Annotated in this window: 204 protein-coding genes and 4 tRNA genes (2 of these 208 only partly in view); 129 read left to right on the plus strand and 79 right to left on the minus strand. The window is 63.5% G+C overall.

Annotation, left to right across the window (positions count from 1 at the left end; translation table 11 throughout):
- The 7 genes from ACPEE1_RS05130 to ACPEE1_RS05160 form a co-directional block, all read left to right on the plus strand.
- Positions 1–118: the final stretch of a hypothetical protein gene (locus tag ACPEE1_RS05130; protein ID WP_116926476.1), read on the plus strand. The gene continues 479 nt to the left of window position 1, outside the view; the window shows 118 of its 597 coding nt (coding positions 480–597); its start codon lies beyond the left edge, outside the window; the stop codon is at positions 116–118.
- Positions 119–124: 6 nt separating this feature from the next.
- Positions 125–706 carry a TlpA disulfide reductase family protein gene (locus ACPEE1_RS05135; protein ID WP_116926475.1) on the plus strand — a complete coding sequence of 194 codons (582 nt, stop codon included), beginning with the start codon at positions 125–127 and terminating at the stop codon, positions 704–706.
- Positions 707–824: 118 nt separating this feature from the next.
- Positions 825–1,277, plus strand: a complete 453-nt coding sequence (gene accB, locus ACPEE1_RS05140) for an acetyl-CoA carboxylase biotin carboxyl carrier protein (protein ID WP_021026146.1) — start codon at positions 825–827, stop codon at positions 1,275–1,277.
- A 10-nt stretch (positions 1,278–1,287) separates the two neighbouring features.
- A complete protein-coding gene (gene accC, locus ACPEE1_RS05145) occupies positions 1,288–2,643 on the plus strand; it encodes an acetyl-CoA carboxylase biotin carboxylase subunit (protein WP_021026145.1) in 1,356 nt (451 codons plus the stop codon).
- A gap of 75 nt (positions 2,644–2,718) precedes the next feature.
- Positions 2,719–3,639, plus strand: coding sequence for a 50S ribosomal protein L11 methyltransferase (gene prmA, locus ACPEE1_RS05150; protein ID WP_021026144.1), 921 nt, complete (start codon positions 2,719–2,721; stop codon positions 3,637–3,639).
- 25 nt (positions 3,640–3,664) lie between these two features.
- Positions 3,665–5,161, plus strand: a complete 1,497-nt coding sequence (locus ACPEE1_RS05155) for a zinc-ribbon and DUF3426 domain-containing protein (RefSeq protein ID WP_232539436.1) — start codon at positions 3,665–3,667, stop codon at positions 5,159–5,161.
- A 27-nt stretch (positions 5,162–5,188) separates the two neighbouring features.
- The gene (locus tag ACPEE1_RS05160; RefSeq protein ID WP_182343545.1) at positions 5,189–6,091 is read left to right on the plus strand and encodes a carbohydrate kinase family protein; all 903 of its coding nucleotides are present in this window, start codon (positions 5,189–5,191) and stop codon (positions 6,089–6,091) included.
- 97 nt (positions 6,092–6,188) lie between these two features.
- On the opposite strand, the gene ACPEE1_RS05165 is transcribed toward ACPEE1_RS05160, so the two are convergent.
- From ACPEE1_RS05165 to ACPEE1_RS05185, 5 genes are all read right to left on the minus strand, one after another.
- A complete protein-coding gene (locus tag ACPEE1_RS05165) occupies positions 6,189–6,674 on the minus strand; it encodes a GNAT family N-acetyltransferase (protein ID WP_182343543.1) in 486 nt (161 codons plus the stop codon).
- A 119-nt stretch (positions 6,675–6,793) separates the two neighbouring features.
- Positions 6,794–7,843 carry a bifunctional nicotinamide-nucleotide adenylyltransferase/Nudix hydroxylase gene (locus ACPEE1_RS05170; protein ID WP_423935442.1) on the minus strand — a complete coding sequence of 350 codons (1,050 nt, stop codon included), beginning with the start codon at positions 7,841–7,843 and terminating at the stop codon, positions 6,794–6,796.
- A gap of 173 nt (positions 7,844–8,016) precedes the next feature.
- A complete protein-coding gene (locus ACPEE1_RS05175; protein WP_116926469.1) occupies positions 8,017–9,717 on the minus strand; it encodes an NAD+ synthase in 1,701 nt (566 codons plus the stop codon).
- A 9-nt stretch (positions 9,718–9,726) separates the two neighbouring features.
- Positions 9,727–10,914 (minus strand): nicotinate phosphoribosyltransferase, encoded by a 1,188-nt coding sequence (gene pncB, locus ACPEE1_RS05180; RefSeq protein WP_021026135.1) that lies wholly within the window; start codon positions 10,912–10,914, stop codon positions 9,727–9,729.
- Positions 10,915–10,983: 69 nt separating this feature from the next.
- Positions 10,984–11,841: a cysteine hydrolase gene (locus ACPEE1_RS05185; RefSeq protein WP_182343537.1), complete on the minus strand. Its 858-nt coding sequence runs from the start codon at positions 11,839–11,841 to the stop codon at positions 10,984–10,986.
- Positions 11,842–12,008: 167 nt separating this feature from the next.
- On the opposite strand from ACPEE1_RS05185, the gene ACPEE1_RS05190 reads away from it, so the two are divergent.
- Positions 12,009–12,689, plus strand: coding sequence for an NUDIX hydrolase (locus ACPEE1_RS05190; RefSeq protein WP_232539435.1), 681 nt, complete (start codon positions 12,009–12,011; stop codon positions 12,687–12,689).
- Between the two features lie 620 nt (positions 12,690–13,309).
- On the opposite strand, the gene metK is transcribed toward ACPEE1_RS05190, so the two are convergent.
- On the minus strand, positions 13,310–14,494 hold the full coding sequence (metK, locus tag ACPEE1_RS05195) for a methionine adenosyltransferase (protein WP_021026133.1): 1,185 nt from the start codon (positions 14,492–14,494) through the stop codon (positions 13,310–13,312).
- 132 nt (positions 14,495–14,626) lie between these two features.
- On the opposite strand from metK, the gene ACPEE1_RS05200 reads away from it, so the two are divergent.
- Positions 14,627–15,487, plus strand: coding sequence for a lysophospholipid acyltransferase family protein (locus tag ACPEE1_RS05200; RefSeq protein ID WP_423935445.1), 861 nt, complete (start codon positions 14,627–14,629; stop codon positions 15,485–15,487).
- Positions 15,480–16,349 (plus strand): lysophospholipid acyltransferase family protein, encoded by an 870-nt coding sequence (locus ACPEE1_RS05205; RefSeq protein WP_423935447.1) that lies wholly within the window; start codon positions 15,480–15,482, stop codon positions 16,347–16,349. The genes ACPEE1_RS05200 and ACPEE1_RS05205 overlap by 8 nt, the downstream gene beginning before the upstream one ends.
- A gap of 72 nt (positions 16,350–16,421) precedes the next feature.
- Here the strand turns inward: ACPEE1_RS05205 and yihA are convergent, their stop codons facing one another.
- Positions 16,422–17,156: a ribosome biogenesis GTP-binding protein YihA/YsxC gene (yihA, locus tag ACPEE1_RS05210; RefSeq protein WP_116926464.1), complete on the minus strand. Its 735-nt coding sequence runs from the start codon at positions 17,154–17,156 to the stop codon at positions 16,422–16,424.
- A gap of 83 nt (positions 17,157–17,239) precedes the next feature.
- On the opposite strand from yihA, the gene ACPEE1_RS05215 reads away from it, so the two are divergent.
- The 3 genes from ACPEE1_RS05215 (at position 17,240) to ccsB (ending at position 21,598) form a co-directional block, all read left to right on the plus strand.
- Positions 17,240–17,872: a c-type cytochrome gene (locus ACPEE1_RS05215; protein WP_116926463.1), complete on the plus strand. Its 633-nt coding sequence runs from the start codon at positions 17,240–17,242 to the stop codon at positions 17,870–17,872.
- A 220-nt stretch (positions 17,873–18,092) separates the two neighbouring features.
- Positions 18,093–20,228, plus strand: a complete 2,136-nt coding sequence (locus tag ACPEE1_RS05220; protein ID WP_182343532.1) for a cytochrome c biogenesis protein ResB — start codon at positions 18,093–18,095, stop codon at positions 20,226–20,228.
- Complete coding sequence (ccsB, locus tag ACPEE1_RS05225; protein WP_116926462.1) at positions 20,225–21,598, plus strand: c-type cytochrome biogenesis protein CcsB; 1,374 nt, start codon at positions 20,225–20,227, stop codon at positions 21,596–21,598. Before ACPEE1_RS05220 ends, ccsB begins: the two co-directional genes overlap by 4 nt.
- A gap of 15 nt (positions 21,599–21,613) precedes the next feature.
- Here ccsB and ACPEE1_RS05230 read toward each other — a convergent pair whose 3' ends face one another.
- Together ACPEE1_RS05230 and lptM are read right to left on the minus strand one after the other, a co-directional pair.
- Entirely contained in the window at positions 21,614–22,423 is an 810-nt protein-coding gene (locus ACPEE1_RS05230) for an MBL fold metallo-hydrolase (RefSeq protein WP_116926461.1), read from the minus strand.
- A 121-nt stretch (positions 22,424–22,544) separates the two neighbouring features.
- Positions 22,545–22,703, minus strand: a complete 159-nt coding sequence (lptM, locus tag ACPEE1_RS05235; RefSeq protein WP_409935106.1) for an LPS translocon maturation chaperone LptM — start codon at positions 22,701–22,703, stop codon at positions 22,545–22,547.
- Positions 22,704–22,775: 72 nt separating this feature from the next.
- Between lptM and cyaY the strand changes: the two genes are divergently transcribed.
- Entirely contained in the window at positions 22,776–23,105 is a 330-nt protein-coding gene (cyaY, locus tag ACPEE1_RS05240) for an iron donor protein CyaY (protein ID WP_116926459.1), read from the plus strand.
- A 74-nt stretch (positions 23,106–23,179) separates the two neighbouring features.
- On the opposite strand, the gene ACPEE1_RS05245 is transcribed toward cyaY, so the two are convergent.
- The gene (locus ACPEE1_RS05245; RefSeq protein ID WP_116926458.1) at positions 23,180–25,480 is read right to left on the minus strand and encodes a penicillin-binding protein 1A; all 2,301 of its coding nucleotides are present in this window, start codon (positions 25,478–25,480) and stop codon (positions 23,180–23,182) included.
- A 357-nt stretch (positions 25,481–25,837) separates the two neighbouring features.
- Here ACPEE1_RS05245 and ACPEE1_RS05250 point away from each other — a divergent pair, with 357 nt between their 5' ends.
- The 12 genes from ACPEE1_RS05250 to ACPEE1_RS05305 all read left to right on the plus strand — a co-directional run bounded on the left by ACPEE1_RS05250 (position 25,838) and on the right by ACPEE1_RS05305 (position 39,470).
- Complete coding sequence (locus tag ACPEE1_RS05250; protein ID WP_116926457.1) at positions 25,838–26,917, plus strand: pilus assembly protein PilM; 1,080 nt, start codon at positions 25,838–25,840, stop codon at positions 26,915–26,917.
- Positions 26,914–27,516 (plus strand): PilN domain-containing protein, encoded by a 603-nt coding sequence (locus ACPEE1_RS05255; protein WP_116926456.1) that lies wholly within the window; start codon positions 26,914–26,916, stop codon positions 27,514–27,516. Before ACPEE1_RS05250 ends, ACPEE1_RS05255 begins: the two co-directional genes overlap by 4 nt.
- 8 nt (positions 27,517–27,524) lie before the next feature.
- Positions 27,525–28,199, plus strand: a complete 675-nt coding sequence (locus tag ACPEE1_RS05260; protein WP_116926455.1) for a type 4a pilus biogenesis protein PilO — start codon at positions 27,525–27,527, stop codon at positions 28,197–28,199.
- An 8-nt stretch (positions 28,200–28,207) separates the two neighbouring features.
- Entirely contained in the window at positions 28,208–28,753 is a 546-nt protein-coding gene (locus tag ACPEE1_RS05265; RefSeq protein WP_116926454.1) for a pilus assembly protein PilP, read from the plus strand.
- Entirely contained in the window at positions 28,750–30,867 is a 2,118-nt protein-coding gene (pilQ, locus tag ACPEE1_RS05270) for a type IV pilus secretin PilQ (RefSeq protein ID WP_243419358.1), read from the plus strand. Before ACPEE1_RS05265 ends, pilQ begins: the two co-directional genes overlap by 4 nt.
- Positions 30,868–30,888: 21 nt before the next feature.
- The gene (locus tag ACPEE1_RS05275) at positions 30,889–32,448 is read left to right on the plus strand and encodes an Ig domain-containing protein (RefSeq protein ID WP_116926452.1); all 1,560 of its coding nucleotides are present in this window, start codon (positions 30,889–30,891) and stop codon (positions 32,446–32,448) included.
- A 115-nt stretch (positions 32,449–32,563) separates the two neighbouring features.
- Positions 32,564–33,121 carry a shikimate kinase gene (locus tag ACPEE1_RS05280; RefSeq protein ID WP_423935453.1) on the plus strand — a complete coding sequence of 186 codons (558 nt, stop codon included), beginning with the start codon at positions 32,564–32,566 and terminating at the stop codon, positions 33,119–33,121.
- A gap of 40 nt (positions 33,122–33,161) precedes the next feature.
- Entirely contained in the window at positions 33,162–34,271 is a 1,110-nt protein-coding gene (gene aroB, locus ACPEE1_RS05285) for a 3-dehydroquinate synthase (RefSeq protein WP_423935455.1), read from the plus strand.
- A 25-nt stretch (positions 34,272–34,296) separates the two neighbouring features.
- Positions 34,297–35,496 (plus strand): deoxyguanosinetriphosphate triphosphohydrolase, encoded by a 1,200-nt coding sequence (locus ACPEE1_RS05290; RefSeq protein WP_182345850.1) that lies wholly within the window; start codon positions 34,297–34,299, stop codon positions 35,494–35,496.
- Between the two features lie 197 nt (positions 35,497–35,693).
- Entirely contained in the window at positions 35,694–36,323 is a 630-nt protein-coding gene (locus ACPEE1_RS05295) for a DUF1415 domain-containing protein (RefSeq protein WP_423935457.1), read from the plus strand.
- A gap of 5 nt (positions 36,324–36,328) precedes the next feature.
- Positions 36,329–37,210, plus strand: coding sequence for a class I SAM-dependent methyltransferase (locus ACPEE1_RS05300; RefSeq protein WP_423935459.1), 882 nt, complete (start codon positions 36,329–36,331; stop codon positions 37,208–37,210).
- Between the two features lie 226 nt (positions 37,211–37,436).
- Positions 37,437–39,470 (plus strand): PhoX family protein, encoded by a 2,034-nt coding sequence (locus tag ACPEE1_RS05305; protein WP_182343518.1) that lies wholly within the window; start codon positions 37,437–37,439, stop codon positions 39,468–39,470.
- Between the two features lie 84 nt (positions 39,471–39,554).
- Here the strand turns inward: ACPEE1_RS05305 and ACPEE1_RS05310 are convergent, their stop codons facing one another.
- From ACPEE1_RS05310 to ACPEE1_RS05350, 9 genes are all read right to left on the minus strand, one after another.
- Positions 39,555–40,553, minus strand: coding sequence for a Bug family tripartite tricarboxylate transporter substrate binding protein (locus ACPEE1_RS05310; protein WP_116926447.1), 999 nt, complete (start codon positions 40,551–40,553; stop codon positions 39,555–39,557).
- A gap of 238 nt (positions 40,554–40,791) precedes the next feature.
- Positions 40,792–42,126: a short-chain fatty acid transporter gene (locus ACPEE1_RS05315; RefSeq protein WP_116926446.1), complete on the minus strand. Its 1,335-nt coding sequence runs from the start codon at positions 42,124–42,126 to the stop codon at positions 40,792–40,794.
- Between the two features lie 66 nt (positions 42,127–42,192).
- Complete coding sequence (locus ACPEE1_RS05320) at positions 42,193–42,942, minus strand: SDR family oxidoreductase (protein ID WP_116926445.1); 750 nt, start codon at positions 42,940–42,942, stop codon at positions 42,193–42,195.
- Positions 42,943–42,962: 20 nt separating this feature from the next.
- On the minus strand, positions 42,963–43,259 hold the full coding sequence (locus ACPEE1_RS05325; RefSeq protein ID WP_116926444.1) for a YciI family protein: 297 nt from the start codon (positions 43,257–43,259) through the stop codon (positions 42,963–42,965).
- Positions 43,260–43,334: 75 nt separating this feature from the next.
- A complete protein-coding gene (locus tag ACPEE1_RS05330) occupies positions 43,335–44,393 on the minus strand; it encodes a cyclase family protein (RefSeq protein ID WP_182343514.1) in 1,059 nt (352 codons plus the stop codon).
- An 81-nt stretch (positions 44,394–44,474) separates the two neighbouring features.
- On the minus strand, positions 44,475–45,272 hold the full coding sequence (gene pcaD / locus ACPEE1_RS05335; protein ID WP_182343512.1) for a 3-oxoadipate enol-lactonase: 798 nt from the start codon (positions 45,270–45,272) through the stop codon (positions 44,475–44,477).
- A gap of 157 nt (positions 45,273–45,429) precedes the next feature.
- On the minus strand, positions 45,430–46,632 hold the full coding sequence (gene pcaF, locus ACPEE1_RS05340) for a 3-oxoadipyl-CoA thiolase (RefSeq protein WP_116926442.1): 1,203 nt from the start codon (positions 46,630–46,632) through the stop codon (positions 45,430–45,432).
- Positions 46,633–46,669: 37 nt separating this feature from the next.
- On the minus strand, positions 46,670–47,311 hold the full coding sequence (locus ACPEE1_RS05345) for a 3-oxoacid CoA-transferase subunit B (protein ID WP_116926441.1): 642 nt from the start codon (positions 47,309–47,311) through the stop codon (positions 46,670–46,672).
- A gap of 16 nt (positions 47,312–47,327) precedes the next feature.
- Positions 47,328–48,029: a 3-oxoacid CoA-transferase subunit A gene (locus ACPEE1_RS05350; protein ID WP_423935464.1), complete on the minus strand. Its 702-nt coding sequence runs from the start codon at positions 48,027–48,029 to the stop codon at positions 47,328–47,330.
- A 310-nt stretch (positions 48,030–48,339) separates the two neighbouring features.
- Here ACPEE1_RS05350 and ACPEE1_RS05355 point away from each other — a divergent pair, with 310 nt between their 5' ends.
- From ACPEE1_RS05355 to fghA, 9 genes are all read left to right on the plus strand, one after another.
- Positions 48,340–49,164 carry an IclR family transcriptional regulator domain-containing protein gene (locus ACPEE1_RS05355; RefSeq protein ID WP_423935466.1) on the plus strand — a complete coding sequence of 275 codons (825 nt, stop codon included), beginning with the start codon at positions 48,340–48,342 and terminating at the stop codon, positions 49,162–49,164.
- A 408-nt stretch (positions 49,165–49,572) separates the two neighbouring features.
- Entirely contained in the window at positions 49,573–51,675 is a 2,103-nt protein-coding gene (locus tag ACPEE1_RS05360) for a TonB-dependent receptor (RefSeq protein WP_182343510.1), read from the plus strand.
- A gap of 203 nt (positions 51,676–51,878) precedes the next feature.
- The gene (locus ACPEE1_RS05365) at positions 51,879–52,580 is read left to right on the plus strand and encodes a transposase (RefSeq protein WP_423935468.1); all 702 of its coding nucleotides are present in this window, start codon (positions 51,879–51,881) and stop codon (positions 52,578–52,580) included.
- 178 nt (positions 52,581–52,758) lie between these two features.
- Positions 52,759–57,540 carry a glutamate synthase-related protein gene (locus tag ACPEE1_RS05370; protein ID WP_423935470.1) on the plus strand — a complete coding sequence of 1,594 codons (4,782 nt, stop codon included), beginning with the start codon at positions 52,759–52,761 and terminating at the stop codon, positions 57,538–57,540.
- 104 nt (positions 57,541–57,644) lie between these two features.
- On the plus strand, positions 57,645–59,120 hold the full coding sequence (locus ACPEE1_RS05375) for a glutamate synthase subunit beta (protein WP_116926436.1): 1,476 nt from the start codon (positions 57,645–57,647) through the stop codon (positions 59,118–59,120).
- Between the two features lie 216 nt (positions 59,121–59,336).
- Positions 59,337–59,603 carry a metal/formaldehyde-sensitive transcriptional repressor gene (locus tag ACPEE1_RS05380; RefSeq protein ID WP_116926435.1) on the plus strand — a complete coding sequence of 89 codons (267 nt, stop codon included), beginning with the start codon at positions 59,337–59,339 and terminating at the stop codon, positions 59,601–59,603.
- A 59-nt stretch (positions 59,604–59,662) separates the two neighbouring features.
- Positions 59,663–60,778: an S-(hydroxymethyl)glutathione dehydrogenase/class III alcohol dehydrogenase gene (locus ACPEE1_RS05385; protein ID WP_116926434.1), complete on the plus strand. Its 1,116-nt coding sequence runs from the start codon at positions 59,663–59,665 to the stop codon at positions 60,776–60,778.
- Positions 60,779–60,923: 145 nt separating this feature from the next.
- Positions 60,924–62,225 (plus strand): DEAD/DEAH box helicase, encoded by a 1,302-nt coding sequence (locus tag ACPEE1_RS05390; RefSeq protein ID WP_260718180.1) that lies wholly within the window; start codon positions 60,924–60,926, stop codon positions 62,223–62,225.
- Positions 62,218–63,084 (plus strand): S-formylglutathione hydrolase, encoded by an 867-nt coding sequence (fghA, locus tag ACPEE1_RS05395; RefSeq protein ID WP_116926432.1) that lies wholly within the window; start codon positions 62,218–62,220, stop codon positions 63,082–63,084. The genes ACPEE1_RS05390 and fghA overlap by 8 nt, the downstream gene beginning before the upstream one ends.
- A 63-nt stretch (positions 63,085–63,147) precedes the next feature.
- Here the strand turns inward: fghA and ACPEE1_RS05400 are convergent, their stop codons facing one another.
- From ACPEE1_RS05400 to ACPEE1_RS05410, 3 genes are all read right to left on the minus strand, one after another.
- Complete coding sequence (locus ACPEE1_RS05400) at positions 63,148–63,780, minus strand: LysE family translocator (RefSeq protein WP_260718179.1); 633 nt, start codon at positions 63,778–63,780, stop codon at positions 63,148–63,150.
- Positions 63,781–63,841: 61 nt separating this feature from the next.
- Positions 63,842–64,141, minus strand: coding sequence for a putative quinol monooxygenase (locus tag ACPEE1_RS05405; protein WP_423935474.1), 300 nt, complete (start codon positions 64,139–64,141; stop codon positions 63,842–63,844).
- Positions 64,142–64,169: 28 nt separating this feature from the next.
- Positions 64,170–64,637 carry a DUF3293 domain-containing protein gene (locus ACPEE1_RS05410; RefSeq protein ID WP_423935476.1) on the minus strand — a complete coding sequence of 156 codons (468 nt, stop codon included), beginning with the start codon at positions 64,635–64,637 and terminating at the stop codon, positions 64,170–64,172.
- 227 nt (positions 64,638–64,864) lie between these two features.
- Between ACPEE1_RS05410 and ACPEE1_RS05415 the strand changes: the two genes are divergently transcribed.
- From ACPEE1_RS05415 to hisD, 14 genes are all read left to right on the plus strand, one after another.
- Entirely contained in the window at positions 64,865–65,677 is an 813-nt protein-coding gene (locus ACPEE1_RS05415; protein ID WP_116926428.1) for an amino acid ABC transporter substrate-binding protein, read from the plus strand.
- Between the two features lie 210 nt (positions 65,678–65,887).
- Positions 65,888–66,541, plus strand: coding sequence for an amino acid ABC transporter permease (locus tag ACPEE1_RS05420; RefSeq protein WP_021026088.1), 654 nt, complete (start codon positions 65,888–65,890; stop codon positions 66,539–66,541).
- 93 nt (positions 66,542–66,634) lie between these two features.
- Positions 66,635–67,387 (plus strand): amino acid ABC transporter ATP-binding protein, encoded by a 753-nt coding sequence (locus ACPEE1_RS05425; protein ID WP_116926548.1) that lies wholly within the window; start codon positions 66,635–66,637, stop codon positions 67,385–67,387.
- 272 nt (positions 67,388–67,659) lie between these two features.
- Positions 67,660–68,490, plus strand: a complete 831-nt coding sequence (locus ACPEE1_RS05430; protein ID WP_260718176.1) for an ABC transporter ATP-binding protein — start codon at positions 67,660–67,662, stop codon at positions 68,488–68,490.
- Positions 68,490–69,272 carry a lipid asymmetry maintenance ABC transporter permease subunit MlaE gene (gene mlaE / locus ACPEE1_RS05435; RefSeq protein ID WP_021026085.1) on the plus strand — a complete coding sequence of 261 codons (783 nt, stop codon included), beginning with the start codon at positions 68,490–68,492 and terminating at the stop codon, positions 69,270–69,272. Before ACPEE1_RS05430 ends, mlaE begins: the two co-directional genes overlap by 1 nt.
- A 41-nt stretch (positions 69,273–69,313) precedes the next feature.
- Positions 69,314–69,793: an outer membrane lipid asymmetry maintenance protein MlaD gene (gene mlaD / locus ACPEE1_RS05440; protein WP_116926426.1), complete on the plus strand. Its 480-nt coding sequence runs from the start codon at positions 69,314–69,316 to the stop codon at positions 69,791–69,793.
- A gap of 24 nt (positions 69,794–69,817) precedes the next feature.
- Positions 69,818–70,588 (plus strand): MlaA family lipoprotein, encoded by a 771-nt coding sequence (locus ACPEE1_RS05445; RefSeq protein WP_260718175.1) that lies wholly within the window; start codon positions 69,818–69,820, stop codon positions 70,586–70,588.
- A 113-nt stretch (positions 70,589–70,701) separates the two neighbouring features.
- Positions 70,702–71,349, plus strand: a complete 648-nt coding sequence (locus ACPEE1_RS05450) for an MlaC/ttg2D family ABC transporter substrate-binding protein (RefSeq protein WP_260718174.1) — start codon at positions 70,702–70,704, stop codon at positions 71,347–71,349.
- A 3-nt stretch (positions 71,350–71,352) separates the two neighbouring features.
- Positions 71,353–71,634, plus strand: a complete 282-nt coding sequence (locus ACPEE1_RS05455) for an STAS domain-containing protein (protein ID WP_116926424.1) — start codon at positions 71,353–71,355, stop codon at positions 71,632–71,634.
- A gap of 55 nt (positions 71,635–71,689) precedes the next feature.
- Positions 71,690–72,640, plus strand: coding sequence for an ABC transporter ATP-binding protein (locus ACPEE1_RS05460; RefSeq protein ID WP_021026080.1), 951 nt, complete (start codon positions 71,690–71,692; stop codon positions 72,638–72,640).
- A complete protein-coding gene (locus ACPEE1_RS05465; RefSeq protein ID WP_021026079.1) occupies positions 72,637–73,392 on the plus strand; it encodes an ABC transporter permease in 756 nt (251 codons plus the stop codon). Before ACPEE1_RS05460 ends, ACPEE1_RS05465 begins: the two co-directional genes overlap by 4 nt.
- A gap of 100 nt (positions 73,393–73,492) precedes the next feature.
- The gene (locus ACPEE1_RS05470; RefSeq protein ID WP_021026078.1) at positions 73,493–73,735 is read left to right on the plus strand and encodes a BolA family protein; all 243 of its coding nucleotides are present in this window, start codon (positions 73,493–73,495) and stop codon (positions 73,733–73,735) included.
- 92 nt (positions 73,736–73,827) lie between these two features.
- Positions 73,828–74,478: an ATP phosphoribosyltransferase gene (gene hisG, locus ACPEE1_RS05475; RefSeq protein WP_116926546.1), complete on the plus strand. Its 651-nt coding sequence runs from the start codon at positions 73,828–73,830 to the stop codon at positions 74,476–74,478.
- A gap of 62 nt (positions 74,479–74,540) precedes the next feature.
- Complete coding sequence (gene hisD / locus ACPEE1_RS05480) at positions 74,541–75,860, plus strand: histidinol dehydrogenase (protein ID WP_116926423.1); 1,320 nt, start codon at positions 74,541–74,543, stop codon at positions 75,858–75,860.
- 59 nt (positions 75,861–75,919) lie between these two features.
- On the opposite strand, the gene ACPEE1_RS05485 is transcribed toward hisD, so the two are convergent.
- Together ACPEE1_RS05485 and ACPEE1_RS05490 are read right to left on the minus strand one after the other, a co-directional pair.
- On the minus strand, positions 75,920–77,458 hold the full coding sequence (locus ACPEE1_RS05485; RefSeq protein ID WP_423935482.1) for a glycosyltransferase family 39 protein: 1,539 nt from the start codon (positions 77,456–77,458) through the stop codon (positions 75,920–75,922).
- A 128-nt stretch (positions 77,459–77,586) separates the two neighbouring features.
- Positions 77,587–78,462, minus strand: a complete 876-nt coding sequence (locus ACPEE1_RS05490; RefSeq protein WP_182343490.1) for an NAD-dependent protein deacetylase — start codon at positions 78,460–78,462, stop codon at positions 77,587–77,589.
- A gap of 113 nt (positions 78,463–78,575) precedes the next feature.
- Between ACPEE1_RS05490 and ACPEE1_RS05495 the strand changes: the two genes are divergently transcribed.
- The 17 genes from ACPEE1_RS05495 (at position 78,576) to tatC (ending at position 102,684) form a co-directional block, all read left to right on the plus strand.
- Positions 78,576–78,836, plus strand: coding sequence for a DUF6364 family protein (locus tag ACPEE1_RS05495; RefSeq protein ID WP_116926421.1), 261 nt, complete (start codon positions 78,576–78,578; stop codon positions 78,834–78,836).
- Positions 78,833–79,273 carry a PIN domain-containing protein gene (locus ACPEE1_RS05500; protein WP_423935485.1) on the plus strand — a complete coding sequence of 147 codons (441 nt, stop codon included), beginning with the start codon at positions 78,833–78,835 and terminating at the stop codon, positions 79,271–79,273. The genes ACPEE1_RS05495 and ACPEE1_RS05500 overlap by 4 nt, the downstream gene beginning before the upstream one ends.
- A 26-nt stretch (positions 79,274–79,299) precedes the next feature.
- Positions 79,300–80,418 carry a histidinol-phosphate transaminase gene (hisC, locus tag ACPEE1_RS05505; RefSeq protein WP_116926419.1) on the plus strand — a complete coding sequence of 373 codons (1,119 nt, stop codon included), beginning with the start codon at positions 79,300–79,302 and terminating at the stop codon, positions 80,416–80,418.
- Positions 80,415–81,044: an imidazoleglycerol-phosphate dehydratase HisB gene (gene hisB, locus ACPEE1_RS05510; protein WP_021026072.1), complete on the plus strand. Its 630-nt coding sequence runs from the start codon at positions 80,415–80,417 to the stop codon at positions 81,042–81,044. Before hisC ends, hisB begins: the two co-directional genes overlap by 4 nt.
- Before the next feature lie 43 nt (positions 81,045–81,087).
- On the plus strand, positions 81,088–81,756 hold the full coding sequence (gene hisH / locus ACPEE1_RS05515; protein ID WP_423935487.1) for an imidazole glycerol phosphate synthase subunit HisH: 669 nt from the start codon (positions 81,088–81,090) through the stop codon (positions 81,754–81,756).
- Between the two features lie 23 nt (positions 81,757–81,779).
- Positions 81,780–82,526, plus strand: a complete 747-nt coding sequence (gene hisA / locus ACPEE1_RS05520) for a 1-(5-phosphoribosyl)-5-[(5-phosphoribosylamino)methylideneamino]imidazole-4-carboxamide isomerase (protein ID WP_423935489.1) — start codon at positions 81,780–81,782, stop codon at positions 82,524–82,526.
- Positions 82,527–82,863: 337 nt separating this feature from the next.
- The gene (gene galE / locus ACPEE1_RS05525) at positions 82,864–83,874 is read left to right on the plus strand and encodes a UDP-glucose 4-epimerase GalE (protein ID WP_116926415.1); all 1,011 of its coding nucleotides are present in this window, start codon (positions 82,864–82,866) and stop codon (positions 83,872–83,874) included.
- A 139-nt stretch (positions 83,875–84,013) separates the two neighbouring features.
- Positions 84,014–84,793, plus strand: coding sequence for an imidazole glycerol phosphate synthase subunit HisF (gene hisF / locus ACPEE1_RS05530; RefSeq protein WP_021026068.1), 780 nt, complete (start codon positions 84,014–84,016; stop codon positions 84,791–84,793).
- 816 nt (positions 84,794–85,609) lie between these two features.
- Complete coding sequence (locus ACPEE1_RS05535) at positions 85,610–97,894, plus strand: beta strand repeat-containing protein (RefSeq protein ID WP_423935493.1); 12,285 nt, start codon at positions 85,610–85,612, stop codon at positions 97,892–97,894.
- Positions 97,895–98,004: 110 nt separating this feature from the next.
- Positions 98,005–98,403, plus strand: a complete 399-nt coding sequence (hisI, locus tag ACPEE1_RS05540) for a phosphoribosyl-AMP cyclohydrolase (protein ID WP_182345846.1) — start codon at positions 98,005–98,007, stop codon at positions 98,401–98,403.
- Between the two features lie 88 nt (positions 98,404–98,491).
- A complete protein-coding gene (locus ACPEE1_RS05545; RefSeq protein ID WP_116927104.1) occupies positions 98,492–98,869 on the plus strand; it encodes a phosphoribosyl-ATP diphosphatase in 378 nt (125 codons plus the stop codon).
- Positions 98,866–99,255: a DUF4870 family protein gene (locus ACPEE1_RS05550; protein WP_423935495.1), complete on the plus strand. Its 390-nt coding sequence runs from the start codon at positions 98,866–98,868 to the stop codon at positions 99,253–99,255. Before ACPEE1_RS05545 ends, ACPEE1_RS05550 begins: the two co-directional genes overlap by 4 nt.
- Before the next feature lie 91 nt (positions 99,256–99,346).
- Positions 99,347–100,357, plus strand: a complete 1,011-nt coding sequence (locus ACPEE1_RS05555; RefSeq protein WP_423936395.1) for a patatin-like phospholipase family protein — start codon at positions 99,347–99,349, stop codon at positions 100,355–100,357.
- A gap of 95 nt (positions 100,358–100,452) precedes the next feature.
- Positions 100,453–100,809, plus strand: coding sequence for a histidine triad nucleotide-binding protein (locus ACPEE1_RS05560; protein ID WP_116927102.1), 357 nt, complete (start codon positions 100,453–100,455; stop codon positions 100,807–100,809).
- Between the two features lie 103 nt (positions 100,810–100,912).
- Positions 100,913–101,164, plus strand: coding sequence for a Sec-independent protein translocase subunit TatA (gene tatA / locus ACPEE1_RS05565; protein ID WP_021027787.1), 252 nt, complete (start codon positions 100,913–100,915; stop codon positions 101,162–101,164).
- Positions 101,165–101,229: 65 nt separating this feature from the next.
- Positions 101,230–101,751 (plus strand): Sec-independent protein translocase protein TatB, encoded by a 522-nt coding sequence (gene tatB / locus ACPEE1_RS05570; RefSeq protein ID WP_116927101.1) that lies wholly within the window; start codon positions 101,230–101,232, stop codon positions 101,749–101,751.
- 138 nt (positions 101,752–101,889) lie between these two features.
- Positions 101,890–102,684 (plus strand): twin-arginine translocase subunit TatC, encoded by a 795-nt coding sequence (gene tatC, locus ACPEE1_RS05575; protein WP_116927100.1) that lies wholly within the window; start codon positions 101,890–101,892, stop codon positions 102,682–102,684.
- Positions 102,685–102,872: 188 nt separating this feature from the next.
- Here the strand turns inward: tatC and ACPEE1_RS05580 are convergent, their stop codons facing one another.
- A complete protein-coding gene (locus tag ACPEE1_RS05580) occupies positions 102,873–104,036 on the minus strand; it encodes a trypsin-like peptidase domain-containing protein (protein ID WP_116927099.1) in 1,164 nt (387 codons plus the stop codon).
- A 581-nt stretch (positions 104,037–104,617) separates the two neighbouring features.
- On the opposite strand from ACPEE1_RS05580, the gene ACPEE1_RS05585 reads away from it, so the two are divergent.
- The 3 genes from ACPEE1_RS05585 (at position 104,618) to pdxA (ending at position 107,874) form a co-directional block, all read left to right on the plus strand.
- Positions 104,618–105,940 carry an MFS transporter gene (locus tag ACPEE1_RS05585; RefSeq protein ID WP_116927098.1) on the plus strand — a complete coding sequence of 441 codons (1,323 nt, stop codon included), beginning with the start codon at positions 104,618–104,620 and terminating at the stop codon, positions 105,938–105,940.
- Between the two features lie 103 nt (positions 105,941–106,043).
- Positions 106,044–106,796 (plus strand): Nif3-like dinuclear metal center hexameric protein, encoded by a 753-nt coding sequence (locus ACPEE1_RS05590; RefSeq protein ID WP_423935499.1) that lies wholly within the window; start codon positions 106,044–106,046, stop codon positions 106,794–106,796.
- A 19-nt stretch (positions 106,797–106,815) separates the two neighbouring features.
- Positions 106,816–107,874, plus strand: coding sequence for a 4-hydroxythreonine-4-phosphate dehydrogenase PdxA (pdxA, locus tag ACPEE1_RS05595; protein ID WP_409935189.1), 1,059 nt, complete (start codon positions 106,816–106,818; stop codon positions 107,872–107,874).
- A gap of 72 nt (positions 107,875–107,946) precedes the next feature.
- Here pdxA and mscL read toward each other — a convergent pair whose 3' ends face one another.
- Positions 107,947–108,375 (minus strand): large conductance mechanosensitive channel protein MscL, encoded by a 429-nt coding sequence (mscL, locus tag ACPEE1_RS05600; RefSeq protein WP_116927095.1) that lies wholly within the window; start codon positions 108,373–108,375, stop codon positions 107,947–107,949.
- Positions 108,376–108,506: 131 nt separating this feature from the next.
- On the opposite strand from mscL, the gene petA reads away from it, so the two are divergent.
- From petA to ACPEE1_RS05630, 6 genes are all read left to right on the plus strand, one after another.
- On the plus strand, positions 108,507–109,103 hold the full coding sequence (gene petA / locus ACPEE1_RS05605) for a ubiquinol-cytochrome c reductase iron-sulfur subunit (RefSeq protein ID WP_021027797.1): 597 nt from the start codon (positions 108,507–108,509) through the stop codon (positions 109,101–109,103).
- Between the two features lie 9 nt (positions 109,104–109,112).
- Complete coding sequence (locus ACPEE1_RS05610) at positions 109,113–110,561, plus strand: cytochrome b (protein ID WP_182343469.1); 1,449 nt, start codon at positions 109,113–109,115, stop codon at positions 110,559–110,561.
- 18 nt (positions 110,562–110,579) lie between these two features.
- Positions 110,580–111,344, plus strand: coding sequence for a cytochrome c1 (locus ACPEE1_RS05615; protein WP_116927093.1), 765 nt, complete (start codon positions 110,580–110,582; stop codon positions 111,342–111,344).
- A 123-nt stretch (positions 111,345–111,467) separates the two neighbouring features.
- Positions 111,468–112,079, plus strand: a complete 612-nt coding sequence (locus tag ACPEE1_RS05620) for a glutathione S-transferase N-terminal domain-containing protein (RefSeq protein WP_116927111.1) — start codon at positions 111,468–111,470, stop codon at positions 112,077–112,079.
- A gap of 81 nt (positions 112,080–112,160) precedes the next feature.
- Positions 112,161–112,682, plus strand: coding sequence for a ClpXP protease specificity-enhancing factor (locus ACPEE1_RS05625; protein WP_116927092.1), 522 nt, complete (start codon positions 112,161–112,163; stop codon positions 112,680–112,682).
- A 49-nt stretch (positions 112,683–112,731) separates the two neighbouring features.
- Positions 112,732–112,807, plus strand: a tRNA-Thr gene (locus ACPEE1_RS05630).
- Between the two features lie 79 nt (positions 112,808–112,886).
- Here the strand turns inward: ACPEE1_RS05630 and ACPEE1_RS05635 are convergent.
- A complete protein-coding gene (locus ACPEE1_RS05635; RefSeq protein ID WP_116927091.1) occupies positions 112,887–113,195 on the minus strand; it encodes a hypothetical protein in 309 nt (102 codons plus the stop codon).
- Positions 113,196–113,458: 263 nt separating this feature from the next.
- Here ACPEE1_RS05635 and secA point away from each other — a divergent pair, with 263 nt between their 5' ends.
- The 4 genes from secA to ACPEE1_RS05655 all read left to right on the plus strand — a co-directional run bounded on the left by secA (position 113,459) and on the right by ACPEE1_RS05655 (position 119,063).
- Positions 113,459–116,197, plus strand: a complete 2,739-nt coding sequence (gene secA, locus ACPEE1_RS05640; protein ID WP_182343467.1) for a preprotein translocase subunit SecA — start codon at positions 113,459–113,461, stop codon at positions 116,195–116,197.
- Positions 116,198–116,276: 79 nt separating this feature from the next.
- Positions 116,277–117,509 (plus strand): bifunctional glutamate N-acetyltransferase/amino-acid acetyltransferase ArgJ, encoded by a 1,233-nt coding sequence (gene argJ, locus ACPEE1_RS05645; RefSeq protein WP_182343465.1) that lies wholly within the window; start codon positions 116,277–116,279, stop codon positions 117,507–117,509.
- An 85-nt stretch (positions 117,510–117,594) separates the two neighbouring features.
- Entirely contained in the window at positions 117,595–118,551 is a 957-nt protein-coding gene (locus tag ACPEE1_RS05650) for an ATP-binding protein (RefSeq protein WP_116927088.1), read from the plus strand.
- Between the two features lie 38 nt (positions 118,552–118,589).
- Entirely contained in the window at positions 118,590–119,063 is a 474-nt protein-coding gene (locus ACPEE1_RS05655) for an NUDIX domain-containing protein (protein WP_182343463.1), read from the plus strand.
- A gap of 47 nt (positions 119,064–119,110) precedes the next feature.
- Here ACPEE1_RS05655 and ACPEE1_RS05660 read toward each other — a convergent pair whose 3' ends face one another.
- The 7 genes from ACPEE1_RS05660 to ACPEE1_RS05690 form a co-directional block, all read right to left on the minus strand.
- Positions 119,111–119,323: a DNA gyrase inhibitor YacG gene (locus ACPEE1_RS05660; protein WP_116927086.1), complete on the minus strand. Its 213-nt coding sequence runs from the start codon at positions 119,321–119,323 to the stop codon at positions 119,111–119,113.
- Between the two features lie 48 nt (positions 119,324–119,371).
- Complete coding sequence (zapD, locus tag ACPEE1_RS05665) at positions 119,372–120,127, minus strand: cell division protein ZapD (RefSeq protein WP_423935504.1); 756 nt, start codon at positions 120,125–120,127, stop codon at positions 119,372–119,374.
- Between the two features lie 3 nt (positions 120,128–120,130).
- Complete coding sequence (gene coaE / locus ACPEE1_RS05670; RefSeq protein ID WP_423935506.1) at positions 120,131–120,760, minus strand: dephospho-CoA kinase; 630 nt, start codon at positions 120,758–120,760, stop codon at positions 120,131–120,133.
- Between the two features lies 1 nt (position 120,761).
- Positions 120,762–121,637: a prepilin peptidase gene (locus ACPEE1_RS05675; RefSeq protein WP_116927083.1), complete on the minus strand. Its 876-nt coding sequence runs from the start codon at positions 121,635–121,637 to the stop codon at positions 120,762–120,764.
- A gap of 2 nt (positions 121,638–121,639) precedes the next feature.
- On the minus strand, positions 121,640–122,860 hold the full coding sequence (locus tag ACPEE1_RS05680) for a type II secretion system F family protein (protein WP_116927082.1): 1,221 nt from the start codon (positions 122,858–122,860) through the stop codon (positions 121,640–121,642).
- A gap of 20 nt (positions 122,861–122,880) precedes the next feature.
- Complete coding sequence (gene pilB, locus ACPEE1_RS05685; protein ID WP_116927081.1) at positions 122,881–124,614, minus strand: type IV-A pilus assembly ATPase PilB; 1,734 nt, start codon at positions 124,612–124,614, stop codon at positions 122,881–122,883.
- A 165-nt stretch (positions 124,615–124,779) separates the two neighbouring features.
- The gene (locus ACPEE1_RS05690; protein ID WP_182345844.1) at positions 124,780–125,709 is read right to left on the minus strand and encodes a polyprenyl synthetase family protein; all 930 of its coding nucleotides are present in this window, start codon (positions 125,707–125,709) and stop codon (positions 124,780–124,782) included.
- A 267-nt stretch (positions 125,710–125,976) separates the two neighbouring features.
- On the opposite strand from ACPEE1_RS05690, the gene rplU reads away from it, so the two are divergent.
- From rplU to proB, 4 genes are all read left to right on the plus strand, one after another.
- A complete protein-coding gene (rplU, locus tag ACPEE1_RS05695; RefSeq protein WP_027011098.1) occupies positions 125,977–126,288 on the plus strand; it encodes a 50S ribosomal protein L21 in 312 nt (103 codons plus the stop codon).
- Positions 126,289–126,303: 15 nt separating this feature from the next.
- Positions 126,304–126,564 (plus strand): 50S ribosomal protein L27, encoded by a 261-nt coding sequence (gene rpmA, locus ACPEE1_RS05700; RefSeq protein WP_021027814.1) that lies wholly within the window; start codon positions 126,304–126,306, stop codon positions 126,562–126,564.
- A 189-nt stretch (positions 126,565–126,753) separates the two neighbouring features.
- The gene (gene obgE / locus ACPEE1_RS05705) at positions 126,754–127,869 is read left to right on the plus strand and encodes an Obg family GTPase CgtA (RefSeq protein ID WP_116927079.1); all 1,116 of its coding nucleotides are present in this window, start codon (positions 126,754–126,756) and stop codon (positions 127,867–127,869) included.
- Positions 127,870–127,953: 84 nt separating this feature from the next.
- Complete coding sequence (gene proB, locus ACPEE1_RS05710) at positions 127,954–129,093, plus strand: glutamate 5-kinase (RefSeq protein ID WP_116927078.1); 1,140 nt, start codon at positions 127,954–127,956, stop codon at positions 129,091–129,093.
- Between the two features lie 139 nt (positions 129,094–129,232).
- Here proB and ACPEE1_RS05715 read toward each other — a convergent pair whose 3' ends face one another.
- Complete coding sequence (locus ACPEE1_RS05715) at positions 129,233–129,931, minus strand: RNA pyrophosphohydrolase (protein ID WP_182343455.1); 699 nt, start codon at positions 129,929–129,931, stop codon at positions 129,233–129,235.
- A 92-nt stretch (positions 129,932–130,023) separates the two neighbouring features.
- On the opposite strand from ACPEE1_RS05715, the gene ACPEE1_RS05720 reads away from it, so the two are divergent.
- Positions 130,024–131,763 (plus strand): proline--tRNA ligase, encoded by a 1,740-nt coding sequence (locus ACPEE1_RS05720; protein ID WP_116927076.1) that lies wholly within the window; start codon positions 130,024–130,026, stop codon positions 131,761–131,763.
- A 126-nt stretch (positions 131,764–131,889) separates the two neighbouring features.
- Positions 131,890–132,501, plus strand: coding sequence for a lytic transglycosylase domain-containing protein (locus ACPEE1_RS05725; protein WP_232539431.1), 612 nt, complete (start codon positions 131,890–131,892; stop codon positions 132,499–132,501).
- A gap of 92 nt (positions 132,502–132,593) precedes the next feature.
- On the opposite strand, the gene ACPEE1_RS05730 is transcribed toward ACPEE1_RS05725, so the two are convergent.
- From ACPEE1_RS05730 to hemA, 6 genes are all read right to left on the minus strand, one after another.
- Positions 132,594–133,934 (minus strand): hemolysin family protein, encoded by a 1,341-nt coding sequence (locus tag ACPEE1_RS05730; RefSeq protein WP_182343453.1) that lies wholly within the window; start codon positions 133,932–133,934, stop codon positions 132,594–132,596.
- Positions 133,935–134,282: 348 nt separating this feature from the next.
- Positions 134,283–134,603, minus strand: a complete 321-nt coding sequence (gene grxD, locus ACPEE1_RS05735) for a Grx4 family monothiol glutaredoxin (RefSeq protein ID WP_021027821.1) — start codon at positions 134,601–134,603, stop codon at positions 134,283–134,285.
- Positions 134,604–134,712: 109 nt separating this feature from the next.
- Positions 134,713–135,579 (minus strand): peptide chain release factor N(5)-glutamine methyltransferase, encoded by an 867-nt coding sequence (gene prmC / locus ACPEE1_RS05740; protein WP_182343451.1) that lies wholly within the window; start codon positions 135,577–135,579, stop codon positions 134,713–134,715.
- Positions 135,580–135,608: 29 nt separating this feature from the next.
- Positions 135,609–137,633, minus strand: a complete 2,025-nt coding sequence (locus tag ACPEE1_RS05745; protein WP_423935512.1) for a PEP/pyruvate-binding domain-containing protein — start codon at positions 137,631–137,633, stop codon at positions 135,609–135,611.
- Between the two features lie 8 nt (positions 137,634–137,641).
- Positions 137,642–138,727, minus strand: a complete 1,086-nt coding sequence (gene prfA / locus ACPEE1_RS05750) for a peptide chain release factor 1 (RefSeq protein WP_116927072.1) — start codon at positions 138,725–138,727, stop codon at positions 137,642–137,644.
- A gap of 126 nt (positions 138,728–138,853) precedes the next feature.
- On the minus strand, positions 138,854–140,170 hold the full coding sequence (gene hemA / locus ACPEE1_RS05755; protein ID WP_021027824.1) for a glutamyl-tRNA reductase: 1,317 nt from the start codon (positions 140,168–140,170) through the stop codon (positions 138,854–138,856).
- 79 nt (positions 140,171–140,249) lie between these two features.
- Between hemA and ACPEE1_RS05760 the strand changes: the two genes are divergently transcribed.
- From ACPEE1_RS05760 to ACPEE1_RS05770, 3 genes are all read left to right on the plus strand, one after another.
- Positions 140,250–140,528 (plus strand): hypothetical protein, encoded by a 279-nt coding sequence (locus ACPEE1_RS05760; RefSeq protein WP_116927070.1) that lies wholly within the window; start codon positions 140,250–140,252, stop codon positions 140,526–140,528.
- 132 nt (positions 140,529–140,660) lie between these two features.
- Positions 140,661–142,037 carry a hypothetical protein gene (locus ACPEE1_RS05765; protein ID WP_423935515.1) on the plus strand — a complete coding sequence of 459 codons (1,377 nt, stop codon included), beginning with the start codon at positions 140,661–140,663 and terminating at the stop codon, positions 142,035–142,037.
- A gap of 137 nt (positions 142,038–142,174) precedes the next feature.
- Positions 142,175–143,149, plus strand: a complete 975-nt coding sequence (locus tag ACPEE1_RS05770) for a Bug family tripartite tricarboxylate transporter substrate binding protein (RefSeq protein WP_182343447.1) — start codon at positions 142,175–142,177, stop codon at positions 143,147–143,149.
- Positions 143,150–143,233: 84 nt separating this feature from the next.
- Here the strand turns inward: ACPEE1_RS05770 and ugpQ are convergent, their stop codons facing one another.
- The 5 genes from ugpQ to ugpB all read right to left on the minus strand — a co-directional run bounded on the left by ugpQ (position 143,234) and on the right by ugpB (position 148,344).
- Positions 143,234–144,007 (minus strand): glycerophosphodiester phosphodiesterase, encoded by a 774-nt coding sequence (gene ugpQ, locus ACPEE1_RS05775; protein ID WP_182343445.1) that lies wholly within the window; start codon positions 144,005–144,007, stop codon positions 143,234–143,236.
- 115 nt (positions 144,008–144,122) lie between these two features.
- A complete protein-coding gene (locus tag ACPEE1_RS05780) occupies positions 144,123–145,130 on the minus strand; it encodes a sn-glycerol-3-phosphate import ATP-binding protein UgpC (protein WP_116927067.1) in 1,008 nt (335 codons plus the stop codon).
- A gap of 54 nt (positions 145,131–145,184) precedes the next feature.
- The gene (gene ugpE / locus ACPEE1_RS05785; RefSeq protein ID WP_116927066.1) at positions 145,185–146,033 is read right to left on the minus strand and encodes a sn-glycerol-3-phosphate ABC transporter permease UgpE; all 849 of its coding nucleotides are present in this window, start codon (positions 146,031–146,033) and stop codon (positions 145,185–145,187) included.
- A 2-nt stretch (positions 146,034–146,035) separates the two neighbouring features.
- Positions 146,036–146,917, minus strand: coding sequence for a sn-glycerol-3-phosphate ABC transporter permease UgpA (ugpA, locus tag ACPEE1_RS05790; RefSeq protein ID WP_116927108.1), 882 nt, complete (start codon positions 146,915–146,917; stop codon positions 146,036–146,038).
- Between the two features lie 110 nt (positions 146,918–147,027).
- Entirely contained in the window at positions 147,028–148,344 is a 1,317-nt protein-coding gene (ugpB, locus tag ACPEE1_RS05795) for a sn-glycerol-3-phosphate ABC transporter substrate-binding protein UgpB (protein WP_116927065.1), read from the minus strand.
- Between the two features lie 503 nt (positions 148,345–148,847).
- Here ugpB and ACPEE1_RS05800 point away from each other — a divergent pair.
- The 18 genes from ACPEE1_RS05800 (at position 148,848) to ACPEE1_RS05885 (ending at position 168,487) form a co-directional block, all read left to right on the plus strand.
- Entirely contained in the window at positions 148,848–152,759 is a 3,912-nt protein-coding gene (locus ACPEE1_RS05800) for a DUF3683 domain-containing protein (protein ID WP_423935519.1), read from the plus strand.
- Entirely contained in the window at positions 152,756–153,229 is a 474-nt protein-coding gene (locus ACPEE1_RS05805; protein ID WP_116927063.1) for an HIT family protein, read from the plus strand. Before ACPEE1_RS05800 ends, ACPEE1_RS05805 begins: the two co-directional genes overlap by 4 nt.
- A gap of 103 nt (positions 153,230–153,332) precedes the next feature.
- Complete coding sequence (locus ACPEE1_RS05810; protein WP_116927062.1) at positions 153,333–153,749, plus strand: gamma-butyrobetaine hydroxylase-like domain-containing protein; 417 nt, start codon at positions 153,333–153,335, stop codon at positions 153,747–153,749.
- Positions 153,750–153,939: 190 nt separating this feature from the next.
- The gene (ubiE, locus tag ACPEE1_RS05815) at positions 153,940–154,671 is read left to right on the plus strand and encodes a bifunctional demethylmenaquinone methyltransferase/2-methoxy-6-polyprenyl-1,4-benzoquinol methylase UbiE (protein WP_116927061.1); all 732 of its coding nucleotides are present in this window, start codon (positions 153,940–153,942) and stop codon (positions 154,669–154,671) included.
- A 147-nt stretch (positions 154,672–154,818) separates the two neighbouring features.
- Positions 154,819–155,808, plus strand: coding sequence for a Tim44 domain-containing protein (locus ACPEE1_RS05820; protein WP_116927060.1), 990 nt, complete (start codon positions 154,819–154,821; stop codon positions 155,806–155,808).
- Between the two features lie 75 nt (positions 155,809–155,883).
- Positions 155,884–156,522: a hypothetical protein gene (locus tag ACPEE1_RS05825; protein ID WP_232539429.1), complete on the plus strand. Its 639-nt coding sequence runs from the start codon at positions 155,884–155,886 to the stop codon at positions 156,520–156,522.
- Positions 156,519–158,090, plus strand: a complete 1,572-nt coding sequence (gene ubiB / locus ACPEE1_RS05830) for a ubiquinone biosynthesis regulatory protein kinase UbiB (protein WP_116927059.1) — start codon at positions 156,519–156,521, stop codon at positions 158,088–158,090. Before ACPEE1_RS05825 ends, ubiB begins: the two co-directional genes overlap by 4 nt.
- 34 nt (positions 158,091–158,124) lie before the next feature.
- Positions 158,125–159,606, plus strand: a complete 1,482-nt coding sequence (locus tag ACPEE1_RS05835) for a sodium:solute symporter family protein (protein ID WP_116927058.1) — start codon at positions 158,125–158,127, stop codon at positions 159,604–159,606.
- 103 nt (positions 159,607–159,709) lie between these two features.
- Complete coding sequence (locus tag ACPEE1_RS05840) at positions 159,710–160,012, plus strand: FmdB family zinc ribbon protein (protein ID WP_182343439.1); 303 nt, start codon at positions 159,710–159,712, stop codon at positions 160,010–160,012.
- 13 nt (positions 160,013–160,025) lie between these two features.
- Positions 160,026–160,664: a DUF502 domain-containing protein gene (locus ACPEE1_RS05845; RefSeq protein ID WP_116927056.1), complete on the plus strand. Its 639-nt coding sequence runs from the start codon at positions 160,026–160,028 to the stop codon at positions 160,662–160,664.
- Between the two features lie 41 nt (positions 160,665–160,705).
- Positions 160,706–162,514: an aspartate--tRNA ligase gene (gene aspS, locus ACPEE1_RS05850; RefSeq protein WP_116927055.1), complete on the plus strand. Its 1,809-nt coding sequence runs from the start codon at positions 160,706–160,708 to the stop codon at positions 162,512–162,514.
- Between the two features lie 140 nt (positions 162,515–162,654).
- Positions 162,655–163,488 (plus strand): CsgG/HfaB family protein, encoded by an 834-nt coding sequence (locus ACPEE1_RS05855; protein WP_116927107.1) that lies wholly within the window; start codon positions 162,655–162,657, stop codon positions 163,486–163,488.
- 2 nt (positions 163,489–163,490) lie between these two features.
- On the plus strand, positions 163,491–163,976 hold the full coding sequence (gene nudB, locus ACPEE1_RS05860; protein ID WP_116927054.1) for a dihydroneopterin triphosphate diphosphatase: 486 nt from the start codon (positions 163,491–163,493) through the stop codon (positions 163,974–163,976).
- Positions 163,973–164,728 carry an endonuclease/exonuclease/phosphatase family protein gene (locus tag ACPEE1_RS05865; protein WP_116927053.1) on the plus strand — a complete coding sequence of 252 codons (756 nt, stop codon included), beginning with the start codon at positions 163,973–163,975 and terminating at the stop codon, positions 164,726–164,728. The genes nudB and ACPEE1_RS05865 overlap by 4 nt, the downstream gene beginning before the upstream one ends.
- A 456-nt stretch (positions 164,729–165,184) precedes the next feature.
- The gene (gene folE, locus ACPEE1_RS05870) at positions 165,185–165,916 is read left to right on the plus strand and encodes a GTP cyclohydrolase I (RefSeq protein WP_116927052.1); all 732 of its coding nucleotides are present in this window, start codon (positions 165,185–165,187) and stop codon (positions 165,914–165,916) included.
- 91 nt (positions 165,917–166,007) lie between these two features.
- Positions 166,008–166,898 (plus strand): DMT family transporter, encoded by an 891-nt coding sequence (locus tag ACPEE1_RS05875; protein WP_182343437.1) that lies wholly within the window; start codon positions 166,008–166,010, stop codon positions 166,896–166,898.
- 3 nt (positions 166,899–166,901) lie between these two features.
- Positions 166,902–167,816, plus strand: a complete 915-nt coding sequence (locus ACPEE1_RS05880; RefSeq protein WP_423935525.1) for a DUF429 domain-containing protein — start codon at positions 166,902–166,904, stop codon at positions 167,814–167,816.
- Positions 167,817–167,827: 11 nt separating this feature from the next.
- Positions 167,828–168,487: a LysE family translocator gene (locus ACPEE1_RS05885; protein ID WP_423935527.1), complete on the plus strand. Its 660-nt coding sequence runs from the start codon at positions 167,828–167,830 to the stop codon at positions 168,485–168,487.
- Positions 168,488–168,514: 27 nt separating this feature from the next.
- Here ACPEE1_RS05885 and ACPEE1_RS05890 read toward each other — a convergent pair whose 3' ends face one another.
- The 7 genes from ACPEE1_RS05890 to ACPEE1_RS05920 all read right to left on the minus strand — a co-directional run bounded on the left by ACPEE1_RS05890 (position 168,515) and on the right by ACPEE1_RS05920 (position 176,736).
- Positions 168,515–169,855, minus strand: a complete 1,341-nt coding sequence (locus ACPEE1_RS05890; RefSeq protein ID WP_423935529.1) for a tetratricopeptide repeat protein — start codon at positions 169,853–169,855, stop codon at positions 168,515–168,517.
- A 17-nt stretch (positions 169,856–169,872) separates the two neighbouring features.
- Entirely contained in the window at positions 169,873–171,279 is a 1,407-nt protein-coding gene (locus tag ACPEE1_RS05895) for an amidase (protein ID WP_116927047.1), read from the minus strand.
- A 106-nt stretch (positions 171,280–171,385) separates the two neighbouring features.
- Positions 171,386–172,876 (minus strand): ABC transporter substrate-binding protein, encoded by a 1,491-nt coding sequence (locus ACPEE1_RS05900; protein ID WP_423935531.1) that lies wholly within the window; start codon positions 172,874–172,876, stop codon positions 171,386–171,388.
- 95 nt (positions 172,877–172,971) lie between these two features.
- Complete coding sequence (locus ACPEE1_RS05905) at positions 172,972–173,823, minus strand: ATP-binding cassette domain-containing protein (RefSeq protein ID WP_116927045.1); 852 nt, start codon at positions 173,821–173,823, stop codon at positions 172,972–172,974.
- Positions 173,820–174,845, minus strand: coding sequence for an ABC transporter ATP-binding protein (locus tag ACPEE1_RS05910; protein WP_182343429.1), 1,026 nt, complete (start codon positions 174,843–174,845; stop codon positions 173,820–173,822). Before ACPEE1_RS05910 ends, ACPEE1_RS05905 begins: the two co-directional genes overlap by 4 nt.
- A 9-nt stretch (positions 174,846–174,854) precedes the next feature.
- On the minus strand, positions 174,855–175,766 hold the full coding sequence (locus ACPEE1_RS05915) for an ABC transporter permease (protein ID WP_116927043.1): 912 nt from the start codon (positions 175,764–175,766) through the stop codon (positions 174,855–174,857).
- A gap of 7 nt (positions 175,767–175,773) precedes the next feature.
- Positions 175,774–176,736 (minus strand): ABC transporter permease, encoded by a 963-nt coding sequence (locus ACPEE1_RS05920; RefSeq protein ID WP_116927042.1) that lies wholly within the window; start codon positions 176,734–176,736, stop codon positions 175,774–175,776.
- Between the two features lie 200 nt (positions 176,737–176,936).
- On the opposite strand from ACPEE1_RS05920, the gene ACPEE1_RS05925 reads away from it, so the two are divergent.
- Positions 176,937–177,194, plus strand: a complete 258-nt coding sequence (locus tag ACPEE1_RS05925) for a YfhL family 4Fe-4S dicluster ferredoxin (protein ID WP_021025013.1) — start codon at positions 176,937–176,939, stop codon at positions 177,192–177,194.
- Positions 177,195–177,235: 41 nt separating this feature from the next.
- Here ACPEE1_RS05925 and pth read toward each other — a convergent pair whose 3' ends face one another.
- The 7 genes from pth to ACPEE1_RS05960 all read right to left on the minus strand — a co-directional run bounded on the left by pth (position 177,236) and on the right by ACPEE1_RS05960 (position 182,966).
- A complete protein-coding gene (gene pth / locus ACPEE1_RS05930) occupies positions 177,236–177,844 on the minus strand; it encodes an aminoacyl-tRNA hydrolase (RefSeq protein WP_339559031.1) in 609 nt (202 codons plus the stop codon).
- Between the two features lie 104 nt (positions 177,845–177,948).
- Entirely contained in the window at positions 177,949–178,539 is a 591-nt protein-coding gene (locus tag ACPEE1_RS05935; RefSeq protein WP_116927040.1) for a 50S ribosomal protein L25/general stress protein Ctc, read from the minus strand.
- A gap of 129 nt (positions 178,540–178,668) precedes the next feature.
- Positions 178,669–179,634: a ribose-phosphate pyrophosphokinase gene (locus ACPEE1_RS05940; protein ID WP_021025016.1), complete on the minus strand. Its 966-nt coding sequence runs from the start codon at positions 179,632–179,634 to the stop codon at positions 178,669–178,671.
- 56 nt (positions 179,635–179,690) lie between these two features.
- A tRNA-Gln gene (locus ACPEE1_RS05945) sits at positions 179,691–179,767 on the minus strand.
- 40 nt (positions 179,768–179,807) lie between these two features.
- On the minus strand, positions 179,808–180,665 hold the full coding sequence (ispE, locus tag ACPEE1_RS05950) for a 4-(cytidine 5'-diphospho)-2-C-methyl-D-erythritol kinase (protein WP_116927039.1): 858 nt from the start codon (positions 180,663–180,665) through the stop codon (positions 179,808–179,810).
- Positions 180,666–180,684: 19 nt separating this feature from the next.
- Entirely contained in the window at positions 180,685–181,194 is a 510-nt protein-coding gene (locus ACPEE1_RS05955) for an outer membrane lipoprotein LolB (RefSeq protein WP_423935536.1), read from the minus strand.
- Positions 181,191–182,966, minus strand: coding sequence for a tetratricopeptide repeat protein (locus tag ACPEE1_RS05960; protein WP_423935538.1), 1,776 nt, complete (start codon positions 182,964–182,966; stop codon positions 181,191–181,193). The genes ACPEE1_RS05955 and ACPEE1_RS05960 overlap by 4 nt, the downstream gene beginning before the upstream one ends.
- A 45-nt stretch (positions 182,967–183,011) precedes the next feature.
- Between ACPEE1_RS05960 and mutM the strand changes: the two genes are divergently transcribed.
- The 3 genes from mutM to ACPEE1_RS05975 all read left to right on the plus strand — a co-directional run bounded on the left by mutM (position 183,012) and on the right by ACPEE1_RS05975 (position 185,275).
- On the plus strand, positions 183,012–183,824 hold the full coding sequence (gene mutM, locus ACPEE1_RS05965) for a bifunctional DNA-formamidopyrimidine glycosylase/DNA-(apurinic or apyrimidinic site) lyase (protein ID WP_423935540.1): 813 nt from the start codon (positions 183,012–183,014) through the stop codon (positions 183,822–183,824).
- Positions 183,825–183,891: 67 nt separating this feature from the next.
- Complete coding sequence (gene mutY, locus ACPEE1_RS05970) at positions 183,892–184,932, plus strand: A/G-specific adenine glycosylase (RefSeq protein WP_423936398.1); 1,041 nt, start codon at positions 183,892–183,894, stop codon at positions 184,930–184,932.
- A 106-nt stretch (positions 184,933–185,038) separates the two neighbouring features.
- Positions 185,039–185,275: a DUF2789 domain-containing protein gene (locus ACPEE1_RS05975; protein ID WP_116927034.1), complete on the plus strand. Its 237-nt coding sequence runs from the start codon at positions 185,039–185,041 to the stop codon at positions 185,273–185,275.
- Positions 185,276–185,287: 12 nt separating this feature from the next.
- On the opposite strand, the gene rapZ is transcribed toward ACPEE1_RS05975, so the two are convergent.
- The 3 genes from rapZ to ACPEE1_RS05990 are packed head-to-tail and all read right to left on the minus strand — an operon-like array spanning position 185,288 to position 188,728.
- Complete coding sequence (rapZ, locus tag ACPEE1_RS05980; protein WP_116927033.1) at positions 185,288–186,181, minus strand: RNase adapter RapZ; 894 nt, start codon at positions 186,179–186,181, stop codon at positions 185,288–185,290.
- The gene (recN, locus tag ACPEE1_RS05985) at positions 186,171–187,829 is read right to left on the minus strand and encodes a DNA repair protein RecN (protein WP_116927032.1); all 1,659 of its coding nucleotides are present in this window, start codon (positions 187,827–187,829) and stop codon (positions 186,171–186,173) included. The genes rapZ and recN overlap by 11 nt, the downstream gene beginning before the upstream one ends.
- Positions 187,826–188,728 carry an NAD kinase gene (locus ACPEE1_RS05990; protein ID WP_116927031.1) on the minus strand — a complete coding sequence of 301 codons (903 nt, stop codon included), beginning with the start codon at positions 188,726–188,728 and terminating at the stop codon, positions 187,826–187,828. The genes recN and ACPEE1_RS05990 overlap by 4 nt, the downstream gene beginning before the upstream one ends.
- A 300-nt stretch (positions 188,729–189,028) precedes the next feature.
- Here ACPEE1_RS05990 and hrcA point away from each other — a divergent pair, with 300 nt between their 5' ends.
- The 3 genes from hrcA to ACPEE1_RS06005 all read left to right on the plus strand — a co-directional run bounded on the left by hrcA (position 189,029) and on the right by ACPEE1_RS06005 (position 190,873).
- The gene (gene hrcA, locus ACPEE1_RS05995; RefSeq protein WP_260720237.1) at positions 189,029–190,030 is read left to right on the plus strand and encodes a heat-inducible transcriptional repressor HrcA; all 1,002 of its coding nucleotides are present in this window, start codon (positions 189,029–189,031) and stop codon (positions 190,028–190,030) included.
- 52 nt (positions 190,031–190,082) lie between these two features.
- Positions 190,083–190,159: transfer RNA gene (locus tag ACPEE1_RS06000), tRNA-Ile, on the plus strand.
- A 231-nt stretch (positions 190,160–190,390) separates the two neighbouring features.
- Positions 190,391–190,873, plus strand: coding sequence for a GreA/GreB family elongation factor (locus tag ACPEE1_RS06005; RefSeq protein ID WP_182345836.1), 483 nt, complete (start codon positions 190,391–190,393; stop codon positions 190,871–190,873).
- Here ACPEE1_RS06005 and ACPEE1_RS06010 read toward each other — a convergent pair.
- Positions 190,870–191,667, minus strand: a complete 798-nt coding sequence (locus ACPEE1_RS06010; protein WP_182343419.1) for a hypothetical protein — start codon at positions 191,665–191,667, stop codon at positions 190,870–190,872. The two genes, ACPEE1_RS06005 and ACPEE1_RS06010, sit on opposite strands and share 4 nt — an antisense overlap.
- A 652-nt stretch (positions 191,668–192,319) precedes the next feature.
- Between ACPEE1_RS06010 and ACPEE1_RS06015 the strand changes: the two genes are divergently transcribed.
- The gene (locus tag ACPEE1_RS06015) at positions 192,320–193,363 is read left to right on the plus strand and encodes an NAD(P)-dependent alcohol dehydrogenase (protein WP_182343417.1); all 1,044 of its coding nucleotides are present in this window, start codon (positions 192,320–192,322) and stop codon (positions 193,361–193,363) included.
- A gap of 138 nt (positions 193,364–193,501) precedes the next feature.
- Entirely contained in the window at positions 193,502–194,389 is an 888-nt protein-coding gene (gene ygiD / locus ACPEE1_RS06020; protein ID WP_182343415.1) for a 4,5-DOPA dioxygenase extradiol, read from the plus strand.
- On the opposite strand, the gene ACPEE1_RS06025 is transcribed toward ygiD, so the two are convergent.
- On the minus strand, positions 194,390–195,880 hold the full coding sequence (locus tag ACPEE1_RS06025) for a PLP-dependent aminotransferase family protein (protein WP_182343413.1): 1,491 nt from the start codon (positions 195,878–195,880) through the stop codon (positions 194,390–194,392). It lies immediately after the preceding gene.
- Between the two features lie 125 nt (positions 195,881–196,005).
- On the opposite strand from ACPEE1_RS06025, the gene ACPEE1_RS06030 reads away from it, so the two are divergent.
- Positions 196,006–196,899 carry a dihydrodipicolinate synthase family protein gene (locus tag ACPEE1_RS06030; RefSeq protein WP_423935545.1) on the plus strand — a complete coding sequence of 298 codons (894 nt, stop codon included), beginning with the start codon at positions 196,006–196,008 and terminating at the stop codon, positions 196,897–196,899.
- A 13-nt stretch (positions 196,900–196,912) separates the two neighbouring features.
- On the opposite strand, the gene ACPEE1_RS06035 is transcribed toward ACPEE1_RS06030, so the two are convergent.
- Positions 196,913–197,881, minus strand: coding sequence for a LysR family transcriptional regulator (locus tag ACPEE1_RS06035; RefSeq protein ID WP_232539428.1), 969 nt, complete (start codon positions 197,879–197,881; stop codon positions 196,913–196,915).
- A 272-nt stretch (positions 197,882–198,153) separates the two neighbouring features.
- On the opposite strand from ACPEE1_RS06035, the gene ACPEE1_RS06040 reads away from it, so the two are divergent.
- Genes ACPEE1_RS06040 through aldA form a run of 4 tightly spaced genes read left to right on the plus strand, consistent with a single transcriptional unit; the run spans position 198,154 to position 202,968 of the window.
- Complete coding sequence (locus ACPEE1_RS06040) at positions 198,154–199,452, plus strand: MFS transporter (protein ID WP_116927023.1); 1,299 nt, start codon at positions 198,154–198,156, stop codon at positions 199,450–199,452.
- 24 nt (positions 199,453–199,476) lie between these two features.
- Entirely contained in the window at positions 199,477–200,664 is a 1,188-nt protein-coding gene (rhmD, locus tag ACPEE1_RS06045) for an L-rhamnonate dehydratase (RefSeq protein ID WP_182343405.1), read from the plus strand.
- Positions 200,665–200,723: 59 nt separating this feature from the next.
- Complete coding sequence (locus ACPEE1_RS06050; RefSeq protein WP_116927021.1) at positions 200,724–201,524, plus strand: HpcH/HpaI aldolase family protein; 801 nt, start codon at positions 200,724–200,726, stop codon at positions 201,522–201,524.
- A gap of 10 nt (positions 201,525–201,534) precedes the next feature.
- Positions 201,535–202,968, plus strand: coding sequence for an aldehyde dehydrogenase (gene aldA / locus ACPEE1_RS06055; RefSeq protein ID WP_116927020.1), 1,434 nt, complete (start codon positions 201,535–201,537; stop codon positions 202,966–202,968).
- Between the two features lie 111 nt (positions 202,969–203,079).
- On the opposite strand, the gene ACPEE1_RS06060 is transcribed toward aldA, so the two are convergent.
- On the minus strand, positions 203,080–203,667 hold the full coding sequence (locus ACPEE1_RS06060; RefSeq protein ID WP_165841222.1) for a TetR/AcrR family transcriptional regulator: 588 nt from the start codon (positions 203,665–203,667) through the stop codon (positions 203,080–203,082).
- Positions 203,668–203,755: 88 nt separating this feature from the next.
- On the opposite strand from ACPEE1_RS06060, the gene ACPEE1_RS06065 reads away from it, so the two are divergent.
- Positions 203,756–205,039: an MFS transporter gene (locus tag ACPEE1_RS06065; RefSeq protein WP_182343401.1), complete on the plus strand. Its 1,284-nt coding sequence runs from the start codon at positions 203,756–203,758 to the stop codon at positions 205,037–205,039.
- A gap of 25 nt (positions 205,040–205,064) precedes the next feature.
- Here ACPEE1_RS06065 and ACPEE1_RS06070 read toward each other — a convergent pair whose 3' ends face one another.
- Genes ACPEE1_RS06070 through ACPEE1_RS06080 form a run of 3 tightly spaced genes read right to left on the minus strand, consistent with a single transcriptional unit; the run spans position 205,065 to position 208,290 of the window.
- The gene (locus ACPEE1_RS06070) at positions 205,065–206,078 is read right to left on the minus strand and encodes a Bug family tripartite tricarboxylate transporter substrate binding protein (protein WP_260720230.1); all 1,014 of its coding nucleotides are present in this window, start codon (positions 206,076–206,078) and stop codon (positions 205,065–205,067) included.
- Positions 206,075–207,091, minus strand: a complete 1,017-nt coding sequence (locus ACPEE1_RS06075) for an NADPH:quinone oxidoreductase family protein (RefSeq protein ID WP_423935549.1) — start codon at positions 207,089–207,091, stop codon at positions 206,075–206,077. Before ACPEE1_RS06075 ends, ACPEE1_RS06070 begins: the two co-directional genes overlap by 4 nt.
- A gap of 14 nt (positions 207,092–207,105) precedes the next feature.
- The gene (locus tag ACPEE1_RS06080) at positions 207,106–208,290 is read right to left on the minus strand and encodes a CaiB/BaiF CoA transferase family protein (protein ID WP_423935551.1); all 1,185 of its coding nucleotides are present in this window, start codon (positions 208,288–208,290) and stop codon (positions 207,106–207,108) included.
- Positions 208,291–208,440: 150 nt separating this feature from the next.
- Between ACPEE1_RS06080 and ACPEE1_RS06085 the strand changes: the two genes are divergently transcribed.
- Complete coding sequence (locus ACPEE1_RS06085) at positions 208,441–209,364, plus strand: LysR family transcriptional regulator (RefSeq protein WP_260720227.1); 924 nt, start codon at positions 208,441–208,443, stop codon at positions 209,362–209,364.
- A 34-nt stretch (positions 209,365–209,398) separates the two neighbouring features.
- On the opposite strand, the gene ACPEE1_RS06090 is transcribed toward ACPEE1_RS06085, so the two are convergent.
- On the minus strand, positions 209,399–209,704 hold the full coding sequence (locus ACPEE1_RS06090) for a hypothetical protein (RefSeq protein WP_133248193.1): 306 nt from the start codon (positions 209,702–209,704) through the stop codon (positions 209,399–209,401).
- A 159-nt stretch (positions 209,705–209,863) separates the two neighbouring features.
- Entirely contained in the window at positions 209,864–212,371 is a 2,508-nt protein-coding gene (locus ACPEE1_RS06095; RefSeq protein ID WP_260720226.1) for an IPTL-CTERM sorting domain-containing protein, read from the minus strand.
- A 322-nt stretch (positions 212,372–212,693) separates the two neighbouring features.
- On the opposite strand from ACPEE1_RS06095, the gene ACPEE1_RS06100 reads away from it, so the two are divergent.
- The 3 genes from ACPEE1_RS06100 to ACPEE1_RS06110 all read left to right on the plus strand — a co-directional run bounded on the left by ACPEE1_RS06100 (position 212,694) and on the right by ACPEE1_RS06110 (position 216,864).
- A complete protein-coding gene (locus ACPEE1_RS06100; protein ID WP_116927011.1) occupies positions 212,694–213,209 on the plus strand; it encodes a sigma-70 family RNA polymerase sigma factor in 516 nt (171 codons plus the stop codon).
- The gene (locus ACPEE1_RS06105) at positions 213,206–214,180 is read left to right on the plus strand and encodes a FecR domain-containing protein (RefSeq protein WP_182343390.1); all 975 of its coding nucleotides are present in this window, start codon (positions 213,206–213,208) and stop codon (positions 214,178–214,180) included. The genes ACPEE1_RS06100 and ACPEE1_RS06105 overlap by 4 nt, the downstream gene beginning before the upstream one ends.
- Positions 214,181–214,296: 116 nt before the next feature.
- Positions 214,297–216,864, plus strand: coding sequence for a TonB-dependent siderophore receptor (locus ACPEE1_RS06110; protein WP_423935555.1), 2,568 nt, complete (start codon positions 214,297–214,299; stop codon positions 216,862–216,864).
- 62 nt (positions 216,865–216,926) lie between these two features.
- On the opposite strand, the gene ACPEE1_RS06115 is transcribed toward ACPEE1_RS06110, so the two are convergent.
- The 5 genes from ACPEE1_RS06115 to ACPEE1_RS06135 form a co-directional block, all read right to left on the minus strand.
- Positions 216,927–217,014 (minus strand) — tRNA-Ser (locus ACPEE1_RS06115).
- A gap of 68 nt (positions 217,015–217,082) precedes the next feature.
- On the minus strand, positions 217,083–218,741 hold the full coding sequence (locus ACPEE1_RS06120) for a Na/Pi cotransporter family protein (RefSeq protein ID WP_116927008.1): 1,659 nt from the start codon (positions 218,739–218,741) through the stop codon (positions 217,083–217,085).
- A gap of 203 nt (positions 218,742–218,944) precedes the next feature.
- Entirely contained in the window at positions 218,945–219,463 is a 519-nt protein-coding gene (gene lspA / locus ACPEE1_RS06125; protein ID WP_116927007.1) for a signal peptidase II, read from the minus strand.
- Positions 219,463–222,318 carry an isoleucine--tRNA ligase gene (ileS, locus tag ACPEE1_RS06130; protein WP_182343287.1) on the minus strand — a complete coding sequence of 952 codons (2,856 nt, stop codon included), beginning with the start codon at positions 222,316–222,318 and terminating at the stop codon, positions 219,463–219,465. Before ileS ends, lspA begins: the two co-directional genes overlap by 1 nt.
- A 149-nt stretch (positions 222,319–222,467) precedes the next feature.
- Positions 222,468–223,508, minus strand: a complete 1,041-nt coding sequence (locus ACPEE1_RS06135; protein ID WP_116927005.1) for a bifunctional riboflavin kinase/FAD synthetase — start codon at positions 223,506–223,508, stop codon at positions 222,468–222,470.
- A gap of 202 nt (positions 223,509–223,710) precedes the next feature.
- Here ACPEE1_RS06135 and ACPEE1_RS06140 point away from each other — a divergent pair, with 202 nt between their 5' ends.
- Complete coding sequence (locus ACPEE1_RS06140) at positions 223,711–224,268, plus strand: HNH endonuclease (protein WP_027010515.1); 558 nt, start codon at positions 223,711–223,713, stop codon at positions 224,266–224,268.
- A gap of 84 nt (positions 224,269–224,352) precedes the next feature.
- Here the strand turns inward: ACPEE1_RS06140 and ACPEE1_RS06145 are convergent, their stop codons facing one another.
- Positions 224,353–225,672 (minus strand): methyltransferase, encoded by a 1,320-nt coding sequence (locus tag ACPEE1_RS06145; RefSeq protein WP_116927004.1) that lies wholly within the window; start codon positions 225,670–225,672, stop codon positions 224,353–224,355.
- 120 nt (positions 225,673–225,792) lie between these two features.
- Here ACPEE1_RS06145 and purN point away from each other — a divergent pair, with 120 nt between their 5' ends.
- A complete protein-coding gene (gene purN / locus ACPEE1_RS06150; protein ID WP_116927003.1) occupies positions 225,793–226,374 on the plus strand; it encodes a phosphoribosylglycinamide formyltransferase in 582 nt (193 codons plus the stop codon).
- Between the two features lie 16 nt (positions 226,375–226,390).
- On the opposite strand, the gene ACPEE1_RS06155 is transcribed toward purN, so the two are convergent.
- Complete coding sequence (locus ACPEE1_RS06155) at positions 226,391–226,636, minus strand: DUF1653 domain-containing protein (protein WP_116927002.1); 246 nt, start codon at positions 226,634–226,636, stop codon at positions 226,391–226,393.
- 125 nt (positions 226,637–226,761) lie between these two features.
- Here ACPEE1_RS06155 and ACPEE1_RS06160 point away from each other — a divergent pair, with 125 nt between their 5' ends.
- The gene (locus ACPEE1_RS06160; protein ID WP_182343285.1) at positions 226,762–228,726 is read left to right on the plus strand and encodes a M48 family metallopeptidase; all 1,965 of its coding nucleotides are present in this window, start codon (positions 226,762–226,764) and stop codon (positions 228,724–228,726) included.
- Between the two features lie 45 nt (positions 228,727–228,771).
- Positions 228,772–229,494: the 5' portion of an RsmB/NOP family class I SAM-dependent RNA methyltransferase gene (locus tag ACPEE1_RS06165; RefSeq protein WP_423935559.1), read on the plus strand. It continues 549 nt past the right edge of the window; the window shows 723 of its 1,272 coding nt (coding positions 1–723); it begins with the start codon at positions 228,772–228,774; the stop codon falls past the right edge of the window.

The following is a 229,494-nucleotide window of genomic DNA, read 5'->3' on the forward strand; positions in this document are numbered from 1 at the left end:
CTACCTGGTCTACGACCTGGATGACCTGCGCGGCGCCTTGAAGCCCGATGCCCAGGGCCGCACGCCGCGCGGCTCGCTGGAGGCGGTGCGCCGCCTGCTGACCCCACCCACGGAGTGATGCCCCATGCCGACACCTGAACGCGCACCTGTTGATGCAGCGCAAACCTTGCCACCGCAGGCCGCCGCCAGCCGTCGGCGCCTGCTGACCGGTGGCGTGGCGGCTGCCGCTTTGGCTGCCGGAGCGGGCTGGGCTTGGTGGCGCCACCGCTTGGCCGAGCCCAATGGCCCGGCGATGGACGGGCTGTGGAGCCAGGCCTTTGCTGCGCCTGGCGGGCAGACCGAAGTGCGCATGCAGGCCTTCCAGGGCAAGCCTTTGCTGCTGAATTTTTGGGCCACCTGGTGCCCGCCTTGTGTTGAAGAGCTGCCGATGCTCAACCAGTTCTACGAAGCGCAGCGCGCCAAGGGCTGGCAGGTGGTGGGTTTGGCGGTGGACCAGGATGCGGCGGTGCAGCGTTTTTTGCAGCGCACGCCGCTGGCCTTCCCTGTGGGGATTGCCGGCATGGGTGGCACGCAGCTGACGCGCGACCTGGGCAATTCCGCAGGCGGCCTACCGTTCACAGTGGTATTTGGTAGGCAAGGTGACGTTCAACATCGTAAAATGGGGCAACTTCTTGCATCTGACTTGCAAAATTGGGCAAGTCTATAAGGTGTGCAAGCCGGGACGGCAGTAGTGCCGTTGATCAAAAATCAAAGATATTGAGTCAAATAGGGCGAAATTGGAGTAAATTTGCGCCCTGTTTGATTTTTTAGCCGTTGGAGCTCCCATGGATTTACGCAAGCTGAAAACCCTGATCGATCTCGTGTCCGAATCGAATGTCTCGGAGTTGGAAATCACCGAAGCAGAAGGCAAGGTTCGCATTGTGAAGGGCGGCGGCGCTGTGGTGCAGCAAGTGATGGCGGCGCCCGTGTTGCCCGCTGCGGCCCCTGCAGCAGCCCCCGCTGCTGCCGCTGCGCCGGCAGAAGCTGCTCCCGCTGCGGCGCAAGGCCATACGGTCAAGTCACCGATGGTGGGCACGTTCTACCGCTCGTCCGCTCCCGGCGCCAAGGCCTTTGTTGAGGTCGGCAGCCAGGTCAAGGAAGGCGACACCGTGTGCATCATTGAAGCGATGAAGATCCTCAATGAGATCGAAGCCGACAAGTCCGGCACGATCAAGCAGATCCTGGGCGAAAACGGCCAGGCCGTGGAATTTGGTCAGCCGTTGTTCATCATTGAATAAGGCCTCGCCCATGTTCAAGAAAATTCTGGTTGCCAACCGCGGAGAGATCGCACTGCGTGTGCAGCGCGCTTGCCGCGAGCTGGGCATCAAGGCCGTGATGGTCTATTCCGAGGCGGACCGCGACGCCAAGTATGTGAAGCTGGCCGATGAGGCCGTCTGCATTGGCCCGGCGCCGTCGGCCCAAAGCTATCTGAACATGCCGGCCATCATCTCGGCGGCCGAAGTGACCGACGCCGAGGCCATCCACCCTGGCTACGGCTTTCTGTCCGAGAACGCCGACTTTGCCGAGCGCGTGGAAAAGAGCGGCTTCCAGTTCATTGGCCCGACGCCCGAGTCCATCCGCATCATGGGTGACAAGGTCTCGGCCAAGCAGGCGATGATCAAGGCTGGCGTGCCTTGCGTGCCTGGCTCCGATGGCGAATTGCCGGATGACCCCGCGCTGATCCGCCGCATTGCCAAGGCCATCGGCTACCCGGTGATCATCAAGGCCGCAGGCGGCGGCGGTGGCCGTGGCATGCGCGTGGTGCATACCGAGGCTGCGCTGGTCAATGCCGTGCAGATGACCAAGGCCGAAGCTGGTGCTGCGTTCGGCAATCCTGCGGTGTACATGGAAAAGTACCTGCAGAACCCGCGCCACATCGAAATCCAGGTAATGGCCGACAAGTTCAAGAACGCCGTCTACCTGGGCGAGCGCGATTGCTCCATGCAGCGCCGCCATCAGAAGGTGATTGAAGAGGCGCCGGCCCCTGGCATTCCACGCCGCCTGATTGAGAAGATCGGCGACCGCTGCGTGGCCGCCTGCAAGAAGATCGGCTACCGCGGTGCGGGTACCTTCGAGTTTCTGTACGAAAACGGCGAGTTCTACTTCATCGAGATGAACACCCGTGTGCAGGTCGAGCACCCGGTGACCGAATGGATCACTGGCGTGGATATCGTCGGCACCCAGATCATGGTGGCCGCTGGCGAGAAACTGCCGTTCACGCAGCGCCAGATCAACGCGCAGATGCGCGGTCATGCGATCGAATGCCGGATCAACGCCGAAGATGCCTACAAGTTCACGCCATCGCCTGGCCGGGTCACCACCTGGCACATGCCGGGCGGCCCGGGTGTGCGCGTGGACTCGCACGTGTATGCGAACTACTTCGTGCCACCGAACTACGACTCGATGATCGGCAAGCTGATCGTCTATGGCGACACCCGTGAGCAGGCCATCGCCCGCATGCGCACTGCGCTGCTGGAGACGGCGGTCGAAGGGATTTCGACCAATATCCCGCTGCATTCGGAGCTGATGGTCGATGCCAAGTTCAATGCCGGCGGCACCAATATCCACTATCTGGAAGAGTGGCTGGCTGCGCGCAAGCGTTGATGCGCCCCCTTTCATCGTGATAGATGCTGGCATTTCCAAGGGAATGCCAGCTTTTTGCATTAAGGAAACCCTGTCATGTACGAACTGTGCCTGATGTGCCCGGAAGACCGGGTCGAGAGCGTGAGCGAAGCGCTGGATGCGCTGGATGCGCTCAGCGTCTCGGTCGAAGATGCCGATGCCCAGACCGATGCCGAGCAGGCACTGTTTGGCGAGCCCGGCATGCCGCCGCCCAAGGATGGCTGGCAGCGCAGCCGCATCGTGGCGCTGTTCCCGCAGCGCGCTGCGGCCGAAGAGGCGCAGAGCTTGCTGCAGCTGCAGGATTTCTTTGCCGGCTGCAGCCTGCTGGGCATCCGTGAGGTGGCCGAGCAGGACTGGGTGCGCCTGACCCAATCGCAGTTCGCCCCGGTGGATATCACGCCGGAATTCTGGATTGTGCCCACCTGGCATGAGCTGCCAGCGGCCGCGACCCGCAGCATCCGCCTGGACCCGGGCCTGGCCTTTGGCACCGGCACCCACCCCACCACCCGCATGTGTCTGCGCTGGATTGCGCAGCGCGGCGCGCAAGGCCAGGATCTGGGCCGTGTGCTGGACTACGGCTGCGGCTCCGGCATTTTGGCCATTGGCGCCGCCAAGTTTGGTGCGGTGGACATTGATGCGGTGGACATTGACACCGCTGCCGTGGAATCGACCGAATACAACGCCCAGGCCAACCATGTGCAGCTGCGCGCCGGCTTGCCTGATGCAGCGCAAGGCGAGTACCAGACGGTGCTGGCCAATATCCTGGCTACGCCGCTGAAGGTGCTGGCCCCCTTGCTCTGCGCCCATGTGGCCCAGGGTGGCCACCTGGTGCTGGCCGGTATCCTGGAGCGCCAGACCGATGAGCTGAAAGCCGCTTACGCCCCTTATCTGCAGCTGGACGTGGCCGATACCGAAGACGGCTGGGTGCTGATGACAGCACGGCGCGCAGCAGATTCCGCCACCGGGACAGGCCGCTGAACTTCTGACCCTACAATCCACTGCGATGAGCCAGATAACGCGTTGCCCCCAGTGCCAGACCCGCTTCAAGGTGGTGGATGACCAATTGCGCATCTCCGATGGCTGGGTGCGCTGTGGCAAGTGCAAGGCGGTGTTTGATGCGCTGACACACCTGGCGGCCAGTGCACCGGCGGCAGCGCCCGCAGGCACGCAGGCGCCGGCTGAGCATCCCGCTGTCGCCACGCAGGCCCCGGTGGTGGCTCCATCGCAGGTGGCCTCGCCTGCTGTCCCTACGCCCAGCCCAGAGCCGGCGCAGGCGGGGGCTGCAGTGCTGCGGACGGAGAACTCGCTGCAGGTGAACCCCAACGCCCAGGTGCCCGAGCTGTCGGTGCTGGTGTTTCCGCGCCGCGCCAATGCGAGCGGGGATTCGGGCTATGTGGATTCGTCCTGGATGCAGGCCTATGAGGAAGAGGCCCAGGCGCAGACCCCTGTCGCGCCACCCGCAGGCCAGGACCGCAGCGGTCTGGAGAGCGAATGGCAGCCGATGGCGGACCAGCGCCCGGAATCGCTGCGCAGCAGCCGGGTGGACTTTTCGGCCACTGACGACCTGGCGGAACTGCAAGCCCGCGAGGGCCGTCTGCTGGAGGCCATTGCCGAGCGCCAAAAGCCCGTACCAGCGCCTGTGCCGCCAGAGCCAGCGCAGCCCGCGCTGCTGGATGAGGCCGCACCGCTGGTCGTGGAGGATGTGGTGGCAGCTGCCGCTGCCCCTGCTGCAAAAGAGCTGCAGGTCCAGGAGCCGGCTTCACCTCCGCCGTATTTGAGGCAGAGCAGCGCCCATGATCTGTCCGCCCCCGGCCCGGCGGCGCGGCAAGAGGATGGGCTGCTGCTGGCGCCCGAGATGGCTGGCAGAACCCTGGATGCCGGCAAGCGGGAGCCCTCGCTGGCTGCACCGACCAACTATGTGGCGCAGATGGATGAGGCCGTTGCGGCGGCCGATGCAGCCGCTTCTGCCGGCATGGATGCCGTGGCCGAGCCAGGTTTTGTGCGCGCCGCCAAGCGCAAGGCCTTCTGGCGCAAGCCCTGGGTCGTCGTGCTGTCGCTGTTGCTCAGCCTGCTGCTGTTGGCGGCCTTGCTGCTGCAGATCGCGCTGACCCAGCGTGACCGCCTGGCCCTGGCCCAACCCCAATGGCGCCCGGCATTGCAAGCCGCTTGCCGCCTCGCGGGCTGCGAGATTGCGCCGCCTAGGCAACTGCAGGCCGTGTCTATCGACAGCACCAGCTTCAACGCCGTGGGGCCGCGCCAGTTCCGGCTGCGCGTGGTCTTGCGCAATGGTGCCGACAATCCGGTGGCGGTCCCTGCGCTGGAGCTGAGCCTCAATGACGCGGCAGAAAAACTGGTGCTGCGCCGTGTGCTGACTCCGCAGGAGCTGCAGGCGCCTGCCGCGCTGGACGCGCATGGCGAGTGGACGGCAGAGATGGTCATCCAGGTGGCAGAGGCGGCAGGTGATGTCGTGGGCTACCGCGTGCTGGCGTTCTACCCTTGAATTTTTGATAACAGAAAGAATAGCTTCATGGCTTCGCTGATCTGCGGCTCGCTCGCATTTGACAACATCATGACATTTTCGGGCCGCTTTGCCGACCAGATCATGCCCGATCAGATCCATATCCTGAACGTGTCCTTTCTCGTGCCGACCTTGCGCCGCGATTTTGGCGGCTGCGCCGGCAATATTGCCTATGCGCTGCACCTGCTGGGCGGCCAGGCGCTGCCAATGGCCGTGGTGGGCCATGATGGCGACGGCTATGTCGCGCATTTCAAGCAGCTGGGTATCGATACGCGCTTTATCAAAAAGCTCGACGACCACTACACCGCCCAGTGCATGATCACCACCGACATGGACAACAACCAGATCACCGCCTTCCACCCCGGTGCGATGATGCAGGCCCATGAAAACACCATCACCAAGGACTGCGGCGCGGCCATTGGCATCGTCGCGCCCGATGGGCGTGACGCCATGCTGCAGCACGCCGAGCAGCTGCATGCCGCTGGCATTCCCTTTGTGTTTGACCCTGGCCAGGGCCTGCCGATGTTCGATGGCAATGACCTGCGCCATTTCATCAGCCTGGCCACCTGGGTGACGGTGAACGACTACGAAGGCAAGATGCTGAGCGAGCGCACCGGCCTGTCGTTTGCCGAGATCTCTACCCAGGTGCAGGGCCTGATGGTGACCTTGGGTGCCGAAGGCTGCGATCTGTGGGAAAACGGCGAGCGCATGCATGTGCCTGGCATCCAGGCCACGGCCGTGGTCGACCCGACCGGCTGCGGCGATGCCTGGCGCGGTGGTCTGCTCTGGGGCCTGGAGCAGGGCCGCCCGCTGCGCACCTGTGTGGAACTGGGCAACCGCATGGGCGCCTTGAAGATCGCAGCACGCGGCCCGCAAAACTACCAGCTGGATTTTGACCCCGCAGCGGTCTGAGGCGGTGGCTCGGCCTCTCCGGGCCTCCGGGCGGGCCTTGGCTTCATCTCATCCTGGCGGGGTCTGAATGGTGCACGGCGCTAGCCGCTGTGATGCATCACCCTTTGGCAAAGGCCTCCAGCGCCTCGCCGGTCATCCGGTAGCGAATCCATTCGCTCTGCGGCTTGGCGCCCAGGCTGTCATAGAACTGGATCGATGGCGTGTTCCAGTCCAGCACGCTCCACTCGAAGCGCCCGCAGTCCTTGTCCACGGCAATGCGCGCCAGATGGCGCAGCAAGGCCTTGCCCGCGCCGCTGCCACGGTGGCTGGGGTCGACGTACAGGTCTTCCAGGTAGAGGCCATTGCGCCCCTGCCAGGTGGAGTAGTTGAAAAAATACACGGCAAAGCCAATGGCCTGGCCCTCCTGCTCGCAGATAAGGCCATGCGCCGTGGCACCCTCGCTGAACATGGTCTTGTGCACATGGGCGGGGGTCGCGAGCACCTCGTGCTCGGCATTTTCATAGACGGCCAGATCGCGCACAAAGCGCAGGATGGTGTCGGTGTCGTCGATGGTGGCGGGGCGGATGTGGAGCGCTGTCGTCATGGATCAATGGCCAGGGGGTTAGCCTGGTGAGTCTGTGTATGCAGGCCGCACTGTGGGCGGCCTACATGGTTGGCTGTTGGGGGAGGAAGGCTGCACCAGCGTTGCGTTGACGTTGCCCATCAATGTGAGGCTGCCACCAGTTTTTGCAGAATCTGGAAATGGTCCTCAAAAAACTCGGCCTCGCGGGCGCGTATCGCATCGATGCTGAGCCAAAAGGCCTCGGCTGCATCATCGTCGGCACGCACCGCAGGCTTGGGGCTGCGCTGCAGGTCGAAATAGTGCACATGGGTGATGGTGCGGCCACGCTGGCTGCGGTCGGGGTGGTCGAACACGGTCACCGATTGCAGGCTGGCCTGCAGTTGCGACTCGTCCAGCGCGCAATGCGTCTCTTCCTGCAGCTCACGCAGGCAGGATTGCCACAGGCTGTCGCGCGGCTCGACAAAGCCGCCGGGCAGGGCCAGCAAGCCCTTGCCCGGTGCATGGCCACGGCGGATCAGCAGCACCTCGTTGCCGCAGCGCAGCAATGCATCGACGGTGACAAAGATGGGCGGGTAGGGCGCTGCCGCCCAGGAGGCATGGTAGCGGCGCAGCATCTGCCATTCGGTGTGCAGCGCGGCGTATTCTGCGCTGGTGCGGAACTGCTGCAGAAACTGCAGCGAGCTGGCTGGCAGCATATCGGCCAAGGCGGCGAGGCTTGCTGCAGAGCCATCGCCTTGCGTGCCAAAGTAGGCGTCGCGGATGGGGGTGGCGTCGATGCTGTTCTGGCGCGGCAGGCTCACCAGCTCCCAGCCGGGGAAGTGGGCCAGGTAGCTGCTGCTCTCGTCCTTGAAATGGCCCACCAGGCCAATGCGGGCGCCCGGCGTGCTGTGGCTGGTGACGGCCTCGCGCACGGCGGTCACCCAGCGCGGCTCGTCGTAGTAATCGCGGATGGGCACAAACACCAGGCGCGCCGCATCGGCGGGGCTGAGCGCTGCAGCAAACATCTGCGCGCGCTCTTGCCAGGTGAAGGGGTTCTTGGGGCTGCGGGCCTGCAGCGCAGATCCCAATACCACCACCACCTTGCTGGCGCGGGCAAGCGCCTGCTGCAGCAAGGCCAGATGGCCCAGGTGCGGAGGCTGGAAGCGGCCAATCAGTACGGCCAGGTCATAGTGCTCGGTAGCTGCGGTCATGTCTCGTTGTCTTGGTGCCTGCTGGGGTGCTGGTTGGGGATTATGCGCTGTGGATGTGCCGGGTCGCCGCCCTTTGCCTTTGAGGATCCTCTGCAAGACCCGCGCCGAATGGGATGGAGGCGGATCGCCCGGGCCCAGGTTCAGAGCACGGCAGGCGGTTTTGCAAAGGGGTCTTACGGGTAGTAGGCCGCAATCGGCATTTGCCGGCCGGTGCCAAAGGCGCGTGGGCGCAGGCGCAGGATGGGCGGCGCCTGGCGGCGCTTGTACTCACTGCGGTGGACCATGCGCTGCACCTTGGCGAGGGTCTGGCGTCCTGCCTCGGTCTGTACAAAGCGATCGACAAAGAGGCGCGCGGCGTCGTACTCCAGGCTCGACAGGCGCTGGCCTTCAATGAGGATCTTGAGGATCTCGTCGAGCACGGCATAGGGCGGCAGGCTGTCCTCGTCCTTCTGGTCGGGGGCCAGCTCGGCCGACGGCGGCTTGTCAATGATGGCCCGGGGGATGATCTCGCGCCCGGCGCTGGCGTTGATATGGCGCGCGAGCGCGAACACCTCCGTCTTGTACAGGTCGCCGATCAGGCCCAGGCCGCCGTTGGTGTCGCCATACAAGGTGCAGTAGCCCACCGAGATCTCGGACTTGTTGCCCGTGGTCAGCAGCAGGTGGCCAAAAGCATTGCTGTACTCCATCAGGATGGTGCCGCGAATGCGGGCCTGGACGTTCTCCAGCGGCAGGCCTTGCAAGGGCGCGCCAAAGCTGGTCTCGAACTGCTGGGCATAGCCCTGTACCAAGTCGGCAATCGGGTGCGTGTGCAGCGCAATGCCCAGGTTGCGGCACAGCGCCACCGAATCGTCCACCGAGCCGCTGGAGGAGTAACGCGAGGGCATGGTGATGCCGACCACGTTCTCGGGGCCGAGCGCCTCGGCCGCCAAGGCCAGGGTCAGCGCCGAATCGATACCGCCGGAGCTGCCGACCACCACCTGGCGAAAGCCGCAGCGGCGCGCATAGTCGCGCAGGCCCAGAATGGTCTGCTGGCGGTAGAACTCCATCGTCGGCAGGCCTTCTGCCGGAGGGGTGGCGGGCCGTGTGCCATCGGGCAGGCAGAAGTCGCCGTTGTCAAAGCCCAGCGTGCAGACGGTTTGCACAAAGCGCGGCGCCTCCCAGACAATGCCGCGCTCGGGCTGTACCGCAAACGATGCGCCATCGAACACGATCTGGTCCTGGCCCCCGATCTGGTTGACATACAGAATCGGCAGGCCATGGCGGCGCGCAGCATGGCTGAAGATCTGGTGGCGCTCCTCGCGCTTGCCCAGGTGGCTGGGGCTGGCATTGATGCTGACCACCACATCGGGCGCAGCATCGGCCATGCGCTCGAAGGGGTTGGTGGCGTAGTCGGCGCCGCTGTCGTTCCAGCCGTCCTCGCAGATCAGAAAGCCGACCTGCATCTGGCCGATACGCAGCACCTTGGCCACGTCGCGGCCGGGCTCGAAGTGGCGGCGCTCGTCAAAGATGTTGTAGGTGGGCAGCAGCTGCTTGTCGTACTGCAGGCGGATGGCGCCGTTGTGCAGCACCAAGAGGCTGTTGTGCAGATGCTTGCCGGGGCCGGCGGCGCGGGTGGGCGCACCCAGCACCCAGTGCAGATCGGGCAGTTGCTGGCTCTCTTGCAACAGGCGGGCAATGCCGGCATCGACGCGGGCCAGAAAATCGGGCTCGTCGAGCAGGTCGCCGGGGTAGTAGGCGGTCAGCGACAGCTCGGCAAACACGACCAGTTGCGCGCCTTCAGCCTGCGCCTGGCGGGCGGCGGCCAGCATCTGGTCGATGTTGCCGTCCATATCGCCCACGGTGGGGTTGAGCTGGGCCAGGGTGATCTTGAGCATCGCGGCTCCTTACTGCGTCACATGGAACACTTGCTTGAGGTAGGCCAGGTAGGTCTCGTCGTCGCACAGGGTCTTGCCTGGGCTGTCGCTGAGCTTGGCCACTGGCTGGCCATTGGCGTGGGTGAGCTTCATCACGATGTTGAGCTGCTTGAGGCCCATGTCGTTGGCCAGCTGGGTGCCAATGCCAAAGCCGCACTGGATACGATCGGCAAAGTGCTGGTAGAGCGCCAGCGCGCTGTCCAGGGTCAGGCCATCGGAGAACACCAGGCGCTTGGCATGCGCATTGATACGCAGCTTGGCATAGTGGGCCAGTGCCTTTTCGCCCCATTCGTAGGGGTCGCCCGAGTCATGGCGCAAGCCGTCGAACAGCTTGGCAAAGTACATGTCGAAATCGGCGAGGAAGGCGTCCATGCCGACGGTGTCGGTCAGCGCAATGCCCAGGTCGCCCCGGTATTCCTGCACCCAGTCTTCCAGCGCGGCGATCTGAAAATCACGCAGGCGCACGCCATGGGCCTGGTAGCTTTGCAGGTACTCATGGGCCATGGTACCAATGGGCACCAGGTTCAGGTCGCGCGCCAGCAGCACGTTGGAGGTGCCCTTGAACCACTGCGCGGTCTGCGTGGCAAAGGCCTGAACCACCTCGCGCTGCCAGGGGGCGGAAAAGCGCCGGCGCACGCCAAAATCAAACAGCTCAAAGGGGTGGCGGTGCTTGGCCTCTTGTGCCAGCTCCTGCAGACGCACTATTTTTGCCCCCAGGCGCTTTCGCCCCTCGGCCAGCGCGCTGGCCTGCTCAAAGCGGCGGAAGTACAGCTCGTTGACGATGGACAGCACAAAGATCTCAAAGCCCATCACATGCACCTGGGGGCCATGGGCAACGATGTGCAGGCCGTCACCATCGGGCTCGACCTCGATGAAATCACGCTGGAACTGGAAGATGCGCAGAAAGTCGATGAAATCGCTTTTCATGAAGCGCAGGCTGGCCAGGTAGTCGAGCTCGTCCTTCTTGAATTTCAGCGCGCACAGCGCGTCGATCTCGGCGCGCACTTCGGCCAGCAGATCTACCAGCGGAAACTCGGTCTGCGAGCGGCAGACAAAGCGGTAGGTGGACTGGGTTTGCGGGTGGCGATGGAGCATGGCCTGCCACATCGTGAATTTGTACAAATCGGTGTCGAGCAGGCTGGTGATAATGGGCTGCATACCGCGTCTTTCTCTGTCAAAAATACGATCCATCAGCGCTTGTCCCTCAAGCACCAATGGCCAAACGGCTTATAAGCTGAAAGCCGTGCTGGTGCAGCAGCGTACACCGAGGGCGCGCATCTGCTGCAAAAAGGTGTCTTGTGCCGCTTCAAAGCCGGCCACAGGGCTCATGCAGTCGGTCAGCAGGACAATGCGCGAGAAATCCTCCGCGCCCCACAGCGGCGCCATATGCTGCACGATGTGCTCGGTGGTGGCGCGCACGCAGTGGCTGCCCGCTTCCCCGGCGATCACCAAAGTATCGGCCTGCGCCAGCTGCTGCAGCAAGGCGGTGTTCAACTGGGTTTCCGGGTCTTGCGCATCGGGTACCTCGGCGCAGATGGCGCTGTAGTGCTCGGTCAACGGATTCATGCCCTTGAACACATGGCGCACCGCGCGCTGGCGCTGGCTTTGCCATTGGCGGCAGGCGGTCAGGATGTCGGCATGCACGCCATGGCCAATGCTGCCGATTTCGCAGTGCAGCGGCCAGACCATCAAGGTGTAGCGGCCCTGGGCTTCCAGCGCATTGAGGTAGGCGAGGGTACGGGCCAGCTCGTCCGGGTTGCGAGGCCTGAAACTGCCTTCGCGCAGCTGCGCAGCGGTGATGGCGGTAAAAGGCTGCACCGGGCTGCCATCGCCTTGCTGCCAGAAGGCGGGGTGGGCAATGTCGTAGGCCTGGTGGGAGTCGAGCGTGACGGTGATTCCATCGAGCTGCGAGGCATGCTGCAGCAGCCACTGCGCCAGGCGTCGCATGTCCGCATGGGCGCCCGCCACCGGCAGGCTGGGGGCATAAGGCGCGGGGCTTGCCGCGTTGCTGGGGAGCCAGGCTGGCGGCAGGTCGCAAAAGTCATTTTGCGGGTCGATGATGAGCAGCTGTGTGCGTTGGCGCATGTCTTTCTCCTTCGATGTGAGGCAGTCTACGCTTGTTAAAATATTTTTGCAACTAACTAATGAAGAGGGCTTGCAGGAAATCTTTTGCATGAAGCCTATGTTTTTATTGATTCTGGGTAGCTGCAGCGGCATACTGCCCTTCATGAAAAGGACTTGGTACAGAAATGATGCAAAGTGAAACCGCCTCCATCCAGGTGCTGACCACGGTGGACGTGGTGGTGCTGACCTTGGTGGACGGGGTGCTGAGCGTCGTGCTGGTGCAGCGCGAGCGCGCGCCGTTTGCCGGGGTATGGGCTTTGCCGGGCGGCTACATCCATGCGCAAGAAGACGCCGACGCCCATGCCAGTGCCGCCCGCGTACTGCGCAGCAAGGCGGGGATTGAAGACGCGTACCTGGAGCAGCTGGCCACTTTTAGCGGGCCGGCGCGTGACCCACGCGGCTGGTCGGTCGCCATCAGCTATTGCGCGCTGATCCCGCAGCAAAAGCTCCCCACGCCAAGGCAGGGGCTGAAGATGGTGCCGGTCGCTGCCACCGGCCAGCTGCCGTTTGACCATGGGCAGATCCTGCAGGCAGCGCTGGCGCGGGTGCGCAGCAAGAGCCAGTACTCCTCGCTGCCGGTGCATTTCTTTGGCGAGAGCTTTACCCTGCCGCAGCTGCAGCAGGTCTATGAAAGCATTCTGGGCGAGCCGCTGAACAAGGTGAGCTTTCGCCGCAAGATGGACGAGCTGGGCATGCTCGAGCCCGTGCCGGGCCAAATGCAGGCCGGAGGCGCGCATCGGCCGGCGCAACTGCACCGGGTGCGGCCGGAGTTCAGGCTGCAGCTGGCGCTGAGTGCGCGGGGGCTGTGAATGCGTTGGCTGGACTGACGAGCACCCATGAAAAAATCCGCTGGATCACTCCGAGCGGATTTCTTGCGAAGACTGACCTGAATTACTTCAGACCGGCAGCAGCACGAAGCAGCGCAGCCTTGTCGGTTTTTTGGCTTCGGCCGGGTCTGGCGGCCCTTCACATCGCAAGCGATGTGAGCCTGCGCCGAAGAACCGACAAACTCGCTGCGCTCGGGGCCTTACAGGCCCGCAGCAGCGCGCAGCACTGCTGGCTGTCAGCGGTCTTTGGCTTCGGCCGGGCCTGGCGGCCCTTCACATCGCGAGCGATGTGAGCCTGCGCCGAAGAACCGACGAACTCGCTGCGCTCGGGGCCTTACAGGCCCGCAGCAGCGCGCAGCACTGCTGGCTGTCAGCGGTCTTTGGCTTCGGCCGGGCCTGGCGGCCCTTCACATCGCAAGCGATGTGAGCCTGCGCCGAAGAACCGACGAACTCGCTGCGCTCGGGGCCTTACAGGCCCGCAGCAGCGCGCAGCACTGCTGGCTGTCAGCGGTCTTTGGCTTCGGCCGGGCCTGGCGGCCCTTCACATCGCAAGCGATGTGAGCCTTTGCCGAAGAACCGACAAACTCGCTGTGCTCGGGGCCTTACAGGCCCGCAGCAGCGCGCAGCACTGCTGCCTTGTCGGTTCTTTCCCAAGTAAACTCCGGCTCCTCACGGCCAAAGTGGCCATACGCCGCCGTCTTGCTGTAGATCGGGCGCAGCAGATCCAGCATTTGGATGATGCCCTTGGGGCGCAGGTCAAAGTGCGCGGCCACCAGCTTGGCGATGTCGGCATCGGGGATCACGCCGGTGCCTTCGGTGTAGACGGTGATGTTCATCGGGCGGGCCACGCCGATCGCATAGGCCACCTGCACCTGGCACTGGCGCGCCAGACCGGCAGCGACCACGTTCTTGGCGACGTAGCGGGCAGCGTAGGCGGCAGAGCGGTCCACCTTGGTTGGATCCTTGCCGGAGAACGCACCGCCGCCGTGGGGGCAGGCACCGCCGTAGGTGTCCACAATGATCTTGCGACCGGTCAGGCCACAGTCGCCCTGCGGGCCACCGACGACGAAGCGGCCCGTGGGGTTGATCAGGTACTTGGTGTCCTGCAGCCATTCCGACGGCAGCACGGGCTTGATGATCTCTTCGATGATGGCTTCGGTGAAGCTGGCCTTCATCTTGGTGGCGGTTTCCGACTGGTCGGGGCTGTGCTGGGTGGACAGCACTACGGTGTCGATGCTGTGGGGCTTGCCGTCCACATAGCGCATGGTGACCTGGCTCTTGGCGTCAGGGCGCAGGAAAGGCAGGCGGCCATCCTTGCGCAGCTGGGCCTGGCGCTCGACCAGGCGGTGGGCGTAGTAGATCGGCGCGGGCATCAGCTCGGGCGTTTCGTCGCATGCATAGCCAAACATCAGGCCCTGGTCGCCAGCGCCGGTGTTCAGCTCGTCATCGCTGGCCTTGTCCACGCCCTGGGCGATGTCCTGGCTTTGCTTGTCATAGGCCACCAGCACCGCGCAGCCCTTGTAGTCGATGCCGTAGTCGGTGTTGTCGTAGCCGATGCGCTTGATGGTGTCGCGGGCCACCTGGATATAGTCCACGTTGGCGCCGGTGGTGATCTCGCCTGCCAATACCACCAAGCCGGTGTTGGTCAGTGTCTCTGCCGCCACGCGGCTGTGTGGATCTTGGGTGAAAATAGCGTCCAAAATCGCATCAGAGATCTGGTCGGCTACTTTATCGGGATGGCCTTCGGACACTGATTCCGAGGTAAACAGAAAATCGCTGTTTGCCATAAACAAAAAACTCCTTCAAAGCTTGGGCAATTGCGTTGCCCGAGCCTTGAAGGAGCCTGGCGAACGCTTTAGCAGTTTGTTTTTAACGTCGCCCTGCAAGTTGCTCTTTAACTCAGCGACCGACACATTCTAATGCCTTTCTTGTTTCGACTATTTGCTGCGCTGCCGTTGTGGCTATTGCATGGCCTGGGCGCTGGCCTGGGCTGGCTCACTTTCGTGGCCTCGCCCACCTACCGCCGGCGCTTTCTGGCCAATGCCCAACAGGCGGGTTACCGCTTTGCCGATGTGAAAAAGGCCGTAGCCCATGCCGGCCGCATGGTAGCTGAGGTGCCACGCCTGTGGTTTGGCGCGCCGCTGCCCTGCGATATCCAGGGGGCTGATGTCATCGAGCAGGCGTTGGCCGATGGCCGGGGCATTGTGTTTTTGACCCCGCACATGGGCTGCTTTGAGCTGTCAGCCCAGTACATGGCGCGGCGCTGGGGTGTGGTGCACGGCCCCATCACGGTGCTGTACCGCCCGGCTCGCCAGGCCTGGCTGGCCAAGCTGATGGAGACGGCGCGCGCGCGCCCCGGTCTGGCCTCGGCACCAACGACGATGGCGGGGGTGCGGCAGATGATCAAGGCCCTGCGCCAAGGCCATAGCGTGGGGCTGCTGCCCGACCAGGTGCCACCCGACGGCCAGGGCATGTGGGTGCCGTTTTTTGGCAAGCCCGCCTACTCGATGACCTTGGCCGCCAAGTTGGCCCAGCAGACCGGCGCGGCTGTTATATTGGCGCGCTGTGTGCGCCGGCCCCTGGGCCGGGGCTTTGATCTGTATGTGCGCGGCCTGCAGACCCCGCTGGCCCAGGAGGCCGAGGCCGCCGTGCTGCAGATCAACCAGGAAATGGAGCGCTTGATCCGCGACAGTCCCGAGCAGTACCTCTGGGGCTATGCGCGCTACAAGCAGCCGCGCAGCCTCGCTGCCGCTCCCTCGGAAGGTCAAAAGCATGGGTAAGTTGTTTATCGGGTGGATGTGGCTGATGTCGCACCTGCCTTTGTCGGTCTTGCGCGGTCTGGGCTGGTTGATGGGTCGGGTGCTGTTCTATCTGGTGCCATCGCGCCGCCGCATTGCGCTGCGCAATCTGGAGCTGTGCTTTCCCGAAGCCAGAGCTGAGCAGCGTCGGGCATGGGCCAAGCAGAGTTTTGTGGTGTTCTGCCAAACCTGGCTGGACCGCAGCTGGCTGTGGTTTGCACCACAAAAAACGCTGGAGAAACGCACCCGCATGACGGGGGCGCTCGAAGAGCTGGAAGGCGATACGCCGACCATCATCTTTGCGCCGCATTTCTACAGCATGGATGCCGGGGGCACGGCGCTCACCATCTACTGCAGCCGGCCCTTCACGTCGATCTTTTCGACCCAGCCCAATGCCGATGTCGATGCCTGGATCCGCAAGGGCCGCCAGCGCTTTGGCGATGTGCGCATGCTCAACCGCGACGACGGCATCAAGCCCATCATTGCCAGCCTGCGCAAGGACCATGGGCTGTTGTACCTGTTGCCGGACATGGACTTTGGCCCGAGCGACTCGCTGTTTGTGCCATATTTTGGCCAGGTGGCAGCGACCATTCCGTCGCTGTCGCGCTTTGCGCGGCTGGGCAAGGCCAAGGTGATCGGCATGTATACGCGGCTGACGCCGGAGGGTTACGAAGTCACCATCTCTCCGGCCTGGCAGGATTTTCCCACTGACGATGTAGTGGCTGATACCACGCGCCAGAATCGTGAGTTGGAAGCCCGAATCCGCACCATGGTGCCCCAGTACTACTGGGTGCACAAGCGCTTCAAGACCCGGCCCGAAGGCGAGCCTTCGCTCTATTCATAAACAACTAAGCATAAACAACAAAGGCCCTTTCGGGCCTTTGTTGTTGAGCGCCTTGGCTGGCGTTCGTGCAGTTTATTGCTTGTCTGCAGCGGCGTCTGGCGCTGCAGGCGCGGCCTCCAGGCTGACCAGTCCTTCCGGGTGCGACCACTGCCACAGCAGCTGAGCGACCTTGTCCACATTCTGCTTCTTTAACGCGCTGAACAGCATCACCTCTCCGCCGCCGGCATTGAGTTTGGTGATGGACAGGATCTTGGCCTGCTCGACGCGGGTCAACTTGTCGGCCTTGGTGAGCAAAATCAAGAACTTGAGACCTTGCTCCACGCGGGGGCGGATGATGTCGAGCAGGGCTTCGTCCAGCTCGGTCAGGCCCAGGCGCGGGTCGCAGAGCAGCACAATACCTGTCAGGCTGGGGCGGCTGACGAGGTAGTTCACCATGACTTGCTGCCAGCGCTTCTTGTCTTCACGCGAGACGGCGGCATAGCCGTAACCGGGCAGGTCGGCCAGCACGGCATCGGTCACGCCCTTCTTGCCCAGCGAAAACAGGTTGATGTGCTGGGTGCGGCCGGGCTTTTTCGAGGCAAAGGCCAGCTGGTTCTGCTGGGTGAGCGTATTGATCGATGTGGACTTGCCCGCATTGGAGCGGCCCACAAAGGCGAACTCGGGCACATCGACGACAGGCAATTGGTGCAACTGCGCAGCGGTGGTGAAAAAGCGGGCGGTGTGCATCCAGCCCAAAGCCGCCTTGCCATCAATGCCTGGGCTTGGCGTGTCTGCAACGGCTTGGGGGGTACTAGGTGTTGTCGTCATGTGCGTTCGAGTCTATCTAAGGCATCATTGTAGAATCTGGCCGCTTTGGCCTTATACCCATAAACCAGACAAAGACCCACGATATGAAGTTGATCGCCCCTTTGCTGACAACGGCTGTACTGGCTTTTTCTTCCGTTTCTGTGTATTCGGCGTCCGAGACGCCCAACCGTTCGCCCAAGCCGGACCTGGCCAAGGGGGAGGCCAGCTACACCGCCGTCTGCGTCGCCTGCCACAATGCCGATGGCAATGCCTCCATCGCCATCAACCCCAAACTCTCGCAGCAGCATCCTGAGTACCTGCTCAAGCAGCTGCAGGAGTTCAAATCCGGCAAGCGCAAGGACCCGGTGATGCAGGGCATGGTTGCCGGCCTGTCGGATGCGGACATGCTCAATATCTCGGCCTGGCTGGCCAGCAAACCGGGCAAGCTGGGTTTTGCCAAGGACAAGGACGCCGTTGCCCTGGGCGAGCGCATCTACCGCGGCGGCCTGCCCGACCGCCAGATTGCCGCCTGCGCGGGCTGCCACAGCCCCAATGGTGCGGGCATTCCGGCCCAGTACCCGCGCCTGTCTGGCCAGAACGCTGACTACGTCAGCAAGACCTTGCATGACTTCCGCGATGGCAAGCGTGGCAACAGCCTGCAGATGACCGGCGTCACCGCCAAGATGAACGACAAGGAAATCAAGGCGGTGTCGGACTATATTGCGGGCCTGCGCTAGGCGGGTGGCTGGGGCGTTTGCGCTCCACCGTTACGGGCAATGCCCCCGCGCCAATACATGGAGCGTGTTGCTGGGCATTTCGCGGGCCCCCGGGCTATCCCTAGGGTTGCAGACTAAACTTGGCGTTCTGCGAACTTGTACTCTGGTGGCGACTCCATGGGGTGCGGACTGGCAGCGCAGCAGCGGTCCTGCTCCTGCTTTTCACCGATAGCGTCGTACCATGTCTGAATCTTCTCCCCCGCCAACGCAGCTGCAGCCTCAGTTGGGCACCCGTGCCGTCTATGAGATGCTGTCGTCGATGCGCTTTGCCATTGCGCTGCTGTCCATCATCTGCATTGCCTCGGTCATCGGCACGGTACTGCGCCAGCATGAGCCGGCCGTCAACTACGTCAACCAGTTTGGCCCTTTCTGGGCGCAGCTGTTTCTGTCACTCAAGCTCAATGCGGTCTACAGCGCCTGGTGGTTCCTGCTGATCCTGGCGTTTTTGGTGACCAGCACCAGCCTGTGCATTGCCAAGCATGCGCCCAAGTACCTGGCCGATTTGCGCCAGTACAAAGAGAACTTGCGCGTGCAAAGCCTGCAGGCCTTCCACCACCAGGCCAGTGCCCATTTGGCAGAAACCCCGGCCCAGGCCGCGCAGCGGGTGGGCGCGCAGCTGGCCGGCAGCGGCTGGAAGGTGCGCTTGCAAGAGCGCAGCGATGGCTGGATGGTGGCGGCCAAGGCCGGTGCCGCCCACAAAATCGGCTATCTGGCAGCGCACAGCGCCATTGTGCTGATCTGCCTGGGCGGGCTGCTCGATGGCGATCTGATTGTGCGCGCGCAAATGCTGCTGGGCGGCAAGACCACCTTCAGCGGCGGCGGCATGATTTCCGATGTGCCCGAGCAGCACCGGTTATCCGCCAGCAACCCGACCTTCCGTGGCAACCTGATCGTGGCCGAGGGCGCGCAGTCGGGCACGGCCATCCTCAACCAGTCAGACGGCATCCTGCTGCAGGACTTGCCGTTTTCGGTGGAGCTGAAGAAATTCATCGTCGAGTACTACTCCACCGGCATGCCCCGGCTGTTTGCCAGCGAGGTGGTGTTGCATGACAAGAAAACCGGCGCTGCGGTGGAAAAGCGCATCGAGGTGAACCATCCCGCGAGCTACCAGGGCATCGAGATCTACCAATCGAGCTTTGAAGACGGCGGATCGCGCCTGCAGCTGCGCGCCGTGCCGCTGGTGCCGGGCATGAAGAGCTTTGAGGTGCAGGGCGAAGTGGGTGCCTCCACGCAGATCAAGCTGGGCGAAGGCCAGCCGCCGCTGGAGATGGAATTCACCGGCCTGCGCACCATCAATGTGGAGAACATGGGCGCCAACCCGGGCGATGGGGCGCCAGGCGGCACCGATGTGCGCAAGGTGGATTTGAGATCCAGCCTGGACAACCACCTGGGCGCCGGCAACAAGGTGACCACGCCGCGCGATCTGCGCAACGTAGGCCCCAGCGTCAGCTATAAGCTGCGCGACGCCTCGGGCCAGGCGCGCGAGTTCAACAACTACATGCTGCCCGTCGACATGGGTGATGGCCAGCCCGTCTACCTCTGGGGCGTGCGCGAGACCCTGGCCGACCAGTTCCGCTACCTGCGCATTCCGGCGGACGACCAATCCAGCTACCGGGGCTTTTTGCGTTTGAAGGCAGCGCTGCAGACGCCAGCGATGCGCGAGCGGGCCGTGCAGCAGTATGTGGCAGGCGCCGTGGAGGCAAGCCGCCCGGCGCTGCGCGAGCAACTCTATGCCTCGGCCCTCAAGGCGCTGGTGATTTTTGCCGGCGATGGCCAGACGGGCGCGAGCAGCGTCACCGGTTTGCAGGCGATTTCGGCCTTCATGGAGCAGAATGTGCCCGAAGGTGAACGCGCCAAGGCGGGTGAAGTGCTGGTGCGCATTCTGAATGGTGTGCTGTTTGAGCTGATGCAGGTGGCGCGGGCCGACGAGGGCCTGGCACCTCTGGAGCCCAATGAGCAGACGCAGCGCTTCATGACCCAGTCGGTGCTGTCGCTCAGCGATGCGCTGCTGTACCCCGAGCCCCTGGTGTTTGAGCTGACCCAGTTTGACCAGGTGCAGGCCAGCGTCTTCCAGGTGGCCAAGGCCCCTGGCAAGCTGGTCGTGTACCTGGGCTGCCTGTTCCTGATTCTGGGGGTGTTTGCGATGCTCTATGTGCGTGACCGGCGCCTGTGGGTCTGGCTGGCGCCGCGCGCCGATGGCAGTGCCGATGCGCGCATGGCCTTGTCCACCAACCGCCGCACCCTGGATGTGGACCGTGATTTTGAGGGCCTGAGTCAAAAGCTTCTGGGTACCAGCCCCAGCGGAGAACAACGATGAATACTGCTTCCACCAACCTGCCGCCTGCCCAGGCGGGCACCGTGGTCCAAACGGTGCAACTCAACCCCGGCTATTTCAGCAGCCGCTCGGTCTGGGACTGGCTGTTTGCATTGGCACTGGCCGTTGGCGGCGGTTTTGCCCTGTTTTTGTATGGCCACCATATGGATGGCTATGAAAAAGGCATTCTGATCGCCTCGGTGCCGTTTTTTATCTGGCTGGGCTGGTTCTGGCGGCCACTGCAGCTGTTGATGGTGGCGGTAGCCGCGCTGTCGCTGCTGGCCATTGGCCTTTACCGGGTCGATGGCGCAGGCCAGATTGCCCGCTCGGAGACGGTGTTTGGCCTCAAGTACTTCCTCTCCAGCCAGTCGGCCATCCTGTGGATGAGCGTGCTGTTCTTCATGAGCACGGTGTTCTACTGGATCGGTCTGCTCTCCAAGGGCGAGGGATCGGCGCTGACGGCCGTCGGCAGCCGCCTGACCTGGCTGGCCATTGTGATGGCCCTGGTGGGCACGATGGCGCGCTGGTATGAGAGCTACCTGATGGGGCCGGACATTGGCCATATCCCCGTCAGCAACCTGTATGAAGTGTTTGTGCTGTTCGCCTGGATGACGGCGCTTTTCTACCTCTACTTTGAAGCGCACTACCAGACCCGGGCGTTGGGCGGCTTTGTGATGCTGGTGGTCAGCGCCTCGGTGGGCTTTTTGCTGTGGTACACCGTCGCGCGCCAGGCCCATGAGATCCAACCGCTGGTGCCTGCGCTGCAAAGCTGGTGGATGAAGCTGCATGTGCCGGCCAATTTTGTCGGCTACGGCACCTTTGCGCTGGCGGCCATGGTGGCGCTGGCCTACCTGCTCAAGGCCGCCACGCAGCGCGCGCTGTGGATCGGCCTGGTGCTTGTGCCGATGCTGGTGCTGGTGCTGCCGCTGGTGGCTTTCCGCATCTGGGGCGATGAGAGCCTCTACCCGTCGCTCGACAAGACCTTGCGCATGGCCTTGCCGCTGGAGCTGTTCTTCGGGCTGATGATCGTGCTGCGCAGCTGGATCAACCGAGGCACGCCGCGCCTGCAGATCATGGATGACCTGATGTACAAGGCCATCGCCGTGGGCTTTGCGTTCTTCACCATTGCCACCGTGCTGGGCGCGCTCTGGGCGGCCGAGGCCTGGGGCGGCTACTGGAGCTGGGACCCTAAGGAGACCTGGGCGCTGATCGTCTGGCTGAACTACGCCGCCTGGCTGCACATGCGCCTGGTCAAGGGCCTGCGCGGTGCCATCTCGGCCTGGTGGGCACTGGTGGGGCTGGTGGTGACCACCTTCGCGTTCCTGGGCGTGAACATGTTCCTTTCGGGCTTGCACAGCTACGGCACGCTGTAAGCTGCCCCACACGGATCACTGAGGGCGCTGCGGCAGCGGAGCGATGGGCTGCGTGGGCAAGGTGTAGTTCTGGTTGTCCATCAGATCGACGCCGCACATCAGGTGGTCGAGCCAGTCAAAGAACTGGGCAATGGCCGGGCCCATGATGGGCGCGCCGTGCTGGGGCACGATCAATGAAATATCCAGCTGGCGCGCCATGGCCACCCACAGGCGCAGCACCTTGTTGGACACCATGTAGCGCCGGTGAAAGCCTTCCATGCGCGGAATGTGCGGTGCCAGATCGGTCACCGGGGTGCGGGCGATGTAGCCATCGGTCATCGAGACGCCCAGGTCGCCAGTGAACAGGATGCGGCTGATCGGGTCGTAGAAATGGAAGTTGCCTTCGGCATGCAGAAAATGCGCAGGCAGGATGTGCAGCTGGCTTTGGCCCAGCGGCAGAATGCCTCCGGGGTCTTGCACGGGGATGACGCGGTTTTCGGTCTTGCCGACCTTGGTGAAATGCGGCACAAAGCGCTCCCAGACGCGGGAGATCACCAGCGATGCGCGGGTGGAGGTGAGCCAACGGTCCAGTGAGGCGATGATGTCCGGGTCGGCATGGGATGCGATCAGGTAGGACAGCTTGTGCGGCGAGAAATAGCGCACCATGCCCATGTAGAGCTCATTGAAAGCGAGGTTGCCGCCCGGGTCGATGATGGCGCCGGTACCATGGTCGACAATCAGGAACTGGTTGGCCTGCACGGCCTGCGCATCCTCTTCCACCAGATCGGTGAACATCAGACAAGCATGCTGCTCGTCACGGTACAGTTCCACAGGTTCCAACGCCATCTCTTCCGCCCAGTTATCTATTGCAACGGGCGTGACTGTAACGGGGTGTAGTGGGTTGGACCTTGAGGTGGATCAAGGAGGCAGGCTGGGTGGGCCGAAGAGGGCAACGGCCAGCGCTGGATCAGGGCTTGGCAGCGGGCTGCATCACCGGGGATGGCTGCAGCTGGGGCTCAGGCCGGTCCGGTGCGCTGGGGTCCAGCGTTTGCGGCAAGGTGGCCCGGTTGGCCGCTGCCGGCTCGGTGGGCAGGTACAGCGGCCCGCGTTGGCCGCAAGCGGCCAATAGTGCCGCACCGGTGGCAAGGACAATGGTCCTGCATACAATTTGGTAAATACTCCACATTGAAGCATTGTAATGAACGAACTCGAATACCTGGATGCGGCCGAAAAACTCTTGCTGGCGGTTGAGCAGACCTGCGACCGCATCAACGATGAGACCGATGCCGATATCGACGCCCAGCGCGTGGGCGGCCTGCTGACCCTGATTTTTGCCAACCGCAGCCAGATCATCATCAACCTGCAGCCGCCGCTGCACGAGGTATGGCTGGCGGCCAAGTCTGGGGGCTACCATTACAAGTTCGATGGCAGCGTGTGGCGCGACACCAAGACCGGCCATGATTTCTTTGCCGATCTGACGCGGGATGCCGGTGTGCAGTCGGGTCTGCCCCTGGTCTTCAAAGCCTGAAGGCGCATCACCCTATATAAAAAGGCCAGTCCGCGCAATGCGGGCTGGCCTTTTGTCTGGGCGCTGGCGCTGCGTCAGTTGCGGAACAGGTCCAGAATCTGGTTGCGCTCTTCCGAGTTCGGCGGCGGCACCATGGTGCCGGCGGTCGAGGCGGGGGAGTCCAGTCCCAGGTTGGGGGCGCTGCGCGCATATTCTTCGTAGAGCCAGTCTCCGCCCACATTGAGCAGGCCGCTGGGTGGCGTCATCTTGGCCACGGGCACATCCTTGAGCGCGTGCTGCATGTAGTTGATCCAGATGGGCAGGCTCAAGCCCCCACCATATTCGCGCGCTCCCAAGCTGCGTGGGTTGTCATAGCCCATCCAGACCACCGCTGCATTGGTCGGCTGGAAGCCAGCAAACCAGGCGTCCACCGAGTCATTGGTGGTGCCGGTCTTGCCATAGATGTCCGGGCGCTTGAGCTGGGCCTGGGCTTTGGCAGCGGTGCCGTAACGGGCGACATCCTGCAGCAGCGAGTCCATCACAAAGGCGTTGCGGGCGTCGATGGCGCGCGGCAGGTCCTCAGTGGCCGGTGGTGCAAACTCAGACAGCACATTGCCGCGGTGGTCGGTGATCTTGGCAATCAGGTAGGGATTGACCCGGTGCCCGCCATTCGCAAACACCGAATAGGCCGCCACCATCTGCATCGGGGTGACGGAGCCCGCGCCCAAGGCCATCGGTAGGTAAGGGGGCTGCTTGTCGGCATCAAAGCCGAACTTGGTCACCCATTCCTGCGCCTTCTTGGGGCCTACCGATTGCATCACACGGATGGTCACCAGGTTCTTGGAGCGTGCCAGCGCCTGGCGCATGGTCATCGGGCCATCGAAACGGCCGTCGGAGTTCTTGGGCTCCCAGGGCTGCTGGCCGGCCGATCCCGGGAAGCTCAGCGGCGCATCATTGATCACCGTGGTGGGCGAGAAGCCTTTTTCCAGCGCTGCCGAATAGATGAAGGGCTTGAAGCTGGAGCCCGGCTGGCGCCAGGCCTGGGTCACGTGGTTGAACTTGTTCTTGTCGAAATCAAAGCCACCGACCAGCGCCTTGATGGCGCCACTGCGCGGGTCGAGTGAGACAAAGGCGCCTTCCACCTCGGGCAGTTGGGTCAGCTCAAAGGTCTTCTTGGCGGTTTCCATGATGCGCACCACGGCGCCTGGGCGCAGCTTGGTGTTGGGCGGCGCCTTGTCGCTCAGGCCCGATTGCACGGGCTTGAGGCCGTCCCCGGTGATCTCGATCGGATCACCATCGGCGCGGATGACCACGACCTTGCGCGGCGCAGCCTCAAGCACAACGGCAGACAGGATATTGCCGTTGTCCGGGTGCTGGGCCAGCACCTCGTCAATGGCCTCGTCCCGCTCCTGGCCGGCGGCTGGCAGCGTGATGAACTTCTCCGGGCCGCGGTAGTGCTGGCGCTTCTCATAGTCCATGATGCCCTTGCGCAGCGCCTCGTAGGCCTTTTCTTGGTCGCTGGCGATCAAGGTGGTGTAGACGTTGAGACCGCGTGTGTAGGCCTCGCTGCCGTACTGTGCAAAGATCAGCTGGCGCGCCATCTCGGCCACATATTCGGCATGCACGCGGTTGTCCGCATAGCTCGATCGGATCTTGAGCGACTCCTCGCGTGCCTGGCTGGCCTGGGCCGGCGTGATGAAGTGGTTCTCTTCCATCCGGTCAATGATGTAGAGCTGGCGAATGCGGGCGCGCTTGGGGTTGCTGATCGGGTTGTAGGCCGAGGGGGCCTTGGGCAGGCCGGCGAGCATGGCCGCTTCTGCCACCGTGACATCCTTGAGCGGCTTGCCGAAATAGGTTTCGGACGCGGCCGAGAAGCCATAGGCACGGTTGCCCAAGTAGATCTGGTTCATGTAGATTTCCAGAATCTGGTTCTTGCTGAGGGTGTGCTCGAGCTTCAAGGTCAGCAGGATCTCATATATCTTGCGGGTATAGGTTTTTTCAGATGATAGATAGACATTGCGGGCCACCTGCATCGTGATGGTGGACGCACCCTGGGCCTTTTCGCGCCCCAGGTTGGCGAGCAGCGCGCGCGCCATGCCCTTGTAGTCCACACCACTGTGCTCGAAAAAGCGCGTGTCTTCGATCGCCAGCACGGCGTCCACCATGACCTTGGGAATCTCGCTGATCGGGGTCAAATTGCGGCGCTCTTCACCGAATTCGCCCAGCAGCGCACCTTCGGAGGAGTAAACGCGCATCGGCAGCTTGGGCCGGTAGTCGGCCAGCTCGGAGACATCGGGCAGGTTGGGGTAGGCCATGGCCAGGCCAACGGCAACCACCGCAGCGCCAGCGATGGCACCGGCCACCAGCAAGGCCAGCAGCCAGCCAAAGAACTTCATGGTCTTGGTGGCGAAGCTCGATGGCTTGGGTTGCTTGGGAGACTTGGCGGGAGGTTTGTCAGGCGTTCTGCGCGAGATCGGAGCGTCTGGATTCATGGGGTCAGACCGTCGAGAGGAGCTTGCATAAGCAGGGGATGCTATCACGCGGCTGCCTGGGATGGGGTTCGCGCCGGTTTTGAATTAGCTTGTGACAAATGTCATGCTGCGTCCAATGTATCCCTTGTATCGTATTGTTTTGACAACGAATTGGGTCTGGGAGCCGGTGGTTCTTTGCTGCGCGACTATCTTGCTGATAGCATTCATAGGGGGTGTTAAGTTTTGTAGCTCAATATAGAGCAAATTAGGGAGGAGCCCATCTTGGTCTCAATGGGATCTTTGTTCCGACGCCAGCCGCCTAGCCTCTTGGGGATAGACGTGAGCGCGTCGAGCATCAAGTTGGTTGAACTGGGGAGGAGCGGCAGCGGTCAATTCATTGTTGAGCGCTGTGCACAAGAGCTGCTGGAGCCTGGCTGGGTCACCGAGTCGGGCATCGAGCGTTTTGACGAAGTCGCTGATTCCTTGCGGCGGCTGGTCAAAAAAAGCGGCACGCGCACCAAGCAAGCGGCACTGGCGTTGCCGCTTTCTGCCGTGATTCAGAAGAAAATCGTGCTGCCATCGGGGCTCTCCGAGCTCGAGATGGAGTTTCAAGTTGAATCAGAAGCTAACCAATACATACCATTTTCCCTCGATGAGGTGAATCTGGATTTCTACGTCATCGGCCCATCCTCCAATTCGGTGGGGGACGTCGACGTGTTGATCGCGGCTGCCCGCAAGGAGACGGTGCAAGACCGGCAGGGCCTGGCAGAAGCGGCAGGCCTCAAGCCCGTCGTGCTGGAGATCGAGTCCAACGCCACCGCGCTGGCGGCCCGGCGCTTGATTGGCAATATGCCCAGCAAAGGCAAGGATGCCTTTATCGCCATCTTTGAGATCGGTGGCAACGCCTCCTTCCTGCAGATCATCCACAACAACCAGGTGATCTATGAGCGTGACCAGTCCTTCAACGGGGGCCAGCTCACGCAGATGATCATGCGCCAGTACGGCTTCTCGCAAGAAGAGGCCGAGCAGAAAAAACGCGGCGGTGATTTGCCCGCCGACTACAAGCAGGTTGTTCTCAAGCCCTTTGTCGAGAGCATTGGGCAGGAGATCAACCGCGCTTTGCAGTTTTTCTTTACCAGTACACCGCACAACCGCATTGATCACATCCTGCTCGCGGGCGGCTCTGCGGTGCTGAGCGGCCTGACGGATGCGGTAATCGATGCGACCGGCTTTGCCGCATCTGCTGCCAACCCGTTTGAAGACATGGTGATGGATGCCGCCGTGCGGTCCCGAGCCAAGAGCAAGGACTTCACCACCTACCTCACCGCCTGCGGTCTGGCACTGCGGAGGTATGCAGCATGATCTTGATCAATCTGCTCCCCCACCGCGAGGCTGCGCGCAAGAAGCGCAAAGAGAGCTTTCAGGCATCGATGGTGGCCGCTGCCCTGGTGGGAGCGCTGGTCTGCGGTGCCGTGTACATGTTCTACCAGTACAAGATCGACCTGCAAGGCCAGCGCAATGCGCTGCTGACGCGCGAGATCAAGGCCTTGGATGTCAAGATCGCCGATGTGGCCAAGATCGATGCAGAAATTGCTGCGCTGAAGGCGCGGCAAAAGGCGGTGGAGGATCTGCAGTCCGACCGCAATCTGCCGGTGCATTTGCTCAATGAGCTGGTGCTGCAACTGCCCGATGGTGTCTATATCGAGAGTCTCAAGCAGCAAGATCAGACCGTGCAGATCCAGGGCATCGCCCAGTCGAATGAACGGGTGTCCGAGTTGCTCAACAGCCTGGCGACCAAGACGCCCTGGTTGTCCAAGCCCGAATTGGTCGAGGTGGTCGGCACCACCACCCAGGTCAATGCGCGTGAGAAAAAGCGTGTCGCTGGCTTCAACCTGCGTTTTGGCCTGATGCGCTCCAGCGATGTAGAGCAGGCCCAAAACGCGCAGGCGCTGAAAAAATAAGGGCGACCATGGCAACGAAAAAAAATATACAGGTGGGAGAGGCGCTGCAAGGCTTTCAGCGCCAGTTTCAAAATCTCGATCCGAAGGATCCTTCTGTTTGGCCGGCTGCACCGCGTGCAGCACTGTTGGTCATTATTGCGGGGCTCGTCATTGGTGCGGGTTGGTGGTTTTACTTGAGCAGTTTTGAGGAAGAGTTGACAGCCTCGCAAGCCCAGGAACTCAAGCTCAAGGAAGACTACAAAACGCGTTTGCGCAAGGCCGTCAACCTCGATGCGCTGCGCAAACAGCGCGAGCAGGTTTTGCAGTATGTCACCCAGTTGGAAAAGCAACTGCCCAGCAAAGCGGAGATGGCAGCGCTGCTGTCGGATATCAACCAGGCGGGTATTGGTCGCAGCTTGCAATTTGACCTGTTCAAGCCCGGTCAGACGGTGGTGAGGGACTACTACGCAGAGTTGCCGATTACGCTGAAGGTCAATGGCAAGTACCACGACATCGGCTTTTTTGCAGCCGATGTCGCCAATCTCTCCCGTATCGTGACCTTGAACAATATCGCTTTGGCGCCTGCCAGCAAGGACAGCGCTACCTTGGCGTTGAATGCCACGGCCAGAACCTTCCGCTATTTGGATCCGCAGGAACTCCAAGAGCAGCAAGCTGCGAAGTCCAAACAAAAAGGGAAGAAGTAGGGTGGGATATGCATACTTTGTCTAAATGGATAGGCGCTGCGCTGGCGGTGTCGCTGCTGGCAGGCTGCAGTGACGAAGGCGACGACCTGCAGCAGTGGATGCAGCAGGAGCAGGCGAGCACCCGACCTTCGGTCAAGCCCATCAGCGCCCCCAAAGAGTTCGTGCCGCAAGGCTATCTGGCCAGTGCGACGCTTGATCCTTTCAGCAAGGAACGCTTGGCAGCCCTGTTGGGCGGCAGTCCAAGCGCGCCAGCAACCATCTCGGATGCGCTGGTGGCGCCCGAGCGTGCGCGGCGCAAAGAGCAGCTCGAGTCGTTTCCGCTCGACACCATTTCCATGGTGGGCTTCTTGAAAAAGGGTGCGCAGGACGTTGCGCTGGTCAAGGCCGATAGCCTGATCTACCAGGTCAGCAAGGGCATGTACATGGGCCAGAACTACGGAAAGATAAAAAGCATCAGCGACAGCGCCATCACCCTGCGGGAGATTGTGCAAGATGGTGTGGGTGAATGGATAGAGAGAGATGCAGTGCTCGAGCTGCAGGAGGCCAAAAAATGAAGAAATTCAGTGTACTTATCCCTTTGATGGCCATGCTGCTGCCATCCTGGGCGCTGGCACAGGGGCGTATCAACAAAGTCTCGACCCTGGTGCGCGATGGCGTGGAAATGGTCAAGATCGAGACCGACGGTGCGCCGCTGGTCTTGCCCGAAACCTTCAGCATCCAATCACCCGCACGCGTGGTGCTGGACCTGCCAGGGTTCAAAAGCGCGATGCCCAGCAACCGGGTAGAGCTCAACCAAGGCAATTTGCGCTCCTTGAATGTTGTCGAGACGGATACCAAGGCCCGTGTGGTGCTGAACCTCAAGGAGAGCACCAGCTACAAGACCGAAGTGAGCGGCAATGAGTTGCTGGTGGCGCTGGAACCTGCTGCCAAGGCGGTCGCCAGTGTCAATGCGCAGAACACGCAGTTTGCCGAAGATGGCAATAACTATTCGCAGCCGCTGTCGGATCTGGATTTTCGCCGTGGTACCGATGGTGCGGGCCGTCTGGTGATCTCCTTGCCGAACAACAAGGTGGGCGTGAATATCTCCAAGCAAGGCGATGGCCTGACCTTGGAGTTGCAGCATACCCTGCTGCCCGAGGCGCTGCGCCGCAGGCTTGATGTGGCCGACTTTGGCACGCCAGTGGGCATGATCTCGGCACGCCAGGCTGGCAGCACCGTGTTTGTGCAGTTGAAAAATGCGGGTGAGTGGGAACACAGTGCCTACCAAAGCGACAACCAGTTCGTCGTCGAAGTGCGCCAGCGCAAGACTGATCCGAACAAGCTGGGTTCATCAGGCACCTTCACTGGTGAAAAGCTGTCGCTGAGCTTCCAAAATATCGAAGTGCGCTCGCTGTTGCAGGTGATTGCTGACTTCACCAACTTCAATATTGTGACCTCGGACACCGTCAATGGCGCGTTGACTTTGCGTTTGAAGGATGTCCCCTGGGACCAAGCCTTGCAGATCATCCTGGATGCCAAGGGCCTGGGCATGCGCAAGTCCGGCACGGTTCTGTGGATTGCGCCCAAGGATGAAATCGACGAGCGCATCCAGAAGGACTTTGATGCGGTTGCCAAGCTCGAAGAAAAGACGCCGCTGCAGACCCAGTCGTTCCAGCTCAACTATGCCAAGGCGACCGAGCTGCTCAAGCAAATTACCAGCAACTCCGGCGGTGGCGGAGGTACTGGCGGCACCCAAAGCCGTTTCTTGACGGCCCGTGGCTCGGCCATTGCCGAGCCCCGCACCAACCAGCTGTTCATTACGGATATTCCTGCCAAGTTGGAAGAGTTCAGACGCTTGCTCGTGACCTTGGATATCCCCGTGCGCCAGGTGCTGATCGAGGCGCGGATTGTCGAGGCGCGCGACACCTTTGGACGTGCGCTGGGTGTGCGCCTGGGCGGTGGCGATATGCGCGCTGCCAATGGGGGTGATGGTGGCTACAGCATTGGGGGCGGCAACCGCGTGGGCTTTGGCACCAGCTATGACAATGCGGTGGGAACCACGGGTATGGGTGGTACTAACACCTCCAACGGTAGCTTTGTCAACCTGCCTGCCGTGTTGTCCACCGGTGGTGGCAGTGGCTCCTTCGCACTGTCGATTTTCAACTCGGCGGCCAATCGCTTTTTGGCGTTGGAGTTGTCGGCCATGGAAGCCGATGGCAAGGGCAAGATTGTCTCCAGCCCACGCTTGATCACGGCCGACCAGACCAAGGCGCTGATCGAGCAAGGGACGGAAATCCCGTACCAGAACTCTGCACAAAACGGTGCGACCACGGTGGAATTCAAAAAGGCGGTGTTGAAGCTTGAAGTGGTGCCCCAGATCACCCCTGAAGGCAGCATCATTCTGGACCTGGATGTCTCCAAGGACTCCCAGGGGGCGAATACCTCTGCGGGCCCGGCGATCGATACCAAGCACATCAAGACCCAAGTCTTGGTGGAAAATGGCGGTACCGTGGTGATTGGCGGTATTTTCGAGCTCTCGGAGACATCGACCACCAACAAGATTCCTTTGTTGGGCGATGTGCCGGTGCTGGGCAATCTGTTCAAGAGCAATGTTCGAGAATCGGAAAAGCGCGAGATGCTGGTGTTCATCACTCCAAAGATGATTTCAGACCGCGGTGAAATGCGTTAATTAAGATTGATAGGGAGAGCTATGAGAAATTTGTTGAAGCCCTTGGTGCTGGTGGCGCCACTGTTGTTGGCCGCCTGTGGCGGCGGCGGTGGTAGCGGTGGTGAAGCGCAACTGCAGTACAGCATCAAGCTGACGTCTTCCAAGACAACGGTGCCAGTGAATGTTGGAAGTAGCTTGCCGGGCTATTCCAATGGTGATTACTACCCGTACATGTCGACCCTGTACATCCAGGCCAACGCAGGCAGTAATCCCATTCCAAACCAAGAAGACGGGGCTTTTTCCTGCAACATCACCTCGGGTCTGGACTCCGGCGCGCTTTACTACCTGGATGGTAAGGATGAGCATACCGTTGAGATTCCATCTGGAACCGGGACTGTCAAGGTTCCAGGTGCTTACCGCAATATCACCCTGGGCTCCAACGCCGGTGGTGCGTCGTTCCATATCATCTCGCACGACATTGCCGGAGAAGTCACCGTACAGTGCAGCGTGACCGATCCGCGTGACAACAAGGTCTACACCGACCGCGCAACCGTGAAGGTTGGCGGCGGCAGCACCGCAACGCCAGCGACAGTCACGTTGACCAAGGATGCCTCCTATGTCGGCTCGCGTGACAATGTGAACAACATCCCCAACAGCGTGGTGGTGCAGGCGATCCTCAAGAACGACAATGACCAGCCCGTGAGCAGCTCGGGCAATGCCAACCTGCAGGTCAGCATTGTTCCCAATGCCGCATCCGACGGCGCTCGGTTGCTGGCCGGTGGCCAGACCAACAGTGGTTCTATCCAGATCAGCACCGTCAATGGCGTAGGCCAGTTCTCCGTGGCCAGCGGTCCTGCTTCGGGCTCCCTGCTGCTGCGTTTGACAGTCGACCGCGCTGACAATGACCTGACCAATGGCATCCAGCAACCCATCACTCAGTACGCTGTGATTCCCGTTGTGCATGCGATTGCCTCCAGCGCACTGAGCATTCCTGAGTCAGAATTGGCCCAGACGGTGCAGAATGCCGAGCCCTATTCTCATGCCCTGGTTGTAGAAGGTGGTGTTGCTCCTTTCCTGTGGTCCACTACTTCGACCCTGCCCACAGGTCTGAGTCTGAGCTCGGATGGCCTGATTTCCGGCACACCGAATGTCAAGGGCCCTGGCGCATACACCGTGGTGCTGAATGTGCGCGATGCCAACGGCGCTACTGCACGTCAAACCCTGGTGCTGACCGTAGTGGGTAACCTGCCAGACAACCCAGTTGCCTTCACCATAAACGGTTGCACCGGCTCGTCGACTTCGCCTTGCCCGATTGCCTCTGTGGAAGTGGGAACCTCCTACACCTACACCTTCTCCGCGACTGGTGACAATGTGACCTGGGTTCTGGAAGGTGCGCCTAGCTGGTTGCAAGTGGTGGGTCAAGGCACGACTGGTCGCATCGCGTCGGGTGCACCCTTGACTTGTGCAGATGTAGCTACCTACCGCATGTTTGTAACGGCGAAGAACGCGACCAATTCGGTCAGTCGAGAAGTGACCTTCCGTGTCACTGACACAGCTGGCACCTGCACGCCAACGACACCAACGCCCGGCGCGACATCCTGATCGCGTTGATGTAGACCCCTGACCGGGTCTGCCCAAAAACCTCCGGCACCCCCGGAGGTTTTTTTATGCCCGCCATTGCCCTATCATGTGCAGTCCGTTTTCAGGATCTAGCGCGATGGCACCTTCCGTGTGTTTGATTGGGCTGCCCGGCAGTGGGAAATCCACCATCGGCCGGCAGCTGGCACGCCTTTGGGGTGTGGATTTTGTCGATTCCGACCATGTGATCGAGGCGCAGCTGGGCTGCACGATCAAGGAATTCTTCTCGGCCCAGGGTGAACAGGCTTTTCGGGATGTCGAGGCCCAGGTGATTGCCGCGCTCGCGACACGGGAGCGGGCCTGCATTCTGTCCACCGGGGGTGGCGCGGTGCTGCGGCCAGAAAACCGCGCGGTGCTGCATGCCCACACAACAGTGTTCTACCTGCATTCCAGCCCCGAAGACATTGCCCGGCGCCTGCGCAACGATACGGGACGGCCTTTGCTACAAGGCGATGACACGCTCAAGCGCCTCAAGGACCTGCTGGCCGTGCGTGCGGCCCTGTACGAAGAGACGGCGCACTACACCATCGACACCTTGCGTTGCGGCACCGGCCAGGTGATGCGCAAGGTCAGCATGCAGGCCGAGCTTGCCGGCTTGGTGCCGCAGCTGGGCGCGAATCTGGCAACTCCCCGATAATGGGCGGGCGAAACCGTACAACTTCCCGACGCAAACACCTGTGACCGACACTGTTCATATTGATCTGGGCGACCGCTCCTACCCCATCCTGATTGCTGCTGGCTTGCTCTCCCAGGCGGACACCTTTGCGCACTGCCCCAAGGCTTCGCAGGCGCTGATCGTCAGCAACGACACGGTGGCACCGCTCTATGCCCGCCAGCTGCAGGCTGCGCTGGCACCCCACTACCCCAAGGTGGAGCTGGTGGTACTGCCCGATGGCGAGGCGCACAAGAACTGGACAACCCTGCAAGGCATCTTTGATGCACTGATGCACAACGGCGCCGACCGCAAGACGGTGCTGTTTGCGCTGGGCGGCGGTGTCGTGGGCGATATGACCGGCTTTGCCGCTGCCAGCTTCATGCGCGGCGTGCCCTTTGTGCAGGTGCCCACCACCTTGCTGTCGCAGGTCGATTCGTCTGTCGGCGGTAAGACCGGCATTAACCACCCGCTGGGCAAGAACATGATCGGCGCCTTCTACCAGCCCCAGCTGGTGGTCTGTGACCTGGACACCTTTGACACCTTGCCCGCACGCGAGCTGAGCGCTGGCCTGGCCGAAGTCATCAAGTACGGCCCGATTGCAGATATGGCCTTTATGGATTGGCTGGAGGCCGAGATGCCTGCGCTGATTGCGGGCGACAAGCGCGCATTGGCCCATGCGGTGCGCCGCAGCTGCGAGATCAAGGCCGATGTGGTCTCCAAGGACGAGCGCGAGGCAGACCTGCGTGCCATTTTGAACTTTGGCCACACCTTTGGCCATGCGATCGAAGCCGGCATGGGCTATGGCGTCTGGCTGCATGGCGAAGGCGTGGGCGCCGGCATGGTGATGGCTGCCGAACTGTCCCAGCGTCTAGGCCTGGTCGATGCGGCCTTTGTGCAGCGCCTGCGTGCCCTGGTGGCGCGTGCCGGTTTGCCGGTGCGCGGCGCCATTTTGGATGCCAATGACAACGCGGGCCGCTATCTGGAGCTGATGCGCCACGACAAAAAATCCCAGGCCGGTGCGATCCGCTTTGTGCTGATCGATGGCCCCGGCAAGGCGGTGGTGCGCGAGGCGCCTGATGCGCTGGTGCGCGAAGTCATCGACCTGTGCTGCGCCGGCGCAGTACAGGCCTGACCGGATGGACCGTCCCTCGCTGCTGATGCAGCCGGCCGAGTCCCAGCAGATCTGGACCGAGCTGGGCCTGGCGCCTTACGCCTGCTTCTCCCACCGAAGCCAGGGCCGTCTGCATGCGCAAGAGGCCGCGCCCACGCGCAGTGCCTTCCAGCGTGACCGCGACCGGATTGTCCACTCCACCGCCTTTCGCCGTCTGGTCTACAAGACCCAGGTCTTTTTGAACCACGAGGGCGACCTGTTTCGCACCCGCCTCACGCACTCGATCGAGGTGGCGCAGCTGGGCCGCTCGGTGGCGCGGGCGCTGCGTATCAATGAAGACCTGACCGAAGCGATCTGCCTGGCCCATGACCTGGGCCACACCCCTTTTGGCCATGCGGGCCAGGATGCGCTCAATGCCTGCATGCAGGACTTTGGCGGCTTTGAGCACAATATGCAAAGCCTGCGTGTGGTCGATACGCTCGAAGAGCGCTACCCGGACTACAGCGGCCTGAACCTCTGCTTTGAGACCCGGGAAGGCATTTTGAAGCACTGCTCGGCCAAACACGCGCGCCAGCTGGTGCAGCGCGAGCCCGGCGGCGTGGGTCAGCGTTTTTTGCTGGGCCACCAGCCGGGGCTTGAGGCCCAGCTGGCCAATCTGGCCGATGAGATTGCCTACAACGCCCATGATGCGGACGACGGCGTGCGCTCGGGCCTGATCAGCCTGGAGCAGCTGATGGGCGTGCCGCTGTTTGCCCGCTATGCCCAGGAGGCACTGGCCGAGTACCCGCAACTGCAGGAGCCGCGCTGGCAGCGCAAATGGCTGTATGAGGCCACGCGCCGCATGCTCAGCGAACAGATCTACGATGTGATCCGCCACACCAGCGCTGGGCTGCAGGCCGCGCAGCCGGCCGATGTGGATGCCGTGCGCCAGCTGCCCGCCCTGGTCGGTTTCAGCAGCACGATGGCGGCCGAGTCGGCCGAGCTCAAGCGCTTTTTGTTCAAGAACCTCTACCGCCACCCGCAGGTGGTGCAGACCACGGGCCAAGCCAAGGTCGTCGTGCGCGAGCTGTTTGACATCTACCTGGCCGAGCCCGCGCAGATGAAGCCGCGCTTTGCCGCCCGTGCGGCCGGTTTGGAGCAAGTCGCTTGCGCCCGCGTGGTGGCCGACTTTATTGCCGGCATGACCGACCGCTATGCATTGCGAGAGCATGAACGCCTGACGGGCCAGCGCGTTCTGGTGCCCTGATGGCGGGCCCCGGCACGGTGGGCATGGTGTAGCGCGGCAGGTGGCAAAGCCCGCCTCGCTACAATGGCAGGCCCAGCGTCAGCCGCTGCCGCCTGCGGCCCTGCGCCGCTCTGGCGCCTAGCGCCCGCCCCTTTGCAGGGTGAAGGCCCGTAGACAGCCCCCGCTGGCCACCCATAACTCCACCAGAAAGCCCCACGATGACCGATACCCCTGCTGCGCCCGCGCCTGCGGATGAGGCCTTGCACCAAGTGGTGATCGCCGACACCGTGAACTGGCTGGAAAAGGCCGTCATTGGTTTGAACCTTTGCCCCTTTGCCAAGGGCGTGCATGTCAAGGACCAGATCCACTATGTGGTGAGCGATGCGCAGGATGCCGAAGCGGTCGCGCACGACCTGCACCGCGAGCTCGAAGCGCTGGCCGAAGCCAACCCCGACAAGCGAGACACCACCTTGCTGATCCTGCCCCAGGCTTTGCATGATTTTCTGGATTTCAATGATTTCCTGGAGATCGCTGACGAAATGATCGAAGAGCTGGATCTGGGCGGCATCCTGCAGGTGGCGTCCTTCCACCCCCTGTTCCAGTTCGAGGGCACCACCATCGATGATGTGACCAACTGCACGAATCGCTCGCCGTACCCGATCCTGCACCTGCTGCGCGAGGAGAGCATCGACAAAGCGGTGGAGGCCTTTCCCGAGGCGGATGCGATTTATGAAAAGAACATGGACACGCTCGATGCGCTGGGCATGGAGGGCTGGCTGGATCTGGGCGTGGGCCCACGCTGCCCCTTTCCGCACCCAGGCGCTGCCAGCGACAAGGCCAAGGAATGAAAACGATGAAAGCACCGCGCGCTGCAGGCCGTGGCACCACCAAGCCCACCGCCCCCGATGTTGCCCAGCAGCTGGAGCTCAAGCCCGGCCAGTCGATTGAACTGCTCAAGGCGCTGCACATCCTCACGCGCGATGGCAAGCTCAACCAGGATTCACGCCGCAAGCTCAAGCAGGTCTACCACCTCTACCAGTTCATCGAGCCTTTGCTCACCGAGCTGTCGGCGCAGGACCACCCGGTCAGCCTGGCCGACCATGGCGCGGGAAAATCCTACCTCGGCTTTATCCTCTACGACCTGTTTTTCAAGAACCTGGGCCGTGGCCATATCTACGGCATCGAAACCCGTGCGCCTTTGGTCGAGGCCTCGCAGCAGTTGGCCGCCGACCTGGGCTTTGACCGCATGTCGTTTCTCAACATGTCGGTCGCGGATTCGACCCGCACCGATGCGGTGCCCGAGCGCTTCGATGTGGTCACCGCACTGCATGCCTGCGATACCGCCACCGATGACGCCATTGCTTTTGGCCTGGAAAAGCAGGCCCGCGCGATGGTGCTGGTGCCCTGCTGCCAGGCCGAAGTGGCGGCCTGCCTGCGCCAGAATAAGGCCATGAGCCTGTCGCGCACTCCGTTGGCAGAACTCTGGCGCCACCCCATCCACACGCGCGAGATGGGCAGCCAGATCACCAATGTGCTGCGCTGCCTCTACCTGGAAAGCCAGGGCTACCAGGTCACCGTCACCGAGCTGGTCGGCTGGGAACACAGCATGAAGAACGAGCTGATCCTTGCCAAGTACACGGGCCAGAAAAAACGTGCGGCGGCCGAGCGGCTGCAGCAGCTGTTGGTCGAGTTCGGTCTGGACCAGTCCTTGCAGCATCGCTACCGGATGGATTGAACATTGGCATCAGCTGGGCTGGGCGGGAGTGATGGGTGCTGAACCAAAAGCCCTGGTAGCGCCCGCCAGCAGCCTTGGCGCTGGCCTTCGTTGCCGGCTTATAACGCACAAACGTATCGCTTCCATGACGGCGCCGTGACGTCATCGGATATTCATGGAGCCGTCATTTCTGCTTTCTAGACTGGGCCTTCCCTCAGGCAGTCCCACCATCAGGAGAGTCCCAGCGATGAGCAAATCCATTTCCGACAAAGTCGTCCGCAACACGGAAGGCAACACCCCTTTCAGCACCATCCTTGAAACGCATATGTCGCGCCGCCTGGTGATGCGCGGCAGCCTGGGCTCGGCCCTGGCGCTGTTTGCCGGTGCGAGCATCTCCGCCTGTGGTGGCGGCGGCGATGGCGATGATGACAAGGCCGTCAAGCTCGGCTTTGCCTCGCTGCCCAACTCGATGACGGACGCCTGCGTGGTGCCCGCCGGCTATGTGGCCTCGGTCATCGGTGCCTGGGGCACGCCACTTAACGACCAGGCCGCGCCCTGGAGCAATGAAGGCCGCAACACCTCGCAAGACCTGCTGCATTCCACCGGCATGCACCATGACGGCATGCATTACTTCCCGCTGGCAGGCAGCTCCAGCGAAGGCCTGCTGGTGGTCAACCACGAGTACATCGACGAAAAGGCCTTGCACCCCAACGGCCCCACCTCGGTGGGCGGCAAGCGCCCGGCAGAAGAAGTGCGCAAGGAGATCAACGCCCATGGTGTGGCGGTGATGCATGTGCGCAAGCAGGGTAGCCAGTGGGAGATCATCCAGAACTCGCGCTACAACCGCCGCTTTACCTCGGCCACGCCGATGAACCTGTCCGGCCCCGTGGCAGGAACCGACTGGGTCAAGACGCCGTTCTCGACCACCGGCAGCCAAGTGCGCGGCACCAACAACAACTGCGGCAATGGCACCACGCCTTGGGGCACCTACATCACCGCCGAAGAAAACTGGGCGGCCTGCTTTGTCAACACCGGCGAGCAAACCGCCGCACAAAAGCGCGTGGGCGTGCAGGCCAAGCTGGGCCGCTACCAGTGGGAAACCGCAGCGGGCGACGCGAGCGAGCAGCAGGGCGAATTTGCCCGCTTCAACATCACTGCCACTGGCACCGACGGCCTGCAGGACTGGCGCAATGAGGTCAACGGCTTTGGCTACCTGGTCGAGATCGATCCGTATGACCCCGGGAGCACGGCCACCAAGCGCACCGCGATGGGCCGCTTTGCCCACGAAGGCGCCGCCTACGGCATCCCGGTGGCTGGCAAGCCGCTGGCCTTCTACAGCGGCGATGATTCGCGCTTTGAGTACATCTACCGCTTTGTGTCCGAAGCGCTGTGGGACCCCAAGGATGCCGAGCGCAGCGACCGCATTGCCGTGGGCCACAAGTACTTGGACAAGGGCACCTTGTATGTGGCGCGCTTTGATGCCGAAGGCAAGGGCGAATGGCTGGCGCTGACTCCGGCGACCAAGGGCAAGGACGGCCGCAGCCTGGGCGAGGCCTTTGGCAATATCGATGCCATCCTGATCAACACGCGCGGCGCGGCAGATTTTGTCGGTGCCACCCCGATGGACCGTCCCGAGTGGACCGCTGTGCACCCCAGCAATGGCGATGTCTACCTGACCCTGACCAACAACACCAGCCGCAATGCCGAGCGCGGCACCAACCCGGCCAATCCGCGCCTGAACAATGTCAACGGCCACATCGTGCGCTGGCACGACGATGCTGGTGCCAACACCTTCCGCTGGGACATCTTTGTGTTCGGCTCGGACGCGGCGGGCAATGCCGACACCAACCGCTCGGGCCTGACCGAGATGAACCAGCTGGCCAGCCCTGATGGCATTGCCTTCGATGACCGCGGCATTCTGTGGATCCAGACCGACAACGGCATCGATGGCGGCCGCAACAATGCCGTCGCCAAGGCCACCAATGACCAGATGCTGGCCGTGGTGCCCGGTGCTATGAAGGATGCCAAGGGCACGGGCCCGGTCATCAATGCGGCCAACCAGGCCGAGCTGCGCCGCTTCTTTGTCGGCCCCAACGAGGCCGAGATCACCGGCTTTGCCTATACCCCCGACCACACCAGCATCTTCCTCAACATCCAGCACCCGGTGAACTGGCCTGCCTATGGCACGGCCGATGCCACCCGCGCGCCCGATGGCAAGGTGCGCCCACGCTCGTCGACGGTGGTGATCCAGAAGGTGGACGGCGGCCCGATCGGCGTCTGATACTTTAGCCGCGCTGCATAGAAAAAGCCGCCGGTCCTGGGCATCCAGGGTCGGCGGCTTTGGTTTGGGCGCTTGTTGTGTTAATCAGCCTGCGGTCGCGCCCGAGGTCTTCACCACTTGCTTCCACTTCTCGTTTTCAGCAGCGATGAACTTGCCAAATTCCGCTTGCGATTCGGTCACCACTTCGCCGCCCTGGTCACCAATCTTTTTGATCACGTCAGGCTTTTGCAACACCTTGATGATCGCGGCATGCAGCTTGGCCTGCACATCGGCGGGCGTCTTGGTGGGGGCGAAAAGACCAAACCAGGAGGTGGCCTCGTAGCCCGGCACGCCCGCTTCGGCAACGGTAGGCACATCGGGCAGCTCGGGCGAGCGCTTGGCGGTGGTCACGGCCAACGGGCGCAGCTTGCCCGAGCGCACATGCTGGATGGCCGAGGGCATGTTGTCGAACATGATCGCAATCTGGTTGCCCAGCAGGTCGGTCACGGCCGGCGCGCTGCCCTTGTAGGGGATGTGGATCATGTCGACCTTGGCCATCATCTTGAACAGCTCACCGGACAGATGGATGGAGCTGCCGCTGCCCGAGGAGCCAAAGTTCACCTGGCCGGGATGGGCCTGGGCGTAGCTGATTAGCTCCTTGACGTTCTTGAAAGGCTGGGCGGGATTGGCCACCAGCAGGTTGGGCACATTGGCCACGCGGGTCAGCGGCGCGAAGTCCTTGTTGGGGCTGAAGGGCATCTTCTTGTAGAGCCATTCATTGATCGCGTGGGTGCCCACGGTGCCCATGAAGATGGTGTAGCCGTCAGCAGGCGCACGTGCGGCAAACTGCCCGCCGATATTGCCACCGGCTCCGGCACGGTTGTCGATGATGACTGGCTGGCCCAGCTCCTCGCCCAGCGACTGGCCGACGATGCGGGCCAGGATGTCGGTGGTGCCGCCGGCCACAAAGGGTACGACCATCGTGATGGGTTTGTTGGGGAAGGCCTCTGCCGCAAAGGCAGCAGGCATGAGGGCTGCCCCCAGGCTGGCAGCGGCAATGGCTTGCAGCACGGTGCGGCGGGCGTTGAGGCGGATGGTGTTCATGGGTATCTCCAAAGCAAAGTGAAAAAGGCTGCCACTTGTTTTGTCAGTGCTTGTGGGGTCTCGCGTGACAGCCGGAGGAAGGGAAGGCCTGGCCTGTTGTTCTGAGCCGCTAACACGGCCCAGAAAACCGCAGGTTTGCGATTGAGGCTTGGCGCCCCCGACGAGGCGTCAAGCCGCAGGCATTACAGGCGTAAGACAAGGCTTGGCAACGACGTATCAAGGGTTGTGTTAGCGGCGTTTATGGCCAGAAGAGGGAGGAGCCGATATAGATGGCCCCCACGACAAACATCGAGACCACGGTGTAGCCCATGATGTCCTTGAGTTTGAGCTTGGACAGCGCCAGCGCCGGCAGGATCCAGAAAGGCTGCACCAGGTCGTTCCAGCCATTGCCCAGCATCACCGACATGGCGGTGTGGGCCTGCGATGCGCCCAGGGTCTTGGCCGCTTCAATCATGAACGGGCCTTGCAGCACCCAGTGGCCGCCGCCAGAGGGCGCAAAGAAGTTGATGAAGAACGAGCTCACCAGGCCCCACAGCGGCAGGGTGTAGGCGGTCGAGAAGCTCACAAACACATGGGCGATCGATTCGACCAGGCCCGAGGCATGCATGATGGCCATGATGCCGGCGTAGAACGGGAACTGCAGGATGATGCCGCCAATGGTCTTGACGCCTTCATTGACCTTTTCCACATATTTCATCGGCGTGCCCAGCAGCAAGATGCCCAGGAACAGGATGAAGAAATTGATCATGTTCAGATCGAGGCTGCCGTTTTGCATGAAGTGCATCGCCACGAAGGCCATGCCGGTCAGGCCAATCAGCCAGCTCAGGATGCGGCTGTTGTTCAGGCGACCGGCAAAGGTCTTTTCATCGCCCAACAGGTTGGCGGCCGACGCGCCCTTGGCCTCTTCGTTGCTGGCCAGTTCAGGGCTGATTTCGGTGACCTTTTCTCCGGCCTTGGGGTGCATCGCTGCATTGATCAGCGGCAGCACGATCAGCACGGCCAGGGCCGTGAGCAGGATGTGGGGCGAGAAGATGGTTTCGCTCAAGGGGATGATGCCCATCTGCTTTTCAAAGCTGTGGCCCTTGGTGGAGATCAGCACCGGGATGGTGGCCGACAGCCCCAGGCTGTACATCGTGAAACCCGTATAGGCCGAGGCGATGATCAGCGGGTAGTGCACGCCCTTGACGCGCAGGGCCAGCTTCTTGGCCATGATGCCGCCAATCACCAGACCAAAACCCCAGTTGAGGTAGCTGCCTACGCAGCCCACGACAGTGGCCATGATGATGGCGCCGCGCGGCGTGTTCACCAGGGCCGCGATGCGGTTGAGGAAACGGTCCACCACCGGCGCTGCGGCCAGCACATAGCCCATCACCAGAATCACCGCCATCTGGGTGGTAAAGGCCAGCAGACTCCAAAAGCCCTTGCCCCAGTCCTGCACTACCAGGTTGATGGGCCGGCTCTCCACGGCAAAGGCCAGCACCATGGTCAGCAAGGTGAGCAGGATCGCGAACACGAAGGGGTCGGGCAGATACTTGCGCATCAGCTCGGTGAAAAAAGCGGTGATTTTTGACATCAATGTCTCTTGTTATCGATGGAGGGAGCAAAGGTGGGCGTGTACCAGACACGCTCAGGAAAAAGGCTAGACCGGTGCCACGCCCACGGTCATGCCGCCGCAGACATAGAGCGCCTGCCCGGTGACAAAACCGCTGCGCTCGTCGAGCATGTAGGCCACGGCATGGGCCACGTCATCGGGCGTGCCCACACGCTTGACGGGCACGGACTGGATGATCTTTTGCGTGCGCTCGGCGCCCGGCGGGTTGGCCTTGTCAAACAGCTCGGTGCGGATGGGGCCGGGGCCAATCGCATTGGCGGTGATACCCCATTGGCCCAGCTCCAGCGCCCAGACGCGGGTCATGCCGATCAGGCCGGCCTTGGTCGCGGCGTAGGCGGTGCGCAAATCCTTGCCCAGAGCTGCGCGCGAGGACATGTTGACGATGCGGCCAAAGCGCGCCGCTTGCATGCCGGGCAGCAAGGCCTGCATGCACTGGAAGGCGCAGCGCAGGTTCAGCGATACGGCCAGATCAAATTCGGCCAGCGTCTGGCTGGCGGAGTCGTTGGGCACGACGATGCCAACGTTGTTCACCAGGCGGGTGATAGGGCCGCCAGCGAGCGCTTCGCCCAGCGCGCGCGCCGTGTCTTCGGCGCTGCTGAGGTCGGCCTGGATCGCGACAAAACCTGCCGGCACCTGGTCAATCTGGCGGTCGATGATGACCGGGTCGTAACCATCGGCGTGGCAGCGCAGCGCAGCGGCTGCACCAATGCCAGCGCCGCCGCCGGTGATAAGCACGCGTGGGCGTGCGGAGGTCGATGGGGTCAATGGAGTGGACATAGCGGTTTCCAAGAAAGGCGTCACAGGCAGCACTGGCCGGCCACGTAGGCTTTGCGCCAGCGCGTGATGCGCACCTGGGCAAACAGATCGGCTTGGTAGAAGGGATCGGATTCGATAAAGGCCTGGGCTGCTTCGCGCGTGTCCAGGTCCACCACATAGAGGCCACCGCCCATGTCGCTGCCGTCGTCCTGCAGCTTGGCGCCGCAGGCCAGCAGCAGCTGGGCATTGCGCGCCAGAAAGTCTAGGTGTGCCGGGCGGTGGGCCTGGCGCACGGCCTGGTGCTCGGGCTTGTCGAAAGTCTCAATGATGTAGGGCATGGTGGCTCCGGGATAGGGCGCGGCAGGCGGGCGTTGGGCTGCTGCCGCAGTAATACGGTTGTCTGGATGCAGGTCTTAGACCGTGGCAATCGGGGTCACGGGCGAGGCAATGGCGCCGGGCAGGTTCAGCGGCGGGGCCGTCAGCAAAAAGCGGCTGCGCCCATGGGCGCGCAGCCACTGCGCCAGCGGCGTCAGGTGCCACAGCTCGCCCAGGTGCAGGCCCAGCTTGAACAGGCAGTGCTCATGCAGCGGCAACGCCGCGCAGCAATCGGCACCGGGCTGGGCCGGGTGGGCTTCGACGGCATAGTTGTCGGCCGCGATCACGGCGATCTGGCTGTCGCTGATCCACTGCAGCAGCTTCTCGTCGCGGCCATTGAGCACCGCGCAGCTGTTGTTCAGCACAACCGGGTCGGGACTCTTTTGCATCGCCAGCACGGCCTGGGCAAAACCAGTGTGCAGGCAGAGCATGTCGCCGGGCTCGATCTCCAGCCGGTCAGCCTCGATCACGCGCATCCACTCGTCGTAGCCGATCAGCGTGCGGGCATCGCCGTAGTGCGCATGCAGGTCCATCATCACGCCCCGGCCTTGCACGCCGTTCTGGGCCATGCCCTCGATGCCCAGCGCCTTGGCGCAGCTGGTGCTGCCGCTGCTCTCGGCCGTGGGCATCCCGGTGTCGCTGACCAGCAGCGGCCCCAGCACATCGCGGCCTGCGGCAAAGCCGTTGTAATAGAGCGGCTCGGGCACGCCGTCGCCATTGGCATCAAACAGCTGGCCGGCATGGGCCAGGCCATCCCACTGGGTGGAGTACTGCAGCGACAGCACGGCCATGTCGTCCGACAGCACATCGGTGCGGCCAGGCTCCAGGTCGCCGAGCAGACAGTTGAAGTTGACCAGGCCCTTGCGCTGCAGGGGGCGCAGCACAGGTGGCTTGCGGTTGGGGTTGAGGGCACTGCCGCCGGGGTAATCGAGTGGCAGGCTGAGCGAAAAGCGCAGGCCTTCCTGCACCTCGGCCACGCCCTGGCGCACCTTGGCTGCCGTCAGCAGGTTGAGGCGGCCAAGTTGGTCATCGGGGCCGAAGTCGCCCCAGGTCGATCCTGCAGGGCGCTGCTTCCAGCGTGGATTGGCATCGGACATGCTTGTCTCCTTGGTTGAGGAAGGGCTGCAGCGGGCGGTTGTTGTTCTTGGTACCCGTCTGCATGGTGTAAGGCGACTGCCTCAGTGTTTTTGCAAAAAGCTGCCCAGTGCCAGGTCAAAGGCCTGGGGCACTTCGAGGTTGGACAGGTGCGAGGCCGGCACCGTCGCCAGCTCCGAGCTGGCAATGGCGGCATGCATGGCCTGGGCATCGGCCACCGTGGTAACAGGGTCGGCACTGCCACCAATCAGCAAGGTGGGGGTCTGGATGCGGGCGATATCGGCGCGCAGGTCTTCGGCGGCCAGGGCCTCGCAGCAGCTGGCATAGCCTTCGGGGGCAATGCCGGCGATCCAGGCCTGGGCGGCCCGCACCACCTGGGGCTGGCTGGCGATAAAGCCTTCGGTGAACCAGCGGCTGGGTGACGAGTCGGCCAGCGTTTGCATCGCTGCAGCGCCATTGGCACGCACCAGCGCGGCACGGTCGCGCCAGCTGGCTTCGGCGCCAATCTTGGCGGCGCTGTTGGCCACGGTGATGCTGCGCATGCGTGCGCCGGCATGCACGCCCAGCCAGAGCCCTGTGAGGCCGCCCATCGAGATACCGCAGAAATGGGCCTGGTCAATGCCCAGGCTGTCCAGAATGGCCAGCACATCGCCGCCCAGTTGTGCAAACTGGTAGGGGCCAGGGCTCACCACGCTGGCGCCGTGGCCCCGGGTGTCATAGCGCAGCACGCGGTACTGGCTGCTGAAGGTGTGGGCCTGGGCATCCCACATGTCCAAGGTGGTGCCCAGCGAGTTGGAGAACACCAGCACCGGCGCGCCCTCGGGGCCTTGCAGATCGATGTTGAACATGCCGGTCGCAGTGGTGATTTGTTGTGTTGCCATGGCGTTCTGTCCTTCAAAAAATGCCCCTGCATCGCTGCGCGGGCGTGGCTGCGCCAAGGTGGGCGAGGCAGCAGCGCGGGTGTTTTGGGGGGAGGATGGAGAGACGCGGGGGCAAGGCGCGGCCGTTGCAGGCCCGCGCTTGCCGCCGCTAGGGGCGTCAGACTTTTTCGAGGATCACGGCAATGCCCTGGCCCACGCCGATGCACATGGTGCACAGTGCGTAGCGGCCACCCAGTGCATGCAGCTGGTTGACGGCGGTGGTAGCGAGGCGTGCGCCCGATGCGCCCAGCGGGTGGCCCAGCGCAATCGCGCCGCCCCATTGGTTGACGCGCTGGTCGTCATCCGCAATACCCAGGTCGCGAAGCACGGCCAGGCCTTGGGCGGCAAAGGCTTCGTTGAGCTCGATGACATCCATGTCGGCCAAGCTCAGGCCGGCCAGCGCCAGCACCTTGCGCACGGCAGGGGCCGGGCCAAAGCCCATGATGCGCGGTGCCACACCGGCCGTCGCCATGGCCACCACACGGGCGCGCGGGGTCAGTCCGTATTGCTGGGCGGCTTCTTCATTGGCCAGCAGCAGGGCGCAGGCGCCGTCGTTCACGCCCGAGGCATTGCCGGCCGTCACGGTACCGCCTTCGCGCACCACGCCCTTGAGCTTGGCCAGCGCTTCGATCGTGGTGGCACGGGGGTGCTCATCCTGGCTGATCACCAGTGCATCGCCCTTTTTCTGCGCAATGGTCACGGCCACGATCTCGCGGGCCAGGTGGCCGGCGGCGATGGCCGCTGCGGCCTTTTGCTGCGAGGCCAAGGCCATGCGGTCCTGGGCGTCGCGTTCGATCTTGAAGTCGTCGGCCACGTTCTCGGCCGTCTCGGGCATGGAGTCCACGCCGTACAGCGCCTTCATCTGCTTGTTGACAAAGCGCCAGCCAATGGTGGTGTCGTAGACGGCATTGTTGCGGCTGAAGGCGGACTCGGCCTTGGGCATCACAAAGGGGGCGCGGCTCATCGATTCCACACCACCGGCGATCATCAGGCGTGCTTCGCCGGACTTGATGGCGCGGGCGGCCGTGCCCACGGCATCCAGGCCCGAGCCGCAGAGGCGGTTGACGGTGGCGCCGGGCACCTCGATGGGCAGTCCCGCGAGCAGGCTGGACATGCGGGCCACATTGCGGTTGTCTTCGCCGGCCTGGTTGGCGCAGCCGTAGATCACATCGGTCACGGCCGTCCAGTCCACACCGGGGTTGCGCTCCATCAGCGCCTTGATGGGCACGGCGCCCAGGTCATCGGTGCGCACACCGGCAAGCGCGCCGCCGTAGCGGCCAAAGGGGGTGCGCACGGCGTCGCAGATATAGGCGTTGGTCATGGTGGTCTCCTTGGATGAGTACAGATCGGCGCTGCGCTTAGAGCAGGCTCAGGCCAATCATTTTTTCGAGTTCGGCCTTGTCCAGACCGTCGACGGTGTCGATGAGCTTGAGGCCTTGGGGCGTGACCTCGATGGTGGCCACGTCGGTGTAGATGCGCTTGACGCAGCCAATGCCGGTCAGCGGATAGCTGCATTGCTTGACGATCTTGCTCTCGCCCTTCTTGGTCAGCAGGTCCATCATCACCCAGGTCTCTTTGGCACCAATGGCCAGGTCCATCGCGCCGCCCACGGCGGGAATGGCGCCGGCTTCACCGGTGCTCCAGTTGGCCAGGTCGCCGTTCTCTGCCACCTGGAAAGCGCCGAGCACGCAGATGTCGAGGTGGCCGCCGCGCATCATCGCAAAGCTGTCGGCATGGTGGAAGAAGCTGCCGCCCGCCAGCAAGGTGACGGGCTGCTTGCCGGCGTTGGTGAGGTCATAGTCTTCCTCGCCAGCGGCGGGTGCCGGGCCCATGCCCAGGATGCCGTTTTCCGACTGCAGGATGACTTCGCGGTCCTGGGGGATGTGGTTGGCCACAGCCGTCGGCTGGCCAATGCCCAGGTTCACGTAGGCGCCGTCATGGATGTCCTGCGCCACGCGGGCGGCCAGTTCGTCTTTCGTGCGTTTTTGGTAGCTGCTCATGGTCTTGTCTCCTGCTTCAGGCTGTTTTTTTGAATCCACCGGCTTGCGTGGCAACGCGCTCGATCTTGATGACCTGGTTGACATAGATGCCAGGGGTGACCACGGCCTCGGGGTCGAGCTGGCCCAGCTCCACGATCTCATGCACGGTGGCCATGGTGTACTTGGCAGCGGTGGCCATCACCGGGCCAAAGTTGCGCGCCGATTTGCGGTAGGTGAGGTTGCCCCAGCGGTCGCCTTGCTCGGCCTTGATCAGCGCCACATCGCCATAGATGGGGTACTCGAGCACATAGTGCTTGCCGTTGATCTCGCGCGTTTCCTTGCCCGCTGCCAGCTCGGTGCCGTAGGCGGTGGGGCAGAAGAACGCGCCGATGCCGGCGCCCGCAGCGCGCATGCGCTCGGCCAGGTTGCCCTGGGGCACCACTTCGAGCTCGATCTTGCCGCTGCGGTAGAGCTCGTCAAACACATAGCTGTCGACCTGGCGCGGGAAGCTGCAAATGATCTTGCGCACCGCGCCAGTCTTGAGCAGGGCCGCCAGGCCCGTGTCGCCATTGCCGGCGTTGTTGTTGACCACCGTGAGGTCGCGCGCACCTTGCGCGATCAGGCCATCAATAAGGGCTGCGGGAATGCCGGCGGTGCCAAAGCCGCCGATGAGCACGGTCGAGCCGTCCTGGACGCGGCTGAGGGACTCGGCAATCGAGTCCGAAATCTTGTTGATCATCTTGTCTCCTGGTTCTGTACATGGGTCGCAACAGGCTGCTGATCCCGCTGCGGAATGGTCGCGCTGCGCTGTGGCAGTGCCTGTACCGCGTGCGACAAATGCAATGCCGAGGCTGCCTGCGCGAGACTTGGGAATGCATTTGAGAGGATCGGCGGCCTTTGGTAGGGCTCTTGGATGAAATGTTCGTATATAGAACATTAGTTCGCTAAAAGAATTATAGACTGCCTGATAATCCGCTACCCGATGTCCCTGCGATTTGCTTTTGTATTGCCAGGGACCCGCTCCACGCCAACGACCAAGATTGCGGCCTATGAAAGAAGAAGACCCGACCCTCCGCCCCAGTGACAGCTATGTGCAGTCCTTCGCGCGCGGGCTGGAGGTCATCCGCAGCTTTGGCGCTGCCGCGCCGCGCCAGACCTTGACGGAAGTGGCCGAGGCCACCGGCATGACGCGTGCCGGGGCGCGCCGCATTCTGCTGACCTTGCAGACCCTGGGCTATGTGCGGGTGGAGGGCCGTTTGTTTGCGCTCACGCCGCGCATTCTGGATCTGGGCTTCGCCTATCTGTCGTCGATGCCGGTCTGGAACCTGGCCCAGCCAGTGATGGATGCGCTGGTCGAGCAGACGCACGAGTCCTGCTCCATCGCCGTGCTCGATGGCCAGGATGTTGTCTATGTGTTGCGCGTACACACGCACAAGATCATGAGCACCAACTTAGGCATGGGCTCGCGCCTGCCGAGTTTCTGGACGTCGCTCGGCCGGGTGCTGCTGGCCGAGCTGCCGTCGCAGGAGCTGCAGGCCTTGCTGCAGGGCCGCGACCGCACGCTGTTCACGCGCTTCACGATCCAGGACGATGCGCAGTTGCTGGCCGAGCTGGCCCAGGTGCGCGCGCAGGGCTGGTGCCTGCTCAACCAGGAGCTGGAAGAGGGCCTCACCTCGGTCGCAGCCCCCATCCGCAATGCCAGCGGCCAGGTGGTGGCTGCGATGAACATCAGCGGCCAGGCCAACCGCACGACACCCGAGATCATGCAGGGCGAGCTGCTGCCCCAGCTGTTGCAGGCGGCTGGGCGCGTCTCAGGCCTGCTGGGCTACCAGCCGGGTCGTGGCATGGGCGGCAAGATCGTGCCACGCTGCTGAGTGGCGGGCGCCGCTGCGCGCTTGGGCTCGGGCCTCATCGCTCCCCCATCGCTTTGATGCGCCCAGGCCGGTCGCAGGCTGCGGCTCGCCATGCCCTGGCCCCGGTAAGCCCTTTGTTGCAGGGGGAATTTCTCTGCTTCGAGCCGTGCCAAGCGCGGGCTGCGACTGCGCGCAGCCCGCCCATGCGCTGCAGTTGCGGCGTTTCTTAATACAACCTGAAGGCGGTCAAAGAAAGCTCCTACTGTGGGTTTGTTGCTGCCTCGCATTCGTTTCTTAAAGATATGTAAATGAGAACCATTTTCCTCTTTAAGATGTGCGAGCTTTTCCCGGTGGTAGCCAACCAGAGTGCGGATTCTCCCTGCGGTACAGCCAAACCGAACACATACCAAAGCGATACAAGGAACTGGAATGGCTTTCAAAACACAAGCCGTGGCAGCAGCAGTGGCGCTGCTGTGCACGGGCCATGCAGCGGCGCAGCAGGCGCCGGCTGAGACAACGCTGCAGGAAGTGCGCGTGCAGGGCGATACCGCAGCGGACGTGGGCTATGCAGCGCCTACGGCCAAGAGCGCCACCAAGATCGAAGCGCCGTTGCGCGATATTCCGCAAACGGTGAACGTGGTGCCCCAGCAGCTGATGCGCGACCAGGCCGTGCAGTCGATGCAGGACGTGCTCAAGGCGGTGCCCGGCATTGGCCTGTCGCATGGCGATGGCCAGCGCGACCAGGTGACGATCCGGGGCTTTTCGGCCATTGCCGACCAGTTTGTCGACGGCGTGCGCGATGACGCGCTGTATTTCCGTGACCTGTCCAATGTCGAGCAGGTCGAGGTGCTCAAGGGCCCGGCATCGGTGCTGTATGGCCGGGGCTCTTCGGGTGGCTTGATCAACCGCATCACCAAGAAGCCCGGCATTGACCGCAGCGAGGTGGGTCTGACCCTGGGCAGCTGGAACCAGCGCCGGGGCGAGTTTGACCTGGCACGCGCGCCGCAGGACAGCATCGTCTCCTACCGCCTGACCGGCGCCATCGAGCGCGCCGACAGCTACCGCGACCAGCAGTTTCTGGACCGCAAGGCGCTGGCCGGCTCGGTGCAGTTCAAGTTCAGTGCGGACACGCAGTTGCTGCTGCAGGCCGACTACCTCAAGGACAGCCGCCTCACTGACTTCGGCATTCCCGCCTTCCAGGGCCGGCCGGTCAACGTGTCGCCCCGCACCTACTTTGGCGCGGCCAATGCACGCGATACCGATGTCAGCACCTCCGAGGTGTATTCGGCATCGGCCACCTTGAGCCACCGCTTCAACGACAGCCTGAGCCTGCGCAATGTGCTGCGCTACTACGACTACAGCCTGGACCGCAGCAACACCCTGGTTGGCTCGGTGAATGAGAAGGCGCAGACGGCGACCCTCAACCGTGGCCATCTGGAGCGTAACGAGCACGGCTTTTTCAACCAGCTGGAGTTGACGCAGAAGCTGGATCTGGCGGGCATGCAGCACCAGGTGCTGTACGGGCTGGAGCTGGGCCGCCAGAACAAGGGCCTGCTGAGCATCAGCCAGAGCAATGTGGGCACGGTATCGCTGTTCAACCCGGTGCTGCCGGTTGTCTCGCCGGTGCTGACGGCTGCACCGTCTGCCAACAACGACAGCGTCTTCAGCGTGGCCAGTGCTTATGTGCAGGACATGGTCACCCTGGCCCCGGAATGGAAGCTGCTGGCCGGCGTGCGCTATGACCGCTTCCGCCAGGAAACCGACAACTACACGCCAGGCAGCGTCAACCTGGGCCGCACCGATGTGGCCTGGAGCCCGCGCGTCGGCCTGGTCTACCAGCCCAGCAATGCGCTGTCGTACTACGTGTCGTTCAGCAAGTCCTTCCAGCCCTCGGGCGAGACCTTTGCGCTGGCTGCCAACAATGCCCAGCTGGCGCCTGAGAAAACCAGCAGCCGTGAGGTCGGTGTGAAGTGGGATCTGCTCGACGGCAAGGCCAGCGCCAATGCGGCGCTGTTCGAGATCGAGCGCACCAATATCAAGAGCGTGGACCCTGTGACCAACACCTTGGTGCCCCTGGGCGTGCAGCGCACGCGCGGCCTGGAGCTGAGCTTTGCCGGTGACCTGTCGCAGGGCTGGCAGATCTGGTCGGGCTATGCCTACCTGCTCAGCGAGATGACCTCGTCGCCGGCAGTGGACGCCGGCCAGGCCGTGCAAGGCAAGCGCGCCACCCTGACGCCCAAGCACAGCGCCAATATCTGGGTCACCAAGGCCCTGGGCCATGGCTTTGGCGCCGGTGGCGGCATCAGCTATGTCGGTGCGCGTTTTGCCAACCCTGGCAATACCGTTGTGCTGCCAGGCTACGCCACCTTGGATGCCATGGCCTACTACCGCCTGAACAACGTGGACCTGCAGCTCAAGCTCAACAACCTCCTGGACAAGCGCTACATCGTAGCCGGCCACGGCTCCTCGCCCAATCTGAACCTGCCGGGCGCGCCGCGCTCGGTGCAACTGGTGGCGCGTTACCGCTTCTAAGCTGCAAGGCTGGTATGGAAAAAGGCCATCTGCCCATGGGGTGGATGGCTTTGTGTTGTTAGTAGTGCTGTGACAGCTTGGGGCAGCCCCTGTGCGCTAGGTGGCTGCGAGTGGGGGCAGATGCTGCCATTGCGTAGTGCATAGGGCACAGCGTTGATAATGGAGCGGCTTTTCCTCTGTCGTCCTTTGCTGACGTTTTCACCATGGCCCGCCTTCCCCGACTCAGTCTTCCCGACATGCCGCACCATGTGCTGCACCGGGGCAACAACCGGCAGACGGTCTTTGTCGATGACGAGGATTCCCAGCACTTCAGCGACTTGTTGCGCCAGCTCGCGCAGACCCACCTGGTGGCAGTGCATGCCTATGTGCTGATGCCCAACCATTTCCATCTGCTGATAACACCCCAGACCGAGCAGGGCCTGCCGCTCTTGATGCAGGCGCTTGGCCGGGCCTATGTGCGCTATTTCAATGCGCGGCATGGGCGCAGCGGCACCTTGTGGGAAGGGCGCTACCGCTCGACGGTTGTGGAGCCGGCCACGTCGTTGCTGCAATGCATCATCTATATCGATTCCAACCCGCAGCGCGCAGGCCTGGTCGCCAAGGCCGAAGACTACCCTTGGTCCAGCTGTGCGCACCATTTAGGTGCAAAACCGATGGCCTGGTTGCGCGATCCGGCGGCCTTCTGGGCGCTGGGTAACACCCCCTTCGCGCGGGAGGCGCGCTATGCCCAAATGCTCGCTTATGGCTTGTCGCAGCGTGAGTCCGGGGCGCTGACCGATGCCGTGCAAGGCGGCTGGGCGATGGGCAGCGAGGACTTTGTGCAGTCTTTGCAGTCCAAAACGGTGCGCAGGCTGCACAAAAAGAGTGCGGGACGCCCGCGATTGGTAGATCCCTCCGCCGATTGAATTGAAAATGTCATATAAATCAACGATAATTTTGCTATTTTTAATATGACCCCAATTAATTGTTGAGAAAAATCATTTGAAAATAATTAGTATCTGACCCCAAATAAAAAACTTGCTCGGGTATTGCCAGCTGCTCTACATTGACCTTCCCGCGATAGATTATTTGAAGGATTGCGCCATGTCGGCTTCTGCACGCGAGCACATGCAAGCTCAGGGTCTGTATGACCCGACTCTGGAACACGATGCCTGCGGCGTCGGTTTTGTGGCCCACATCAAGGGCCAGAAGAGCCATGCCATCGTGACCCAGGCTCTGAAGATTCTGGAGAATCTGGACCACCGGGGTGCGGTGGGTGCCGACAAGCTGATGGGTGATGGCGCCGGTATCCTCATCCAGTTGCCCGATGCGCTCTACCGCGACGAGATGGCCGCCCAGGGCGTCAAGCTGCCGCCGTTTGGCGAGTACGGCGTGGGCATGGTGTTCCTGCCCAAGGAACATGCATCGCGTCTGGCCTGCGAGGAAGAGCTCGAGCGCGCCATCAAGGCCGAAGGCCAGGTGCTGCTGGGCTGGCGCGATGTGCCGGTCAACCGCGAAATGCCGATGTCGCCCACGGTGCGCGAAAAAGAACCGGTCATCCGCCAGGTGTTCATCGGCCGTGGAGCCGATGTGATCGTGCAGGATGCGCTGGAGCGCAAGCTGTATGTGATCCGCAAGACCGCCAGCGCGGCCATCCAGAACCTGCAGCTCAAGTACAGCAAAGAGTACTACGTGCCCAGCATGAGCAGCCGCACTGTGATCTACAAGGGCCTGCTGCTGGCCGACCAGGTGGGCACCTACTTCCGCGATCTGGAAGACGAACGCTGCGTCTCGGCGCTGGGCCTGGTGCACCAGCGCTTCTCGACCAACACCTTCCCCGAGTGGCCGCTGGCCCACCCTTACCGCTATGTGGCGCACAACGGTGAAATCAACACCGTCAAGGGCAACTACAACTGGATGCGCGCCCGCGAAGGCGTGATGAGCTCGCCCGTGCTGGGCAACGATCTGCAAAAGCTCTACCCGATCAGCTTTGCGCACCAGTCCGATACGGCCACTTTCGACAACTGCCTGGAGCTGCTGACCATGGCGGGCTACCCGCTGGCCCAGGCCGTGATGATGATGATCCCCGAGCCATGGGAACAGCACGCCACGATGGATTCGCGCCGCCGCGCTTTCTATGAATACCATGCCGCAATGATCGAGCCCTGGGATGGCCCAGCATCGATCGTGTTCACCGATGGCCGCCAGATCGGCGCCACCCTGGACCGCAACGGCCTGCGTCCTGCCCGCTACTGCGTGACCGACGATGACTTCGTCATCATGGGCTCCGAATCGGGCGTGCTGCCCGTGCCCGAGCACAAGATCGTGCGCAAGTGGCGCCTGCAGCCGGGCAAGATGTTCCTGATCGATCTGGACCAGGGCCGTCTGATTGATGACGAAGAAGTCAAGTCCTCGCTCACCAATGCCAAGCCCTATATGCGTTGGATCGAAGACCTGCGCATCCGCCTGGACGATGTGGAAAAGCCCGTGGCTGGCGAATCGCAGATCGACCAGCAGGCCAAGGCCTCGCAAGAGTTTGGCGCCGTTGCCGATGAGCAGCAGTCGACCGAATTGCTGGACCTGCAGCAGGCCTTTGGCTACACCCAGGAAGACATCAAGTTCCTGATGAGCCCGATGGCCGCCAACGGCGAAGAAGGCATTGGTTCGATGGGCAATGACAGCCCGCTGGCTGTGCTCTCGGACAAGAACAAGCCGCTGTACAACTACTTCCGCCAGATGTTCGCGCAGGTGACCAACCCGCCGATAGATCCGATCCGTGAAGCAATCGTGATGAGCCTGGTGTCCTTTATCGGCCCCAAGCCCAACCTGCTGGACATCAACCAGGTCAACCCACCACTGCGCCTGGAAGTGACCCAGCCGGTGCTGGACTTCACCGACATGGTCAAGCTGCGCAACATCCGCTCGCACACCGCCGGCAAGTTCAGCTCGGCCGTGCTCGACATTACCTACCCGCTGGAGTGGGGCAGTGAAGGCGTCGAAGCGCGCCTGGCATCGCTGTGCGCGCAAGCCGTTGATGCGATCAAGACCGGCAACAACATCCTGATCATCAGCGACAAGGGTGTCAGCAAGGACCGCGTGGCCATCCAGGCGCTGCTGGCGCTGTCGGCCATCCACCAGCACCTGATCCGCGAAGGCCTGCGCACCGCCTGCGGTCTGGTCGTGGAAACCGGCACCGCCCGCGAAGTGCACCATTTCGGCGTGCTGGCCGGCTACGGTGCCGAAGCCGTGCACCCCTACCTGGCGCTGGAGACGATCACCTCGATCCACAAGCACCTGCCCGGCGATCTGTCGGCAGACAAGGCGATCTACAACTACATCAAGGCCATCGGCAAGGGTCTGTCCAAGATCATGTCGAAGATGGGTGTGTCCACCTACATGTCCTACTGCGGTGCGCAGCTGTTCGAGGCCGTTGGCATCAACAGCGAAACCATCGACAAGTACTTCACCGGCACCTCCAGCCGCGTCGAAGGCCTGGGTGTGTTCGAGATCGGAGAAGAAGCCATCCGCCGCCACAAGGCTGCCTTTGGCAACGACCCGGTGCTGGCCACCATGCTGGACACCGGTGGTGAGTACGCCTGGCGTGCCCGGGGTGAAGAGCATATGTGGAGCCCCGATGCGATTGCCAAGCTGCAGCACTCGACCCGCGCCAACAGCTTCAACACCTACAAGGAATACGCGCAGCTGATCAACGACCAGAGCAAGCGCCACATGACCTTGCGCGGCCTGTTTGAGTTCAAGATCGACCCTGCCAAGGCCATCCCGGTCGAGCAGGTCGAATCGGCGGCCGAGATCGTCAAGCGCTTTGCCACCGGCGCCATGTCGCTGGGCTCGATCAGTACCGAAGCCCATGTGACGCTGGCCGTCGCGATGAACCGCATCGGCGGCAAGAGCAACACCGGTGAAGGTGGTGAAGACCCTGCCCGTTACCGCAATGAGTTGAAGGGCATCCCGATCAAGCAGGGCGAGTCGCTGGCATCGATCATCGGCAAAGACCAGATTGAATCGGACTACGTGCTGCAAGAAGGCGACAGCCTGCGCTCGCGCATCAAGCAAGTGGCATCGGGCCGCTTTGGGGTGACGGCCGAGTACCTGGCCTCTGCGGACCAGATCCAGATCAAGATGGCACAGGGCGCCAAGCCCGGTGAAGGCGGTCAGCTGCCTGGCGGCAAGGTGACCGAGTACATCGGCAAGCAGCGCTACTCGGTGCCCGGTGTGGGCCTGATCTCCCCTCCGCCGCACCACGACATTTACTCGATCGAGGACCTGGCCCAGCTGATCCACGACCTGAAGAACGTCGCCACGCATTCGGCGATCAGCGTCAAGCTGGTGTCCGAAGTGGGCGTGGGCACGATTGCTGCCGGCGTTGCCAAGTGCAAGGCCGACCATGTGGTGATCGCCGGCCATGACGGCGGCACGGGCGCATCGCCCTGGTCGTCGATCAAGCACGCAGGCTCGCCTTGGGAAATCGGCCTGGCCGAAACCCAGCAGACCCTGGTGCTCAACGGCCTGCGCAGCCGTATCCGGGTGCAGGCAGACGGCCAGATGAAGACCGGCCGTGACGTGGTGATTGGCGCGCTCTTGGGCGCCGATGAGTTCGGCTTTGCCACCGCACCGCTGGTGGTCGAAGGCTGCATCATGATGCGCAAGTGCCACCTCAACACCTGCCCGGTGGGGGTGGCCACGCAAGATCCTGAGCTGCGCAAGAAATTCAGCGGCAAGCCCGAGCATGTGGTGAACTTCTTCTTCTTCATCGCCGAAGAAGCGCGCCAGATCATGGCCCAGCTGGGTATCTCCAAGTTCGACGATCTGGTGGGCCGTGCCGACCTGCTGGACATGAAGGCCGGTATTACCCACTGGAAGGCCAAGGGCCTGGACTTTGGCCGCCTGCTGGCCCGTGCCGAAGTGGCGGATGATGTGCCGCTCTACCACACGCAAAACCAGGACCATGGTCTGGAAAAGGCCTTCGACAACATCCTGATCGAAAAGTCGCGCCCCGCCATCGACAAGGGCGAGCGCGTGAAGATCCTGGAGACCGTGCGCAATGTGAACCGCACTGTGGGCGCCATGCTCTCGGGCGCGGTGACCAAGGTGCATGCCGAAGGCCTGCCTGACGACACCATCCACATCCGTGTCGAGGGCACGGGCGGCCAGTCGTTTGGCGCCTTCCTGTGCAACGGCATCACCTTGTACCTGGTGGGGGATGCGAACGACTACACCGGCAAGGGCCTGTCCGGCGGCCGCGTGGTGGTGCGCCCGAGTCTGGATTTCCGTGGCGAAGCGCACAAGAACATCATCGTGGGCAACACCGTGATGTACGGCGCGACCACCGGTGAGGCTTTCCTGAGCGGCGTGGCTGGCGAGCGCTTTGCGGTGCGCCTGTCGGGTGCGACGGCGGTGGTCGAAGGCACCGGTGACCATGGCTGCGAATACATGACCGGCGGCACCGTGCTGGTGCTGGGCAAGACCGGCCGCAACTTTGCTGCCGGCATGAGCGGTGGCGTGGCCTACGTCTATGACGAGGACGGCCAGTTCGCCAGCCGCTGCAACACCACGATGGTCACGCTGGACAAGGTGCTGACGCAGGCCGAGCAAGAGGCCAGCATCGACAAGGGTGTGTGGCACAACGGCCAGACCGACGAAGCACAGCTCAAGCGCCTGCTCGCCGACCACCTGCGCTGGACCGGCAGCAAGCGTGCCCGTGATCTGCTGGACAACTGGGCGGAGGTGCGCAGCAAGTTCGTCAAGGTGTTCCCGACCGAGTACAAGCGCGCGCTGGGTGAGATCCATGCCCGCGCCGAAGCCAAGGCGCAGGTCGTCAAGGCCAAGACCTCGGCCAAGAAGAGTGTGGACGCCGCCGCGAAGTGAGGCCCCTGGCGGCCCTGCCGCCAAGCACCCAGCCCCTTATTAATGACCACGATTGCTGTCCCCGCCAACGCGGCGCGGGCAGCAGCCAAGCAAGAGATCCGATCATGGGAAAAGTCACAGGCTTTATGGAATTTGCGCGTATCGACGAGGGTTATGCACCCGTTGAAGACCGCCTCAAGCACTACAAGGAATTTGTTGTTGGCCTGAACTCGCAGCAGGCCAAGCAGCAAGGCGCCCGTTGCATGGACTGCGGCACGCCGTTTTGCAACAGCGGCTGCCCGGTCAACAACATCATTCCGGATTTCAACGATCTGGTGTACCGCGCCGATTGGGCGGCCGCCTTTCATGTGCTGGACTCGACCAACAACTTCCCCGAGTTCACCGGCCGCATCTGCCCCGCGCCTTGTGAAGCGGCCTGCGTGCTGAACATCAACAACGACCCGGTGGGCATCAAGTCCATCGAGCACGCCATCATCGACCGCGCCTGGGAAGAGGGCTGGGTGCAGGCGCGCCCCGCCAAGCACCAGAGCGGCAAGAAAGTGGCAGTGGTCGGCTCCGGCCCTGCCGGCATGGCGGCGGCCCAGCAGCTCGCCCGTGCAGGCCATGCGGTGACCCTGTTCGAGAAGAACGACCGCATCGGCGGCCTGCTGCGCTACGGCATCCCCGACTTCAAGCTCGACAAGCTGCACATCGACCGCCGCGCCGCCCAACTGCAGGCCGAAGGCGTGACCATCCGCACCGGCGTGCTGGTGGCTGGCAAGGACGGCCTGGGCAAGGACAGCAAGGTCACCAACTGGGCCAAGGAAACCGTCTCGCCCGAGCAGCTCAAGGCGGATTTTGACGCGGTGCTGCTGACCGGTGGATCCGAGCAGTCGCGCGATCTGCCGGTGCCCGGCCGTGACCTGGACGGCGTGCACTACGCAATGGAGTTCCTGCCCCAGCAAAACAAGATCAATGCCGGCGACAAGCTCAAGGGCCAGATCCGTGCGGATGGCAAGGACGTCATCGTCATCGGTGGTGGCGACACCGGCAGCGACTGCGTGGGCACCAGCAACCGCCACGGCGCCAAGAGCGTCACCCAGTTCGAGGTGATGCCCATGCCGCCCGAAGAGGAAAACAAGCCCCTGGTCTGGCCCTACTGGCCGATCAAGCTGCGCACCAGCTCCAGCCACGAAGAAGGCGCTGTGCGTGAGTTCGCGATCTCGACCAAGACCTTCAACGGCGACAAGGGCAAGGTCAAGAGCCTGACCACCGTGCAGGTCGAGTTCAAGGACGGCAAGCTGAGCGAAGTCAAGGGCACAGAAAAGGAATGGCCTGCCGACCTGGTGCTGCTGGCCATGGGTTTTGTGAACCCCGTCTCGCCCGTGCTGGAAGCCTTTGGTGTCGACAAGGACGCCCGTGGCAACGCCCGTGCCACCACCGATTTCACTGGCGGCTACGCCACCAATGTGGACAAGGTGTTTGCCGCCGGCGACATGCGCCGTGGCCAGTCGCTGGTGGTCTGGGCCATCCGCGAAGGTCGCCAGGCCGCGCGCGCCGTCGACGAGTACCTGATGGGCTGGAGCGATCTGCCGCGCTAAAACCGGTAGCCACTCACCCACCCACGACCGCAGCCGAGGCTGCGGTCTTTTTTTGTGCCCGCTCGGCCTGAGATCATCCGAGAAACCCAGTATACCCCCAGGGGGTACCTGGGATCTTCATCTATTTCTCATATGTAATTTTTATAAATTGCATTTATACTGTGGCCCAGTACCTGAGTTTGGCGTGCTTTTGCGCCGTTGCGAACACCGCCTGCCATGCCCCATAACGCCAAAGACAAGCACCGCGCCATCACCCGCCTGCGCCGCATCAAAGGCCAGGCGGAGGCCTTGGAGCGGGCGGTGGAGGCGGGCAGCGATTGCGCCCCCATCCTGCAGCAGCTCGCCGCCATGCGCGGCGCTGTGCATGGGCTGATGGCCGATTTGCTTGATGGCCATATGCGCGAGACCATGGCCCGGCAGCCCGCGCCGTCGCAGGCGGACATTGACGAAATGCTGTCGCTGCTGCGCTCGTACCTCAAATAGGCGTGTGGTCATGACCGCGCCTGACTGTTTTCCCCGTTTTTGACCCAAGGAGTCCACCCATGAAATCCCGCGCCGCCGTTGCCTTCAAAGCCGGAGAGCCTTTGCAGATTGTCGAGATCGACGTTGCGCCACCCCAGAAGGGCGAAGTGCTGGTCAAGATCACCCACACGGGCGTGTGCCACACGGATGCCTTCACCTTGAGCGGTGATGATCCTGAAGGCATCTTCCCGGCGGTGCTGGGCCATGAAGGCGCGGGCATCGTGGTGGAAGTGGGCGAGGGCGTCACCAGCGTCCAGCCAGGCGACCATGTGATCCCGCTGTACACGGCAGAGTGCGGCGAATGCCTGTTCTGCAAGAGCGGCAAGACCAACCTGTGCGTAGCAGTGCGCGCCACCCAGGGCAAGGGTGTGATGCCCGATGGCACCACGCGCTTTAGCTACAACGGCGAGCCGATCTACCACTACATGGGCTGCTCCACCTTCTCCGAGTACACCGTGGTGGCCGCAGTGTCGCTGGCCAAGGTCAACCCCGATGCCAACCCCGAGCAGGTCTGCCTGCTGGGCTGCGGCGTGACCACCGGTCTGGGCGCTGTGAAGAACACCGCCAAGGTGCAAGAGGGCGATACCGTGGCTGTGTTCGGTCTGGGTGGCATTGGCCTGGCGGTAATCCAGGGCGCGCAGCTGGCCAAGGCTGGCCGCATCATTGCTGTCGATACCAACCCCGGCAAGTTCGAGCTGGCCAAGACCTTTGGCGCGACCGACTGCATCAACCCCAAGGATTTCGACAAGCCGATCCAGCAAGTGATCGTCGAGATGACCGGCTGGGGCGTGGACCACAGCTTTGAATGCATTGGCAGCACCCAGGTGATGCGTGCGGCGCTGGAATGCGCGCACCGTGGCTGGGGCCAGAGCGTGATCATCGGCGTGGCGGGCGCGGGCCAGGAGATCTCCACCCGTCCTTTCCAGCTCGTGACCGGCCGCAAATGGCTGGGCACCGCCTTTGGCGGCGTCAAGGGCCGCAGCGAGCTGCCCGGCATGGTGGAAGACGCGATGGCCGGCAAGATCAAGCTCGAGCCCTTTGTCACCCACACCATGGGCCTGGCCAAGATCAACGAGGCTTTTGACCTGATGCATGAAGGCAAGTCGATCCGCTCGGTAGTCAACTACGCCAGCTGATCGTCGCTAAGCGCCGCTGGCCAAAGCTGACCAGCGCCGGCTGCCAGCGGGCGCTGCAATAGTCCTGCGCAGCGCTGGCAGCGCTGCCAGGGGCGACAATGCGAGGCTTGTTGTCCCTGCGGCCCGGCCCGCACCATTGAAATCCATGTCTTTTACCTCTCTTGGCCTTGCTCCGTCGCTGGCCCACGCTGCCCAGGCCCATGGCCTGATGGCACCCACGGCCATCCAGACCCAAGCCATTCCGGCCATTCTGGACGGGCGTGACCTGCTGGGCTGCGCGCCGACCGGCTCGGGCAAGACGGCGGCCTATGTGCTGCCGCTGATGCAGGCCTGGATGCTGAGCAACGCGGCAGGCCAGGCGGGCCGCCATGAGACGCAGGCCTTGATCCTGGTGCCCACGCGCGAACTGGCCACCCAGGTGGCTGAGCTGGTTTACTTTGTTGGCGAGGCCCTGGGCCGCCGCCCCAAGGTGGCCGTGCTCACTGGTGGTGTGTCCATCAATCCCCAGCTGCTGGCCTTGCGCGGCGGCGTGGATCTGGTGATTGCCACGCCTGGGCGCCTGCTCGATGTGGTGGCGCACAGCAAGCTGCGGCTGGACACCATCAGCACCCTGGTGCTGGACGAGGCCGACCGCTTGATGGACCTGGGCTTTGCCGAGGAGCTGCACAGCGTGCTGGCGCTGGTGCCCGCGTGCGAGCAGCGCCAGACCTTGCTGCTGTCGGCCACCTTTGCCCCGGCGGTGCAGGCGTTGGTGCCCACCTTGCTGCGACCCGCGCACGAGAAGGTGGAGATCGCTTCGACCCACCTGCAGGATGCCACCATCGTGCAGGAGGCCTACTACCTCGATGCCGCCAAGCGCACCACCTGGCTGCGTGAGCTGGTCACCCAGTACGCCGGCCAGCGCATGCTGGTGTTTGTGGCCAGCCGCTACAGCGCCGAGCATGTGGCCAACAAGCTCTATGACAAGGGCATCAGCGCCACCGCCTTCCATGGCGAGCTGAGCCAGGGCGCGCGCCAGCAGGTGCTGCAGGAGTTCCGCAGCAGCCAGTGGCAGGTGCTGGTCACCACCGATCTGGCCGCGCGTGGCATCCATGTCGAGGCGCTGCCCCTGGTCATCAACTACGACCTGCCGCGCTCGCCCACCGATTACACCCACCGCATCGGCCGCACGGGCCGGGCCGGTATCTCGGGCCTGGCCATCAGCCTGGTAACCCCCGCCAGCCTGGCGCACTGGAAGCTGATCGCGAAGCGCAATGGGCTCGATGTGGCGCTGCAGACCCTGGAGCAGTACCCGGTCACCGAAGCGGTGCCCGCGCATGCGCCCTCTGAAGATGCCGGCAATGGCGGCATCAAGGGCAAGCGCATGAGCAAAAAAGACAAGCTGCGTGCAGCGGCCGCCCAGGCCGCATCCCCGCAACCTCCGACCGAAGGAAATTCCGATGTCTGAAGCCCAAGCCAGCCTCAAGCTGCAGGCGGCCCATGCCTGCTTTGGCGGCGCCCAGCGTTTTTATGAGCATTTCTCCAGTCAGATCGGCCTGGCGATGAAGTTCTCGGTCTTTCTGCCGCCCAAGGCGGTGGAGGGCGAGAAAGTGCCTGCGCTGCTGTACCTGGCGGGCCTGACCTGTACCGAAGAGACCTTCATGACCAAGGCCGGCGCCCAGCGCCTGGCGGCTTCGCTGAACGTGGCCCTGGTCACCTGCGACACCAGCCCGCGCGGCGCGGGCCTGCCTGGCGAGGCGGAGAGCTGGGATTTTGGCGTGGGTGCGGGTTTTTACCTCGATGCCACGGCCAAGCCCTGGGCGCTGCACTGGCGCATGGAAAGCTACATCCTCGAAGACCTGCTGCCGCTCTTGGGCGCCAAGCTGCCGATCGACCTGCAACGCCTGGGCATCTTTGGCCACAGCATGGGCGGCCATGGCGCGCTGACCCTGGCGCTGCGCCACCCCGGTGTGTTCAAGTCGGTCTCGGCCTTTGCGCCGATTGCCAACCCCACCCACTGCCCCTGGGGCCAGAAAGCATTTGCCGGCTACCTGGGCGACAACCAGGCCGATTGGGCGCAGCACGATGCCACCGCCCTGATGGCCGCGCAAAAGCAGCCGCCATACCCGGCCGGCATCCTCATCGACCAGGGCCTGGCCGACAAGTTCTTGCTGGAAAAGCAACTGCTGCCCGAAGCCTTTGAAGCCGCCTGCGCCCAGGTCGGCCAGCCCTTGACCTTGCGCCGCCATGGCGGCTATGACCACGGCTACTACTTCATCCAGAGCTTTATCGACGAGCACCTGCGCTTTCACGCCAGCCAGCTGTAAACAGAACCCGGTACGCGGATTTCTGCCAGGCGCTGCCGCCCACCCCGGGCTGTGGCGCCTGTTTTATTTGCGGGCCTCGGTCAACATGCGCAGCGCCAGGCCCGCGAGCACCGTGCCCATCAAACAGCGCTGCATCTGTACCCAACTGGGGCGGCTGGCCAGAAACCCAGCGATCGAGCCGGCCAGCATCGCAATGGCGGCATTCACGCTGACGCTGACCACAATCTGTGTGAAACCCAGCACCAGGGACTGCGAAAAAACGCTGCCATGTGCGGGATCGATAAACTGCGGCAGCAGTGACAGGTACATCACGGCAATCTTGGGGTTGAGCAGGTTGGTCAGAAAACCCATCGCAAACAGCTTGCGTGGGCTGTCCTGCGGCAACTGGCGCAGCTCGAACGGGGAGCGCCCTCCGGGCTTGACCGCCTGCCAGGCTAGGTACAGCAGGTACAACGCGCCACCAATGCGCAGTGCGTCGTAGGCGTAGGGGATGGCCATCACCAGCGCGGTGATACCCAGCGCCGCGCACAGCATGTAGAACACAAAGCCCAGGGCCACACCGCCCAGCGAGATCAAGCCTGCACCGCGCCCTTGGCATATGGAGCGGGAAATGAGATAGACCATATTGGGCCCGGGCGTCAGGACCATGCCCAGGGAAATGAGAGCGAAGGCGAGCCAGTTGTGAATTTCAGGCATGGGCGCGGGCACTACATTGCAGTGCAAGAGGGTGGTTGGACAGGACGGCGCCCACTGACCATCAGGTGCTGCGCGGCGCGCCCACCTCATAGACGCGCAGATCGCGCTCGCCAATCTCCAGCGCAGGCCAGGCAGCGCGCCAGGCCTGGATATGGCTGGAGGCAAAATGCGCATCGAGCGCGGCCTGGTCGCTCCAGAGCTCCTTGACGTGGATCAGCCCGGGCACCAGCACATCCTGGGCGTAGCCGTATTCCAGGCAGCCAGGCTCGGCGCGTGAGGCTTCCACCATCGCTCGCATGGCGGGCAGGGCGCGTTCCAGGTTCGCGGCGGGCAGGCGGACGGTGCCAACGATCAACAGCATGGGTTTTCCTCTCAGTCGGTCATGGGGATCAGCGCATCCAGCCGGGCACCCGGGTTTCCAGCAGTTGGGGCACCATGTCGGCGCTGGTCCATACCACCGCCAGTTGCTCCCACTGCGCGGCCCAGCGCTGGGCATCGTCGCGACCCATGCCGATGACCAGAAAACCCGGCTCGGCCGGCCAGCCGTTGGCCGGGTGCTGGGCAACGGCGGGCAGCGCGGCAAAGCCGGCAGTGCCCAGCGCGCGGCCCAGTTGGGCATGGTGCTCGATGTTCTCGTCCTTGTCCAGCAGCTCGCCCATGGGGTTGAAGGCAGTGATGAAGCAGCTGCAGTCGGTCTGGTGCTGCTGGTAGAGGGCACCGAGCGCCGCCTGGGCCTGGCCCAGCTGCAGGATGAAAGGGGCCTGGTTCAGCACGTGGTACTGGGTTTCTTCAAAAGCCTTGCGCAGTTCGGGCGAGAGGGTGGTCATAAATAAGGGGCCGCCAGTGTTGTCAATCATGCACGCGCGGCAAAAAAAGCCGTGATACCGAGATGCCTTGGTCGCCACGCGGCGGCCGGGGCAGCCATCGTAGCGGCTTGCGGACGTCCGACTAGGCCGGCAGAGTTTTCCACACGAGCGACACGAATTTCGTGTGATCGGAGACAATACGCGATTCGCCTGCACGCTGATGCTTGTACAAAACAAGCCAAGTGCTCTTATTTTGTCTTTCTCTTTGGTTGAGACACATGAAAAAACGTTCTTTCGTTGCCACCCTGGCGCTGACTGCCTTGCTCACCGCTTGCGGCAAGAATGATGCGCCCAAGCCTGCGGCTGAAGCACCCGCGCCCGCGCCTGTTGCGGCGGCGGTCACCAAGCTGGTGGTGGGTCTGGACGACAACTTCCCGCCCATGGGTTTCCGTGACGAGAAGAACGAAATCGTGGGCTTTGACATCGACATGGCCCGCGAAGCGGCCAAGCGCGCGGGCATCGAAGTGGAATTCAAGCCCATCGACTGGAACGCCAAGGAAGCCGAGCTGCTGGGCAAGCGCGTCGATGCACTGTGGAATGGCCTGACCATTCTGGAAGAGCGCAAGGAAAAGATCCTCTTCACCGACCCCTACATGGTCAACAAGCAGATCATCATCGTCAAGGCCGGCTCGCCGATCAAGACCAAGGCCGACATGGCCGGCAAGATCGTCGGCGCCCAGGAAGGCTCCAGCGCCGTGACCGCGATGGAAAAGGACAAGGAGCTGTCCTCCCAGTTCAAGGAAACCAAGCTGTTTGGCGACAACATCGCTGCGCTGATGGATGTGGAAGCTGGCCGTCTGGACGTTGTGGTGGTCGATGAGGTGGTGGGCCGTTACCTGGTCTCCAAGAAGCCCGACAACTATGTTGTGCTGGCCGAAGACTTTGGCACCGAAGACTATGGCGTGGGCTTCCGCAAGGACGACGAAGCCACCCGCAACAAGATCAACGACGTGCTGTCTGAGATGAAGAAGGACGGCAAGGCCGAAGAAATCGCCAAGAAGTGGTTTGGCGCCGACGTGATCAAGCACTGATCTGCGTGTGACTTTGCACCGGGCCGGCACAGCGTGCCGGTCTTGTGCTTTTGGGCGCAGCCCATGGCCGCCGCAGCGCTGGGCGCTGCCCGGCGGCCAGAACGGATTTTTTTGACAGGAGCGCCAGACCAGGAACGCCAACAGGTTCCAGCGGCGCTCGTGCCTGTGGCAGCGAGGCCCGCGAAGCCGCTGCCACCCTGAAGGCCATCGATGGATTATGTAATTTCAATGCTGGGGCCGCTGTCCAATGGCGCCCTGGTGACTCTCAAGCTGTTTTTCATCACCCTGGCGCTGTCGGTGCCACTGGGTCTGGCGCTGGCGTTGGCGCGCATCTCGCGCTTCAAGGCGTTGGCGCGCTTTGTCGAGGCCTATATCTGGCTGATGCGCGGCACGCCGCTGATGCTGCAGCTGCTGTTCATCTATTTCGCGCTCCCCTTTGTGCCGGTGATCGGCGTGCGCCTGCCGGACTTCCCCTCGGCTGTGGTGGCATTCGCGCTGAACTATGCGGCCTATTTTGCCGAGATCTTCCGCGCCGGTATCCAGAGCGTGGACCGGGGCCAGTATGAAGGCGCGAAGGTGCTGGGCCTGTCCTACAGCCAGACCATGCGCCGCATTGTGCTGCCGCAGATGGTGCGCACCATCCTGCCGCCGGTCAGCAACGAGACCATCACCCTGGTCAAGGACACGTCGCTGATCTATGTGCTCGCCCTCAACGACCTGCTGCGCGCCGCGCGCGGCATTGTGCAGCGCGACTTCACGACCACACCCTTTGTGGTGGCGGCCGCCTTCTACCTGCTGATGACCCTGGTGCTGACCTGGGGCTTCAACCGCCTGGAAAAGCGCTATGCCAAATACGACGCATAAGTGGTGGCTGGCGATGGGTGGGTGTGAAGCGGCAATGGCGAACAGCGCAGGAGAATGGCGATGACAGGCAATGACATGGGCACCACCCCAGTGATGGTGCAGGCGCGTGATATCTGCAAGGCCTTCAATGGCAACGAGGTGCTCAAGCGCGTCTCGCTCGATATCCACAAGGGCGAAGTGATGGCGGTGATCGGGCCGTCTGGCTCGGGCAAGAGCACCTTTTTGCGCTGCTTGAACCACCTCGAGGTGATCGATTCAGGCTCGGTCGTGGTCGAGGGCCAGACCCTCGTCCGCACCAATGCCCAGGGACAGGCCCAGTACGCACCCGAGGCCCAGATGCGCGCCATTTTGCGCCGCATGGGCATGGTGTTCCAGGGCTTCAACCTGTTCCCGCATCTGTCGGTGATCGACAACATCACCGAGGCGCCGATGGTCGTCAAGGGCCTGACGCGCGAGCAGATCATGCCCAAGGCCCAGGAGCTGCTGCGCAAGGTGGGCCTGCTGGAGAAAGCCGATGCCTATCCTGCGCGCCTGTCGGGCGGCCAGAAGCAGCGCGTGGCCATTGCCCGGGCGCTGGCGATGGAGCCGGACATCATGCTGTTTGACGAGCCCACTTCGGCGCTGGACCCGGAGCTGACGGGCGAGGTGCTGCGCACCATGCGTCAGCTGGCCGAGGAGCACATGACCATGCTCGTGGTCACCCATGAGATGGGCTTTGCCCGCGAGGTGGCCAATACCGTGGTGTTCATGGACCAGGGCGCCCTGATCGAGGCCAAGCCCGCCCGCGCGTTCTTTGAAGACTGCAGCCACCCCCGCATTCGTTCCTTTTTGGACAATATGCTCTAATCACGGGCGCTTCTCATCGTTGTTGACGCTGTGAACAACTGGCCAAGAAGCCGCCCGTGCGATGCTGTAGGCTGGCCCGATCACGCAAGCGACTGCAATAGCCTGTTGCCTTGCGGGGCTTAGCCCGTCCGGGTTACGATCTGGCTATATAAATACATTCATGAATGTTTGTTACAAGCGGTAAGCTTGACGGTTTGCGCTGCGGCAACTGACTACAGAAAAGAGCCCTGCCCCCTCTTATGATGACGATGCCGGATGTTGCCGGCTTTTCTATGCAATCTTCTGCCTCACCACCTCTTGTCGAACTGCGCAATGTCACCTTTGGCTATGGTGACCGCACCATCTTGCGTGATGTGTCGCTGACCATCCCACGCGGGAAGGTGACCGCGCTGATGGGCGCATCCGGTGGCGGCAAAACCACGGTGCTGCGCCTGATTGGCGGCCAGGCCCGCGCCCAGGCCGGCCAGGTGCTGCTCGACGGCCAGGATGTGGGTGCGATGAGCCAGGCGCAGCTCTATGCCGCGCGGCGCCGCATGGGCATGCTGTTCCAGTTTGGTGCGCTGTTCACCGATATGACGGTGTTCGAGAACGTGGCCTTTCCGCTGCGCGAACACACCCAACTGTGCGATGCGATGGTGCGCGACATTGTGCTGATGAAGCTGCAGGCCGTGGGCCTGCGCGGCGCGCGCGAGTTGATGCCCTCGCAGATCTCCGGCGGCATGGCCCGGCGCGTGGCGCTGGCCCGTGCGATGGCGCTGGACCCGGAATTCATCATGTACGACGAGCCCTTTGCCGGGCTGGACCCGATTTCGCTGGGCACCTCGGCCCAGCTGATCCGCGAACTCAACGACGCGCTGGGCCTGACCAGCATCATCGTCTCGCACGATCTGGAAGAGACCTTTAAGCTGGCCGACCAGGTGATCATCCTGGGCCCCGGCGTCGTGGCCGCGCAGGGTACGCCCGATGAGGTGCGTGCCAGCAGCGATCCGCTCGTGCACCAGTTTGTCAACGCGCTGGCGCAGGGGCCGGTGCCTTTCCATGTGCAAGGGCCCAGCATCGATGAAGATTTTGGTCCTGGCGCCGTCAAGAAGGGAGGCCGCTGATGCGTTGGTGGCACCCTGCTGATATCGGTTTTGCGCTGCGCTCCAAGGCTGCGGCAGTAGGCCAGGCCACGCGCCTGCTGCTGCGCCTGGTCGCCGGGCTGGGCTATGTGCTCAAGCGCCCGGGCCTGCTGCGCGACCAGATCCACTTTTTGGGCAATTATTCGCTGGCCATCATTGGCGTCTCGGGCCTCTTCGTCGGCTTTGTGCTGGGGCTGCAGGGCTACTACATCCTGCAGCGCTACGGCTCGGCCGAGGCCGTGGGCATGATGGTGGCTTTGACCTTGCTGCGTGAGCTGGGCCCGGTGGTGACGGCGCTGCTGTTTGCCGGGCGTGCAGGCACCGCATTGACCGCCGAGATTGGCCTGATGAAGGCGGGCGAGCAGCTCTCGGCCATGGAGATGATGGCCGTCAATCCGATCGAGCGCATTCTGGCGCCGCGCTTTTGGGCGGGCCTGATTGCGATGCCGTTGCTGGCGGCCGTGTTCAGCGCCGTCGGCATCATGGGCGGATGGATTGTTGGCGTATTGATGCTGGGCATCGATGGCGGCGCTTTCTGGGGCCAGATGCAAAGCGGTGTCGATGTGTTCCAGGATCTGGGCAACGGCGTGATCAAGAGCATCGTGTTCGGCATCACGGTGACCTTTGTCGCCTTGCTTCAAGGCTTTGTCGCCAAGCCCACCCCCGAAGGTGTCTCGCGTGCCACCACGCGCACCGTGGTCATGGCTTCGTTGTCGGTGTTGGCGCTGGATTTCATGCTCACGGCAATGATGTTCAGCATCTGACGCCTGCCCTATAGATAGTGAAAAGAGAAACGGATTCGCATATGCAGCCCTCCAAAACCGATATCTGGGTTGGCCTGTTTGTCATGCTGGGTGCTGCGGCGCTGGTGTTCCTGGCGCTGCGCGCAGGCAACCTGCTGACCCTGGATTTCAACAAAGGCTATGAAGTCACCGCCCGCTTTGACAACATTGGCGGCTTGAAGCCCCAGGCGGCCGTGCGCAGCGCCGGTGTGAAGGTTGGCCGTGTCAAAAGCATCGGCTTCAATGACCAGACCTTCCAGGCCGATGTCCACATCGAGCTGGCCAATGGCTATGCCTTCCCCAAGGACAGCTCGTTCAAGATCCTGACCAGCGGCCTGCTGGGCGACCAGTACGTGGGCGTTGAGGCCGGCTTTGATGAAAAGCCCTTGGCCAGTGGTGATACCGTCACCAATACACAATCGGCCATCGTGCTGGAAAATCTGATCGGCCAGTTCCTGTATGGCAAGGCCTCGGAGAGCTCCGCACCCAAGGCTGCCGAATAACACAAGCAAAAAACGAGAACGATGATGCGTTATCCACTCCACCTCCAAGGCCGCACCTGGGTGCTGGCTTCTTCCCTGGGTCTGGCTATGGTGCTGACCGGCTGTGCCAGCGGCCCTGGCGCCAACCCCCGCGACCCGCTGGAGCCCTACAACCGGGCGGTGTTCAGCTTCAACGATGCCGTCGACAGCGCGGTGCTCGAGCCCGTGGCCACCGGCTACCGCGATGTGACGCCGACCGTGGTGCGCACCGCCGTGACCAACTTCTTCGCCAACCTCGGCGACCTGTGGTCAGCCGTGAACAACGCGCTGCAGCTCAAGGGTGAGGGCACCTACAACAGCGTGGTGCGCTTTACCACCAACACCGTCTTCGGTCTGGGTGGTCTGATCGATATCGCCAGCGAAATGGACATCGAGCGCCACAAGCAGGACTTTGGCCTGACGATGGCGCGCTATGGCATGCCTGCGGGCGCCTACATCGTCTGGCCTTTGCTGGGCCCCTCGACGATCCGCGATTCCGCCGGCATGGTGGTGGACTGGCAGGGCAATGTGGTCAGCTCGATCAACGATGTGCCCGTGCGCAACTCGCTGACCGGTCTGCGCATTGTCAACACCCGGGCCAACCTGCTGGGCACCACGTCGCTGGTGCAGTCCGCAGCGCTCGACAAGTACAGCTTCACCCGTGACGCCTACCTGCAGCTGCGCCAAAATGCCACCGAGGCGGGCGAGGAAGAGGACGAGACGCAGTGGATGAATGAGTCGGCAGCCGACCCCCAGCCCCAGGGCCGCGTCAAATAAGCCGCCGTTATAAAGGCTTACAAGAAATAGGGTGGTGCATGCAACTGCGTGTCTGCCTCAGAATCAAAAATGGTCCGAGTCTGAATGGCAGACACCGGCTGAAAGGAACGCATATGATGAATCGTCGAGCATGGGTGCAGTACTCCGCCGCATGGGCTGCAGTGGCTTGCATGGCATCGGCCCCGCTGGCGGCCAGCGCAGCAGACATGGCGCCCGACGCGATGATCAAGCAGCTCTCGGACGAAGTGCTGAGCACCTTGAAGACCGACCAGTCCATCCGGGGTGGTGATGTCTCCAAGATCACCTCGTATGTCGACAGCGTGGTCATGCCCAATGTGGATTTCCGCCGCATGATGGCCTCGGCCGTAGGCCCCAAGTGGCGTACCGCGACGGCCACCCAGCAGCAGCAATTGCAAGATGAGTTCAAGAAGCTGATGGTCAACACCTACGCCGGTGCGCTGCACCAGGTGAGCGACCAGACCATCAGCGTCAAGCCGGTGCGCATGCAGCCCGCTGACAAGGAAGTCGTGGTGCGCTCTGAGATCCTGGGCCGGGGTGACCCGATCCAGCTGGACTACCGCCTGGTCAAGACCCCCGGCCAGGGCATGGGCTGGAAGATCTATAACCTCAATGTCATGGGCATCTGGATGGTGGAGACCTACCGCAACCAGTTCCAGGAAGAGCTGAACAAGCCCGGTGGCAGCCCACAGACCTTGATCGACTCCATCGCTGCCCGCAACAAGGCCAACGCAGGCAAGTAAGCCATGGCCGCGCTCAGCCTGCCTTCGACCCTGACCCATGATGAGGCCCAGGCCTGCCTGCAGCACTTGCAGGCGGGCATTGCGCAGCTGCCGGCGGGCGCTGCGGTGCAGATCGATGCCAGCGCCTTGGCGGTGTTTGACTCATCGGCGCTGGCCGTGATGCTGGGTAGCCGGCGCGCGGCACTGGGGGCTGGCCGGCCCTTTGAGATGCGTGGCGTATCAGCGCCCGTGCTGTCGCTGGCGCGCCTCTATGGTGTCGATGGCCTGCTGACCACTGCCGGCTGAGCGTTGAATCCCCAGGACAGCGCCATCTGGCCGCTGCGCCTACAATGGCCGACTCATGTCCGCCATCGCATTCCAATCCGTCTCCAAGGTCTACCAGACCGCCAAGGGGCCCTTCCAGGCATTGAACAACGTCAGCCTCGATATCGAGGAAGGGGAGTTCTTTGGCCTGCTCGGGCCCAACGGCGCGGGCAAGACCACCATGATCAGCATTCTGGCCGGCCTGGCCCGCGCCAGCAGCGGCTCCGTCAAGGTGCTGGGCAGCGATGTGCGCGAGGATTACGCCAACGCGCGCCGCAAGCTCGGTATCGTGCCGCAGGAGCTGGTTTTTGACCCGTTTTTCAATGTGCGCGAATCGCTGCGCATCCAATCGGGCTATTTCGGTGTCAAGAACAACGATGCCTGGATCGATGAGCTGCTCGAGAGCCTGGGTCTGGCCGACAAGGCCACGGCCAATATGCGCCAGCTGAGCGGCGGCATGAAGCGCCGCGTGCTCGTCGCCCAGGCGCTGGTGCACAAGCCGCCGATCATCGTGCTCGATGAGCCCACGGCCGGCGTTGATGTGGAACTGCGCCAGACCTTGTGGCAGTTCGTCAGCAAGCTCAACAAGCAAGGCCATACGGTGCTGCTCACCACCCACTACCTGGAAGAGGCCGAGGCGCTGTGCAACCGCATTGCGATGCTGCGCTCGGGCCATGTGGTGGCGCTGTCGACGATGGCCGAGCTGCTGCAGGGCAGCTCCTCGAACGTGCTGCAGTTCAAGACCGATGGCCTGCTGCCAGCCGATCTGGCCGCACAGGCGCGCATCACCGGCCGCATTGTGCAGCTGCCCGCCAGCAGCGCAGCGGATGTGGAGCGCATCCTTGCCCAGCTGCGCACGGCAGGCGTGGTGGTGGAAGACCTGGAGATCCGCCGCGCGGACCTGGAGGATGTGTTCTTGCAAGTGATGGCGCGCGATGCCGTGGTGGACCATGCCACCACGCAACTGGGTGCAGGAGTGGCACGATGAGCGGCTGGCAAACCCTGTTTTACAAAGAAGTGCTGCGTTTTTGGAAGGTGAGCTTCCAGACCGTGGCCGCGCCGGTGCTGACCGCCGTGCTCTACCTGCTGATCTTTGGCCATGTGCTGCAAGGCCGCGTGACCGTGTTCAGCGATGTCAGCTACACCGCCTTTCTGGTGCCGGGCCTGGTGATGATGAGCCTGCTGCAAAACGCCTTTGCCAACAGTTCGTCGAGCCTGGTGCAAAGCAAGATCATGGGCAGCCTGGTGTTTGTGCTGCTGACGCCGCTGTCGCACTGGGGCTGGTTCTTTGCCTTTGTCGGCGCCTCCATCGTGCGGGGCCTGGCCGTCGGCCTGGGTGTCTATGTGATCACCTTGTTCTTCGCGCCGCCGCATTTTGCATCGCTGCCCTGGGTGCTGATGTTTGCTGTGCTGGGTGCGGGCCTGATGGGCACGCTGGGCCTGCTGGCGGGCCTGTGGGCAGACAAGTTTGACCAGATGGCGGCGTTCCAGAACTTTGTGATCGTGCCGATGACCTTTCTGTCGGGCGTGTTCTATTCGATCCAGTCGCTGCCCCCGTTCTGGCAAAAGGTCAGCCACCTGAACCCGTTCTTCTACATGATTGATGGTTTTCGCTACGGCTTTTTTGGCCAGAGCGACACCTCGCCCTGGCTGAGCCTGGGCATTGTGGCCGTTGCCTGGCTGCTGGTGAGTGCATTGGCGGTGCAGCTGCTGCGCACCGGCTACAAGATCCGCAACTGATGAACCCTGCTGCAGCCCGCGCGGCTGCAGTCGCCTGGCCAGCAGCCCACCCCACGGAGCGGCTGGCAGGCATTTCGAACCGACTAAGTGAGAGCGTGCAATGACTGCTGAGGACCTCAAAGACATCATCACCGCCGGCCTGGCCTGCGAACATATTGCGCTGGAGGGCGATGGCCGCCACTGGTTTGCCACCATCGTGTCGCCCGCCTTTGAAGGCAAGCGTTTGATCCAGCGCCATCAGCTGGTCTACGCGACCCTGGGCCAGAAGATGCATACCGATGAGGTGCATGCGCTGTCGATGAAGACGCATACCCCTGCCGAGTGGGCTGCCCAGCAGGCCTGATTTTTCTTGTTTCAACCCAGGCTGGCCCAGCCCCATCCGGCATGGATGCGCAGGCTGCCGCTGGCGAAAGTGCCCCCATGGACAACACCACCATGATCACCTTGGCCCTCTCCAAAGGCCGCATTTTTGACGAAACCCTGCCACTGTTGGCCGCTGCAGGCATCGAGGTGCTCGAAGACCCCGAGAAATCGCGCAAGCTGATTTTTGCCACCACCCAGCCCGATGTGCAGGTGGTGCTGGTGCGCGCCTCCGATGTGCCCACCTATGTGCAGTACGGCGGCGCGGACCTGGGCGTGACCGGCAAGGACACCTTGCTCGAGCACGGCGGCGAGGGCCTGTTCCAGCCGCTCGATCTGCAGATCGCCAAGTGCCGTGTGAGCGTGGCGGTGCGCAATGATTTTGACTACGCCCAGGCCGTCAAGCGCGGCGCGCGTCTGCGCGTGGCCACCAAGTACCCGCAGATTGCGCGCGAGTTCTTTGCGCGCAAGGGCGTGCACGTGGACCTGATCAAGCTCTACGGCAGCATGGAGCTGGCGCCGCTGACGGGTCTGGCCGATGCCATCGTCGACCTGGTGAGCACCGGCAATACCCTGCGCGCCAACCACCTGCAGGAAGTCGAGCACATTATCGACATCAGCTCGCACCTGGTGGTGAACCAGGCGGCGCTCAAGCTCAAGCAAAAGCGCCTGCGCCATATCATTGATGTGTTTGCTGCGGGTGTTGCCCAAACTGCCCCGGTTTAAGCATCCGCTCTCAGGCTGGCACTTGCCTGTTTGAAAAGTGTCTGAGTCAGAAGGTATTCACTATGGAATTCGTTGCCGCTCCCGCCCGTCTGTCAACCACCGATGCCCAGTTCGAGCATGACTTCGCTCAGCGCCTGCATTGGTCGGCGGACACGGATGCTGCCATCGAGCAGCGGGTGGCCGATATCCTGGCGGACGTGCAAAAGCGCGGCGATGCCGCTGTGCTGGATTACACCGCGCGCTTTGATGGCCTGCAGGTCAGCAGCATGGCTGCGCTGGAGTTGAGCAAGCAAGAGCTCAAGGCCGCCTTTGAGGGCCTGCCCACTGAGCAGCGCGAGGCGCTTGAATCGGCTGCGCGCCGCGTGCGCAGCTACCACGAGGCCCAGAAAAAGGCCAATGGCGAGAGCTGGAGCTACCGCGACGAAGACGGCACCTTGCTGGGCCAGAAAGTCACGCCGCTCGACCGCGTGGGCATCTATGTGCCAGGCGGCAAGGCCGCCTACCCCAGCAGCGTGCTGATGAATGCCATCCCGGCCCATGTGGCGGGTGTGGAGGACATCATCATGGTGGTGCCCACGCCCCAGGGTGTGAAGAACCCGCTGGTGCTGGCTGCGGCCTATGTGGCGGGCGTGCACCGCGCCTTCACCATTGGCGGTGCGCAGGCCGTGGCGGCGCTGGCCTACGGCACGGCCACCATCCCCAAGGTGGACAAGATCACCGGCCCGGGCAATGCCTATGTGGCCAGCGCCAAAAAGCGCGTGTTCGGCCTGGTGGGCATCGACATGATTGCCGGCCCCAGCGAAATTCTGGTGCTGGCCGATGGCTCGACGCCGCCCGACTGGGTGGCGATGGATCTTTTCTCGCAGGCCGAGCACGATGAACTGGCGCAGTCGATTCTGCTGTGCCCCGATGCCGCCTACCTGGATGCTGTGCAGCGCGAAATCGACCGCCTGCTGCCCGAGATGCCGCGCAAGGCCATCATCGCCAAGAGCCTGTCCGACCGGGGCGCACTGATCCTCACGCGTGACATGGAAGAGGCCTGCGCGCTGAGCAACCGCATTGCGCCCGAGCACCTGGAAGTCTCCAGCCGCGATCCGCACCGCTGGGAGCCCCTGCTCAAACATGCGGGCGCGATCTTTCTGGGCGCCTACACCAGCGAAAGCCTGGGCGACTACTGCGCAGGCCCCAACCATGTGCTGCCCACCAGCGGCACCGCGCGTTTCTCGTCGCCGCTGGGCGTCTATGACTTCCAAAAGCGCTCCAGCCTGATCGAGGTGAGCGAGGCGGGCGCCCAGGTGCTGGGCAAGACTGCCGCGGTGCTGGCCTATGGCGAAGGCCTGCAAGGCCACGCGCGCGCAGCCGAGATGCGGATCAAGCGCTAAGCATCGCTCGCCTGCTTCCCTGGGTCAAAACGGCTGGGGCAGAGCAAGCAGAGCGGTGATCAACGCCGCTGGCAGGCCGCCGGCACATAGGCGCGCCATTGCACCACCAGGTCCGCACGGCTCTGGCCCCGGGGCCAGGGAATGACCCATTCGCCCTCATGCAGGCGCATGCCTTGCAGTCCATCGAGCACCGGGTAGGGCCCAGTGGGGGCATCCCGATCCGCATCCTCTTCCAACTGCCAGATCCGCAGCGCGCCATGCTGCTGCAGGCGATCGGCCGTGGCCCAGGGCGAATGGCGCGGGTCGCCCGGGATCAGCACCGAGGGCTGGCTTTTGGCGCCGATGGCGACGAGGCCACCGGTCCAGGCATCGCTGGCCACGGTATCGAGTGGGCAGCTCGACAGCGAATCCCAAGTGGCCTCAGCCTGCTGCGCCAGCGCGGCAGCGGGCCAATCGCTGCGCACGGGGCTCTTGCGGAAGTCCGAGATCTTCCACAGGTACAGGCCGCAGAGCACAGAAATCACCGTGAGCCACACCATGGTGCCGCGCAACAGGTAGGGGCGCATGGGCGCGAGCCAGGCGCTGGGGATCAGCGCCGCAGCCAGCACGCCACTGAAAGGCCACATCGGCACCCCCCACATATCGCGCAGGCGCAAGCCCAGGCCCATGCCCAGCGTGGCCAGCAGCAAGCCTGGGGCCAGTGCGATGAGGCACAGGTAGGCGGGCTTGGCGCTGTGCCACTGCCAGGGGGCAGATACGGCAGGCCGCAGCTTGGACCAGCGCAGCCGCAAGTAGGCAAACAGCAGCACCAGCAGCAGCGGCAGGTGGTTGAGCAGCTGGGTCAGCAAAAAGCCCAGCGCGCCTGCGCGCGGCGATTCGCCGGAGCTGTTGGAACGGTCCTTGGCATAGGAGAAAGGCAGCCAGTCGTTGCTATGCAGCCAAAGCAGGTGCGGCGCAAACACCAGCGCCATCACCAGCAAGGCCAGCCAGGGGCCTGGACGGCGCAGCAGGCTGCGTGCCGGGCTCAGCACGGTAAATAGACCCAGGCAGAGCAGCAGCAAGCCGATGGAGTATTTGCTCAGCAGCCCCAGGCCGGCCATCAGGCCCAGCAGCAGCCATTGCCAGCGCTTGTCGTCCTGCCAGGCGGCCAGATAGAAGTAGCAGATACCTGCCCAAAACGGCATCTGCGCAATGTTGTGGTTGAACTCCAGCGCGGGCCGGGTGTAGAAGACCACGCCCATCGTCAGCACCGTGCCGATAAAGGCGCGCTCGCGCCCGACCAGGCGGCAGGCCGTCAGCCAGACCAGCCCCAAGGTCAGCGCCACGCACAGCTGGCTCAGCGCAAACGGGCCCCAGCGGCCCAGCGCCAAGAAGGACGCATGCAGCGCAATGGGGGGGAGCGGCGGGTGCTTGTAGTAGCCCCATTGCCATTCACGGCCCCAGCCCAGGCTCTCGACCACATCCAGCGGAAAGCTGGGGGCGAGCAGCGGCGGCACGAGCGTCCAGGCCAGTGCGTACAGGCAGGCAAAGGCGAGCATGAGGCGCAGCGCTTTCTGGTGGTCGTGCGGCTGGGGGTGGGGGATGGAGGCAGGAGACATGCAGTGGGCAAAAGGGGGCTTGGCAGCGCTGGGGCACGGGCTGGGTAAAGCCCGCTAGTGTAGCTGCAGGCTATCGGCCCCCTCTACCGTTGCGGGGCCCCCGTCGTGGGTTGGGGTTGCTGGCAATGTCAGTCGCTGCGGGCGGGTGCCAGCAGATCGGCCAGGCTGCTGAGTGCGGGCGCGCAGGCCTGGGCCAGCTTCAGGTCCAGCAGTGCGTCATCGCGCATCTGGCCCAGGTTGATGGCCGCGACCGGCAGGCCCGCTTGCTTGGCGGCATGCACAAAGCGCAGGCCTGAATAGACCATCAAGGAGCTGCCCACCACCAGCAGCGCGCCGCTGGCGGCCAGGTGGTTCATGGCTTCCTGGCGGCGTGCGGCAGGTACGTTTTCTCCATAGAAGACGACATCGGGCTTGAGGATGCCGCCGCAGGTGGAGCAGGCCGGTACCTGAAAAGCGGCAAAGTCCACACCGCCCAGATCGGCATCGCCATCGGGTGCAGCGCTGGCGCTAAGGTGCTGCCAATCGGGGTTAGCCGTTATCAGCTGGTGCTGAAAGTCGGCGCGCGCCATGCGCTGACCGCAGCCCATGCAGACCACCTGGTCGAGCCGGCCATGCAGATCCACCACCCGCGCGCTGCCCGCGCGCTGGTGCAGGCCGTCGACGTTCTGGGTGATCAGGCCTTGGATATAGCCGGCCTGCTCCAACCGGGCCAGCGCTTGGTGCGCGGCATTGGGCTGGGCCTGCGAGAACACCGGCCAGCCCACCAGACTGCGCGCCCAGTAGCGCTGGCGCGTGAGCGTCTCGTCCATGAAGTCCTGAAAGCGCACGGGGGCAGGGCGCTTCCAGGCGCCTTGCGCATCGCGGTAGTCGGGGATGCCGCTGCCGGTGCTCACGCCCGCGCCGGTCAGCACGGTCCAGGGACGGTAGTGCTGCAGCAAGTGGGTCAGGGCTGGCAGATCCGTGGAGGCGGCTGCTTGCGGGAGGAGGTCGGTGAGAAGTGGCATGGATGAGGGCTCGGTCGGCTGCCCTGATGATAGTGGCCGCAACGTCCGATGGCAGCAGTCTGGTTTATCAGCACGAAATTCGTGTTGCACGAATTTCGTGTAAAATTGGCCGCATGAAAAATCTCACCATCACTGTGGAAGACAGCGTGCTGGAATGGGCGCGGGTCGAGGCCGCGCGGCGCGGCACCAGCGTCTCACGCATGGTCGGAGATTTTATGGCCGAGCTCCAGCAGCGCGAGGACGCCTACGAGCGCGCCTACCTGGCCTGGCGCACCGATGAGCGCAGCTGGCAAGGCGGTGCAACGCCTCCGGGTGGCGCCGCTGCGGCACGCAAAATCGGCGGCCGCCGCAAGACCGGGCAGGAGGGGGCATGAGCACCGTGTTTGTCGATACCTCGGTGCTGGTCGCCGCAGAAAACGTCTCGGACGCGGCGCTCTACCAGGCCACCCTGGACTGGCTCGATCAGCTGTGGAGCAGCCGCACCGGCCGCACCGGCAACCAGGCGCTCAGTGAGTTCTACGACCAGGTCACCACGGCGGCCACCCCCATGCCCCAAGGCGATGCGCGCGCCGCCATCCGCCGCTACCAGAGCTGGACGCCCTGGAAAACCGATGCCGCCACCTTGGAGACCGCCTGGGCCGTGCAGGCGCGCCATGCCTTGGATTTTGGCGATTGCCTGGCGGTGGCCTGTGCCCAGCACAGTGGCTGCCAGCAAATGCTCAGCCTCTACCTGCCCCATGGCGCCGAATTTGGTGGCGTGACCATCGTGCATCCGTTGCGCCAAGCCGCACCGGTCCAGGCCAAAGCCTGAAATTCCTGATGTGAAAGAGTGATGTGATGACGTCCCAAGACAAGTCCCAACAGGCCCTGCAACGCATCCGCGCCGATGTGCGTGCCATGCAGGCCTACCATGTGCAAGATTCCAAGGGTCTGCTGAAGATGGACACCATGGAGAACCCCTACCGCCTGCCGGACGCGCTGCAGCAAAAGCTGGGCGAGCGGCTGGGCGCGCTGGAGATCAACCGCTACCCGGGCGAGCGCCTGGAGACGCTCAAGAAAATGCTGGCCGACTATGTGGGCGCGCCCACCGGCACGGCCGTGCTGCTGGGCAATGGCTCGGACGAGATCATCACCTTGCTGGCGCTGGCTACCGCCCAGCCCCATGCCGAAGGCCGCGCCAAGATGCTCGCGCCCATGCCGGGTTTTGTCATGTACCCGATGTCGGCCCAGCTGCAGGGCCTCGACTTTGTCGGCGTCAACCTGACCGCAGACTTTGATCTGGATGTGCCCGCGATGCAGGCCGCCATTGCCGCGCACAAGCCCGCCATCACCTACATCGCCTACCCCAACAACCCGACCGCCACCTTGTGGGACCAGGACAAGGTGCAGGCCGTCATCGATGCCGTCGCAGACGTGGGGGGGCTGGTGGTGATGGATGAGGCCTACCAGCCCTTTGCCAGCCGCAGCTGGATCGACCAGATGCGTGCCGATCCCGCGCGCAATGGCCATGTGCTGCTGATGCGCACCCTGTCCAAGTTCGGTCTGGCTGGCGCGCGCCTGGGTTACCTGGTGGGGCCGGCAGTCATCGTCAACGAGATCGACAAGGTCCGCCCCCCGTACAACATCAGCGTGCTCAACTGCGAGACGGCGATTTTTGCGCTGGAACATGAGGCGCTGTATGCCGAGCAGGCCAGCGCCATCCGGGCAGAACGCCAGCCGCTGATCGATGCGTTGCAGGCGCTGGGCGGCGTGCGCAAGGTCTGGCCGTCGGAGGCCAATATGGTGCTGATGCGCGTGGACGATGCGGGCAAGACCCAGGCGGCGATGAAGGCGCGTGGCGTGCTCGTCAAGAATGTATCGGCCATGCACCCGCTGCTGGCCCAGTGCCTGCGGCTGACCGTGGGCACCCGCGAAGAAAATGCCCGCATGCTGGCGGCGCTCAAGGAGTCTGTATGAATAATCTGGTGCCCACCCCATCGACCGCCACGCCGCTGCACCGCACGGCCGAAGTGGCCCGCAATACTGCCGAGACCCGCATCCAGGTGCGTGTGAACCTGGACGGCACGGGCCTGGCCCGGCTGAACTCGGGCATCGGTTTTCTGGACCACATGCTCGACCAGATTGCGCGCCATGGCCTGATCGACCTGGACATTGAATGCGCGGGCGACCTGCACATCGACGGCCACCACACGGTCGAGGACATCGGCATCACCTTGGGCCAGGCCTTTGCGAAGGCCATTGGTGACAAGAAGGGCATCCGCCGCTATGGCCATGCCTATGTGCCGCTCGATGAGGCGCTCAGCCGCGTGGTGATTGATTTCTCCGGCCGCCCGGGTCTGCACATGGATGTGAAGTTCACCGCTGGCAGCATTGGCCAGCTTGATACGCAGCTGGTGTACGAGTTCTTCCAGGGCTTTGTGAACCATGCCGGCGTGACCTTGCACATCGACAACCTCAAGGGCTTCAATGCCCACCACCAGTGCGAGACCATCTTCAAAGCCTTTGCGCGCGCATTGCGTTTTGCGCTGGAGCATGATCCGCGCATGGCCGGCGTGATTCCGTCGACCAAGGGATCGCTGTAAGCCCGCCGTTGGCGACTGGCGCTACACTCACTTCTTGCAAGCTATGACAACTTCATCCAATACCGTTGCCGTGGTGGACTACGGCATGGGCAATCTGCGCTCGGTATCGCAGGCCGTTCAGGCGGCGGCGTCCGGCTCGTCCGTGGCCGTGGTGGTGACGGCCGACCCCGACGTGGTGCGTGCCGCCACCCGCATTGTGCTGCCGGGCCAGGGTGCGATGCGCGACTGCATGGCCGAGCTCAAGGCCTCGGGCCTGCAGGACAGCGTGCTGGAAGCGGCCCGCAACAAGCCGATGTTCGGCGTGTGCGTGGGCATGCAGATGCTGCTGGACCACAGCGAAGAGGGCGACACCCCGGGCCTGGGCCTGATAGCCGGCCAGGTACGCAAGTTCCAGCTGGCGGGCCGTACGCAGGCCGATGGCAGCCGCTACAAGGTGCCGCAGATGGGCTGGAACCAGGTGCAGCAGCAAGCCCATTGCGGCCAGCCCCACCCGGTCTGGCAAGGCGTGCCCGACCAGTCCTATTTCTATTTTGTCCACAGCTTTTATGCGGCGCCTGCCAGTGATGCCCAGTGCCACGGCTGGGCCGAGTATGGCGAGCGTTTTGCCTGTGCCATTGGCCGGGACAACATCTTTGCCACCCAGTTTCATCCAGAAAAAAGTGCGGACCAGGGCCTGGCGCTCTACCGCAACTTCTTGCACTGGAACCCTTAAATTCTCACCGTCAGCCCACTACCATGCTGCTCATTCCTGCGATTGACCTCAAGGACGGTCACTGCGTGCGCCTCAAGCAAGGCGATATGGACCAATCCACCACCTTTGGCGAAGACCCGGTTGCGGTCGCCCGCCGCTGGTTCGATGCGGGCGCGCGCCGCCTGCATCTGGTGGATCTCAACGGCGCCTTTGCCGGCCAGCCCAAGAACCTGCCAGTCATCAAGGCCATCCTCAAGGAGTTTGGCGACGAGCTGCCGGTGCAGCTGGGCGGCGGTATCCGCGACCTGGACACCATCGAGAAATACATCGATGCCGGCATGCAGTACGTGATCATCGGCACCGCTGCGGTCAAGGACCCTGGCTTTTTGCAGAACGCCTGCACGGCCTTTGCCGGCCACATCATCGTCGGCCTCGATGCCAAGGACGGGATGGTCGCCACCGATGGCTGGAGCAAGATCACCCAGCACTCGGTCATCGAGACGGCCAAGCGCTTTGAGGACTGGGGTGTGGAATCGATCATCTACACCGACATTGGCCGTGACGGCATGCTCAGTGGCATCAACATGGACGCCACCATCAAGCTGGCCCAGGCGATCAAGATTCCGGTGATTGCCTCCGGTGGTCTGTCGGGCATGGCCGATATCGAGGCGCTGTGCAAGGCCGAGCCCGAAGGCGTCGAAGGCGTCATCTGCGGCCGCGCCATCTACACCGGTGATCTGGACTTTGCAGCGGCCCAGGAGCGCGCGGACCAATTGAGCGACAGCCTCTGACAGGTGCAGAAACGCTCTGCAACACGGCAGCGCAGCCAGGCCACCGGAGTGGTGGCCTTTTTTATATTTGTGTTAATTGAAACAGTTTGTGTGCTGGATTGGCCGCTGTCGCGCGCCAGGGTTGTGGGACCTTGCCTACACCGCGTTTTAAGTCGCTGTGGTGAATACAAATTTGAGGAATGTCAACAAATGCTAGTTGTTACCTGGAGCTGCTTCTGATCACCAACAAAGGTTTTCCATAACTGTGGCTTATTGGACAATGTACGCTTGGTCAGGATGCCAGAATCCATAGAAGTCTTGGATAGCGCATTCTGCAAGACCTCTTTGAAAGCCCCCTGTGATACTCGTGACTGGCGGAGCCGGCTATGTTGGCTCTCATATCTGCATTGCCTTGGCTGAAGCCGGCATGCCGTTCCTGATTCTGGATAACTTCAGCAATGCAAGGCGTTCGGTCATCACCCGGCTGGGCAAGATCCTGGGCTTTGCGCCGCCCTGCATCGATGCCGATGTGCGCGACGTGGCGGTGCTGGAGCAGTTGTTCGATGAACAGCATTTCGATGCGGTCATCCACAGCGCCTTTCTCACCGCTTCTGCGGACGCCGCGCGCGAGCCACTGCGCTACTACGACAACAATGTCTCGGGCACCATTGGCCTGCTGCGCGCCATGCAGACCGCCGGCTTGCGCAACCTGGTGGTGTCGTCCTCGTCGGTGGTCTATGGTGATCCGGCGCCGCACCCCGTTCGTGAAGACGCACCGTTGTCTGCCAGCACGCCTTATGGCCAGACGGCCCTGATGGTCGAGCAGGTGCTCAGCAGCTTGGATGAAGCCTCGCCCAAGCGCTGGCGCATGGCTTTGCTGCGCAGCTTCAATGCCGTGGGCTGCCACGAGAGCGGTCTGATTGCCGAGGACCCGCCGCGCATGTCTTCCCATGTGGCGCCGTATCTGGCCCAGGTGGCTGCCGGCAAGCGCGATGGTTTGCGCATCTATGGCGGCGACTACCCGACGCCCGATGGCACCCCGGTGCGCGACTACCTGCATGTGATGGACCTGGCCCATGCCTATGTCGCTACCTTGCAGTATCTGCGCGGCCACGCGGGCCTGGCCCGCTTCAATATTGGCTCGGGCCAGCCTACCTCGGTGCTGGGTCTGGTGCGCGCTTTCGAGCATGCCAATGGCCGTGCCGTGCCTTTTCGCATCGGTGCACGCCGCGCAGGCGATGCAGCGCACTGCTGGGCGGATATCTCGCAAGCACGCACGCAGCTGGGCTGGCAGCCCAAGCTGGGTCTGGACCGCATGATGGAAGATGTCTGGCGCTGGCAGATTGGCACCGGCCGCAGCGTCCATTGACGGATCCTGATCCAACGCTTGGCGGCCCAAGCGCGCCAGGCGTTTTTCTGGCCCGCAGCCTGCGCGCCAGGGCTGGGCGTGTTATCGTTTTGCCCGTCTGGCGTTATTGCCACCGCTCCCATCTGCCACGAGATCTTCCATGCTTGCCAAACGCATCATTCCTTGCCTCGACGTGACCGGCGGCCGCGTCGTCAAAGGTGTCAATTTTGTCGAACTGCGCGATGCCGGCGACCCGGTGGAGATTGCGGCGCGCTACAACACCCAGGGCGCCGATGAGCTGACCTTTCTGGACATCACCGCCACCAGCGATGGGCGCGATCTGATCTTGCCGATCATCGAAGCTGTTGCCAGCCAGGTCTTCATTCCACTGACCGTTGGCGGCGGCGTGCGCACCGTGGCCGATGTGCGGCGTCTGCTCAATGCCGGTGCCGACAAGACCAGCTTCAACTCTGCGGCCATTGCCGACCCTGCCGTCATCAACGCCGCCAGTGATCGCTACGGCTCGCAGTGCATTGTGGTTGCCATCGACGCCAAGCGCCGCCAAGGCCAGGATGTCATCGAGCGCGGCGAGGGCTGGGATGTCTACAGCCACGGCGGGCGCAAGAACACGGGGCTGGACGCTGTCCGCTGGGCCAGTGACATGGCCGCGCGCGGCGCCGGAGAGATCTTGCTCACCAGCATGGACCGCGATGGCACCAAGTCCGGTTTTGACCTGGCACTGACCCGTGCCGTGGCCGATGCCGTGGGCGTGCCCGTCATTGCTTCGGGCGGCGTGGGCAACCTCGACCACCTGGCCGATGGCGTGCAGCAGGGCGGCGCCGATGCGGTGCTGGCAGCCAGCATCTTCCACTACGGCGAGTTCACGGTGCAGCAGGCCAAAGAGCGCATGCGCGAGCGCGGCATCCCCGTGCGCCTGTAAGCACCGCTTTCACTCTGGGATTGACCCCAGCAACGGCGCCTTCGGCGCCGTTGCTGTTTCTGGCTCCTGCCCCGGCTGCCCGGCCTGCCAACGGGCCCTTGGCCGGCGGCATCTCTGGCGTTGGAGCCTTCCGTCTCGTGCTGGTGGCGGTGCAGGGTCTTTTTTCTTTCTGACTTGCTCTTGTATCTACCCGTAAGCACCCCCCGCGACGGGGCGGCGCGCCTGGGCTTGTCGCCTGCCATTGTTAGGGTCTATGCATTCGCGGGCCGTTCAGAGCGGCTGCGGGCCCGGTCCACCGGCGCGGTGTCAAGGTGCGTCAGCAAGGGGAGCTGCGCGCTGTGCGGGTAGGCCAGTTCTGAGCCCTTCATTTTCTCGCCGTCATTAGTGATCTGCGCATCTGCAAAAGTGATTGATTTAATCGATCAAAAATGACAGTTTGCAATAATTGACAATGTTTCCGAAGTTGAAACACACTCGGTAATTCCAAGCTGCTATAAACCCGATCTATCTATTTTTAGTCACAGTTTGTTTCGGTTGTCGAGGGGCATCGGTGTAAAACCCGCAGGCAATTGCAAGAAAACTATGAGAAAAAGCGTTGCCGACGCGGGCCTGGCGACGCTCATAAGAGGCTGGGGGTTGTCGGTTATGTCGGTGTTTGGGATATGCGTTACGCAGGCGTGCGCCTGCCTGTCTGCTTTTCGTTTGTTACGTACGCGCGCCGCCATGCTGGTGGCATTGCTGCTTCTACCTGTCAGCGTTTGGGCGCAGATGTGTGCGGCACCGGGCAATGATGGTGCGGGTGCTGCCACCGGGATTGTGAATGATTACTTTCCTGGCGCTGCAGCATCGACGCTGGCAGCGGGCAGCACCAGTCTGACCATCGGCACGCAGAGAGCGGGCGCTGCAGGCAAAACCCTGGCCGCCAATGACCTGTTGCTGGTGATCCAGATGCAGGACGCCAGCATCAATGCAGTCAATTCCAGCGCTTACGGCAACAGTGGCAGTGGCGGTCAGGGCTCGACCAGTGTCGGCAGCTCCGGTCTTTATGAGTTTGTGAAGGTGGTGTCGGTCTCGGGCTCGACCGTGACGTTTTCCCCTGCGTTGACCAATACCTACCGCAATGCAGTGGCGACGACGACCTCTGGGCAAAAAACCTACCAGGTTGTGCGGGTGCCCCAGTACACCAGCGCCTCGGTAAGTGGCGTGACGGCCCCCGCCTGGAACGGCGCCACCGGTGGCGTCGTGGCCATCGATGCGCGCGATACCTTGACCCTCAATGGGGCCACGGTGGAAAGCCAGGCCAACCGTGCGATTTTCCTGGCCGGCAAAGGCTTTCGGGGTGCAGTGGGCAGCAATGGCTCGGTCCAGGGCTCACGAGAGGATTGGATGGGAACCTATGCCACTGCAGGTGGCGGCGGCGGCAAGGGAGAGGGCATTGCCGGGACCCCTCGCTATATGGCCAACAAGGTCACGAACTATGGATCCAAGACGGTCAATGCGGTAGCGGCGAACGGCATCACGTCGGTAGACAACAGCGTAGAAGGCTACCCAGGTGGATCGCGTGCACGCGGCGCGCCGGGCAACGCGGGCGGTGGTGGTGCTGATGGCGCGCCTTCGGGCACCAACAACGGCCAGTTCAATTCGGGCGGCGGCGGCGGGGGCAACTATGCCGCTGGTGGTGTCGGTGGCCGGCCCTGGAACTACCCGCTGGTTGACAGCGGAGGCCGCGGCGGCGGCGGCTATGTAGGCACCACTGCTTTCAACCGCATCTTCCTGGGCGGTGGTGGCGGTGCAGGTGGCACCAATGATGGAACCGCCGACAACACGGCCTACAGCAACAACGGCATTGCCTGCTCGGATACGGGCGGCCGCTGCTCCTCCGGCGCCTCTGGCGGCGGCATTGTTATTTTGCGTGCGCAAAATCTCGCCGGTACCGGCGTGATCGATGTGCGCGGCGCCAATGGCTACAACGTGCAAAACGATGCGGCGGGCGGCGGCGGTGCAGGTGGCTCGGTGGTGATCCACACGCTCGAGGGTGGCTCTGCGGTGATCGACGCCAGCGGTGGTGATGGCGGCAACGCCTGGGCCGGCAACCAGACCAATGCGGGCAACCGCCATGGCCCTGGTGGCGGGGGCGGTGGGGGCTTTATCGCTTTTTCTCCGTCCAGCATGGTGGTTACCACCACCATCAACGGCGGCACACCGGGCTACACCACCAACGGCACCACCGACAACTATGGCGCCTTTGGCAACCAGGGCGGCATTGCCTCGTTCCAATCACCCAGTGCCCCTGGCACCATGCCTGGTGCTGCCTGCGCGATCGACCTGCGCCTGACCAAGAGCAATGGCGCCAATATCGTGAATGCTGGTGGGTCAACGACTTACACGCTGACCGCCAGCAATGTAGGCGCGTCTCCCTCCAGCGGTACGATCACTGTGGTGGACAAGCTGCCGCAGGGCGTGACGATTCCTGCGGGCGCCGTACCATTGACGGGCGCCAACGCCGCCAACTGGAGCTGTTCTGGCGCGGCAGGAGGCGGGGTGATCACCTGTACCAGTTCCACCGCCATCGCGGCAGGCGGCAGCAGTGTATTTGGTGTGACGGTCAATGTTGGCCTGCAGACAGCGACGGGTACCATCGCCACCAACCGGGCAAAAATCGGTGGTGGCGGTGACCCGCTCAATGGCAGTGCGCCGACCGAAACTGCGGTGGACGCCTGCACCGGCAATCAGTCCCCGGCAGGCTGTGCCGTTGACGTGGATGCGGTGAACTCGCCGTTGCTCAGCCTCACCAATAGCGATAACACCGATGTGGTGCTGGCCGGCGGGACGACCACCTATGCGTTGACCGTCAGCAACGTCGGCAATGCGCCCACGGCGGGCACAATCACCGTGGTGGATGTGCTGCCTACGGGCATGACCTATACCGGTGCAACGAGCTTCACCAGCGGCGGCTTTAGCTGTACCTACACCTCGGGCACCACAAGCTTCAGCTGTACCCGCTCCACACCGATTGCAGCCGGGGACAACGCCGCTATCTCGCTGCCGGTCTCGATTGCCAGTACCGCGCCCAGCGCCTTGGTCAACCTCGCCCGCGTTGGCGGTGGCAGTGATTCCAGCAAACCCAATGCGCCCACGGTGGCCACTACGCAAACCTGCTCTCCGGCGATGGCTTCTGAAATCGCCACGGGCTGCGCGGCAGATACCGATTCGGTCAAGCGTGTGCAGCTGAGCCTGACCAAGGACGATGGCCGCTTTGGCATCTATGTGGGTGGCACGACCACCTATGCTTTCCGGGTCAGCAACACCGGTGACGCCAACTCTGTAGGCACCATCAGCTTCCGCGATGTGCTGCCCACGCCGATGAACTGGCCTGCTGCACTCACCAAGACCGGCCCCAATGCCGCAGACTGGACCTGCACCCGGTTCAGCAACACGGAAGTCAGCTGTACCTCGACCACCACGATTGCGGCGGGCGGCGTGAGCCAGTTCAGCCTGCTGGCCAATGCGGGCGCGATGACCAGCGGCGACCAGTACATGAACAAGGCGCGCATGGGCGGCGGCGGAGACGCCACGCTGGCTACGACCTCGCCCACGACCGCGCAGGTCAATGCCTGTACCAACAACAGCATTCCAGCCGGTTGCGCCATCGATCTGAACACGGCGCAAACACCGCCGACGCTGCGGCTGACCAAGGCCCACGCCAATCCGCAGAGCAAGGCGCCTGGCGATACGGTGGCCTTTACGCTGACGGTCGCCAACTCCGCGACCGCCGAGGCCTTGGCCAATACCGTGCGCGTGGTCGATGTGTTCCCCGCGGGGCTCAGCAATTTCACCGTGAACGCCACCCAGGGTATCTTTACCTGTGCGATGGGCTCGGGCGCTGACAGCAATGTGCTGACCTGCAACAACACTGGCGGCGCATTGGCCGCCAGCACCAGCGCCACCATCGCCGTGACTGCCACGGTCTCGGCGACCACCAGCACCACCTTGGTCAACAAGGCGCAGGTGGGTACCGACAACACCGACCCCACCACCAGCAGCTATCCCACCAGCACGACGGCGGCCGCCTGTACCGCGCTCAATACGCCGACCGTCGGTTGCGCCACAGACTCGATCCCGGTGGTGCCATCGGCCACCTTGACGGTGGTTGCCAACGTGGCAAGCCGTGCCGCCAGTACCGACCAGTTCACCGTGGCCATCAGCAACGGCCCCACTGCGACGACCTCGGGCACGGCCACCGGCGCAAGCACCGCTGCCTTCGCGGCAACGCCGGGCACCAGCTATGCACTGAGCGAAACGGCTGCCGGCACGGCCAACCTGGCGCGCTACACCACCACCTACGCCTGTACCAATGCCACCGCAGGCGGCACCTCGGTGGCGCCGGGCACCGGCACCACCGTGAATGTGACCCCGCAGGCGGGCGATGCCATCACCTGTACGTTCAGCAATACCCCGATCGCGCCGCGCCTGACCCTGGTCAAGAGCATTGCCTCGCGCGCACTGTCCTCGGACCAGTTCACGATCGCCATCAGCAATGGTGGCCCCACGGCATCGACCACCGGCACGGCAACCTCGGCCAGCACCACGACCTACACGGCCACCGCCGGCACCAGCTACACACTGAATGAAGTGGCAGCCGCTGGCGCCAACTTGACGCGCTACAACAGCAGCTACAGCTGTACCAACACGGGCGTTGCCGGCACCACCATGCCTGCGGGCACGGGCACCAGCTTCAACCTGACCCCTCAGGCGGGCGACAACATCAGCTGTACCTTCAGCAACAGCGCCATTGCGCCCAAGCTGACGGTCAGCACCGTCGTGGCGGGCCGCATTCTCGGCACCGACCAGTTCACCGTAGGCATCAACAACGGTGGCCCTAGCGCCACCACCAGCGGCACACAAACCACGGCGTCGGCAGGCCCGGCCACCGCGACGGCTGGCACCAGCTACCTGCTGACCGAAACTGCCGCCGGCACGCCTGCGGCCAACCTGGCCCGTTACACCACCACCTACAGCTGTACCAATGCGACGGCGGGCGGCACCAGCGTGTCCTCGGGTGCAGGCACCTCCATCACCGTTGTGCCCCAAGCCGGTGATGACATCAGCTGTACCTTTACCAATACGCCGATCTACCCCAAGCTCAGCGTGACCAAGGCCGCATCGCCGACCAGCTTTGTCGTGGGTGCCAGCGGCCAGAGCTACCGCATCACCATTGGTGTGGCCAATGGGCCCACCACCACCGCGATCAGCATTGCCGACAGCCTGCCCGCTGGCGTGACCTTGTCAGGCGCGCCCAGCGTGAGTGGTGCCGCGACCTTGAGCGGTTGCAGCAGCAGTGGCAGCAGCATTGGTGCTTGCCAACTGGCCAGCGGCCTGGCCGATGGCAGCTATGTGCTGACCATTCCCGTGTCGGTGGCATCATCGGCCACCAGCGCTGGCGCTGCCAACACCGCCAATCTGGGCGGTGGCGGTGATCCCAGCTGTACGGCTGCAGCGACCACGGAGACCTGCGACCCCACCACCGGTGCGGTTGCCGTCAAGACCACGGCCAATGTCAGCCTGGCCAAAACCGGCGCAGCCACTGCCGTGTCTGGCAACAGCTATGTCTATACGCTGGCGCTGAGCAATAGCGGCCAGACCGCCACGGCCTCCAACCTGGTGGTGCGCGACCAGCTCGCCACCGGCATGGTGGCCACGGCCGTTACCGGTGCCAACTGCGGCACCTTGCCCAGTGCGGCAGGTGCCTTGCTGACCTGTACCGTCAGCGATCCGATCGCTGCGGATGGCGGCTCTGCCAGCATCCAGCTGACGGTGACCATGCCCAATGGCGGTGGCAATGTCGTCAACTATGCGGCGACCCATCCATCGGGCAGCGGCAATCCCGGTGTGGACCCTGGCCCGGCCTGTACCAATGCGGCCAATGTGGTGTGCGCCAGCGCGACGGCCGCCGTCAGCACTCCCGCCAATGTCAGCCTGAGCAAGACGGGCGCAGCCACGGCGCTGACTGGCTCCAGCTATGTCTACACGCTGACCCTGAGCAACAGTGGCCAACTGGCCACCGGCAGCAACCTGATCGTCAAGGACAAGCTGCCTGCAGGCGTGGTGGCCACTGCCGTGACTGGCGCCAGCTGCGGCGCGCTCCCCAGCAGTGCCGCTGCCTTGCTGACCTGTACCGTTGCCAGCCCGCTGGCAGCCGGTGCATCGGCCAGCATCGAGCTGACCGTCACCTTGCCAAGTAGCGGTGGTACCGTCGTCAACAACGCTGCTACCAATCCCACGGGCTCGGGCGCTCCGGGCGTGGACCCCAGTCTCACCTGCGTGAACAGCAGCACGACTGCTTGCGCAAGCCACAGTCTGTCAGTCAACACACCGGCGAGCCTGGCCGCCACCAATGTCTTGACCGCCGTGAACGGCAGCCCCGTACCAGCGGGATACCTGGCCAAGCCCGGGGATGTGCTGACCTATACCGTCAGCGTAACCAACAGTGGCGGCACGGCAGGTAGCACCGATGTGGGCCAGACCGTGCCCGCAGGCACGACCTACACAGGTACCGGCCAAGGCTGGGGTGCAGGTTGCACGGCAGCGGGCACGCAGTGCGCACAAACCGTGGCAGTGGGTGCGAACCAGACCAGCACTGTGACGTATACCGTCACCGTTGCCAGCCCAGGCAGCACCGCGACCATTGTGGATACCGTCACCAGCTCGGTGGGCAGCTGTACGACTTGCCAAGTCACCACTGACACGCAGCATGCAGACATGCAGGCCACCGTGACGGTGACGCCAGGCGCGACCAGCACGACCGGTGTGGAACTGATCTACACCAGCATCTGCAAGAACAACGGCCCGCAAACGGCACTGAACGCCGCTTGCACGGTGACCGCACCCGCTGGCGCCGTGACGACCTGTACGCCAACCAGCCCGGCCGCCGCCTTGGCATCGGGCGACAGCATCAGCTGTACCACCAAGCTCACACCGAGCGTGGTGGGTGACTATGCCGTGAGCGTTGCTACCAGCAACACCCTGTACGACGCCGTGACGAGCAACAATGCCGCCACCGCGACGGTCAAGGTCAACACGCCAGCGGCTCTGCGCATCGTCAAGACCTTGGCGCAGGTCAATGGCGCGGCAGTCCCGGCCAACTATGCCGCCAAGATTGGCGACACGCTGACCTATGCGATGGTCGTCACCAACACGGGCGGCACTGCGGGCACCACAGTCCTGACCGAAACCGTGCCAGAGGGAACCAAGTTTGTCGGCGGCAGTGCTCCAGATGTAACGCAAGGCTGGAGTCAGGCCCCGCAAGTCTGCGACGCAGCGGCCAGCACCTGCACGCAAAGCGTGACGGTGCCAGCACAAAGCGCCGAAGGTGTGGCTGGTGAGCAGACCGCGCAGTTCACCGTAGAGGTCGTTGCACCGGCTACGACGAACGGCAAGATCACCAACACCGTGAGCAGCGACATCGCTGCAGCTTGTGCCTCCGGTACTTGCTCGGTTGAAACCGCCAATGCGGTTGCTGACATGCAAGCTCAGATCACCAACATCCCAGCTTCGGCTGTGGTAGTGGGTCAAAGCGTCACCATCACTGGCCTATGCACCAACAATGGCCCAGCGAATGCGGTCAACGCCAGCTGCGCCATGGTGATCAGCAATGGTGGTTCCACTATCAACGCGGCTTGCGACGCAGCCAAGACCTTGGCAGTGAGCGAGACGCTGAGCTGCTCAGTGACCTTCACGGCAGCACAAGGCGACATTAGTGCGACCATCAACGCAGCAACGCAAAGCTACGAAAGCAATATCACCAACAACACGGACACCAAGTCCACGGTGGGCAATACGCCAGCCAGCCTGGCTACCACCAACGTCTTGACTGCAGTGAACGGCAGCCCCGTACCCGCTGGTTATCTGGCCAAGCCTGGTGATGTGCTGACCTATACCGTCAGCGTCACCAATAGTGGTGGTACCTCCGGATCCACCGATGTCGGCCAGACCGTACCCGCAGGCACGACCTACACAGGCGCCGGCCAAGGCTGGGGCGCAGGTTGCACGGCAGCGGGCACGCAGTGCGCGCAAACCGTGGCAGTGGGGGCGAACCAGACCAGCACCGTGCAGTACACGGTGACTGTGGCTAACCCAGGCAGCACCGCGACCATTGTGGACACCGTCACCAGCTCGGTGGGCACCTGCACGACTTGCCAAGTCACCACCGACACGCAGCATGCAGATATGCAAGCCACTGTCACGGTCAGCCCTGGTAACACCAGCACGACCGGTGTTGAGCTGACCTACACCAGCATCTGCAAGAACAATGGCCCGCAAACGGCCGTGAACGCAGCCTGCGTGGTGACCGCTTCTGCCGGTGCAGTGACGACTTGCACGCCTACGACGCCAGCAGGAACGCTGACATCGGGTGACAGCATCACCTGCACCACCAAGCTTACGCCTAGTGCAGCCGGTGACTATGCGGTGAGCGTAGCTACCAGCAACACCTTGTACGACGCAGCTACTGGCAACAACAGCGCAACGACCACCGTGAAGGTCAACACCCCTGCAGACCTGCATATCGTCAAGACCTTGGCGCAGGTCAATGGCGCGGCAGTCCCGGCCAACTATGCCGCCAAGATTGGCGACACGCTGACCTATGCGATGGTCGTCACCAACACGGGCGGCACTGCGGGCACGACGGTCCTGACCGAAACCGTGCCAGAGGGAACCAAGTTTGTCGGCGGCAGTGCTCCTGATGTAACGCAAGGCTGGAGTCAGGCCCCGCAAGTCTGCGACGCAGCGGCCAGCACCTGCACGCAAAGCGTGACTGTGCCAGCGCAAAGTGCCGAAGGTGTGGCAGGTGAGCGGACCGTAGAGTTCACGGTGGAAGTGCTTGCCCCAGCAACCAGCAACGGTAAGATCACCAATACCGTGAGCAGCGACATTGCTGCAGCTTGCGCCTCTGGTACTTGCTCGGTTGAAACTGCCAATGCGGTTGCAGACATGCAAGCGCAGATCACCAACATCCCAGCTTCGGCTGTGGTAGTGGGTCAAAGCGTCACCATCACTGGCCTATGCACCAACAATGGCCCAGCGAATGCGGTCAACGCCAGCTGCCAGATGGCCGTGCAGAACGGCGCTGCATCGATCGGTGCAACTTGCGATGCTGGCAAGACACTGGCCATGGGTGAGAGCTTGAGCTGCTCGGTGACCTTCACTGCAGCTGAAGGTGCGATTAGCGCCACCATCAACACGACCACGCAAAGCTACGAAAGCGACATCACCAACAACACGGACACCAAGTCCACGGTGGGCAACACGCCAGCCAGCCTGGTAACCACCAATGTGCTGACCTTGGTCAATGGCAGCCCCGTGCCAGCTGGCTACTTGGCCAAGCCCGGCGATGTGCTGACCTATACAGTCAGCGTCACCAACAGTGGTGGTACCGCAGGCAGCACCGACGTCGGCCAGACCGTGCCAGTAGGCACGACCTACACAGGTTCCGGCCAAGGCTGGGGTGCAGGTTGCACGGCAGCGGGCACGCAGTGCGCGCAAACCGTGGCAGTCGGTGCTGGCCAGACCACCACCCTGCAGTACACGGTGACCGTTGCCAGCCCAGGAAGCACAGCCACTATCGTTGATACGGTTACCAGCTCGGTAGGTACCTGCACGACTTGCCAAGTCACCACCGACACGCAGCATGCAGATATGCAAGCCACTGTCACGGTCAGCCCTGGTAACACCAGCACGACCGGTGTTGAGCTGACCTACACCAGCATCTGCAAGAACAATGGCCCGCAAACGGCCGTGAACGCAGCCTGCGTGGTGACCGCTTCTGCCGGTGCAGTGACGACTTGCACGCCTACGACGCCAGCAGGAACGCTGACATCGGGTGACAGCATCACCTGCACCACCAAGCTTACGCCTAGTGCAGCCGGTGACTATGCGGTGAGCGTAGCTACCAGCAATACCTTGTATGACGCCTCGGCAGGTAACAACACAGCTACGACTACCGTCATGGTGAACACACCTGCAGATCTGCATATCGTCAAGACCTTGGCGCAAGTGAACGGCGCTGCTGTGCCTGCCAACTATGCCGCCAAGATCGGTGACACGCTGACCTACGCCATCTTGGTCACCAACACCGGCGGCACTGCGGGAACCACGGTCCTGACCGAGACCGTGCCAGAAGGCACCAAGTTTGTGGGCGGTGGAGCTTCGAATCCTGAACAAGGCTGGAGCCAGGCGCCACAGGCTTGCGCGGCAGCAGCCAGCACCTGCACGCAGAGCGTGACGGTGCCAGCACAGAGCACAGCGACTCCTGCTGTGCCTGGTGAGCAAACGCTTGAGTTCACGGTGGAAGTGATAGCGCCTGCGACCAGCAACGGCAAGATCACCAACACGGTTGTGAGCGACATTCCAGCTGCTTGCGCAGGCAACACCTGCGCGGTGGAGACCGCCAACGCCGTCGCGGACATGCAAGCGCAGATCACCAACATCCCAGCCTCGGCTGTGGTGGTGGGTCAAAGCGTGACCATTACCGGCCTGTGCACCAACAATGGCCCGGCCAATGCGGTCAACGCCAGCTGCGCGATGACCGTGAACAACGGCGGCACCAGCATTGCTGCGACCTGTGGTGCGAATGCGAATCTGGCGATGAACGAGAGCGTCAGCTGTACGGCTACTTTCACCGCAGCCCAAGGGGACATCAGTGCGACCATCAACGCAGCAACGCAAAGCTATGAAAGCAACACGGCCAACAACATGGACACCAAGTCGACGGTGGGTAACACCGCAGCCAGCCTGGTGACCACCAATGTGTTGACCGCCGTGAACGGCGCAGCAGTGCCGGCCGGTTATCTGGTCAAGCCCGGTGATGTTTTGACCTACACCGTGACGGTGGTGAACAGCGGCGGCACGGCCGCCAGCACCGATGTCGGCCAGACCGTGCCAGCAGGTACCACCTACACCGGCACGGGTGAGGGTTGGAGTGCAGGTTGTGCTGCGGCTTCCAGCACCTGCAGCCAGACGGTGGCAGTGGGCGCGGGCCAAACGAGCACCGTTACCTACACTGTCACCGTGGCCGGCCCTGGCAGCACGGCGAGCATCGTTGACACGGCTACCAGCAGTGTCGGCAGCTGCAGCAGCTGCCAGGTGACCACCGGCACGCAGCATGCAGACATGCAGGCCACCGTGACCGTGACGCCGGGCACGACCAGCACGACCGGTGTTGAACTGATCTACACCAGCATCTGCAAGAACAATGGCCCGCAAACGGCCTTGAACGCGGCTTGCCTGGTGACGGCTCCCGCTGGTGTACAAACCATCTGCGCGCCCACGACGCCAGCCGCAACGCTTGCATCGGGCGACAGCATCACCTGCACCACCAAGCTCACGCCAAGCGCGGCCAGTGACTATGCGGTCAGCGTGTCCACCAGCAATGACTTGTACGATGGCGCACCGGGCAACAACACGGCGACGAGGACCGTCAAGGTCAACACGCCGGCGGAGCTGAACATCGCCAAGACCCTGGCGCAAGTCAACGGTGCGGCAGCCCCCGCCAACTACGCAGCCAAGATCGGCGACACGCTGACCTACCACCTGCGGGTGACCAATGCGGGCGGTACTGCCAGCACCATGGAGCTGACCGAGACCGTGCCAGAAGGCACCAAGTTTGTCGGCGGCGGTGCCTCCAACCCCGACCAGGGCTGGAGCCCGGCTCCACAGGCTTGCGATGCAGCGGCCAGCACCTGCACGCAAAGCCTGACGGTGCCCGCGCAAAGCGCAGAAGGTGTGGCAGGTGAGGAGACCGTTGCGTTCACGGTGGAGGTGCTTGCGCCTGCGACCAGTAGCGGCAAGATCATCAATACGGTGACCAGCGATGTGCCAGCCGCTTGCGCGGCCGGTGGCTGCACAGCAGAGACGGCCAATGCCGTGGCGGACATGCAAGCGCAGATCACGACGATCCCGTCTGGCGCCGTGGTGGTGGGTCAAAGCATCACTATCACTGGCCAGTGCACCAACAATGGACCGGTGGAGGCCCTCAATGCAAGCTGCGTGATGACCGTGAACAATGGTGGCGCGAGCATTGCCGCAATCTGCGATGCCAACACCAACCTGGCGGTAGGCGGAAGTCTCAGCTGCACGGCGACCTTTGCTGCGGCAGAGGGTGCGATCAGCGCCAGCATGACGGCAGCAACGCAAAGCTACGAAAGCGACACCGCCAACAACAGCGATGCCAAGGCCGTCAACGGCAACACACCATCGGCCGTGACGGTGACGAATGTGCTGGTGAAGGTCAACGATGCGCCTGTGCCTGCAGGCTATGTGATCAAGCCCGGTGACAAGCTGACCTACCAGGTGCAGGTCAGCAACACGGGCGGCACGCCTGGCTCGACGGTGTTGACGGAGACGGTGCCTGCGGGTACCCGCTATGTCGGCGCGGACGAAGGCTGGACGGCGGGTTGCGTGGCCGCAGGTAGCAGCTGCACGCAGCCAGCGACGGTGCCGGGCGGCAGCCCACAAGCGCCGGGAACGGTGGCCTTTGAGTACACGGTGCGCGTGGACGACGCGGTGACCAGCCCCAATGTGGTCAACACCGTAGGCAGCAGTGCAGCGGGCAGCTGCAGCGCCGCCTGCTCGGTCAGTACGCCGACGCAAGCTGCCGATATGCAAGTGAGCATGCCTGCAACCATCGATGCGAAGGTGGGTGTGGAGTTCACGCTGACTTCCATCTGCCGCAATGCAGGGCCAGCCACGGCGACCAATGCACGTTGTGACGTCAGCGGCGCGCCTGCCGGTGCGGTGACTGTCTGCACGCCGACCCAGCCGGTGGCGGCACTGGCAGTGGGTGAGTCGATCACCTGTACTACCAAGTTCACGCCGACCTCGACCGCTGCTATCACCATCACGACCCGCGCCAGCAGCGATGTGTTTGATCCTTCGGCCGCCAATAGCGAGGCCTCCGCGTCGGCGGTGTTTATCAACACCCCGCCAACGGATGTCAAGCGGGTGCCTGTGAATGCGGCATGGGCCATGGCCTTGATGGCGCTGCTGTTGATGCTGTTGGCGGGCAAGGCCCTGCCACAGCGCCAGGGCCGTCGTCCCCAGGACTGACCGTTCTGAGCGTTAGCCTCTCCGGCCCGGTTGCATGGCTTGCACCGGGCCGGTTTCTTTTGCGGCTGTTTTCTCCCTGCATTGCGCACAACTGCATTGAATGCGAGACAATTCCCTGCATGAACTGGCTCGATCAAGTGAAATGGGACGCGCAGGGCCTGGTGCCCGTCATTGCGCAGGAGCAGCACTCCAAGGATGTGCTGATGTTTGCCTGGATGAACCGCGAAGCGCTGGCCCATACGGCCGAGCTGGGCCGGGCGGTGTACTTCAGCCGCTCGCGCGGCAAACTGTGGTTCAAGGGCGAGGAGTCCGGCCATGTGCAGACCGTGCATGAGATCCGCATCGACTGTGACAACGATGTGGTGCTGCTGAGCGTGACCCAGACCGGGCATGAGCCGGGCATTGCCTGCCATACCGGGCGCCACAGCTGTTTTTACAGCGTGTTGCGCGATGGCCAGTGGCAAGCGGTTGACCCGGTCTTGAAAGACCCGGAATCGATCTACAAATAATCCCTGTTCGGGCACTGTCTTCTTCGGCCGCCCTGCGCGGCTGCTTCGCTATATTTTCGCTATGACCGATACCTCTGTTTCTGCTGCCATGTCCTCTACCGATGCGTTGATGCGCCTGGCCGAGGTGCTGGAGTCGCGCAAACCCGCCAATGGTGGCGATCCCGAGGCCAGCTATGTGGCGCGCCTGCTGCACAAGGGCCCGGATGCCTTTTTGAAGAAGGTCGGGGAAGAGGCGACCGAAGTGGTGATGGCCGCCAAGGATGTGGACCATGGCGCGCCAGCCTCCAAGCTGGTGTACGAAGTGGCCGATCTGTGGTTTCATACGATGGTGGCGCTGGCCCACTATGGCCTGAGCCCCGCCGATGTGGTGAACGAACTGGTGCGCCGCGAAGGCTTGAGTGGCCTGGAAGAAAAGGCGATGCGCAAGGTAAAAGACCGTGAAGCTGAAGAAGGGAGTTCCGCATGAACGATGTCGTTGACGTGAAGACCGTTGATTCGGCCGCGATGGAGAGCCTCAAAACCTGGGGCTGGGTCAGCTATCTGCTGCACCTGATTGTGGCCGTGGCAGCGGTGGTGCCCACCGCACAGGCCAGCATCGTGCTGCTGCTGATCGCGCTCGTGATTGACCTGGCCAAGCGCAGTGATGCGCAGGGTACCTGGCAGCAAAGCCATTTTTCCTGGCGCATCCGCAGCGTCATCTGGGCCGGCGTGCTGTATGTCATCACTGCGCCGCTGTGGTTCCTGTTCGTCGTTCCGGGCTGGATTGCCTGGACTCTCATTTCCGTCTGGTTTCTCTACCGCATCGTGCGCGGCATGGTGGCGATGAACAAAGACCAGGCGATCAATGGCTAGCCACACGCCCGCCTCCGAGACGCCGGAGATGCCGCAGACGCCGGCCCCCGCAGAGGCCGAAGCGCCCAAGCGGGTGCTCCGCTCCAAGGGGGTGGACGAAAACACACCGCCCATCAGCCTGGCCTTGCAGGGCGGCGGCTCGCACGGCGCTTTCACCTGGGGGGTGCTCGATGCCTTGCTGGCCGACCGCAGCCTGTGGGTGGAAGGCATCAGTGGCACCAGCGCCGGGGCGATGAACGCCGTGGTGATGGCTTATGGCTACGGCAAGGCGGCAGCCACCGAGAGCGACAAACGCAAAGCCCACGAAGCGGGCTGCGAATCGGCCCGCGAATCTCTTAAACAGTTCTGGGAAGGGGTGGGCACGATGGGCAGCCTGATGGCAGGTGTGCCGATGGCCGGCAAAGCCATCTGGGAGATGATGAGCCAGTGGCTCTCGCCCTACCAGACCAATCCGCTCGACATCAACCCCTTGCGCCGGCTGCTGGAAAAGGTCGTGGATTTTGACTTTCTCCAGCATGAGCAGGGCCGCAATGCGCCCCGGGTATTTGTCTGCGCCACCAATGTGCGCACCGGCAAAGGCGAAGTCTTCAGTGGAAAGCGGTTGACGGCCGATGCGGTGATGGCCTCGGCCTGCCTGCCGATGATGTACAAGGCGGTCGAGATCAAGGACCAGTATTACTGGGATGGCGGCTACTCCGGCAACCCCTTGCTCTACCCGCTGATCTACCAGACGGGCAACAGCGATGTGCTGCTAGTGCAGCTCAACCCCATTGAATACAACGAGGTGCCGACCAACGCCCAGGAGATCATGGACCGCATCAATGAGATCACCTTCAACGCCAGCTTGCTGGCCGAGCTGCGCGCCATGGGCTTTGTGCGCCGCCTGCTCGATGAAGGCAAGCTGGACCGGGAGCGCTACAAGTACATGCTGATGCACCATGTCGATGGGGGAGCTGTGCTCAAGAGCTATGGCGCATCCAGCAAGAACCGCTCGGATGCGCCTTTTGTGCGCGAACTGTGCGAGCGGGGCCGTGTCTCCGGCGAGAACTGGCTGACCAGGCACCGGGCGGATGTCGGTGTGCGTTCCGGTTTCAAGGTGTAATCTACTGCCTGTTGGCACGGTTGCTGCTTGCACCTTGCTGATGACTGCGGGCTGACTGCGACGGCGGCGCCCTTGTTTTGAGAGATAAGAAGTTTATGCACGATCCAGATTGCCTTTTTTGCAAAATCATTGCCGGCCAGATTCCGTCAAGCAAGGTCTATGAAGACGAGGACATGCTGGTGTTCAAGGACATCCATCCAGCCGCGCCCGTGCATTTGCTGATGGTGCCCAAGCTGCACATCGCCTCGATGGCACAGGTGGGCGCCGAACACGCTCCCTTGCTGGGCCGCATGCTGGCCAAGGCGCCACAACTGGCGCTGGATAACGGCTGCAATCCCTATCCGCAAGGGGGTTTCCGGCTGATGGTCAACACCGGTGAGGAGGGCGGGCAGGAGGTGCACCATCTGCACATCCACCTGCTGGGCGGCCCCAGGCCCTGGAAAAAGGGCTGAGCCCTGCGCTGGCAGTGGGGCGATGACCTCGCCGCGTGACAGTATTACGAAACCGGTAGATGCCCAAGGCGTCTAAAATGCACATATTCGCTAGGAGAATTTCATGGGTTCCTTTTCTGTTTGGCATTGGCTGATTGTTCTGCTCATCGTGGTGCTGGTATTTGGTACCAAGAAGCTCAAGAACATCGGCACCGATCTGGGTGGTGCCGTCAAGGGCTTCAAGGATGGCATCAAGGACGGCGGCGAATCCGCCTCGCCCGCTGCATCCACGACGACCACGGCACAGCAAGTGGGTCAGTCGCCTGCGGCCGACAAGAACACCACCATCGACGTCGAAGCCAAGAACAAGGGCTGATGTGCGCATGACAGGGGCTGTGGGCAAGCCGCAGCAACCGCTTGTGTGCATTCGATGGGGTTGGAATGTTTGATCTCGGTATCTCCAAGATGGCCTTGATCGGTGCGGTGGCACTGATCGTCATTGGCCCTGAAAAACTGCCGCGCGTTGCGCGCACGGTAGGCACATTGCTGGGCAAGGCGCAGCGCTATGTCAACGACGTCAAGTCCGAGGTCAACCGCTCGATGGAGCTCGACGAGCTGCGCAAGATGAAGGAGAACGTCGAGTCGGCCGCGCGTGATGTGGAAAGCACCATCCGCACCAACTCCGCAGACTTCGAGAAAAACCTCAACGACCAGGCCAATGGCACGGCCTCATCGGGCAGCGACGACAGCTTCTACACCGCCGATCCCTATGCCGAGAGCTATGACGGCGGCTCGGCATCGACGGTGGCTCCGGTCTACCACCACCCTCGCAAGAACTGGCGCGTGAAGCGCGGCGCCACTCCCCAGTGGTACAAGCACCAGGCAGGTGTGCGCACCCATGTGCAGTCAGGCGCGGCGCGCGTGGCACGTTTTCGGCCCAAGAAGCCCTCGTCAGGCCTGTGATGGCGCCCGCAACGCAGCCCGCTCCCGGAGCCGCGCGTTGGCATGTTTTCTCACTGGTATTTCCATCGGCCCGGGGCGCTGCAGCCTGCGCTAACGCGCTGCGCTCCCGCGAGGCCTTGATCCGCAACAGATATCCCCATGTCCGAAACCCCTTCTAAAGAAGACGAGCTGGCCGGCACCGAGCAGCCCTTTGTGCAGCACCTGATGGAGCTGCGCGATAGGCTGCTCTACAGCATTGGTGGCGTGCTGGTGGCCCTGGCTTTGTTGGCCTTCTGGCCTGGCCCCGATGGGCTGATGAACTTCATCGCGCATCCGATCAAGATGCACATGCCGCCCGATGCCAAGCTGATTGCCGTGGGCGTGTTCTCGCCCTTTATCGTGCCGCTGAAGGTACTGGGCATGGCGGCCATTTTGCTGGCCTTGCCGTGGATCATGTACCAGCTCTGGGCGTTTGTGGCCCCGGGCCTCTACATGCATGAGCGCAAGTTTGCGCTGCCTTTGATATTTTTTGGCAGCTTGCTGGCCTATGCCGGCATTGCCTTTGTGCAGCTGTTTGTGCTCGATCGCATGTTTGGCTTTATCCAGCATTTCACGCCGTCAAGCGTGGCGGCCACGCCAGATATTGCCTCCTATGTCGAAGCCATTTTGTCGCTCTACCTGGCTTTTGGTCTGGCCTTCCAGGTCCCCATTGTGGTGATCCTGCTGGTGCGCCTGGGCATCGTGGAGATCGCCAAGCTCAAGTCGTTCCGGGGTTACTTCATCGTGCTGTCGTTTGTTATTGCGGCGGTGGTGACCCCTCCCGATGTGCTCTCGCAGATTTCGCTGGCCGTGCCCATGTGCATTCTGTATGAGGTTGGCATCCTGGGTGCCACCTGGTTCTCGCGCAACCAGCCCAAGAAGGAAGAAGAAGCGGACACGGACGCCGCAGCCTGATCGCCTACCCACCGGCCAGATACGCCAAAGCCCCGTGCTGACCTGAGGTCAGCCGGGGCTTTGGTGGGCCAGCGCCAGGGGTGGGCCTGGTGCGGCGTCGTTGCGGGGATCGGGCTTGATGGCCCGGATCTACCTCCCTTTGATCAACGTGCAAAGGCGAGTGCGCTGCCAACGCCCCTCGCCAGGGCTTAACGCCGGCCTTGGGGCATCGCGCGGTTGTTGACCGGGCGGGTGCCGGGCGTGATCGGCAGGGTCAGGCTCTGGTCACCCCGGCGCAGCTGCACTTCGGAGGTGGTGCCGGGCACGAGAGCTGCCACGGCAGTCAGCAGGCTTTGCACATGGTGGACCTGCATGTCGCCGATCTGGGTGATCACATCGCCCGGGCGGATGCCGGCATTGGCAGCTGGCCCGCTTTGCAGCACGCCGGTGATGATCACGCCGCTGTCGGCCTTGACGCCAAAGGTCTCGGCCAGCTCGGGTGTCAGGTCATTGGGCTCGACGCCGATCCAGCCACGCGTCACCTTGCCGTCGCGCACAATGCTGTCGAGCACATTCTTGGCCAGGGCGACGGGTATCGCAAAGCCAATGCCCATGCTGCCGCCGGAGCGCGAATAAATGGCCGTGTTGATGCCCACCAGATTGCCGTTGACATCGACCAGTGCGCCGCCCGAGTTGCCGGGGTTGATGGCCGCGTCGGTCTGGATGAAGTTCTCGAAGGTATTGATGCCCAGCTCGCTGCGGCCCAGCGCGCTGATGATGCCGCTGGTGACGGTCTGGCCCACGCCAAAGGGGTTGCCAATGGCCAGCACCTGGTCGCCCACCTCGGCCGAGTCCGAATTGCCCAGCACGATGACGGGCAGCTTGTCCAGGCTGATCTTGAGGATCGCCAGGTCGGTTTCCGGATCGGTGCCCATGACCGTGCCCTTGGCTTTGCGGCCATCGGTCAGGGTCACCTCGATATCGTCGGCCGCTTCGACCACATGGTTGTTGGTGAGCACATAGCCGTCGGGGCTGACGATCACGCCGCTGCCCAGACCTGCCTGGTTTTGCACGCCCTGGTCGCCAAAGAAGAACTGGAACCAGGGGTCATTGGCGCGCGGGTGGCGCACTGCCGTGCTGGTGTTGATGCTGACCACCGCCGGCGAGGCCTTTTTGGCCGCAGGGCTGAAGCTGCTGGTCGCCACACTGGCTCGGTTGGCCTCGCTTTGCGGCGCCTCGATCAACGCAATGCCCGCATTGCTGCGTACCGCATTGTTGCGCTGCAGCCAGCCCGGCTGCAAGGTGGCGACGATAAAGTACAGGGCCAGCAAGACAGTGACCGATTGTGCGAAAAGAAGCCAGAGGCGTTTCATAAAACCTGGGGTTGGGAGTGGGGCGGCCGCGTCTGGCTAACAGCCCCGCGCGGCGCAGAGCATTGCCATTGATTATGGCACCGGGCTTGGCGGCAAGGGGCTGCCAAGTCGCTAGCTGCTGTGCACAGGATGCATGGGTTGATGCCCCATGGCGGCCAGCGGACTCCCCGCATTCTGGCGCATATCACTGTCATCTGCGATGTATTCCATCGTCTTTTACGATGTCATGGCTGCGACATTGTTCTCCAAACTGTACCAATCTGTTGGATTGGCGGCGAAGCTCTCCAAAATAAGTTGCTTGCGGAACAATCTGGGGGTGGACAGCGCGTTCGGCTGTGGTGGCATGCCCTAGCGGCGAGGGATACTTTTCGTGACACCGGCAGAGCGCAAAGGGTAAGTACCTAGAATGGTTCCCCAACCTTTTGACTGCGCTCTTTTGCTCATCGTGGTTCCCTGCGAACGGGTCCATCTCTCCTCTCGCTGGCTCTGACTCCCGCCATCCCGGGTCTCGCCGAACCCCTTGATATGCGCCCATAACGCGCTGCGCTTTGCGCTGTCCTGCTCTGGAATGTAGAGGACACATGACTTCGCTGACTGCTGACCAAGGTGGGGCCCCAGCCGCCTCGCCTGCCAACCGGCCCCTGAACCGGAATGATTACAAGACCCTGGGCCTGTCGGCCCTGGGCGGCACCCTGGAGTTTTATGACTTTGTGGTGTTTGTCTTTTTTGCCAACGTACTGGGCTCGCTGTTCTTTCCAGCGTCGATGCCCGACTGGATGCGCCAGCTGCAGACGCTGGGCATTTTTGCCGCCGGCTATCTGGCGCGTCCCATTGGCGGCATCTTGATTGCCCACTTTGGCGACATCCTGGGCCGCAAGCAGATGTTCACGCTGTCGGTGTTCCTGATGGCCGTGCCCACCTTGGTGATTGGCCTGCTGCCCACCTATGAAACCATCGGTCTGGCCGCGCCCATCCTGCTGCTGGCCATGCGCGTGCTGCAAGGCGCGGCCATTGGCGGTGAGATGCCCGGCGCCTGGGTGTTTGTGGCCGAGCATGCGCCGGCCAAGCGCTACGGTTTTGCCATTGGCTCGCTGACCTCGGGCATCACCGGCGGCATTTTCCTGGGCTCGATCATTGGCGTCTGGCTCAACAGCGTCTACAGCCCGGCCGAGATCCACGACTGGGCCTGGCGCATTCCCTTCATTCTGGGCGGCGTGTTTGGCCTGGTGTCGGTGTACCTGCGCAAGTTCCTGCACGAGACCCCGATCTTCCAGGAGATGCAGGCTCGCAAGCAGGTCGACCGCGAACTGCCGCTCAAGACCATCCTGCGCGACCACCGCGAAGCCAGCGTGGTCGTGGCGCTGATGACCTGGATCCTGTCCACCGCCGTGGTGGTGGTGATTCTGTTTACGCCGTCCTACCTGCAAAAGGTGTTCCATATCGCGCCTGCGGTGGCCCTCAAGGCCAATGCGGTGGCGACCGTGACCTTGACCATCGGCTGCGTGTTCTGGGGCTGGCTGTCGGACCAGTGGGGCACGCGTGCCGCCATGGTGCTGGGCTGGGGTGGCATGGCTGTCACTGCCTATCTGTTCTACCTGAACCTGCCGGGCACCGACATCTCGCTGGTCTGGACCTATGCGCTGGTAGGCTTCTTTGTGGGTGCGATCTCGCTGCTGCCGGTGGTCGGTGTGCGCGCCTTTCCGCCTGAGGTGCGTTTCACGGGTCTGTCCTTTTCCTACAACATGGCCTATGCCGTGTTCGGCGGTTTGACCCCGATGCTGGTGTCCGTCTGGCAGCAGGCCGATGTGATGGCGCCTGCCCACTATGTGGCCGCGATGGGCGTGCTGGGCGTGGCCATGGGCTTTTGGCCGCTGGCCGTCAAGGGCTGGGTTGCCAAGAAGTAAACCCGCTCCAGGCTGATCGCCCCCGGCAACCCGCTGCATGCTTGGCATCAGCGGGTTTTTGCATTCCGGGGTGGCGCGCTGCGCGGGTCTGAGACAATCGGGCATGACTACGACCCGCCACGACATGCTGCAGGCCTTTGATGCGCTGCTGCAGCCCGCCCGCTTCAAAGACTATGGCCCCAACGGTTTGCAGGTAGAGGGCAAGGCCGAGATCCGCAAGCTGGTCAGCGGTGTGACGGCATCGCGGGCGCTGATCGAGGCGGCCATTGCCGACCAGGCCGATGCCATCTTTGTGCACCATGGGCTGTTCTGGCGCGGCTACGACGGCCGCATCACCGGCTGGATGAAGCAGCGCATCGAGCTGCTGATCAAGCACGACATCAATTTGTTCGCCTACCACCTGCCGCTGGATGCGCATCCGGAGCTGGGCAACAACGCCCAACTGGGCGCGCAGCTGGGCTGGCAGGCCGATGCCCGCTTTGGCGATCAGGAGCTGGGCTTTATCGGCAGCGTCGATGCGGTGGCGCCGGTGCAAGTCGCTGCGCACATCCAACAGACCCTGGGGCGCTCGGTCACGCTGGTGACGGGCGAGACGCCGCGCCCCATCCGCCGCATGGCCTGGTGCACCGGCGGTGCGCAGGGCTTTTTCGAAGCGGCGATGGCCGCTGGCGCGGATGGATTTCTGACCGGTGAAATATCGGAGTCCCAGACCCATCTGGCGCGCGAGACGGGTGTGAGCTTTTTTGCCGCCGGCCACCATGCCACCGAGCGCTATGGCGCGCCGGCAGCGGCTGCCGCCGTGGCCCAGCAACTGGGCGTGGCGCACCGCTTTATCGATATCGACAACCCCGCCTGAAGCGCTCCATTCCAAGGACATGCCCGTGCACTCCGCTCCCTTGCTCGCCATCACCCAGGGCGACCCTGCCGGCATTGGCCCGGAAATCGTGGCCAAGGCCTTTCGCGATGCGCCTGAGCAAATGCAGGGCTGCTTTGTGGTGGGTGAGCTGCAGACCATGCGCCGCGCAGCGCAGCTGTTGCAGGGCCCGGGCCGCTGCGCGCTGCCGGTGGCCGACATCGCTGACCCGCAAGAGGCTTTGCAGGTGCCGCCGCGCTGCATGCCGGTGCTGTCGCTGCCGGGCTTGCCCGGGCCGTTGCCCTTTGGCCAGGTGCAGGCCGAGGCCGGGCGGGCTGCTGCCGAATGCGTGCGCTGGGCGGCGCGCCAGGCCTTGCATGGCCAGATTGCCGGGCTGGTGACGGCGCCGCTGAACAAGGAGGCGCTGCATCTGGCAGGGCTGGCGTTCCCCGGCCACACCGAGCTGCTGCAGGCCGAAGCGGCCCAGCACGCCGGGCTGCCGCTGGCGCAGATGCCGGTGCGCATGATGCTGGCCAACGAGGCGCTGCGCACCGTGCTGGTGAGCATCCATGTATCGCTGCGTGACGCCATTGAGGCGGTGACCCAGGCACAGGTGCTGGAGACCATCCGCATCACGCACGAGGCCTTGCTGCGGGCGCTGGGGCGGCCGCCCCGGATTGCGGTAGCGGGGCTCAATCCCCATGCCGGTGAGGCCGGCCTGATGGGGCGCGAGGAGCTGGAGCACATTGCGCCCGCGGTGGCCGCTGCCCAGGCACTGGGCATGCAGGTGGTGGGGCCGGAGCCGCCCGATACCGTGTTCATGCGGGCCCGCCACAGTGCCGAGCACCCGGGCGCCTTTGATGTGGTGGTGGCCATGTACCACGACCAGGGCCTGATCCCCGTGAAGTACCTGGGGCTGGACGAGGGCGTCAACGTGACCCTGGGCCTGCCGCTGGTGCGCACCAGCCCGGACCACGGCACCGCCTTTGATATTGCCGGCCAGGGCCTGGCCGATGCGGCCAGCCTGATCGCGGCGGTGCAGATGGCGCGCCGTTTGGCAGCGGGACAGGTGCAGGCGTAAAAAAGCAGCCTCGAGAGGCTGCCGGGTATCTGTGCAAAAGAAGCAGAATTTCTGTTTCTTTGTTGCAAAAAATCAACGTTTTTGCTGCAGGCTGTCGCGGATTTCACGCAGCAGCACCACGTCTTCCGGGGTGGCAGCGGGCGCTGGAGGGGGCGCGTCGCGTTTGAGGCGGTTGATCTGTTTGACCATCATGAAAATAATGAAAGCCAGGATCGCGAAGTTCACCGCGACGGTGATGAAGTTGCCATAAGCAAACACCGGAATGCCCGCTTTTTTCAGCGCGTCGAGTGTGCGCGGCACGCCATCGGGAATGGTACCCAGCACGACGAAGAGATTGGAGAAGTCCAGCTTGCCAAAGACCAAACCGACGATGGGCATGATCAGGTCATTGACGACCGAATCGACGATCTTGCCAAAAGCGGCGCCGATGATCACACCAACGGCCAGATCCATCACATTGCCCTTGACCGCAAACTCGCGGAATTCCTTCATGAAGCTCATGCGCTGCTCCTGTCAAATAAACATGACGCCTAGTATCGCTCAGCTTCAAGGGTTTCGGCGCATTGCATGATGGGCAAGACACTTCATACAATCCGCAAAAACCGAGATATAAGCGTTGACCAAGGAGCCCCATGAGTGATTCTTCCATCGACTCCAGTAAAAGGACGTGGCTGATAGCGTCGGGATGCGCAGGTGCTGTCGGAGGAGTCGCCACTGCGGTCCCCTTTGTCAGCTCCTTCCAGCCGTCAGAAAAGGCCAAGGCCGCCGGCGCTGCCGTTGAAGTGGATATCTCGGAGCTCAAGCCCGGCGAGAAAATCACCGCCGAATGGCGCGGCAAGCCGATCTGGATCCTGCGCCGCACGCCCGAGCAGATTGCCGAGCTGCCCCAGCTCGACGGCCAGTTGGCCGATCCCAAATCCGAGCGCACGGCCTACCCGACACCGGACTACGCCAAGAACGAAACCCGCTCCATCAAGCCCGAGGTGCTGGTCGTGATCGGCATCTGCACCCACCTGGGCTGCTCGCCCACCGACAAGCTCCAGCCCGGCCCCCAGCCATCGCTGCCCGATGACTGGAAGGGCGGTTTTCTCTGCCCCTGCCACGGCTCCACCTTTGACCTGGCCGGGCGGGTGTTCAAGAACAAGCCCGCGCCCGACAACCTCGAAGTGCCAGCGCACCAGTATCTGAGCGATACCAAGCTGCTGATTGGCGAAGATAAAAAAGCATAAGGAGGCGCCATGGCACACGAATTCAAGGAGATATCGCCGAACGCCACCTTGGGCGCCAAGGCCGGCAACTGGCTGGAGAACCGCTTTCCCACGGCATTTGAGGCCTATCGGGTCCATATGTCGGAGTACTACGCACCGAAGAACTTCAACTTCTGGTACATCTTTGGCTCGCTGGCGCTTTTGGTGCTGGTGATCCAGATCGTCACCGGCATCTTTTTGGTGATGCACTACAAGCCCGATGCCGAAAAGGCGTTTGCCTCGGTCGAGTACATCATGCGCGATGTGCCCTGGGGCTGGCTGATCCGGACCATGCATTCCACCGGCGCCTCGGCCTTCTTTGTCGTGGTCTACCTGCACATGTTCCGTGGCCTCCTGTATGGCAGCTACCGCAAGCCGCGCGAGCTGGTCTGGGTGTTTGGCTGCGCGATCTTCCTGTGCCTGATGGCCGAGGCCTTCATGGGCTACCTGCTGCCCTGGGGCCAGATGTCGTACTGGGGTGCGCAGGTGATCGTCAACCTGTTCTCGGCCATTCCCTTCATCGGCCCGGACCTGGCGCTGCTGATCCGGGGCGACTATGTGGTGGGCGATGCGACGCTCAACCGTTTCTTCAGTTTCCATGTGATCGCCGTGCCGCTGGTGCTGCTGGGCCTGGTTGCGGCGCATTTGCTGGCCTTGCACGATGTGGGCTCCAACAACCCCGATGGCATCGAGATCAAGGGCCCGAATGCGCCCAAGGATGCGCAGGGCCGGCCGCTCGACGGCGTGCCTTTCCACCCTTACTACACGGTGCATGACCTGTTTGGCGTGGCGGTGTTCCTGTTCATCTTCTCGGCCATCGTGTTCTTTGCGCCGGAGATGGGTGGCTACTTCCTCGAGTACAACAACTTCATCCCGGCCGACCCGCTCAAGACGCCCAACCATATTGCGCCTGTGTGGTATTTCACGCCCTTTTATTCGATGCTGCGTGCCATCACCAGCGAGATGATGGTCGCCTTGTCGGTGATCCTGGTCGCAGCCGTGGCCTATGTCTGCATCAAGACCCGCATGGCCGCCGTCCTCAAGGGCTTGCTGGTGCTGGTGGCGCTGGTGGTGCTGGCGCTGTTTGGTGCCTTTGCGTTCACCGGCATTGCAGCGCTGGGCGGTATCGACGCCAAGTTCTGGGGTGTGGTGGTGATGGGGCTGGCCGTGATCATCCTGTTCTTTCTGCCCTGGCTGGACCACAGCCCGGTGCGCTCCATCCGCTACCGCCCGCACTGGCACAAGTATGTGTATGCGGTGTTTGTCGTGAACTTCGTGGTGCTCGCCTATCTGGGGGTGCAGCCGCCATCGCCGATTGGCGAAAAGGTCTCCCAGGTAGGTACCTTGTTTTACTTTGGCTTTTTTCTGCTGATGCCCTGGTGGAGCCGCAAAGGCACACCCAAGCCGGTGCCTGAGCGTGTCACCTTCCATGCGCACTGAACCAGAAAGCATCCCACGATGAAAAAAATCATTCTCTCCGCATGCCTGGGTCTGGGTGTGCTTTTAGGGTCCGGTGCCGTGCAGGCGGCCGAAGGCGGTGTGGCCTGGGACAAATTCAAGCCCGACACGACCAACACCACCTCGCTGCAAAACGGCGCCAAGCTGTTTGTCAACTATTGCCTCAGCTGCCATTCAGCCGCGTTCATGCGCTACAACCGCTTGCAGGACATTGGTCTTACCGAGCAGCAGATCAAGGACAACCTGCTGTTCACCACCGACAAGGTGGGTGAGACCATGAAGGCGGCCATCGATCCCAAGCAGGCCAAGGAGTGGTTTGGCGCCAACCCGCCAGATCTCACCCTGGTCGCGCGCTCACGTGCCAGCCACCAGGGCACCGGTGCCGACTACCTCTACACCTTCTTGCGCACTTTCTACAAGGACGACACCAAGGCCACCGGCTGGAACAACATGGCCTTCCCCTCGGTGGGCATGCCCCATGTGCTCTGGGAGCTGCAAGGTGTGCGCGTGCCGGTCTACCAAGAGGTCGAGGAGCACGGACACAAGACCCAGGTGTTCACCGGCTGGCAGCAGGTCACGCCGGGCAAGATGAACTCCACTGATTTCGATAAGAGTGTGGGTGATTTGGTGAACTATCTACAATGGATGGGTGATCCCAGCCAGAACACCCGCATGCGCGTCGGCGTCGGGGTGCTGATATTTTTGCTGGGACTCATCTTCATCACCTGGCGCCTGAATGCGGCGTTCTGGAAAGACGTGAAGTAAACGTATTTGCGTGCAGCCGGTTCAGTCCCTGTGAGCAGGGCTTGAATTGGGGTAGCCGATTTGTGTAGAGTGGGCGGCATTGACTGCAGTCCACTCTTTTTTGATTTTGAGGAGCCTCTCACCATGATGGTGCTTTATTCGGGAACGACCTGCCCTTTCTCCCACCGCTGCCGCTTTGTGCTGTTTGAAAAGGGGATGGATTTCGAGATCCGTGATGTGGACCTGTTCAACAAGCCCGAAGACATCAGCGTGATGAACCCCTATGGCCAGGTGCCTATCCTGGTCGAGCGCGACCTGATCCTGTACGAGTCGAACATCATCAACGAGTACATCGACGAGCGTTTCCCCCATCCACAGCTGATGCCCGGCGACCCCGTCGAGCGCGCCCGTGTGCGCCTGTTCCTGCTGAACTTCGAAAAAGAGCTGTTCACGCACGTGCACACCTTGGAAGAGCGTGCCGTCAAGGGCAACGAGAAGGCGCTGGAAAAGGCCCGCGCGCAGATCCGTGACCGCCTGACCCAGATGGCGCCGGTGTTCCTGAAGAACAAGTTCATCCTGGGCGAGAACTTCTCGATGCTGGACGTGGCCATTGCCCCGCTGCTGTGGCGCCTGGATTACTACGGCATTGAGCTGTCCAAGAACGCAGCACCGCTGCTCAAGTATGCCGAGCGCATCTTCTCGCGTCCTGCCTATATCGAGGCGCTGACGCCTTCCGAAAAGGTTATGCGCAAGTAAAAGCCCCGCCAGCCCCGCCACTGGGCGGGCAGCGTCCGCAGGGCTGTGCTCTGCGGCGCTGGAGCGCGAAGAAAGTGTCCAATGAGTGAAATCCAGACAACATCCACCCAGCCGTACCTGATCCGCGCCTGGGTGGAGTGGTGCAATGACAATGGCCTGACCCCGTACCTGAGTGTTCGCGTGGACAAGACGGTGCTGGTGCCGCGCGAGTTTGTCAAAGACGGCGAAATTGTGCTCAACATCAGCTATGACGCAACGAGTGCGCTCAAGCTGGGCAATGACTACATCGAGTTCACCGCCCGTTTTGGCGGTGTGCCGCGCGACATCATGGTGCCCGTCAGCCGCGTGGTCGCCATTTTTGCGCGTGAAACCGGCCAGGGCATGGGCTTTCCTCCGCCTGAGGACCTGCTCGACGACGACGCCGATATCGCGATGGCTGCGCTCGAAAGCGCGGGTGATGCGGGTGAACCGGCTGGCGAGGCCAACGCTGCGTCTCCGGTGATGCAGGTCGTGACCTCCAGCGACGAGCCTCCGGCGCCTGACGGCAAGTCGCCCGGCCGCGCAGGCAAGGGCGGCAAGCCTTCACTCAAACTGGTCAAATAGGCCTCATTCGGCTTTGTTACGGGCAATCCCGTATAGAATGCCGAGTGTTGCCGGTTTAGCTCAGTTGGTAGAGCAACCGCCTTGTAAGCGGTAGGTCATCAGTTCGATTCCGATAACCGGCACCAGATTCCCAAGCCGTTCCCAGCCAGTGCTGTGAACGGCTTTTTTGCGTCCGGTGGCGTTTAACGGCGCTGGTGGAGTCGCTCAGCGCAGTACTTTGAGGCGAATATCTGCCGTCGGGTAGCCTTTGACGCGCAGATGGGCCGCCATCGCCGGCAGCAGCTGCTTCATTTTGGCAGCGCAGGCATTGTTGGCCACCAGCAGGCACCACTGGTCACCGTCGATCGGGCCGGGCTTGATCGAGGCGCGCAGCATTGGCGGGATCAGCGGCTCCACCAGTTTGAAGCGGGCAGAAGACTCCCGCGTCAAAGCCACGAGGCTCGCCAACGTGGGCGCCTCGCTCGCGGCTTGTTCTACGGTGACGGCGAAATGCCGGCGTTGGGGCTGGATCATGGCTGGATCATGGCTGGGTCATGGCTGGGTCATGGCTGGATAGGGGTGTCAGGGGCAGACCGGGGGCGATAGCCATACATTGCAATGCACCTGCCACAACGCATTCTATTCAGGGTTGTAGAATGTTTTATTCGGCAGGCGTCGTTCCCGGTATTGAAGCCGGGGCCATTGCCTCCATCTGACACAACACTAATCACTAGGAATTCCGGTCGCATGGCAGGGGTGGACGCAAGTGCATTCCCTGGTTGTGTGGTTCTGTTCGCATGGCAACCAATTTCTTCACCAAAATTTTTGGCAGTCGCAATGATCGCCTGCTCAAGCAATACCGCAAGGTCGTCGCTCGCATCAATGCGATGGAGCCCGAGTACGAAAAGCTCAGCGACGAACAATTGCGCGAGAAGACGCAGGAGTTCAAGAACCGCATCGCTGGCGGAGAGTCGCTGGACAATATCCTGCCCGAGGCATTTGCCGTGGTGCGTGAAGGCTCCAAGCGGGTGATGAAGATGCGCCACTTCGATGTGCAGATGCTGGGCGGCATGGCCCTGCATTACGGCAAGATTGCCGAAATGCGTACCGGCGAAGGCAAGACCTTGACGGGGACCTTGCCCGTGTACCTGAACGCGCTGAGCGGCAATGGTGTGCACGTGGTGACGGTCAATGACTACCTGGCCACGCGTGATGCGACCTGGATGGGGCGCCTCTACAACTTCCTGGGTCTGTCGGTGGGTATCAACCTGTCGCAGCTGCCCAAGCATGAGAAGCAGGCCGCCTACAACTCCGACATCACCTACGGTACGAACAACGAGTACGGCTTTGACTACCTGCGCGACAACATGGTGCAAGATGCCAGCGAGCGCGTGCAGCGCCGGCTGAACTTCGCCATCGTCGACGAGGTGGACTCGATCCTGATCGACGAGGCGCGCACGCCCTTGATCATCTCCGGCCAGGCCGAAGACCACACCGCCGCCTACCTGGCGATGCGCGAAGTGGTGCCACTGCTCACGCGCCAGGAAGGCGAAGCCGACCCCCGCACCGGCGAGGGCGTGACCAAGCCGGGCGACTTCACGGTCGACGAAAAGGGCCACCAGATCCACCTGACCGAGCAAGGCTACGAAGCGGCAGAGCGCATTCTGGCTGAAAAGGGCATGCTGGCCGAAGGCGCATCGCTCTACGATCCCGCCAACATCACGCTGGTGCACCAGCTGTACGCCGCACTGCGCGCCCAGCACCTCTACCACCGCGACCAGCACTATGTGGTGCAGGGCGGCGAGGTCGTGATTGTCGATGAGTTCACCGGCCGCCTGATGTCGGGCCGCCGCTGGAGCGAAGGTCTGCACCAGGCCGTTGAAGCCAAGGAAGGCGTGGAAATCCAGGCCGAGAACCAGACCCTGGCATCGATCACCTTCCAGAACTATTTCCGCCTGTACAACAAGCTGGGCGGCATGACCGGTACTGCTGACACCGAGGCCTATGAGTTCCAGGAAATCTACGGTCTGGAAACCGTGGTGATCCCGCCCAACCGCCCCAGCAAGCGCGATGACCAGCTGGACCGCGTCTACAAGACCACGCCCGAGAAGTATGCGGCGGCGATCAGCGATATCCGGGAGTGCTACGAGCGCGGCCAGCCCGTGCTGGTGGGCACGACCTCGATCGAGAACTCGGAAATCATCGACGAGATGCTGAAGAAAGAGAATCTGCCCCACCAGGTGCTCAACGCCAAGCAGCATGAGCGCGAGGCAGACATCATTGCCCAGGCGGGGCGCCCCGGCGTCATCACCATCGCGACCAACATGGCAGGCCGCGGTACCGACATCGTGCTGGGCGGCAATATCGAAAAGCAGATTTCCGCCATCGAGGCCGACGAGTCGCTGTCCGAGACGGAGCGCCGCAACAAGGTCGAAGCCTTGCGCGCTGAGTGGAAGATCGAGCACGACAAGGTGACCGAGCTGGGCGGCCTGCGCATCATCGCGACCGAGCGCCATGAATCGCGCCGTATCGACAACCAGCTGCGTGGCCGTGCCGGCCGCCAGGGTGACCGTGGCTCCTCGCGTTTCTACCTGTCGCTGGACGACCAGCTGATGCGCATTTTCGCGGGCGACCGTGTCAAGGCCATCATGGAGCGCCTGAAGATGCCCGATGGCGAAGCCATTGAAGCGGGCATTGTGACCCGTTCCATCGAAAGCGCGCAGCGCAAGGTGGAAGCGCGCAACTTTGACATGCGCAAGCAATTGCTCGAGTACGACGACGTCGCCAATGACCAGCGCAAGGTCATCTACCAGCAGCGCAACGAGATTCTGGATGCGGCCGACCTGGCTCCGATGATCGACGGCATGCGCGACAGCGCGCTGGCCGATATCGTGCGCCAGTATGTGCCCGAGCAGTCCATGGAAGAGCAGTGGGATCTGGCCGGTCTGGAGAAGGTGCTGCGCGAGGAATGGCACATCGACCTGCCACTGCAGCAGCTGCTCGATGGCGCGGAATCGATCTCCGACGAGGAAATCGAAGAGAAGGTCGTTGCCGAAGGCGCACGCCTCTTCAATGACAAGCTGGAGCAGGCGGGCAAGGAGAACTTCATGCAATTCATGCGTGCGGTGCTGCTGCAGACCCTGGATTCCAGCTGGCGCGACCACCTGGCCGCCTTGGACTACCTGCGCCAGGGCATCCACCTGCGCGGCTACGCCCAAAAGCAGCCCAAGCAGGAATACAAGCGCGAGGCTTTCGAGCTGTTCAGCCAGCTGATCGACCAGGTCAAGACCCAGGTCACCCGCGTGATGATGTCGGTGCAGATCCGCTCGCCCGAGCAGCTCGATGAAGCGACCGAGCAGCTGGAGCAAAGCAACGACCGCACGGCCCATGTGACCTACAGCGGCCCCGACGAGTCGGGCGACGCCGAGTCCAGCGAGCCGCTGGCGCTGCCTGAAGGCGTGCGTGTGGCCCGCAATGATCCATGCCCATGCGGCAGTGGCAAGAAATACAAGCTCTGCCACGGTAAACTCGCATAAATTACCGGATTGCTTCACCACAACGGGCTTTGACTGGTTCATCGCCCGTTTTTTTCATGGTTTCAAGGAAAAGACTGATATGCCCGTCAATTTGAAAGCCCCAGTAGCGCAGGACCTGGCTCCTGTCGCCGGTATTCGCATTGGTGTGACGGAGGCCGGCGTGCGCAAGGCCAACCGCAAGGATGTGACGGTGTTCTTGCTGGACGAGGGCAGCCATGTCGCTGGCGTGTTCACCAAGAACCGCTTTTGTGCCGCGCCGGTGCAGATCTGCCGTGAACACCTGGCCAGCCACAGCCAGTCGATACGCGCCATCGTCATCAACACCGGCAATGCCAATGCCGGCACCGGCGCCGATGGCCTGGCCCGTGCCCACGCCACCTGCGATGCGCTGGCAGGCCTCTTGAAGATCGATGCCCAGCAAGTGCTGCCGTTCTCGACCGGCGTGATCATGGAGCCGCTGCCAGTGGACCGCATCACTGCGGGCCTGCCTGCCGCCATTGCCGATGCGCAGCCGGGCCACTGGGCCAAGGCCGCTGAAGGCATCATGACCACCGACACCTTGCCCAAGGCGTTTTCCGCCTCGGCCACCGTGGGCGGCAAGACGGTGCAGATCACCGGCATCAGCAAGGGCGCGGGCATGATTCGCCCCAATATGGCGACCATGCTGAGTTTTCTGGGCACCGACGCAGCCATCAGCCCCGAGCTGATGCCGGCGCTGGCCAAAACCCTGGCCGACCAGTCGTTCAACCGCATCACCATCGATGGTGACACCTCGACCAATGACTCCTTTGTCGTGGTCGCTACCAACCAGGCCGGCAATGCCCCGATCAGCGACTGGAACACCACCGATGGCCAAGCCTTGATGGCTGCGCTGCGCGAAGTGGCACAAAAGCTGGCGCAAGCGATTGTGCGCGACGGCGAAGGCGCCACCAAGTTCATCCAGATCGAGGTCGAGCAAGGCCGTACCGAAGAAGAATGCCGCCTGGTGGCCTATGCGATTGCGCATTCGCCGCTGGTCAAAACGGCTTTCTTTGCTAGCGACCCCAACCTGGGACGCATTCTGGCTGCTGTGGGCTATGCCGGTATCGAGGACCTGGACCAGACCCAGATCGAGCTGTACCTGGACGATGTGCATGTGGCCACCCAGGGCGGCCGCAACCCGGCCTACCAGGAGGCCGATGGCCAGCGCGTGATGAAGCAGCAGGAGATTGTGGTGCGCGTGCAGCTGGGCCGTGGCAACGCATCCACCCAGCTGTGGACCTGCGACCTGAGCCATGACTATGTGAGCATCAACGCGGACTACCGCTCCTGATACCGCTTGGCCAGCGCGCTGGACTGCCCCCAAGCAGGGCGGGGTCCGGCCCCGCTGGCATCCCAACCCTGTGCGTCTGGATACCATGACCGAGTCTTCCCACTCTTCCCTCTCCCCGCTTGAGCGCCTGGTGCAGCGCGCCGAGCAGCTGATGCAGCGCATCGAGTCCGTCCTGCCCCAGGCGCTGCAGGCGCCGGCCGACTGGAGTGATGCCATTGCCTGGCGCTACCGCAAGCGGGCCAATGGCTGTGGCGTGCTGGAGCCGGTGCGCCATGTCGGGGCGATGTCCTTGTCCGACCTGCAGAACATCGACGGGCAAAAAGAGAAGATTGCGCGCAACACCGAGCAGTTTGTGCAAGGCAGCACCGCCAACAATGTGCTGCTGACGGGCGCGCGCGGTACTGGCAAGTCGTCCCTGATCCGCGCCTGCCTGCATGCCTATGCGCCCCAGGGCCTGCGCCTCATCGAGGTGGACAAGGCCGATCTCACCGACCTGCCTGATATCGTCGATGTGGTCGCTGGCCGGCCCGAGAAATTCATCATCTACTGCGATGACCTGAGTTTTGAAGAGGGCGAGCCCGGCTACAAGGCGATGAAGTCGATCCTGGATGGCTCGGTCTCTGCGGCCACACCGAATGTGCTGGTCTATGCGACCAGCAACCGGCGCCATCTGCTGCCCGAGTACATGACCGACAACCTGGCCCAGCAAAAGGGCGAGAACGGCGAGATCCACCCCGGCGAAGTGGTGGAAGAGAAGATTTCGCTGTCCGAGCGTTTTGGCCTGTGGGTGAGTTTCTACCCGTTCAGCCAGGACGAGTACCTGCGCGTAGTGGGCCAGTGGCTCTCAGCGCTGGGTGTGGCGGAGGCGGATATCGAGGCTGCCCGGCCCGAGGCCCTGGTCTGGGCGCTGGAGCGCGGCTCGCGCAGCGGCCGGGTGGCCCACCAGTTTGCCCGTGACTGGGCTGGCCGCAGCCACCGCGAGGTGCAAGGTCGCCAGAAAATTGCCGATGTGGCCGACCTGGGCGAAGAGGCCCAGGATTGAATATACCGGGCTGCTGTGCTGGCAGCCCATGAAGACCTATGAGCCAGACTGATACCACCGAGACCCGCAGCCACACCGAAGTGGCTGTGGGCGTGCTGATCCGCGAAAGTGACAATGCCCTGCTGATAACCAGCCGCCCCCTGGGCAAGCCCCGCGCGGGCTGGTGGGAGTTTCCCGGCGGCAAGCTCGAAGCGGGCGAGACCGTCGAAGAGGCGCTGCGCCGTGAGCTGGTCGAGGAGCTGGGCATCCGCATCGAAAACTGCATCGCCTGGAAGGTGACCGAGCATGACTACAGCCATGCCTTGGTGCGCTTGCACTGGTGCAAGGTGACGCAGTGGTCGGGTGATTTTGAGATGCGTGAAGGCCAGCAGATGTCCTGGCAGCAGTTGCCGCTGACGGTGAGCCCGGTGCTGGAAGGCTCCTTCCCGGTGCTGCAATGGCTGAGCGAGGAGCGTGGGCTGCCTTTTGATGCGGAAGCCTATGTGCAGGCGGCGCAAGCTGCAGTGAAATAAGCAACGGCAGCACCGCCAAGTGCTGCGGTTGCTAAACGTCGGGGGGCTCAGTCTTCCAGCCGGGGATCACCGTAGGGCTGGTCCAGCGGTGGCGATTGGGCGGGCACCCGAAAATCCTCATTGCCCCAGGCGCCCAGGTCAATGAGCTTGCAGCGCTCGCTGCAAAAAGGGCGAAACCTGTTGCTGCGTGCAAAGCTGGAAGGGCCGCCACACTGGGGGCACTGGATGCTAGGGAGTGCGTTGTCTGCGGAAGAACTCATGCAGGCATTGTAGGGTGCCTGCGGGCTGGCGCGATGGCTACGCGGTCTTCAGGCGCAGAGCACCATCTCGTACTGGCCATCCTGTGTGGTCAACGCCAGCTGCCCGCTGTCGGTCTTTTGCAGCATGCGTATCGAGATCATCAGGCGGTTGCCGCTGATTTCGGGCACGAGGCTCGAGCTCGGATTGATCTTGAGGCGCAGCAGCTGGTAGATGCGGCCCTGGGGCAGGTTCTGCTGGAACTGGCCGCGCACGGTTGCAATGCGCTGCGGCGCACCCGCATCCCGAAAGAGCCGCAGCAGCAAGATGAGGGCGCTGGCCAGCGGCGCAAAACAGGCCGTCCAGCCCTGCAGATCGGTGCGGCGGCTGTTGCTGTCGGCATGCAGCCAGGCGTGGTAGCTGGGCAGGTCAAAGGTGCAGGTGCCGCCAGGGATGCCGGTGCGGTTACGGATGGCCATCAGCCATTCGTTCTCGATCAGCAACTGGCTGGGCTTGCCGTTCTGGGCCCGCAACTCGCTGTGGGCAGCGTCGATCTGGCCAATCACCTTGTCGAGCATGTCCACGGCGATCATCGGGTTGTCGCGGTAGGCATTGAACTGCTGGCGCTGGCGTTCGAGGTCCTTGAGCAGGTCGGTCTTGAGGTCGCTGCGGGAGGCCACATCCATCACCTCGAACAAGGTGGTGATGGCGAAATGGTGGTCGATGTCCGTGTCGCGCTGCAGGAGTACGTCAAGCCGGCGCAGCAGGTACTCCAGGCGGAGATAGGCTCGCACACGTTCGTTGAAGGGGTACTCGTAAATTATCACGGATCAGTCGGGCTGCAGAGGGCGGTAGTTCGCTATCAATTCATTGTATAGGTCGAATACGGCCTCGCCTAGCGCTTGTAACGACAGCGTTTCATTCCACAGCACCCAATCGGCCTTGCGCAGGCGCTGCAGCCGGCTCGCTTGCTGGGCCATGATGGCCTCGATCGCTGACGCGGCCAGCTGGTTTCGCTGCTGCACGCGGGCTATTTGCGTGCTCTCCAGGCAATCGACCACGATGACCTGGTCCAGGCGTGGGCTCCACTGGCTGGACTCGGCCAGCAGCGGGATATCGAAGATTACCAGGGGCGCATTGGTGGCGCTGCAGGCATGCTGGTACTGCTGGTCAATCTGTTGGCGGATCAAGGGGTGCAAGATCGCTTCGAGCAGTGCCTTGTAGGCGGGATCGCGAAAGGCGGCTTCGCGCATCTGTGCGCGGTCGAGCGCACCGTCCGCATCGATAAAGTGGGCACCCATCTGCGCCGCAATCGGGGCGATGGCCGCGCCGCCCGGCAGGGTCAACTCGCGGGCAATGCGGTCGGCATCGATCACATGGCAGCCCCATTGGGCAAAGCCCTGGGCGACGGTGCTTTTGCCGCTGCCAATGCCCCCGGTGATGCCAATGCGCGGCCGCATATCAGGGTTGCAACAGGCGGTCGACGATACCGGTGCCGAACCACATGACCAAGAAGCCGGCACCTGCGAGAAAGGGGCCAAAGGGGATATAGCCGCCTTCGCGCAGGTTGGAAAAGATCTTCATGGCAATGCCGATCACCGCGCCCACCACCGACGAAAACAGTGCAATAGGTATCAGCGCTTGCCAGCCAAACCAGGCGCCCAGCGCAGCCAGTAGCTTGAAATCACCATAGCCCATGCCTTCCTTGCCGGTCAGCAGCTTGAAGGCCCAGTAAATGAGCCAGAGCGCCAGGTAGCCAATGGCGGCACCAAACAGCGAGTCCTTGAGCGGCACATCGATCCAGCCCATCGCACTGGCCAGCAAGCCTGCCCAGAGCAGCGGCAAGGTCAGGTCATCGGGCAGCAGGGTCGTGTCCCAGTCGATCAGCGCCGCAGTCAGCAGCACCGATGCAAAAAAGCACCAGGCCAGGCCCGTGGCGCCCAGGCCCCAGCGGTGGATGCAGTAGGCCCACAGCAGGCTGTTGGCGATTTCTACGACGGGGTAGCGGGCAGAAATACGCGCTTTGCACTGGCTGCAGCGCCCCTTCAGAAAAAGCCAGCTGACCACGGGCACGTTCTCGTACCAGCGGATCTGGTGGCTGCAATGGGGGCAGCGTGAGGCGGGGGTCCAGAGGTTAAAGCGGTCTGTTTTGGTTTCCACCGCAGGCGCTGCCTGCGGTGCTTGGGTACTGTCCGTAGCTGCCAGCATGTCCTGGGCATCACGCCGCCATTGGCGCTCCAGCATCAGCGGCAGGCGGTGCACCACGACATTCAAAAAGCTGCCCACCAGCAGGCCCAGCAGGGCAAACAGCCCTGTGTTCAATTGCGCTTCTGACATGCTTACACCACCTGGCCCAGCTTGAAGATCGGCAGGTACATCGACACCACAATGCCGCCGATGATCGTGCCCAGAAACACGATGATGATGGGCTCCATCAGGCTGGACAGGCCGGCAACGGCCTCGTCCACCTCGGCTTCGTAAAAGTCTGCCGCTTTGCCCAGCATATGGTCGATCGAGCCGGATTCCTCACCGATCGCGCACATCTGCAGCACCATCGAGGGGAACACATGGGCATCCGACATGGCGACTGTGAGGCTGGTGCCGGTAGAGACCTGCGCCTGGATCTTCTCGGTTGCCACCGCAAACACGGCATTGCCGGAGGCGCCACCGACCGAGTCCAGCGCTTCGACCAGGGGAACACCAGCTGCAAACATGGTCGACAAGGTGCGCGTCCAGCGTGCCACGCAGGATTTTTCAATCAAGGGGCCAAAGATCGGCACCTTCAGCAGCCAGCGGTCCATGGTGCGCTGCATTTTCTCGCTGCGCTTCCAGGCCTGCAAAAAGAAGTAGATGCTGCCGCCAATGCCAAAAAAGATCAGGTACCAGTAACTGACAAAGAAATCACTGATGGCCATCACGATCAAGGTGGGGCCGGGCAGGTCGGCGCCAAACGACGTGAAAACCTCTTTGAACGCCGGAATCACAAAGATCATGATGATGGCCACCACGACAAAGGCGACGATGATCACCGAAGTCGGGTACATCAGGGCCGAGCGGATCTTGCTCTTGATGGCCTCGGTCTTTTCCATGTAGGTGGCCAAGCGGTCGAGCAGGCCTTCCAAAATACCGGCTGCCTCACCGGCCTCGACGAGGTTGCAATACAGCGCATTGAAGTACATCGGATGGCGGCGAAAGGCGGTGCTCAGTGACGAGCCCGACTCCACATCGCTGCGTACATCGTTGAGCAGCTTGGTCACGCTGGGGTTGGTGCTGCCCCGGCCGACAATGTCAAAAGCCTGCAGCAAAGGCACACCGGCCTTCATCATCGTGGCCAGCTGGCGCGTGAACAAGGCGATGTCCTTGGGCTTGATGCGCTTGCCCGAGCGCATGCGGCGCTTTTTGATCTTGGACGGCAAAATGCCCTGCCGGCGCAGCGACGCGATGACCTGGTTTTCTCCACCCGCGCGGGACTCGCCGCGCACGATCTTGCCATTGCGGTCCTTGCCTTCCCACTCATAAACGGCTTCGTTCGATGTTTTCTTGTTGACTGTGGTTGCCATTTATCCCTGCCCTCATTGCTTTATTCGTTGGTGACGGCTAAGACCTCTTCGAGTGAGGTCAGTCCCTTTTTGACTTTGTGCAGGCCTGACGTGCGCAAGGAGCGGACATTTTCTATGTCGGCTTGCTCGGCGATTTCCAGTGCGCTGCCATCGCGCAAGATGATGCGCTGTGTTTCTTCGGAGATGGGCATCACCTGGTAGATGCCCAGGCGGCCCTTGTAGCCATTGTTGCAGGCGTCGCAGCCAACGGGCTCGTAGGGCATCCAGGTGCCATCCAGGTCCTCTTCCTTGAAGCCCGCTTCCAGCAGCGCTTCATGGGGGATTTCGGTGGGGCGCTTGCAGATCGGGCAGAGCTTGCGTGCCAGGCGCTGCGCGGTGATCAAGATGACGCTCGACGCGATATTGAAGGGCGCGATCCCCATATTGCGCATACGCGTCAAGGTGGTGGGGGCGTCGTTGGTGTGCAGGGTCGACAGCACCAAGTGACCGGTCTGCGCCGCCTTGATGGCGATGTCGGCCGTCTCCAGGTCACGGATTTCACCGACCATGATGATGTCGGGATCCTGGCGCAGAAAGGACTTGAGCGCGGTCGCAAAGGTCAAACCGGCCTTTTCATTGACATTGACCTGGTTGACCCCGGGCAGGTTGATTTCCGACGGGTCTTCGGCAGTCGCTATATTGACCGCTGGCGTATTGAGAATATTCAGGCAGGTGTAGAGCGACACGGTCTTGCCCGAACCCGTGGGCCCCGTGACCAGAATCATGCCGTAAGGGCGCTTGATGGCGCTGAGCAGGCGCTCCTTCTCTTCGGGCTCATAGCCCAGTGCATCAATGCCCAGCTTGGCGCTGCTCGGATCGAGAATACGGATCACGATCTTTTCGCCGAACAAGGTGGGCAAGGTGCTGACCCGGAAATCGATCACCCGATCCGCGCCGATCTTGAGCTTCATGCGGCCGTCCTGCGGCACGCGCTTTTCCGAGATATCCAGGCGCGAGATCACCTTGATCCGCGATGCCAGCTTGTCCTTGATGCCCGGGGGCGGCGAAGCGATTTCGCGCAGCTCTCCATCGATGCGAAAGCGGATGCGGTACTGGTGCTCATAGGGTTCGAAATGCAAGTCCGATGCACGCATATTGAATGCGTCAATCAGCATCTTCTGCAAAAACTTGACGATGGGCGCATCTTCGACCTCATCTCCGTCATTGCTCGCGGTGTCGGTGTTCACCGACTCATCATCAATCTCGAATTCATTGAGGTTGACATCGCCGGTGATCATGTCCTGGATGTTGTCGCCGCCCTTTTTCGCAACAGACTCCAGCGCCTTGACCAGCTTGGAATGTTCTGCAATCACCCAGTCCACGCTCAGCTGGGTGGAGAACTTGATCTGCTCGGCCACCGAGTGGTCGGTCGGGTCGGCGGTAACGACGATCAGCCGGTTGCCGCGTTTGGCCAGGGGAATGATCTTGTTGCTGAGCGCCAGTTTGGGATCAAGCAAACCTGTTGCCAGCCGGGTCAAATCGATAGCATCGAGGTCGACCAGCGGCGCGCCATAGACCGTCGAGATGATGCTGGCTACATCGCTGCCGGAGACGGCACCACTGGCCACCAGCTCTCCAATGAAGCTGTTCTTGCTTTTGAGACTGGTGGCGTACAAGGCCTCCGCCTTGGCAACAGGAAGCTTTCCACTGGCTACCAGCGCTCTGGCAATGCCGGGGAGGGCGACGGCTTTGGGGGGGGTGTTGATGTCAGGCATGTAAAGGGAAGACGCCTATCGTCGATAGCCTCGCTGCGTAATCCGGCAAACTGTAGCAGTTGTTCGGAGATTTAACAAAGAAATGCACCCTGCAGGCCGCGCCACTGCAGTGGATCTGCGACAGTCTGCACGGTACCCTTGGCCCATGTGCACTCGCCTTGGTGCTTACTCTCGGCGGTCCAGCAACTGCGAGGCCAGTGTGGTCAGTGCCTGGGTGTAGGCATTGCTGGGCAATAAAGCCAGACAGTCGATGGCCTCCTGGGCCTGCAGCGCAGCCGCTGCCCGCGTGGCTTGCAGCGAGCCGGTGTCCTTGACGACCTGCACGATATGGGCCATATGCGGGGTGGAGCCCTGCTCAATCGCGCTGACAATCATCTGCCTATCATCGGCGCTGGCGCGCTGCATGGCAATGATCAGGGGCAGGGTGACCTTGCCTTCGCGCAAATCATCGCCAATATTCTTGCCCATTACGGTAGTGTCGCCGTCATAGTCCAGTGCGTCGTCAATCACCTGGAAGGCCGTGCCCAGCGAGCGGCCATAGTTGGCGCAGGCCTCCTCCAGCGCTGCGGGTGCGTCCGTCAGCACGGCAGCAAGGCGGGCGCTGGCTTCAAACAGCTTGGCGGTTTTGGAGCGGATGACCGAGAGGTAGCCAGCCTCGTCGAGATCGACATTGTGGGTGTTGATCAGCTGCTGCACCTCGCCCTCGGCAATGATGTTGGTCGCCTCCGACAGGATCTGCATGACTCGCATGCTGTCGGCATCAACCATCATCTGGAAGGCGCGTGAGTGCAGAAAATCACCGACGAGCACACTGGCGGCATTGCCAAAGCTCTCGTTGGCGGTAGGTTTGCCGCGCCGCATCGTGGACTCGTCCACCACATCGTCGTGCAGCAAGGTGGCGGTGTGGATGAACTCGACCACCGCCGCCAGGTTGAAATGCTGCTCGCCCCGGTACTCCAGCGCGCCGGCCACCAGCAGCAGCAGTGCCGGGCGCAGGCGCTTGCCGCCCGCCGAGATGATGTAGTGCGATACCTCGCCGATCAGTGGAACGGAGGAGCTCAGGCGCCTGGCAATCACGGCATCCACCTGCCGCATATCACCGGCGACGAGGCTCAAGGGGTTGGACGGGTTGGGAGTGTTGGACTCGGACAAGGCGGCTATCTCGGCATTTTATGGATATCGCATTATAGAAACGAGAGCAGCGCCACTTGCAGACATGCCCGGTTGTTCGTCTCGCGGATGCGCTTTCTGGCCCGGTTGTGGTGCAAAAGCGTGCAGGGTTTGCGTCTTTTCAGACCCCGTGCTACAATCTTCGGCTCTTGCGAAATTTCTTTGCAAGCTATCCCCTTTTTAGAGGTTCTTATGTACGCGGTCATAAAAACCGGTGGCAAACAGTATCGTGTTGCTTCCGGCGAAAAAATCAAGGTAGAACAGATCGCTGCGGACGTAGGCCAAGAAATCGTGATCGACCAGGTTCTGGCAGTCGGCGACGGCGCAGAGTTGAAGGTTGGTACGCCCTTGGTGTCCGGAGCAACTGTGACGGTTACGGTAGTAGCCCACGGCAAGCACGACAAGGTGCGCATTTTCAAGATGCGTCGTCGTAAGCACTATCAAAAGCGCCAAGGCCATCGCCAGCAGTTCACTGAGCTGCAAATCGGTGCGATTGCAGCTTAACAGGAGCTATATCTCATGGCACAGAAAAAAGGCGGCGGCTCTACGCGCAACGGACGTGATTCCAAGCCAAAGATGCTGGGTGTGAAAGCTTTCGGTGGTCAATTGATCAGCGCCGGTTCGATCATCGTGCGTCAACGCGGCACCAAGTTCCACCCCGGCACCAATGTCGGCGTGGGCAAGGACCACACCTTGTTTGCTCTGGTGGACGGCCACGTGTCGTTCGAAACCAAGGGCGCTTTGTCCAAGCACACGGTGAGCATCACCAAGGCTGCTTAAGACAAGACAAGTGTCTTGAAGGCCTTCATTGGCCTTGTCCAAAGCCCCGCGCAGTCGGGGCTTTGGTGTTTTTGGGCCGGACCGCCTGGCGCCTCGGTGCGACAATAGCGGTTTTGGCAAGGCTGCATGTATCGGTATGCAGCAGAACAATTCCCGTAATTCCTGTACCAGGGCGGGTGGATAACGACCATGAAATTCGTAGATGAAGCGTTTATTGACATTGCAGCTGGCGATGGTGGCAATGGCTGTGTGTCGTTCCGCCATGAAAAGTACAAGGAATTCGGTGGCCCCGATGGCGGCGACGGCGGCCGCGGCGGCCATGTGTACGCGCTGGCCGATGTCAACCTCAACACCCTGATCGATTACCGCTACTCGCGCCGCCACGAGGCCGAGCGCGGTGAGCACGGCAAGGGATCGGACATGTTCGGCAGCGCGGGCAAGGACATCACCTTGCACATGCCGGTGGGCACGATCATCACCGATGCGCAAACGGGCGAAGTGCTGTTTGAGCTGCTCAACCCGGGCGAGGTCATCACCATCGCCAAGGGCGGTGACGGCGGTTTTGGCAACCTGCGTTTCAAGAGCGCAATCAACCGTGCGCCGCGCCAGAAGACCCCGGGCTGGAAAGGCGAGCGCCGCAACCTGAAGCTGGAGCTCAAGGTGCTGGCCGATGTGGGCCTGCTGGGCATGCCCAATGCCGGCAAGTCGACCTTTATCTCGGCGGTCTCCAACGCCCGCCCCAAGATTGCCGACTACCCCTTCACCACCTTGCACCCGAACCTGGGCGTGGTGCGCGTGGGGCCGGAAAAGAGCTTTGTGGTGGCCGACATTCCTGGCCTCATCGAAGGCGCCTCGGACGGTGCCGGCCTGGGCCACCAGTTCCTGCGCCACCTGCAGCGCACGCGCTTGCTGCTGCATATTGTGGATCTGGCACCGTTTGACGAGGGCGTGGACCCTGTCGCGCAGGCCAAGGCGATTGTCGGCGAGCTCAAGAAGTACGACGAGGAGCTCTACAACAAGCCGCGCTGGCTGGTGCTCAACAAGCTGGACATGGTGCCCGGCGACGAGCGGGTCGCCAAGGTCAAGGATTTTGTCAAGCGCTACAAGTGGAAGGGCCCGGTCTACGAGATCTCGGCGCTGACCCGCGAGGGCTGCGAGCCGCTGATCAAGGAGATCTTCCAGTTCGTGCACAAGATGCAAAAGGCCGAGCAGGAGCCCCAAGAGGTCGATCCGCGCTTTGCGGCAGGCGCCGAGCAGGATGCGCCCGACTTCTCGGACGACCCGCGTTTTTCGTCGCCGGACTGAGTGGCAACCCTTGCACCCTAGATTTCTCATTGTTGGATAGCTGCTTGCGCTTGCCAGGCGGGCGCAATGCCGGAAAAAGCAAAAATGGCATCGAATGTTCTGCGCGACGCACGTCGCATCGTCGTCAAAGTCGGCTCCAGTCTGGTCACCAACGAAGGCAAGGGCCTCGATGAAGGCGCCATCACCGAATGGAGCCGCCAGCTCGCCGCGCTGGTGCATGGCGAGGGCGGGGCCAAGCGCGAGGTGATCATGGTCTCCAGCGGCGCGGTGGCCGAGGGCATGAAGCGCCTGGGCTGGCAGCAGCGTCCCAAGGAGATCCATGAGCTGCAGGCGGCAGCGGCTGTCGGCCAGATGGGCCTGGTGCAGATGTACGAGACCAAGCTGCGCGAGCAAAACCTGGGCAGCGCCCAGGTGCTGCTGACCCATGCCGACCTGGCCGACCGCGAGCGCTACCTCAATGCCCGCGTCACCTTGCTGACCTTGCTGCAGCTGGGGGTGGTGCCGGTCATCAACGAAAACGACACGGTGGTCAACGACGAAATCAAGTTTGGCGACAACGACACCCTGGGTGCGCTGGTGGCCAACCTGGTCGAGGCCGACGCGCTGGTGATTCTGACGGACCAGAAGGGCCTCTACACCGCCGATCCCCGCAAGAACCCGGACGCCCAATTTGTGCACGAGGCGCAAGCGGGTGACCTGAAGCTCGAAGCGATGGCCGGTGGTGCCGGCTCCGGTATTGGCAAGGGCGGCATGCTCACCAAGATCCTGGCCGCCAAGCGCGCGGCTGGCTCGGGCGCATCCACGGTGATTGCCTGGGGGCGCGAGCAGAATGTGCTGCTGCGCCTGGCCGCAGGTGAGGCCATCGGCACCTTGCTGGTCGCCGATACCCACAAGAACCAGGCGCGCAAGCAGTGGATGATGGACCACCTGCAGATGCATGGCTATGTGACGGTGGACGAAGGCGCTGCCCTGAAGCTGCGCAGCGACGGCAAGAGCTTGCTGCCCATCGGCATGGTGAGCGTGCATGGTGAGTTCTCGCGCGGCGAGGTGATTGGCGTGCGCGACCCGCAAGGCGTGGAGCTGGCACGCGGCCTGGCCAACTACAGCAGCGCCGAGGCGCGGCGCCTGTGCCGCAAGCCATCGTCAGAATTTGAGCAACTGCTGGGCTACACCGGTGAGCCCGAGATGCTGCACCGTGACAACATGGTATTGACGGGGCATTGATCGGGGCCCGCTAAGCCCGTTTGGCCTGTTTGGCCCGACAGGGCCTGCGGCGGCGGATCACACGAGCGCCGTGCAAGCACAAAAAAGCGTCCCTCGGGACGCTTTTTGCATGTAGCCACCGGTCAGCCGTCAGCCATTGTCAGCCGTTTTGCTGCGGGTCACGCCCGGCATTGCCCGGGTCCGGGTCAAAGCTGGCGCCGGGCGGCAGCTCCATCTCCTGCATCATGCGCAGCGGAGAGTGGTAGCTCACCACCGTGGTGGTCGTCACCGACACCTGCAAGGTCTCGGTCAGCGCCGGGTCTGGCTCATGCGGCTCACCATCGCGCGCACGCGCATTACTGCGCAAATAGCGGTTACGCGGATCGTTGCGTGGCACAAAACGCGACAGCTCGGTCAAGGCCATTTCGTAGACGCCGCGCTTGAATTCCACCACCACATCGAGCGGCACCCAGTAGTCATTCCAGCGCCATGCATCAAACTCCGGGTGGTTGGTGGCGCGCAGATTCAGGTCCCAGTCGTGGCCTGTTAACTGGAGCAAAAACCAAATCTGCTTTTGTCCGCGATAATAGCCCCTGGCATCGCGGCGGATGAAGCGTTCGGGCACCTCGTACCGTAGCCAATCCCGCGTTCTAGCCACAATACGTACATGCTCCGGTCGCAAGCCCACTTCCTCATGCAGCTCTCGAAACATCGCCTGCTCGGGGGTTTCTCCACGGTCAATACCACCCTGCGGAAACTGCCAGCTATGGGTGCGGATGCGCTTGCCCCAAAACACCTGATTGCGCTGGTTGAGCAGGATGATGCCGACGTTTGGCCTAAAGCCATCTCGGTCCAGCATAATCTAACCCCAATTTTTTAAACTGTGTCCATTATGCCTGCGCCTTGAAGCCATCTTCAAGGGGGCAACTACTAGGTCCATTGTCATAGACTATGAAAGCTTCGCAATTTCTCATCTCGACCCTGAAAGAAGCGCCTGCGGACGCTGAAATCGCCAGCCACCAGCTGATGACGCGCGCCGGCATGATCAAGAAGCTTGGCGCCGGCATCTACAACTACATGCCGATGGGTCTGCGCGTGATCCGCAAGGTCGAGGCCATCGTGCGCGAAGAGATGAACCGCGCCGGCGCCATCGAGGTGACCATGCCCGTGGTGCAGCCCGCCGAGCTGTGGCAGGAGACTGGCCGCTTTGACAAGATGGGCGCCGAGCTGCTGCGCATCCAGGACCGCCACGCGCGTGACTTTGTCATCCAGCCTACCAGCGAGGAGGTGGTGACCGACATCGCGCGCCAGGAGTTCAAGAGCTACAAGCAGCTGCCCAAGAACCTCTACCAGATTCAGACCAAGTTCCGCGACGAGCGCCGTCCCCGCTTTGGCCTGATGCGGGGCCGCGAGTTCATCATGAAGGACGCCTATTCCTTCGACAAGGACCGCGACGCCGCCCAGATCAGCTACCAGACCATGCGCGCTGCCTACAAGCGCATCTTTGACCGTTTTGGCCTGCAGTACCGCGCCGTGCGTGCGGACAGTGGCGCCATCGGCGGCGACCTGAGCGAAGAGTTCCAGGTGATTGCCGCGACCGGCGAGGACGCGATTGTCTACTGCCCCAACAGCGACTACGCCGCCAATATCGAAAAGGCTGAAAGCCTGGCGCCCACCCAGCCCCGTGCGGCTGCCGTGCAGGCCATGACCAAGACGGCTACGCCTGGCAAGAGCACCTGCGCCGATGTGGCCCAGCTGCTGAACCTGCCGCTGGCCAACACCGTCAAATCGCTGGTGCTGGCCACCGACGAGACCAATGACAAGGGCGACATCCTGGGCTCGCAGGTCTGGCTGCTGCTGCTGCGCGGCGACCATGACATGAACGAGATCAAGGTCGGCAAGGTCGAGGGCTTGGCCAACTTCCGTTTTGCGACAGTGAGTGAGATCGAGGAGCACTTTGGCTGCCAGCCGGGCTACCTGGGCCCGATCGGCCTGCAAAAGCCCGTCAAGCTCGTGGTGGACCGCGATGTCGCCGTGATGGCCGACTGGGTCTGCGGCGCCAACGAGGCCGACTACCACCTGACCGGTGTGAACTGGGGCCGTGACCTGCCCGAGCCGGCCGTGGTCGCCGATCTGCGCAATGTGGTGGCGGGCGACCTGTCGCCAGACGGCCAGGGCGAGCTGGCCATCGAGCGTGGTATCGAGATCGGCCATGTGTTCTACCTGGGCACCAAGTACTCCAAGGCGATGAAGGCCACCTTCCTGGCCGAAAATGGCAAGCCCAGCGAGTTCGAAATGGGCTGCTACGGCATTGGCGTGACCCGCTTGCCAGCAGCCGCCGTGGAGCAGAACCACGACGAGCGCGGCATCATTTGGCCGGACGCGATTGCCCCCTTCACCGTGGTGATCTGCCCCATCGGCATGGACCGCAGCGAAGCAGTCAAGACTGCGGCTGAAAAGCTACACGCGGACTTGTTGGCTGCTGGCGTCGATGTGATACTGGACGACCGCGGCGAGCGCCCGGGCGCGATGCTGGCCGATTGGGAGCTGATTGGCGTGCCGCACCGCGTGGTGCTGGGCGACCGGGGCCTGCAAGAAGGCATGGTCGAGTACCAGCAGCGCCGCGAGACCGCCGCCACCAAGGTGCCTGTGGACGAGGTGTTCAGCTTCCTCACCAGCCGCCTGGCCTGATGCGGGCCATGGGCTGCACGCGCAGCCCCTGCCGCAGGCACAGCACAAATACAGTCACAGAGGGATCGATCGAGGATGTCAGGCTCACGCATTGCTTTACCTGCGGGCGTATCACGCCGCGCGGCCATGGCATCGTTGCTGGCCGGGCCAGGCGCCTGGCTGGCTGCGCCGCAGGCTGCGCTGGCCGGTGGCCAGTTGGAAGAGCCCCTGATCGACTCGGTGCGCTCGGCACTCACGGCAGCGATCGGCAGCGCCGCGCCACCGGAGCCGGTGTTTGTCTCGACCGAGGCCAAGATCGTCTACCTGCGCTGGTTGGGCGCGATGAGCGACCGCCTGCGCCGGCGCAAACCGGACTGGGAAGTGCGCCGCGATTTTCTGCAGACCGTCTGGTACGAGGCCCGGCGTGCGCGCCTCGATGAATCGCTGGTGCTGGGCCTGATCCAGGTCGAGAGCGGATTTCGCAAGTTCGCGATGTCCAATGTCGGGGCTCGCGGTTACATGCAGGTGATGCCGTTCTGGACCCGGGTGATCGGCGATGGCGACCCGGCCAAGCTGTTCCATATGCAGACCAATCTGCGCTTTGGCTGCGTGATTTTGCGCCACTACCTGGACCGCGAGAAGGGCGATTTGTTCATGGCGCTGGGCCGCTACAACGGCAGCCGTGGCAAGGACACCTACCCCAACCTGGTCTACGGCGCGCAGCGCCAGTGGCTGTTCGAGAACAAGGTCGAAGCCTGAAGACGAAGGTCCGCGGCGCCTGCCAGCGCTGCCGCACAAAGATAGCCACCGCATGCGGTGGCTTTTTCATCGGGCTAAAGGCTTGGTAGGTGTCAGGCGACCAGGCTGCCAGTGGCCGGCGGCAGCGGTGAATCGGGCACCTTGTTGGGGTCCACGATGGTGACCAGCACCTGGTCGATGCGGTAGCTGTCCACGTCCATCACCTCGAACTGGTACTTGCCCCAGACCACCTTGTCGGTGCGGCGCGGGATGCGGCGCAGCATCACCATCAAGAAGCCGCCCAGGGTCTCGTACTCGTCGGAATGCGGCAGGTCGTCCAGCAGCAAGGTTCGCTCCACATCCTCGATCGGGGTGATGCCGTCGATCAGCCACGAGGTCTCGTCGCGGCGCACGATCAGCTCCTCATCGACCGGGCCCATCAGGTCGCCCATGACGGTGCTCATCACATCGTTGAGCGTGACCACGCCGACCACCAGGCTGTACTCATTGACGATGATGGCAAAGTCCTCATGCGCCTGGCGGAACTGCTGCAGTACTTCGGCCAAGGTCAGCCGGTCGGGGATGACCAGGGCCTTTTTGACCAGGCCTTCGTCCCGCAGCTTCATCGGCAGGTTGTTGAGCGCGCGCTGGAACAGGTCCTTGGCATCGACATAGCCGACCACATGGTCGATGTCCCCGGCGCAGACCGGGTAGGTCGAAAAGGGTTCCTCGGCAATGCGGGCGCGGATGATGTCGTCGCTGTCGTCCTGGTAGAAGAAGGCGATGCGGTCGCGCTGGGTCATCGCCGAGCCGACGGTGCGCGTATCGAGTTCGAACAGATTGGCGATCACCTGCTGCTCCTGCGCGGCCAGCACACCGGCCTTGGCGCCGGCCTCGGTCATCGCCAAAATGTCTTCATAGGTGATTTTTTCATCGCGGATCGTCGACAGGCCCAGCAGGCGAAACAGGCCATCGGCCGCCTTGCTGTAGAACCAGACCACGGGTTTGAAAAGGGTCATGCACCACTGCATGGGGCGCGAGACGCGCAGCGCCAGCGCCTCTGGCTCAGCCATCGACAAGCGCTTGGGCAGCAGATCGGCGAGCAAAATGAACAGCGAAGTGACCACGGTGAACGAGAACAGAAAACCGATGGTCTGCGCGGTGGCCGGCTCCAGCCAGCGGCTGGCGATGCCTGAGACAAAGGGACTGAGCGCCCCTTCGCCAACGATACCGCCGAGAATGGCCACCGCATTCTGGCCCACCTGCACGACGGTGAAGTACTCACCGGGCTGCTCCTGGACCTTCATCACACGCTCTGCACGCGGGTCTCCGTCATCGACCATCTGCCGCAATCGCAGGCGGCGCGAGGCGGCCAGCGATATCTCCGCCATGGAGAAAAAGGCGCTCAAGCTGATCAGCAAGGCAATGACAAAGAGACTCTGCGTAAGATTCATAGACATCCATGTGGGAGCAGTGCAGACCGGCTGCTCACATTTTTCGGCAAAAGCGGTGGTGGCGCGCGGTGCGCCACCGGTTTGAATCGGTGTTCAATGTTCGCATGCCCGTCTGGAGACTGGCAAGTGCTTTTGGCAGCAGGCGCTGGAGGCCCATAGCGGGCGGGCGATGCGCGGTGGTGCTGCGGGTGTCAAGCTTACCCCAGCCGACCGGCTATGGCTGCGGGCAAGGCCATTGTGTGTTGCCATCGCACCGCCCTGCACGCGGGTCTGCGGCGCTAGCCGGGCACAAAAAAGCCGCCTCACAAGGCGGCTTGGTTGCGGCTGGCCAACTCGGGCGCTAGACGATCAGAGCGTGGCCACCAGTTGCTGCAGCTCGCCCGATTCATACATTTCCATCATGATGTCCGAGCCGCCGATGAATTCACCTTTGACATACAGCTGCGGGATCGTGGGCCACTGGCTGTAGTCCTTGATGCCTTGGCGGATCTCGGGGTCTTCGAGCACATTGACGGTGGTCAGACCACGGGTCTCCACGCCACTGGCTTTGAGAATCTGAATGGCACGGCCGGAGAATCCGCATTGCGGAAAGCTGGCCGTTCCCTTCATGAACAGCACGATGTCATGGCCTTTGACCAGCTGGTCGATGCGTTGTTGGGTATCGCTCATGGATGGGCTCCGTCGGGGCGTGTGGGTTGCAATGTAATCGGGTCAGCGCTTGGATGAGCTACCCAAATGCGGGCGTTTTGCCGCAGTTCAAGCGCGGGCATGGTCACTATTATTTCACGGAAGGCCATTGTCCGCCGCTGGCGCGCTCGATGCCTGCGAGGTCCTTGCGGCTTTGCACCTGGGCAAAACCGCGCTGGGCCAGCAGTGAACGCACCGCTTCTGCCTGGTCCCAGCCATGCTCGATCAGCAGCCAGCCGCCCACGCGCAGGTATGCGGGTGCCGCATCGACGATATGGCGGATGTCGTCCAGGCCATCGGCCCCGCTGGTGAGCGCCTGGCGCGGCTCATGGCGCAGCGCGGGCATGTGCGGGTCGTCGTCGCGGATGTAGGGCGGGTTGCTGACGAGGGCATCAAACGGTCCTTGCAGCGCCGACAGCCAGTGGCTGTGCGCAAAGCGCAGCGGCAGCTGCAGCCGCGCCGCATTGGCCTGGGCAACGGCCAGCGCATCGGTGCTGGCATCGACCGCCCAGACCTCGGCGGCGGGCAGCGCATGCTGCAAGGCCAGTGCAATCGCGCCGCTGCCGGTGCCCAGGTCGGCCAGGCGCAAGGCCGGCTGGCCCGGGGCGGCATCGGGCAGCAGCTCCAGCGCCCAGTCCACCAGGGTTTCGGTATCGGGGCGCGGGTCCAGCACGCGGCCGTCCACGGCCAGGTCCAGCCCGTAAAAGCATTTGTGGCCCGTCAGGTAGGCCACCGGTTCGCCATCGGCGCGGCGCTGCAGCCACTGCTGCCACTGCGCAGTCTGCGCGCTGCTCAGGCGATCGCCATCATGGGTGATGAGCCAGGCGCGCGCATGGGTGGGCTGGCCGCAGAGGTGGAGCAGCAGCATCTGCGCATCGATACGGGCGATGCCCAGCGCAGCAGCTTGCGCCAGCGCCTGGGTGAGCGTGATGGGGGTGTCGGGGGTGGAGGCATTCATGTCGATACGCGATTCGCTGTTGCTGCCGCTTATGGGCGGGCGGCCTGCACTAAGGGCCGAGATTGCAGGACCAGGATCTGGTCACCGGCAATGGCCCATTCAATATCCTGGGTGCGGCCGCCAAACTGCTTTTCGATCGCAGCGCCGGCATGGGCCAGACGTTTGACCAGCGCATCGCTGAGCACCTGGCGCTGCGCCACGGCCACCTCCTGCACGCCGCCGCCGGGCGCCAGGCGCAGCTCGGTGTCCTCGGCCGAGCGGCTGAGCACCTGCACGGCCTGGCTGCGGCGCGAGTACAGCACCTGCTCTGCCACGCGCCGGCCTTCCACCACGCGGATGCCAATGCCGCGCTTGGCGGCGATAAAGATGCTGTGCGGGGTGCTGCCCAGCGGGTCGCGCGTGACCATGACGCCCGAGGCCTCGGAGTCCACCGCCTGCTGCACCAGCACCGCCATCGCGACGGCATCCTGCGCAATGCCAGCGGCACGGCGCGCCTCCCAGGCCTCGAAGTTGAAGACCGAGGCCCAGACCTTGCGCACGGCATCGAGCAAGGCTGCTTCGCCCTTCACATGGGGGACCGTGGTGTAGAGGCCCGCGCCACTGAAGCCGGGCAAATCCTCTGAGCTTGACGAGCTGCGCACAAACACGCCGGCCTGCTGCAGCTGGCTGGTCCAGCGCGCCTGCAGGCTGCTGGCAAATGCGGCATCGAGCGGCATCTGTTCGATCTCGGCGCGCAGCGCAGCCAGCGCATTGCGGCGCACGGCGGCGTCGCTGTCAAAGCCCGGCTGCTGCTGCATGCGCGCGACTTTTTCGGCCAGGCCAAAACGCTGCATCGCGGTGGCATAGGCGCCAAAGGGCAGGCAAAAACCATGGGGCACGCTGACCCCGGCAATGCCCGCATGCCGCACTTCTCCCAGGTTGGCAGCCTTGGCCCCGCACTGGCGGCGGTTGGCAGCGCGCAGGGCGGCCAGAGGCTGCAGTGCGGTGCTGTGGGTGTCTTTCTGGATGCTGGCGCCGGCGATGCTGCGTTTGATTTTTGATCGCGTTATGGCTTGGTCGCGCTCGGCATCGGTGGCGGCACGCAGCTGGTAGTCCTTGGCGCTGACCGCCAAGTGCACCCATTGGCCGTTGTACGCCGCCAGCAGCTGGCTGGCATCGCGCACATAGGCGTTGGGTACGCCCCAGCCTTTGGCCAGCAGGTTCACGTGCGAGACCATGGTCGAGGGCTGCTCGGTCAGCACGCCTGCCACAGGCGGCAGCGCGATGGGCACCTGGCGCAGCACGACGATGTCGCTGGGCAGCAGGTCATGGACTTGGTCGATATCGTCTACCAAACGCAGGCGGCCCACGGCCTGGCCTGTGTTCAGCGGCAAAAAGCGTTGCTGGCCGATCAGCGCGCTTTGCGTCACTGCGGGGATGCCTGCGGCGACCGCCACCTGCTCTTGCGCGCTGGCATTGGCCTTGAACTGCACCGCTGCAAAAAAGTGGCTGCGCAGCTGGGCCTCGGTTTCGCGCAGCAGGCTGGCGGTCAGCTGGTCGCCTTCCCAGAATTCATAGACAAAGCCGTTGATCTGCGGCTGCCAGCTCAGGGTGCCCAGGATAAAGCGGCGCCCTGCATCGCGGTAATTGCGGTTCAGCGCCTCCCTGCCGCCACGCAGCAGGCCTTGCTCGCGCAAAAAGCGGTCGTGCAGCTGAAAGCGTGGGGTGTTGATGAAGTACAGCCGCGCTGCAGGCTGTGCCTGGCGGTCGATCACAAAGATCACATGGGGCTGGGCCAGCGGCGTGCCGGCGTTGTAGACGCGCGCCAGCTGGTCAAAGGCGGCATGGCTCATCAGATCAGCGGCAAAGGGCTGGCTGCTGTGGTTTCCCATGGCCTGCGCCGGTGAGGGGCTGCCTGGCCTGGCGATCAGCTCTTGCGGCGCGCGGCCATCCTCGTACATCGAAGGCTTGCGCGCCAGCTGCGCCGAGGCGCTGCTCGCGGCCAAGGCCAGCGCCATGTATCCCGCAGCACGCCAGGCCGCGCGCCCTGCAAAACCGGGGTGGTGGCTGGGCATCGCAGGCCTTATTGGTTGACTTCCAGCTCGGCCAGCAATTCGGCCTCGCGTTCGGACTGCAGCGCTTCCATCAGTTCGCTGAGGTCACCGTCCATGATGAAACTCAGCTTGTACAAGGTCAGGTTGATGCGGTGGTCGGTGACCCGGCCCTGGGGAAAGTTGTAGGTGCGGATGCGGTCTGAGCGATCACCCGAGCCGATCAGGCCCTTGCGCATCGCCGCTTCCTTGGCAGCGCGCTCGCTGCGCTCTTTTTCCTGGATACGGGCCTGCAGCACCTGCAACGCCTTGGCCTTGTTGCTGTGCTGGCTGCGGCCGTCCTGGCATTCGGCGACGATGCCGGTGGGCAAGTGGACGATGCGCACGGCCGAGTCGGTCTTGTTAATGTGCTGGCCACCGGCGCCGCTGGCGCGGAAGGTGTCGATGCGCAGATCGGCCGGGTTCAGGGTGATGGCCTGCTGCTCATCGGGCTCGGGCATTACCGCCACGGTGCAGGCGCTGGTGTGGATGCGGCCCTGGGTTTCGGTGGCGGGCACGCGCTGCACGCGGTGGCCGCCCGATTCAAAGCGCAAGGTGCCATAGACGTTGTCGCCGCCGTCAATGCGCAGCACCACTTCCTTGTAGCCTCCCAGCTCGGCCTCGTTGGCGCTCATGATCTCGACGCGCCAGCCCATGCGCTCGGCGTAGCGCGTGTACATGCGCGTGATATCGCCGGCAAACAGCGCCGATTCATCACCGCCGGTGCCGGCCCGCACTTCGACAAAAGCGGGGCGGGCATCGTCGGGGTCCTTGGGCAGCAGCATGCGCTGCAGCTGCGCGGCCAACTGTTGCAGCTCGGCCTCGCCGCTGCTGATCTCTTCGCGCGCCATGTCGGCCATGTCCGGGTCGGCCAGCATTTCCTTGGCGCCTTCGATATCGGATTCGATCTGCTGGTAGCGCGCAAAGCGCTCGGCCACGGCGGCGACATCGGTGTGTTCGCGCGAGAGCTTGAGGAACTGCGGCATGTTGGCCATGATGTCCTCGCGCGAGAGCAGAAAATTGAGCTCATTGAGGCGCTCGGCATAGCGTTCCAGCTGTTGGCGGAGAAAGTCTTTCATGGCGACCTGATAAGGCAGGGCCTGCGCATGCGCTGCAAAAAAGCAGAGATCAAAAAAAGTGCAGGCCGAGTAAGGAGAAGAGGGGCGAGGAGGGCGAGCAAAGGGCGGCCAAGCCGCGCAGCGTCGCTACAAACCCGATTGGTGGCCGTTGCCGCCGCCGCGTTGGCTGCGCAGGAACAGGCGCGAGACCATGTCAGCCGTCTGGGCACGCGCCTGGGCGTCGCCCGCGTGCAGCTCGGCCATGGTGCCGTGCAGAATCTTTTGCGACAGGCCGCGTGTCAGTGCATCGAGCACCGCGTCCATGTCTTCGCCCTTGGCCAGGCGCTTTTTTGCGCGCTCGATCTCCAGCGCACGCCAGACGTCGGCCTGCGCATTGATCTGCTGGATCAAGGGCACGGCGCCGCCTTCCGGGGCGCGCTGGTCCATCCAGTGCATGAAGCGCTGTACACCTGCATCGATGATGGTTTCGGCCTGCACGACGGCCGCCTGGCGCTGCTCCTGGCCGGCCTTGACCACATGGGCCAGGTCGTCCACGGTGTAGAGGTAGACATCGCCCAGGTTCTTGACCTCGCCCTCGATATCGCGGGGGACGGCCAGGTCCACCATGAAGATCGGGCGGCGCTTGCGTTTTTTCAGCGCGCTCTCGACCGCGCCCAGGCCGATGATCGGCAGGCTCGATGCGGTGCAGCTGATGATGGCGTCGTATTCGTGCAGGTGGTCGGGCAGATCGGCCAGGCGCATGGTGCTGGCGCCAAAGTGGCCCGCCAGTTTTTCGCCGCGCTCCAAGGTGCGGTTGGCCACTGTGATGTGGGCCGGCTGCTTGGCCGCGAAATGGGTGGCGCACAGCTCAATCATCTCGCCAGCGCCAACAAACAGCACGCGGATCTTGGTGAGGTCTTCAAACAGCTGGCCGGCCAGGCGCACGGCAGCAGCGGCCATGCTGATGCTGTGCGCGCCAATTTCGGTGGCGCTGCGCACTTCCTTGGCGACGGCAAAGCTGCGCTGGAACAGCTGGTTGAGCGTGGTGCCCAGCGAGCCGGCTTCTTCAGCCGCACGCACGGCGTTCTTCATCTGGCCCAGGATCTGGGCCTCGCCCAGCACCATCGAGTCCAGCCCACTGGCGACGCGAAAAGCGTGGCGGGCGGCCAGGTCGTTTTGCAGGGTGTAGGTGTAGTTTTTCAGCGCCTCGGCGGGCAGGTCGCCGCTTTGGGCCAGCCAGCGCAGGGTGTGGTCAAGCGCCGGCTCTTGGGCGGCGCAGTAGATCTCGGTGCGGTTGCAGGTGGACAGGATGGCGGTTTCCACACCGGCGTGGCTATGCACACCCGAGATCGTGCTGCGCAAACTCTGCAAAGTTGGCGCAATCTTGTCGAGTGCAAATGCAAACCGGCCGCGAATGTCGACCGGTGCCGTCGTGTGGTTGATGCCCAGGGCCCAAACTGCCATGCCAGGGATTATAAAATCTCTGTAAATCCATTGCTTGTCGTATCAGTACCAGCTTGACTTATATCAACCTGTCCGCTCCATGCTTGCCACCACCAGCCTCTGGCATCTGCTGAACTTCTGTGCCCCGGCCGCCTTTTTGGCGCTGCTGCTGGTGCTTGCCCGCTGGCTGTTTGCACACAAGGCCACGCCGCTGCTGCCCTGGTATGGCCAGCTGGCGCTGCATTTTCTGGTCGGCTGCGCTGCGCTCTTTGTCGCGCTGCTGTGGCAGGGCCGCGACGGCAGCCTGATGGGCTATGCGCTTTTGGTGATGGCACTGGCCAGCAGCCAGTGGGTGGTGCTGGGTGGCTGGCGGCGTTGATACCGAGGCTCTTATTATTTTCTGCGGCGCTTGCTATACGTTTCTTTACAATTCAGACATAATTGTGGGATGACCACCACAACGCCTTTGTCTGGCCACCGCTCCCGGTGGCTTTTCTGTATCTGCTGCCTCGTGGTGGGCGCGGCAGCTGCGGTGCTGGTCTGGGGCTCGCAGGCCTTGCTATTTGCCGATACCAATGATTTCCAGCGCGTGGTGGGTCACCTCTACCTGACGCCCATGGGTGATGGCATCCACTGGGCGCTGCCCGATCGGCCCTTTCGCACACCGGGCAATCCGGAGCTGGCCTCGCACATGTTCACTTTTGCCGGCTGGGTGCAGCGCTTTATGCCCGGGAATATGTTTGACCTCGCGCGCACGGCGCTGGCGGCCAAGCTGCTGCTGCTTGCCTGTGCCGCTGTGCTGGCCTGGCAATGCGCGGCGGCGCTGCAGCGTGGCGCGCTGGGCTGGTCGGCCATGGCGCTGGCCTGGCTGGCCGTGTTCTTCATGGCACACAACATCGGCATGGCCCAATCCTTTTATGCCGAATACGCCTGTCTGATCGCGCTGCCGCTGCTGCTGCTGGGCCTGCTGGCCTCGCGCCGGGCTGTGCGGATGGTCGGACTGGGCCTGGGGGCGCTGGTGTGCGGCCTGGCCAAGGTGCAGTATTTCTATGTGCCGCTGCTGGCGCTGTTGTGCGTCTGGGCGGGCGCCCGCTGGCAGCGCATGCTGCCCGACAAGGGGCTGCTCAAGCTGCTGCTGGCGGTACAGGTGCTGTGCCTGGTGCCCTTGCTGATCGGCAAGAATGCGAGCCTCAATGCCTACCATGGCGTCTACCTGGGCTCGTACATGGTGCTCACACCCGGGCAGCTCGATGGCCTGGGCGTGCCGGCCGAGCGCCGGGACTGCATCGGTGTCGATGCCTGGGGCAATGCACTCTCGGGCCTCGGCGGCACCCAGGTGCAGCACACAGATCGCGATTGCTACCCCGTCACGCCCAAGCTGGGCAAGGGCGATGTGCTGCGGCCTTATCTGCACTATCCGCTGACCCTGTGGCGCCTGGCCCGCTTTGCGCTGCCCAGCCATTTCACCGTGCAGTACTTCCATGTGTTTCCCGGTAACTTCTACCTCCATCGCCACGACGGCGGTGCCCAACCAGTCACCGACCTGCTGCTGCGCATGAGCGCGCAGCGCGACCGCATCGTCACGCCGCTGGCGCCCCTCTTCCTGCTGGCGGCACTGGCACTGTTTGCGGCCAGCCGCAGCCGCCAGGCCGGCCGCTTGCGGCCTCTGGCGGTGGGCAGCTTGCTGCTGGCGCTCCTGGTGGTCTCGCAGGTCATCATCGTGATGCTGGGCGAAGGCGTGCGCGATATGAGCAAGCACCTGTGGGCCGCGCAGCTGGCGCTGGACATGCTGGTGCTGCTCGTGGCCGTGCAAGGCCTGGGCTGGCTGGGGCTGTGGTGGCGGCGCAAGGCAGCGCGCGCTGCCGAGGCGACTGCAACTACCGCCTGACGGGTGCGGCGTCAATCCGAAAAAATGAGAGACAGGCGCTGGTTGTAGAAGCGGGGTGTGCCGGTCATGATGGGTCTGTGCAGGCTGCGTTCGCACGGCCTGCCTCTCTACCGATAACAAACCCAAGGAGACAGACCATGAAGTACATTGCACACGCCTGCCTGGCAGCCATCACGGGGCTGGCGTTCAGCGCCGCGGCCCAGGCGCAGCAGCCTTTTCCGACCAAGCCCGTGCGCGTGGTCATCGGCTTTCCCGCTGGCGGCCCGCTGGACCAGCATGCCCGCCTGCTGACCGACAAGCTCCAGGGCGTGCTGGGCCAGCCCATCATCGTTGACTACAAGCCTGGTGCCGGTGGCGCAGTCGGGGCGCAGGATGTCATGAAGGCGCCAGCCGATGGCTATACCTTGATGCTGGCCAATACCGGTGTGATGGTGATCAACCCTGCGCTCTACCCCAAGTTGCCCTACAGCACCTTGCGCGATTTCACACCGGTGGCGCGCACGGCCATGCAGCCCTTGGCCCTGCTGGTCAACAACAAGGTGCCGGCCAAGAACCTGCAGGAGTTCATCAGCTACGCCAAGGCCCACCCGGGCAAGGTCAACTTTGGCTCGGCCGGCAATGGCGGCATCAGCCACCTGGTGCCCGAGATGTTCAAGAGCGCCACCGGACTGGACCTGGTGCATATCCCCTACAAGGGCAGTGCGCCGGCCTTTACCGATCTGGTGGGCGGCCAGGTGCAGTTCATGGCCGAGAGCATTCCGCAGGCCGCTGCCTACCACAAGCAGGGCAAGGTGCGTGCGCTGGCCGTCACCAGCAAGGAGCGCAACCCGGCGCTGCCCGAGGTGCCCACTGCTATTGAAAGCGGGCTCAAGGGTTTTGAGGTCGTGGGCTTCTATGGCTTTCTCGCACCCGCAGGTACGCCCAAAGCGGTGGTGAACCAGCTCAGCGCCGCCTTTGGCCAGGTGATGCAGATGCCCGATGTGCGCGGGCGCATGGTGGAGCAGGGCGCGGACCCCGCCTTTCTCGGTGCCGAGGCGTTCAGCCAGTTCCTGGCTGGCGAGATGCCGCGCTGGGCCGAGGCGGTCAAGGCCTCGGGCACCAAGATGGACTGACACAGCAGGCCCATCGCAAAAAGCCCGGTATGACCGGGCTTTTGTATAGCTATAAAAAATATAGCATCTAGCGCACTTAGTGTTTCAAAGCCGTGGGCCATCCTGGGCCGGGCTGAACAGGTCCACCCGGTCGGTGATGATGCCGTCGGTGCCCAGGTCGATCAGGCGCTGCGCGGCCCATTCGTCGTTGACGGTGTAGCTGCTGCAGTAGAGGCCTGCGGCATGGACCTTGGCCACCAACGCGGCATCCCAGAGCGCATGGTTGAGCACCAGCGCCTGGCAGCCCAGTTCCAGCGCCAGTTGCAGCTCGGCGTCACCGCTGCCATCGGCCAGCTTGTCGACCAGCAGGCCGCGTGGGATATGCGCTGCCACTTCGCGGGCGCCGCGCAGCGAATCGGCCTTGAACGAGGTAAAGAGCGGCGGCACCACGGTTTGCGGCCAGATGCGGTTCATCAGCGCACCGGCGGCACGGCCTGTTTCCAGCTCCTGGCCGGGCGTGGGCTTGATCTCGACATTGAGAAAGAGCTGGTTGGCCAGGCACCAGCGGGCCAGCGCCTCGAGGGTGGGCAGGTTCTCGCCCGCATGGCTGCGCGAATGCCAGCTGCCGGCATCGAGCTGGGCGAGCTCACCCATGCTCAGGTCGCTGCCCGTGCCCTGGGCATTGGTGGTGCGTTTCAGGTCCGCATCGTGCATCAGAAACAGCACGCCGTCGCGGCTGAGCTTGGCATCGCACTCGAACATGCGGTAGCCGTGCGCGGCGCCCAGGCGGAAGGCGCTCATGGTGTTCTCAGGCGCCAGTTTGCCTGCGCCGCGGTGGGCCACCCAGCGTGGATAGGGCCAGTTGCTAGAAAGCGTCATATCAATCTCGATGAGAAAAAAGAAAAGCGCCACAAGTGCTGCACTTGGGCGCTGGTGTTCAAGCGTTCAGGTCGGGAGCCAAGGCGTGGCCGTTGTGCTCATCGCCTTGCCACGCTCAGATGCGCTTGCCGGTATCCGCATTGAACCAGTGCAGGCGGTCTTCGCGTGCGCTGATGCGCGCCACTTCACCGGGCTTGGGGAAGGGCGTGCCTTCTTCCACCCGCACGGTGACCTGCTCGCCGCCCACTTTGCCGTACAGCAGGCGCTCGGCGCCCAGCAGTTCCACGGTTTCCACCTGGAATTCCCAGCCGCCCGAGTCCACCAGGTCGATGTGCTCAGGGCGGATGCCCAGGATCTGGCCGGCCTTGCCATTGGCAGAATTTTTCAGCAGGTTCATCGGCGGCGAGCCGATGAAGCCGGCCACAAAGGTCGAGGCAGGGGTGTGGTAGACCTCTTCGGGCGTGCCGAACTGCTCGACATTGCCACCGTTCATCACGATCATGCGCTGGGCCAGCGTCATCGCTTCGACCTGGTCGTGGGTCACGAACAGGCTGGTGATGCCCAGCTCGGCGTGGAGCTTCTGGATTTCGATGCGGGTCTGGCCGCGCAGCTTGGCGTCCAGGTTGGACAGCGGCTCGTCAAACAGGAAGACCTGGGGCTGGCGCACGATGGCGCGGCCCATGGCCACGCGCTGGCGCTGGCCGCCCGACAGCTGGCGCGGCTTGCGGTCCAGCAGGTGCGACAGCTCCAGGATCTTGGCAGCCTTGTCCACGCGGCGCTTGATCTCGTCCTCGGGCACCTTGGCGAGCTTCAGGCCATAGGCCATGTTCTCGTAGTTGCTCATGTGCGGGTAGAGCGCGTAGTTCTGGAACACCATGGCGATGTTGCGCTTGGCGGGCTCGAGGTTGTTGACGATCTTGTCGCCAATCATCAGGTCACCGCCGGTGATTTCTTCGAGGCCGGCAATCATGCGCAGCAGGGTCGACTTGCCGCAGCCCGAGGGGCCCACCAGAACGATGAATTCACCGTCCTTGATTTCGGCATTGACGCCATGGATCACGGGCACGGCCGATTTGCCGGTGCCGTAGCGTTTGACAATATTCTTGAGAGAGATGGAAGCCATAAGAAGGTTTCGTTGTATCGGTCAAAGATGGTGGAGGGACAAGATGGCGAGGGGTTACTTTTCGGTATCCACCAGACCTTTGACAAACCACTTTTGCATCAGCATCACCACCAGGGTCGGTGGCAGCATGGCCAGGATGGCCGTGGCCATCACGATATTCCAGTCCACAGCGGCTTCGCCACCGGCCAGCATGCGCTTGATGCCGATCACCACAGGGTACATGTCTTCCGAGGTGGTCATCAGCAAGGGCCACAGGTACTGGTTCCAGCCGTAGATGAACTGGATCACGAACAGCGCAGCGATCGAGGTGCGCGACAGCGGCACCAGGATGTCCTTGAAAAAGCGCATCGCGCCCGCGCCATCGATGCGTGCGGCTTCCACCAGCTCATCGGGTACCGTCAGGAAGAACTGGCGGAACAGGAAGGTGGCGGTGGCCGAGGCGATCAGCGGCAAGGTCAGGCCGGCATAGCTGTTGAGCAGGCCCAGTTCCGCCACGACCTTGTAGGTGGGCAGAATCCGCACTTCAACGGGCAGCATCAGCGTGAGGAAAATCGCCCAGAAGCAGATCATCTTGAAGGGGAAGCGGAAGTAGACGATGGCAAAGGCCGACAGCAGCGAGATCGCGATCTTGCCGACGGTGATGATCATCGCCACCCAGAAGCTCACCCACATCATGTGCATGACGTTGGTGTTGGAGCCCAGCTTGCCCGAACCAAACAGCGCGGCCTGGTAGTTCTCCCAGAGGTGGGCGCCAGGCAGCAGCGGCATGGGGGACTGCACGATCGCGTCCGCCGTGTGGGTCGATGCGATGAAGGCCAGGTACAGCGGGAATGCCACAATCGCCACGCCGAGCACCAGCACGGCGTGCGAGAAGAAATTGAGCCAGGGATTGCGGTCAACCATGATCAGTACTGCACTTTCTTTTCAACATAGCGGAACTGCACCACGGTCAGCACAATGACGATCAGCATCAGCACGACGGACTGCGCTGCAGAGCCGCCCAGATCCAGCGCCTTGAAGCCGTCCTGGTAGACCTTGTAGACCAGGATCGAGGTCGATTGGCCAGGGCCGCCTTGCGTTGCCGCATCGATGATGCCGAAGGTGTCGAAAAACGCGTACACGATGTTGATCACCAGCAGGAAGAAGGTGGTGGGCGAGAGCAGCGGCAGCTGGATGTTCCAGAAACGGCGCCAGGGGCTGGCACCATCGATCGATGCCGCTTCGATCAGCGCCTTGGGGATGGACTGCAGGCCCGCGAGGAAGAACAGGAAGTTGTAGGAAATCTGCTTCCACACCGAGGCCATGACGATCAGCGCCATCGCCTGGTTGTCATTCATCATGTGGTTCCAGTTGTAGCCCAGCTTGCCCAGGTAATAGGTGACCACGCCGATGGATGGCGAGAACAGAAACACCCACAGCACGCCGGCAATGACAGGTGCGACGGCATAGGGCACGATCAGCAAGGTCTTGTAGACCATCGCAAAGCGCACGATGCGGTCGGCAAAGATGGCCAGCACCAGCGAGATGGCAATGCCCGCGCCTGCGACCAGCACCGAGAACATGGCGGTGCGCTTGAAGGAATTCAGGTAGGTGGGGTCGGCGAACAGGTTGCGGAAATTATCCAGCCCCACCCATTCGGTGCTCATGCCGAAGGCGTCTTCCATCTGGAAGGACTGCAGCACAGCCTGGCCAGCGGGCCAGAAAAAGAAAATGCCAATGATCAGCAACTGCGGTGCAATCAACACCCAGGGCAGCCATTTAGAGCGGAAAAGTACGCGTTTTTCCATGATGGAGCTCAAAAACAAAAAAACCGCCGGGGCTGAGGGCAGCCGCCGGGCGATGGCTCATCGACTGCGCCCGCCCTACGCGTGCAGGGTGGGCGCATGTGATGAAAGGATTAAGGCTTGTACGACTTTTCGAAGCGGGCCAGCAGTTCGTTGCCGCGGGACACGATGGAGTCCAGGGCTTCCTTGCCGGTCTTCTTGCCAGCCCAGACCTGTTCGAGTTCTTCGTCCTCGATGGTGCGGATCTGTACGTAGTTGCCCAGGCGGATACCACGCGAGTTGTCGGTCACCTTGCGGATCATCTGGGTCACAGCGGTGTCGGTGCCAGGGTTCTTTTGGTAGAAGCCGGACTTCTCGGTCAGGTCATACGCGGCCATCGTCACAGGCAGGTAGCCGGTGCGCTGGTGCGAAGCGGCCTGCACCTTGGTTTGCGAGAGGAATTCGAAGAACTTGGCCACGCCCTTGTATTCTTCGGACTTCTTGCCAGCCATCACCCACAGCGATGCGCCACCGATCACGGTGTTCTGAGGCGCGCCCTTGACGTCAGGGTAGTAAGGCAGGGGTGCCAGCGCATAGGCAAACTTGGCGTTCTTGGCCACGTCGCCGTAGAAACCGGACGAGGTCTGGATCATCGCGCATTCACCCGCGGTGAACGAAGCCTGGGCGGTGGAGGCACGGCCCTTGTAGACAAACTCACCGGCCTTGGCCGCAGCGGCCAGGTTGTCGATGTGCTTGACGTGCAGGGGCGAGTTGAGCTTCAGGCGGGCCTTGTAGCCGTTGGCGCTCAAACCGTTTTGTTCGGTCGCGAACTCGACGTTGTGCCAGGTGGAGAAGGACTCCAGCTGGGTCCAGCCTTGCCAGGCCAGCGTCATCGGGCAGCTGTGGCCGCTTTCCTTGAGCTTCTTGGCAGCAGCGAACACTTCAGGCCAGGTGGTGGGCGCCTTTTCCGCGTCCAGACCGGCCTTCTTGAAGGCGTCCTTGTTGTAGTAGAAGATGGTCGTCGAGCTGTTGAACGGGAAGCTCAGCATCTGGCCGTTAGGTGCGGTGTAGTAACCGGCCACGGCTGGGATGTAGGCCTTGGGGTCGAAGGACACGCCGGCGTCGGACATCACCTTACCCACGGGCACGGTGGCGCCCTTGGAGGCCATCATCGTGGCGGTGCCCACTTCAAACACTTGCAGGATGTGGGGCGCATTGCCCGAGCGGAAGGCTGCAATCGCTGCCGTCATCGACTCGTCGTACACACCCTTGAAGGTTGGCACAACCTTGTATTCCTTCTGGCTGTCGTTGAACTCCTTGGCCAGGTCGTTGACCCATTCGTTGTTCACGGCGGTCATGGAGTGCCACCATTGGATCTCGGTGACGGCATGGGCGGACAGGCTGGTAGTGGCTGCAATACCGGCAGCGATGACCAAACGCTTGAAGTGCATGAATGCTCCTAGGGGTTTATAAAACGCTCAAAAACGAATCGTATGTGGCGTTTGTGAATGTTCTGTGACGTTGTGGCATATCCGCTGGTTTTAGGCAACTGGGGAAAGCCAGCGCCCGTCCGCACAGCGTCAACAAATACAAGGCGTTACGATTGTAGTTCAGCCGCCATTCGTATTCGAGAGAAAAGTGTAACCTTAGGGGTTTAGACGCGACAGCGCTTTGGGGTTGTCACATGGGACTGTCAAACAGTTGTGGTAGAGGCGGGTGCGGGGTTCGAAATGCTCAATTTCGATCAAATAAGAAAAAATAGGAAAAAGTACGCGCTGACGCCGGCGGGTACTGGGATGGGCTCAAGACCGTCTGGTGCAGTGCGGCAAAGCCAGACTGCGGCGTACCATGTTTTAAAACGGGCAGCCATGGGTGCAAGCCCGGTGTCATAAAATCGGTGGCCCCACTGCTTACCCATAAAAGGGAGCGCCCGCTCCCGTACAGGTCCCCACACATGAACGCACCGATTGCGCTGGCAAGCTTGCAAGCACAGGTTGACGGGCCCGCCCGTCTCCGCGAGATCCCCTACAACTACACCTCGTTCTCTGACCGCGAAATCGTCATTCGCCTGCTGGGCGCTCAGGCCTGGGATCTGCTCGACCAGCTGCGCCAGGAGCGCAAGACGGGCCGCTCGGCGCGCATGCTCTACGAGGTCATGGGGGATATCTGGGTGGTGCAGCGCAACCCCTACCTGCAAGACGACCTGCTGCACAACCCGGGCCGCCGCAAGCAGCTGGTGGAAGCGCTGGAGCACCGCCTGGCCGAAGTGCAAAAGCGCCGCGCGCCCGCCGAGGACCCGGCGCGCGATGCACTGGTGGGGCAGCTGATTGCCGCAGCGCAGGTGGCGGTGTCCGAGTTCGACACCACCTTGCAGGAGGCGACCGAGCTGCGCCGCAAGGTGCAGCGCACCTTCAAACCGCTCACCGCCAAGGACAACGTCAAGTTTGACGGCCTCTCGCGCGTGAGCCATGTGACCGATGCGACCGACTGGCGCGTCGAATACCCGTTTGTCGTGCTGACGCCCGATACCGAAGAGGAAATGGCCGTGCTGGTCAAGGCCTGTATCGGCCTGGGGCTGACGATTGTGCCGCGCGGCGGCGGCACCGGTTACACCGGCGGCGCGATTCCGCTGAGCTGGCGCAGTGCCGTCATCAATACCGAGAAGCTCGAGAAGATGTCCGAGGTGGAGATGGTGTCGCTGCCGGGCATCGACCACCTGGTGCCCACCGTCTGGTCGCAGGCCGGTGTCGTGACCCAGCGCGTAGCCGATGCGGCCGAGCGCGGCGGCTTTGTGTTTGCGGTCGATCCGACCTCGATCGAGGCCTCGTGCATCGGCGGCAATATCGCGATGAATGCCGGCGGCAAGAAGGCCGTGCTCTGGGGCACGGCGCTGGACAACCTGGCGAGCTGGCGCATGGTCACGCCCGATGCGCAGTGGCTGGAAGTCACGCGCCTGGACCACAACCTGGGCAAGATCCACGACGCCGAGATGGCCAGCTTCGAGCTGAAATACCTGGAGGCCGACGGCAAGACCCTGGTGCGCACCGAGCGCCTGGACATACCGGGCTACAAGTTCCGCAAGGAAGGCCTGGGCAAGGATGTGACCGACAAGTTCCTCTCGGGCCTGCCGGGCATCCAGAAAGAGGGCTGCGACGGCCTCATTACCAGCGCGCGCTGGGTGGTGCACCGCATGCCTTCGCACACCCGCACCGTCTGCCTGGAGTTCTTTGGCAATGCCAAGGATGCCGTGCCCTCGATCGTCGAGATCAAGGACTATATGTTTGGCGAGCAAAAGCGCTGCGGCGTGCTGCTGGCCGGGCTCGAGCACCTCGACGATCGCTACCTGAAGGCGGTGGGCTATGCGACCAAGAGCAAGAAGCACGGCGGCCTGCCCAAGATGGTGCTGTTTGGCGACATCGTCGGCGACAACCCCGATGAAGTGGCGCGCGTGACCAGCGAAGTGGTGCGCATCGCCAACTCGCGCAGCGGCGAAGGCTTTATCGCCATCAGCCCCGAGGCGCGCAAGAAATTCTGGCTGGACCGCAAGCGCACCGCCGCCATCAGCCGCCACACCAATGCCTTCAAGATCAATGAAGACGTGGTGATTCCGCTGCCCCGCATGGCCGAGTACACCGATGGCATCGAGCGCATCAACATCGAGCTGTCGCTGAACAACAAGATCAAGCTCTGCGACGCGCTGCACGACTTTTTTGCCAAGGGCAAGCTGCCGCTGGGTAAGCAGGATGACGCCAACGACATCCCGTCCGCCGAGCTGCTCGAAGACCGCGTCGCGCAGGCGCTGGTGCTGGTCACCGAGGTGCGCAACCGCTGGCAGGGTTGGCTCGATGGCGTGGCCGAGCAGTTCCGCCAGCTGCAGGACCACAGCCTGCGCGCCAGCTGGAAGAGCGATCTGCGCGCGCCGCTGGCCGCGATTTTTGGTGGCTCGGCCTGTAAGCCGATCATGGACGAGGTGGTGGCCATCCACCAGCGCGTGCTCAAGGGCCGCGTGTTTGTCGCGCTGCACATGCATGCGGGCGATGGCAATGTGCACACCAACCTGCCGGTCAACAGCGACGACTATGAAATGCTGACCACCGCGCATGCCGCCGTGGCCCGCATCATGGCGCTGGCGCGTAGCCTCGATGGCGTGATCTCGGGAGAGCACGGCATCGGTATCACCAAGCTGGAGTTCTTGAGCGACGACGAGCTGCGCCCCTTTGCCGAGTACAAGGCCAAGATCGACCCGCACGGCCACTTCAACAAGGGCAAGCTGCTGCGCCCCGAAGAGCGCCGTCTGCTGCTGGAGCAGACCTACGCGGGCGACAAATCGCGCAAGTCGCTGATGTATGCCGACCTGACCAATGCCTATACGCCATCGTTTGGCCTGATGGGGCATGAGTCGCTGATCATGCAGCAAAGCCATATCGGCGCGATTGCCGACTCGGTCAAGGACTGCCTGCGCTGCGGCAAGTGCAAGCCGGTCTGCGCCACCCATGTGCCGCGCGCCAATCTGCTGTACTCGCCCCGCAACAAGATTCTGGCGACCTCGCTCCTGGTCGAGGCCTTCCTCTACGAAGAGCAGACGCGCCGCGGCGTGTCGATTCGCCACTGGCAGGAGTTCGAGGATGTCTCGGACCACTGCACGGTTTGCCACAAGTGCGCCACGCCTTGCCCGGTCAAGATCGACTTTGGCGATGTGACGATGAACATGCGCAACCTGCTGCGCCAGATGGGCAAGAAGAGCTTCCGTCCGGGCAACAAGGTGGCGATGGCCATGCTCAACGCGACCAACCCGGACACCATCAAGCTGCTGCGCAAGACCATGGTGGGCGTGGGCTTCAAGGCCCAGCGCCTGGCGGTCGATGTGCTCAAGGGCTTTGGCAAGCGCCAGACCGCGCACCCGCCCGCCAGCGTGGGCGCCGCGCCGCTCAAGGAGCAGGTGATCCACTTCGTCAACAAGAAGCTGCCCGGTGGCCTGCCCAAGCAGACGGCGCGTGCGCTGCTCGATATCGAGAACAAGGACTACGTGCCCATCATCCGGGACCCCAAGACCACCACCTCCGAGACCGAGGCGGTGTTCTACTTCCCCGGATGCGGCTCCGAGCGCCTGTTCAGCCAGGTGGGCCTGGCCACGCAGGCCATGCTCTGGCATGCCGGCGTGCAGACTGTGCTGCCGCCGGGCTACCTGTGCTGCGGCTATCCCCAGCGCGGCTCGGGCCAGTTTGACAAGGCCGAGAAGATGATCACCGACAACCGGGTGCTCTTCCACCGCGTGGCCACCACCTTGAACTACCTGGACATCAAGACCGTGGTGGTGAGCTGCGGCACCTGCTACGACCAGCTCCAGGGCTACCAGTTCGACAAGATCTTCCCGGGCTGCCGCATCATCGACATCCATGAGTACCTGCTGGAAAAGGGTGTGACCCTGCAAGGCAAGAGCTCCTACCTGTACCACGACCCCTGCCACACGCCGATGAAGCAGCAGGACCCGATGAAGACCGTCAAGGCGCTGGTGGGTGACAACGTCTTGAAGAGCGAGCGCTGCTGCGGCGAATCGGGCACCTTGGGGGTTACGCGTCCCGATATCTCGACGCAGATCCGTTTCCGCAAGACCGAGGAAATCCGCAAGGGCGAAGCGCAGTTGCGCGAGTCCGGCCAGGTGCAGGCCAAGGAGAACGTCAAGATCCTCACCAGCTGCCCCAGCTGCCTGCAGGGCCTCAACCGCTACCAGGACGATCTGCAAAACGGCCTGCTCGAAGCCGACTACATCGTGGTCGAGATGGCGCGCGAGATCCTGGGTGAGAACTGGATGCCCGAGTACGTGCAGCGTGCCAACCAGGGCGGCATCGAACGGGTGCTGGTATGACGGCCGCCAACGGCAACTCCGACTCCGACTGCCCGCTGTGCCAGACCGAGGGTGGACGCCTGGTCTGGCAGGGCGCCTGGGGCGGCGCCCTGCTGCGCGTCATCCATGCCGACGAGGCCGGTTTTCCCGCGTTCTACCGCGTGGTCTGGGGCGCGCATGTGGCTGAACTCTCGGATCTGTCCGAGTCTGAGCGCCAGTGGTGCATGGACGCGGTGATGGCGGTCGAGCTGGCGCTGCGTGCGCTGGAGCCCGCACCGGCCAAGATCAACCTGGCGACCCTGGGCAATATGGTGCCGCATCTGCACTGGCATGTGATTGCGCGCTTCGCGGAGGACAGCCATTTCCCCGCACCCGTCTGGGCTTCGGCCCAGCGCCCGCGCAATGCCGGGCTGGAAGCGGCGCTGGCTGCCCAGTTGCCCGCAGCGGAGGCGCGTATGCTTGCGGCGCTGGAGCGCCTGCGTACGGCATAATTGCTATTGTTTTTGATAGCATGGCGCTGGCGCAGAGGGCCCGCCCTGCATCCGCCAAGACTGCGGCCATCGGGCCGCTGGGCCTGGTTTGCAAAGGATTGACATGGCTGGCTTGAACCACGATACCCCCACCCCCACGGCACTGACGGTGCATGGCGCAAGCCGTGTGCTGGAAGTGCAATACGCCGATGGCGCGGCGTTTCGCCTGCCATTCGAGCTGCTGCGTGTGTACTCGCCCTCGGCCGAAGTGCAGGGCCACGGCCCGGGCCAGGAAGTACTGCAGACCGGCAAGCGCGAGGTGTCCATCGTCGCGGTGGAGCCGGTGGGCAACTACGCCATCAAGCCTATCTTCTCGGATGGCCATGAAAGCGGCCTCTACAGCTGGCAGTACCTCTACGAGCTGGGCAGCCGCCAAAGCGAGCTGTGGCAGGCCTACCTGGACCGCCTGCAGGCCGCAGGTGCCGACCGCGACCAGCCCATGCCCGGCAAGGCCGGCAGCGCCTGCGGGCACCAGCACTGAGCCAGCGCTGGCCACCAGGCCCGGGTAAGGGCACTGTTATTCGGAAAAATTTTGTATTTAAAGCTATTAAAATGATAGCTTTGAATATTCGTCATCATTGGCTCTGAATGTTTTATGCATTGAACTGCATACCCTCGAATAATTCGGGGTATGGGGGTCGGACGTTACAGAGCTTGCTAGCATTCACACCATGAGTACCACCCACTTTGGATTTGAGACCGTTGACGAGAAGGACAAGGCGCGCAAGGTGCGCGGTGTGTTCGACTCGGTTGCGAGCAAATATGACGTGATGAACGACCTGATGTCCGGTGGCCTGCACCGCGTCTGGAAGCACTACACCGTCATGGTCGCCAACCTCAAGGAAGGCCAGCGCGTGCTGGACATCGCAGGCGGTACCGGTGATCTGTCCCTGGCCTTTGCCAAAAAGGTGGGCCACAGCGGCCAGGTGGTGCACACCGATATCAACGAAGCCATGCTGCGCGTGGGCCGCGACCGTCTGATCGACAAGGGCCTGAACCTGCCCACCACGGTCTGCGATGCCGAAGCCCTGCCTTTCCCGGACCAGCACTTTGACCTGGTGAGCGTGGCCTTTGGCCTGCGCAACATGACCAACAAGGACCAGGCGCTCAAGGAAATGTGCCGCGTGCTCAAGCCGCGCGGCAAGCTGCTGGTGCTGGAGTTTTCCAAGGTGGCCAAGCCGCTGGAGAAGGCCTATGACTTGTATTCCTTCCAGGTGCTACCACGTATAGGGAAGATGGTGGCGGGGGACGCCGACAGCTACCGCTACCTGGCCGAATCGATTCGCATGCATCCTGGTCAGGCAGAACTCAAGGCCATGATGCAAAAAGCAGGCTTTGGCCATGTGGACTACCACAATATGACGGCAGGGATTACCGCCTTGCATGTCGGGATCAAATGCTGAAAGAGTGAGACGCGATACCGGTCGCAAAGCCAGGCGCCTGCCCAGTGCCCAGCGCAATACAACACAACAGACCGGGGTTGCTGAGAAGCGGGCGTGGATGTAATAGCCGGCGCAAAGGCGTACCGGCCCTAACAAAACGGAGCAAATATGACAAAACTGTGGTCAGTGGTCTTGGTGGTACTGCTGGCATTTGTGCACCTCGATGCCGATGCCAAGCGCATGGGAGGTGGCAAGTCCATGGGCCAGCAGTCCGGCAATGTAACCCAGCGGCAGGCGACGCCTGCGCAAGCGCCTGGCAACAATGCCACCGCGCCTGCGCAAGCCCAGCGCCCCGCTACCCCTAACGCCGCCCCTGCGGCGCCCAAGAAGCCTTGGGGCGCGATGCTCGGCGGTCTGGCCGCTGGTCTGGGCCTGGCCTGGCTCGCCCATTCGCTGGGCTTTGGTGAAGCCTTTGCCAACATGCTGCTGATCGGCCTGGCCATCATGGCGGTGCTGGCCATCGTCGGCTTTGTGATGCGCCGCAAGGGCGCTGCTGCGGCCCAGCCTGCGCAGTCGCCTTTCGCCTTCCAGGGTGCTGGCAACGCCGCGCCGCAAGCGCCGGTCTCGGCCCCTGTTGCGCCCCAGTACAACCCCGAGAAGGTCGGCAACGACGCCTCGGCCCGCCCCTGGGAGCAGGGTGCAGCGCCTGCCGCTGCTGCGGGTGGCAGCATGATTGGCGCTGGCCTGGCTGGCGCGCAGAATTGGGGCGTGCCTGAAGGCTTCGATGCCAATGGCTTCCTGGAAGCGGCCAAGCGCAACTTCGTGACCCTGCAGTCCGCCTGGGACCGCTCGGACATCAACACCTTGCGCTCGATGATGACCGACGAGATGCTCGGCGAAGTCAAGGGCCAGTTGCAGGACCGCGAGCAGCACCGTGAAGGCGCGCAGCCCAACCAGACCGATGTGGTGATGCTCGAAGCCCAGCTGCTGGGTATCGAGGATGTCGGCAATGCCTACATGGCCAGCGTCGAGTTCTCGGGCATGATCCGCGAAGAAGCCCATGCCGGCCCCAGCCCCTTCCGCGAAGTCTGGAACATGACCAAGCCCAAGGATGGCACCAGTGGTTGGCTCGTAGCAGGCTTGCAAGCCTTGCAGTAAGCAAACCGTAAAACTCCACCGCTTTGCCTGTTAATCCTGACGACGGGCAGCGGACTTGGGGAATAATTGGGGACTATGGCAACACAGTCCCCTTTTTCTTTTCCGGGCGGCATTTTTGCGCGCATTCTGGAGTCGGCCCAACCCCCGCAGTGGCTGGTGTCGGAGGTACAGCACCGCGTGGTGCTGTTCCTCAATCACGTGCTGATGCAGGAAAGTGCGGCCATGGAGCGTCTGGTGCGCCAAAGCGGGCGCGTCGTCCAGGTGCAGTGGCGCAGCATTGTGCTGGCGCTCAAGATCACGCCCGCTGGCCTGCTGGACCTGGCAGGCGCCCAGGAAACCCCCGACCTGCGCGTGCAGGTGGTCGATGACTCGCCGCTGGCTTTGGCGCGCGGCGTCATCCAGGGCGAGAAGCCCGCCATCCGCATCGATGGCGATGTGCAGTTTGCCGCCGAGATCCAGTGGCTGGTCGACCATGTGCGCTGGGATGTGGAAGAAGACCTGGCCCGCCTGGTGGGCGATACCCCCGCGCATTGGCTGGCCCAGCTGGGCCAGCGCGTAGCGGCTGCGCTGCGCCAGTTCGTCAGCATGGGCGTGCGCACGGCGGATCGCTTTGGCGCCGGCCGCTCTGGCGCGCAGGCCCAGCCGCCTGCCCCGCCCACGCCCCCCGGCTACGCTGCGGACAGCGACCCGGCCAGCGAGCGCACTACGACATGAAGCGCTTTTTTCGCGGCTTCACCATTTTGTGGGTGGTCTGGCGCTATGGCTTGCACGACATGGTGCTGTCCAGCTTCAACCACCCCTGGCTCAAAGGCATCACCCGGGTACTGCGCATAGGCCGCAAATGGACCGAGCCGCGCGGCCAGCGCCTGCGCGAGGCGCTCGAGCAACTGGGCCCGATCTTTGTCAAGTTCGGCCAGGTGCTGTCGACCCGGCGCGATCTGCTGCCCCCCGATATCGCCGAAGAGCTGTCCCTGCTGCAGGACCGCGTGCCCTCGTTCGACCCGCGCATTGCGGTGCAGACCATCGAGCGGGCGTTCCGCAAGCCGCTGGCCGAGGTCTTTGTCAGCTTTGATGAAAAGCCCATTGCCAGCGCCTCGATTGCCCAGGTGCACTTTGCCACCATCCGCACCCGTGCGGGCGAGCTGCGCGATGTCGCCGTCAAGGTGCTGCGCCCGGGCATGCTGCCGGTGATCGACAGCGACCTGGCGCTGATGCGCACGATGGCCGAGCTGGTCGAGAAGTTCTCTGCCGATGGCAAGCGCCTCAAGCCGCGCCAGGTGGTGGCCGAGTTCGACACCTATCTGCACGACGAGCTGGACCTGATGCGCGAGGCCTCGAACGCTGCCCAGCTGCGCCGCAACATGGAAGGCCTGGACCTGGTGCTGATCCCCGAGGTGTTCTGGGATTTCTGCCACCAGGAGGTGATGGTGATGGAGCGCATGAATGGCGTGCCCATCAACCAGGTCGATACCCTGCGCGCTGCGGGTGTCGATATCCCCAAGCTCGCCCGCGATGGCGTGACCATCTTCTTCACCCAGGTGTTCCGCGATGGCTTTTTCCATGCGGACATGCACCCCGGCAATATCCAGGTCAGCCTGGAGCCCGAGAGTTTTGGCCGCTATATCTCGCTGGACTTTGGCATTGTCGGCACCTTGACCGAATTCGACAAAGAGTACCTGGCGCAGAACTTCACCGCGTTTTTCCGCCGCGACTACAAGCGCGTGGCCGAGCTGCACATCGAAAGCGGCTGGGTGCCGCCCGATACCCGGGTCGACGAGCTCGAAGCCGCCATCCGCGCGGTCTGCGAGCCGTACTTTGACCGCCCGCTCAAGGAAATTTCGCTGGGCATGGTGCTGATGCGCCTGTTCCAGACCTCGCGCCGCTTCCAGGTCGAGATCCAGCCCCAGCTGGTGCTGCTGCAAAAAACGCTGCTCAACATCGAAGGCCTGGGCCGCCAGCTCGACCCCGATCTGGACCTGTGGAGCACGGCCAAGCCGTTTCTCGAGAAATGGATGCTCGACCAGATGGGCCCCCAGCGCCTGTGGCGCGAGCTCAAATCCCAGGCGCCGCGCTACGCCAAGCTGCTGCCCGACATGCCCCGCCTGGTGCACCAGTACCTGGCGCGCAATGGCGGTGGCAGCCACCACGACGAGACGCTCAAGGAGCTGCTGGTGCAGCAGAAATTGACGAACAAGCTGCTGCAGATCATCATTTGTGGAGGCATTGGTTTTGTCCTGGGGCTGGTGGTGCTGCAAGTGCTCATCCGCATCCGACTTTTTTAAACCCCTAACCCTTACGCTTTGCAGGAGTGACAACGTGCTGCTCTACATGGTGATCGCCTACCTATTTGTAACCATTGGCGTGGGTCTGTGGGCCGCCAAACGGGTCAAGAACACCGCAGATTTCGCCGTCGCCGGCCGCCATCTGCCGCTGTTCATGATCATCACCACCACGTTTGCGACCTGGTTTGGCTCCGAGATTGTGCTGGGTGTGCCGGCCAAGTTCATCGAAGGCGGCCTGCGCAATGTGGTCGAAGACCCGTTTGGTGCTGGCATGTGCCTGATCCTGGTGGGCATGTTCTTTGCGGCCAAGCTCTACCGCATGAACCTGCTGACCATCAGCGACTACTACCGCAAGCGCTACGGCAGCGCGGTCGAGATCATCTGCTCGCTGATCATCATGCTGAGCTACCTGGGCTGGGTCTCCGCCCAGGTCACCGCGCTGGGCCTGGTGTTCAACCTGCTCTCGGGCGGCGCGGTCAGCATCCCCATGGGCATGGTGATCGGTGTGGTGTCCATCCTGGCCTATACCTTGTTTGGCGGCATGTGGTCGGTGGCGGTCACCGATTTTGTGCAGATGATCATCCTGGTGGTGGGCCTCATGGTGCTGGCCTTCTTCGCCTCGGACATGGCCGGCGGCGCCGGAAAGGTGATCGACCTGGCCACCAGCCGCGATCTGTTCCAGTTCTGGCCCGAGCCCACCTGGCATGACATCGTGTTCTTCTTTGCCGCTGCCATCACGATGATGCTGGGCTCGATCCCGCAGCAGGACGTGTTCCAGCGCGTGATGTCGGCCAACACCGAAAAGTCGGCCGTGCGCGGCACCATCATCGGTGGCTCCGCTTACATCCTGTTCGCCTTTGTGCCGATGTTCCTGGTGGCCAGCGCGCTGATCATCATGCCCGAGGCCACCTCGGCCTTGCTCAAGGACGATCCGCAAAAAGTGCTGCCCACCCTGGTGATGGAGAAGATGCCTTTTGTGATGCAGGTGCTGTTCTTTGGCGCGTTGCTGTCTGCCATCAAGTCCTGCGCATCGGCCACCTTGCTCGCCCCGAGCGTGACCTTTACCGAGAACATCTGGCGCCAGTTCCGCCCCAGGGTGAGCGACCGCGAGAACCTCAAGACCATGCGCATCAGCGTGCTCGTGTTCAGCGCCTGCGTGCTGGCCTACTCCATCCGCATGCAGGGCACCCCCATCTATGAACTGGTCTCGGGCGCCTACCAGGTGCCGCTGGTCGGCGCCTTTGTGCCCCTGGTGATGGGCCTGTACTGGAAGCGCGCGACCACCCAGGGGGCGCTGCTGGCGGTGTTCCTGGGCATCGGCATCTGGCTGGCCGGTTTGAACATGGCCTGGGGCGCGGCCTTCCCGGCCCAACTCGCGGGTGTGCTGGCCGCCTTTACGGGCATGATTGTCGGCTCGCTGGCGCCGCAAGCCATCCGCAACCAGAAGACGGACGTGCAGGCCTTTGTGGCCGATACCGCCCCCGCCGCCAGCGGCGCAGCAGTGGCGGGGCGCTGAGCGAACGGCGCTGAATGCGGGGCGTAGTGCTAAGCCTACGCCCCGGATCGGTTTTGCAACCCGCCTATAATCAAGGGTTTTCCTCCGTTTTCTTACACGCGCGATGCCTATTTACGCCTACAAGTGCAGTGCCTGCGGCTATGCCAAGGATGTTTTGCAAAAAATATCGGATGCACCGCTGACGGACTGCCCCGAGTGCAAGCAAGCCAGCTTCTCCAAGCAACTGACGGCCCCGGGGTTCCAGCTCAAGGGAACGGGTTGGTACGCCACCGATTTCAGTGGCAAGTCGGCTGCTGCGGCACCGGCCAGCGCACCTGCGGCCGACGCGGCTGCGCCCGCAGCGGCAGCAACGCCCGCACCCGCATCTGCATCTGCACCGGCTGCGAGCGGCGGCTCGGCGGTCTGAGGGCTGAGAGGTGATGGCGTCCCTGCGTAAATGGTTGCTGACTGGGCTGCTGGTCATCGTGCCGGGCGTCATCACGGTCTGGGTGCTCAACTGGATCATCGGCACGCTCGACCAGACCTTGCTGATCCTGCCGCAGCACTGGCAGCCCGACGAGGTCCTGGGCTACCATATCCCCGGTTTCGGCGTGGTGCTGACCTTGGCGATCTTGCTGATCGTCGGCGGCATTGCCAGCAATTTTGTCGGCCGCAAGCTGGTGGCCTGGGGCGATGCGCTGGTCAGCCGGATTCCGGTGGTGCGCTCGATCTACTCGAGCGTCAAACAGGTCTCCGACACCTTGTTTTCCGAGAGCGGCAATGCCTTTCGCACTGCGGTCATGGTGCAGTGGCCCCATCCGGGCATGTGGACCATTGGCTTTGTGACGGGCGCGCCCAGCGGTGAGCTGGACCAGCACCTGCACCAGGGGCCGGACAGCGCCGATACCGCTTTTGTCAGCGTCTACGTGCCCACCACGCCCAATCCGACGGGCGGCTACCTGGTGATGGTGCGCAAGAGCGACTGCATTGAATTGAACATGAGCGTGGATGCTGCGCTTAAATACATCGTCTCGATGGGGGTCGTGGCTGCGCCCGATGTCCCCACGGGGTCTAAATAACTGAGAACTAAGGCACCTTCATCGGTGCAGGAAGATTGGCTATGGCAATGCGTTCCCAATACTGCGGTCAAGTGACCGAAGCCCAAATGGGCGAAACCGTGAGCCTGTGCGGCTGGGTCAATCGCCGCCGTGACCACGGTGGTGTGATTTTCATCGACCTGCGTGACCGCGAAGGCTATGTGCAGGTGGTCTGCGATCCTGACCGCGCCGAGATGTTCAAGGTGGCCGAAGACGTGCGCAATGAGTTCTGCGTGCAGGTCAAGGGCCTGGTGCGTGCCCGTCCTGAAGGCACCACCAATGACTCGATCAAGAGCGGCAAGATCGAAGTGCTGTGCCACGAGCTGACCGTGCTCAACGCCTCGGTGACGCCTCCATTCCAGATCGACGACGAGAACCTGTCGGAGACCGTGCGCCTGACCAACCGCGTGCTGGACCTGCGCCGCCCCACGATGCAGCGCAACATGATGCTGCGCTACAAGACGGCGATCCAGGTGCGCAACTTCCTGGACAAGGAAGGCTTCATCGACATCGAAACGCCGATGCTGGGCAAGAGCACGCCCGAAGGCGCGCGTGACTACCTGGTGCCCAGCCGCGTGCACGATGGCGAATTTTTCGCGCTGCCCCAGTCGCCCCAGCTGTACAAGCAGATGCTGATGGTGGCCGGCTACGATCGCTACTACCAGATCACCAAGTGCTTCCGCGACGAAGACCTGCGTGCTGACCGCCAGCCCGAGTTCACGCAGATCGACTGCGAAACCTCGTTCCTGAACGAGGAAGAGATCCGCGCCATCTTCCAGCGCATGATCAAGGAAGTGTTCCAGACCCAGCTGAATGTGGACCTGGGCGAGTTCCCGATCATGACCTACCAGGATGCGGCCTTCCGCTTTGGCTCGGACAAGCCTGACCTGCGCGTCAAGCTCGAGTTCACCGAGCTGACCGACGTGATGAAGGACGTGGACTTCAAGGTCTTCTCGGGCGCCGCCAACATGAAGGGCGGCCGCGTGGTGGGCCTGCGTGTGCCAGGTGGTGCGCGCGAGCAGGGCGGTCTGTCGCGTGGCGACATCGATGCCTACACCGACTTCGTCAAGATCTATGGCGCCAAGGGCCTGGCCTACATCAAGGTCAACGAGCTGGCCAAGGGCCGTGACGGCCTGCAGTCGCCCATCGTCAAGAACATCCATGACGCCGCGATTGCCGAGATCCTCAAGCGCACCGAAGCGCAAGACGGCGACCTGATCTTCTTTGGCGCCGACAAAGAAAAGATCGTCAACGACGCCATCGGCGCGCTGCGCATCAAGATCGGCCACAGCGCCTTTGGCAAGAGCACCGGCCTGTTTGAAGACCGTTGGGCACCGCTGTGGGTGGTGGACTTCCCGATGTTCGAACACGACGAGGAAAACGACCGGTGGGCGGCCGTGCACCACCCCTTCACCTCGCCCAAGGACGGCCATGAGGACCTGATGGACACCGATCCTGGCAAGTGCATTGCCAAGGCCTACGACATGGTGCTCAACGGTTGGGAACTGGGCGGTGGCTCGGTGCGTATCCACCGCGCCGATGTGCAGTCCAAGGTGTTCACCGCGCTCAAGATCAGCGCCGAAGATGCACGTGCCAAGTTCGGCTACCTGCTGGATGCGCTGCAGTACGGCGCGCCTCCCCACGGTGGCCTGGCCTTTGGTCTGGACCGTCTGATTACCTTGATGACCGGCTCCGAGTCAATCCGTGACGTGATCGCCTTCCCCAAGACCCAGCGCGCCCAGGACCTGCTGACCCAGGCCCCATCGCCAGTGGACGAAAAGCAGCTGCGCGAGTTGCACATCAAGCTGCGCAACCCTGCCGGCGCGCAGTAAGCGGACCGCGCGCTGCATGGGCCTGCCTGATGCACCGCGCCGCCACAAGGCCAAAGCCCCCGGGCTTTGGCCTTTTTTTGTCATTGTGGGGCGCTATGCTCGGCGTGACTGACAGATTGCAAAGGGTGCCCATGCAAGCGATGACTGCGACTTCCAACCGAACCGGGCGCTGGGTGCACGGTATGGCCTTGGCCGCCATCGCGCTGGCCTTGGCCGGCTGCGGTGAGAAAAAGACCGAGCTGGGCCAGGGTGGCTCCGAAGTCTCTGGCTCGGCCGGGCCGGCAGGCGGCCAGGGCGCGCATGCCAGCCTGGAGCGCTGCGACGAGCCGATCGCCACGGTGGCCTTGCTGGAGAACCCGCGCGGCTATGTGATGCCCAGCAGTGTGAACCTTCCGCCCACCCCCGTGCCGCTGGTGCGCTTGCTGATGCAGCAAAGCGGCTGCTTTCGCGTGGTGGACCGGGCCGGTGGCCTGCAGGGCACGATCCGCGAGGGCGAGCTGCAGGATGCCGGCGTGCTGCGCCCCAATGGCACGGTGCAAAAGCGCAAGGGCTATGAGGCCCAGTACACGATGGTGCCCAACCTCACCTTCAGCGAGCAGGATGCCGGCCGGGGCCTGGCGGGCATCATCGCGATGATCCCGGTGCTGCGCGATATCGCGGGCCTGGCCGGTGTGGCTGAGCAGGTCAAGTTCAAGGAGGCGCAAACGGCCCTGTTCCTGACCGACAACGAAACCACCGAGCAGGTTGCCGCGGCCACCGGCTCGGCCCGCGCGACCGACCTGGGCGTGGGCGGTGTGCTGCTGGGCCGCCTGGGGGGCGGCGCCGGCATGGGCTGGAGCAATACCAATGAGGGCAAGGTGATTGCCGCCGCCTTTCTGAACGCCCACAACCTGATGGTGCAGCAGGTGCGCCTGTTGCAGGCCAAAGCCTTGCCACCGGCCGTGGCCACCCGCAAGCCGGAGGCCCGGCGTTGACGATGCAAGACACCAGGAGCGAAAGCCTGCCCTACAAACTGCCCCGCTCGGTGCTGGTCATCATCCACACCGCCGATCTGCAGGTGCTGCTGCTGCGCCGCGCCAGCCAGATGGAGGGCCAGGACTACTGGCAGCCCGTGACCGGCAGCCAGGACAGCGATCGCGAAACCTGGCAGGAGACGGCGGTACGCGAGGTTTTTGAAGAGACCGGCATCGATGCCGAGCAGCACGGCTGCGTACTGCGCGACTGGGGCCTGGAGAACACCTACCCGATCTACCCGGCCTGGCGCCACCGCTATGCGCCCGATGTCTGCATGAACACCGAGCATGTCTTTAGCCTGCAGGTGCCGTCCTACACCAAGATCGTGCTCAGCCCGAGGGAGCACACCGCCCATGCGTGGCATCATTGGCATGAAGCAGCACAGCGCTGCTATTCCATATCGAACAGCGAAGCCATTCTGTGGCTGCCGAGGTTCATAGCTGCATGACCGATACTCACGACGATTTACCGATACTGCGGGTGGCCACCTACAACATCCACAAAGGGGTGCAGGGCCTGGGACCCGTGCGCAGGTTGGAGATCCATAACCTGGGGCTGGCGGTCGAGCAGATGGATGCCGACATCATCTGCCTGCAGGAAGTGCGCAAGGACAACCGCAAGGAAGAGAGCTTCTTCAACAACTGGCCCGAGCAGAACCAGGCAGATTTTCTGACCCCGCTGGGTTACACCGCCGCCTACCGCACCAATGCCACGACGCGTTGGGGCGAACACGGCAATGCCTTGCTCACCCGCTGGCCGATTCTGGAATCCAACCACCGCGACATCTCCGACCACCGCTTCGAGCAGCGCGGCCTGTTGCATGTGGCTATGGAGATTGCCGGCCAGCGCATCCACACCATCGTTGTGCATCTGGGCCTGGTGCATGGCAGCCGCCTGCGCCAGACCGCGTTGATCCATGAATTCATCAAGGCCCATGTGCCCGATGACGAGCCGGTGATTGTCGCGGGCGACTTCAATGACTGGGGCTTTCAGGTCAAGCGCATGCTGGCCGGCTTTGGCTTGTTCGAGTACGACGAGCAGCCGTTGATGACCTACCCCTCGCGTCTGCCCGTTGTGCAGCTGGACCATGTCTATGCCCGGGGTTTGACCCCCTGCGGCCTGTTTGTGCCCCGGGGTCGCATCTGGTGGCGCATGTCCGACCATTTGCCGTTGATTGCCGAGTTCAGGCTGCGCGACTGAGGCCGCAAGCGCTTTTCGGCTTTGGGGCGCTGGATGCTATCGAATCCATAGCTTTTCGCCTTTTCTTGCGCTGGCCTAAGAACCTGTTCAAAGTCTCCTCGCGCCGCGACAGTGTCTTTGCGGGATGGGATGCGAGGGGGCGCCCAGCCGCGCAACACCGCAGTAATAGCTGTGCTATTGCGAGGATTTGCAACGACGCAGTCCGCCCCTGCCCGGGCGGCCCTAGCCGGGCGCCCCTTCCCGGGCAGCGCAAAGCCACTGTCCCTACGGGTTGAAGTGAAATCGGGCGATTTCTGCGCGCTGGCCCTTGCTTGCACCCCGGTGCAAGCTGCGTTCCATCCCTTCGAACTCATCCCGATTGCACTCCAACGCGGCTGCGTAGAGACTCTGAACAGGTTCTAAGGGGGAGAAACACCGTATGCTTGCGGGTCTGCAATCGCTGCTACCATCCCCGCTATGTTTACAGAACTATCCGATCCGAATAAAGCACCCGCCAGCGACGAAGGCACGCCGGTGTCCGTCAAGATCCGTGAGCGGATAGTGGCAGCCCAGCAGCGCTTCCATGCCAATGACAACATCTCCGAGTTCATCGAGCCCGGTGAGCTCGAGCTGCTGCTCGACGAAGTCGAGCACAAGATGCAGGGCGTGCTCGACAGCATGGTCATCGACACCAAGGACGACCACAACACCCGCAACACCGCGCGCCGTGTTGCCAAGATGTATCTGACCGAGGTGTTCAAGGGCCGCTATGTGCCCCAGCCCGTGGTCACGGCCTTCCCCAATGCCGAGCACCTGAACGAGCTGATGATCGTCGGTCCGATCACCGTGCGCAGTGCCTGCAGCCACCACCTCTGCCCGGTCATCGGCAAGGTCTGGATCGGCGTGCTGCCCAACAAGAACACCAATGTGATCGGCCTGTCCAAATACGCGCGCCTGGTTGACTGGGTGCTGGGCCGCCCCCAGATCCAGGAAGAGGCCATCGTGCAGCTGGCCGATCTGATCATGAAGAAGACCCAGCCCGACGGCCTGGCCGTGGTGCTGGAGGCCTCGCACTTTTGCATGTCCTGGCGCGGTGTGCGCGAGATGGACTCCAAGATGCTCAACTCGGTCATGCGGGGCGAGTTCCTCACAAACCCGAATCTGCGGCGCGAGTTTTTGTCGCTGATTCCGCAGCGCGCAGGCAACTGATCCGCACCCTGACGGTGTGACACCCGGGCCCGACCCGGGTTATTTTTTTCCGTCTCGCATCTTTCGCCTCGCTTCCACCGCCTCCCCAGCCATGACGCTCCACGCTTTCACGCTCATCATCGCGGCCGGCATCATCCACGCTTTTTGGAACATCGTCGCCAAGAAAGCCGGGGGCGATGCTCGCTTTTCGCTGTTTACCTCGGTGCTCAATGCGCTGGTGTGGCTGCCGGTGGGCTGGTGGGTGGGCAAGGATGTGGTGCCCCAGTGGGGCATGACCGAATGGGCCTTTGTCTCGGCCAGCGCCTTGCTGCATATCTTTTACTTCGTCACCTTGCTGCGCGGCTACCGCGTGGCCGATCTCACCGTGGTCTACCCGCTGGCGCGCGGCAGCGGGCCGCTGATCTCGTCGATGGTGGCGGTGCTGTTTCTGGGCGAGCACCTGTCCAGCCTGGGCGCGGTAGGCATTGCCGCGGTGGTTGCGGGCGTATTCCTGATTGCCGGCGGCCCGGCCATGCTGCGCGCCGCCACCCGGCCCGGTCCCGGCGAGGCCCGCGATCGCACCATCAAGGGCCTGTACTACGGGCTGCTCACGGGCCTGTTCATTGCCGCCTATACGGTGGTGGACAGCTATGCCGTCAAGGTGATGCTGCTCTCGCCCATCCTGCTCGACTATATGGGCAACCTGGTGCGCGTGGTGATGCTCGCGCCGCTGGGCATGATGAACTGGGCTGAGACCCGGCGCCTGTGGTTGCAGCAATGGCGCTTTGCGCTGGTTGTCGCCATCTTCAGCCCCATGGCCTATGTGCTGGTGCTGTATGCAGTGCAGACTGCGCCGATCTCGCATGTGGCGCCTGCGCGTGAGGTCTCGATGCTGTTTGCCGCGCTGATTGGCGGCAAGCTGCTGGGCGAGGGTGACCGCCTGCTGCGCATTGCTGGCGCGCTGCTGATTGGCGTGGGCGTGGTCGCGCTGGGACTGGGCTGAGCGATGCCAGGCGCTGCGCTGCCACCGGTGCTGGGCTGCGATTTCAGCAGCAGCCCGAGCCGGCGCAAGCCCGTGGTTGTGGCCTGGGGCCATCTGGATGCCGAGGCGGGCACGGTGGCGCTGCGGGGCTTTGAGCGCTTTGCCACGCTGGCGCAGTGGCAGGACTTTTTGCAGCAGCAGCCGGCCTGGGTCGGCGGCTTTGACCTGCCGTTTGCGCTGCCGCGCGAGCTGGTGATGCACCTGGGCTGGCCCCGCGATTGGCAGGCCTGCATGCAGCATTACGCCAGCCTGGAGCGCAGCGAGATCCGCGCGCTGTTCAAAGCCTTTTGCGATGCCCGGCCCGCCGGCGGCAAATTTGCCCACCGCGCCACCGATGGGCCTGCTGGCTCCAGCCCGTCGATGAAATGGGTTAACCCGCCCGTCGCTTGGATGCTGCATGCCGGTCTGCCCCGACTGCTGGCGGTGGGCGCGGATTTCCCCGGTCTGCTGCGCAGAGAAAGTAGCCGCGTCGCGCTGGAGGCCTACCCCGGCATGCTGGCGCGCGAGCTGATTGGCCGGCGCAGCTACAAAAGCGATGACCGCCAGCGCCAGACGCCCGAGCGCACTGCTGCCCGCCAGCAGGTGCTGGATGCCCTGCTGCAGGATGCCCATTCGCTGCAGCTGCGCCTGCTGGCTAGCCCGGCGCAGCTGGGTAGCATGCGCGATGACGCCAGCGGCGACCATCTCGATGCCGCCATCTGCATGTTGCAGGCGGCCTGGGGCCTGCGCTGCCATTTACAGGGCGATGCGCTCTATGGCCTGCCGCCGGGCACTGATCCGCTGGAAGGCTGGATTGTGACGGCACCGCTGTCGCGCGCGCAGGCGGGGCCTGAGACTGCACACTGGGCGGCAGGCCATAATGTGCCGGTCCTTGATTAAAAGACCTTGCCATGCCTACTCTCCAATCCCTGCTGGCCTTTTTTGGTGTTGCTGTGCTGCTGGCGCTGTCGCCCGGGCCGGACAACTTGTTTGTGCTGATGCAGTCGATACAACGCGGCTGGCGGGTGGGCATTGCCGTGGTCGTGGGCCTGTGCCTGGGCGTGGTGGTGCACACCGCGGCGGTGGCGCTGGGGCTGGCAGCAGTGTTTGGGGCGTCCAGCATCGCGTTCACGGTGCTCAAGTGGTGTGGCGCGGCCTACTTGGCTTATCTGGCCTGGGGCGCATGGCGGGCACCGGTGGCTGCAGAAAAATCCGGTGCTGGCGCGGCCGATAGCGCAAGCTTGCGTACCGAGATGGCGGGCAAGGACTTGCTGGTGATGGTGCGCCGGGGCGTGGTGATGAACCTCACCAACCCCAAGGTGCTGATCTTCTTCCTGGCCTTTTTGCCGCAGTTTGCCGACCCCGCCATCGGCCCGGTCGGCCCGCAGATCTTTGTCTTTGGCGCCGTGTTTATCTTGGCCGCGTTCCTGGTGTTTGGCGCCATTGCGCTGTTCTCGGGCGCCTTTGGCAATTTGCTGCTGCGCTCGCCACGCGCGCAGTTCTGGCTCAACAAGATCACCGCCGTGGTGTTTGTGGGCCTGGCGGTCAAGCTGGCCACCGCGCAGCGCTGAGGCCGTCCAACAGGGCGAAATGGCAGTTCAAGCCGCCAGGGAGGGCGGCAAGCCCAGCCCCTGGTAAATGCGCCGCATATGCGCTGCCAGCCGTTTGGATTGGGGCTGCTGATTGCACCAGGGCTGCACCAGGTTTTGCAAGGCCGTCCACTGGCCGCTGTGCCGCAAGGCGCTCCAGTACAGCTGGTTGAACAGGTCGCGCTGGGCGTGGCTGCCGCCGACCTCGACCAGGCGTGCAATCAAGGGCCCCAGCTGATGGGCGGCCTGGCCGTGCTGGCCTTGGGCATGGGCCAGCAGGCCCTGCGCGGCGGGCAGGCAGACATCCTGCCAGGCCGTGCGCAGCCGGGGTTGGACCTGCGCATCGGCATGGCCTTGCATGCTGACCAGCAACTGCTGCGCGGCCTCCCATTGCCCGGCGCGTGCCAGGCCGTAGAGGTATTGCAGGTCCAGAAAAGGCAGCACATGGTCATGCTGGCGCTGCAGCAGGTAGGGGCTGAGCTGCTGCCAGCGCGGGCCGACATCGACGCCTTCGAGCTCCAGCCGCGCCAGCAGCGATATGGAGCCGATCTGGTCCTGCGAATAGGCCGGCACGACGCCCCAGACCTGGCTGTCATGCAGCTGCAGCGCTTCGTCATGGCGCGCATCCTCCATCAGGAACAGCGCCAGGTGCCACCAGTTGTGCGTCTGCATGAAGGAGTTGAGCCCCGTCCAGCTGCTGCTCGCGCTTTGCATGAAGGCCAGACCCTCGTCCACACGGCCTTGGGTCAGCAGCACATGGGCCAGCGCATGGTGGGCCCAGGGCTCCTTGAAGCGCAACTGCAGCGCCTGGCGCGCAGCGCGCTCGGCCTGGCCCAGCAGATGGCATTGCTCATAGGCAAAGGCCAGCATGCCGTGGAAGTAGGGGATATCGGCGCAGTGCGCCTGGGCCGCCAGCGCCATGCGCAGCATGGCGGGCGAGTCGCCCAGGTTGAAGGCATGGTAGTGCGCGAGCTTGAGCGCGGCCAGATCGCGCGGGTAGTGCTGCAGCAGTGCTTCGAGCCTTTGCGCAGCCAAGGGCGTGTCGCCATCGGCCCAGGCCTCGACGGCGGCCAGCCACTGTGCTTCGCGCTCATGGGCCTGCGCCAGCTGGGCGCGGGCACGCTGCAAAAAGGGCCGCGCCTGCCGGGCGGCCTGCGCATCTTCGGCAAATAGATGGAGCGCGGCGCACCAGGTTTGCACCAGCGGGCTGGGGTCCTGCGCTGCGATGTCCAGGATGCGCAGCACGCGCATCTCGCAGGCAACAAAGCCTTCGGCAAAGTCGTTCAGGTAGGGCAGGGCGGCTGCATCGCTGCTGACCGGGTTGCCATACAGGTCCTGCTGCGTGCCCATGCGCTGCCCTCCTTGTCTCATGCCTGGGGCGGCTGGGGCCAGGGCTTTTGCGGGCCGCGGATCTGCTCGAAAGCGCGCGACAGCTGCAACACGCCCAGGTCGTCAAAACGCGCACCGGCGATCTGCAGGCCAATAGGCAGGCCGGAGGCGGTGTAGCCGCAGTTGATGGATGCGGCCGGCTGCTCCGACATGTTGTAGGGCACGGTAAAGCCGATGTGCTCGAGCGGGCGCAAGGGGTCGTTGGTGGGCGAGGGCCATTGGGCATCGAACGCAACATGCGGCGCGACGGGCGAGATCACAAAGTCAAACGCGCTGCAGGCTTTGACGGTGGCCAGACGTACCTGGTGGAACTGTTGGCTGGCCTGGAAGACCGCGCTGCCGCTCATGCCCTCGGCGCTCTCGGCCCAGGCGCGGATATAGGGCAGCACCTTGTCGCGCTGCGCGCTGCTGAGCGCCTGCAGATCGCTCAGCGAGCGCATGCGCCAGAAGCGGTCCATGCCGTCCAGCATCGCAGGCGTCATGAAGGGCTGCATTGGCGTGATCTGCGCGCCAGCGGCTTCCAGCAGCGCTGCGGCCTGCTCGATGGCCGCGCGCACCTCGGGCTGCAGCGGCAGGCCGCAGCCGGCATCGAGCAACAGGCCAATGCGTTTTCCCCGGATAAAGTCCACGCCGGTGGTGGCCACCGTGCTCCAGGCAATGTCCTGTGCGGGCAGGCTCATCGTGTCGCGCGCATCGGGGGCCGACAGCACCTGCATCATCAGCGCCGAATCGTCCACGCTGCGGGTCATCGGGCCTGCGGCACGGCCTTGGTAAGGCGGGTCAATAGGGATGCGGCCCAGGCTGGGCTTGAGGCTGTAGATACCGCACCAGCTGGCCGGCAGGCGCAGCGAGCCACCGATGTCGGTGCCGATGTGCAGCGGGCCGTAGCCGGCAGCCGCTGCCGCACCGCCGCCCGCGCTGGAGCCGCCCGGGCCTTTGCTCAGGTCCCAGGGGTTGCGCGCCAGCGGGTGAAAGCTCGACAGCCCCGACGACAGCATGCCGTAGTCGGGCATCGTGGTCTTGCTGAAGCAGATGGCATGGGCCTCTCGCAGGCGGGCGGCGGGCGGTGCATCGGCGGCTGCGGGCACCAGCGTGACGGCAGCGGTGCCGGCGGGCAGTGGGTCACCCTGGGTGGCGATGTTTTCCTTGATGGTCACCGGCAGGCCATCGAGCAGACCGGCGGGTGCGCCCTTGTGCCAGCGCGCTTCGCTGGCCCGTGCCTGCGCCAGTGCCTCTTCGGGCCGGTACAGGTAGGTGGCGCAGAGGTGCGGCTCCCACTGCGCGACATGGTCGATGACGGATTGCATGACATCGACAGGGGAGAGTTCTTGCTTTTGGTAGGCGGCCAGCAGCGCTGTGGCGGGCCAATCGTGCAACGCGGTCATATCGGGCAGAGGGCGAGAGTGGAGTAGGTGTTCAATGAAAAAAGCCCATCCGGGCAGAGCCGTAGATGGGCGGTGTGCTGGTTTGAAGCCTAGCGCAAGACCGGGTTCAAGCCCAGTACATGGATGACAGGTCGTTGATGAAGATCGGCATGTCCTTCCAGAGACCTCGCACGTTCTTGGCGGCAATCGTCACCCACTGCGGCTGGTACAGGTAGACGTTGGCGGCATCTTCGGCCAGCAGGCGCTGTGCCTCGCCCAGCAGGCGCGAGCGGTCGGCCGGGCGCGCTTCGAGCTTGATCTGTTCGAACAGCTTGTTGAACTTCTCGGACTTGTAGCCCCAGTAGTAATCGGGCCGGGTGTAGTTCTCCAGATCGAAAGGCTCGACATGCGAGATCAGCGACAGGTCGTAGTTCTTGTTGGTGTAGGTGCCCGAGAGCCACTGCGCCCATTCCACGTTCTGCAGCTTGACCTCGACCCCGATCTTGGCCAGTTGCGCGGCAATGATCTCGCCGCCCTGGCGCGCGTAGGGCGTGGGGGGCAGGGTCATGCTCAGGCTCAGCGGGGTCTTCACGCCGGCCTCGGCCAACAGCTTCTTGGCCTTTTCCACATCAAAGGGGTTGATGCCGGTGGTGTCCACATAGCCATAGGCGCCGGGCACATAGTGGCTGCCAATCGGCACGCCCAGGCCTTCGGCGGCGCCGGCGATGACGGCCTTGCGGTCGATGGCGGCAGACAGCGCGCGGCGCACCCGCACATCGTCGAGTGGCTTGCGGCGCTCATTGATGGCGACGATGGTCTTGGCGCGTGAGCCGGAGATGACCACCTGGTAGCGCGGGTTGGTCTTGAACTGGTCGATGCCACGGGCCGAGACGCGCGGGAAGATGTCCACATCACCGGCCAGCAGCGCAGCGACTTGCGCGGCCGCATCCGAGATGAAGCGGAAGGTGGCGCGGCGGATGCGGATGCTGCCGGGGTTGCGGTACTGCGGCCAGGCCGCCAGGGTGATGGAGGCGCCCTTGCTCCAGTTGCCCAGCTTGTAGGGGCCGGTGCCGATGGGCTTGGTGGCGTTACTGTCGGCGCTCTTGGGCTCGACGATGATCGATGTGGCCTGGCCCAGCACAAACAGCAGGTCCGGGTCGATCTCCTTGTTCAGGATCACCACCGTGTGCTCGTCCACCACCTGGGCCGTCAGGTTGGCGAAGGTGCGCTTGTCCTTGTTGGTACTTTTCTCGCCGGCTGCGCGGTCAAAGGAGAACTTGACGCTGTTGGCGTTGAAGGGCTCGCCGTTGTGAAAAGTCACCCCCTTGCGCAGCTTGAAGGTGTAGCTCTTGAGATCGGGCGAGACTTCCCAGCTCTCGGCGAGCAGCGGCGAGACACTGCCGTCCGAGTTGATCTTGGTCAGCGTCTCATACAGGTTGTAGTGCGTGATCTCGGCAATCGACGAGGCGGCGCCGGCGGTTGGGTCCAGCCCTGGCGGCTCCAGCGTCATGCCCAGCACAACGGTGTCTTTCTTGGCCTGTGCCTGGGCGATGCCAGGCAGCCACAGTGGCAGCGGTGCCAGAGTGCCTGCGGCAAGCAGGTGTCTACGGTTCAGCATCCGGGTACTCCTTGGATAGGGTTTTATTCAATTTATGGGGGAAAGCTGCGGAGTGGCGACGCCCTTGCGGAGCGCGCCGAGAAGCTCAAGCACGGTTATACAGGACTTGCGCCAATCCCTGCTGGCATGCGGTGTCGGCGTGGCCGCACCTGGGGCACGGCCTGCACCAGTTTTTGCGTATAGGGATGCTGGGCATGCTGGAACAGTTGGCTGGGCGCGCCGCGCTCGACGATCTCGCCCTGGTAGAGCACCACCACGGCGTCGCAGAGGTGGTTGATGACAGCCAAGTCGTGGCTGATGAGCAGGTAGGTGATGCCGTGCTCGCGTTGCAGGTCCTGCATCAGATTGAGCACCTGGGCCTGCACCGACACGTCCAGCGCGCTGACGGGCTCGTCGGCAATGATCAGCCGGGGCTTGGTGATCAGTGCGCGGGCGATGGCAATGCGCTGGCGCTGGCCGCCGGAGAACTCATGCGGGTACTTGTCCACATCCTGCGCGCGCAGGCCCACCTGCTGCAGCACCTGGCTGGCGCGCTCGCGCTGCTCGGCGCGCGAGGCGGTCTTTTGCGCCTGCAGCGGCTCGCTGACGATGCGCTCGACCGTCTGGCGCGGGTCGAGTGAGCCATAGGGGTCCTGGAACACCATCTGGAAATCCTTGCGCGCGCGCTGCAGTGCGGCCGCCTCCATGCGGTGCAGGTCCTGGCCCTCGAGCAGCACCTGGCCGGCGGTGGGCTGGTCGAGCGCCATCACCAGGCGCGCCAAGGTGGACTTGCCCGAGCCCGACTCGCCAACGATGCCCAGGCTCTGGCCGGCATGCAGCTCAAAGCTCACACCCTTGAGAGCCTGCACCGTGGGGGGCGCGGAAAACAGCTTTTCGCGGGGCAGGGTGTAGGTGCGCACCAGGTCGCGCACTTGCAGCAAGGGGGTGTCGTGGGGGGCTGCCGTCATGCGGGAGTCTCGTCAGGGGTCTGGGTGGCGATGGCGTAGGCCTCGGGGCGCAGGCAGTGCACCTGGTGAGTCTCCTGCGGATGGGTCGATGGCAGCGCCACGCTGGGCGGCCTTTGCACAAAGCAGGGCGGCTGGGTAAAGCTGCAGCGCCCGGCAAAGGTGCAGCCGGCGGGCAGGTCGACCAGCTCGGGCACCGAGCCGGCAATGGTGTGCAGGCGCTGGGGCTGGCCCTGGATGCGCGGCTGCATGCTGGGGCGCGCGGCCAGCAGGCCTCGGGTGTAGGGGTGGGCCATGTGCTCGAACACGGCCTCGGTGCTGCCCGATTCGACAACCGTGCCGCCATACATCACGACCATCTTGTCGACATTCTGCGAGATCACGCCCAGGTCGTGCGAGATCAGCAGCAAGGCCATCTGGCGCTCCTGCACCAGCCCGTTGATGAGATCCAGGATCTGCTGCTGGATGGTGACGTCCAGCGCCGTCGTGGGCTCATCGGCGATCAGCAGATCGGGGCCGCAGGCCAGCGCCATTGCAATCGTGATGCGCTGGCGCTGCCCGCCCGAGAACTGGTGCGGATAGGCATCAAAGCGCTGCGCCGGTTGGGCGATGCCGACGCGGTCGAGCAGCGCAATCGCCTCTTCACGGGCCTGGCGCGCGCTCCAGCCCTTGTGCAGGCGCAGCGGTTCGCTGATCTGGCGGCCAATGGTGTGCACCGGGTTGAGCGCCGTCATCGGCTCCTGGAAGATCATCGCAATGCGGTTGCCGCGCACGCTGCGCCACCAGTGGTCGGGCTGCTGCACCAGGCTTTGGCCGTCGAGCTGGGCGCTGCCGTTGACCTGGGCCGATTCGGGCAGCAGGCCCATCAAGGCCATGGCCGTGATGGACTTGCCGCAGCCCGACTCGCCAATCAGGCCCAGGGCCTGGCCGCGCTCGATCTGGAAGCTGACATCGCGCACGGCGCGGGCGGGGCCTCGGTGGGTTTGCAGCACGATTTCCAGGTGCTGTACATCGATCAGTGCCATGGCGACTCCTTAGCGCTTGCGGGCCAGACGCGGGTCAAGCAGGTCGCGCAGACCGTCGCCCAGCAGGTTGAGGCCCAGCACCGACAACGCAATCGCCACGCCCGGGAACACGGCCAAGAGCGGCGCCTGGAACATCAAGGTCTGCGCCTCGCTCAGCATGCGGCCCCAGGACGGCTGCGGCGGCTGCGTGCCCAGGCCCAGGTAGGACAGTGCGGCCTCGGCCAGGATCGCAATCGCAAAGCGGATGGTGCTCTGCACGATCAAGGTGGCCGAGATATTGGGCAGCACATGCTGCCAGGTAATGGCCCAGGCACCCTTGCCGCAGGCGCGGGCGGCGGTGACATATTCGCGCCCCCAGATGGTGTTGGCCGAGCCGCGCGCGATGCGGGCGAACATCGGGATGTTGTAGATGCCGATGGCCACGATGGCATTGATGATGCCCGGGCCGAACACAGCGGTCAGCATGATGGCCGAGAGGATGGCGGGGAAGGCCAGCGAGAAATCGGCCAGGCGCATGATGGCCTCTTCGACCCAGCCGCGTTTGGCAGCGGCCAGCAGGCCCAGCGCCGTGCCCACCACCACGCCGATGCCCACGGCAATGACGCCCACCAAAATGGAGGCGCGCGCGCCCAGCAGCAGCTGCGAGGCGACATCGCGCCCATAGGCATCGGTGCCCAGCCAGTGGGCGAGCGACGGCCCTTGCAGCTTGGCCTCCATGTTCATCTCGAAGGCCGAGTGCGGCGTCCAGACATAGGACAGGCCAGCGGCGAGCAAGAGCAGGGCCGTGAGCACCAGTCCAATCATGAAGCTGGGGTTGCGCAGGGCGCGGCGCCACAGTGCGTTGCGGGATGCCGTGTGGCCAGGCGCTGCGCTGGCAGCGGGCGTGGGCAAGGTAGGGGCGACGGAGGTAGGCGGTTGCATGGCGTGCTCAGATATCGCTGGCTTTGGTGCGGGGGTCGATCCAGGCATAGAGCAGGTCCACCACGAAATTGACGATCACCACCATGGCGGCCAGCAGCATCACGCAGTTGCGCACCACCATCAGGTCCCGGTTGGCAATGGCCTGAAAGATCAGCCGGCCCATGCCGGGCAGGTAGAACACGTTCTCGACCACGATCGTGCCGGCCATCAGTTCGGCAAACTGCAGGCCCATGACGGTGACCACCGGAACCAGCGCATTGCGCAGCACATGGCCGTAGAGCGCTGCGCGTTGCGACAGGCCCTTGGCCCGGGCGGTGCGCACAAAGTCCTCACGCAGCACCTCCAGCACCGACGAGCGCGTGATGCGCGCCAGGATGGCCGCCTGCACCACGGCCAGCGACAAGGCCGGCAGCATCAGCGACTTGAGCGCGGCCCAGGGCGAGCCGCCCGAGGCCTCGCTCCAGCCCGGAAAGCCGCCGGCCGAGAACCATTTGAGGTGCACCGAAAACAGCAGGATCAGCAAGATGGCGAACCAGAAATTGGGGATGGCAATGCCCAGCTGAGCCATGCCCATGACGCTGACATCACCGAGCTTGTTGTGGCGGCTGGCGGCATAGATGCCGGCGGCCAGCGCCACCACGGTGGTGATGGCCATCGCCATCAAGGCCAGCGGCAAGGTGAGCGCCATGCGCTCGGCAATCAGTTCGATGACAGGGGTGCCGTAGCTGTAGCTGTTGCCCAGGTCCAGGTGCACAAGGCCCCAGATCCAGTGCACATAGCGCTCCCAGGCGGGCTGGTTGAGCCCGAGCTGCTCGGCCAGTTCAGCGACTGCTTCGGGCGCGGCATCGGGCCCCATCAACATCTGGGCGGCGTTGCCCGGCAGGATCTCCAGAACGAGGAAGACGACAATCGAGGTGCCCAACAAGGTGAGCAGCAAGGTGAGTGTGCGCTTGAGAATGAAAAGACCCATGGGTAGCCGTCGTGGTTAGGAAAGGCGCGCAGACCTGCTGGTGCTTGTTGTATTTTTTCGCAGCGGCAAGCATAACGCGAACAATTCCGACACACCATACATGCTTACTCGCAGTGCCACGAGTATGGCTAAGGAGGTCGCGGGATAATGTCGCTCATGTCACACTTCTTCCCCCGTGCTGGAATCTTGGAGACGCATCCATGGCCTTGATGATTACCGATGAGTGCATCAACTGCGATGTGTGTGAGCCCGAGTGCCCCAACGATGCCATCTCGATGGGGGAGGACTACTACGAGATCGATCCGCACCGCTGCACCGAATGCGTGGGCCATTTCGATGAGCCCCAGTGCGTGCAGATCTGCCCGGTCGCCTGCATTCCGGTGCACCCCGATTTTCAGGAAGACAAGCCCACCTTGATGCAGCGCTATGTGCGCCTGCAGGCCGACAAGGGCCTGTGACTGCGGGGTGATCGGGGGGATGGGCGTGTAGCCCGGTGCGCTCAGAGGGCCTCTGGGCGTGGCGGCTTGGGCCGCTGGGGCTTGGTGGTGTGGATCTTGAGCGTGGCCTTTTCCATGTCGCCGGCCAGCAGCTCAGGCGAGGCCTGCAGCGCATGGATGATGCTGTCCTCGATCAGCTTGCGCTGGTCGGGCGCTGGCTTGCGCAGCACCCAGTTGGGCACCTCCTGCTTGTCACCGGGGTGGCCAATGCCGATGCGCAGGCGCCAGTAATCGGACGAGCCCAGCTGGGCATGGATATCGCGCAGGCCATTGTGGCCGCCGTGGCCACCGCCGCGCTTGAGCTTGACCTGGCCGGGCGGCAGATCGAGCTCATCGTGCACCACCAGAATCTCTTCGGGCTTGATCTTGAAAAAGCGTGCGAGCGCGCCGACCGACTTGCCCGACAGGTTCATGAAGGTCTGCGGCTCGAGCAGCCAGACCGACTCACCCTGCACCGAAGTACGTGCGACCAGGCCATAGTAATTGCGGTCGGGCACCAGCTGCAGGCGCAAATCCCGGGCCAGCGCATCAATCCACCAGAAGCCGGCGTTGTGGCGCGTGCCTTCGTATTCAGGGCCGGGGTTGCCGAGGCCAACAAACAGCTTGATCATGGGCGGATGGAGTGAAGTAGGGGAAGAATGAAAAAAGGCTGCATTGACCAGCAATGCAGCCTCTGGCTTGCAGACGCCAGAGGCGTCAGCAGCTTGCTGTGCGATTAAGCAGCAGGCGCTTCGCCTTCTGCAGGTTCAGCAGCGGCAGGAGCGGCCACGGACACCAGCGCAGGGTTGGTTTGTGCAGCCAGCTTCACGCCCTTGGGCAGAGCGATGTCCTTCAGGTGGACGGTCGAACCCTTTTCCAGCTTGCTCAGGTCCACCGCGATGAATTCGGGCAGGTCCTTGGGCATGCAGATCACTTGGATTTCGGTCACAACTGGGGTCACCAGGCACTTGTCGATCTTCACTGCTGGGGACTCTTCAGCACCGCTGAAGTGGACGGGCACCTTCATGGTCAGCGCGGTGTTGGCATCGACGCGTTGGAAGTCGATGTGCAGCACCAGCTGCTTGTAGGGGTGGTATTGCACGTCGCGCAGCAGCACTTGGCTCTTGGCGCCGTCCAGGTCCAGTTCCAGCACGGATGCGTGGAAAGCTTCCTTCTTGAGGGCGTACCACAGGCTGTTGTGGTCCACTTCGATCAACTGAGGCTCAGCAGCGGCACCGTAGATGATGCCAGGCGTACGGCCAGAATTACGCAGGCGGCGGCTCGCACCCGTACCTTGCTTAGCGCGCGCAAAAGCGACAACGTTCATTTTATTACTCCAATGTGGGATGAACCGCGACCAGTTCACCCGGTTAAAAAGGCCGCTACAAATTGCAGCGGCCAGCGAAAACTATCTATTTTAGCAGAAAGCAGAAAAAGGGCCTTGCGGGCCCTTTGATCAGTCGGCTTCCTGGAACAGGCTCATCACCGATTCGCCGGTGGCGATGCGGTGGATGGTCTCACCGATCAGCGGTGCCACCGACAACTGGCGAATCTTGCTGCAGTTGCGCGCTTCGGCCGACAGCGGGATGGTGTTGGTCACCACGACTTCGTCCAGCGCCGCACCGTTGCCGATACGTTCGATGGCCGGGCCCGAGAAAATGGGGTGCGTGCAGTAAGCGTAGACCTTCTTGGCGCCACGTTCCTTGAGCACTTCCGCCGCCTTCACCAAGGTGCCTGCGGTGTCGATCATGTCGTCCATGATCACGCAGTTGCGGCCGTCGATGTCACCGATCACATGCATGACTTCGGAGACATTGGCCTTGGGGCGGCGCTTGTCGATGATGGCCAGATCGCAATGGAGTTGCTTGGCCAGCGCGCGTGCACGCACCACACCACCAACGTCCGGCGACACAACGATCAGGTCTTCGTAATTCTTCTGGCGCAGATCACCCAGCAGCACAGGCGATGCATAGATGTTGTCCACCGGAATATCGAAGAAGCCCTGGATCTGGTCGGCGTGCAGGTCCATCGTCAGCACGCGGCTCACGCCAGCGGCTTGCAGCATGTTGGCCACGACCTTGGCCGTGATGGGCACGCGGGTCGAGCGAACACGGCGGTCCTGGCGGGCGTAGCCGAAATAGGGGATCACCGCGCAGATGTGCTCAGCCGATGCTCGCTTCAAGGCGTCGACCATCACAAGCAGTTCCATCAGATGGTCGTTGGTGGGCGCACAGGTGGGTTGCACCACGAACACATCACGGGTACGCACGTTTTGCTTGATCTCAACGGTGACTTCACCGTCAGAGAAGCGGCCTACGTCGGCGTTACCCAGTGAGGTATGGAGGTGTTGTGCAATTTCAGAGGCAAGTTCGCGGTTGGCGTTGCCAGTGAAAACCATGAAGTCTGGATGATGGTCTTGCATAGCGTCCCAGTGGGTATGGGTTAGCTGTGTGCGTTGCTTGTACGCGGTAAGAAATATGGCAGGGGAAGAAGGATTCGAACCTTCGCATGCCGGAATCAAAATCCGGTGCCTTAACCAGCTTGGCGACTCCCCTACAAGAATTGGTGCTAAGCATCACCAATCCTTTGAAACTTTCAGTCTTGGGTCCAGCCTCTGAGAGGATGTTCCATCAGACTTGTGCAATCTTTCACTGTCCAGTCTTGTGAAAAACTGCTCTGGCAGCTATTAGCTTGCATTTTCTTCACTGCGAAAACTGCGCTACCTGAGCCCGTCATTCTAGCATGTAATCCTTGTGATTTCAAAAAGTCAGAAACTTTTTTTATCGAAGGGCACAGGCTTTCTGCGACCGGCTGCAAGTCGTTTCGACCGAAGTCAAAGTTCTCTGCAGCGAAGCTCGTCATTGTAGCAGCTTCTGAATCGCGTTTTAGGTTCGGACTTGAAAAAATAAGTTTCGTATCCAGACCCTCTTGCGGCTTCACAACTACCAGCGCGGTGTCTGCTAGTTGCTGCTCGTTTTCGAGTGGACGTATTATGTCACCGATTCCTTCGACCCAAGCCGATTTTCCAAAAATAAAAAACGGAACATCGGCGCCCAGCGTCAAGCCGATGCGCTGCAGTTCGCTGCGCGAGAGCTTCAAATCCCAGAGCTGGTTCAGGGCCAGCAAGGTGCTTGCAGCATCCGATGATCCGCCACCCATGCCCGCCTGGGCCGGCAGGTTTTTATGCACGCCAATGTGTACGCCCTGGCTGCAGCCGGTGGCCTGCTGCAAGGCCCGCGCGGCGCGGGTGATCAGGTCATCGGCGGGCAGGGGGGTGTTGAGGTCTTCGCGGCTGATCTGGCCGCCGCTGCGCAGCTCCAGGTGCAGCGTGTCGGCCCAGTCGATCAGCATGAAGACCGACTGCAGCAGGTGGTAGCCATCCGCGCGTCTGCCGGTGATGTGCAGGAACAGGTTGAGCTTGGCAGGCGCAGGAACGTCGTACAGCGTACGCATGGATCGTCTCACAAAAAAATCATGGCGCGTCAAGCACGATGCGCAGGCTGGCTTCGGGTAGCGGGTCAAGGCGGCGGGCCAGAATCTTGCCTTCGCTGCGCGCTTCCAGATCGGCCTGCCAGCCCGCGGCCACCGTGGGCTGGCCCTGCAGCCAGTCAAACAGCGCGGCAATCGGCAAGCTGGTGCCCAGCAAGGTCTGCGTCAACTCATCGAGCGAGCTGGCCTGGCGGGTTTGCGTGCCTTGCTGTGCGCTCGCCTGGCCGGGTGACCATTGCACGCGCGCAACGATATTGCCCAGCGGGTTGAGCAGCACCAGCTCGCCCGAGTCGGGACTGCCCGACAGCTCAAAGCTGCCGCTGGTGGTTTGCGGAGGGCTGTCCAGCACCTGCACCGACATGCGGCCTGACCAGTAGGTCTTGCCCGGGGCCGCTTCGAGCTGGCGCGCAGCCGTGCTGCAGGCCGAGAGGAGGGGCAGCAGGCCGGCGCCGATGGTGGCCAGGCAGAGCTGCCTGCGCTGCACACCTATCATGGCTTGATTCCCAGGCGCTCAAAGGTCTTCTTGACCATGTCGTTATTGGGTGCGGTCTTCAGAACCGTGCGCAGCAGCTCTTCAGCGGGCCGGGTCTTGCCCTGTTTCCACCAGACTTCGGCCAGGTGGGCGCCAATCTCGGCATCGGGTTGCTTGGTGTAGGCCTGCTCCAGCAGCTCGGCGGCGCGCTCGAGGTTGCCCAGCTTGAACTCCACCCAGCCGAGGCTGTCGGTGATGAAGGGATCACCGGGCGACATGCTCAGCGCTTTCTCGATCAGGCTTTTGGCCTCATCGAGCTTGAGGCCGCGGTCGGCCAGCGAGTAGCCCAGCGCGTTGTAGGCATGGTGAAAATCGGGCTGCAGCTCGATCAGCCGGCGCAGCTGGGTCTCGGCCAGTTCCATGTTGTTCATGCGTTCAGCCAGCATGGCCTGCTCATACAGTGCATCGGGGTCTTGCGGCTGCAGCGCAACCAGGCGCCCTTGCAGCTCCAGCGCTTTCGCATAGTTCTTGGCCGTCTTTTGCAGCTGCACCTGCGCGGCCAGCTTGGCGCGCGCCTCGCCGGCATTGCCCTCGGGCAGTTGCTCCAGCAGGGCCGCTGCGGCGTCGTAGTTGCCTTGCTGCATCTGGATGGAGGCCTTGCGCAAGGTGGCCAGCGCGATATTGCCGGCCTTGGCGATCTCATCGGCCCAGCGGTCGGCCTCGGCCCATTTCTGCTGGGCCTCGGCCATCTGCTCGCGCAGCATCAGGCTTTGGATGCGCACTTCGCGCTGCAGCACGGCCGAGGGGAATTTGTCGATCAAGGTGTCGAGCTTGAGCAGCGAGACATCGGCCTCGGTGTACTGCTTGAGCTGGGCCTCCAGCGCGGCCTTCAGCATCCAGGCGTCGGCAGATTCGGGGCTCAGGCGCGTGGCATTGTCCAGCTGGGCCTTGGCCTCGGTAAAGCGCTCGGCGTTCATCAGGCTGCGTGCATAGGCCAGGTGGGCCTCGCCGCTTTTGGACTTGTCCAAAAAATCCACCACCAGCGCCTCAGCCCCGGGCACGCCGGCGTTGACCAGGTCTGCGGCCAGCTTGGCTGCGCTTTCATTGTCGGGATTGAGTTGCAGCGACCGGCGGGCGGACGCGAGCGCCTGGCTCTTCTGGTCGGCGGCCAGCTCCATACGGCCAATGGCAGCCCAGGATTCGGGGCCGGTGGCGGGGTTTTCCAGCTCGGGGGTCAGCGCTTCGCGCACAATGCGGGCGGCCAGCTCCTGGTCGCTCAGGCGCCGGTAGATGCTGGGGATGGCGCGGATCCAGTCGAGTTTTTCATCGGGCTTGGCCAGCGCGATCTCTTGCTTGAGCAGCGGGCCGGTTTCCTCGCCCTGGTTGGTCGAGAGCATCACCTGCAGCATGTAGCGGCTGGCCGCGCGCGATTGCGGAAAGGCGCTTTTCCAGGCCTGGGCCACTTGGGTGGCACGGGTGGCCGAGCGCGACAGCAGCGCCAGCTGCGCGCTGCGCTGGTAGACCTTCTCATCGCCCGAGCGGCGCGCGGCGTCGAGCAGCAACTCCACGCTGGTGGCCGCATCGCCGCGGTAGGCATACATTTCGCCCAGAAGCAGCTCGTAAAAAAGCTCCGCATCCAGCTCCACTCTGGCATCATCGGCCCGCTCGGCCGCCGCCAGAGACAGCTGACGCTGGGCTGCACCTTGCTGCGGTGTTTTGGCAGGCGCTGCAAAGGCGGGTGTCATCAGGCCAGCGGCCAGAAAATAAGCCAGTAAACGAAGTTTTTGCGTCATCGGCCCATAATAAACGATGCCCAAGGGCCTTGCAGAAGGAAGAAAGTGCCAGAGTTACCAGAAGTGGAAGTCACGCGGCGGGGATTGGTTGCGCCGCTGCAAGGCGCGCGCATTGCCTCCGTGCGCATGGGAAAACCTTTGCGCTGGCCGCTGGGCATCGATACCGCCGCCTTGGCCGGGCGCACCATCACCGAGGTGCAGCGCCGGGGCAAATACATTGTGCTGGTGCTGGACCAGGGAGTGGTGCTGATCCACCTTGGCATGTCCGGCAGCCTGCAGGTCAGCCCCATGGATGCGCCAGCGGGCCCGCATGACCATTTTGACTTGCTCACCGACCAGCACCTGCTGCGCCTGCATGACCCGCGCCGTTTTGGGGCGGTGGTCTGGTCGCCCGATGCCGACTCCGGCATGGCCGCCAAGCTGTTGTCCAATCTGGGCGTGGAGCCCTTGGGCGCCGGCTTCAGCGTGGAGCACCTCTGGGCCGGGCTGCAAAAGTCGCGCACGCCGATCAAGCAGCTGCTGCTGGGCGGCCAGGTGGTCGTGGGCGTGGGCAATATCTACGCCAGCGAGGTGCTGTTCCTGGCCGGCATCTCGCCGACCAAACCGGCCAACCAGACCACGCGGCCCCAGGCGAAACGCCTGCATGCGGCGATTGTGGAGGTGCTGACCCGCTCCATTGCGCTGGGTGGCAGCACCTTGCGCGATTTTGTCCAGGTCAATGGCTATGCCGGTGCCTTCCAGGCGCAGGCCAGCGTCTATGGCCGGGCCGGAGAGCCCTGCCCGCAATGCGGCCAGCCGGTGCAGCTCATCAAGCAAGGGCAGCGCAGCACCTATTACTGCAAGCGCTGCCAGAAATAAACGCGGGCCTGGCGGGCCGCCCCAGAGCGGCCAGGCCCACCGATAACTACTCCCCCCGAGAACAGCGATTGTGAGTCGATTTTCCGAACAGATCGTGGCCTGGCAGACAGTCCACGGAAGACACCATCTGCCGTGGCAGAACACCCAGGATGCCTACCGCGTCTGGCTGTCCGAGATCATGCTGCAGCAAACCCAGGTCAGCACCGTGCTGGGCTACTACGAGCGCTTTTTGCAGCGCTGCCCCACCGTGGCCGATCTGGCTGCGGCCAGCGATGAAGAGGTGATGGCCTTGTGGAGTGGCCTGGGCTACTACAGCCGCGCGCGCAACCTGCACCGCTGTGCCCAGGAGGTGATGGAACGCTTTGGCGGCGCGTTCCCGCACACGGTCGAAGAACTCTCGTCCTTGCCCGGCATTGGCCGTTCGACCGCCGGCGCGATCGCCTCGTTCTGCTTTGCGCAGCGCGCCGCCATACTTGATGCCAACGTCAAACGGGTGCTCACCCGCGTGCTGGGATTTGAGGACGACCTGGCCAGCAGCGCCGCCGAGAAAAAGCTCTGGGCGCTGGCCGAAGAGCTGCTGCCCACCACCGACCTGGCGCGCAATATGCCGCGCTACACCCAGGGCATGATGGACATGGGCGCCACCATCTGCACCGCCAAAAAGCCCAGCTGCCTGCTGTGCCCGGTGCGCGGCGATTGCGTGGCCCACCGCCAGGGCCAGCCCGAGCGCTATCCGGTCAAGACCAAGAAATTGAAGCGCAGTGCCGCCAGCTGGTGGCTGCTGTGCTGGCAGCGGCCCGACGGTGCCATCTGGCTGGAAAAGCGCCCCGCGCCCGGCATCTGGGCCGGCCTGTTCTGCCTGCCGGTCTACGACAGTGAAGAGGCGCTGCTTGTGCAGTCGGCACAGCACGGTGATACCTCGGAGGCGGTGCATGCCCAGCCATTCCTGCATGTGCTCACCCACAAGGATCTGCACCTGCACCCGGTGCGGGTGCCCGTTGCGGGCGATGGTGTGCCCACGCCTTCGGGCCAGTGGTGCCTGCCTGCGCAGTGGCCCGATCTGGGGCTGCCCGCACCGATTCGTAGCCTGCTGCAGCGCGGGTTTTGAGGCGGGCTCGGCTCCGGCACTGGCGTCCTTTACCGGGCTTGTCCTGCAAAGGGCGCCGCTGCACGGCGCTTAGACTGCAGCCATCTTCTTGCTTTGAAAGTACGCCATGGAGCCCACGGTTCACCCCTTCTCGTCGCTCTTCCAGCAACTGGGCCTGCCCGATGATGATGCGTCGATCCGCCAGTTCATAGAATCCCACCGCCCGCTGCCCGACAAGGTGCTGCTGGCAGATGCCGCATTCTGGTCGCCCGCGCAAGCGCGCTTCTTGCGTGAAAGCATTACCGCCGATGCCGACTGGGCGAACGTGGTCGACCAGCTCAGCGTCGCCTTGCGCGCCGAGTAATCAGCGCGGGCATCAGCTTTTTTTGGCGCTCAGCTCGCGGTGGCGCTGCAAGGTGGTCCAGCGGCCTTGAAAGTGCTGGGCCAGTGCATTGACCAGGTAGACCGAGCGGTGCTGGCCGCCGGTGCAGCCCACCGACACCGTGGCATAGCTGCGGTGATTCTTCACCAGCTCGGGCAACCAGTTGTCCAGAAAACGGATGATGTCGTTTTGCATCTGCAGCACTTTGGGCTGCTGCGCCAGGAAGTGGGCGACCGGTGCTTCCAGCCCGGTGTGCGGGCGCAACTCGGGCTCGTAGTAGGGGTTGGGCAGCATGCGCACATCGAACATGTAGTCGCTGTCGATGGGGATGCCGTGCTTGAAGCCAAAGGACTGGAACAGCAGGGTCAGGCTCGATTGCGGCGCCTGGATCCACTCCTTGATAGAGGCCTGCAGCTGGGAGCCGCGCAGGTTGCTGGTGTCGATCACATGGGCCTGCTCGCGCAGGTCGGCCAGCAGCGCGCGTTCTTCATCAATCATCTGCGCCAGCGCGCGGGGGCCTTGCTGCAGTTTTTCGTTGGTCAGCGGGTGGCGCCTGCGGGTTTCCGAAAAACGGCGCATCAGCGTGTCGCGCTGCGCATCCATGTAGATAAGTCGCACCTGGGCCCCGGCGTCGCGCAGCCGCTCGAGCTGCTCGGGCACCAGGTACAGGCCCTTGGCGCTGCGTGCATCCATCGCAATGGCCACGCGGCTGCCGTGCTGCCAGTGCTCCAGTGATACGAGTGCCTGCAGCAGTTCAGGCGGAAAGTTATCCACACAGTAGTAGCCCACGTCTTCGAGCGCATGCAGCGCCACGGATTTGCCCGAGCCGGCCATGCCGGTGATGACCACCACTTCCAGTGGCTGCGGGGCGGATGTCTTATCGGTCATTCATTCCTCCGGCAATCATCTCTTGGGCGTGGGCGCGGCTCGTGGCCGAGAGGTTTTCGCCGCCCAGCATGCGGGCAATTTCATTGACCCGCTCGTCATCGGCCACGGTACAGATATGGCTCGTGGTGCCGCTTTTGCTGCGCTGCTTGGCCACCAGCAGGTGGTGGTCGCCACGTGCGGCCACCTGGGCCAGGTGGGTGACGGCCAGCACCTGGCGGTCCCGCCCCAGTGCCCGCATCACGCGGCCCACCGCATCGGCCACCGCGCCACCAATGCCCGAGTCGATCTCGTCAAAGATCAGGGTGGGCGCCTGGCCGAGCTGGCTGGTCGATATTGCAATGGCCAGCGAGATGCGCGAGAGCTCGCCGCCCGAGGCCACCTTGGCGATTGGCTTGGGGTCGGTGCCCGGGTGGCCAGCGACCAGCAGTTCCACATCGTCGATACCATCGCTGCGCGGCTCACGTGCGGGGCTGACCTGCGCGACAAAACGGCCGCCGGCCATGCCCAGGTCCTGCATCGCTGCGGTGATCGCTTTGGACAAGCGTTTGGCCGCCTGCTGGCGCGCCTGGCTGAGCGTCGTGGCGACCTTTTGGTAGGCCTCCTGCGCCTGCTGGGCGTTCTTGGCCAGTTGCACCATATCGGAGGAGGCTTCGAGCGCCAGCAGCTCGGCATGCCAGCCCTGCAGCAGTGCGGGTAGGTCTTCGGGCGCACGCTTGTAGCGCCGTGCCAGCGATATCCAGCTGCCCAGGCGCTGGTCCAGCTGCTCGAGCTTGTCCGGGTCCAGCTCGGCATGGCGCAGGTAGCCGTTGAGCGAGCGCACCACATCCTCGAGCTGGGCCAGGCACGATTCCAGCGACTCGGCCATCGCGGAGAAACCGGGCTCCACATGGGCCTGGGCCTGCAGCGCATGCAGGCTGCGGTTGACATGGGTGAGCGCGCCGCCGTCTTCGCCTTCCAGGCTGGCAATCGCGTTGTTGGCCGCATCCATCAAGGCCTGGGCATTGGACAGGCGCCCATGCTGGGTGTTGAGCTCTTCCCATTCCTGCGGGCCGGGCGCGAGCTTGTCGATTTCGGCGATCTGCCAGAGCAGGCGTTCGCGCTCGCGCTGGTGGGTTTCTTCCATGCTGCGCGCTTGCTGCAAGGCCTTGTCGGCACTGCGCCAGAGCGCATAGGCGCGCTGCGTGGGAGTGCTGTCGGTACCGGCGTAGGCGTCCAGCAGCTGGCGCACCGACTCGGGCTGGGTCAGCCCCTGCCAGGCATGCTGGCCATGGATATCGACCAAGTCGCCCGCAATGCTGCGCAGCTGCGTGGCGGTGGCGGGCACGCCATTGATCCAGAACTTGCTCTTGCCCTGCGCGTCGATCACGCGGCGCAGCAGCAGCGTTTCTTCGCCGGGCATGTCGTTGTCGGCCAGAAAGCCTTCGAGCGTGGCGGGCGTATCGAACTCGGCCATCAGCTCGGCGCGGCTGGCGCCCTGGCGCACAAAACCGGTGTCGGCACGGTGTCCCAGCACCAGCTGCAAAGCATCGATCAGGATCGATTTGCCGGCACCCGTCTCGCCGGTCAGTGCCGTGAAGCCGGGCTGGAAATCCACCTCCAGCTGCTCGACGATGACGAAATCACGCAAGCCAATGCGTCTGAGGCTCATGGCGTAATGCCCCCTTCGTTCCAGCCCAGCTTTTTGCGCAGAGTGGCGTAGTAGTTCCAGCCCCGGGGGTGCAGAAAGCGCGCCTTGTGCGGCGCGCTGCGCACCAAAATCTTGTCACCACGCAGGATCGAGGCGAGCGACTGCATGTCGAAATTGGCGGCCACATCGCGCCCGCCAATCACCTCGATCGAAATCTCCTGCGAGTCAGGAATCACACTGGGCCGGTTGGACAGCATATGCGGCGCAATCGGCGCCATCACCCAGCAGGGCACCGTCGGGTGCACGATGGGCCCGCCGACCGACAACGCATAGGCCGTCGAGCCCGTCGGCGTTGCAATGATCAAACCGTCTGCGCGCTGGTTGGCCACCAGCTGGCCATCGACCTCGACCCGCAGCTCGACCATGCCCGAGGTGCCGCCCCGGTTGACCACCACATCGTTGAAGGCCAGCGCCTCGAAGACGCATTGGCCTTCGCGCATCACGCGGGCATGGATCATCGAGCGCACTTCTTCTTCGTACTCGCCGGCCAGAATCGCCGAGAGCGGTCCCATGAAGGTCTGCAGCGGGACATCGGTCACAAAGCCCAGGCGCCCCTGGTTGATGCCGACCAGGGGCGTGTTGTACTGGGCCAGCTCGCGTCCCACGCCCAGCATGGTGCCGTCACCGCCAAGCACAATGACCAGGTCGCAGCGCTCACCGATCTCCTGCATGCTGAGTGTCGGGTAGTGTTCCATGCCGGTGAAGGCGGCGGTTTCCTTCTCCAGGAATGCAGTGCCGCCCTGGGCCTCGATATAGCAGGCGATCTGGCTGAAAGCCGCATAGGACTGCTGGCGCACCTCGGCAGTGGGCGGCGCATGGTGTTTGCCGATCAGGGCAATATGTTGGAAGCGAGACTGCATACGCAAATTACATCACCAAAGTGGCGTAATCTTTTTGAATTTCTTGAGCAGCCCCAGTTGGCGGCTGCCGCCTGCCCTGCAAAGGCGGGCTGCGCCGGTGGCCGGGACTGGGCCTGGAGCTGGCCGGGCGCCTGCAGGCAGGCACGCGGGGTAGCTACGGCTTCATTGTTGCATGGGCGCCATAAGTCGGGTGCGTGGTAGCCATCTCTGGCGTCCGGCTGCTGGCTGGAATCCTCTGGGTATCCCTGGTTCTGGCCCGAACGCGGCTGCTGGCGCCAAGGACACGGATAAAATGCGCCCATGCTCGATGACCGCGCTCGGCTGCTGCTCAAAACCTTGGTGGAACGCTATATAGCGGATGGCCACCCAGTGGGCTCGCGCGCGCTCACGCAGGCGCCCGGGCTGGACTTTTCGCCGGCCACCATCCGCAATGTGATGGCCGACCTCGAAGGCCTGGGCCTGATTGCCAGCCCCTACACCTCGGCCGGCCGCATCCCCACCGCCAAGGGCTACCGCCTGTTTGTCGACACCATGCTGACCGTAGACCCGGACCAGGTGGTGTCGGCCGAGATTGCGCCCGAGCAGCCGCAAAAGGTCATCACCAGCGCTGCTGGCGTGCTCTCGGAGCTGTCGCAGTATGTGGGCGTGGTGCAGGCGCCGCGCAAAAGCTCGTCGTTCCGCCATATCGAGTTTTTGCGCCTGTCGGAAAAGCGCATCCTGCTGATCCTGGTCTCGCCCGAAGGCGATGTGCAGAACCGGGTGATCTTCACTGAGTCGGACTACTCGCAAAGCCAGCTGATTGAGACGGCCAACTACCTCAACGCCCATTACGCCGGTTTGGCGATGGAGCAGGTGCGCCAGCTGCTGCGCAAGGAAGTGGACAGCCTGCGCGACGAGATCGCCGCACTGATGCTGGCGGCCGTGAATGTGGATGAAGACGCCCAAGAAGCACCGCATGAACTGGTGATTGCTGGCGAGCGCAACCTGCTGGCCGTCAGCGATTTCAGCAACGACATGACCAACCTGCGCCGGGCCTTTGACCTGTTCGAGCAAAAGACCCAGATCCTGCACCTGCTGGAGAACTCCAACCGCGCAGAAGGTGTGCAAATCTACATCGGTGGCGAGAGCCAGTTGCTGTCCGTCGAGGAGCTGTCGGTCGTCAGCACGCCGTACCAGGTCAACGGCAAGGTGGTCGGCACCCTGGGCGTCATCGGCCCCAAACGCATGCCCTACGAGAAGATGATCCAGATCGTTGGAATCACCTCCAAGCTCGTATCCAACGCACTGAGCCATCCGAAATAGACGCTAGAATGCACAGCTTCACTCGCCAGGGCTTCTGGCAGGTGGTGGTACCGGGGCGTTAGCTCAGTTGGTTAGAGCAGAGGACTCATAATCCTTTGGTCGCGGGTTCAAGTCCCTCACGCCCTACCAGATTCATTGGCTGCACAGCTATCATTTTTGATGCTGTGTGGCTTTTTTATTGTCGGTGGTGCGCGCGGCGTTTGGTGTATTGCCGAATGTACCCATGACAAGAAGGTCATTCTGGGCAGCAGCAGCTGCACCCTCTGTCCAGCGGCTCCACACAGCCCCTGAGTCTGGCAATGACCAACCCATGCCGGTTCATAATCATCCCCCCAACTTGTTCAAGAGGCCTCTTTCATGGTGGATAAATCCTTGCTGCAGCAGCTGGTGCTGGAGCGGCTGGCCGATGACCTGCAGCAGGTCGAGCAGGCGGTGAGTGCGGCGCATGAAGCGGCGACCCACGAGGAAAATATTGCCGAGAACAAGTACGACACCTTGGGCCTGGAGGCGGCCTACCTGGCGACGGGCCAGGCGCGGCGCGCTGAGGCCATCCACCAGGCGCTGGTCCATTGGCGGCTTTTTTGCCCGCAGCCCTATAGCGCCGGCAGGGGCATACAGCTGGGCGCGCTGGTTTGCCTGCTGGATGCGGACGAGAGACAGCAGCAGATCTTTCTTGGCCCTGAAGGGGGCAACATGAAGCTGGTCATCGGCGCTGAATCCATCCAGGTGATCAGCAGCCAAGCGCCGTTGGGCCAGGCGCTGCTGGGCAAGGCTGAGGGAGATGAGGTGACGCTGGAGGTGGCGCAGGCCAGGCAGAAGTTGGAGGTGCTATGGGTTCGTTAAGCTGGCTGAACCCTGCGCCGCGTTTGCACCAGCACCATGGCCACCGCCACCAAGCTGGACAGCAGCACCGCTGCCCAGGCGCCCAGTGCGGGCACAGGTTCGGGCGTGCCGGGGTTGGCGGTCGGGGCTGCGGTCACCGCAAAGCTTTGCTGCTCTTGAGGGGCTGCGAAATAGGCGCCATTGCCTGCCTGGTTGGCATTGACCACGCAGGTGCCCACGCTGAGAAAGCTTACCGTGTTGCCCGTGACCGAACAAATCGCAGCCGCTGAGGGATCGATGGAGAAAACAACCGGCTCGCCCGATTCACCGCCGGTGGCTGCAATATCGTAGCTGCCTCCCACAGGGGCAGGACTGGGCGGGGTGGAGTTGAAGGTGATGGACTGGGGCGTGGCGCCATCCGAGGAGCCGTTCAGGGTGATGGACTGGGTGCCAAGATTGTCGACTTCAAAGCGGAAGGCATCTGTGACAGGGCCCGCAGCAGCCGGCGCAGTGAACGTAAAGCTGATCGTACAAGGCGTGAATTGCGGATAGGGGCCTGCAGCGCAGCTGCTGTCCACGACCGTGAAGGCGGAGTTTGCAGGCGGCGTGACGCTGCTGACATTCAGTACGAATGGCGTGGGTCCCTGGTACTCCACCGTGACGCTCTGCGCTGCCGATACGCTGCCTGCCGCCGTGTTGCTGAAGTTGATGCTGCCTGGCGTGAACAGCAGGCCCTGTGCCTGCGCGGCCTGCAAGCCCAGCGCGGCAGCCACAGCGATCAGTGACTTAGCAATCCATGAAATGAATATTCTCATACCAACTCCAGATGATTGGAGTGGATGTTAGCACTTGCATACTTTTTATGTCATCGGGTATAGCCGGATGGCGTCAGCAGCACCGGGCGACAGGAAAGCGCTGTACAAGGAGGCGCTTGACAGCGCATCCGCTGAGCAATAAACGAGACAGGGGAGAGGATCGCCATGCCGCGAGGGCATATGCCTGCTTCCGGAGCACTGACCTGGCAAGGTCCATTGGAAGGACTTGGGCGGAGCGCGCAGCAAAGACGGCGAGAGCGCTTCAACGTGAAAAAAATGCCTGGCTACATGGAGAACCGCTGGCTAGCAAAAACGACCACTGGAGTGAAAACCCAGTAGGTCGCCCCACGATGAAACAAGGAACGGCGGCAATCGCTGAACCTTGGTGTTGATCATATTCGCAAATGAGAATTATTCTCATAAAACCATTTTAAGAAAAGGGCGATCAGCTTTTGGCGGCAGAACCAGCGGTTTGCAAGCCGTTGCCCGGCCCCAGCAGATCTGCCATACAAGGGGCGTAAGATGAACGCGCCTTCATGCGGGCATGACTGCCTATGCCTTTGCATGGCGGCAGCACCCCGTGCATCTGCCAGCTGGCGTGGCCTTGCCCGCGCCATGCGCTGACCTCCACGAACGGAATAGGACCTTCACCATGACCGTCAAAGCCTATGGCGCCCACGCGGGTGACCAACCCCTGCAAGCCCTGAACATCGAGCGCCGCACGCCGGGCGCCAAGGACGTGCAGATCCGCATTGCCTATTGCGGCGTCTGCCACTCGGACATCCACCAGGTGCGCTCCGAATGGGCGGGCACGCTCTACCCCTGTGTGCCCGGGCATGAGATTGTCGGCGAGGTCGCGGCAGTCGGCTCCGATGTGAGCGATTTCAAGCCCGGGGATCTGGTAGGCGTGGGCTGCATCGTCGACAGTTGCCAGCACTGTGTGGACTGCGGCATGGGGCTGGAGAACTACTGCAACCACATGGTCGGCACCTACAACGGGCCTACCGCCGATGCGCCGGGCCATACCCTGGGCGGCTATTCGCAAAGCATTGTGGTGCACCAGCGCTATGTGCTGCGGGTCAGCCATCCACCGGAACAGCTGGCCGCTGTGGCGCCGCTGCTGTGCGCCGGCATCACCACCTATTCGCCTCTGCGCCACTGGCGCGTGGGGCCCGGCCACAAGGTGGGCGTGGTGGGCATTGGCGGGCTGGGCCATATGGGCATCAAGCTGGCGCATGCGATGGGCGCGCATGTGGTGGCGTTCACCACGTCCGAATCCAAGCGCGATGCGGCCAAGGCGTTGGGCGCTGCCGAGGTGGTGGTCTCACGCCATGCCGATGAGATGGCCGCGCATGCGCAAAGCCTGGACTTCATCCTGAACACCGTTGCGGCCCCGCATGAGCTCGATCCCTTCTTCAACCTGCTCAAGCGCGATGGCACGATGACCCTGGTGGGCGCGCCCTCCACCCCGCATCCCTCGCCCGGTGTGTTTGGCCTGATCATGAAGCGGCGCAGCCTCGCCGGTTCGCTGATCGGCGGTATCCCCGAGACGCAGGAGATGCTCGATTTCTGCGCCGAGCACGGCATTGTGGCGGACATCGAGCTGATCCAGGCCGAGCAGATCAACGAGGCCTATGAGCGCATGCTGCGCGGCGATGTGGCCTACCGTTTTGTGATCGACAACGCCAGCATCTGATGTGTTGACCGCCTGATGCTCCAAAGCCAATGCAGTGCATGCCCTGGGCAAGCACTGCATTTTTCTTTGGGGGCTGCGGCGGAACTTGTGCCCCTCTGCCGCCTCAGACTGCGGCCCTTTGTTTTTGCTCCACGCCCCATGTTGTCACGTCGCTCCCTGGTCCTGTCCGGCAGTCTGTCTGCGGTGATGGCCGCTCTTTTGCCGATGGGCCAAGCCCTGGCCCGCAGCCCGCAGCCGCCGCGCAAAATGCCGGTGCTGTTCATCGGCCATGGCAGCCCGATGAATGCCATCAGCGCCAACCCCTTTACCCAGCACCTGCAACGCTGGGGTGCCAGCCTGCCCCGGCCCAGCGCCATCCTGGTGGTGTCGGCCCATTGGCTCACGCGCGGCAGCACCGGCGTGACGGTCAACGACAAGCCCGCCACCATCCACGATTTCTCAGGCTTTCCGGCCGAGCTGCATGCAATGCAGTACCCGGCCGCTGGCCACCCAGCGCTCGCGGCCAAGGCGTCCGCGCTGGTGCGCAGCGGCCAGGCGCAGCTGACGGACCAGTGGGGGCTGGACCACGGCACCTGGACCGTCTTGCACCACCTCTACCCCCAGGCCGATGTGCCGGTGTTCCAGGTCTCGATCGACTACAACCAGTCTGCCCCCTACCACTATGCCGTGGGCAAGGAGCTGGCAGCCTTGCGCGAGCAGGGCGTGCTGCTCATCGGCAGCGGCAATATCGTGCACAACCTGCGCGCAACGGTGCGCGGCGCGCCCGAAGGGCTGATGGCCGCCCGCGACTGGGCCCAGCAGTTTGACGAAGCGGCCAAGCAGGCCTTGTTGGCAGGCAACCGGGAAGCGCTGGTGGCCTACCAGCAGCTGCATGCATCCGCCCGGATGGCCGTACCCACGCCGGACCACTACTGGCCCTTGCTGTATGCGCTGGGCGCCGCCCATGGCAGTGGCCCGGCGCGCCAGGTGTTCGAGGGCTTTCAGTCGGGCACCATCAGCATGCGCTGCCTGCAGTGGGATGCCTGATCAGCGCAGGCTTTGCAGCGCCTCGGCCAGGCGCTGCACGCCCCGCGCAATCTCGGGCAGATCCAGCAGCGCATAGCCCATCACCACACCGGCTACGGCGTGCGTTGCCTGCGCGCTGCTGGGCTGCAGGTACAGCGGGCTGATCGGGTAGACGCGCACGCCGCGCTGCGCTGCCGCCTGCACCAGCTGCGCCTCGCAGCTGGCGGGCAGCGCGGGAAACCACACGGCCAGGTGCAGGCCGCTGGCCGCGCCCTGGATGCGCACTTGCGTGCCCAGATGCCGCTCCAGCGCCTGCAGCAAGGCCTGCTGGCGCGCATGCTGTTTGCGCCGCATGCGCCGCACATGGCGGGCATAGCTGCCTTCGTCGATCAACTGGGCCAGCGCGCGCTGGGGGCCGGTGGCGGTATGGCGGTCGGTCAGCAGCTTGGCCTGGGCAAACAGGCTGGCCAGCGCCGGGGGCAGCACCATATAGCCCAGGCGCAGCTGGGGCGATAAGGTCTTGGAGAAGGTGCCCACATGGATCACGCAGTCCGCACTGTCCAGCGACAGGAGGCTGGGCTCGGGCCGCACGCCGTAGCGGTAGTCGCTGTCGTAGTCGTCCTCGATCAGCCAGCAACGCTGCGCACGCGCCCAATCGAGCAGGGCATGGCGGCGGGCAATCGGCAAAAAGCCGCCCAGCGGAAACTGGTGGCCAGGCGTGGCATAGGCCAGCTTGGCAGGCGCCTGTGCGGTCAGCGCGGCGAGCTGCGCAGTCTGCAGGCCATCGTCATCCACATCGGCGCAGACCAGCTGCGCGCCATAGGCCGCAAACACCTGGTGCGCCATGCGGTAGCCGGGGTTCTCGACCACCACGCGGTCGCCGGGGTTGAGCAGCAGGCGGGCACAGAGATCGAGCGCGTGCTGCGAGCCGTTGACGACCAGGATCTGCTCCGTGCTGCAGCGTATGTCCCGGGTCTGATGCAGGTGTTTTTGCAGCGCCTGGCGCAGCTCGGGCGCGCCCAGCGGGGTCGCGTATTCGAGCCGCTGGCTGCGCTGGCCCTCGGCCCGGCGCAAGGCCTTGAGCCATTGCAGGGTCGGGAAATCGCTGCCTGCCAGCGGCCCGTAGACAAAGTCGATCACTCCGGCCGGATCGGGCGCGGACGGGCGCAGGGGCATGGCCTGCAGGCGCTGGGCAAAGGCGGACAGGCGATCGCTGTCGGGCATCTGGCGATGGAGCCCGGTAGCGTCGGCAGCCCGGCCCTGAGTGCGGATGCGGTCAGCAGCGCCCGCCGCCACGCGCGTCGCGGCCCCGCGCCGGGTGTCGACAAAGCCGTCCGAGGCCAGTTGCTCATAGACCAGGCTCACGGTACCTCGTGACAGGCCCCGCTCAGCGGCCAGCACCCGCGTCGAGGGCAGGGGGGTGCCGGCCGCGTAGCTGCCATCACCGATGCGCGCGCGGAGGTCGCGGTACAGGCTGCGGCTGCCGGGACGGGTGGACGAGGGTGCTGGCATGGCGGGCAACTGGACCAGTGATTTTGTTAAAAACTGGCTATTTTTTACCAGAAGCGGCCGCCGCACAATCCGGGCTTGGCCGCAACCCAGCTCGGGCGCGGCATCTGTTTTGACAGGGAAAAAGAATGTTCAAAGGTTTGAGTGCGTTTCCGCTGACCCCGATGGATGAGAGCGGCATCGATATGCCGGCATTTGCGCGACTGGTGCAGCGCCTGGTGGCAGCCGGTGTCGATTCCATCGGCGCGCTGGGCTCCACCGGCAGCTATGCCTATCTCTCGCGTGCCGAGCGGGCCCAGGTGGCGGCGCTGGCGGTGGAGCAGGCCCAGGGCGTGCCGGTGGTCGTGGGCATTGGCGCACTGCGCACGCGCGATGTGCTGGCCTTGGCCGACGACGCACAAAAGGCCGGTGCCAGTGGCCTGCTGCTGGCCCCGGTCTCCTACCAAAAGCTGTCTGACGACGAGGTCTATGGTCTCTACCAGGCCGTCTCGCGTGCGGTGTCGGTGCCCATTGTTGTGTACGACAACCCCGGCGCCACGCGCTTTGAGTTCAGCGATGCGCTGCATGGCCGCATTGCGCAGCTGCCCCATATCGGCTCGATCAAGATCCCCGGCGTGCCGGCCGATGCGGCCGAGGCCAAGGCGCGTGTGCAGCGCCTGCGCGCTGTCGTGCCCGCCCATGTCAGCATTGGCGTCAGTGGCGATGCCTTGGGTGCCAAGGGCCTGGTGGCCGGTTGCGATGCCTGGTACTCGGTCATCGGTGGCCTTTGGCCTCAGACCACCTTGGCGATCACGCGCGCTGCGCTGGCTGGCGATACGGCGCAGGCGCTGGAGCTGTCCCACCGCCTGGCGCCGCTGTGGTCCTGGTTCCAGCAAAAGGGCGGCAGCCTGCGCTCGGTTGCCACCGCAGCCGAGCTGATGGGCCTGGCCCGCTCACCCTGCCTGCCGCTGCCGTTGCACACCTTGCAGGGGGCGGATCGCGCGGCATTCGCAGCGCTGTTGCAAACGCTGGATCTGGCCTGAACTCCAGCAGCGTTCAAGCCGCCAGGCGCCTGGCCTGCGCGCGCAGCAGATCCATAAAGTTCTGCTGCTCCTGCGAGGCCTCCTGGTCCTTGCGCGTCAGCATGCCAAACGGGGCCATCGGTATATCGATCTGCACTGGCAAGGTCTTGACCAGGCCCATGCGCAGATAGTCCTTCAAGGCCGAGTCCGACAGCAGCATCACCGCGTCCGTCAGCTGCACCAACTGCTGCATCGAGTAGACGGAGCTGCACTCGGTGACATCGGCCGGCACCGGCAGCTCCAGGCTGTGCAGCAGCTGGTCCAGCGCGATGCGTGCCGGAGTGCTGGCCGGCTGCAAGATCCAGGGCCAGTCGCGCACCAGCTCCTCCCAGCTCAGCTTGCGGCGCCGCGCCAGCACATGGCCGCTGCGCACCACCACCAGCAAGCGCTCGTTGCCCAGCGCCTCAAAGTCATAGGCCTCGCTGTCGCCGGCAATGCGGCGGCGGGCAATGGCCAGGTCAATGCGGCGCTGGTCCAGCAGGCGCAGCACCTGGTCGCTGGTATCGCCCATGATGCGCAGGCGCAGCTGCGGGCTCTGCGCTTTCATTTGGGCCACGGCCGTCATCACCAGGTCGGGCGCTGCCCCCATGATGGTGCCGATCGCCAGGTAGCCATAGCCGCCTTGGCGGCGCACCGCCAGGTCTTCGGCGCAGCGGTCCAGGCTGTTGAGCGAGGCCTCGGCAAAGCGCACCAGCTGCAGGCCCAGCGCGGTAGGGCGCATGCCGCGCGGCAGGCGCTCAAATAGCTGGCAGCCAAACATGTCTTCGATCTCGCGCAGCATGCGCGTGGCAGCGGGCTGCGACATCGCCAGGCTGATCGATGCGCGGTGCAGATTGAGGCTCGATCCCAGCGCCACCAGCATGTGCAGGTGCTTGTAGCGCAGGCGGTTGAGCAGGCTGCGCTGCAGCGGTGGCGCGGCCGTTAAAGCAGGTTTTACAGACATAAATAAAAAGTATCGGATATGACTGAAATTTGATTTGTTAGGCATCAATCATGCGCGTACATTCAGCTCCACACAAGAACGAATGACCTTTCAGGAGACAAACATGAACGCCTTCGCGCACACTTTTTTCAGACCCCCCGCCTCACGACGGCGCTAGCGCAAGCCGCGCCCCATCGGCGCTGGCTTGCCAGCGCCGCCTTCTCCTTTCTCGCTCCCGCAGCGCCCGCCATTTGGCCGGCGTTCAGGCCGCGCATTGTCTTTAAGGATTTGTCGTGAAAAAACTCCCCGCTCCCTTGCTCGCCAAGATTTCCTGGCGCCTGCTGCCCTTCTTGCTGCTGATGTACATCATGGCCTTTCTGGACCGGGCCAATGTGGGCTTTGCCAAGGTGGCCTTCCAGGCCGATACCGGCATCAGCGACGCCGCCTTCGCGTTTGGCGCTGGCGTGTTCTTTGTCGGTTATGCCCTCTTGGAAGTGCCCAGCAATCTGATCATGCACCGCATCGGCGCGCGCATCTGGATGTGCCGCATCATGGTCACCTGGGGCCTGGTGTCGGCCGCGATGATGTTTGCCCATAACGAGACCACCTTCTATGTGCTGCGCTTCCTGCTGGGCGTGGCCGAGGCGGGCTTCTTCCCCGGCGTCATCCTGTACCTCACCTACTGGTTCCCGGCCGCGCACCGGGCGCAGGCCATGGGCTTTTTCTACTTCGGCGCGCCGCTGGCCTTTATCTTTGGCAGCCCCTTGTCGGGCCTGCTGCTGGAGCTCGATGGCATGGGTGGCTGGCATGGCTGGCAATGGCTGTTTGCGGTCGAAGGCCTGATGGCCGTGGCCGTCGGTATCTGGTCGTATTTCTACCTCACCAACCGCCCGGCCGATGCCCAGTGGCTGACGGCCGACGAGCGCCGCCAGGTGCAGGACATCATCGACAGCGAAGAGCGCGCCAAGGGCGGTCACCAGCACAGCCTGCTCGCTGCCATGTGCCAGCCGCGCGTGCTGTACCTGGCCCTCGTGTATCTGCTGATCCAGGCCAGCGTCTACGGCGTGGTGTTCTACCTGCCCAGCCAGGTGGCAGGCCTCTTGGGCACCAAGGTGGGTCTGCAAGTCGGCCTGGTCTCGGCCATCCCCTGGCTCTGCGCACTGTTGGCCGCCTGGTGGGTGCCCGGCTTTGCCCAGCGCAGCCAAAAACCCCGCAGTGTGGCCAGCATGACCTTGCTCGTCGCCGCCATCGGCATGGCCGCATCGGTGAGTTTTTCCAGCCCGCTGCTGGGTGTTGCCGCGCTGTGCTTTGCGGCGGCCGGCTTTATCGCGGTGCAGCCGGTGTTCTGGACCTTTCCAGCCAACACGCTGGCAGGTGCTGCCGCAGCGGGCGGCATTGCGCTGATCAATTCGCTGGGTGCGGTTGGCGGCTTTGTCGCCCCCATCGTCAAGAACTGGGCCGAAGGCCATTTCCACTCACCCGCCGCAGGCCTGTACCTGCTGGCAGGCACAACGGTACTGGCAGCGTTGCTGGTGCTGGGCATCCGGGCCCGCATGGCGCCCGCTGCGCTGCAGCCCCGGGCCGCTGCCTAAATTGCATAAGGAGCAAACACCACCATGAGCCAGATCCCCACCATCAAGCAAGTGCGCGCCTATACCCTCAAAGGGGGCGGTGCCGACTACCACGACCAGGCCGATGGCCACTGGATCGACGACCACATCGCCACGCCAATGGCCAAGTACCCCGAGTACCGCCAGAGCCGCCGCAGCTTTGGCATCAATGTGCTGGGCACCCTGGTGGTCGAGATCGAGGACAGCGCAGGCAATGTCGGCTTTGCCGTCACCACCGGCGGCGAGCCCGCAGCCTATATCGTCGAGAAGCACCTGGCACGCTTTCTGGAAGGCGCCAAGGTCACCGACATCGAGCGCATCTGGGACCAGATGTACTGGTCCACCTTGTACTACGGCCGCAAGGGCATTGTCATCAACACCATCTCCGGCGTGGACCTGGCGCTGTGGGATTTGCTGGGCAAGGTGCGCGGCGAGCCGGTGCACCAGCTGCTGGGCGGCGCGGTGCGCGATGAGCTGCAGTTCTACGCCACCGGCGCGCGCCCCGATCTGGCGCAGAAGATGGGCTTTATCGGCGGCAAGATGCCCCTGCACTATGGCCCGGCCGAAGGCGAGGAAGGCCTGCGCCGCAACCTGGAGGAGCTGGCCACGATGCGCGAGCGCGTGGGCCCCGATTTCTGGCTGATGCTGGACTGCTGGATGAGCCTGGACCTGAACTACGCCACCCGCCTGGCCCAGGGTGCCCAGGCCCACGGCCTGAAATGGATTGAAGAGGCACTGCCGCCCGATGACTACTGGGGCTATGCGGCCCTCAAGAAGAACGTGCCCACCGGCATGCTGGTGACCACCGGCGAGCATGAGGCCACACGCTGGGGCTTTCGCCAGCTGCTGGAGATGGGTTGCTGCGACATCATCCAGCCCGATGTCGGCTGGTGCGGCGGAATCACCGAGCTCTTGAAGATCTCGGCACTGGCCGATGCCCACCAGGCGCTGGTGATTCCGCATGGCTCCAGCGTCTACAGCTACCACTTTGTGGCCACGCGCCACAACAGCCCCTTTGCCGAGTTTTTGATGATGGCGCCCAAGGCCGACGAGGTTGTGCCGATGTTCCACCCGCAGCTGCTGGGCGAGCCGGTGCCTGTGCAAGGCCGCATGCGCCTGTCGGCACTGGACAAGCCCGGCTTTGGTGTGGAGCTGAACCCGGCTTGCGAACTGCACCGTCCCTACACGCATTGATTACCCATTGATCACACACCGGTGGGCCAACGCTGATTGCCCACCCAGGAGACCTATCCATGGATTTGCCATTGAACCCTTTCAAGGCCGCGCTGCGCCGCAGCGAGCCGCTCTACGGTATCTGGGCCGGTTTTGCCACGCCCTATGCGGCCGAGATCATCGCCACCACCGGCTACGATTGGATGCTGGTGGATGGCGAGCATGCGCCCAACACCGTGCCGACGCTGCTGGCGCAGCTGCAGGCGGTGGCACCCTATGCCACGCACCCGGTGGTGCGGGCGGTGCATGGCGATGCGGTGCTGATCAAGCAGCTGCTGGACGCTGGCGTGCAGACCCTGATGGTGCCGATGGTCGAGACGGCTGAGCAGGCCCGCGCGCTGGTGCAGGCGATGCGCTACCCGCCGCATGGTATCCGGGGTGTGGGTGGGGGCCTGACCCGCGCCACGCGCTGGGATGCGGTGCCCGACTACATCCGCACTGCGCATGAGCAGCTCTGCCTCATCGTGCAGATCGAGTCGCGCCTGGGCGTGGAGAATGCGGCGGAGATTGCGGCCGTCGATGGCGTCGATGCCGTCTTCATCGGCCCGGCAGACCTGTCCACCGGCATGGGCCATGCGGGCGATGCCAGCCAGCCCGAGGTGCAGGACTGCATACGCCGCACCATCGAGACCACCCTGGCCCATGGCAAGGCCTGCGGCATTCTGGCGCCGCGCGAAGAAGATGCGCGCCGCTACACCGACTGGGGCTGCCGCTTTGTGGCCGTCGCCATCGATATCAGCCTGATGCGCCAGGCCGCCGTGGCCAACCTGGCACGCTACCGCGCGCCCACCCAGCCCGCCATTGTCTCTACCACCTACTGAGGACGACCCCATGCCAACCACCCCTGTTTTGCGCAATTACATTGCCGGTGCGTTCAGCGACAGCGCCGAGCTGCACGAGGTGCGCAACCCCGCCACGGGCGCGCTGCTGGCGCAGTCGCCGCTGTCAGCCCAAGCCGATGTGGACCGCGCCATTGCAGCGGCACGCGGCGCGCAAAAAGCCTGGGCGCGCCGCCCGGCGATCGAGCGCGCGCAGTTCCTGCGCCGCATTGCCGCTCGCCTGCGCGAGAACGTGGCGCGCATTGCGCGCACCATCACCGAGGAGCAGGGCAAGGTGCTGGGCCTGGCCGAGGTGGAGGTGAACTTCACCGCCGACTACCTGGACTACATGGCCGAATGGGCGCGCCGCATTGAGGGCGAAGTCATCAGCAGCGACCGGGTCAACGAGCAGATCTTTCTGCTGCGCAAGCCGATGGGCGTGGTGGCGGGCATCCTGCCCTGGAACTTCCCCTTCTTCCTGATCGCGCGCAAGATGGCGCCGGCGCTGCTGACCGGCAACACCATCGTCATCAAGCCCAGTGAAGAGACCCCCATCAACTGCCATGCCTTTACCGAGCTGCTGGCCCAGTGCGAGCTGCCCGCTGGCGTGTTCAACGTGGTCTATGGCCAGGGCGGCACCGGTGGTGCGCTGTCGGCCCATGCGGGCGTGGACATGATCAGCTTTACCGGCAGCGTGGGCACCGGCGAGCGCATTGCTGCCGCCGCTGCGCCCCATATCACCAAGCTCAACCTGGAGCTGGGTGGCAAGGCCCCTGCCATTGTGCTGGCCGATGCCGACCTGGACCTGGCCGTCAAGGCCATCCGCGATTCGCGCATCATCAACACTGGCCAGGTCTGCAACTGTGCCGAGCGCGTCTATGTGCAGCGCCAGGTGGCCGATGAATTTACCGCACGCATTGCCCAGGCGATGGCCGCGACCCGCTATGGCGACCCGATTGCGCAGACCGATGTGGAGATGGGACCGCTGATCAACCAGAAGGGTCTGGACAGCGTCGATGCGAAGGTGCGCCGTGCGCTGGCCGATGGTGCGCAGCTGGTCACTGGCGGGCAGGTCGCCGATCTGGGTGCCGGCTTTCACTACCAGCCCACGGTGCTGGCGGGCTGCCGCGCCGACATGGAGATCATGCGCAAGGAAATCTTTGGCCCGGTGCTGCCGATCCAAGTGGTTGAGGACCTGGACGAGGCGATTGCGCTGGCCAACGACTGCGAATATGGCCTCACGTCCTCGCTCTACACCCGCGACCTGTCCAAAGCCATGCAGGCGATGCGCGAGATCGACTTTGGCGAGACCTACATCAACCGCGAGAACTTTGAGGCGATGCAAGGCTTCCATGCCGGCGTGCGCAAGTCGGGCGTGGGCGGCGCCGATGGCAAGCATGGCCTCTACGAGTACACCCATAGCCATGTGGTGTACCTGCAGTCCTGATGGGGCTCTGCCGCTGAGGTGATGCAGCCTCCGCGATCCGCCTTAAAAGAAGGCCGCCAACCCAGGTGACCCGGGTTGGCGGCCTTTTGTTGTTGGCGTTGCGGCGATCGATCAGCGCTTGGCGCTCAGCCCTTCGACCACCGCGCGCACCTGCTGCAGTACCTCATCGGCCAGCGCTTGATCGGCCTTGACAACGCCGCGCGAGATGGCCATCGCGCCCACCAGTGCGGCGACCAGCGTGCTGGCCAGCGCCTGGCGTTGCTGCGGGTCACTGCTGGCCGGCAAGGCGGCCTCGATGCCGGCGCGCAGCTCGGTAAAGCCATCGCGAAAGCTGCGGCTCACCGCCTCGCTCTGGCGCCCGGCATCGCAGGCGGTGGAGACCAGCGGGCAGCCCCGGGTCATGTCATCGCGCACTTTGGGGTTCAGGTAGCTGTCCAGGTAGGTGGCCATCGCGTGGTCGCTCCGCTCGCTGGCCTGCTTGACCCGGCCAAAGCCTTGCCCAAAACCATGCGCCAGCGCTTGGGCTGCCAGGTCCTGCTTGTCGCTGAAATGCTTGTACAGGGCGCCCTGCGTCAGGCCCGCCTGTTGGCATATATCGGCCACGCCGGTGCCGTCGATGCCGCGTTCCTTGAACAGGGCAGCGGCGGCATCGAGCAGTGCCTGGCGGTTCTGTTGCGCTTGTTCCTTGGTGACTTTCATCGCAAATACCCTGCTTGAAGCTGTGCTTGACAGTTTTTGATTGTGATCGCTATCATTGTAACTCCTCCGTCGATAACCTCCAAATAACATGCTCGCTTCCCGACTCGCCGTGCTGCTCCAGCGCCATGGCGTCCATTACGCCTGGGTGATTGCCGCCATCACCTTTTTGGCCATGCTGGTCACCTCGGCGGCGTTGGGCCTACCGGGGGTGCTGATGCAGCCGCTGGCCGTCGAGTTTGGCTGGAGCGTGCGTGACCTGTCCTCGGTGTTTGCGACCCGCTTTGCACTGTATGGCCTGCTCGGGCCCTTTGCCGCGGTCATTTTGCTGCGCTATGGCGTATCGCGCGTGGTGGCGCTGGCCGCAGCGGTGATTGCCGGCGCCTTGCTGCTGGGCCTCATCATGCGCAACCTGGGCCAGGCCTTTGTGCTGTGGGGCATTGTGCTGGGCATGGGCACGGGCCTGACGGCCATGGTGCTGGGCGCGACGGTGGCCAACCGCTGGTTTGTGCAGCGCAAGGGCCTGGTCATGGGTTTGCTGGCGGGCAGCAGTGCCACCGGCCAGCTGCTGTTCTTGCCCGCCGCCGCCTGGCTGATTGCGCAGTACGGCTGGCGCTGGGCGCTGCTGCCAGTCGTCGCGGCATCGGCCGTGGTGCTGGTGCTGGTGCTGCTGTTCATGCGCGACAGCCCGGCGCAAATGCAGCTGAGCGCCTATGGCGCAGACCCCGCTGCCGCGCCCGTGGCCCCCGCGCCCCGCGCCAGCTGGAGCCTGCCGTTCAGCACCTTGGTTGCAGCTTCCAAAGTGCCGGCGTTCTGGATACTGGCGGGCACTTTCTTCATCTGCGGGCTCAGCACCAATGGGCTGATCCAGACCCACTTTGTCTCGCTCTGCGGTGACTATGGCCTGGGTCCGGTGCCAGCCGCCTCGGTGCTGGCGATGATGGGCATTTTTGACCTGGTGGGCACGACCTTGTCGGGCTATCTGTCGGACCGCTATGACAGCCGCAAGCTGCTGTTCTGGTACTACGGGCTGCGCGGGCTGTCGCTGTTCTGGCTGCCGTACTCCGAGTTCACGATCGCCGGCCTGTCGCTGTTTGCGGTGTTCTATGGCCTGGACTGGATTGCGACGGTACCGCCCACCGTCAAGCTGGTGGCCAGCGAGTTTGGCCCCGAGCGCGCAGCCCTGGTGTTTGGCTGGGTGTTTGCCGCCCACCAGCTGGGCGCGGCCGTTGCTGCCTATGGCGCGGGCCTGGCACGCTCGGTGCTGTCGTCGTACTCGCCCGCGTTGTTTGTCGCAGGCGCCGCTTGCCTGGTGGCGGCAGCGGCGGTGTTGTGGGTGCGCAAGCCGGTGGTGGCCATGCGCGCCGTGGGCTGACCGGTCCAGCGCCGGGCGCCCTGGCTCAATCGGCCCTTGCGCCCGAGCGTTTCACAATCTCGGCCCATTTCTTTTCTTCGCTGCGCATATAGGCCAGAAACTCTTGCGGGCTCGAGCCCACCGGCTCGGCGCCCATGCGCTGGTACTGCGCGGCCACTTCGGGCTTGCGCAAGGCCTGCTGCGCGGCCTGGGCCAGTTTATTGACGATCTCGGGCGGCGTGTTCTTCGGGGCCCAGAGGCCATACCAGGTGCTGGTGGCGTAGTCGGCAATGCCCGATTCCTGCATGGTCGGGATCTGCGGCAGCGAGCTCGAGCGCTTGGCGGTGGTGACCGCCAGCGCCTTGAGCTTGCCCGAGGTGATAAAGGGCATGGCCGAGGGCATGGAGTCAAACATCAGCTGGATCTGGCCGCCCATCAGATCGGTGAGCGCCGGCGAGCTGCCCTTGTAGGGCACATGCTGCATCGCAATGCCTGTCTTGAGCTTGAACAGCTCGCCCGACAGGTGCTGTGACGAGGCATTGCCGGCCGAGCCAAAATTGATGCTGCCCTTGCTCTTTTTCAGGTAGGCCACCAGCTCCTGCACGTTCGACACCGGCAGCTCGCTGTTGACCACCAGCACCAGCGGCACATCGACGATCTGCGTGATCGGTGCGAAGTCGTTGAACGAGTCATACGGCACCTTGTCGTAGACCGAGGGGTTGATCACCTGCAGCGAGGCGTTCGCCAGCAAGGTGTAGCCATCGGGCTGGGCCTTGGCGACCTGGGCTGCGCCCACCATGCCGCTGGCGCCGGGCTTGTTGTCGACAAAGATGGTCTGCTTGAGGCTCTCGCCCATCGAGATGGCGACGAGGCGCCCGACCAGGTCGGTGGGGCCGCCGGGCGGGTAGGGGATCACCAGCTTGATGGTTGAGGCCGGGTAATCGGCCGCCGATGCCGCGTGGGCGGCGGGCAAGCCGCTGCCCAGCAGGGCCAGCCCTAAGCCGGTATGCAGCAGCGATTGCAGGGCCTGGCGGCGCTGCGCGGAGTGGCGTTGTGTCATGTCTTGTCTCCTTGTATTTGTAGGGCGACCTTGCCCAGCACCTCGCGGCTGTGCAGCGCGTCCAGCGCCTCGCACAGCTCGTCCATGGCATAGACCCGCGAGATGTCGGGATGGATGGCGTCGCGCTGGGCCATCTCCAACAGCGCGGCCATCATGGCCTGCATGGCTGCGGCATGGCGCTGGCGCTCGTTGGCGGGCGTCCAGCCGATGTACTGGCCATAGAAGAAGCCGTGGATCGTCAGGTTCTTGACCAGTGCGATATTCATCGGCACCTTGGGGATCGTGCCGCTGGCAAAGCCGATGATGACGATGCGCCCGTTCTGGGCCGTGCAGCGCAGCGCCTGCAGCAGCAGGTCACCGCCTACCGGGTCAAACACCAGGGTTGCGCCTTTGCCGCCCGTCACCGCCTTGACCTGCTCGATCAGGTGCTGCGGATCGACCGCATGCTGCGCGCCATGGCGCAAGGCGGCCTGGCGTTTGTCTTCGCTGCTGGCGCAGGCAATCACCTGCACACCGGGTACCTGGGCGGCCAGCTCCACGGCGGCCGCGCCCACGCCCGAGCCCGCGCCCAGCACCAGCAGGCTGTCGCCCGCCCGCAGCGCCGCGCGCCAGTGCAAGGCCGTGTACGCCGTGCCGTAGGAGATCGGCAGCGCCAGCGCGCGCAGTGGATCGAGCGCCGCCGGCACCGCATACACGGTGCTGGCCTGCACCTTGGCCTGCTGCGCATAGGCGCCCCAGTCGCAGATAAACACGACCTGGTCGCCCACCTTTACATGGGCCACGGCGCTGCCGCATTGCAGCACCTGGCCCACGCCCTCGGTGCCCGGCACAAAGGGCAGCGGCGGGGTCTTTTGGTACTTGCCCTCGATCAAGAGGCCGGTGGCGTGGCTGACGGTGGCATGGTGCACGTCGATCAGCACTTCGTCAGGAGCCAAGGCGGTGGGGGGCGCGGTGGTCTGGACGGCGGTCACATCGCGGGGCAGGCCGAAGCTGCGGCAGACAATGGCTTTCATGGCTGCAGCTCCTTTCACAGGCCCACGACCTGGCGGGCCGCCAGCGCGTCGATCTCATCTTGCGCCAGTCCCAGGCTGCGCAGAATCTGCTGGCTGTCGGCACCAATGCGCGGCGCGGGCAGCGGTGCATCGGGCCTGGCCGGCCAGGGGGTGGCTGCCATCAACACCTCGCCAAAATCGGGCTGCTGCACGGTCTTGAACGTGGCCAGGTGCCGGGCCTGCGGGTGCTGCACCACATCGGCCGCGCTATGCACCACCGCATGCAGCACGCTGTGCTGGTTGAACAGCGCGCGCAGCTCGGCCAGCGGGCGGCTGGCGACAGCGCAGGCCAGGTCGGCATGCAGCACCGCCTTGTGCTGCAGGCGCAGCGCATTGCTGGCAAAGCGCGGGTCGCTGTCCCAGTCGGCCAGCTCCAGCGCCTTGCCAATGCGCAGGAACTGCTCGTTGTTCAGCGCCAGAATCGTCAGGCGGCCATCGGCCGCATCAAAGATGCCATTGGGCGCGCTGACGGCGGCCTTGACGGTCTGGCCGCCCAGCACTTCTTCCGACAGCGCGGTTGATTGCAGCGCGCAGCAGACATTGAACAGGTTCAGCTCCACATGCTGGCCCTTGCCGGTCTTCAGGCGCTGCAGCAGCGCCGCCGTGCAGGCCTGCGCGGCATAAACGCCAGTGGCAATGTCGGCCAGCAAAAAGCCGATGCGCTGCGGCGCGCCCTGCGCATCGCGGTTGCTGTTCATCAGCCCGGTGTCGGCCTGCATCACCGAGTCAGTCGCCGGGTTGTCGGCAAAGGGGCCGTCCGCGCCATAGCCGCTGATCGACACATAGACCGGCTCCAGGCCCAGCGCCTGGAGCGCGGCAAAGTCCAGCCCCAGGCGCTCCACCACCTGCGGGCGAAAGTTCTGCACCACCACATCGGCGCTGCGCGCCAGCTGCAGGATCAGCGCCTTGCCCTCGGGGTGCTTGGCATCGACTGCCAGGCTGTGCTTGCCGGCGTTGTAGGTGCTGGACAAGGTGCTGTGGCCATTGCGGGCTACGCCCACATGGCGGCCCCAGTCGCCCTGGGCGGGCTCGACCTTGATGACCTCGGCCCCCTGGTGGGCCAGCAGCTGGGCGCAGTAGGGGCCGGCCACGCCCTGGCTCAAATCCAGGACCTTGAAACCGGCGAGCGGGGTAAACCCCAGTGTTGACTCTGGCGTCACGTATTGTCTCCTTGCATGGCCCGGGCTATGCGACAGCAGCCCGGACGTTTGTTGTGAGACCCATGGTAGAAACAGGAGGCCGCTTTGGGAACTGCCAAAGCACAGCCATCAGTGGTGATTCAGAATCAACAATCAAAAGGGAGGCCGGCCATGGACCTGAACCTAGTGCGTTTGTTTGTGGCGATTGCCGAGTCGCGCAACCTGAGCGATGCGGCCCAGCGCTCGGGCGTGACGCGCTCGAATGTGTCGCGCCGGCTGGCGCTGCTGGAGCGGCAGTTTGGCGCGCAGCTGCTGCGCCGTACCACGCGGCATATGGAGCTGACCCAGGCTGGCCGCATCCTGCATGGCCAGTGCCTGCAGGCGCTCAATGCGCTGCAAAGCGCCCAGCTGCAGATCGACCAGATCCACCAGACCATCAGTGGCGAGATCCGCGTGCGCATCCCCACCGGCCTGGGACATTTCCACCTCAAGCCGCTGATCCTGGACTTTTGCCAGGCGCACCCCGATCTGCTGCTGCGTCTCGTTATCAACGACCAGATCCATGACCTGGTGGCCTCCAAGGTGGACCTGGCGATCCACATCACCTCGGCGCCGCTGGAAGACCATGTGGCCACGCGCGTCTGCGGCATCGAGTGGGGGCTGTTTGCTACCCCGGCGTATCTGCGGGCCCTGGGCCTGGCGCTGCAAACCCCGCAGGACATCAAGCACGCCCGGCTGCTGGCGCCCCTCAATATCCACCACCGGCTGGAGTTTTGGCGGCACAGCGATGGCCTGCATGAACAGGTGCAGAGCACGCCGTCGATCCAGTCGGGCGACTACCAGTTCCTGTTCAACGCCGCGATGGCAGACCTGGGCGTGGTGCTGCTGCCCTACTATGCTGTGCGGGATGCCATCGCCCAAGGCAGCCTGGTGCAGGTGCTGGGCGGCTTTGGCGTCAAAGGCGTGGGCGATGCGCTCTACATCGTGCGTGCACCCAACCGCCAGCCATCGGCAGCGACCTTGGCGCTGATTGAGCTGCTGGTCTCATCGATCCAGCAGATGGCGCCTGGCTGGCGCCTGGGCACGGTGGCTTAAATCCGTTGAACTGCCCATTGCTTGGGGCGGACCACTACACGCCAGCGGCCAGGCTGTAGACCGTCAAGCCGCCGTCTTCGCGGTCACGCATCAGCAGGCCAGCCTGGGCCATTTCCTTGGCAACGCAGTAGATCGTCGCTGCGGGCAGTGGAGCCCCACTTTGCGCCAGGTGCAAGGAGATGTCTGCGCATTTGACCTTGGAGCGGCCCAGCTGGACGATGGCCTCCAGCACCCGCAGCCGCGCGGGCGTGGGCCGTATGCGCACAAGGCGGCTGCGCTTGAACCAGTGGGCAGCGGGCAGGGCGGGCGCTGCCTTGCGGAGTGCGTGGTCATTATTCATCTGCGCATGCTGGCATGGAAACATGGAGCCGGTTTGTCGGACTATGGCAGTTTGTGTCAATGCCGGTAGGCCGCCGGGCCACTGCCGGTCGCAGCACAAGTCGGACACCCAGGGGCGCTGCGCCTGCGCCCCCTGGGTCTGGCTCCAGCGATCAAGCGCTTAGCCGATGCGCTGGCCGCGTGAGCGCATGCGCCAGGCGCCGATGACTGCGGTCAAGAGCGTCAGCAGTACGACGCTCCATTGCTGCAGGCTGGGGACGGATTTGACGCCGGCAGGCACTTCGGCGGCCGTCGTGGTGACGGTGGCGCTGGCCGTGCAGGGCTGTGCGGTGCCGCCGGTGCATTGGGCGGCAGGCTCGGCACTGCGCAGGCTAGCCTGGTTGGTCAGGCTGCTGCTGCCCGGCGCCGTGGCTGCAACCTGGGCTTGGAGCACATAGGTCAAGCTGGCGCCTACCGGCAGGCTGGCAATGGTCTCATTGAGCGGGCCGCTGCCCGCTGCAGCTGGGCAGGCCACGCCGCTGGCCGTGCAGGTCCAGGCGCCCAGCACCACGTTGGCAGGGGCTGGGTCGGCCAGCACTGCTTGGGTGATGGCTACCGGGCCGGCATTGCTGGCGGTGATGGTGTAGACCAGGCTGTCACCGGGCCGCACCGCGTTGGTGGCATTGACGGTCTTGCTCAGGCCCAGGATGGGCAGATCGGAGGCCGCCACGGTGCTCTGCGCCTGGCAGGGTGCAGCGGTCGGCGCGCTGGCAGGGGCGCACTGGGCTGTTGGCTCGCCCACCGCCAAGGAGGCGGTATTGACCAGGCTGGCGGGGGGCTGCGCGCTGACGGTGGTGCTCAGCTGGATCACCACACTGTCACCGGCGGCGAGTGAGGCGACAGTCACATCCACTGCGCCGGTGCCGCTGGCGGGCACGCAGGGCGCAGCGCCGCTGTTGCTACAGGTCCAGCTGGCATTTTCCAGGCCGGCAGGCAAGGGGTCGGTGATATGGGCCTGGGTGACGGGCACCTGGCCGGCGTTGTGCGCGGTGATGGTGTAGTTCATCGGCTGGCCGGCATAGACCGTGCCGGTCGCCTGTGCCGTCTTGCTCAGTTGCAGCAAGGGGTTGGGCCACAGATCGACCGTCACCGAGGCATTGCAGGGCTTGGCCTGGGTCTGGGCCGTGGCCGGGTTGTAGCACAGCCATTCGGCATTGCTGGCCGCCACGCTGGCGGTGTTGCTGACCTGGTCCATGCGGGTGGCGATGCTGTCCACTGTGGCGACCACGGTGTAGACCAGGCTGGCATTGGCGCGCATGCTGGCGATGGTCTGGCTCAGCACCCCGCCCGCGGCGAGGCTGCCACTGGCTTGAGGGCAGACTGCGAGACTGCCGACGGGCGACTGGCAGCTCCAGGTGGCTGAGGCAAAGCCGGCGGGCAAGCTGTCTGACAGGGCAACGCCCGTCAGCTCGGCCGCGCCTTCGTTCTTGACGGTCACCGTGTAGGTGGCGGTTTGCCCGGCATAGAGCGGGCCGGTCGCGTCCACGGTCTTGGTCACGCTGAGCAGCGGGCTGGTGGCCACCGATGCCGATGCGCTGCAAGGCGTGGGAAAGCCATCGCGGGCAGCGCAGCTGAGGGTGCTGGTGGCAGGCGGCTCGATGGTGGCCGTGTTGGTGATGACCGTGGCACCTGCGGGCAGCGGGTTGCTGAAGCGCGTATTGACGCGGAACACCAGGGCGCTGCCAGCGGGCAGGGTTGGCAAGACGCTATCGAGCGGAAAGCCGCCCGTGGCGGGCACCGGGCAGACGGCTGCGCTGCCGGCGGGGCGGCTGCAGCTCCAGGTGCTGCCGGCCGTTTGCAGGCCATCGGGCAGGGTATCACGCAGGCGCGTGCCGCTGGCGTCGCGCGTGCTGGCATTGGTGACCGTGATGTTGTAGAACACGGGGGCGTTGGCGCTGGCCAGACCGGTGTAGGCACTGCCATCGTTGTTGACCGCTTGCTTGGCCACCGACAGCGGCGGCGAGCACGAGGCCGTGCCACTCGACTGCACCAGCAGGCCCGAGGGGTCGCCCTGGTTGCCGACGACGACATAGATCGTATTGGCGCCGGTTCTAAAACCATGGTTGAGCACCACCGGTACATTGCCGCCGGCACCAAAGCCGCCAACGCCTAAACTGCTGCCGTTGTTGGTGTAATCAAATACTGCATCATTGACCAGAATGCGCTTGACCTGGTTATCCACATACAGGCTCAGGCTCAGATTGAAACTGTCGGGGTCAACGGACGGGTCCAGGCTGAATTGGTATTGGTAGACGTAATAGCTTCTGCCGTATTGCACGCCGATCCATTGGGCATTGCCAAACGGCGACTGCACCCAGGCGCCATTGCCGGCGCCGGGGCGGTCTACCGGGCCTTGGGCATAGCTCAAGGCGGCAGCGGCGGCCGGCGTGGTGATATCGCCCAAGGCTGAGGCAATGGACCAATGCGCATCGAGGCTGCCCAGCGCCAGCTTGGGGCTGTTGATGCTGTAGCCATTGCTGCCGTCAATGCCGGTATTGAAGATGGCCGGGTCCGTGCTGCATGAAATAACAGGCGCAGTTTGGGCCTGGCCCACCAGGGGATGCAGAAGTGCTGCCACCGCACATCCCAGGCCCACATAATGGGCCATCGCTATTCTGAAGCCTTTCATTGCATTCCTTTGTAAATAAGTTTATTCAATCCTGTTATGCATGGTAGTAGGATGAACAAGCGGCAGGAATGCGGCAATGTCAAACATCTTCAGGCTGGAGATTGTTTGACAATCTTTACGAATGCGGGCGATGCAGTTGATGCAGTGCAATGCTTGAGGTGCATCAAGGCAGCTGGTGGCTAAAGGGGGTGATGCGGGGGAGGCCGGTCGGTGCAGGGCGCTCGCCGCAGACCGTCGCACAAGGGTCTCAGACCTTTGTGAAAAAAGAATCATTATCAATTATGATCTTGCGGTTGTTTGTGTTTCCTCAACGGCCCCGCCCATGCCACAGCACCCGCTCCATCCTGAGGTGGAGACTATTTTTCGCCAGCACCACGCATGGCTGCGTGGGCGCCTGATGCTGCGCGCATCCAGCCACAGCGAGGCGGAAGATGTGGCATCGGAGACCTTTTTGCAGTTGACCGAAAAGGGCACTTCTACAGAAGGCGAGCAGCTGGATATCCGGCACCCGCGCGCTTTTTTGTCGACGGTGGCCAAACGCATCCTCATCAAGCTCTGGCAGCGCCAGGATCTGGAGGTGGCCTACCAGGACACGCTGCGCCATATGCCCGAGGCGGTGGCGCTGTCGCCTGAGACGCATGCCATGCTGGTCGAAGCCATCTGCCAGATCGACCGGGCGCTGGCCGCGCTGCCGCTGCCGGTCAAGACGGTGTTTCTGCTGTCGCGGCTGGAAGGCATGCGCTACCCGCAGATTGCAGCGCACATGGGCATCTCGCAGGCCACCGTCGAGCGCCATATGCGGCGCGCGCTGCTGCAGTGCCTCAGCTGCGCGCCATGAGTGGTGCATCCCTGCCCAGCGCCGCGTTGCGCGCCGCCGTGGATTGGCTGGTGCGCCATGAGGCGGAAACGATGAGCGCGGCCGACCACCAGGCTTTTGCGCACTGGCTGCAGCAGGATGCGCAGCACCAGGCGGCCTGGGCGCGCGTGGGCTCGGCGCTGGCCGAGCCGCTGACGGCGGTGCGCAGCCTGCAGGCCCATACCGACGGCCTGCATGCCCAGGCCGCCATGCAGGCGCTGTTCCAGACCCGCCGCCGCCGCGTGCTGCGCGGCGCGTTAGCGCTGGGCGGTATCGGTGTGGCCACCGCGCTGGTCGCAGACCGGCTGACGCCGCTGGGCCAGTTGATGGCCGATTGGCACACCGGCACCGGCGAGCGGCGCGAGTTCACGCTGGCTGATGGCACCACCGTGCTGCTCGATGCCCGCTCTGCGGTGGATGTGCGCGATGCCGCGGGCAGGCCCGCGCTGCAGCTGCGCGCCGGGGCCTTGATCGCCACACGGCGCTATGCCGGAGCCGCTCCATTGCAGATCCAGACCCGCGATGGGATGGCGCTCTTCGACGCCGGCCGCATGATGGCCCGGGTACATGCGGAGCGCACGGACATGGTGGCGCTGGAGCAGCGCCTGACGCTGCAGCCCCGCGAGGCGGCGCAGACCTTGCTGCATGCAGGGCAAGGCGCGCGCTTCAGCGCCCGGCAGCTCCAGCCCCTGGCGGGCAACGCGGTGCAGCGCGCGGCATGGCAGCAAGGCATGCTCGCCGTCGATGACTGGCCGCTGGCCGATGTGGCCCAGGCGCTGCAGGCCTATTTTTCTGGCTATATCCGCGTGGCCCCTTCGGTGGCGGATCTGCGTGTGTTTGGCATCTTCAGGCTGGAGGTGGAGGAGCTGCTGGGCACGCTGGGCCAGATGCTGCCGCTGCAGATCCAGCGTTGGGGGCCGTTGATCACGATTGGCGCGCAAGGTGGGCGCTGAAGGCAAAACCCCCTCTGTTGCGCGACCACATGCGCGCGACCCTATGCAAATAGATGAGGGGTTTTTCGGTTTCGGCGCACTGGTTAAGTAGTACCCAACGAAAAGGAACTTCTGCCGTGACCACTTCCCGCCTCCAGCGCCGCCATGCCGGTGCTCCATCGACCGTGCGCAGCTGTGCTGAACGCTCGCCCCTCCATGTGCTGGCCTTGGCTGCCTTGCTGACCTCTGCGCTGGCCCCTGCCGCCAGCCGGGCTGCCGATGCGCCCCCAGCCGCTGCCGTGCAGCTCGACATTCCTGCGGGCAGCCTGGCCGATACCCTGACCCGCATTGGCCAGCAGACCGGGCGCAGCATCGTTGCCGACCCCGCTGTGCTGCAAGGCCAGCGCAGTGCCGCGATCCAGGGCCACTGGACGGCAGAGCAGGCGGTGCGCAAGGCGCTGGAGGGATCGGCGCTGCAGGTGCAGACCTTGAACGGTGGCGCGCTGCAGATCCGTAAGCCAACAACTCCGCAGCAACCGGTGGCAGAGGCCGCGCCCGCAGCAGCCGCTGCCACGCCTGCCGAGGCAGCGGCGGCACCTGCGTCACCTGCAGATGCCAGCCACCAGCTGCCCACCGTGGTGGTGACTGACCAGCGTTCCGACAGCTCATTGATGCAGCCCACCCGCCAGGTCACGGTGATCGAGGGTGAGGAGCTCGATGACCTGCGCGCCACCTCGGCCAATCTGAACAGCCTGCTGGCCAAGAGCGTGCCGGGCATGTCCGATTCGAGCCGCAACATGAGCGATTTCGGCATGACCTTGCGCGGCCGAAATGTGTTGGTGCTGGTCGATGGCATTCCGCTCAATACCAACCGCGACACGGCGCGCAATCTGGTCAATGTGGAGATGAGCCGCATCGAGCGGGTGGAGGTGCTGCGCGGCAGCAATGCGATCTACGGCAGTGGTGCAACAGGTGGCGTGATCTCGGTCACCACCCGCCCGGTCGGCGGCCAGCCGGTGGCGCGCACGACGCTGGGTTTTGACAGCGCGCTCTCGCGCCTGAGCGGCGACGGCCTGGGCGGCCAGGTGCAGCACTACCTGTCGGGCGCGGGTGAGGTGGTCGACTATGAGGTCGATATCTCGGCCCGCCGCATGGGTGGCGCTTTTGATGGACATGGCGACCGCATTGCGCCCGATGCCAGCCAGGGCGATCTGTTCGATTCAAACACCTACAGCCTGGGCGGCAAGATCGGCTTTCGCATCGATGGCAACCAGCGCATCCAGCTGGCGGCCAGCCAATTGCGTGCGCACCAGAAGACCGACTACGCCAACGACCCCAGCGTCAACCAGGCGCCGCTGGGTTCGTTGGCGGCCCGCGCGATCCGGGGCCTGAAGCTGGCCGAGCAGAACCAGGTCGAGAACAGCCTGCTGAGCGCCAGTTACGAACACAAAGACCTGGGCGGCAGCCTGCTGAGCGCGATGGTCTACGGCCGTGACAATTTCGTGCGCTTTGCGCCCTTTGATGCGCGCAGCAACAGCAACCGGGGCAACTTTGTCGACCAGGTGATGCAGAACAACAAGGTGTTTGGCGGGCGCCTGACCATCACCACGCCGATTGGCGACGACAAGCGCACCAAGCTGGTCTGGGGCGCAGACTACATCCAGGAGCGCAGCAATATGCCGCTGGACACCTTTGATGCCGCCACCTACGACGCGAGCGGCGGCCTGGTTTTCCAGCCCACCGGGCAGCGCATCTACATGCCCTGGGTCACCGTCAAAAGCGCGGGCGCCTTTGGCCAGCTGCAGCACAGGTTCAACGACCAGTGGTCGGCCGAAGGCGGCTTGCGCTATGAGAAATCGCAGGCCAGCTTTGCAGATTTTCAGCCGCTGTCGCAGTCGCGCCTGCCCAACCCGGCCACCGTGGCCGGTGGCAAGGTCTCGTATGACGCGGTGCTCTACAACCTGGGCCTGGCCTTCAAGCCATGGAAGGACCATGAGTTCTACACCTCGTTCAGCCAGGGCTTTGACCTGCCCGATGTGGGCCTGCAGCTGCGCAATGCCGGTGCCAAGTTCGACATCAATGCGTCCGATCTGGAGCCGGTCAAGACCGACAACTATGAAATCGGCTGGCGCGGCACGTTCGGCAACACCATGGCGACCCTGGCGCTGTTCCAGTCACGCTCGGACCTGGGCGCTGTCCAATCTTTCAACAACGGCCTGCACCTGACCCGCACGCGCGAGCGCATCCGCGGCGTGGAGCTGACCACCGACCACTATGCCGATCACTGGTCCACCGGAGGCACCATCACCTGGATGCAGGGGCGCGAGACGCCGCCCGGCGCCAGCAGCGACCAGCCGATGACGGGCTACCGCATCCCGCCGCTCAAGATCACGGGCTATCTGCAGTACAACCCCAGCAGCCGCTGGAGCCTGCGCAGCCAGTTCAACTGGTTTGGCGCACGCGACTACCGCCTGGCCGATGGCAAGACCCAGTTTGCCCGCGCGGATGTGAAAAGCTACTACAGCGTCGATGTCGTCGGCCGCTACCAGTTCGACAACAAGAACCAGGTCACTGTCGGTGTGCAGAACCTGTTCAACCGCTACTACCTGCCGCTTTACAGCCAGCTGATGCGCAGCGGCAAGAACGACAGCCGCCTGCCAGCGGCGGGGGCGACCTTGACGGCGAGCTATACGCATAACTGGTGATCTTGGGGCGTGGCAGAAGCCGCCAACGAAAAAGCACCCTCGGTGGGGTGCTTTTGCTGTTCTGGCGGAAGCTCAGGGATTCGAACCCTGGAACCCTTTCGGGTTGCCGGTTTTCAAGACCGGTGCAATCGACCACTCTGCCAAACTTCCTGGAGGCTGCTGGGCGGAGTGGTCGCCTCGCAGCATCAGGGATTGTATGCGAATTCCGGCCCGCCGCCTCAGTGGCGGGCGGGCTCCGGGTCGTCCTTGAGGCGGCTGTGGGCCAGCGCGCCAGCGGCTTCCAGGATCGGGTAGGCGACCGAGCACAGCAGCGAGTTGATGCGCTTGAGGTCGCTGATCAGGTCGATGTGCAGCGAGCTGGTCTCGATGCTGGGGACGGTGTTGTGCGACAGGCGCTCCAGGTGCGAGGCGGAATAGGCGAGCTCCAGGTCGCGGAAGCGCGCTTTTTCTTCGAGCAGCTTTTGCGCATCGCGCACATTGCCCGAGAGGAACACGCTCATCGCCAGGCGCAGGTTGTCCAGCAGGTGGGCGTGCAGCTCGTTGATCTCTTCCATGCCCTGCTTGCTGAACTGGCGGCGCTTCTTGATCTTCTTGTTTTCGACGTCGGTCAGCACGCGCTCGATGATGTCGCCGATCTGCTCCATGTTGATCGTGAAGTTGATCACTTCGGTCCAGCGCTGGCTCTCGCGTTCGTCCAGTTCGGCGCGCGAGATCTTGGTCATGTAGTACTTGATGGCCGAGTACAGCTCATCGACCGTGTCATCGAGCTTGCGCAGGTCTTGCGACAGCTGCTGGTTGTCGGTCTGTACGACGTTGTGCAGGCCGATCAGCATGGATTCGACCACATCGGCCTGGTGCAGCGCTTCACGCGCGGCGCAGGAGATGGCCAGCGACGGGGTGGACAGGGCCGATGCGTCGAGGTGGCGTGGGCGCTGGGGGCCCTTGTTGGCTTCTTCCTTGGGCAGCAGCTTGCGCATCCAATCGCCGATCACGCCGGTAAACCAGATAAAGCCCAGGGTGTTGAGGATGTTGAAGGCCAGGTGGAACAGCACCGCCGAGCGGCCCGCATCATTGATGTAGGGCATCGCATAGGTAGACCACAGACCGACGAAGGGCGCGACGATGGCCACGCCCATGATCTTGAAGACCAGGTTGCCAATGGTGACCTGGCGCACTTCGATGCTGGATTTGGCCGTTTGCAGCACGGCCAGCACACCGCTGCCCAGGTTGGCACCCAGCACCAGGCCCAGGGCCATATCGCCGGTGATGGCGCCCGACGCGGCCATGGCCGCGATCAGCAGCACGATGGCGAGGCTCGAGTAGGCGATGACAGCCAGGATCGCGCCCAGCAGCAGCTCCATGAAGAAGTCGCTCTTGACGCTGACCAGCAGGGTGCGCACGGCCTCGGACGCAAGCAGCGGCTCGGTGGCCTCGACGATCAGGCGCAGCGCCAGCAGCATCAGGCCCAGGCCGATAAAGACGCGGCCCACCCGTCCGGGCGTGGAATCCTGCTTGGAGATGAACAGCACGACGCCCGAGAAAATCAGCAGCGGCGAGAGCCAGGACAGGTCGGTGGAGAACAGCACCGCCATCAAGGCGGTGCCCACGTCGGCGCCGCGCATGACCGACAAGGCGGCGGTGAGCGGTATCAGGCCCTGGCCGACGAAGGACGCGGTCATCAGGGAGGTGGCACTGCTGGACTGGACGAGGGCCGTGACCCCGATGCCCGAGAGCATCGCGGTAAAACGGTTGCTCATACTGCGCGCCAGCAGGTTGCGGAGGTTGGCGCCAAAGACGCGCAGCACCCCTGTGCGCACCATATGAGAGCCCCACACCAGCAGCGCAATGGCGGCAAGAAGATTGAGCAAGTGTTTCATAAGGCGAACCGGACACTATACCCCTGATAAGCGCGCTGCGCTGTAGGGCGAATGCCAATGTGTCTCTTTTTATGCAGGCCAGGCGGTGATGGGCGCCTGGCAGCGGCTGTTGCGGAGGCGGGTAGGCCCCCGATAAAAAACACCGCCGTCGCATGGCGAGGGCGGTGCCTGGGTATTGACTATAGATGCGGCGGAAAGCCTGATCAGCCCTTTTCGCCCCGGCGCATGCGCAGCAGCTCGTCCAGAATCAGCAAGAAGGCGCCCAGGCAAATGGCCGAATCGGCCAGGTTGAAGGCTGGGAAATGGCTGCCCATCCAGTGGAAGTCCAGCATGTCAACCACATAGCCGTGGCGCATGCGGTCGACCACATTGCCGATGGCTCCGCCCATGATGCAACTGAGCGCCAGGCAAAACAGGGCCTTGTGGCTGTGGCGGTAGAGCTGCCAGACGATGACGGCCGTCACCACCACCCCAATGCCGGTGAACAGCCAGCGCTGCCAGCCGCCGGCGCTGGCCAGGAACGAGAAGGCCGCGCCAGGGTTGTGCGCCCGCACGATGTTGAAAAAGCCAGTGATCGTGGTGTAGTCGCCCAGCTGGTAGTGGGCCAGGATCCATTCCTTGCTCCACTGGTCCAGCCAGAAAATCACCGCAGCAATCACCAGCCACAGCACAAACCGGCCTTTGCCGGCGCTGCCCACAGCAGGGGTGGCGGCGGCGTTCATCAGGCCATCAGGCGGGTTTCACCCGCGCCATGGAGGTTGCTGTCGCAGCGGCCGCACAGGGTGGGGTGGGCCGGGTTCTGGCCCACATCGTCGCGGTAGTGCCAGCAGCGCTCGCACTTGGCCTTGTCCGATGGGTTGACGGCCACGCTCAGCGCATCACCGGCGGCCACCGTGGCGGCCGACGTGATCAGCACAAACTTCAGGTCGTCGGCCAGGGTCTGCAGCAGCGCCAGGTCTTCGGGCTGGGCGCTGATGGCCACTTCGGCCTGCAGCGATGCGCCCACCTTGCCATCGGCACGCAGGGTTTCGATGTCCTTGTTGACCACATCGCGGATCTCGCGGATGCGCGCCCACTTGGCCAGCAGGGCTTCGTCGCCGGCGGGCAGGTCGCAGAAGGTCTCCAGGAAGATGGTCTCGCTGCTGCCGACGATTTTCCAGGCCTCTTCGGCGGTGAAGGACAGGAAGGGCGCCATCCAGCGCAGCATGGCCTGGGTGATCTGGTGCAGCGCGGTCTGGGCCGAGCGGCGCGCCAGGCTGCCTTCGGCGCTGGTGTAGAGGCGGTCCTTGAGGACATCCAGGTAGAAGCCGCCCAGATCCTCGGAGCAGAACAGCTGCAGCTTGGCCACCACCGGGTGGAACTCATAGACCTTGTAGTGTGCCAGCAGCTCGGCCTGGAACTGCGCCGAGCGGGCCAGCGCCCAGCGATCGATCTCCAGCATGTCCTCGTAGGCCACCGCATCCTTGGCGGCGTCGAAGTCGCTGATGTTGGCCATCAGGAAGCGCAAGGTGTTGCGGATGCGGCGGTAGGCATCGACCACGCGGGCGAGGATCTTGTCGTCTATACCCAGGTCACCCGAGTAGTCGGTCGAGGCCACCCACAGGCGGATGATCTCGGCGCCCATCTTGTTGCTCACATCCTGCGGTGCCACGGTGTTGCCGACCGACTTGGACATCTTCTTGCCCTGGCCGTCAACAGTGAAACCGTGGGTGAGCAGGCCCTTGTAAGGCGCGCGGCCAAAGATGGCCGAGGCCAGCAGCAAGGAGCTGTGGAACCAGCCGCGGTGCTGGTCATGGCCTTCCAGGTACAGGTCGGCCTCGGGGCCGCTGTCATGGTGGTGCTCGGCGTGGGTGCCGCGCAGCACATGCCAGAAGGTCGAGCCCGAGTCGAACCAGACTTCGAGGATGTCGGTGCTCTTGGTGTAGAGCTTGGCTTCGTCGGCGCCCAGGATCTCTTCACCGGTCACGCGGCTCCAGGCCTCGATGCCGCCCTTGGCAACGATTTCGACGGCCTGGTCGAGGATCTCCATCGTGCGCGGGTGCAGCGCGCCGGTGTCCACATGCAGGAAGAAGGGGATGGGCACACCCCAGCTGCGCTGGCGCGAGATGCACCAGTCGGGGCGCCCGGCGATCATCGCGCGCAGGCGTTCCTGGCCGTTTTCCGGGTAGAAGCTGGTGTGCTCGATGGCGTCCAGCGCGATCTGGCGCAAGGTCTGTGCGGGCTTTTGGGCCGGGTCGGTGAACACGCCTTCGCCTTCGTCCATGCGGATGAACCACTGGGCGGCGGCGCGGTAGATCACCGGCGTCTTGTGGCGCCAGCAATGCGGGTAGCTGTGGGTGATGGTCTTGGTGTCCATCAGGCGGCCGGCAACCTTGAGCGCGTCCAGGATGACGGGCACAGCCTTCCAGATGTGCTGGCCACCGAACAGCGGCAGCTCGGGCTCATAGACACCATTGCCCTGCACTGGGTTGAGGATGTCCTTGTAGTCCATGCCGTTGTTCACGCAGGAGTTGAAGTCATCCAGGCCGTAGGCGGGCGCCGAGTGCACGATACCGGTACCGTCGTCGGCCGTGGCATAGTCGGCCAGGTAGACGGGCGAGATGCGGTCATAGCCCTTGTCCACATGGGCCAGCGGGTGCTTGAAGGGCATGTGGTCCAGCATCTTGCCGGGGGCCGATGCGATCACCTGGCCTTCGATGCCCCAGCGCTCCATGCACTTGTCGACCAGCGCGCTGGCCAGGATCAGCAGGCCGCGCTCGGTATCGACCAGGCTGTATTCCAGATCGGGGTTGACGTTCAGGGCCTGGTTGGCCGGGATGGTCCAGGCCGTGGTCGTCCAGATGACGATGAAGGCCTCCTTGTCCAGCTTGGCCAGGCCAAAGGCGGCTGCCAGCCGGGCCGGGTCGGCCGCCGGGAACATCACATCCAGCGTCTGGCTTTGCTTGTCGGCGTATTCGATCTCGAACTCGGCCAGCGACGAGGCGCAGTCAAAGCACCAGTAGACGGGCTTGAGGCCCCGGTAGACAAAGCCCCGCTCCATGACCTTCTTGAGTGCGCGCAGCTCGCCCGCCTCATTGGCATAGTTCATGGTCTTGTAGGGGTGGTCCCAGTCGCCCAGCACGCCCAGGCGCTTGAAATCCGCCATCTGCTGGCCGATCTGCTCGGTCGCAAACGCGCGGCTCTTGGCCTGCATCTCGTCACGGGGCAGATTGCGGCCATGGAGCTTTTCGATCGCGTTCTCGATCGGCAGGCCGTGGCAGTCCCAGCCTGGCGCGTACAGCGCGTCATAGCCTTCCAGTTGGCGGCTCTTGACGATCATGTCCTTCAGGATCTTGTTGACGGCGTGGCCGATGTGGATCTTGCCGTTGGCGTAGGGCGGGCCGTCGTGCAGGATGAACTTGGGCGCACCGCTGCGCGCATCCCGCAGGCGCTTGTAGATGCCTTGGTCCTCCCAGTCCTTGACCCAGCCGGGCTCGCGCTTGGGCAGATCGCCGCGCATCGGAAACGGGGTGTCGGGCATGTTCAAGGTGGCGCGGTACGCAGAGGCCTTTTCTGCGGGGGACGATTTGTCGGACATAAATACCTTCAAAGCAAAACATGGTCCTGATCCGGGCGGGGTGATCATGCCGGTCAGTGGAAAAATGTATAGCGCAGAAGCGTTGTCTGACGTGCACGTGGTGCAGGCGAGTGCGGACTTCTGCGCGGCACGGCGCAGTCAAGTCAGCGTCAAATTCGGTCGCGCGTGGTCTGGCGACGGGTTTCGGCGTGGCTCGCCGTATGGAAGAAGGCACGGGCATCCGCGCAGTCCTTGGCAATCCCTGTGGTCAGGGCGTCCAGACTGTCGTATTTAAGCTCGTCGTGCAGTTTGTGTAGAAGTTCCACTCGGATGATTTTACCGTATGCCCCGTCTCCACCCAGTTCCGCGGGCCATTGCAGGCAATGCGTCTCCAGCAGCACGCGGCCGCCGTTGACATCGTTGGGGTCTAGCGAGGGGCGCACGCCCAGGTTGGCGACGCCGGGCAGCGGCTGGGCCGACAGGCCGTGCACCAGCACCACAAAGATACCGCTGGCAGCGGGTTTCCAATGGTCAAAGCGCAGGTTCAAGGTGCGAAAACCGTCGCCCGCGCCCGCGCGGCTTTCGGCTAGTTGCCGGCCCAGCTTGCGGCCGTGCACCACATGGCCCGATATCGCATAGGGGTAGCCCAGCAGCTTGGCCGCCGCCGTCATCTCGCCCTGGCCCAGCGCCTGGCGCACTGCCGTGCTGGACACGCGCAGGCCATCGGACTCGTAGCTGTTCATGCGCGCCACATCAAAGCCCTGTTTGCGGCCGGCCTCGACCAGCATCGCGTAGTCGCCCGCGCGCTGGTGGCCAAAGCGGAAATCATCGCCCACCAGCAGGTAGCCGGTGCCCAGCCCCTTGAGCAGCACATCGCCGATAAAGGCCTGCGGGGCCTGCGCAGCCAGCCGCGCATTGAAGGGCAGCACAATCGCCTGGTCAATGCCGCATTGGGCGAGCTGGTCGAGCTTATCGCGCAAGGTGGAGATGCGGGCGGGCGCCAGGTCGGGCTTGTTCAGCACTTGGGCAAAGTAGTCGCGCGGGTGGGGCTCGAAGGTGAGCGCGCAGCTGGCCAGACCCCGGCGCTGCGCTTCGCTGCGCAGCAGCGCCAGCATGGCCTGGTGGCCCCGGTGCACCCCATCAAAATTGCCAATGGTCAGGGCGCAGTGCCGGGTGACCTCGGGGTGGTCAAGTCCTCTGAAGATTTTCATCTTTGCTTTGTTTTTTGTAGCGGCTTGCGCTTTCGAGCCGCGCGCTGGTGTGCAATTTCACAATAAAAGTGTATATTGACCATTATGACTTGGTGCCCGGGTCTGCGTGCAGCATGTGCGTGGGTCGCGGCATTTTTCGTGGCCAGGCGCCGCGCGGGTCAACGGTATTTCGGTTCAATTCCCAATGCGCAGGAGGCCCATTGTGAAGGTGTTGAAGTTATCGGCAAGTGGCGTTCCGCAATCCTGGATCACGTTGCAGGAGGCGGTGACGCACTACGCAGCAGGTGATGTGCGCTGGGAGGCGGGCTCGAGTGTGGCCTGCTTCCGCGGCGGGCATAACGCCATCACCGGCCTGCAGTCACGCATCGAGGTGGCCAGCATCATCGGCACCCGTGGCAAGCCTGGTATCGACCCCTTTGCGATGCGCATGACGCTCACCAACAGCAAGCTGTTTGGCCGTGACCGCCATATCTGCGCTTACTGCGGCGAGCATTTTGACGAAGAACACCTGACCCGTGAACACGTCATTCCGGTGTCCCAAAAGGGGCCCGATACCTGGATGAATGTGGTGACGGCCTGCGCCTCCTGCAACCACCACAAGGCCGGCCGCACGCCCGAGCAGGCGCATATGCCGCTGCTCTATGCGCCCTACACCCCCAGCCTCTGGGAAGACTTCATCCTGCGCAACCGCCGCATCCTGACCGACCAGATGGAGTTCTTGATGGCCCATGTGCCCAAGAGCTCACGTCTGACGGCTTGAGTGCTGTCTTCGCCACCCCCAGCAAAAAGGCCTTGCCGCAAGACAAGGCCTTTTCCTTTGGCGGACTCTCAGAGCGGTGGGCTATCAGGCCTCCTTGGGCTTGTAGGCGGTGACCACAAAGCCATCGACGGCCTGGCCCGCTTCCATGCGCAGCTCCACATCGCGCGTGTCGACACGGTCAAAGCCGGCAGCCTTGGCCAGGCGCACGGTGCTGCTCAAGGTGTGGGTGTAACGGCCAAAGGGCTGCAGCTGGCTGTCCGGGCCGGTGACATCACCGTGCTCACACGAAAAGATCAGCACGCCGCCGGGGGTCAGCACGCGGTAGGCATCGGCCAGGGTTTGCTGCAGGTCGCCGACATAGATCAGCACATCCAGCGCGGTGATGGCCTCGAAGGTGTTGGCCGGGGTGGCCGCCAGCGCTTCGAGCAGGTTGACCTGGTGGAACTTGTAGTAGACCTTGTGCTTGGCCGCTTGCTCGAGCATCTTGGCCGACATGTCCACACCCAGGATGTAGCCGTCGATCGCGCCCAGCGTCGCACCCAGCAGGCCGGTGCCGCAGCCCAGGTCCAGCAGGTTGAAGCGGCGGTCCGGGAAGATCTGCAACAGCTGGTCGGCCACCTGCTTGGGCAGGCTATAGGCCAGATGGCGCACCATATGCATGTCATAGACCGAGGCCATGCCATCGAACATGTGGGTGGTCAGCTCGACCGGCACATGCGCGGGCACCTGGCCCTGGGCCAACTGGTGGTAGTACTGGTAGATCTTGTCATCGGGCTGCAGCGCCAGCAGTGCCGTGGTATCGGGCAGGGCGTCCTGCATGGTGCCACGCGCTTGCAGCATCTGCACCCGGCCGATACGGGCCAGGTGGTCTTTCGGATCTTCGTCGATCAGCGGGCCAAACACGGCCAGCGCATCGTCGTACTGGCGCACGGTGCCCAGGTCAACCGCCAGATGGCGGCGCAAGGTGCGGTCACCAGGAATCAGCTGCAGTGCGCGTCGCAGGTGGCGGATGGCCATCTCGGTATTGCCAATGCGGTGTGCAATGTCGACGACGCCGGCAATCACCTGGGCATTGTTGGGCTCCAGCGCAATGACCTTCTCTGCCGCTGCCATGGCCTCGTGCTCGCGGTTATGGCGTGCATACAGCAGCGCTTGCTCCAGCAGGCCAGGCGCCCAGTCGGGAGCCAAGGTCACACTGCGCTGCATTGCATCAAAGGCACCTTGGAGGTTGCCCGATTTCTCTGCCATCAAACTGGCGAGCACAAAAAGGCGTGCATCGCGTGGCGCACGCTGGCGTGCGTCGTTAAGGGTTTGGGCTGCACCCGTGAGGTTGCCCACAGAAATCTGGTGGCGGGCGGTTTCGAGGAATTTGCGAATCGGATCGACAGGTGCTTTTGCGCTCATGGAGTAACTGCGGGCGAGCCCGTAAACGTGGCTGTGAATTCAGTAAAGCCTTTGATTATCCGCCATTTGAGGCCGCGGCGTGTTTCGGGACGTTCGCCGCCCTGCGATAATGCCGCCTCCATGAAAAACATCGTCATCCTGATCTCCGGCAGCGGCTCCAATATGGCAGCCATCGTGCGAACCGCGCAGCAAGAGCGCTGGCAGGAGACCCTGGGGGCGAGGGTGGCGGCGGTGGTCAGCAACAAGGCGCAGGCCGGCGGCCTGCAGTTTGCCCAGCAGCAGGGCATTGCCACTGCCGTGGTAGACCACCAGGCCTATGACAGCCGCGAGAGCTTTGACGCAGCGCTGATGCAGTGCATCGATGCCCATGCCCCTTCGCTGGTGGTACTGGCCGGTTTCATGCGCATTCTGACCCCCGGTTTTGTTGCGCATTACAGCGGCCGGCTCATCAACATCCACCCCTCGCTGCTACCAGCCTTTGCCGGGCTGCACACCCACCAGCGCGCGATCGATGCGGGTTGCAAGTTTGCCGGCTGCTCGGTGCACCAGGTGACCGCCGATCTGGATGCCGGCCCCATCCTGGAGCAGGGCCTGGTGCCCGTGCTGCCGGGCGACACGGCCGAGCTGCTGGCCGCGCGCGTGCTGGTGCAAGAGCACCAGATCTACCCCAAGGCGGTGCGCGCGCTGTTGCAGGCGCGCTGAGCGCTGCGCAACGCGGTCACACCTGGTCAGGCGTCTCGGTCTGTGGCGTATAAGCCGCAAACCGGGGCTGGCGCTGGCCGCCTAGTTCGACCTCTTCGCTGAACATGGCCGCTGGCCGCACCCACCAGCCGTAATCGCCATACAGCGCTTGGTAGACCACCAGCCACTCGCGTGTCTCGCTGTGCCGGGCCAGCTGCCAGACCTGGTAGAGCCGGCCTTTGTAGTGGCGGTAGAGTCCGGGCGAAATAGCTGGTGCTGGCATCGGGTGCTGTTCCATAATCTGAAAAAATAACCAAGCCTAGCAGATGCGCCCGCCTGCACATGCCGACATGGCCCGTGCGCGCCAGGTACCAGCGCTGCGCGGCCAGAACCTGTTCGGAGGGTGGGGTGGAGCAGATAGATTTTGTGCAGCGGGTCGATGCCTATACGCGCGCCGCTGCATCAGAGCCGGCGGTCTTCCGCCGCCATGTCTTTGGCATGCTGCTGCTAGCGGGGCTGTGGATCTGGGGCGGTCTGCTGCTGGGCCTGGTCTTGCTGGCCTGGTCAGTGCTGTCCTTTGTCTACCTTGGATTCCATGGATTGCAGATCTTTGGGCTGTTTGCCGGCTTGGCACTGCTGCTGAGCGTATTGCGGTTGACGCGCTCCGACTGGGTCGCGCCCGAGGGCATCGCCGTGCCCGCTGCTGAATGCCCGCGCCTCTTTGAGGCGCTCGAGCGCGTGCGCCAGAAGGTGCGCGGCCCCCGTATCTCCCAGCTGGTGATCACCGAAGACTATGGCCTGCGCATTGCGCAGCAGATGCGGCTGGGCGGCTTGCTGCCGGCGCGCTACCACCTGCTGCTGGGCCTGCCGCTGGCGATGGCGATTGACCGGCCGCGCCTGGTGGCCCTGATTGCGCAGGAATACAGCCATCTGCGCCGCCGCCAGGGCTGGCTGCAGGCTGCGGTCTACCGCGCCCGCCGCCGCCTGCAGGGGCTGCATGAGCGCCTCGCCGATGCGCGCCAGATGACGCACCTGGGCTGGGCCAATGAGCGCTTCATGCGCTGGTATTTGCCGCGCTGGTGGGCGGCCAGCTTTGTGGTGGCGCGGCAGGACGAGGCCGTTGCCGACCGCATGGCGGCCCGCTGGGTCAGCAAGCCGCTGATGGGCGAGGCGTTGTCCGAGGTGGCGGTGCGCGGGCGCTGGTTCCGCGAACAGTTCTGGACCATGCACTGGTTGCGCGCGCGAGAGCTGGCCTCGCCGATCGGGCCCTTCAGCCTGATGGCCGGGGTGATGAACCACAGCATGGATGTCAACTGGGTCTACCAGGGCTGGAAGCAGGAATACCATGCGCCCGCCAGCTACCAGGACACGCCCCCCAGCCTGCGCGAGCGCCTGCGGGGCCTGGATGTGCCCCCGGGCCTCACGCCCATGTCCAGCAGCAACTGCCTGGCCTGGCTGGGCAAGCGCTCGGAGCGCTGGATCGAGCTGCTCGACCAGCGCTGGTGTGTGCGCCATGGCCATGACTGGGTGGCCTACCGCCAGATCCTGAGCGCCTCGGCCGCACGCGTGGCCGCGCTGATGCCGCGCGAGCCTTACCTGGATGCCGACCAGCTGGTGGAGCTGGGCTGGCAGCTGCAAAGCACCGCCTTGCAGCACCAGGATGCCCCCTTGCCGATCTACCAGCGCGCGCTGGAGCTGGAGCCGGGCAATGCCCGTGCGCTGGCCGCCTGCGCCAGCCTGCACATGGGCATGGACTGGGAGGCGCAGCTGCAGTACCTGGCGCAGGCTTTTGCGCAGCTGCCGGCCATGGGTGCGGCCTGGTGCCAGCTGGCTTCGGGCGTGCTCGATGTGCTGGAAGACGAGGACTTTGACGAGGCCTCGGTACGCCAGCTGCGCAGCGACTGGCGCGCACGCGAGGCGCTGGCCCGCACGCAGCTGCAGGCGCTGCGCGATGAGCGCCTGGCGCAGGGCAGCCTGCTGGGCGCGCGCGCCTGCACCGCGCTGCCGCATCCGCTGTGGGCCTCGGAGCTCGCGGCACTGCAGCTGCATCTGCAGCACTGCCCGCGCTTGCGCCGTGCCTGGTTGCTGGCGCGGCCGCTGCGCAGCTTGCCGGGGGCCTATGCGCTGGTGCTGGTGCTCGACCGGCCCGGCGTGCACTACCAGGACAACAAGCGTCTGGAGCTGCAGTGGCGCGGCTACTTGGAGCGCGAGCTGCTGCTGTGCAAGCTAGTGCCGCTATGGATCACGCATGTCGAGGAGCTGGGCCCCACCGCGCTGCGCCAGCTGGCGGCCATGCCCTGGGGGCTGGTCTATGACCGCACCGAGCAGCCCGGTGGCGCGCCCAGCAGCGGCACAGCGCCGCTCACCGGTTAGCCGGGCCTGGCGCCCGGATACTGGCGCAATGGGACAATAGCGGCTATGCACCCCAAAGCCCTTTTAGATGCCTGCGCCGAGCTGGTCGCGCAGGCCCTCACCTTTGAACACCCGGCAGACGCCGTGGTGTCGCGTTATTTCCGTGAACACCGCAACCTGGGCCCGCGCGAGCGTGGCACGCTGGCCGAGACGGTGTACACCGTGCTGCGCAAGAAAACGTTATTTGAATCGCTGGCCCGCTCGGGCAGCGGCGCGCGCGAGCGCCGCCTGGCCATCCTCGGCTTTGCCGGCCCGCGCAGCTTTGTCAAAAGCGCGCTCAGCGACCAGGAAGTGCAATGGCTCGACGACTGCGACGCGATTGCGCCGGCCAGCCTCATGCCCCAGCACCGCCACAACCTGCCCGAGTGGCTGGTCGAGCCGCTGCAGGCCCAGGTGGGTGAGCAGTTCGAGCAGCTGGCCGCCAGCATGCTGGAGACGGCCCCGCTGGATCTGCGCGCCAATGCGCTGCTGACCAAGCGCAGCGAGCTGCAAAAAGAACTCAAGGAAGCGGGCATCAAGGCCGAGCCCACCCCTTATTCGCCCTGGGGCCTGCGCGTGGCCGACAAGCCTGCGCTCTCGCGCCTGGAGGCCTTTGTCAAAGGCCGGGTCGAGGTGCAGGACGAGGGCTCGCAGCTGCTGGCCCTGCTGCTGGACGCCAAGCGCGGCGAGATGGTGACCGATTTTTGTGCCGGCGCCGGCGGCAAGACCCTGGCCATTGGCGCGACCATG

It is taken from the genome of Comamonas sp. 23, assembly GCF_049601575.1.
Classification (GTDB): Bacteria; Pseudomonadota; Gammaproteobacteria; order Burkholderiales; family Burkholderiaceae_C; genus Comamonas; species Comamonas squillarum.

Coding starts and splice junctions, on each gene's coding strand:
- ACPEE1_RS05135 (WP_116926475.1), top strand. CDS start 125: ATGCCGACACCTGAACGCGCACCTGTTGATGCAGCGCAAACCTTGCCA.
- accB (WP_021026146.1), top strand. CDS start 825: ATGGATTTACGCAAGCTGAAAACCCTGATCGATCTCGTGTCCGAATCG.
- accC (WP_021026145.1), top strand. CDS start 1,288: ATGTTCAAGAAAATTCTGGTTGCCAACCGCGGAGAGATCGCACTGCGT.
- prmA (WP_021026144.1), top strand. CDS start 2,719: ATGTACGAACTGTGCCTGATGTGCCCGGAAGACCGGGTCGAGAGCGTG.
- ACPEE1_RS05155 (WP_232539436.1), top strand. CDS start 3,665: ATGAGCCAGATAACGCGTTGCCCCCAGTGCCAGACCCGCTTCAAGGTG.
- ACPEE1_RS05160 (WP_182343545.1), top strand. CDS start 5,189: ATGGCTTCGCTGATCTGCGGCTCGCTCGCATTTGACAACATCATGACA.
- ACPEE1_RS05165 (WP_182343543.1), bottom strand. CDS start 6,674: ATGACGACAGCGCTCCACATCCGCCCCGCCACCATCGACGACACCGAC.
- ACPEE1_RS05170 (WP_423935442.1), bottom strand. CDS start 7,843: ATGACCGCAGCTACCGAGCACTATGACCTGGCCGTACTGATTGGCCGC.
- ACPEE1_RS05175 (WP_116926469.1), bottom strand. CDS start 9,717: ATGCTCAAGATCACCCTGGCCCAGCTCAACCCCACCGTGGGCGATATG.
- pncB (WP_021026135.1), bottom strand. CDS start 10,914: ATGCAGCCCATTATCACCAGCCTGCTCGACACCGATTTGTACAAATTC.
- ACPEE1_RS05185 (WP_182343537.1), bottom strand. CDS start 11,841: ATGCGCCAACGCACACAGCTGCTCATCATCGACCCGCAAAATGACTTT.
- ACPEE1_RS05190 (WP_232539435.1), top strand. CDS start 12,009: ATGCAAAGTGAAACCGCCTCCATCCAGGTGCTGACCACGGTGGACGTG.
- metK (WP_021026133.1), bottom strand. CDS start 14,494: ATGGCAAACAGCGATTTTCTGTTTACCTCGGAATCAGTGTCCGAAGGC.
- ACPEE1_RS05200 (WP_423935445.1), top strand. CDS start 14,627: ATGCCTTTCTTGTTTCGACTATTTGCTGCGCTGCCGTTGTGGCTATTG.
- ACPEE1_RS05205 (WP_423935447.1), top strand. CDS start 15,480: ATGGGTAAGTTGTTTATCGGGTGGATGTGGCTGATGTCGCACCTGCCT.
- yihA (WP_116926464.1), bottom strand. CDS start 17,156: ATGACGACAACACCTAGTACCCCCCAAGCCGTTGCAGACACGCCAAGC.
- ACPEE1_RS05215 (WP_116926463.1), top strand. CDS start 17,240: ATGAAGTTGATCGCCCCTTTGCTGACAACGGCTGTACTGGCTTTTTCT.
- ACPEE1_RS05220 (WP_182343532.1), top strand. CDS start 18,093: ATGTCTGAATCTTCTCCCCCGCCAACGCAGCTGCAGCCTCAGTTGGGC.
- ccsB (WP_116926462.1), top strand. CDS start 20,225: ATGAATACTGCTTCCACCAACCTGCCGCCTGCCCAGGCGGGCACCGTG.
- ACPEE1_RS05230 (WP_116926461.1), bottom strand. CDS start 22,423: ATGGCGTTGGAACCTGTGGAACTGTACCGTGACGAGCAGCATGCTTGT.
- cyaY (WP_116926459.1), top strand. CDS start 22,776: ATGAACGAACTCGAATACCTGGATGCGGCCGAAAAACTCTTGCTGGCG.
- ACPEE1_RS05245 (WP_116926458.1), bottom strand. CDS start 25,480: ATGAAGTTCTTTGGCTGGCTGCTGGCCTTGCTGGTGGCCGGTGCCATC.
- ACPEE1_RS05255 (WP_116926456.1), top strand. CDS start 26,914: ATGATCTTGATCAATCTGCTCCCCCACCGCGAGGCTGCGCGCAAGAAG.
- ACPEE1_RS05260 (WP_116926455.1), top strand. CDS start 27,525: ATGGCAACGAAAAAAAATATACAGGTGGGAGAGGCGCTGCAAGGCTTT.
- ACPEE1_RS05265 (WP_116926454.1), top strand. CDS start 28,208: ATGCATACTTTGTCTAAATGGATAGGCGCTGCGCTGGCGGTGTCGCTG.
- pilQ (WP_243419358.1), top strand. CDS start 28,750: ATGAAGAAATTCAGTGTACTTATCCCTTTGATGGCCATGCTGCTGCCA.
- ACPEE1_RS05275 (WP_116926452.1), top strand. CDS start 30,889: ATGAGAAATTTGTTGAAGCCCTTGGTGCTGGTGGCGCCACTGTTGTTG.
- ACPEE1_RS05280 (WP_423935453.1), top strand. CDS start 32,564: ATGGCACCTTCCGTGTGTTTGATTGGGCTGCCCGGCAGTGGGAAATCC.
- ACPEE1_RS05290 (WP_182345850.1), top strand. CDS start 34,297: ATGCAGCCGGCCGAGTCCCAGCAGATCTGGACCGAGCTGGGCCTGGCG.
- ACPEE1_RS05295 (WP_423935457.1), top strand. CDS start 35,694: ATGACCGATACCCCTGCTGCGCCCGCGCCTGCGGATGAGGCCTTGCAC.
- ACPEE1_RS05300 (WP_423935459.1), top strand. CDS start 36,329: ATGAAAGCACCGCGCGCTGCAGGCCGTGGCACCACCAAGCCCACCGCC.
- ACPEE1_RS05305 (WP_182343518.1), top strand. CDS start 37,437: ATGAGCAAATCCATTTCCGACAAAGTCGTCCGCAACACGGAAGGCAAC.
- ACPEE1_RS05310 (WP_116926447.1), bottom strand. CDS start 40,553: ATGAACACCATCCGCCTCAACGCCCGCCGCACCGTGCTGCAAGCCATT.
- ACPEE1_RS05315 (WP_116926446.1), bottom strand. CDS start 42,126: ATGTCAAAAATCACCGCTTTTTTCACCGAGCTGATGCGCAAGTATCTG.
- ACPEE1_RS05320 (WP_116926445.1), bottom strand. CDS start 42,942: ATGTCCACTCCATTGACCCCATCGACCTCCGCACGCCCACGCGTGCTT.
- ACPEE1_RS05325 (WP_116926444.1), bottom strand. CDS start 43,259: ATGCCCTACATCATTGAGACTTTCGACAAGCCCGAGCACCAGGCCGTG.
- ACPEE1_RS05330 (WP_182343514.1), bottom strand. CDS start 44,393: ATGTCCGATGCCAATCCACGCTGGAAGCAGCGCCCTGCAGGATCGACC.
- pcaD (WP_182343512.1), bottom strand. CDS start 45,272: ATGGCAACACAACAAATCACCACTGCGACCGGCATGTTCAACATCGAT.
- pcaF (WP_116926442.1), bottom strand. CDS start 46,632: ATGACCAACGCCTATATCTGCGACGCCGTGCGCACCCCCTTTGGCCGC.
- ACPEE1_RS05345 (WP_116926441.1), bottom strand. CDS start 47,311: ATGAGCAGCTACCAAAAACGCACGAAAGACGAACTGGCCGCCCGCGTG.
- ACPEE1_RS05350 (WP_423935464.1), bottom strand. CDS start 48,029: ATGATCAACAAGATTTCGGACTCGATTGCCGAGTCCCTCAGCCGCGTC.
- ACPEE1_RS05355 (WP_423935466.1), top strand. CDS start 48,340: ATGAAAGAAGAAGACCCGACCCTCCGCCCCAGTGACAGCTATGTGCAG.
- ACPEE1_RS05360 (WP_182343510.1), top strand. CDS start 49,573: ATGGCTTTCAAAACACAAGCCGTGGCAGCAGCAGTGGCGCTGCTGTGC.
- ACPEE1_RS05365 (WP_423935468.1), top strand. CDS start 51,879: ATGGCCCGCCTTCCCCGACTCAGTCTTCCCGACATGCCGCACCATGTG.
- ACPEE1_RS05370 (WP_423935470.1), top strand. CDS start 52,759: ATGTCGGCTTCTGCACGCGAGCACATGCAAGCTCAGGGTCTGTATGAC.
- ACPEE1_RS05375 (WP_116926436.1), top strand. CDS start 57,645: ATGGGAAAAGTCACAGGCTTTATGGAATTTGCGCGTATCGACGAGGGT.
- ACPEE1_RS05380 (WP_116926435.1), top strand. CDS start 59,337: ATGCCCCATAACGCCAAAGACAAGCACCGCGCCATCACCCGCCTGCGC.
- ACPEE1_RS05385 (WP_116926434.1), top strand. CDS start 59,663: ATGAAATCCCGCGCCGCCGTTGCCTTCAAAGCCGGAGAGCCTTTGCAG.
- ACPEE1_RS05390 (WP_260718180.1), top strand. CDS start 60,924: ATGTCTTTTACCTCTCTTGGCCTTGCTCCGTCGCTGGCCCACGCTGCC.
- fghA (WP_116926432.1), top strand. CDS start 62,218: ATGTCTGAAGCCCAAGCCAGCCTCAAGCTGCAGGCGGCCCATGCCTGC.
- ACPEE1_RS05400 (WP_260718179.1), bottom strand. CDS start 63,780: ATGCCTGAAATTCACAACTGGCTCGCCTTCGCTCTCATTTCCCTGGGC.
- ACPEE1_RS05405 (WP_423935474.1), bottom strand. CDS start 64,141: ATGCTGTTGATCGTTGGCACCGTCCGCCTGCCCGCCGCGAACCTGGAA.
- ACPEE1_RS05410 (WP_423935476.1), bottom strand. CDS start 64,637: ATGATTGACAACACTGGCGGCCCCTTATTTATGACCACCCTCTCGCCC.
- ACPEE1_RS05415 (WP_116926428.1), top strand. CDS start 64,865: ATGAAAAAACGTTCTTTCGTTGCCACCCTGGCGCTGACTGCCTTGCTC.
- ACPEE1_RS05420 (WP_021026088.1), top strand. CDS start 65,888: ATGGATTATGTAATTTCAATGCTGGGGCCGCTGTCCAATGGCGCCCTG.
- ACPEE1_RS05425 (WP_116926548.1), top strand. CDS start 66,635: ATGGTGCAGGCGCGTGATATCTGCAAGGCCTTCAATGGCAACGAGGTG.
- ACPEE1_RS05430 (WP_260718176.1), top strand. CDS start 67,660: ATGCAATCTTCTGCCTCACCACCTCTTGTCGAACTGCGCAATGTCACC.
- mlaE (WP_021026085.1), top strand. CDS start 68,490: ATGCGTTGGTGGCACCCTGCTGATATCGGTTTTGCGCTGCGCTCCAAG.
- mlaD (WP_116926426.1), top strand. CDS start 69,314: ATGCAGCCCTCCAAAACCGATATCTGGGTTGGCCTGTTTGTCATGCTG.
- ACPEE1_RS05445 (WP_260718175.1), top strand. CDS start 69,818: ATGCGTTATCCACTCCACCTCCAAGGCCGCACCTGGGTGCTGGCTTCT.
- ACPEE1_RS05450 (WP_260718174.1), top strand. CDS start 70,702: ATGATGAATCGTCGAGCATGGGTGCAGTACTCCGCCGCATGGGCTGCA.
- ACPEE1_RS05455 (WP_116926424.1), top strand. CDS start 71,353: ATGGCCGCGCTCAGCCTGCCTTCGACCCTGACCCATGATGAGGCCCAG.
- ACPEE1_RS05460 (WP_021026080.1), top strand. CDS start 71,690: ATGTCCGCCATCGCATTCCAATCCGTCTCCAAGGTCTACCAGACCGCC.
- ACPEE1_RS05465 (WP_021026079.1), top strand. CDS start 72,637: ATGAGCGGCTGGCAAACCCTGTTTTACAAAGAAGTGCTGCGTTTTTGG.
- ACPEE1_RS05470 (WP_021026078.1), top strand. CDS start 73,493: ATGACTGCTGAGGACCTCAAAGACATCATCACCGCCGGCCTGGCCTGC.
- hisG (WP_116926546.1), top strand. CDS start 73,828: ATGATCACCTTGGCCCTCTCCAAAGGCCGCATTTTTGACGAAACCCTG.
- hisD (WP_116926423.1), top strand. CDS start 74,541: ATGGAATTCGTTGCCGCTCCCGCCCGTCTGTCAACCACCGATGCCCAG.
- ACPEE1_RS05485 (WP_423935482.1), bottom strand. CDS start 77,458: ATGTCTCCTGCCTCCATCCCCCACCCCCAGCCGCACGACCACCAGAAA.
- ACPEE1_RS05490 (WP_182343490.1), bottom strand. CDS start 78,462: ATGCCACTTCTCACCGACCTCCTCCCGCAAGCAGCCGCCTCCACGGAT.
- ACPEE1_RS05495 (WP_116926421.1), top strand. CDS start 78,576: ATGAAAAATCTCACCATCACTGTGGAAGACAGCGTGCTGGAATGGGCG.
- ACPEE1_RS05500 (WP_423935485.1), top strand. CDS start 78,833: ATGAGCACCGTGTTTGTCGATACCTCGGTGCTGGTCGCCGCAGAAAAC.
- hisC (WP_116926419.1), top strand. CDS start 79,300: ATGACGTCCCAAGACAAGTCCCAACAGGCCCTGCAACGCATCCGCGCC.
- hisB (WP_021026072.1), top strand. CDS start 80,415: ATGAATAATCTGGTGCCCACCCCATCGACCGCCACGCCGCTGCACCGC.
- hisH (WP_423935487.1), top strand. CDS start 81,088: ATGACAACTTCATCCAATACCGTTGCCGTGGTGGACTACGGCATGGGC.
- hisA (WP_423935489.1), top strand. CDS start 81,780: ATGCTGCTCATTCCTGCGATTGACCTCAAGGACGGTCACTGCGTGCGC.
- hisF (WP_021026068.1), top strand. CDS start 84,014: ATGCTTGCCAAACGCATCATTCCTTGCCTCGACGTGACCGGCGGCCGC.
- ACPEE1_RS05545 (WP_116927104.1), top strand. CDS start 98,492: ATGTCCTCTACCGATGCGTTGATGCGCCTGGCCGAGGTGCTGGAGTCG.
- ACPEE1_RS05550 (WP_423935495.1), top strand. CDS start 98,866: ATGAACGATGTCGTTGACGTGAAGACCGTTGATTCGGCCGCGATGGAG.
- ACPEE1_RS05560 (WP_116927102.1), top strand. CDS start 100,453: ATGCACGATCCAGATTGCCTTTTTTGCAAAATCATTGCCGGCCAGATT.
- tatA (WP_021027787.1), top strand. CDS start 100,913: ATGGGTTCCTTTTCTGTTTGGCATTGGCTGATTGTTCTGCTCATCGTG.
- tatB (WP_116927101.1), top strand. CDS start 101,230: ATGTTTGATCTCGGTATCTCCAAGATGGCCTTGATCGGTGCGGTGGCA.
- tatC (WP_116927100.1), top strand. CDS start 101,890: ATGTCCGAAACCCCTTCTAAAGAAGACGAGCTGGCCGGCACCGAGCAG.
- ACPEE1_RS05580 (WP_116927099.1), bottom strand. CDS start 104,036: ATGAAACGCCTCTGGCTTCTTTTCGCACAATCGGTCACTGTCTTGCTG.
- ACPEE1_RS05585 (WP_116927098.1), top strand. CDS start 104,618: ATGACTTCGCTGACTGCTGACCAAGGTGGGGCCCCAGCCGCCTCGCCT.
- ACPEE1_RS05590 (WP_423935499.1), top strand. CDS start 106,044: ATGACTACGACCCGCCACGACATGCTGCAGGCCTTTGATGCGCTGCTG.
- pdxA (WP_409935189.1), top strand. CDS start 106,816: ATGCCCGTGCACTCCGCTCCCTTGCTCGCCATCACCCAGGGCGACCCT.
- mscL (WP_116927095.1), bottom strand. CDS start 108,375: ATGAGCTTCATGAAGGAATTCCGCGAGTTTGCGGTCAAGGGCAATGTG.
- petA (WP_021027797.1), top strand. CDS start 108,507: ATGAGTGATTCTTCCATCGACTCCAGTAAAAGGACGTGGCTGATAGCG.
- ACPEE1_RS05610 (WP_182343469.1), top strand. CDS start 109,113: ATGGCACACGAATTCAAGGAGATATCGCCGAACGCCACCTTGGGCGCC.
- ACPEE1_RS05615 (WP_116927093.1), top strand. CDS start 110,580: ATGAAAAAAATCATTCTCTCCGCATGCCTGGGTCTGGGTGTGCTTTTA.
- ACPEE1_RS05620 (WP_116927111.1), top strand. CDS start 111,468: ATGATGGTGCTTTATTCGGGAACGACCTGCCCTTTCTCCCACCGCTGC.
- ACPEE1_RS05625 (WP_116927092.1), top strand. CDS start 112,161: ATGAGTGAAATCCAGACAACATCCACCCAGCCGTACCTGATCCGCGCC.
- ACPEE1_RS05635 (WP_116927091.1), bottom strand. CDS start 113,195: ATGATCCAGCCCCAACGCCGGCATTTCGCCGTCACCGTAGAACAAGCC.
- secA (WP_182343467.1), top strand. CDS start 113,459: ATGGCAACCAATTTCTTCACCAAAATTTTTGGCAGTCGCAATGATCGC.
- argJ (WP_182343465.1), top strand. CDS start 116,277: ATGCCCGTCAATTTGAAAGCCCCAGTAGCGCAGGACCTGGCTCCTGTC.
- ACPEE1_RS05650 (WP_116927088.1), top strand. CDS start 117,595: ATGACCGAGTCTTCCCACTCTTCCCTCTCCCCGCTTGAGCGCCTGGTG.
- ACPEE1_RS05655 (WP_182343463.1), top strand. CDS start 118,590: ATGAGCCAGACTGATACCACCGAGACCCGCAGCCACACCGAAGTGGCT.
- ACPEE1_RS05660 (WP_116927086.1), bottom strand. CDS start 119,323: ATGAGTTCTTCCGCAGACAACGCACTCCCTAGCATCCAGTGCCCCCAG.
- coaE (WP_423935506.1), bottom strand. CDS start 120,760: ATGCGGCCGCGCATTGGCATCACCGGGGGCATTGGCAGCGGCAAAAGC.
- ACPEE1_RS05675 (WP_116927083.1), bottom strand. CDS start 121,637: ATGTCAGAAGCGCAATTGAACACAGGGCTGTTTGCCCTGCTGGGCCTG.
- ACPEE1_RS05680 (WP_116927082.1), bottom strand. CDS start 122,860: ATGGCAACCACAGTCAACAAGAAAACATCGAACGAAGCCGTTTATGAG.
- pilB (WP_116927081.1), bottom strand. CDS start 124,614: ATGCCTGACATCAACACCCCCCCCAAAGCCGTCGCCCTCCCCGGCATT.
- ACPEE1_RS05690 (WP_182345844.1), bottom strand. CDS start 125,709: ATGCGGCAGGTGGATGCCGTGATTGCCAGGCGCCTGAGCTCCTCCGTT.
- rplU (WP_027011098.1), top strand. CDS start 125,977: ATGTACGCGGTCATAAAAACCGGTGGCAAACAGTATCGTGTTGCTTCC.
- rpmA (WP_021027814.1), top strand. CDS start 126,304: ATGGCACAGAAAAAAGGCGGCGGCTCTACGCGCAACGGACGTGATTCC.
- obgE (WP_116927079.1), top strand. CDS start 126,754: ATGAAATTCGTAGATGAAGCGTTTATTGACATTGCAGCTGGCGATGGT.
- proB (WP_116927078.1), top strand. CDS start 127,954: ATGGCATCGAATGTTCTGCGCGACGCACGTCGCATCGTCGTCAAAGTC.
- ACPEE1_RS05715 (WP_182343455.1), bottom strand. CDS start 129,931: ATGCTGGACCGAGATGGCTTTAGGCCAAACGTCGGCATCATCCTGCTC.
- ACPEE1_RS05720 (WP_116927076.1), top strand. CDS start 130,024: ATGAAAGCTTCGCAATTTCTCATCTCGACCCTGAAAGAAGCGCCTGCG.
- ACPEE1_RS05725 (WP_232539431.1), top strand. CDS start 131,890: ATGGCATCGTTGCTGGCCGGGCCAGGCGCCTGGCTGGCTGCGCCGCAG.
- ACPEE1_RS05730 (WP_182343453.1), bottom strand. CDS start 133,934: ATGAATCTTACGCAGAGTCTCTTTGTCATTGCCTTGCTGATCAGCTTG.
- grxD (WP_021027821.1), bottom strand. CDS start 134,603: ATGAGCGATACCCAACAACGCATCGACCAGCTGGTCAAAGGCCATGAC.
- prmC (WP_182343451.1), bottom strand. CDS start 135,579: ATGAATGCCTCCACCCCCGACACCCCCATCACGCTCACCCAGGCGCTG.
- ACPEE1_RS05745 (WP_423935512.1), bottom strand. CDS start 137,633: ATGCCCAGCCACCACCCCGGTTTTGCAGGGCGCGCGGCCTGGCGTGCT.
- prfA (WP_116927072.1), bottom strand. CDS start 138,727: ATGAAAGACTTTCTCCGCCAACAGCTGGAACGCTATGCCGAGCGCCTC.
- hemA (WP_021027824.1), bottom strand. CDS start 140,170: ATGGCAGTTTGGGCCCTGGGCATCAACCACACGACGGCACCGGTCGAC.
- ACPEE1_RS05760 (WP_116927070.1), top strand. CDS start 140,250: ATGCTTGCCACCACCAGCCTCTGGCATCTGCTGAACTTCTGTGCCCCG.
- ACPEE1_RS05770 (WP_182343447.1), top strand. CDS start 142,175: ATGAAGTACATTGCACACGCCTGCCTGGCAGCCATCACGGGGCTGGCG.
- ugpQ (WP_182343445.1), bottom strand. CDS start 144,007: ATGACGCTTTCTAGCAACTGGCCCTATCCACGCTGGGTGGCCCACCGC.
- ACPEE1_RS05780 (WP_116927067.1), bottom strand. CDS start 145,130: ATGGCTTCCATCTCTCTCAAGAATATTGTCAAACGCTACGGCACCGGC.
- ugpE (WP_116927066.1), bottom strand. CDS start 146,033: ATGGTTGACCGCAATCCCTGGCTCAATTTCTTCTCGCACGCCGTGCTG.
- ugpA (WP_116927108.1), bottom strand. CDS start 146,917: ATGGAAAAACGCGTACTTTTCCGCTCTAAATGGCTGCCCTGGGTGTTG.
- ugpB (WP_116927065.1), bottom strand. CDS start 148,344: ATGCACTTCAAGCGTTTGGTCATCGCTGCCGGTATTGCAGCCACTACC.
- ACPEE1_RS05800 (WP_423935519.1), top strand. CDS start 148,848: ATGAACGCACCGATTGCGCTGGCAAGCTTGCAAGCACAGGTTGACGGG.
- ACPEE1_RS05805 (WP_116927063.1), top strand. CDS start 152,756: ATGACGGCCGCCAACGGCAACTCCGACTCCGACTGCCCGCTGTGCCAG.
- ACPEE1_RS05810 (WP_116927062.1), top strand. CDS start 153,333: ATGGCTGGCTTGAACCACGATACCCCCACCCCCACGGCACTGACGGTG.
- ubiE (WP_116927061.1), top strand. CDS start 153,940: ATGAGTACCACCCACTTTGGATTTGAGACCGTTGACGAGAAGGACAAG.
- ACPEE1_RS05820 (WP_116927060.1), top strand. CDS start 154,819: ATGACAAAACTGTGGTCAGTGGTCTTGGTGGTACTGCTGGCATTTGTG.
- ACPEE1_RS05825 (WP_232539429.1), top strand. CDS start 155,884: ATGGCAACACAGTCCCCTTTTTCTTTTCCGGGCGGCATTTTTGCGCGC.
- ubiB (WP_116927059.1), top strand. CDS start 156,519: ATGAAGCGCTTTTTTCGCGGCTTCACCATTTTGTGGGTGGTCTGGCGC.
- ACPEE1_RS05840 (WP_182343439.1), top strand. CDS start 159,710: ATGCCTATTTACGCCTACAAGTGCAGTGCCTGCGGCTATGCCAAGGAT.
- ACPEE1_RS05845 (WP_116927056.1), top strand. CDS start 160,026: ATGGCGTCCCTGCGTAAATGGTTGCTGACTGGGCTGCTGGTCATCGTG.
- aspS (WP_116927055.1), top strand. CDS start 160,706: ATGGCAATGCGTTCCCAATACTGCGGTCAAGTGACCGAAGCCCAAATG.
- ACPEE1_RS05855 (WP_116927107.1), top strand. CDS start 162,655: ATGACTGCGACTTCCAACCGAACCGGGCGCTGGGTGCACGGTATGGCC.
- nudB (WP_116927054.1), top strand. CDS start 163,491: ATGCAAGACACCAGGAGCGAAAGCCTGCCCTACAAACTGCCCCGCTCG.
- ACPEE1_RS05865 (WP_116927053.1), top strand. CDS start 163,973: ATGACCGATACTCACGACGATTTACCGATACTGCGGGTGGCCACCTAC.
- folE (WP_116927052.1), top strand. CDS start 165,185: ATGTTTACAGAACTATCCGATCCGAATAAAGCACCCGCCAGCGACGAA.
- ACPEE1_RS05875 (WP_182343437.1), top strand. CDS start 166,008: ATGACGCTCCACGCTTTCACGCTCATCATCGCGGCCGGCATCATCCAC.
- ACPEE1_RS05880 (WP_423935525.1), top strand. CDS start 166,902: ATGCCAGGCGCTGCGCTGCCACCGGTGCTGGGCTGCGATTTCAGCAGC.
- ACPEE1_RS05885 (WP_423935527.1), top strand. CDS start 167,828: ATGCCTACTCTCCAATCCCTGCTGGCCTTTTTTGGTGTTGCTGTGCTG.
- ACPEE1_RS05890 (WP_423935529.1), bottom strand. CDS start 169,855: ATGGGCACGCAGCAGGACCTGTATGGCAACCCGGTCAGCAGCGATGCA.
- ACPEE1_RS05895 (WP_116927047.1), bottom strand. CDS start 171,279: ATGACCGCGTTGCACGATTGGCCCGCCACAGCGCTGCTGGCCGCCTAC.
- ACPEE1_RS05900 (WP_423935531.1), bottom strand. CDS start 172,876: ATGCTGAACCGTAGACACCTGCTTGCCGCAGGCACTCTGGCACCGCTG.
- ACPEE1_RS05905 (WP_116927045.1), bottom strand. CDS start 173,823: ATGACGGCAGCCCCCCACGACACCCCCTTGCTGCAAGTGCGCGACCTG.
- ACPEE1_RS05910 (WP_182343429.1), bottom strand. CDS start 174,845: ATGGCACTGATCGATGTACAGCACCTGGAAATCGTGCTGCAAACCCAC.
- ACPEE1_RS05915 (WP_116927043.1), bottom strand. CDS start 175,766: ATGCAACCGCCTACCTCCGTCGCCCCTACCTTGCCCACGCCCGCTGCC.
- ACPEE1_RS05920 (WP_116927042.1), bottom strand. CDS start 176,736: ATGGGTCTTTTCATTCTCAAGCGCACACTCACCTTGCTGCTCACCTTG.
- ACPEE1_RS05925 (WP_021025013.1), top strand. CDS start 176,937: ATGGCCTTGATGATTACCGATGAGTGCATCAACTGCGATGTGTGTGAG.
- pth (WP_339559031.1), bottom strand. CDS start 177,844: ATGATCAAGCTGTTTGTTGGCCTCGGCAACCCCGGCCCTGAATACGAA.
- ACPEE1_RS05935 (WP_116927040.1), bottom strand. CDS start 178,539: ATGAACGTTGTCGCTTTTGCGCGCGCTAAGCAAGGTACGGGTGCGAGC.
- ACPEE1_RS05940 (WP_021025016.1), bottom strand. CDS start 179,634: ATGCAAGACCATCATCCAGACTTCATGGTTTTCACTGGCAACGCCAAC.
- ispE (WP_116927039.1), bottom strand. CDS start 180,665: ATGCGTACGCTGTACGACGTTCCTGCGCCTGCCAAGCTCAACCTGTTC.
- ACPEE1_RS05955 (WP_423935536.1), bottom strand. CDS start 181,194: ATGATAGGTGTGCAGCGCAGGCAGCTCTGCCTGGCCACCATCGGCGCC.
- ACPEE1_RS05960 (WP_423935538.1), bottom strand. CDS start 182,966: ATGACGCAAAAACTTCGTTTACTGGCTTATTTTCTGGCCGCTGGCCTG.
- ACPEE1_RS05975 (WP_116927034.1), top strand. CDS start 185,039: ATGGAGCCCACGGTTCACCCCTTCTCGTCGCTCTTCCAGCAACTGGGC.
- rapZ (WP_116927033.1), bottom strand. CDS start 186,181: ATGACCGATAAGACATCCGCCCCGCAGCCACTGGAAGTGGTGGTCATC.
- recN (WP_116927032.1), bottom strand. CDS start 187,829: ATGAGCCTCAGACGCATTGGCTTGCGTGATTTCGTCATCGTCGAGCAG.
- ACPEE1_RS05990 (WP_116927031.1), bottom strand. CDS start 188,728: ATGCAGTCTCGCTTCCAACATATTGCCCTGATCGGCAAACACCATGCG.
- hrcA (WP_260720237.1), top strand. CDS start 189,029: ATGCTCGATGACCGCGCTCGGCTGCTGCTCAAAACCTTGGTGGAACGC.
- ACPEE1_RS06010 (WP_182343419.1), bottom strand. CDS start 191,667: ATGAGAATATTCATTTCATGGATTGCTAAGTCACTGATCGCTGTGGCT.
- ACPEE1_RS06015 (WP_182343417.1), top strand. CDS start 192,320: ATGACCGTCAAAGCCTATGGCGCCCACGCGGGTGACCAACCCCTGCAA.
- ygiD (WP_182343415.1), top strand. CDS start 193,502: ATGTTGTCACGTCGCTCCCTGGTCCTGTCCGGCAGTCTGTCTGCGGTG.
- ACPEE1_RS06025 (WP_182343413.1), bottom strand. CDS start 195,880: ATGCCAGCACCCTCGTCCACCCGTCCCGGCAGCCGCAGCCTGTACCGC.
- ACPEE1_RS06030 (WP_423935545.1), top strand. CDS start 196,006: ATGTTCAAAGGTTTGAGTGCGTTTCCGCTGACCCCGATGGATGAGAGC.
- ACPEE1_RS06035 (WP_232539428.1), bottom strand. CDS start 197,881: ATGTCTGTAAAACCTGCTTTAACGGCCGCGCCACCGCTGCAGCGCAGC.
- rhmD (WP_182343405.1), top strand. CDS start 199,477: ATGAGCCAGATCCCCACCATCAAGCAAGTGCGCGCCTATACCCTCAAA.
- ACPEE1_RS06050 (WP_116927021.1), top strand. CDS start 200,724: ATGGATTTGCCATTGAACCCTTTCAAGGCCGCGCTGCGCCGCAGCGAG.
- aldA (WP_116927020.1), top strand. CDS start 201,535: ATGCCAACCACCCCTGTTTTGCGCAATTACATTGCCGGTGCGTTCAGC.
- ACPEE1_RS06060 (WP_165841222.1), bottom strand. CDS start 203,667: ATGAAAGTCACCAAGGAACAAGCGCAACAGAACCGCCAGGCACTGCTC.
- ACPEE1_RS06065 (WP_182343401.1), top strand. CDS start 203,756: ATGCTCGCTTCCCGACTCGCCGTGCTGCTCCAGCGCCATGGCGTCCAT.
- ACPEE1_RS06070 (WP_260720230.1), bottom strand. CDS start 206,078: ATGACACAACGCCACTCCGCGCAGCGCCGCCAGGCCCTGCAATCGCTG.
- ACPEE1_RS06075 (WP_423935549.1), bottom strand. CDS start 207,091: ATGAAAGCCATTGTCTGCCGCAGCTTCGGCCTGCCCCGCGATGTGACC.
- ACPEE1_RS06085 (WP_260720227.1), top strand. CDS start 208,441: ATGGACCTGAACCTAGTGCGTTTGTTTGTGGCGATTGCCGAGTCGCGC.
- ACPEE1_RS06090 (WP_133248193.1), bottom strand. CDS start 209,704: ATGAATAATGACCACGCACTCCGCAAGGCAGCGCCCGCCCTGCCCGCT.
- ACPEE1_RS06095 (WP_260720226.1), bottom strand. CDS start 212,371: ATGAAAGGCTTCAGAATAGCGATGGCCCATTATGTGGGCCTGGGATGT.
- ACPEE1_RS06100 (WP_116927011.1), top strand. CDS start 212,694: ATGCCACAGCACCCGCTCCATCCTGAGGTGGAGACTATTTTTCGCCAG.
- ACPEE1_RS06105 (WP_182343390.1), top strand. CDS start 213,206: ATGAGTGGTGCATCCCTGCCCAGCGCCGCGTTGCGCGCCGCCGTGGAT.
- ACPEE1_RS06120 (WP_116927008.1), bottom strand. CDS start 218,741: ATGAAACACTTGCTCAATCTTCTTGCCGCCATTGCGCTGCTGGTGTGG.
- lspA (WP_116927007.1), bottom strand. CDS start 219,463: ATGAACGCCGCCGCCACCCCTGCTGTGGGCAGCGCCGGCAAAGGCCGG.
- ileS (WP_182343287.1), bottom strand. CDS start 222,318: ATGTCCGACAAATCGTCCCCCGCAGAAAAGGCCTCTGCGTACCGCGCC.
- ACPEE1_RS06135 (WP_116927005.1), bottom strand. CDS start 223,508: ATGAAAATCTTCAGAGGACTTGACCACCCCGAGGTCACCCGGCACTGC.
- ACPEE1_RS06145 (WP_116927004.1), bottom strand. CDS start 225,672: ATGAGCGCAAAAGCACCTGTCGATCCGATTCGCAAATTCCTCGAAACC.
- purN (WP_116927003.1), top strand. CDS start 225,793: ATGAAAAACATCGTCATCCTGATCTCCGGCAGCGGCTCCAATATGGCA.
- ACPEE1_RS06155 (WP_116927002.1), bottom strand. CDS start 226,636: ATGCCAGCACCAGCTATTTCGCCCGGACTCTACCGCCACTACAAAGGC.